Source organism: Idiomarina aminovorans, assembly GCF_023155095.1.
Lineage (GTDB): Bacteria > Pseudomonadota > Gammaproteobacteria > Enterobacterales > Alteromonadaceae > Idiomarina > Idiomarina aminovorans.
The window spans coordinates 170,176-400,861 of the sequence record NZ_JAKNDA010000002.1 but is presented as its reverse complement, the minus strand read 5'-3'; the positions used below and the strand labels follow the sequence as shown (position 1 = coordinate 400,861).

The 230,686-nt window shown below is 47.0% G+C and carries 212 protein-coding genes, 1 other RNA gene and 4 pseudogenes (2 of these 217 running past the window's edge); 62 read left to right on the top strand and 155 right to left on the bottom strand.

Annotation, left to right across the window (positions count from 1 at the left end):
• From L8G48_RS06015 to L8G48_RS05850, 34 genes are all read right to left on the bottom strand, one after another.
• A protein-coding gene (locus L8G48_RS06015; RefSeq protein WP_248263697.1) for a S8 family serine peptidase crosses the window boundary here: on the bottom strand, positions 1–1,268 show its 5' portion. It extends 1,000 nt beyond the left edge of the window; 1,268 of the gene's 2,268 nt are visible here — the first part of the coding sequence; it begins with the start codon at positions 1,266–1,268; its stop codon lies beyond the left edge, outside the window.
• 144 nt (positions 1,269–1,412) lie between these two features.
• Positions 1,413–3,140 (bottom strand): SLC13 family permease, encoded by a 1,728-nt coding sequence (locus L8G48_RS06010; RefSeq protein WP_248263696.1) that lies wholly within the window; start codon positions 3,138–3,140, stop codon positions 1,413–1,415.
• 4 nt (positions 3,141–3,144) lie between these two features.
• A complete protein-coding gene (gene cysN, locus L8G48_RS06005) occupies positions 3,145–4,563 on the bottom strand; it encodes a sulfate adenylyltransferase subunit CysN (protein WP_248263695.1) in 1,419 nt (472 codons plus the stop codon).
• Positions 4,563–5,474, bottom strand: coding sequence for a sulfate adenylyltransferase subunit CysD (cysD, locus tag L8G48_RS06000; RefSeq protein WP_248263694.1), 912 nt, complete (start codon positions 5,472–5,474; stop codon positions 4,563–4,565). Before cysD ends, cysN begins: the two co-directional genes overlap by 1 nt.
• Positions 5,471–6,946, bottom strand: coding sequence for a glucose-6-phosphate isomerase (pgi, locus tag L8G48_RS05995; RefSeq protein WP_248263804.1), 1,476 nt, complete (start codon positions 6,944–6,946; stop codon positions 5,471–5,473). The genes cysD and pgi overlap by 4 nt, the downstream gene beginning before the upstream one ends.
• A gap of 83 nt (positions 6,947–7,029) precedes the next feature.
• Positions 7,030–8,934, bottom strand: a complete 1,905-nt coding sequence (locus L8G48_RS05990) for a polysaccharide biosynthesis protein (protein WP_443986710.1) — start codon at positions 8,932–8,934, stop codon at positions 7,030–7,032.
• A 47-nt stretch (positions 8,935–8,981) separates the two neighbouring features.
• Positions 8,982–11,852: a YjbH domain-containing protein gene (locus L8G48_RS05985; RefSeq protein ID WP_248263692.1), complete on the bottom strand. Its 2,871-nt coding sequence runs from the start codon at positions 11,850–11,852 to the stop codon at positions 8,982–8,984.
• An 8-nt stretch (positions 11,853–11,860) separates the two neighbouring features.
• The gene (locus L8G48_RS05980; RefSeq protein WP_248263691.1) at positions 11,861–12,553 is read right to left on the bottom strand and encodes a YjbF family lipoprotein; all 693 of its coding nucleotides are present in this window, start codon (positions 12,551–12,553) and stop codon (positions 11,861–11,863) included.
• 120 nt (positions 12,554–12,673) lie between these two features.
• Positions 12,674–12,982, bottom strand: coding sequence for a hypothetical protein (locus L8G48_RS05975; protein WP_248263690.1), 309 nt, complete (start codon positions 12,980–12,982; stop codon positions 12,674–12,676).
• Positions 12,983–13,095: 113 nt separating this feature from the next.
• Positions 13,096–15,846, bottom strand: a complete 2,751-nt coding sequence (locus tag L8G48_RS05970; protein ID WP_248263689.1) for an SLBB domain-containing protein — start codon at positions 15,844–15,846, stop codon at positions 13,096–13,098.
• Between the two features lie 97 nt (positions 15,847–15,943).
• The gene (locus tag L8G48_RS05965) at positions 15,944–16,999 is read right to left on the bottom strand and encodes an NAD-dependent epimerase (RefSeq protein WP_248263688.1); all 1,056 of its coding nucleotides are present in this window, start codon (positions 16,997–16,999) and stop codon (positions 15,944–15,946) included.
• The gene (locus L8G48_RS05960) at positions 16,996–17,547 is read right to left on the bottom strand and encodes a sugar transferase (RefSeq protein WP_248263687.1); all 552 of its coding nucleotides are present in this window, start codon (positions 17,545–17,547) and stop codon (positions 16,996–16,998) included. Before L8G48_RS05960 ends, L8G48_RS05965 begins: the two co-directional genes overlap by 4 nt.
• Before the next feature lie 22 nt (positions 17,548–17,569).
• The gene (locus L8G48_RS05955; protein ID WP_248263686.1) at positions 17,570–18,496 is read right to left on the bottom strand and encodes an NAD-dependent epimerase/dehydratase family protein; all 927 of its coding nucleotides are present in this window, start codon (positions 18,494–18,496) and stop codon (positions 17,570–17,572) included.
• A gap of 2 nt (positions 18,497–18,498) precedes the next feature.
• Complete coding sequence (locus tag L8G48_RS05950; RefSeq protein ID WP_248263685.1) at positions 18,499–19,413, bottom strand: hypothetical protein; 915 nt, start codon at positions 19,411–19,413, stop codon at positions 18,499–18,501.
• 2 nt (positions 19,414–19,415) lie between these two features.
• Positions 19,416–20,453 carry an EpsG family protein gene (locus L8G48_RS05945; RefSeq protein ID WP_248263684.1) on the bottom strand — a complete coding sequence of 346 codons (1,038 nt, stop codon included), beginning with the start codon at positions 20,451–20,453 and terminating at the stop codon, positions 19,416–19,418.
• Positions 20,454–20,468: 15 nt separating this feature from the next.
• Positions 20,469–21,584, bottom strand: coding sequence for a glycosyltransferase family 4 protein (locus L8G48_RS05940; protein WP_248263683.1), 1,116 nt, complete (start codon positions 21,582–21,584; stop codon positions 20,469–20,471).
• A gap of 60 nt (positions 21,585–21,644) precedes the next feature.
• The gene (locus tag L8G48_RS05935) at positions 21,645–22,622 is read right to left on the bottom strand and encodes a glycosyltransferase family 2 protein (protein ID WP_248263682.1); all 978 of its coding nucleotides are present in this window, start codon (positions 22,620–22,622) and stop codon (positions 21,645–21,647) included.
• 90 nt (positions 22,623–22,712) lie between these two features.
• A complete protein-coding gene (locus L8G48_RS05930; protein WP_248263681.1) occupies positions 22,713–23,975 on the bottom strand; it encodes a nucleotide sugar dehydrogenase in 1,263 nt (420 codons plus the stop codon).
• A 289-nt stretch (positions 23,976–24,264) separates the two neighbouring features.
• A complete protein-coding gene (locus L8G48_RS05925) occupies positions 24,265–25,293 on the bottom strand; it encodes a polysialyltransferase family glycosyltransferase (RefSeq protein ID WP_248263680.1) in 1,029 nt (342 codons plus the stop codon).
• Positions 25,286–25,990, bottom strand: coding sequence for an acylneuraminate cytidylyltransferase family protein (locus L8G48_RS05920; protein ID WP_248263679.1), 705 nt, complete (start codon positions 25,988–25,990; stop codon positions 25,286–25,288). Before L8G48_RS05920 ends, L8G48_RS05925 begins: the two co-directional genes overlap by 8 nt.
• A 2-nt stretch (positions 25,991–25,992) precedes the next feature.
• The gene (locus tag L8G48_RS05915) at positions 25,993–27,048 is read right to left on the bottom strand and encodes a nucleotidyltransferase family protein (RefSeq protein ID WP_248263678.1); all 1,056 of its coding nucleotides are present in this window, start codon (positions 27,046–27,048) and stop codon (positions 25,993–25,995) included.
• A gap of 1 nt (position 27,049) precedes the next feature.
• Positions 27,050–27,691: an acetyltransferase gene (locus L8G48_RS05910; protein WP_248263677.1), complete on the bottom strand. Its 642-nt coding sequence runs from the start codon at positions 27,689–27,691 to the stop codon at positions 27,050–27,052.
• Positions 27,684–28,757: an N-acetylneuraminate synthase gene (neuB, locus tag L8G48_RS05905; RefSeq protein WP_248263676.1), complete on the bottom strand. Its 1,074-nt coding sequence runs from the start codon at positions 28,755–28,757 to the stop codon at positions 27,684–27,686. The genes L8G48_RS05910 and neuB overlap by 8 nt, the downstream gene beginning before the upstream one ends.
• Positions 28,754–29,422: a PIG-L deacetylase family protein gene (locus tag L8G48_RS05900; RefSeq protein WP_248263675.1), complete on the bottom strand. Its 669-nt coding sequence runs from the start codon at positions 29,420–29,422 to the stop codon at positions 28,754–28,756. Before L8G48_RS05900 ends, neuB begins: the two co-directional genes overlap by 4 nt.
• The gene (locus tag L8G48_RS05895; RefSeq protein WP_248263674.1) at positions 29,422–30,309 is read right to left on the bottom strand and encodes a formyltransferase family protein; all 888 of its coding nucleotides are present in this window, start codon (positions 30,307–30,309) and stop codon (positions 29,422–29,424) included. The genes L8G48_RS05900 and L8G48_RS05895 overlap by 1 nt, the downstream gene beginning before the upstream one ends.
• Before the next feature lie 9 nt (positions 30,310–30,318).
• Positions 30,319–31,482: a UDP-N-acetylglucosamine 2-epimerase gene (neuC, locus tag L8G48_RS05890; protein ID WP_248263673.1), complete on the bottom strand. Its 1,164-nt coding sequence runs from the start codon at positions 31,480–31,482 to the stop codon at positions 30,319–30,321.
• 30 nt (positions 31,483–31,512) lie between these two features.
• Positions 31,513–32,649, bottom strand: coding sequence for a LegC family aminotransferase (locus L8G48_RS05885; protein ID WP_248263672.1), 1,137 nt, complete (start codon positions 32,647–32,649; stop codon positions 31,513–31,515).
• A gap of 12 nt (positions 32,650–32,661) precedes the next feature.
• Positions 32,662–33,852 carry a UDP-N-acetylglucosamine 4,6-dehydratase gene (locus L8G48_RS05880; protein WP_248263671.1) on the bottom strand — a complete coding sequence of 397 codons (1,191 nt, stop codon included), beginning with the start codon at positions 33,850–33,852 and terminating at the stop codon, positions 32,662–32,664.
• Between the two features lie 10 nt (positions 33,853–33,862).
• The gene (locus tag L8G48_RS13525) at positions 33,863–34,384 is read right to left on the bottom strand and encodes an acyltransferase (protein ID WP_248263670.1); all 522 of its coding nucleotides are present in this window, start codon (positions 34,382–34,384) and stop codon (positions 33,863–33,865) included.
• Positions 34,381–35,664, bottom strand: a complete 1,284-nt coding sequence (locus L8G48_RS05870) for a lipopolysaccharide biosynthesis protein (protein WP_248263669.1) — start codon at positions 35,662–35,664, stop codon at positions 34,381–34,383. Before L8G48_RS05870 ends, L8G48_RS13525 begins: the two co-directional genes overlap by 4 nt.
• A complete protein-coding gene (locus L8G48_RS05865) occupies positions 35,664–36,671 on the bottom strand; it encodes a Wzz/FepE/Etk N-terminal domain-containing protein (RefSeq protein WP_248263668.1) in 1,008 nt (335 codons plus the stop codon). The genes L8G48_RS05870 and L8G48_RS05865 overlap by 1 nt, the downstream gene beginning before the upstream one ends.
• 15 nt (positions 36,672–36,686) lie before the next feature.
• Entirely contained in the window at positions 36,687–37,853 is a 1,167-nt protein-coding gene (locus L8G48_RS05860; RefSeq protein WP_248263667.1) for a nucleotide sugar dehydrogenase, read from the bottom strand.
• A 264-nt stretch (positions 37,854–38,117) separates the two neighbouring features.
• Entirely contained in the window at positions 38,118–39,107 is a 990-nt protein-coding gene (locus tag L8G48_RS05855; protein ID WP_248263666.1) for a hypothetical protein, read from the bottom strand.
• 10 nt (positions 39,108–39,117) lie between these two features.
• On the bottom strand, positions 39,118–39,804 hold the full coding sequence (locus L8G48_RS05850; RefSeq protein WP_248263665.1) for a hypothetical protein: 687 nt from the start codon (positions 39,802–39,804) through the stop codon (positions 39,118–39,120).
• Positions 39,805–39,827: 23 nt separating this feature from the next.
• Here L8G48_RS05850 and L8G48_RS05845 point away from each other — a divergent pair, with 23 nt between their 5' ends.
• Positions 39,828–40,589 (top strand): IS5 family transposase, encoded by a 762-nt coding sequence (locus tag L8G48_RS05845; RefSeq protein WP_248263312.1) that lies wholly within the window; start codon positions 39,828–39,830, stop codon positions 40,587–40,589.
• On the opposite strand, the gene L8G48_RS05840 is transcribed toward L8G48_RS05845, so the two are convergent.
• On the bottom strand, positions 40,532–41,680 hold the full coding sequence (locus L8G48_RS05840) for a hypothetical protein (protein ID WP_248263664.1): 1,149 nt from the start codon (positions 41,678–41,680) through the stop codon (positions 40,532–40,534). The two genes, L8G48_RS05845 and L8G48_RS05840, sit on opposite strands and share 58 nt — an antisense overlap.
• A 288-nt stretch (positions 41,681–41,968) precedes the next feature.
• Here L8G48_RS05840 and L8G48_RS05835 point away from each other — a divergent pair, with 288 nt between their 5' ends.
• Together L8G48_RS05835 and L8G48_RS05830 are read left to right on the top strand one after the other, a co-directional pair.
• Positions 41,969–42,508 carry a hypothetical protein gene (locus tag L8G48_RS05835; RefSeq protein WP_248263663.1) on the top strand — a complete coding sequence of 180 codons (540 nt, stop codon included), beginning with the start codon at positions 41,969–41,971 and terminating at the stop codon, positions 42,506–42,508.
• Positions 42,508–43,131: an ImmA/IrrE family metallo-endopeptidase gene (locus tag L8G48_RS05830; RefSeq protein WP_248263662.1), complete on the top strand. Its 624-nt coding sequence runs from the start codon at positions 42,508–42,510 to the stop codon at positions 43,129–43,131. Before L8G48_RS05835 ends, L8G48_RS05830 begins: the two co-directional genes overlap by 1 nt.
• 30 nt (positions 43,132–43,161) lie before the next feature.
• Here the strand turns inward: L8G48_RS05830 and L8G48_RS05825 are convergent, their stop codons facing one another.
• Positions 43,162–43,614, bottom strand: a complete 453-nt coding sequence (locus tag L8G48_RS05825) for a helix-turn-helix domain-containing protein (RefSeq protein WP_248263661.1) — start codon at positions 43,612–43,614, stop codon at positions 43,162–43,164.
• 269 nt (positions 43,615–43,883) lie between these two features.
• Here L8G48_RS05825 and L8G48_RS05820 point away from each other — a divergent pair, with 269 nt between their 5' ends.
• Positions 43,884–45,272 (top strand): MBL fold metallo-hydrolase, encoded by a 1,389-nt coding sequence (locus L8G48_RS05820; RefSeq protein ID WP_248263660.1) that lies wholly within the window; start codon positions 43,884–43,886, stop codon positions 45,270–45,272.
• 7 nt (positions 45,273–45,279) lie between these two features.
• Here L8G48_RS05820 and L8G48_RS05815 read toward each other — a convergent pair whose 3' ends face one another.
• The 6 genes from L8G48_RS05815 to galE form a co-directional block, all read right to left on the bottom strand.
• A complete protein-coding gene (locus L8G48_RS05815) occupies positions 45,280–46,605 on the bottom strand; it encodes a Fic family protein (protein WP_248263659.1) in 1,326 nt (441 codons plus the stop codon).
• 299 nt (positions 46,606–46,904) lie between these two features.
• A complete protein-coding gene (locus L8G48_RS05810) occupies positions 46,905–48,191 on the bottom strand; it encodes a HipA domain-containing protein (RefSeq protein WP_248263658.1) in 1,287 nt (428 codons plus the stop codon).
• Positions 48,184–48,453 carry a helix-turn-helix domain-containing protein gene (locus L8G48_RS05805; RefSeq protein WP_248263657.1) on the bottom strand — a complete coding sequence of 90 codons (270 nt, stop codon included), beginning with the start codon at positions 48,451–48,453 and terminating at the stop codon, positions 48,184–48,186. Before L8G48_RS05805 ends, L8G48_RS05810 begins: the two co-directional genes overlap by 8 nt.
• Positions 48,454–48,641: 188 nt before the next feature.
• Entirely contained in the window at positions 48,642–49,991 is a 1,350-nt protein-coding gene (locus L8G48_RS05800; protein WP_248263656.1) for a Fic family protein, read from the bottom strand.
• A gap of 135 nt (positions 49,992–50,126) precedes the next feature.
• The gene (ung, locus tag L8G48_RS05795) at positions 50,127–50,777 is read right to left on the bottom strand and encodes a uracil-DNA glycosylase (RefSeq protein ID WP_248263655.1); all 651 of its coding nucleotides are present in this window, start codon (positions 50,775–50,777) and stop codon (positions 50,127–50,129) included.
• 47 nt (positions 50,778–50,824) lie between these two features.
• Complete coding sequence (gene galE, locus L8G48_RS05790; protein ID WP_248263654.1) at positions 50,825–51,844, bottom strand: UDP-glucose 4-epimerase GalE; 1,020 nt, start codon at positions 51,842–51,844, stop codon at positions 50,825–50,827.
• A gap of 189 nt (positions 51,845–52,033) precedes the next feature.
• Here galE and L8G48_RS05785 point away from each other — a divergent pair, with 189 nt between their 5' ends.
• Together L8G48_RS05785 and L8G48_RS05780 are read left to right on the top strand one after the other, a co-directional pair.
• Complete coding sequence (locus tag L8G48_RS05785) at positions 52,034–52,753, top strand: glycosyltransferase family 25 protein (RefSeq protein ID WP_248263653.1); 720 nt, start codon at positions 52,034–52,036, stop codon at positions 52,751–52,753.
• A gap of 2 nt (positions 52,754–52,755) precedes the next feature.
• On the top strand, positions 52,756–53,406 hold the full coding sequence (locus tag L8G48_RS05780; RefSeq protein WP_248263652.1) for a sulfotransferase family 2 domain-containing protein: 651 nt from the start codon (positions 52,756–52,758) through the stop codon (positions 53,404–53,406).
• 54 nt (positions 53,407–53,460) lie between these two features.
• Here the strand turns inward: L8G48_RS05780 and L8G48_RS05775 are convergent, their stop codons facing one another.
• The 4 genes from L8G48_RS05775 to L8G48_RS05760 form a co-directional block, all read right to left on the bottom strand.
• Complete coding sequence (locus L8G48_RS05775; RefSeq protein WP_248263651.1) at positions 53,461–55,470, bottom strand: S9 family peptidase; 2,010 nt, start codon at positions 55,468–55,470, stop codon at positions 53,461–53,463.
• Between the two features lie 75 nt (positions 55,471–55,545).
• Entirely contained in the window at positions 55,546–57,435 is a 1,890-nt protein-coding gene (locus L8G48_RS05770; RefSeq protein WP_248263650.1) for a DUF1302 domain-containing protein, read from the bottom strand.
• 191 nt (positions 57,436–57,626) lie between these two features.
• Positions 57,627–58,556 (bottom strand): electron transfer flavoprotein subunit alpha/FixB family protein, encoded by a 930-nt coding sequence (locus L8G48_RS05765; RefSeq protein ID WP_248263649.1) that lies wholly within the window; start codon positions 58,554–58,556, stop codon positions 57,627–57,629.
• On the bottom strand, positions 58,553–59,302 hold the full coding sequence (locus tag L8G48_RS05760) for an electron transfer flavoprotein subunit beta/FixA family protein (RefSeq protein ID WP_248263648.1): 750 nt from the start codon (positions 59,300–59,302) through the stop codon (positions 58,553–58,555). The genes L8G48_RS05765 and L8G48_RS05760 overlap by 4 nt, the downstream gene beginning before the upstream one ends.
• Before the next feature lie 124 nt (positions 59,303–59,426).
• Here L8G48_RS05760 and L8G48_RS05755 point away from each other — a divergent pair, with 124 nt between their 5' ends.
• On the top strand, positions 59,427–59,795 hold the full coding sequence (locus tag L8G48_RS05755; RefSeq protein ID WP_248263647.1) for a SufE family protein: 369 nt from the start codon (positions 59,427–59,429) through the stop codon (positions 59,793–59,795).
• Positions 59,796–59,919: 124 nt separating this feature from the next.
• On the opposite strand, the gene tcdA is transcribed toward L8G48_RS05755, so the two are convergent.
• Genes tcdA through L8G48_RS05740 form a run of 3 tightly spaced genes read right to left on the bottom strand, consistent with a single transcriptional unit; the run spans position 59,920 to position 62,127 of the window.
• Positions 59,920–60,696, bottom strand: a complete 777-nt coding sequence (gene tcdA / locus L8G48_RS05750; RefSeq protein ID WP_248263646.1) for a tRNA cyclic N6-threonylcarbamoyladenosine(37) synthase TcdA — start codon at positions 60,694–60,696, stop codon at positions 59,920–59,922.
• Positions 60,689–61,108, bottom strand: coding sequence for a PAS domain-containing protein (locus tag L8G48_RS05745; RefSeq protein ID WP_248263645.1), 420 nt, complete (start codon positions 61,106–61,108; stop codon positions 60,689–60,691). Before L8G48_RS05745 ends, tcdA begins: the two co-directional genes overlap by 8 nt.
• Complete coding sequence (locus L8G48_RS05740) at positions 61,105–62,127, bottom strand: response regulator (RefSeq protein WP_248263644.1); 1,023 nt, start codon at positions 62,125–62,127, stop codon at positions 61,105–61,107. Before L8G48_RS05740 ends, L8G48_RS05745 begins: the two co-directional genes overlap by 4 nt.
• 351 nt (positions 62,128–62,478) lie before the next feature.
• Between L8G48_RS05740 and L8G48_RS13520 the strand changes: the two genes are divergently transcribed.
• Complete coding sequence (locus L8G48_RS13520; RefSeq protein ID WP_348983642.1) at positions 62,479–62,733, top strand: helix-turn-helix transcriptional regulator; 255 nt, start codon at positions 62,479–62,481, stop codon at positions 62,731–62,733.
• A 60-nt stretch (positions 62,734–62,793) separates the two neighbouring features.
• Here L8G48_RS13520 and L8G48_RS05730 read toward each other — a convergent pair whose 3' ends face one another.
• The 5 genes from L8G48_RS05730 to rppH form a co-directional block, all read right to left on the bottom strand.
• Entirely contained in the window at positions 62,794–63,645 is an 852-nt protein-coding gene (locus L8G48_RS05730) for a thymidylate synthase (protein ID WP_248263643.1), read from the bottom strand.
• 169 nt (positions 63,646–63,814) lie between these two features.
• Positions 63,815–64,612: a prolipoprotein diacylglyceryl transferase gene (lgt, locus tag L8G48_RS05725; RefSeq protein WP_248263642.1), complete on the bottom strand. Its 798-nt coding sequence runs from the start codon at positions 64,610–64,612 to the stop codon at positions 63,815–63,817.
• A 23-nt stretch (positions 64,613–64,635) separates the two neighbouring features.
• Entirely contained in the window at positions 64,636–65,427 is a 792-nt protein-coding gene (locus L8G48_RS05720; protein WP_248263641.1) for a sulfite exporter TauE/SafE family protein, read from the bottom strand.
• A gap of 2 nt (positions 65,428–65,429) precedes the next feature.
• Complete coding sequence (gene ptsP, locus L8G48_RS05715; protein ID WP_248263802.1) at positions 65,430–67,700, bottom strand: phosphoenolpyruvate--protein phosphotransferase; 2,271 nt, start codon at positions 67,698–67,700, stop codon at positions 65,430–65,432.
• Between the two features lie 5 nt (positions 67,701–67,705).
• On the bottom strand, positions 67,706–68,218 hold the full coding sequence (rppH, locus tag L8G48_RS05710; protein WP_248263640.1) for an RNA pyrophosphohydrolase: 513 nt from the start codon (positions 68,216–68,218) through the stop codon (positions 67,706–67,708).
• Between the two features lie 94 nt (positions 68,219–68,312).
• Between rppH and mutH the strand changes: the two genes are divergently transcribed.
• Together mutH and L8G48_RS05700 are read left to right on the top strand one after the other, a co-directional pair.
• A complete protein-coding gene (mutH, locus tag L8G48_RS05705) occupies positions 68,313–68,987 on the top strand; it encodes a DNA mismatch repair endonuclease MutH (protein ID WP_248263639.1) in 675 nt (224 codons plus the stop codon).
• 18 nt (positions 68,988–69,005) lie between these two features.
• Positions 69,006–69,677: a DUF2982 domain-containing protein gene (locus L8G48_RS05700; RefSeq protein ID WP_248263638.1), complete on the top strand. Its 672-nt coding sequence runs from the start codon at positions 69,006–69,008 to the stop codon at positions 69,675–69,677.
• 27 nt (positions 69,678–69,704) lie between these two features.
• Here the strand turns inward: L8G48_RS05700 and L8G48_RS05695 are convergent, their stop codons facing one another.
• A complete protein-coding gene (locus L8G48_RS05695; protein WP_248263637.1) occupies positions 69,705–70,439 on the bottom strand; it encodes an EAL domain-containing protein in 735 nt (244 codons plus the stop codon).
• 159 nt (positions 70,440–70,598) lie between these two features.
• Here L8G48_RS05695 and L8G48_RS05690 point away from each other — a divergent pair, with 159 nt between their 5' ends.
• The 8 genes and pseudogenes from L8G48_RS05690 to arcA all read left to right on the top strand — a co-directional run bounded on the left by L8G48_RS05690 (position 70,599) and on the right by arcA (position 78,331).
• A complete protein-coding gene (locus L8G48_RS05690; protein ID WP_248263636.1) occupies positions 70,599–70,889 on the top strand; it encodes an ATP-dependent zinc protease family protein in 291 nt (96 codons plus the stop codon).
• Positions 70,888–71,637, top strand: a pseudogene (gene rimK, locus L8G48_RS05685) (30S ribosomal protein S6--L-glutamate ligase); the annotation flags it as partial. The gene L8G48_RS05690 and the pseudogene rimK, both read left to right, overlap by 2 nt.
• Positions 71,597–72,660: pseudogene (locus L8G48_RS05680) on the top strand (succinylglutamate desuccinylase/aspartoacylase family protein). The pseudogenes rimK and L8G48_RS05680, both read left to right, overlap by 41 nt.
• On the top strand, positions 72,650–73,012 hold the full coding sequence (locus tag L8G48_RS05675; protein WP_248263635.1) for an Hpt domain-containing protein: 363 nt from the start codon (positions 72,650–72,652) through the stop codon (positions 73,010–73,012). Before L8G48_RS05680 ends, L8G48_RS05675 begins: the two are co-directional and overlap by 11 nt.
• Positions 73,013–73,074: 62 nt before the next feature.
• Positions 73,075–74,772 carry a flagellar assembly protein A gene (locus L8G48_RS05670; protein ID WP_248263634.1) on the top strand — a complete coding sequence of 566 codons (1,698 nt, stop codon included), beginning with the start codon at positions 73,075–73,077 and terminating at the stop codon, positions 74,770–74,772.
• Between the two features lie 16 nt (positions 74,773–74,788).
• Entirely contained in the window at positions 74,789–75,793 is a 1,005-nt protein-coding gene (locus L8G48_RS05665; protein WP_248263633.1) for a class I SAM-dependent methyltransferase, read from the top strand.
• 95 nt (positions 75,794–75,888) lie between these two features.
• Positions 75,889–77,508, top strand: a complete 1,620-nt coding sequence (locus L8G48_RS05660) for an ATP-binding protein (RefSeq protein WP_248263632.1) — start codon at positions 75,889–75,891, stop codon at positions 77,506–77,508.
• A gap of 100 nt (positions 77,509–77,608) precedes the next feature.
• A complete protein-coding gene (gene arcA, locus L8G48_RS05655) occupies positions 77,609–78,331 on the top strand; it encodes a two-component system response regulator ArcA (RefSeq protein ID WP_248263631.1) in 723 nt (240 codons plus the stop codon).
• On the opposite strand, the gene L8G48_RS05650 is transcribed toward arcA, so the two are convergent.
• A complete protein-coding gene (locus L8G48_RS05650) occupies positions 78,325–78,675 on the bottom strand; it encodes an Hpt domain-containing protein (RefSeq protein ID WP_248263630.1) in 351 nt (116 codons plus the stop codon). The genes arcA and L8G48_RS05650 overlap by 7 nt on opposite strands.
• A gap of 199 nt (positions 78,676–78,874) precedes the next feature.
• On the opposite strand from L8G48_RS05650, the gene folE2 reads away from it, so the two are divergent.
• The 7 genes from folE2 to L8G48_RS05615 all read left to right on the top strand — a co-directional run bounded on the left by folE2 (position 78,875) and on the right by L8G48_RS05615 (position 86,137).
• The gene (folE2, locus tag L8G48_RS05645; RefSeq protein WP_248263629.1) at positions 78,875–79,801 is read left to right on the top strand and encodes a GTP cyclohydrolase FolE2; all 927 of its coding nucleotides are present in this window, start codon (positions 78,875–78,877) and stop codon (positions 79,799–79,801) included.
• A 92-nt stretch (positions 79,802–79,893) separates the two neighbouring features.
• Complete coding sequence (locus L8G48_RS05640) at positions 79,894–80,445, top strand: DUF2726 domain-containing protein (protein WP_248263628.1); 552 nt, start codon at positions 79,894–79,896, stop codon at positions 80,443–80,445.
• A 35-nt stretch (positions 80,446–80,480) separates the two neighbouring features.
• The gene (locus L8G48_RS05635) at positions 80,481–81,437 is read left to right on the top strand and encodes a cobalamin biosynthesis protein CobD/CbiB (protein WP_248263627.1); all 957 of its coding nucleotides are present in this window, start codon (positions 80,481–80,483) and stop codon (positions 81,435–81,437) included.
• 50 nt (positions 81,438–81,487) lie between these two features.
• Entirely contained in the window at positions 81,488–82,498 is a 1,011-nt protein-coding gene (locus L8G48_RS05630) for an adenosine kinase (RefSeq protein WP_248263626.1), read from the top strand.
• A 45-nt stretch (positions 82,499–82,543) separates the two neighbouring features.
• The gene (ahcY, locus tag L8G48_RS05625; RefSeq protein ID WP_248263625.1) at positions 82,544–83,923 is read left to right on the top strand and encodes an adenosylhomocysteinase; all 1,380 of its coding nucleotides are present in this window, start codon (positions 82,544–82,546) and stop codon (positions 83,921–83,923) included.
• Positions 83,923–84,504 (top strand): GNAT family N-acetyltransferase, encoded by a 582-nt coding sequence (locus L8G48_RS05620; protein WP_248263624.1) that lies wholly within the window; start codon positions 83,923–83,925, stop codon positions 84,502–84,504. Before ahcY ends, L8G48_RS05620 begins: the two co-directional genes overlap by 1 nt.
• A gap of 313 nt (positions 84,505–84,817) precedes the next feature.
• Positions 84,818–86,137 carry an NAD(P)/FAD-dependent oxidoreductase gene (locus L8G48_RS05615; RefSeq protein ID WP_248263623.1) on the top strand — a complete coding sequence of 440 codons (1,320 nt, stop codon included), beginning with the start codon at positions 84,818–84,820 and terminating at the stop codon, positions 86,135–86,137.
• A gap of 353 nt (positions 86,138–86,490) precedes the next feature.
• Here L8G48_RS05615 and L8G48_RS05610 read toward each other — a convergent pair whose 3' ends face one another.
• The 8 genes from L8G48_RS05610 to rplU all read right to left on the bottom strand — a co-directional run bounded on the left by L8G48_RS05610 (position 86,491) and on the right by rplU (position 92,880).
• A complete protein-coding gene (locus L8G48_RS05610) occupies positions 86,491–87,636 on the bottom strand; it encodes an ABC transporter permease (RefSeq protein ID WP_248263622.1) in 1,146 nt (381 codons plus the stop codon).
• Complete coding sequence (locus L8G48_RS05605) at positions 87,636–88,370, bottom strand: ATP-binding cassette domain-containing protein (protein ID WP_248263621.1); 735 nt, start codon at positions 88,368–88,370, stop codon at positions 87,636–87,638. The genes L8G48_RS05610 and L8G48_RS05605 overlap by 1 nt, the downstream gene beginning before the upstream one ends.
• A 3-nt stretch (positions 88,371–88,373) precedes the next feature.
• Positions 88,374–89,819 carry an alpha/beta hydrolase gene (locus tag L8G48_RS05600; protein WP_248263620.1) on the bottom strand — a complete coding sequence of 482 codons (1,446 nt, stop codon included), beginning with the start codon at positions 89,817–89,819 and terminating at the stop codon, positions 88,374–88,376.
• 148 nt (positions 89,820–89,967) lie between these two features.
• Positions 89,968–90,342 carry a DUF3718 domain-containing protein gene (locus L8G48_RS05595; protein ID WP_248263619.1) on the bottom strand — a complete coding sequence of 125 codons (375 nt, stop codon included), beginning with the start codon at positions 90,340–90,342 and terminating at the stop codon, positions 89,968–89,970.
• A gap of 110 nt (positions 90,343–90,452) precedes the next feature.
• Positions 90,453–90,953 (bottom strand): type 3 dihydrofolate reductase, encoded by a 501-nt coding sequence (gene folA / locus L8G48_RS05590; RefSeq protein ID WP_248263618.1) that lies wholly within the window; start codon positions 90,951–90,953, stop codon positions 90,453–90,455.
• A gap of 71 nt (positions 90,954–91,024) precedes the next feature.
• A complete protein-coding gene (gene cgtA, locus L8G48_RS05585) occupies positions 91,025–92,179 on the bottom strand; it encodes an Obg family GTPase CgtA (protein ID WP_248263617.1) in 1,155 nt (384 codons plus the stop codon).
• Between the two features lie 116 nt (positions 92,180–92,295).
• Entirely contained in the window at positions 92,296–92,553 is a 258-nt protein-coding gene (gene rpmA / locus L8G48_RS05580) for a 50S ribosomal protein L27 (protein ID WP_248263616.1), read from the bottom strand.
• Between the two features lie 15 nt (positions 92,554–92,568).
• Entirely contained in the window at positions 92,569–92,880 is a 312-nt protein-coding gene (gene rplU, locus L8G48_RS05575) for a 50S ribosomal protein L21 (protein WP_248263615.1), read from the bottom strand.
• Between the two features lie 192 nt (positions 92,881–93,072).
• Between rplU and ispB the strand changes: the two genes are divergently transcribed.
• A complete protein-coding gene (ispB, locus tag L8G48_RS05570; RefSeq protein ID WP_248263801.1) occupies positions 93,073–94,044 on the top strand; it encodes an octaprenyl diphosphate synthase in 972 nt (323 codons plus the stop codon).
• Between the two features lie 249 nt (positions 94,045–94,293).
• Here the strand turns inward: ispB and L8G48_RS05565 are convergent, their stop codons facing one another.
• Both L8G48_RS05565 and mdh read right to left on the bottom strand, forming a co-directional pair.
• Positions 94,294–95,196 (bottom strand): hypothetical protein, encoded by a 903-nt coding sequence (locus tag L8G48_RS05565; RefSeq protein WP_248263614.1) that lies wholly within the window; start codon positions 95,194–95,196, stop codon positions 94,294–94,296.
• A gap of 452 nt (positions 95,197–95,648) precedes the next feature.
• On the bottom strand, positions 95,649–96,581 hold the full coding sequence (mdh, locus tag L8G48_RS05560; RefSeq protein WP_248263613.1) for a malate dehydrogenase: 933 nt from the start codon (positions 96,579–96,581) through the stop codon (positions 95,649–95,651).
• A 187-nt stretch (positions 96,582–96,768) separates the two neighbouring features.
• On the opposite strand from mdh, the gene argR reads away from it, so the two are divergent.
• Entirely contained in the window at positions 96,769–97,242 is a 474-nt protein-coding gene (gene argR, locus L8G48_RS05555) for a transcriptional regulator ArgR (RefSeq protein ID WP_248263612.1), read from the top strand.
• Here the strand turns inward: argR and L8G48_RS05550 are convergent.
• Entirely contained in the window at positions 97,218–98,192 is a 975-nt protein-coding gene (locus L8G48_RS05550; protein WP_248263611.1) for a Dyp-type peroxidase, read from the bottom strand. The genes argR and L8G48_RS05550 overlap by 25 nt on opposite strands.
• Before the next feature lie 116 nt (positions 98,193–98,308).
• Here L8G48_RS05550 and L8G48_RS05545 point away from each other — a divergent pair, with 116 nt between their 5' ends.
• Complete coding sequence (locus L8G48_RS05545; RefSeq protein ID WP_248263610.1) at positions 98,309–100,051, top strand: DUF885 domain-containing protein; 1,743 nt, start codon at positions 98,309–98,311, stop codon at positions 100,049–100,051.
• A 290-nt stretch (positions 100,052–100,341) separates the two neighbouring features.
• Here L8G48_RS05545 and L8G48_RS05540 read toward each other — a convergent pair whose 3' ends face one another.
• The 5 genes from L8G48_RS05540 to L8G48_RS05520 form a co-directional block, all read right to left on the bottom strand.
• A complete protein-coding gene (locus tag L8G48_RS05540; RefSeq protein ID WP_248263609.1) occupies positions 100,342–100,674 on the bottom strand; it encodes a hypothetical protein in 333 nt (110 codons plus the stop codon).
• A 9-nt stretch (positions 100,675–100,683) separates the two neighbouring features.
• A complete protein-coding gene (locus L8G48_RS05535; RefSeq protein ID WP_248263608.1) occupies positions 100,684–100,944 on the bottom strand; it encodes a type II toxin-antitoxin system Phd/YefM family antitoxin in 261 nt (86 codons plus the stop codon).
• Between the two features lie 276 nt (positions 100,945–101,220).
• The gene (acnB, locus tag L8G48_RS05530) at positions 101,221–103,809 is read right to left on the bottom strand and encodes a bifunctional aconitate hydratase 2/2-methylisocitrate dehydratase (RefSeq protein WP_248263607.1); all 2,589 of its coding nucleotides are present in this window, start codon (positions 103,807–103,809) and stop codon (positions 101,221–101,223) included.
• Positions 103,810–103,950: 141 nt separating this feature from the next.
• Complete coding sequence (locus tag L8G48_RS05525; protein ID WP_248263606.1) at positions 103,951–106,998, bottom strand: efflux RND transporter permease subunit; 3,048 nt, start codon at positions 106,996–106,998, stop codon at positions 103,951–103,953.
• Positions 106,998–108,068 carry an efflux RND transporter periplasmic adaptor subunit gene (locus L8G48_RS05520; protein WP_248263605.1) on the bottom strand — a complete coding sequence of 357 codons (1,071 nt, stop codon included), beginning with the start codon at positions 108,066–108,068 and terminating at the stop codon, positions 106,998–107,000. Before L8G48_RS05520 ends, L8G48_RS05525 begins: the two co-directional genes overlap by 1 nt.
• 107 nt (positions 108,069–108,175) lie before the next feature.
• On the opposite strand from L8G48_RS05520, the gene L8G48_RS05515 reads away from it, so the two are divergent.
• Complete coding sequence (locus L8G48_RS05515; RefSeq protein ID WP_248263604.1) at positions 108,176–109,054, top strand: LysR family transcriptional regulator; 879 nt, start codon at positions 108,176–108,178, stop codon at positions 109,052–109,054.
• Positions 109,055–109,170: 116 nt separating this feature from the next.
• On the opposite strand, the pseudogene L8G48_RS13605 reads toward L8G48_RS05515, so the two are convergent.
• From L8G48_RS13605 to ampD, 9 genes and pseudogenes are all read right to left on the bottom strand, one after another.
• Positions 109,171–109,305: pseudogene (locus tag L8G48_RS13605) on the bottom strand (efflux RND transporter permease subunit); the annotation flags it as partial.
• Between the two features lie 351 nt (positions 109,306–109,656).
• Entirely contained in the window at positions 109,657–110,013 is a 357-nt protein-coding gene (locus L8G48_RS05505) for a hypothetical protein (protein ID WP_248263602.1), read from the bottom strand.
• A 43-nt stretch (positions 110,014–110,056) separates the two neighbouring features.
• Positions 110,057–112,126, bottom strand: a complete 2,070-nt coding sequence (locus tag L8G48_RS05500; RefSeq protein WP_248263601.1) for a M13 family metallopeptidase — start codon at positions 112,124–112,126, stop codon at positions 110,057–110,059.
• A gap of 134 nt (positions 112,127–112,260) precedes the next feature.
• Complete coding sequence (lpdA, locus tag L8G48_RS05495; protein ID WP_248263600.1) at positions 112,261–113,688, bottom strand: dihydrolipoyl dehydrogenase; 1,428 nt, start codon at positions 113,686–113,688, stop codon at positions 112,261–112,263.
• 111 nt (positions 113,689–113,799) lie between these two features.
• Positions 113,800–115,575: a dihydrolipoyllysine-residue acetyltransferase gene (gene aceF / locus L8G48_RS05490; RefSeq protein WP_248263599.1), complete on the bottom strand. Its 1,776-nt coding sequence runs from the start codon at positions 115,573–115,575 to the stop codon at positions 113,800–113,802.
• Between the two features lie 12 nt (positions 115,576–115,587).
• On the bottom strand, positions 115,588–118,260 hold the full coding sequence (gene aceE, locus L8G48_RS05485) for a pyruvate dehydrogenase (acetyl-transferring), homodimeric type (protein ID WP_248263598.1): 2,673 nt from the start codon (positions 118,258–118,260) through the stop codon (positions 115,588–115,590).
• Between the two features lie 25 nt (positions 118,261–118,285).
• Positions 118,286–119,032, bottom strand: coding sequence for a pyruvate dehydrogenase complex transcriptional repressor PdhR (pdhR, locus tag L8G48_RS05480; RefSeq protein WP_248263597.1), 747 nt, complete (start codon positions 119,030–119,032; stop codon positions 118,286–118,288).
• Between the two features lie 85 nt (positions 119,033–119,117).
• Positions 119,118–119,954: a beta-lactamase regulator AmpE gene (ampE, locus tag L8G48_RS05475; protein WP_248263596.1), complete on the bottom strand. Its 837-nt coding sequence runs from the start codon at positions 119,952–119,954 to the stop codon at positions 119,118–119,120.
• 10 nt (positions 119,955–119,964) lie between these two features.
• Entirely contained in the window at positions 119,965–120,513 is a 549-nt protein-coding gene (gene ampD / locus L8G48_RS05470; RefSeq protein ID WP_248263595.1) for a 1,6-anhydro-N-acetylmuramyl-L-alanine amidase AmpD, read from the bottom strand.
• A gap of 67 nt (positions 120,514–120,580) precedes the next feature.
• On the opposite strand from ampD, the gene nadC reads away from it, so the two are divergent.
• The 8 genes from nadC to yacG all read left to right on the top strand — a co-directional run bounded on the left by nadC (position 120,581) and on the right by yacG (position 126,973).
• Entirely contained in the window at positions 120,581–121,453 is an 873-nt protein-coding gene (nadC, locus tag L8G48_RS05465; protein ID WP_248263594.1) for a carboxylating nicotinate-nucleotide diphosphorylase, read from the top strand.
• 86 nt (positions 121,454–121,539) lie between these two features.
• Complete coding sequence (locus tag L8G48_RS05460) at positions 121,540–122,022, top strand: pilin (protein ID WP_248263593.1); 483 nt, start codon at positions 121,540–121,542, stop codon at positions 122,020–122,022.
• On the top strand, positions 122,022–123,323 hold the full coding sequence (locus L8G48_RS05455) for a GspE/PulE family protein (protein WP_248263592.1): 1,302 nt from the start codon (positions 122,022–122,024) through the stop codon (positions 123,321–123,323). Before L8G48_RS05460 ends, L8G48_RS05455 begins: the two co-directional genes overlap by 1 nt.
• Complete coding sequence (locus tag L8G48_RS05450) at positions 123,310–124,485, top strand: type II secretion system F family protein (RefSeq protein ID WP_248263591.1); 1,176 nt, start codon at positions 123,310–123,312, stop codon at positions 124,483–124,485. The genes L8G48_RS05455 and L8G48_RS05450 overlap by 14 nt, the downstream gene beginning before the upstream one ends.
• An 18-nt stretch (positions 124,486–124,503) precedes the next feature.
• Positions 124,504–125,364 carry a prepilin peptidase gene (locus L8G48_RS05445; RefSeq protein WP_248263590.1) on the top strand — a complete coding sequence of 287 codons (861 nt, stop codon included), beginning with the start codon at positions 124,504–124,506 and terminating at the stop codon, positions 125,362–125,364.
• A 1-nt stretch (position 125,365) separates the two neighbouring features.
• A complete protein-coding gene (coaE, locus tag L8G48_RS05440) occupies positions 125,366–125,974 on the top strand; it encodes a dephospho-CoA kinase (protein WP_248263589.1) in 609 nt (202 codons plus the stop codon).
• Between the two features lie 40 nt (positions 125,975–126,014).
• Complete coding sequence (gene zapD, locus L8G48_RS05435; protein WP_248263588.1) at positions 126,015–126,782, top strand: cell division protein ZapD; 768 nt, start codon at positions 126,015–126,017, stop codon at positions 126,780–126,782.
• Positions 126,779–126,973, top strand: a complete 195-nt coding sequence (gene yacG / locus L8G48_RS05430) for a DNA gyrase inhibitor YacG (protein WP_248263587.1) — start codon at positions 126,779–126,781, stop codon at positions 126,971–126,973. Before zapD ends, yacG begins: the two co-directional genes overlap by 4 nt.
• A 1-nt stretch (position 126,974) precedes the next feature.
• Here yacG and mutT read toward each other — a convergent pair whose 3' ends face one another.
• The 3 genes from mutT to L8G48_RS05415 form a co-directional block, all read right to left on the bottom strand.
• Positions 126,975–127,391: an 8-oxo-dGTP diphosphatase MutT gene (mutT, locus tag L8G48_RS05425; protein WP_248263586.1), complete on the bottom strand. Its 417-nt coding sequence runs from the start codon at positions 127,389–127,391 to the stop codon at positions 126,975–126,977.
• Between the two features lie 6 nt (positions 127,392–127,397).
• Positions 127,398–130,115, bottom strand: coding sequence for a preprotein translocase subunit SecA (gene secA / locus L8G48_RS05420; protein WP_248263585.1), 2,718 nt, complete (start codon positions 130,113–130,115; stop codon positions 127,398–127,400).
• An 82-nt stretch (positions 130,116–130,197) separates the two neighbouring features.
• Positions 130,198–131,130, bottom strand: a complete 933-nt coding sequence (locus L8G48_RS05415) for a M23 family metallopeptidase (protein WP_248263584.1) — start codon at positions 131,128–131,130, stop codon at positions 130,198–130,200.
• 34 nt (positions 131,131–131,164) lie between these two features.
• Between L8G48_RS05415 and L8G48_RS05410 the strand changes: the two genes are divergently transcribed.
• Entirely contained in the window at positions 131,165–131,623 is a 459-nt protein-coding gene (locus L8G48_RS05410; protein WP_248263583.1) for a DUF721 domain-containing protein, read from the top strand.
• Here the strand turns inward: L8G48_RS05410 and lpxC are convergent.
• The 16 genes from lpxC to mraZ form a co-directional block, all read right to left on the bottom strand.
• Positions 131,620–132,546: a UDP-3-O-acyl-N-acetylglucosamine deacetylase gene (gene lpxC, locus L8G48_RS05405; protein WP_248263582.1), complete on the bottom strand. Its 927-nt coding sequence runs from the start codon at positions 132,544–132,546 to the stop codon at positions 131,620–131,622. The two genes, L8G48_RS05410 and lpxC, sit on opposite strands and share 4 nt — an antisense overlap.
• A 126-nt stretch (positions 132,547–132,672) precedes the next feature.
• Positions 132,673–133,869, bottom strand: coding sequence for a cell division protein FtsZ (ftsZ, locus tag L8G48_RS05400; RefSeq protein WP_248263581.1), 1,197 nt, complete (start codon positions 133,867–133,869; stop codon positions 132,673–132,675).
• Between the two features lie 39 nt (positions 133,870–133,908).
• Complete coding sequence (gene ftsA, locus L8G48_RS05395; RefSeq protein ID WP_248263580.1) at positions 133,909–135,141, bottom strand: cell division protein FtsA; 1,233 nt, start codon at positions 135,139–135,141, stop codon at positions 133,909–133,911.
• Positions 135,142–135,147: 6 nt separating this feature from the next.
• On the bottom strand, positions 135,148–135,897 hold the full coding sequence (locus L8G48_RS05390; protein ID WP_248263579.1) for a cell division protein FtsQ/DivIB: 750 nt from the start codon (positions 135,895–135,897) through the stop codon (positions 135,148–135,150).
• Complete coding sequence (locus L8G48_RS05385; protein WP_248263578.1) at positions 135,897–136,826, bottom strand: D-alanine--D-alanine ligase; 930 nt, start codon at positions 136,824–136,826, stop codon at positions 135,897–135,899. The genes L8G48_RS05390 and L8G48_RS05385 overlap by 1 nt, the downstream gene beginning before the upstream one ends.
• Positions 136,816–138,279: a UDP-N-acetylmuramate--L-alanine ligase gene (gene murC, locus L8G48_RS05380; protein WP_248263577.1), complete on the bottom strand. Its 1,464-nt coding sequence runs from the start codon at positions 138,277–138,279 to the stop codon at positions 136,816–136,818. Before murC ends, L8G48_RS05385 begins: the two co-directional genes overlap by 11 nt.
• A complete protein-coding gene (gene murG / locus L8G48_RS05375) occupies positions 138,272–139,360 on the bottom strand; it encodes an undecaprenyldiphospho-muramoylpentapeptide beta-N-acetylglucosaminyltransferase (protein WP_248263576.1) in 1,089 nt (362 codons plus the stop codon). Before murG ends, murC begins: the two co-directional genes overlap by 8 nt.
• On the bottom strand, positions 139,357–140,580 hold the full coding sequence (ftsW, locus tag L8G48_RS05370; protein WP_248263575.1) for a putative lipid II flippase FtsW: 1,224 nt from the start codon (positions 140,578–140,580) through the stop codon (positions 139,357–139,359). The genes murG and ftsW overlap by 4 nt, the downstream gene beginning before the upstream one ends.
• Complete coding sequence (gene murD, locus L8G48_RS05365; RefSeq protein ID WP_248263574.1) at positions 140,564–141,955, bottom strand: UDP-N-acetylmuramoyl-L-alanine--D-glutamate ligase; 1,392 nt, start codon at positions 141,953–141,955, stop codon at positions 140,564–140,566. Before murD ends, ftsW begins: the two co-directional genes overlap by 17 nt.
• Before the next feature lie 7 nt (positions 141,956–141,962).
• Positions 141,963–143,045, bottom strand: a complete 1,083-nt coding sequence (mraY, locus tag L8G48_RS05360; RefSeq protein WP_248263573.1) for a phospho-N-acetylmuramoyl-pentapeptide-transferase — start codon at positions 143,043–143,045, stop codon at positions 141,963–141,965.
• Entirely contained in the window at positions 143,039–144,442 is a 1,404-nt protein-coding gene (locus tag L8G48_RS05355) for a UDP-N-acetylmuramoyl-tripeptide--D-alanyl-D-alanine ligase (protein WP_248263572.1), read from the bottom strand. The genes mraY and L8G48_RS05355 overlap by 7 nt, the downstream gene beginning before the upstream one ends.
• Positions 144,439–145,905, bottom strand: coding sequence for a UDP-N-acetylmuramoyl-L-alanyl-D-glutamate--2,6-diaminopimelate ligase (murE, locus tag L8G48_RS05350; protein WP_248263571.1), 1,467 nt, complete (start codon positions 145,903–145,905; stop codon positions 144,439–144,441). Before murE ends, L8G48_RS05355 begins: the two co-directional genes overlap by 4 nt.
• On the bottom strand, positions 145,902–147,635 hold the full coding sequence (locus L8G48_RS05345; RefSeq protein ID WP_248263570.1) for a peptidoglycan D,D-transpeptidase FtsI family protein: 1,734 nt from the start codon (positions 147,633–147,635) through the stop codon (positions 145,902–145,904). Before L8G48_RS05345 ends, murE begins: the two co-directional genes overlap by 4 nt.
• Positions 147,626–147,943: a cell division protein FtsL gene (ftsL, locus tag L8G48_RS05340; RefSeq protein ID WP_248263569.1), complete on the bottom strand. Its 318-nt coding sequence runs from the start codon at positions 147,941–147,943 to the stop codon at positions 147,626–147,628. The genes L8G48_RS05345 and ftsL overlap by 10 nt, the downstream gene beginning before the upstream one ends.
• The gene (rsmH, locus tag L8G48_RS05335) at positions 147,936–148,883 is read right to left on the bottom strand and encodes a 16S rRNA (cytosine(1402)-N(4))-methyltransferase RsmH (protein ID WP_248263568.1); all 948 of its coding nucleotides are present in this window, start codon (positions 148,881–148,883) and stop codon (positions 147,936–147,938) included. Before rsmH ends, ftsL begins: the two co-directional genes overlap by 8 nt.
• On the bottom strand, positions 148,883–149,341 hold the full coding sequence (mraZ, locus tag L8G48_RS05330; protein ID WP_126780893.1) for a division/cell wall cluster transcriptional repressor MraZ: 459 nt from the start codon (positions 149,339–149,341) through the stop codon (positions 148,883–148,885). The genes rsmH and mraZ overlap by 1 nt, the downstream gene beginning before the upstream one ends.
• 222 nt (positions 149,342–149,563) lie before the next feature.
• Here mraZ and L8G48_RS05325 point away from each other — a divergent pair, with 222 nt between their 5' ends.
• Positions 149,564–151,699 (top strand): bifunctional diguanylate cyclase/phosphodiesterase, encoded by a 2,136-nt coding sequence (locus L8G48_RS05325; protein WP_248263567.1) that lies wholly within the window; start codon positions 149,564–149,566, stop codon positions 151,697–151,699.
• Positions 151,700–151,714: 15 nt separating this feature from the next.
• On the opposite strand, the gene rnpB is transcribed toward L8G48_RS05325, so the two are convergent.
• Together rnpB and rsmI are read right to left on the bottom strand one after the other, a co-directional pair.
• An RNA gene (rnpB, locus tag L8G48_RS05320) (RNase P RNA component class A) lies at positions 151,715–152,064 on the bottom strand.
• 46 nt (positions 152,065–152,110) lie between these two features.
• A complete protein-coding gene (rsmI, locus tag L8G48_RS05315; protein WP_248263566.1) occupies positions 152,111–152,965 on the bottom strand; it encodes a 16S rRNA (cytidine(1402)-2'-O)-methyltransferase in 855 nt (284 codons plus the stop codon).
• Positions 152,966–153,040: 75 nt separating this feature from the next.
• Here rsmI and L8G48_RS05310 point away from each other — a divergent pair, with 75 nt between their 5' ends.
• The 4 genes from L8G48_RS05310 to dolP are packed head-to-tail and all read left to right on the top strand — an operon-like array spanning position 153,041 to position 156,360.
• Positions 153,041–154,906, top strand: coding sequence for a penicillin-binding protein activator (locus tag L8G48_RS05310; protein WP_248263565.1), 1,866 nt, complete (start codon positions 153,041–153,043; stop codon positions 154,904–154,906).
• Positions 154,884–155,234 (top strand): YraN family protein, encoded by a 351-nt coding sequence (locus L8G48_RS05305; RefSeq protein ID WP_248263564.1) that lies wholly within the window; start codon positions 154,884–154,886, stop codon positions 155,232–155,234. Before L8G48_RS05310 ends, L8G48_RS05305 begins: the two co-directional genes overlap by 23 nt.
• 2 nt (positions 155,235–155,236) lie before the next feature.
• Positions 155,237–155,779, top strand: coding sequence for an SIS domain-containing protein (locus tag L8G48_RS05300; RefSeq protein WP_248263563.1), 543 nt, complete (start codon positions 155,237–155,239; stop codon positions 155,777–155,779).
• A 5-nt stretch (positions 155,780–155,784) separates the two neighbouring features.
• Positions 155,785–156,360, top strand: coding sequence for a division/outer membrane stress-associated lipid-binding lipoprotein (gene dolP / locus L8G48_RS05295; RefSeq protein ID WP_248263562.1), 576 nt, complete (start codon positions 155,785–155,787; stop codon positions 156,358–156,360).
• A gap of 20 nt (positions 156,361–156,380) precedes the next feature.
• Here the strand turns inward: dolP and L8G48_RS05290 are convergent, their stop codons facing one another.
• The 8 genes from L8G48_RS05290 to zapE form a co-directional block, all read right to left on the bottom strand.
• The gene (locus L8G48_RS05290; protein ID WP_248263561.1) at positions 156,381–156,791 is read right to left on the bottom strand and encodes a ClpXP protease specificity-enhancing factor; all 411 of its coding nucleotides are present in this window, start codon (positions 156,789–156,791) and stop codon (positions 156,381–156,383) included.
• A 26-nt stretch (positions 156,792–156,817) separates the two neighbouring features.
• A complete protein-coding gene (gene sspA, locus L8G48_RS05285) occupies positions 156,818–157,441 on the bottom strand; it encodes a stringent starvation protein SspA (protein WP_248263560.1) in 624 nt (207 codons plus the stop codon).
• Between the two features lie 84 nt (positions 157,442–157,525).
• Positions 157,526–158,260, bottom strand: coding sequence for a cytochrome c1 (locus tag L8G48_RS05280; RefSeq protein WP_248263559.1), 735 nt, complete (start codon positions 158,258–158,260; stop codon positions 157,526–157,528).
• Positions 158,257–159,525, bottom strand: coding sequence for a cytochrome b (locus L8G48_RS05275; protein ID WP_248263558.1), 1,269 nt, complete (start codon positions 159,523–159,525; stop codon positions 158,257–158,259). Before L8G48_RS05275 ends, L8G48_RS05280 begins: the two co-directional genes overlap by 4 nt.
• A complete protein-coding gene (petA, locus tag L8G48_RS05270; RefSeq protein ID WP_248263557.1) occupies positions 159,525–160,115 on the bottom strand; it encodes a ubiquinol-cytochrome c reductase iron-sulfur subunit in 591 nt (196 codons plus the stop codon). Before petA ends, L8G48_RS05275 begins: the two co-directional genes overlap by 1 nt.
• Before the next feature lie 225 nt (positions 160,116–160,340).
• The gene (gene rpsI / locus L8G48_RS05265) at positions 160,341–160,733 is read right to left on the bottom strand and encodes a 30S ribosomal protein S9 (protein ID WP_248263556.1); all 393 of its coding nucleotides are present in this window, start codon (positions 160,731–160,733) and stop codon (positions 160,341–160,343) included.
• Between the two features lie 17 nt (positions 160,734–160,750).
• Complete coding sequence (gene rplM / locus L8G48_RS05260; RefSeq protein WP_248263555.1) at positions 160,751–161,179, bottom strand: 50S ribosomal protein L13; 429 nt, start codon at positions 161,177–161,179, stop codon at positions 160,751–160,753.
• Positions 161,180–161,376: 197 nt separating this feature from the next.
• Positions 161,377–162,471, bottom strand: coding sequence for a cell division protein ZapE (gene zapE, locus L8G48_RS05255; protein WP_248263800.1), 1,095 nt, complete (start codon positions 162,469–162,471; stop codon positions 161,377–161,379).
• Positions 162,472–162,590: 119 nt separating this feature from the next.
• On the opposite strand from zapE, the gene L8G48_RS05250 reads away from it, so the two are divergent.
• The 3 genes from L8G48_RS05250 (at position 162,591) to L8G48_RS05240 (ending at position 165,623) form a co-directional block, all read left to right on the top strand.
• Positions 162,591–163,064: a Z-ring associated ZapG family protein gene (locus L8G48_RS05250; protein WP_248263554.1), complete on the top strand. Its 474-nt coding sequence runs from the start codon at positions 162,591–162,593 to the stop codon at positions 163,062–163,064.
• An 87-nt stretch (positions 163,065–163,151) separates the two neighbouring features.
• Positions 163,152–164,510, top strand: a complete 1,359-nt coding sequence (locus tag L8G48_RS05245) for a Do family serine endopeptidase (protein WP_248263553.1) — start codon at positions 163,152–163,154, stop codon at positions 164,508–164,510.
• Between the two features lie 63 nt (positions 164,511–164,573).
• The gene (locus L8G48_RS05240; RefSeq protein ID WP_248263552.1) at positions 164,574–165,623 is read left to right on the top strand and encodes a trypsin-like peptidase domain-containing protein; all 1,050 of its coding nucleotides are present in this window, start codon (positions 164,574–164,576) and stop codon (positions 165,621–165,623) included.
• A 19-nt stretch (positions 165,624–165,642) separates the two neighbouring features.
• Here the strand turns inward: L8G48_RS05240 and murA are convergent, their stop codons facing one another.
• From murA to L8G48_RS05200, 8 genes are all read right to left on the bottom strand, one after another.
• A complete protein-coding gene (gene murA, locus L8G48_RS05235) occupies positions 165,643–166,902 on the bottom strand; it encodes a UDP-N-acetylglucosamine 1-carboxyvinyltransferase (RefSeq protein ID WP_248263551.1) in 1,260 nt (419 codons plus the stop codon).
• 16 nt (positions 166,903–166,918) lie between these two features.
• Complete coding sequence (locus tag L8G48_RS05230; RefSeq protein ID WP_248263550.1) at positions 166,919–167,173, bottom strand: BolA family protein; 255 nt, start codon at positions 167,171–167,173, stop codon at positions 166,919–166,921.
• A 37-nt stretch (positions 167,174–167,210) separates the two neighbouring features.
• Positions 167,211–167,522: an STAS domain-containing protein gene (locus L8G48_RS05225; RefSeq protein WP_248263549.1), complete on the bottom strand. Its 312-nt coding sequence runs from the start codon at positions 167,520–167,522 to the stop codon at positions 167,211–167,213.
• Positions 167,522–168,193, bottom strand: a complete 672-nt coding sequence (locus L8G48_RS05220) for an MlaC/ttg2D family ABC transporter substrate-binding protein (protein WP_248263548.1) — start codon at positions 168,191–168,193, stop codon at positions 167,522–167,524. The genes L8G48_RS05225 and L8G48_RS05220 overlap by 1 nt, the downstream gene beginning before the upstream one ends.
• Before the next feature lie 17 nt (positions 168,194–168,210).
• Positions 168,211–168,678: an outer membrane lipid asymmetry maintenance protein MlaD gene (gene mlaD, locus L8G48_RS05215; protein ID WP_248263547.1), complete on the bottom strand. Its 468-nt coding sequence runs from the start codon at positions 168,676–168,678 to the stop codon at positions 168,211–168,213.
• A gap of 2 nt (positions 168,679–168,680) precedes the next feature.
• The gene (mlaE, locus tag L8G48_RS05210) at positions 168,681–169,460 is read right to left on the bottom strand and encodes a lipid asymmetry maintenance ABC transporter permease subunit MlaE (protein ID WP_248263546.1); all 780 of its coding nucleotides are present in this window, start codon (positions 169,458–169,460) and stop codon (positions 168,681–168,683) included.
• On the bottom strand, positions 169,457–170,257 hold the full coding sequence (locus L8G48_RS05205; RefSeq protein ID WP_248263545.1) for an ATP-binding cassette domain-containing protein: 801 nt from the start codon (positions 170,255–170,257) through the stop codon (positions 169,457–169,459). The genes mlaE and L8G48_RS05205 overlap by 4 nt, the downstream gene beginning before the upstream one ends.
• A gap of 85 nt (positions 170,258–170,342) precedes the next feature.
• Positions 170,343–170,918, bottom strand: coding sequence for a TetR/AcrR family transcriptional regulator (locus L8G48_RS05200; protein WP_248263544.1), 576 nt, complete (start codon positions 170,916–170,918; stop codon positions 170,343–170,345).
• Positions 170,919–171,073: 155 nt separating this feature from the next.
• Here L8G48_RS05200 and L8G48_RS05195 point away from each other — a divergent pair, with 155 nt between their 5' ends.
• Genes L8G48_RS05195 through mgtE form a run of 11 tightly spaced genes read left to right on the top strand, consistent with a single transcriptional unit; the run spans position 171,074 to position 179,149 of the window.
• Positions 171,074–172,051, top strand: coding sequence for a KpsF/GutQ family sugar-phosphate isomerase (locus tag L8G48_RS05195; RefSeq protein ID WP_248263799.1), 978 nt, complete (start codon positions 171,074–171,076; stop codon positions 172,049–172,051).
• Positions 172,051–172,605 (top strand): 3-deoxy-manno-octulosonate-8-phosphatase KdsC, encoded by a 555-nt coding sequence (gene kdsC, locus L8G48_RS05190; RefSeq protein ID WP_248263543.1) that lies wholly within the window; start codon positions 172,051–172,053, stop codon positions 172,603–172,605. Before L8G48_RS05195 ends, kdsC begins: the two co-directional genes overlap by 1 nt.
• Positions 172,602–173,165 carry an LPS export ABC transporter periplasmic protein LptC gene (lptC, locus tag L8G48_RS05185; RefSeq protein WP_248263542.1) on the top strand — a complete coding sequence of 188 codons (564 nt, stop codon included), beginning with the start codon at positions 172,602–172,604 and terminating at the stop codon, positions 173,163–173,165. The genes kdsC and lptC overlap by 4 nt, the downstream gene beginning before the upstream one ends.
• Positions 173,134–173,676, top strand: a complete 543-nt coding sequence (lptA, locus tag L8G48_RS05180; RefSeq protein WP_248263541.1) for a lipopolysaccharide transport periplasmic protein LptA — start codon at positions 173,134–173,136, stop codon at positions 173,674–173,676. Before lptC ends, lptA begins: the two co-directional genes overlap by 32 nt.
• Position 173,677: 1 nt before the next feature.
• Positions 173,678–174,403 (top strand): LPS export ABC transporter ATP-binding protein, encoded by a 726-nt coding sequence (gene lptB, locus L8G48_RS05175; protein ID WP_248263540.1) that lies wholly within the window; start codon positions 173,678–173,680, stop codon positions 174,401–174,403.
• Positions 174,404–174,424: 21 nt separating this feature from the next.
• Positions 174,425–175,885, top strand: coding sequence for an RNA polymerase factor sigma-54 (locus tag L8G48_RS05170; protein WP_248263539.1), 1,461 nt, complete (start codon positions 174,425–174,427; stop codon positions 175,883–175,885).
• A gap of 28 nt (positions 175,886–175,913) precedes the next feature.
• Positions 175,914–176,201 carry a ribosome hibernation promoting factor gene (hpf, locus tag L8G48_RS05165; RefSeq protein ID WP_248263538.1) on the top strand — a complete coding sequence of 96 codons (288 nt, stop codon included), beginning with the start codon at positions 175,914–175,916 and terminating at the stop codon, positions 176,199–176,201.
• Positions 176,202–176,204: 3 nt separating this feature from the next.
• Positions 176,205–176,675, top strand: coding sequence for a PTS IIA-like nitrogen regulatory protein PtsN (ptsN, locus tag L8G48_RS05160; RefSeq protein ID WP_248263537.1), 471 nt, complete (start codon positions 176,205–176,207; stop codon positions 176,673–176,675).
• Positions 176,666–177,517 carry an RNase adapter RapZ gene (gene rapZ, locus L8G48_RS05155; protein ID WP_248263536.1) on the top strand — a complete coding sequence of 284 codons (852 nt, stop codon included), beginning with the start codon at positions 176,666–176,668 and terminating at the stop codon, positions 177,515–177,517. The genes ptsN and rapZ overlap by 10 nt, the downstream gene beginning before the upstream one ends.
• The gene (locus L8G48_RS05150; protein WP_248263535.1) at positions 177,510–177,785 is read left to right on the top strand and encodes an HPr family phosphocarrier protein; all 276 of its coding nucleotides are present in this window, start codon (positions 177,510–177,512) and stop codon (positions 177,783–177,785) included. Before rapZ ends, L8G48_RS05150 begins: the two co-directional genes overlap by 8 nt.
• A gap of 2 nt (positions 177,786–177,787) precedes the next feature.
• Entirely contained in the window at positions 177,788–179,149 is a 1,362-nt protein-coding gene (mgtE, locus tag L8G48_RS05145; RefSeq protein WP_248263534.1) for a magnesium transporter, read from the top strand.
• Positions 179,150–179,162: 13 nt separating this feature from the next.
• Here mgtE and pmbA read toward each other — a convergent pair whose 3' ends face one another.
• The gene (gene pmbA / locus L8G48_RS05140; RefSeq protein WP_282444610.1) at positions 179,163–180,509 is read right to left on the bottom strand and encodes a metalloprotease PmbA; all 1,347 of its coding nucleotides are present in this window, start codon (positions 180,507–180,509) and stop codon (positions 179,163–179,165) included.
• Between the two features lie 54 nt (positions 180,510–180,563).
• On the opposite strand from pmbA, the gene yjgA reads away from it, so the two are divergent.
• Positions 180,564–181,079 carry a ribosome biogenesis factor YjgA gene (yjgA, locus tag L8G48_RS05135; protein WP_248263533.1) on the top strand — a complete coding sequence of 172 codons (516 nt, stop codon included), beginning with the start codon at positions 180,564–180,566 and terminating at the stop codon, positions 181,077–181,079.
• A 15-nt stretch (positions 181,080–181,094) separates the two neighbouring features.
• On the opposite strand, the gene tldD is transcribed toward yjgA, so the two are convergent.
• The 28 genes and pseudogenes from tldD to L8G48_RS05000 all read right to left on the bottom strand — a co-directional run bounded on the left by tldD (position 181,095) and on the right by L8G48_RS05000 (position 213,350).
• Entirely contained in the window at positions 181,095–182,516 is a 1,422-nt protein-coding gene (tldD, locus tag L8G48_RS05130; protein WP_248263532.1) for a metalloprotease TldD, read from the bottom strand.
• Entirely contained in the window at positions 182,513–183,310 is a 798-nt protein-coding gene (locus L8G48_RS05125; protein ID WP_248263531.1) for a carbon-nitrogen hydrolase family protein, read from the bottom strand. Before L8G48_RS05125 ends, tldD begins: the two co-directional genes overlap by 4 nt.
• A complete protein-coding gene (locus tag L8G48_RS05120; RefSeq protein WP_248263530.1) occupies positions 183,282–187,169 on the bottom strand; it encodes a YhdP family protein in 3,888 nt (1,295 codons plus the stop codon). The genes L8G48_RS05125 and L8G48_RS05120 overlap by 29 nt, the downstream gene beginning before the upstream one ends.
• A gap of 5 nt (positions 187,170–187,174) precedes the next feature.
• Entirely contained in the window at positions 187,175–188,644 is a 1,470-nt protein-coding gene (gene rng, locus L8G48_RS05115) for a ribonuclease G (protein ID WP_248263529.1), read from the bottom strand.
• A pseudogene (locus L8G48_RS13600) lies at positions 188,634–188,702 on the bottom strand (septum formation inhibitor Maf); the annotation flags it as partial. The gene rng and the pseudogene L8G48_RS13600, both read right to left, overlap by 11 nt.
• A gap of 5 nt (positions 188,703–188,707) precedes the next feature.
• On the bottom strand, positions 188,708–189,193 hold the full coding sequence (gene mreD, locus L8G48_RS05110) for a rod shape-determining protein MreD (protein ID WP_248263528.1): 486 nt from the start codon (positions 189,191–189,193) through the stop codon (positions 188,708–188,710).
• Positions 189,190–190,047, bottom strand: a complete 858-nt coding sequence (gene mreC, locus L8G48_RS05105; RefSeq protein ID WP_248263527.1) for a rod shape-determining protein MreC — start codon at positions 190,045–190,047, stop codon at positions 189,190–189,192. Before mreC ends, mreD begins: the two co-directional genes overlap by 4 nt.
• Before the next feature lie 3 nt (positions 190,048–190,050).
• Positions 190,051–191,094, bottom strand: a complete 1,044-nt coding sequence (locus L8G48_RS05100; protein WP_248263526.1) for a rod shape-determining protein — start codon at positions 191,092–191,094, stop codon at positions 190,051–190,053.
• 58 nt (positions 191,095–191,152) lie between these two features.
• Positions 191,153–193,012, bottom strand: coding sequence for a formylglycine-generating enzyme family protein (locus tag L8G48_RS05095; RefSeq protein WP_248263525.1), 1,860 nt, complete (start codon positions 193,010–193,012; stop codon positions 191,153–191,155).
• 198 nt (positions 193,013–193,210) lie between these two features.
• The gene (locus L8G48_RS05090) at positions 193,211–198,514 is read right to left on the bottom strand and encodes a LamG-like jellyroll fold domain-containing protein (protein WP_248263524.1); all 5,304 of its coding nucleotides are present in this window, start codon (positions 198,512–198,514) and stop codon (positions 193,211–193,213) included.
• The gene (locus tag L8G48_RS05085; protein WP_248263523.1) at positions 198,511–198,966 is read right to left on the bottom strand and encodes a Type II secretory pathway component; all 456 of its coding nucleotides are present in this window, start codon (positions 198,964–198,966) and stop codon (positions 198,511–198,513) included. Before L8G48_RS05085 ends, L8G48_RS05090 begins: the two co-directional genes overlap by 4 nt.
• Positions 198,956–199,774 carry a PulJ/GspJ family protein gene (locus L8G48_RS05080; protein ID WP_248263522.1) on the bottom strand — a complete coding sequence of 273 codons (819 nt, stop codon included), beginning with the start codon at positions 199,772–199,774 and terminating at the stop codon, positions 198,956–198,958. The genes L8G48_RS05085 and L8G48_RS05080 overlap by 11 nt, the downstream gene beginning before the upstream one ends.
• A complete protein-coding gene (locus L8G48_RS05075; protein ID WP_248263521.1) occupies positions 199,774–200,307 on the bottom strand; it encodes a type IV pilus modification PilV family protein in 534 nt (177 codons plus the stop codon). The genes L8G48_RS05080 and L8G48_RS05075 overlap by 1 nt, the downstream gene beginning before the upstream one ends.
• Positions 200,297–200,731 (bottom strand): prepilin-type N-terminal cleavage/methylation domain-containing protein, encoded by a 435-nt coding sequence (locus L8G48_RS05070; RefSeq protein WP_248263520.1) that lies wholly within the window; start codon positions 200,729–200,731, stop codon positions 200,297–200,299. The genes L8G48_RS05075 and L8G48_RS05070 overlap by 11 nt, the downstream gene beginning before the upstream one ends.
• Positions 200,732–200,784: 53 nt before the next feature.
• Positions 200,785–201,285 (bottom strand): prepilin-type N-terminal cleavage/methylation domain-containing protein, encoded by a 501-nt coding sequence (locus tag L8G48_RS05065; protein WP_248263519.1) that lies wholly within the window; start codon positions 201,283–201,285, stop codon positions 200,785–200,787.
• A gap of 30 nt (positions 201,286–201,315) precedes the next feature.
• The gene (locus tag L8G48_RS05060) at positions 201,316–201,909 is read right to left on the bottom strand and encodes a prepilin-type N-terminal cleavage/methylation domain-containing protein (RefSeq protein WP_248263518.1); all 594 of its coding nucleotides are present in this window, start codon (positions 201,907–201,909) and stop codon (positions 201,316–201,318) included.
• A 76-nt stretch (positions 201,910–201,985) separates the two neighbouring features.
• Complete coding sequence (locus L8G48_RS05055; RefSeq protein ID WP_248263517.1) at positions 201,986–202,435, bottom strand: Type II secretory pathway component; 450 nt, start codon at positions 202,433–202,435, stop codon at positions 201,986–201,988.
• Positions 202,435–203,673, bottom strand: a complete 1,239-nt coding sequence (locus tag L8G48_RS05050) for a type II secretion system F family protein (RefSeq protein ID WP_248263516.1) — start codon at positions 203,671–203,673, stop codon at positions 202,435–202,437. The genes L8G48_RS05055 and L8G48_RS05050 overlap by 1 nt, the downstream gene beginning before the upstream one ends.
• A complete protein-coding gene (locus tag L8G48_RS05045; protein WP_248263515.1) occupies positions 203,673–205,388 on the bottom strand; it encodes a GspE/PulE family protein in 1,716 nt (571 codons plus the stop codon). The genes L8G48_RS05050 and L8G48_RS05045 overlap by 1 nt, the downstream gene beginning before the upstream one ends.
• Positions 205,385–206,467, bottom strand: a complete 1,083-nt coding sequence (locus L8G48_RS05040; protein ID WP_248263514.1) for a tetratricopeptide repeat protein — start codon at positions 206,465–206,467, stop codon at positions 205,385–205,387. Before L8G48_RS05040 ends, L8G48_RS05045 begins: the two co-directional genes overlap by 4 nt.
• Entirely contained in the window at positions 206,464–207,372 is a 909-nt protein-coding gene (locus L8G48_RS05035; protein ID WP_248263513.1) for an ExeA family protein, read from the bottom strand. The genes L8G48_RS05040 and L8G48_RS05035 overlap by 4 nt, the downstream gene beginning before the upstream one ends.
• A 5-nt stretch (positions 207,373–207,377) precedes the next feature.
• Positions 207,378–209,042, bottom strand: coding sequence for a pilus (MSHA type) biogenesis protein MshL (mshL, locus tag L8G48_RS05030; protein ID WP_248263512.1), 1,665 nt, complete (start codon positions 209,040–209,042; stop codon positions 207,378–207,380).
• The gene (locus L8G48_RS05025) at positions 209,039–209,380 is read right to left on the bottom strand and encodes a general secretion pathway protein GspB (protein WP_248263511.1); all 342 of its coding nucleotides are present in this window, start codon (positions 209,378–209,380) and stop codon (positions 209,039–209,041) included. The genes mshL and L8G48_RS05025 overlap by 4 nt, the downstream gene beginning before the upstream one ends.
• The gene (locus L8G48_RS05020; protein ID WP_248263510.1) at positions 209,373–210,008 is read right to left on the bottom strand and encodes a Type II secretory pathway component; all 636 of its coding nucleotides are present in this window, start codon (positions 210,006–210,008) and stop codon (positions 209,373–209,375) included. Before L8G48_RS05020 ends, L8G48_RS05025 begins: the two co-directional genes overlap by 8 nt.
• Entirely contained in the window at positions 210,001–210,609 is a 609-nt protein-coding gene (locus L8G48_RS05015; protein ID WP_248263509.1) for a PilN domain-containing protein, read from the bottom strand. Before L8G48_RS05015 ends, L8G48_RS05020 begins: the two co-directional genes overlap by 8 nt.
• Positions 210,606–211,517 (bottom strand): Type II secretory pathway component, encoded by a 912-nt coding sequence (locus L8G48_RS05010; protein WP_248263508.1) that lies wholly within the window; start codon positions 211,515–211,517, stop codon positions 210,606–210,608. Before L8G48_RS05010 ends, L8G48_RS05015 begins: the two co-directional genes overlap by 4 nt.
• 130 nt (positions 211,518–211,647) lie before the next feature.
• Positions 211,648–212,682: a dihydroorotase gene (pyrC, locus tag L8G48_RS05005; RefSeq protein WP_248263507.1), complete on the bottom strand. Its 1,035-nt coding sequence runs from the start codon at positions 212,680–212,682 to the stop codon at positions 211,648–211,650.
• 86 nt (positions 212,683–212,768) lie between these two features.
• Positions 212,769–213,350: a thymidine kinase gene (locus tag L8G48_RS05000; RefSeq protein ID WP_248263506.1), complete on the bottom strand. Its 582-nt coding sequence runs from the start codon at positions 213,348–213,350 to the stop codon at positions 212,769–212,771.
• Between the two features lie 98 nt (positions 213,351–213,448).
• Between L8G48_RS05000 and L8G48_RS04995 the strand changes: the two genes are divergently transcribed.
• Positions 213,449–214,672: an adenosine deaminase family protein gene (locus tag L8G48_RS04995; RefSeq protein ID WP_248263505.1), complete on the top strand. Its 1,224-nt coding sequence runs from the start codon at positions 213,449–213,451 to the stop codon at positions 214,670–214,672.
• 64 nt (positions 214,673–214,736) lie between these two features.
• Here the strand turns inward: L8G48_RS04995 and ssb are convergent, their stop codons facing one another.
• Together ssb and L8G48_RS04985 are read right to left on the bottom strand one after the other, a co-directional pair.
• Positions 214,737–215,294 carry a single-stranded DNA-binding protein gene (gene ssb, locus L8G48_RS04990; protein WP_248263504.1) on the bottom strand — a complete coding sequence of 186 codons (558 nt, stop codon included), beginning with the start codon at positions 215,292–215,294 and terminating at the stop codon, positions 214,737–214,739.
• 41 nt (positions 215,295–215,335) lie between these two features.
• Positions 215,336–216,715 carry an MFS transporter gene (locus L8G48_RS04985; RefSeq protein WP_248263503.1) on the bottom strand — a complete coding sequence of 460 codons (1,380 nt, stop codon included), beginning with the start codon at positions 216,713–216,715 and terminating at the stop codon, positions 215,336–215,338.
• A gap of 116 nt (positions 216,716–216,831) precedes the next feature.
• Here L8G48_RS04985 and uvrA point away from each other — a divergent pair, with 116 nt between their 5' ends.
• Genes uvrA through glsA form a run of 3 tightly spaced genes read left to right on the top strand, consistent with a single transcriptional unit; the run spans position 216,832 to position 221,025 of the window.
• Positions 216,832–219,660: an excinuclease ABC subunit UvrA gene (uvrA, locus tag L8G48_RS04980; RefSeq protein ID WP_248263502.1), complete on the top strand. Its 2,829-nt coding sequence runs from the start codon at positions 216,832–216,834 to the stop codon at positions 219,658–219,660.
• A gap of 11 nt (positions 219,661–219,671) precedes the next feature.
• Positions 219,672–220,079 carry an acyl-CoA thioesterase gene (locus L8G48_RS04975; RefSeq protein WP_248263501.1) on the top strand — a complete coding sequence of 136 codons (408 nt, stop codon included), beginning with the start codon at positions 219,672–219,674 and terminating at the stop codon, positions 220,077–220,079.
• Positions 220,069–221,025, top strand: coding sequence for a glutaminase A (gene glsA / locus L8G48_RS04970; RefSeq protein ID WP_248263500.1), 957 nt, complete (start codon positions 220,069–220,071; stop codon positions 221,023–221,025). Before L8G48_RS04975 ends, glsA begins: the two co-directional genes overlap by 11 nt.
• Here glsA and L8G48_RS04965 read toward each other — a convergent pair.
• From L8G48_RS04965 to rpoC, 6 genes are all read right to left on the bottom strand, one after another.
• Positions 221,022–221,774, bottom strand: coding sequence for a transporter substrate-binding domain-containing protein (locus tag L8G48_RS04965; protein ID WP_248263499.1), 753 nt, complete (start codon positions 221,772–221,774; stop codon positions 221,022–221,024). The two genes, glsA and L8G48_RS04965, sit on opposite strands and share 4 nt — an antisense overlap.
• Positions 221,775–221,958: 184 nt before the next feature.
• Positions 221,959–223,143: an elongation factor Tu gene (gene tuf / locus L8G48_RS04960; RefSeq protein WP_248263488.1), complete on the bottom strand. Its 1,185-nt coding sequence runs from the start codon at positions 223,141–223,143 to the stop codon at positions 221,959–221,961.
• 59 nt (positions 223,144–223,202) lie between these two features.
• A complete protein-coding gene (fusA, locus tag L8G48_RS04955) occupies positions 223,203–225,326 on the bottom strand; it encodes an elongation factor G (RefSeq protein ID WP_248263498.1) in 2,124 nt (707 codons plus the stop codon).
• 28 nt (positions 225,327–225,354) lie between these two features.
• Complete coding sequence (gene rpsG / locus L8G48_RS04950) at positions 225,355–225,825, bottom strand: 30S ribosomal protein S7 (protein ID WP_248263497.1); 471 nt, start codon at positions 225,823–225,825, stop codon at positions 225,355–225,357.
• A 74-nt stretch (positions 225,826–225,899) separates the two neighbouring features.
• The gene (gene rpsL / locus L8G48_RS04945) at positions 225,900–226,274 is read right to left on the bottom strand and encodes a 30S ribosomal protein S12 (protein ID WP_248263496.1); all 375 of its coding nucleotides are present in this window, start codon (positions 226,272–226,274) and stop codon (positions 225,900–225,902) included.
• 206 nt (positions 226,275–226,480) lie between these two features.
• Positions 226,481–230,686: the 3' portion of a DNA-directed RNA polymerase subunit beta' gene (gene rpoC / locus L8G48_RS04940; RefSeq protein WP_248263495.1), read on the bottom strand. The gene runs 30 nt beyond the window's last position; only the last 4,206 of its 4,236 coding nucleotides appear in the window; its start codon lies beyond the right edge, outside the window — the gene reads right to left on this strand; the stop codon is at positions 226,481–226,483.

The window sequence follows — 230,686 nt, the reverse complement described above, 5'->3', positions numbered from 1 at the left end:
GGTGCAGCTACAAACAGGTTAGAACCCCCAGTAGAATAGCTGGTGTGGTTACCGTCCGAGTTTACAGCACCAATTGAAAGCGTATAGAAGCTTGCGTTACTTGAATCCCAGTTGCCATCAAAACAACTGAATACGCGGCTTGCGCCCTCAACTAACCCAGCCTGTTGTGCATCGCACAGTTGTCCGGCTGATGGATAACTACCCGCACTAATAAATGAGTTACCAGCTGCCTTAATGTTCAGTGCACCCAGACCATTACGCAATTCCTGAGTCGGATAGCTAACGATAGTCTCATCAATTTCGTCTGTTGCAAAAATAACTGGTGCTGTTGAACCGTAACTGCGGTTAAAGCTGACCACGTTATCAGTTACACCAATACCAGAGCCTGCCATACCATGCGCCATCATCATATTACGATCGGTCTGAGTTCCCGGACCACCCAGGTAGTTCATACCAATTAAGCTCGCGTTAGGTGAGACACCGCGTCCACCTAAACCATTCCAGCCTTCAGCTGCAATCAAACCAGATACTGACGTACCGTGGTCGCCGCCATCGCCCAGTACAGTTGGGTCAGTGCGGTCACGTGCACCATCAATGAAGTTAACTGAGCGACCTGGCAAAACGTTCATTTGTAAATCTTCGTGATCAATCGCTAACCCCTGGTCAACCACAACAGAAATAGAACCTTCACCAGTAATACCACGCTGATAGGCACCGGCAACGTTCATATCTTCGCCCGGCACCAAAATACTTTCGTCGAAAAAGTACACCGACTCCGCTTGCTCTTCAGTCCAGCCTTGAGCAACGCGCAGTTCACGCCATGCTTCAAATACTGAATCCGCCATAGCAAAGCCGGTTTGTCCGGTGTTGCGCAGGTGCCACTGCTCATCAGCAAGAGGGTCACCCTTAACGTTATTAATAGTCACTTGAGTCGTAGAAGTTAACTCACCGTCACTTACGCTAATGTTAATAGTAGCTGGTTCAGCGCGCACAGGCGTATAAACAAAGCTACCGTCGTTACTGATTTCAACAGAACCCGGCGCGGTGTCTTCGCTTTCAGGTGTTACAACGCTAGCAGAATACGTTAATTCATCCCCATTCGGGTCAGTTGCAGTCACCTGGCCCTGAATCGGCATCCATTGCTTACCTTCAGCGGCAATTTGCGCCGAAACCGTTGGTTCGTAATTATCATCACTGCCGCCACAGGCTGCTAAGCCCATAACCACAGCAGCTGATAATGCCGTTAATTTAAAGTGTTTAATTGGCATTTTTACCTCGTTTTTTATTGTTCCCCTGAAAAGGAATATCACTATAACTAACCTGTTAATACAATGTAAATGAAAAATGTAACGGAATATTAATGAATAATTAACATTACACTCGATACCACCTGGCATTGGTTTCAGATGTAATCAAAAAGGAAACACCAGCGGGATAAGCCATAAACTCATGGCAATGTAGGTAATGGCCACTGGCAGGCCGGCAAGAATAAAATGTTTTAAGCGGTAATTCGTAGCGTTAAACACCATCAGGTTGGTTTGGTAACCATAAGGGGTCATAAAGCTGGCCGAAGCGGCAAAAGCCACGCCCATTATCATCGGGAAGGGGTCAACGCCCATACCTAAAGACAGCGAATAAGCTACAGGGAACATTAACGCCGCGGCGGCATTATTGGTGACCAGCTCGGTCAACAAGTAGGTAATTAGAAAGACCCCGGCAAAGGTCAGGAACACACCCTGCCCGGCTAAGGTAGTAGAGGCAAAGTCACTCACGGCAGAGGAAAGTCCGGTGGACTGCATGGCTGTTGCTAAGCACAAGGCGCTGGTCACTATCAGCCAAATTTCGACCGGGAAACGGCGCTTTATTTCATTCAGCCTCAAGCAGCCGGTTGCTAATAACACCGCCAGCAAAAACAGCACCCCCATAAACAAGGACGCTCCGCTGATAACGGTTGCGGCTATCATGCCGACAAAGCCCCATAAGGTCAGCTTTTCGCGCCAGCCGCTCAGCATGTTCTCGGGTTTAACCCCGCTTAACAGGTAAAAGTTTTTGCTTAAGTTGGTGCGTGCTGCAAAGTCCGGGCCGGTTGCCAGTAACAAAATATCACCGGCTCGCAGGTGCACATAACCTAAACGTCCACTAATACGCTCACCTTCGCGACGCACAGCAACCACAGCCGCATCAAAGCGTGCGCGAAAACCGGTATCCCGTAGGGTTAACCCACAGAGTACCGACTCTGACTTGATCACCACTTCGGTCAACTCGTGCGTTTCCAGACCTTTTTGCTCAGCAAATAACTCCAGGCCGGGAAACTGTGTGAGTACCTTTACCTTGCTGACATCGCCGGTAAAAATCAGTTTATCGCCTGCCTGCAAAACATCGTAACGCGCTACCGGCCGCAGCGTTTGGTCGTCCCGGTGCAGCTCGGCTAAGAATAGATCTTCTAAATGACGCAGCCCGGCGTCTTCAACGGTTTTACCCACTAAGGGGGAATTCTCAGACAGCTCTGCCTCAACAAAGTAATCCGCACCCGCCGATGCTTCTTCTTTAATATTAGGTAAAAACCAGCTGACCACGTACAACACCACCAGGCCGGCACCTAATACACCCGCGCCCACCAGCGTAAAGTCAAAAAAGGTAAAGCCGCTGTGGCCGGTTTCGGTCAATAAGCTGTTAACAATCAGGTTAGTAGAGGTACCAATTAAAGTCAGAGTGCCGCCCATAATGGCCGCATAAGACAAAGGAATAAGCAGTTTCGACGCCGCTACAAACCGGTTACGCCGCACCGAGTTTAATAAAGCCGCAACCACGGCAGTGTTGTTTAATAACGAGGACGCTAACGCACTAAAGCCCATCACTCGCCAGGTGGTACCCGCAACCGAAGGGCTGAATAAATAACGGGATAAGGTGCGCAGTAAACTGGTTTTTTCCAGTGCGTAGGAAATGAGCACCAGCATTACCAAAGTGGCAAGGCCCGGGTTCGCTGCGTTATCCAGCAGCGCATCCTGACCGACCCAACCTGTCGCCAGGCACACCAGCATCGCACCGGCAAAAATCATTGCGGAACGCTGCTGATAGCGGATCAACAGACCCACCATCAGTAGCATTAACGCGATAAGCCCGATGCCGGCCAATGTCATAAGGTTATTTCAACAAATCCTTCGCTTCCCAATGTGGGAAATGCTTACGGATTAAGGCATTTAACTCCAGTTCAAACTCGCTGTGGTCGCGCTTAGCGGTATCACCTTCAGCAGAGTCCGACAGCGCCTGCCCGATCATACCAGCAGCAACCGTCATGTTGGTCATACGGTCAATGACAATAAAGGCACCGGTTTTCGGGTTGTTCTGGTAGTCGTCGAACATGACTTTTTCAGTCACACGAACATCCACTTCACCAATTTCATTCAGCTTCAGCTTACCGGCTTTGTGCTCGGCGAAGGTATTCACATCAATGCGATGCTGAACCTCTTCAAACTCACCGGTGGTCAGCTTACTGTTGAATTTAAGGTAATACTCGCGGTGCGTCTGCAGCGCGTCTTCGTTCATCCACACCAGCTTCGCACGGAAGCGACTGGAAACATTCGGCAGTGAGTCTTTCTTCACAATCATGTCGCCGCGGCTGATATCAATTTCGTCATTCAGCGTCAGTGTCACCGCTGCAGGCGCCCGCATTTTTTGATGCTCGCCCTCAAAAGTCACAATGGACTTAATGGTGGAAATTTTACCGGAAGGCAGCACACGAATGGTGTCACCCACTTCTATTTCACCAGAGGTAATGGTACCAGCAAAACCGCGGAAGTCGGAACTGGGGCGGTTTACATACTGCACCGGAAAACGGAACTCTGCACTGTCAGCTTCACACTCAATGGACATGCTTTCCAGATATTCCATTAGCGTCGAACCACGGAACCAGCTTAACTTCTCGCTGGTGTTAACCACGTTGTCGCCTTTTAGCGCCGAAATAGGCACAAAAAGAATGTCCGGAATATCCAGCGAGCCGGCCATTTCCAGGTAGTCCGCCTGAATTTGTTTGTACGTGTCCTGCGAGTAGTCCACCAGATCCATTTTGTTAATGGCAACAATCACATGTTTTATGCCCAGCAGTGAGCAAATAAAGCTGTGACGACGAGTCTGGGTCTGCACACCTTTACTGGCGTCCACCAGAATTACCGCGACATCGCAAGTGGAAGCGCCGGTGGCCATGTTACGGGTGTATTGCTCGTGGCCTGGCGTATCGGCAATAATAAACTTGCGCTTATCGGTAGAAAAATAACGGTACGCGACGTCAATGGTAATGCCCTGTTCACGCTCAGACTGCAGCCCGTCCACTAACAACGCTAAATCAACCTCACTACCCTGAGTACCGGACTTTTTAGAGTCTTCGGTAATGGCCGCTAACTGGTCTTCAAAAATCATTTTGCTGTCGTGCAGCAAACGACCAATTAAGGTACTTTTACCGTCATCGACACTGCCGCAGGTAATAAAACGCAGCAGCTCTTTGTTCTCGTGTTGCTTAAGGTAAGCTAAAATATCTTGTTCAATTAAAGGAGACGCATGGCTCATTAGAAGTAGCCCTCCATTTTTTTCTTTTCCATCGACCCGGCACTGTCGCGATCAATCACACGGCCCTGACGTTCAGAGGTGGTGGTCAGCAACATTTCCTGAATAATTTCCGGCAAAGTTGCCGCGTCCGACTCAATGGCGCCCGTTAACGGGTAGCAACCTAAGGTACGGAAGCGCACCATTTTCATTGCCGGTGTTTCGCCTTCTTCCAGTGGCATGCGGTCATCGTCCACCATAATTAAGGTGCCGTCGCGCTCAACCACCGGCCGTTCTTTGGCAAAGTACAGCTCAGGAATGTCGATATTTTCCAAGTAAATGTATTGCCAGATATCCAGTTCGGTCCAGTTAGACAGAGGGAACACGCGAATGCTTTCGCCTTTGTTCACTTTTCCATTGAAGATACTCCACAGCTCCGGGCGCTGATTTTTCGGGTCCCAGCGGTGGTTTTTATCACGGAAGGAGTACACACGCTCTTTAGCGCGTGACTTTTCTTCGTCGCGGCGGGCACCACCAAAAGCGGCATCAAACTGGTATTTGTTCAGTGCTTGCTTGAGCGCCTGGGTTTTCATTACGTCGGTATGCAAAGCACTGCCGTGGCTGAACGGACCAATGCCCTTTTCAACGCCTTCCTGGTTAATGTGCTCCAGCAGTTCAAATTCATGTTTTTCTGCCATACGGTCACGAAACTCAATCATTTCGCGAAACTTCCAGGTGGTGTTCACATGCATCAGCGGGAACGGGATTTTCCCCGGCGCAAACGCCTTACGCGCTAAATGCAGCAGTACCGATGAGTCTTTGCCCACCGAATACAGCATAACCGGGTTATCAAATTCCGCCGCTACTTCGCGGAAAATATGAATCGATTCGTATTCCAACGCCTTTAAATGCGTTAACTTTTCTTCGCTAATCATTGGTTTCCCATTCGTTTAATCACTGTGTCCGTACTTTCATCAAAAGACTCATCGCTTTCAACGTCCAACACACGCAGTACGTCCATGGCAATCTTTTTACCTTTTTCAACACCCGGCTGATCAAAGCTGTTTAAGCCCCAAATAATCCCTTGAGTAAACACTTTATGCTCGTAGGCCGCTATTAAGGCACCAAAACTTTCTGGTGTCAGCTCATCCATTATCAATAAATTCGACGGGTGTCCGCCCGGGTAATGGTCACGTGGTGAGGCTTTATTGTCACTGCCTTGCCACATTAAGCGCCGGTGCGCTAAACAATTGGCCACAGCCAGCCGTTGCTGCCCGGCTAACCCCTTTTGCACGGCCGGTTCAAACCCGGGGGCTTCACGCTTAAGCACGGCAACAAAGTCCGCGGTAAATTCATCATAGCCCTGGTGCAAATGCTGGAAAAATGCATGCTGACCATTAGGCCCAAAACCACCCCAAATAATCGGGCCGGTTGGGTAATCTATGGCTTTGTTATCGGCGGTTGACTGCTTACCGTTGCTTTCCATATCCAGCTGTTGCAGGTAGTTGGGCAACATACGCAAGCGGCCATCGTAAGGCAGTATAGCCAGGTTATTAATGCCCAGCTGCTCACGGTTATAAACGCCATAAAGCGCCAGTAACACCGGTAAATTATCTTCCAGAGGCGCTTCTAAAAAATGCTCATCCATAGCATTGGCACCTTCCAGCATGCGCTCAAAAGGTCGAATACCGGTAGTCAGAGCAATGCTCAGACCTAACGCTGACCACAACGAAAAGCGACCGCCTACGCCGTCACCAAAGGTAAACTGCTGCGCCGGGGGTATGCCATAGTCAGTCATGGCTTGTGCATTAGCCGAAACGCCAATCACGTGCTTATCCAGCCACTGCTCTTGCGTTAAAGTGGGTTCAATCCACTGACGTACGGTATCGACATTGGCAAAGGTATCGACCGTACCAAACGACTTAGACGAAACAATAAATAACGTAGTTTCCGGGTCAACAATCGGCAAAACCGCATAAAGCTGACCGCCGTCCATTGAAGACACAAAGTGCACTTGCAGGCCATGCAGAGCGGCATCATCGGCAAACTCTTTTAGCGCAAAGGCACCCATTTGCGGACCTAAGTCAGAACCGCCCACGCCAATATTCACTACGTCGGTGATGGGTTTACCGGTGCTGCCTAACCAGCGCCCGGAGCGCAGCTTCTGCACGGTGTCGACAAAGCGGGTTTTACGGTTGCTTTGTTTAGCTACGGCATGAACAGAGCGGCTCAAAATATGAGTCACCGACCTGTCTTCGCTAACGTTGCGGTATTCTCCACAGCCTAACTGTTCGCGGTAGTCATTAAAGTTTTCAGGTAAGCGCTGGCCGGCAGTTTCCAACAGCTCGTTAACTGAAAGCTTCTGGTAACTGGTGTCTAAAGCTAGGTGAGGTCCGTTTTTTATCATCTGATTATCCGTTTTCATTATCCGTTTTCATTTTACGTAGCCTGACGTTTACGTCAGGAACGATATCTCACCTGACATAAATGTCAGGTTACATCCGACTCATCATCGCTACACGTACGGTGCTTGTTCCAAATAACATCGCAAATATGATCGTCAAGCGGGGCGTATCCCGCGGGCGCATCCAGCAATAATTGGCGCAATTCATCAATGGCAAAACGCTGACAGGCATCATCTAACAGCCCCAGCAATTTTTCCATTTCATTCCAGCTTAGTGCCTGCTCATTCGCGCGCAATATACGAGGGTGGTCGCTGGCTTCTACGTTATCTCCAATCAGCAGTTCTTCGTAGAGCTTTTCACCCGGGCGCAAGCCGGTAAATTCAATAGCAATATCGCCATGAGGGTTCTTCTCGTTTTTTTCTTCAAGACCGGACAAACGAATCATCTTGCGGGCTAAATCCACAATTTTTACCGAGTCCCCCATATCCAAAACAAATACCGAACCGGAATGCCCCATAGTGCCCGCCTGAATGACCAACTGCGCAGCCTCGGGTATGGTCATAAAAAAGCGGGTAATGTCGGGGTGCGTCACCGTAACCGGTCCGCCGTGCTCAATCTGGTCTTTAAACAGCGGGACCACAGAGCCCGATGAGCCCAGCACATTACCAAAACGTACCATCGAAAACCGGGTGCCGGGCTCGCGTTCAGCTAACCCCTGCAACACCAGTTCCGATAAACGCTTGGTGGTACCCATCACATTAGTGGGCCGCACCGCTTTATCGGTAGAAATTAAGACAAACTGTTTAACACCGGCCGAAATCGCCGCTTCTGCCGTATGCCAGGTACCAAATACGTTATTACGAACCCCTTCCACCATGTTGTATTCAACCAGGGGTACGTGCTTGTAAGCCGCGGCATGGTAAACGGTATCTACATTGAACGTTTTCAGCACAGTCTCAATACGATTACGGCGCTGCACCGTGCCAATAACCGGAATTACCTCTGCCCCCAGGCCCTGCTGACCACAAAGCTGCGTTAATTCACGCTCAATAGCATACAAAGCAAACTCTGAAAGCTCATAAAGCACCAGAATTTTTGGCCGTTGTTGCAGTATTTGCCGGCAAAGTTCCGAGCCAATTGAGCCACCCGCACCAGTCACCAGAACGGTTTGCCCGGTAATGTGCCTTTCCATTAACCCGGGAGCGGGTGTTACCGGGTCGCGCCCTAACAAGTCTTCTACGCGCACATCCTGCAACTGGTCAATCGACATATCGCCGTTAACCATGTCCGACATACCCGGTACCGTTTGCACTTTTACCGGTAACTGCTCCAGACTGTCCAGAATTTGGCGACGGCGGGAACGCAAGGTACTGGGTAATGCCAATAATATGCGCTGAATATCCAACTCACGAATTGTGCGATCAATCTTTTTAGGTGCTATTACCTTCAGGCCCAGCACCGAGGTATTCTGTAAGCCAGTGTCGTCGTCAATAAACATCACCGGATGAAACTCGTTACCGTTAAGCAACGCTTGTGCCAACTGGCGACCTGCAGAGCCGGCACCATATATCATCACCCGGTCTTTTTTGCGGTTCATTGCCCGCTGGTAGCCTTCACGCACAATCAAGCGGCTGCCGCCGGTCAGCATAAAGGCCACCAACACATAATTCACCACCGCCGTCAGCGGCAGCGAAATCCCCATCCACAAGGCGCCCAGAACCAGCAAAGCGCCGCTTAATAATACGATCACAAATACCAGACTCAGTACTTTAAAGCCCACGTAGCGAACGACCGCCCGGTATAACCCCATGCGGATAAACAACAGCAAAGTCACACACAGAACAATCGCGGCCAATAATAGCCATTGCGACGCACGCAGCGGCATTATGGCGTCAAAACTCAGTAAGTACGCAAACACCATGGCAATCGCAATCGAAAAAATATCGACGGTCAGGCCAATGCCGCGCTTCAAATTGCGCGGCAGCTGCATTAGTAGCTTAAAGAGTTTCAACGGCTTAATGTCCTCTTGCTGTCATATTAACGGTGATAAAATGGCGCGCGTTCGTCGGTTATACCATACAGGGTGGTCTGCCGATGTAGCTGCTGCCCACCATTTCGCATCAACGGAGCCCATGAAATACCGACCCTTTCGCGGGTTGGTCTTACGCTCATTAAATCAAACGGAATATTAATGAAAAAGCCTTTGGTAAAGCTCCCTTCACCGTACTCTTCCGAAGAAACGTCCGTGAATGCAGCAAAAGCCCCCACAACCACGCCGCTGTCAAAGCGCTTATGCGCCATCACATTAACACCCTTATCTCCGGCCAAAAACTGCCCAAAATCGAGCTGTAGCATGGTATCGGACAGCCAGGGCATTTGATAATAAACACTGGCAAAACCGGTAGTCACTTCATAATTTAAAAAGCCACTGCCGCCATTAAAGTCACGTTGTCTTACTCTATTCGCCTGCAAACCAAATGCCCAGCGACTGTCTACCGGCCGATACAGTATTTCACCACCAACGCCCCCGAACATACGCTCCAGGTAGCCCGCGTATGCCATAGAGAACCAGTCCTGACCTAAACGCTTAAAGTAGGTCATTTGTGCTCTTTCTAGCCAGATATCATTACTCACGTAGCGGCGCACATTGGTTCTTACTTCCGGCAGTTGAGTTCTACCACCGCCTAAGAAGTTAAAGTCGTCATAGTTATTCGCCAAATTAAAACCAACTTCACCGAACATTTCTAAATTATCGGTTAACCAACGACGCCCAAAGGCATAAACCCCTAACTGATACGTGTGGAAGTTTTCGGGGCTGCCAAAATCCTGCTGGAAGAAAGGTTTAAGTCCGTAACTGTTTTTAAAATTGTAATCCGGATTCAAACGCCAACTTTCATCATCATTCGCAGGCATATCCGGAGAGTCCATTCGGCTGAATAACTCTGCCGTCTCATCTACCGACTTTCCGGGGTCTTCATTATTTATCCTGCGTTTAAACTCGACAACATCTAGTTTTGAATTGACATTAGGGTCAAACAAGGTCATATCAACCAGGTTATAGGTCTCTACCGACTCAGGCAGCTCTGCCGCCATAATTCGCGCAGCCCGGTCATAGGCTTCATCACTATTCCGGTAGCGTCTGTGGTGAGCAAATAAGGTGACTTCTTTATCACTGTTTTCGTAGAAATGAGCCCCACTGAAAGCACCCTGCTTGCGCATTTTTGAGCTCATTCCCTGCCAGTCAACCTCACTCATAGAGCGCGAAGAAGCCTGTTGTGGCGGTGTCTTATCCTGCTTAACCTTAACCTGATTCATGGTATTAAAATTGGTTCTTAAGCTAAAGTTAAACATGAAGGTGTTGCCACGCTCATAGCTTAACTGCACGTCAAACCAGTCGGTCACCTGATAGTTGGCACCAAAACTCCAGCGGCTGTCAGCAACAATAGGCACTCCGGCTCTGTCGGTACTGTAATCATTGCCTTCATACTCGGCTTTTAAGCTTAGCGGCTCCCATGGGGTCTGATATTCAACCCCGGCAAAAATAGCGGCTGGGCCGGTAAACCAGCGGTCATAATCGACGGTACCGCCGCTGCCGCCGTACCCACCTTTGCGGTCACAATATTCATCGGACACTTCACAGAACGGGTTCGATACATCATCGTGCGTACCAATACGACCAAAGCCCAGGCCTAAACTAAAATCCAGTGGCCCAAAACGTTTATTGGCAACAAAGTATTCCGCATCAAAAAAACCGGTGCCGGCAAAATCACGAAAACCCAGGCTCACTTCCGGCAGCCAGTAGCTTTCCTGCCATAAGCGAACCTTGGCATCAAAGCCTTTATCGGTATAAATGGTATCGCCACTAAAGTCAGGCACATTACTATACTTTCGATTTGGCATACGAGTGTAAAACGCCGTAGCTTCCAGCCATGGCAGTACCTGCATATTCACCGTATAACGGCGATACTCATCCATGTCCGAATAAGAAATTGCCACTTCGCCTTCTTTAGCCATACGCGCAGTGGGGTTTTGCATCAACCCCACCGAGCCGTAGTCATTGTAACTGGGCGAAAGATCCTGTCGTGACCAATGCCAGTCTGAGGTTGGCTCCGCACTGACTTTATGCAAGGGCGCATTAGTGGCTGTACGTACCGAATCATCTTGAACAAAATGGCTCAGCAAGTCTTTAATATCATTATTTAAATGCTCAAACTTTGCGGGCAACTGGTTAGGCTCAAACCCTAACCAGAGAATATCGCCCGGTAACAGTTCCGCATCGTCCTGACGAAAATACGCCCAGTCGGCTTCGACTTCACCTGACATCGACACTTTTGTCACCCGTGACTTATTATAGCCCGCTAGTAAACCACCTTTTTCATCAATACTGTGTAACCAGTTCGCCAGTGTTTTACCCGAGTGAAACTGGTACTGACCCGGCTCGCTTACCAGCCCGTACGCATACACAAAGTTCGAGCGTTCAGATACAACCAGCTCGTAGTCCCCTTTGGGTAACAACGGATTACCTGCCAGTTCAAGCCTTGCCTGTTCAAAACTGAGTGCGCCCCAGTACTGTTTACCTAATTGCCAGGTAGCAACCTGGCTTCTTACCAACTCAGCCGCTTCAGCCTTTTCGATCTCTCTGCGACTGCGCCAATAATTTGCTAACTGTTCCAGTTCAGCCAGGGTTTTCCGCTTTTTTCGGGCTAACTCACTTTGCTCATCGGTTTTCACCAGTCGCGCGGTTGGCCAATACGTATTTTGCAGTAACCCCTGCTCATCCATTGCCGATAAAGCCTTCTGCAAACGCACCGGCCCCTGGAATTCTATTTTTTTTGTTTCTGCTTTTGCGGGCAATACAGTAAGAGTTGCGGCGGTCAACAGAACCGAGAGTAACAAATTATTTTTCATAAACAGGCTCATTCCGGGGTTTGTTCGGTGGTGGCGTCGGTATAGTCGCGACCTATCCAGGTCACTTGAGTCAATGTCAATTGCGGGCTGTCCGGAAACACATGCTGCTCACTTTTCACTACGTGCCCGTCGTCTTCAAGCCAAAATTTATTGATAAAGGTCTCACCAGTTAAAAGGAAAGTACCGCTTTCTTCAACTAAGGTGGCAGACACCTGACCAAACGGCATTTCTATCGGGCTTTGGCTATGTACCGTAAATTCAGAGCGAACGCTGCGGCTTATGGTTTTACCCTTTATTTTATAATCGTAGTTACGTTGCCATTGGGTTTTACAGTCTGCAGGCTGTGTAATAAGGCACTTAAGCGGGTCGTTTTCTAAGTTTGAGGTACCTAAGAGGTTGTCTTTTAAACCCTGAGTACGAACAACCCGACCGTTTTGCAGTACCAGCGTTTCTTTTTCTGACGTAATAAAGTGCCAGTCATTAGGCTTATTGACAAAGCCAAGAACTATCAGGGCTCTGGCGTCGCCTTGCCACTGAGCATACAGCGAGGTATAGGGAAACTCTTTCATTTTTTGCGGAGACATTTCGGCGTCTTCTGCGTCTTTAAACGCGTATTCAACCGTTGCCCTAACTTCGTCTGTTACTGCCGTACAAGCCGTAAGCAGTAACGCAGCAAATGCAATAAACCAATAACGATACATGAGAATGTCTCTTGAATTACGTAAGAAATGGATAAAAAAATACCGCCAAGCGGCGGTATTTTATCACATCATTATTAAGAAGCTATTGCGAAGCGCTTCGCAATACTCAACTCGCAACTATTATTGTACTGGTACAGTAATAGTTGAAGTGTTTGTGCCAGTACCCGTAACGGTTACTGTATGTGAAGGGCCTTCTGGCTCTTCTGGGTTTTCGTCGCCGTTGTCGTCATCGATAGCTGAGCTTGAAGAGCTGTCAGAAACTACAGCGACAGTTGCTGCTGCTGCGACACCCGCAAACACCATTGCTTCAGTTGAAAGAGCACCGAAACCGCTTTCAGATGCGCCTGCGCCTGCAGCGCCTTGTTGTGCGATTGCTGGCGCGGCAGCTAAGCCTAACGCGGCAACAATTGATAATGCTAATGTTTTCATAATATTCACCTCACTCCAGAGATATAGATACATGTATCGCTGTAATTAGAAAGATTCCGTTTAACAGCAACTTTCATAGTATGTTGCTAAGCAACAAATTGCAAACAAGTTTTTTAAATACTGGTAATGGCCGCAACCGCCACTGCCGAATTATAAATAATGCCGGTAATTTGTGACCACAATTCCAAGTTCTCAGTATAAGTGGTATCCAAAGGCACCACTATAGCGTCACCCGGGCCTAAATCGGTACCGCTGCTAAAGCCAAACCAGCTACTGCCACCTTTGTAAGGTTCAATAGCCCCGTTCGCTTTCACTACATATATGCGGTCGGTATCGGCTTTTTCTTTGGTGCCACCACTGCGGCTAATATAGTCATCAACACTTAACTCGGGGTCAAAGCGGTAGGAGGTCGCCATTTGCACCTCGCCCATAATGCTGATGGAGTCACTGCGCGACGGTACATGTAAAGTATCGCCGTCTTTTAACTGTACATCACGCGAGCCATTCATGGACAGTATTTTAGGTAAGTCCATAATCAAGCGCCCTACCGCTGGCGTTGACATTAAGTCGGCCAGCAAGGTACGCATTTGGTCGTAAGGTTGGTTAGCGTCGCCGGTACCGGTAATCATGTTACTGGCAATTTCACGCTGCAGCTCCTGCGCCAGCATTTCTTTGCGTTTTTGTTCCTGCTGCTGCAGCTCTTCACGGGTAAACACCGCACCTTCTAAAAACGCATGGTCAGTAAAGCCACCGGCGCGTTTAATAACGTCGGTCAGGGTTTCCCCGCGCTTAATAGCGTAAGTGCCCGGAAAACGAACTGCACCCCGCAGGGTCACTTCATAAGTATTCTGCCACTCAGGAATACTCAGAACATTTAAACGGTCACGCCCCTGCAAGGGCACATTCGCTTCACCATTTAACACCGCCGCCAGGTCAATTTTTAAATAGTCAGTATTGGCAGTGTCTTTACCAATGGCCCAGCGGATAATTTCAGCCTGCTCAACGTAGGCCCCATTTTTTAAACCACCCGCAGCCGCTAATAACTTTTCTGCGGTAGCGTTTTCAACCAGCGGATAAATACCCGGGTGCATCACCTCGCCGGCTACTGAAACAAACGGTGCATTACCGGTGTCAGTGCGCTGACGCTGTAGGCGCTGCATAATGGGTTCCAGCAAGTTTTGGCGCGAGTACATAGCCAGCTCTTCTTTCACCGTTGGCTCTTTTTCCTGTTTTTCGGTAAACAGCTCTCGTAACGGTACTATTTTGTCTTCACTTTCGGCGTCCGGGCTTTCTGAAGAGCCCGCAAGCTTAGTGTTGACCACGTCATTTAAATAAGCATCGCGATAAGCTTCTAACTGACGCTGACGTTGCTGGTACTCGCGTTCCTGCTCCGACAAGGTATAACGCGACAAGTTATCCCGCTCTTCAGCCTTGGTTTCAAAGCGACTGAACACCACCAGCTGATCACGCTCTTGCAAGCGCAGGTTTGCGCCTTCCAAGCCGTTAACAGCGTCGGCAACATCAAATTGTAAAATTTTAACATCGCGCCGCGGGCCTTGCTCGCGCACAATCAGGCCGTAACCTAAATCGGCCTGATCAAGTAAGTCATGGCGTACATCGCGCAGCACATCGTTAATGCGCATGCCGTTTTGCCACTCATAGTAGCCCGGGCGGGTCACGGCTCCAACCACCATTAAACTGCTACCCAGCTCTTGCGATACCTGACGAACAGTTAATGCGTCACCACCGTTAAGCTCACGGTTTAAATCCTGTTCAGCGGTTAAGTCGACCGTACTGACTAAGCGTTTGCCTTTGACTATTCGGCGCAGCTCGGCCGACTGTAAATAGGCCGAGTCTTTGGCACCACCGGCAAAACGCAAGGCGTCCTCTAAGGTTTCCTCACCTTTTAACTCATAAAGTGCCGGGCGCTTTACCTCGCCTTTTACGGCTACCATATCGCCACGGGCGGGTATAAAAATTACGTCGCCGCTTTGCAAAATTTTGTCGGCTGAGGCATCACCTTTTAACAACAAATCGTACAGGTCGAATTCAGAAGCCACTTTGCCGCCGCGCATTAAACGTACGGAACGCAACGAGGCTATATTGGAAACGCCACCGGCTACGTACAGCGCTTGGCTTATAGTGGCCAGCGAACTAACAGTATACGCACCCGGCTTATAAGCCTCGCCCACAATAAACACCTGAATAGAGCGCAGCTCGCCCATGGTCACAGCGGCTTTGTAACCAATTAAGCGCTCCTGCACTTCGTGGTGGATCATCTCCTGCATTAGGGAGTAGGTCATGCCGGCTACTTTCATCTCGCCTACGTCGGGCAATACTACGCTGCCATCACGGTTTACAGTCAGCTTAAAGCTCTCGTCCTGTTTGCCGAACATTTCAACGTGAATCACGTCGCCTACGCTAATTAAGTAGCTCGCCGGAATAGGCGCATGAGCCACCGGGGCAAAGGTATCGGGCTCACCGGAGAATATGTCATAACCAAAGGGCTTGAGTTCGGAGCGGCCGCGGTTAAATTCTTTTTCTAAGTCGGCAGACAAAAAAGAGGAACCGATTTCATTACTCTGCCCATTAGCAGAACGCTCACCCACCACCTCAACTTCTTGTTTCGCGCTGGAATCACCGTCGCGCTGGGCGGCGTTAAATTCATCAATAGCTGAAGGGTCAATACCATACTGACGAGCCAGAGCTTCTTGCTGAGCACGGGGCAGACTTTGCAGCTGCTCTAACTGCTGCTGGCTGGGCATGGCCTGAGCGACAGCATTTGTCGAAAACAAGCCTGTCACGATTACGAAAAAAACCGTTAGAGCAAAAAGTTGCATGGTATTCAATGCGTTTTTATTCATAGTCAGCAAGGTATAACCCTCAATTATTTTTAGTAATAAAACCTGAGCAAAGTGACAGGTAAGATACAGCAATTTGTTAACCGAGAAAAGTAACCGCTTAAGCCTTATCGTAAAAGCTTCGGTACCATTCAACGGTGCGTTTCATGCCTTCGGTTACCGGCGTTGATGGCTTATAGCCCATATCATTTTCGAGTTCGGACACATCGGCATAAGTGGCAACAACATCACCCGGCTGAATGGGCTGAAAGTCTTTATTAATTTCTACACCCGCGGCCGCTTCAACCGCCTCAATAAAGCGCATAAGCTCTATCGGCTGGCTGTTACCTATATTATAAATTTTATAAGGCGCAGACGAGCTGGAAGGGTCAGGCTGCGCTGCATTCCAGTCCCGGTTGGCTTTACAGGGGGTTTCAATAACACGAACCACGCCTTCGACAATGTCATCAATATAGGTGAAGTCGCGCTTCATTTTACCGTTATTAAACACCTTAATGGTGTCGCCATTCAGTGACGCCTTGGTGAAAATAAAAGGCGCCATGTCGGGCCTGCCCCAGGGGCCATAAACGGTAAAAAACCGTAAGCCGGTACACTGTATGCCGTATAAATGCGCGTAGGTATGCGCCATCAGTTCGTTCGACTTTTTCGTAGCCGCGTACAAGCTTACCGGGTGGTTCACGCTATGTGAGGTTGAAAACGGCATTTGCTCGTTCAGACCATAAACCGACGAGCTGGACGCATAACTCAAGTTTTTAACGCCATTATGTCGGCAAGCCTCTAGCACATTCATAAAGCCAACAATGTTAGAGTCTATATAAGCATTGGGGTTTTCCAGCGAGTAACGAACGCCAGCCTGGGCGGCCAGGTTACAAACGGCGTCAAACTGTTCGTGTTCAAATAAAGCATCCAGCGCAGGCTTGTCTTCCAGTTTTAGTTGTATAAAGGAATAGTCAGGGTACGAATCAGACGTAACCATTGCGCCGTATTCTACTTTACTTTGCTCTATGCCACTTTCTTTTAAACGACCAAATTTAAGGTTTACATCGTAATAGTCGTTAATACTGTCCAGGCCAACTACCTGGTGGCCTTGTTTAAGTAGTTTTAACGCGGTGTAAAAACCAATAAAGCCCGCTGTACCTGTTACTAAAACCTTCATTTTACTCTATCCCCTGAGCCTTTGCCGGTCACTGTCATTAAAATGTACTGAAAGTAGCTTTTTATATTCAGTGTGCTAATCATTTTTGCATCCGTTTCTGCCAGCAACTCCGGCGTGGACATATCTATCTCGTTCACCTGAGCTAAACCGGTAATGCCCGGGCGAACGTTAAACACGCCTTTTGCCTCGCGCGCCTGAGTTAACTCTTCTTGGTTAAAAAGCCCGGGGCGTGGCCCAACTAAACTCATCTCGCCTTTTAGAACATTCCAAAGCTGCGGAAGTTCATCCAGCTTAGTGCGGCGCAAGAAATGCCCGAATTTGGTAATGGATGCACTACTGGCTAAGTGGCTGGCGACCGAGGCAGTTTCTTTTTTCATGGTTCTGAACTTAACCAAAACAAACGGTTTTTTATATTTTCCAACACGCTCTTGCCTGAATATAGGAGAGCCAGTATCAAATAGGCCGATAAGGGTTAGCAAAATAAGTATGGGCAACCCGACAATTAAGCCCACAAAAGAAAAAACCACATCAAACGCTCTTAATAACATCTACTCATTGCCTCTTTAGTCACTATGGCTTCTCTTGTGAAAGCGCATTTCTTAAAGCCTCGTCAATCGAAACTTTTGGCTCCCAACCTAATAAAGTTCTATTTTTTTCAATATCGACTTGTACATTTACGGCGAGCTTATTTATCAACTTTTGCTTATCAACAAAGCTAGCCAAGCGCCTCATCCAACTAACAGGAAACGGAATGAGCATGGCGCGCTTACCCATGGCGTTCGACATTTTCCGCAAAAACTCCGTGGTTGAAAGGTCTTCGCCGTCGCTTACCAAGAATGTCTCATTTGCAGCAGCTGTGTGCGTCAAACATAAATAGGTGAAGTCAGATAAATTCTCGACTGAAACAAAGCTTCGTTTGTTGTTAATACTCCCCAAAGGCTTCGGAACAGGAATACTCGCCAATTTTACGAATTTGGCAAAGTTACCCGGTGCATTCGATCCATAGATGAGAGGGGGTCTTATTATGACTATCTCCATCCCCGTTTCTAGCGATATTTCCCTTAAACCTTTTTCAGCGTCATATTTTGACTCCGTGTATGCATCGTAAGGTGCTTCCTTATCACGTGCATTGAAAGGAGATTCGCTCGAAGCACCGTTTACCCCAATTGAACTGAAAAAAACAAACCGCTTTACTCCCACCGCTGCTGCGCGATGTGCGAGTAACAAGGTGAGATCAGTATTTACTCTAGAAAACTCACCTACAGATATCTCGTGTTTATGAGCAACTCCGGCACAATGAACGAACGTATCTACCTTCTCGGAAGATAAAACCTGAGTCGTTAGGTCATTTAAACTAGAAAGATGGAGATAAGTTTTTGACGCATTATCGCTTTTCGCCTTACGAATGGGTGTTACAGTACTCAGCCCTTTTTCAAGAAAGTATTTATTTAAATAGGCTCCCAAAAAGCCTGTACTACCAGTTAATAATACTTTCATATTTAAAACTTACCCATTCTGGATATTATACTTATGTAAGATTCGTTTACCGATTCTAGAGAAACCTTTTCCCTAGTCTTAGCAGTCGCTCTTAACTCACCCCATCCGTTACCTATACAATAAAATTCACAATGTAACTTATGTAGCCCATACCTTAGGAAACACTGTTTCTTTATAAAGATTTTCATGCTGCTACAAATTGCATCAACCAGCGTATGAGGGATACCTTCACCATAACCTTCAGGCTGTATAAAGCTTCCTCCATCAATAAAAATGTCATCTTGAGTGTATCGGCCAACATTTTTAAAGTTCGGAAGTTGGGCTTTTGCTACTTCATTTTCAATAGAGCAACCAATTAATGTGAACGATAACGAGTCGCCCGCTTTAACTTCTTGAATCAAACTCGTACACTCTTGAATAGACTTGGCAACTAACGACAACTTACTGTCGCGCTGAATCGCGACAAAAGAGTTTTCGCTCGCCCCGATCTTTCGTGATACCCCGCCAGAACCGGGAACCCAGTAAACCCTGGCATCATTGCAAAAACGTCTATAAAAACGGTAATCCGCGTAATTCTGAAATATCGCCTGTACACCAGAACTTCGATTATCCAAAAGCATTCGTAGCAAAAGCCTAAACTTTTGGTTAGTCCTATATCGGCCTAAACCATTAATTATTAGTACCTGCGGCTTAAAACAAAACAATAAAGAAAAGAGGTTGGTTTTTAAATTAGAAGAAACGATTTTGTGATGCTTAAAGTTAAGGGACAAAAACGAGAGCGCACTACCCAGAGACTCAAACACCCCTAAAGAGCTAACCTTTGCTCCAGACTTATTCAAATTAGTCATCAAAGACTTTCGGTATAAATCATTATATTTTGATTTATCATTTAAAAATTTTATTAGGTTTCGCTTCATTACTAGCTAGCCGCCGCAAAGAACAAGTGCTGAAACTGGTATTTAGGAATGTAGGAGCTCGCAGTATGCCAAGCTACAAAAGAAGTTAGCGCCGTTACAAACATTATTGGTGAAGCGTAGGTCATCAGATCATAAGGTCTGCGTTTAGAATGAGTAACTTGCTCCATGACTAACAAAACAGCTAACGGGATAAAATAGTATGAAAACCTGTCAGCTAGCGTGGACGAAAGCAAGGAAGCGCCCAACAGCATTGGGCCAATCAAAACAGTCACTAAGCATAGTCTAAAGCGGATTTTATCGAGTTTAAGCCACTTTTTCTTATGGGCCAGAATAAGAAAAGCGACAGGAAACAAAAAGCCAACACGTAGAATTACCCCGGCATTTTCCATCCCTGATTCAAAGTAATGCCCATATAATAAGAAAGCTGCGGCCACTACCGGCAAGAAAATAAAGAGTAAAGGTGGAATGAGGTACCTTTTTCTGAAGTCGATAAACAAAAATGACAACAACAAGATAGCGGAAAAATGAAACAACGCAGCAAATAAAATAAGAAAGGCATACGTCACCTTTCTTTTCTGCATTAGGAAAGTAACCGCATAAATGAAAATAGAGATGGCTATAGATTGACTAGTTAAGTTCATACCAGCGACTACTAAATGGTAAGGAGCAATTAAGGCCATAAAGTAGAAGGGGTTAATACCGAGTCGCATCGGGGCTAGGAAAGAAAAAACTAAAAGCATTAGAGTCGCCACAAACACCACTCCATGGATGCCCGCGCCGAGAGCGTCAGAAAGAACGTTTAGATACTTATAACCTAACTCTGGAGTTGTGAAGGTTAGTGAATTTGCAACGTCTCTGTCGTAAACTCGTATATAGTTAAACCAATCAACACCTACTTCAAATCTAAAACCATATATAATTAACAAAGTCGCTATAACAATAGAGACACTTATAGGGCTAGCACTTCCTATCAGATTTAGTCGCTGATAAATAAACCCTAAAATAAAAAGTATAATAAAGGTAACATAGTAAATTAACAAAGTCCTTAGCCTATTTTAATTATTGGATTCATCGATTTTATTATATAAATTCAAGTAATTATCCACCATTCTATCTAAGGAAAATAACTGAGATCGACAGATAGAGGCTTCTCTTAATATTTTCGCATTTCTACTTAAAGAATTAACGCTTTCAGCGATTCTTTCAACCCACTCCTGAGTATCTGATTGGCGACGAACATAAAATACAGATTCAATCGAATCTCCCAGTACCTCCTTTAACCCATCTACTCGACTGGCTACTATAGACAATCCGGCTGACATACCTTCAACCGCGACCAAACCAAAACCCTCCCAGACCGAGGGTATCAACTGTATATCTGAAGAGTAATAATATTCTGAAACTTGATTCGACCAACCAACAAAATTAATTCTATCTCTAATTCCATATTTCTCGGCTAAACTTTCTAGTCTTGACCTTTCAGGGCCATCACCGAGGATTGCATAAGACCAATTGATCTCCGCTGGCAAATATGCAAGTGCTTTAATTACTATATCAAGGCCTTTCTGAGTAGTGAGAGATCCAACAGAAATAAATTTATACTCTTTATACTGTATATTCAGATGTGATATTGACCGATTCTTATCTAACAATCGGGCACCATTATACACAGTGATAAAGTTACCATTAAATCCATCACCAAGCCATTTTTCGAGAGATTTTCTAACACCTTTACTTATACAAATTATCCGATCATAGCGTCCATAAACGAAACGTTCAAAGAACTTAAGGAAATGCAAACGCCGCCGTTTATTATTTGTATTGTGCTCAGTAAATACCAGCTTACAATCAATACCGATTGAAGCAAGAGCTAAATAATATAACGGCCAAGTTAAGTGAGCATGATAAATCACATGACCATGTTCGCTTTCGGCTTTTTTCATGAACTTACGAAGTCGAAAAAGCGCTTTTATACTTCGCGGAGATGTACTCAGGCATTCGTCTCCATTATTAGCTTCAATGTCAAAAAAATCGTTATTATGAAGGGCACGTTCAGAAAAAACTACAGCATTACATAAAACTCCTCGCTTTATTAAACCTAGCTTCAGCTCCTCCACCAAACTTTCAGCGCCGCCACCTTTATAACTATTGATTACTTGATAAACCCGCAAAAACCACTCTTCCTTTTTAAACCAAAAAGATATTACTGATAAAATCTATATCGGAAAGTACTAAACGCCCCGTTGAAAGAAACGATTTCTCAATGACTTTAAAAAAATACTAAGACGATATCCTAAAAAAACCCCAGAAATATACTTTATAAGAAGCCTAGCATTCATCTCTAATCTAGCGCTTTTATACATCCAACCTAAGGATTCAATTTTCTTATTAAACTTTAGTGCACTAGCTATTTGATAATAATGACTGGCAAGGATTGCATTTTCAAATTCATGCATATCGAGAGAATGAATCATTTCCTTTTTCAAGCGTAAAATCTCACCTTTCAAACTATTTATCTTATTTAAACCTGTTGAAATTCTACCTGAATCTTGCACGTAAACATTAACTAGGCTATCGTCTATGTAATCTATTGAATAGCCTTCTCTTAAAATATCATAAATAAGAACCCAATCTTGACCTGATGAAACATCACGAAACTTCAAACTAGAATTAAAAACATCAGCCTTAATAAACAATGATGGAGTTCCAGCTATACAGCCATAAACATTTTCCTTTAACGGTCTGTAAGTCCCTCTAAATAATCGGTTAGTGATTGCCAGAAGAGTCTTAGTACCTTCTTTATACATTGACATTCTGCAGTAAACTATTGCTAAACTCTTTAGATTTGAGTTATTATAAGCATTTAATTGCTTTTCTATCTTATCAGGCAAGTAACTATCATCATCGTCTAGAAAAGTAATAAAATTACCTTTTGAAGCAGAAATACCAATATTTCTAGCTTCCCCCCCCCCAACTTTACCAAAGGTCTTAACATATCTTATAAAATCATAGTCATTTAAAAATCTTTTAATTACTGAAAAAGATTTCAAACTATTATCATCTCCAATTTTATTATCATCAACAATAATTATCTCAATATTTTTATAAGTTTGCTTTAGTACACTGGAAACTGCTCTATCCAACTGAGAAGGCCGCCCAAAAGTTGGTATTATGATGCTTACCAATTGAGAACCAGAAACTCTAAACATAAGTAGGAACCATCCAATTAATAAGAATAAAAACTATAGAGCATCATATAAGAAAAAAATAGATACATATATTCTATGATGCATATCTAATCACAATTTCCATGTCGAAAAACCTTTAAATGATTTAACATCCAAGAGTATAAACGGCTCTTTCACGATAGATTCCAACATACCTTTCGTATAACATTCAAACTCATTGTGATTTACTGCTAAGATGATTGCATCATAATATCTTTTAGTAAAATCAATACTGCGTAACGGAGTAAATATTAACTTTTCTTCCCATGAACTTACCCATGGATCATACACAAAACAGTTCACTCCGAATTTATTAAGATTAGTGATAATATCTATAACTCTAGTATTTCTAGTATCTGGACAATTCTCCTTAAATGAATAGCCAAGTATCAATATTTTAGAATCTTTTACTAACTTTCTCTTATCTATAAGCTCTTTAATTGCGGCATCAGCTACATACTTTCCCATACCGTTATTAATCTGTCTAGAAGCTAGTATGAGATTTGGTTTATAACCTAATTCCTCAGCTTTGTAGGTTAGATAATAAGGGTCGACTCCGATACAGTGCCCACCGACTAATCCAGGCATAAGCTTTATAAAATTCCATTTAGTTGCTGCTGCTTCGATAACTTCTTTAGTGTCAATTTTCATTTCATTAAAGATCATTGCCAATTCATTGATTAATGCGATGTTGACATCTCGCTGAGTATTCTCAATTACCTTTGATGCTTCGGCTACTTTAATGCTTGACGCAAGGTGAGTTCCTGCGGTTATTATAGATGAATATAATTCATCAACTTTTTTGGCAATTTCAGGCGTGGAACCTGAAGTAACTTTTAGAATGTTTTTAACAGTATGTTCTCTGTCACCTGGATTTATCCTCTCAGGAGAATAGCCGCAGAAAAACTCTTTGTTATAAACTAGACCCGAAAACCTTTCTAGAATTGGGACACAAACTTCCTCTGTTACTCCGGGATAGACAGTCGATTCATAGATAACAATATCTCCAGCTTCTATTACTTTACCTACCGTTTCAGACGCTTTTTCCAAAGGAGTTAAATCAGGTTTATTACTTTTATCGATAGGAGTAGGAACTGTTACAATGTAAATATTCGTATTTTCTATGTCCGATGCATTTTCGGAGAAAACCAAATTCTCACTGACACTCAGCAGCTCTTCGTTAGCAACCTCTAATGTACTATCAATGCCTGATCGCAGTTCTTCTATACGTGAACTATTTATGTCAAACCCTATTACAGAATATTTTTCGGCGAAAGCTACGGCTAATGGCAGTCCAACGTAGCCCATTCCAATTATACAAATTTTATCTTTCATTGTTTGCCTTAATTCTTAAAATAATTATACGATCATCATCTTAATCGTAGTTTTACTATTTCATTGGACAGTTTCTAGCATCATGGTTTCTACCATTACAAATACGGCACCGTCTAGCTTCAGGACAAGTTTGCGCGTTGTGCCCTACTTTATGGCATACGGAACATCGCTTTTTATTAGGACAGTTTCGAAGTGTGTGATTACCAGCATCACAGTTGCTACAAGCCATATTATCTCTCTAATATCTATAATCTTTCTATTCATTAATTCAGATGATAACCAAACTGATCTATGAGACTACTTTAACACCTTCACTATCAAAGTACCTGTATACAAGCCCTATATCCGCTCTATACTTAACGCAAATTTCTTCGGGAACCAATTGAAATGCTCTTACTATGACTTCTGGCAATATCACTTTCACGTTGTTTAAGACACTAGAATATGCCCCTGACACTTCAAGAATATTCTCACTATGCTCTAATAAGAAAATTTCGGCAGGTGAGTCTGGAAGGATAACCTGCAGCCCAACTTCATTTCTAATTACATTTAACTTCTCATCACTTTCATCCCTATGAGCGCAATAAACTAAATCACATTCATATGACGAATAGAAGTCTTTCACTCGCCCCAGAAAAGCTAACTCATACTCTTGGGATATTATTCCTGATTCACTATATTTTGAACCAAAAAAGAATACACTTTTTTTACTAGATTTTTTGGGTTCGCTTTTATACATCTCTTTAAAAAAGGAGAAGTCAATAGGGTACAGAGACTCCGATTTAATAAAAGCAGAGGCAAAATATATCTTGGATTGAAGTACACGTTTTTTCATAAAGCGACTATACATATTTCGCTTCACAAACCTCTTGATAGGGTTTCCTTTTTTCCAAAGAACTTCCGGAAAGTATATCCCTTTATCTATAAATTTTCTCTTAACTGCTAATGTTGCTGCGCCGTCATCCATTAATATGGTTTTACCTGGGGAAACAGCGCTCCTCATAAAATGCATCCACTGCGAACGAAATTCACCAATAAATAATTGTCTAATCCCTTTGGGAAAAGTTTTTTTAAAGTAATTTAATTCCCGAAGGATACTTTTATGAGTCGACAAGCCGCTACTAGTGTCAAATAATAAGCTTTTTTTAAAAGACCAATCCCCTTGACTTAAAACACTCTCTACTTGCTTATTATTTCGCTCTCGCCCCTCTACAAAACGATACACAACTCCGTTTTTATCATCCTTGAAACGTAAACTTAGTTCTAAGGCAACTAAAGCCTGTAGAGGTGACTCAACAACAAATAAGTTATCAACCATTTAGTAGCCCTTCACAGACTTTAAAATCAATTTCTTCATCTATATCGATAGATCGATGCCTCGGCATTATTGAAGCTTTTAAATTATTCGTAAATAGTGATTTCTCTGACATGACATGCTCAACTGAGCAAACATAAACTGCCCCATTAAGCCTATATTCCTTTTCATAATCCTGTGACCGTTTATTCAAAAGCTCGGTTCCTGTAAACGACATATCTTCATCAACCTGGCCAACCCAAGCGGTAGGATGCTCTACCTCACAAACACTAACAACCGTATCTTTGTTGCCATTGGTAGTTTCATCTTTGTATAGTTGAAACGCATTAAAAATATCTTCTTCGTTTCTTAGCGGCGAGGTAGGTTGTAATAGAATAATTGTTTGAGGGTTATTACCTAATCCACTTTCGGACTCAATAACGTCTATTACTGCGTCAACGCTACTAGCCGTATCTGAGGCTAACTCAGCAGGTCGCTTACGTTTAAAAACGCCCTTGTTTTTATAAGAATCTGTTAATTCAAGTATCTCACCATCATCACTGGTTACGATGATCTTAGCATCAAGGTTGGCTTTTATTGCCGCTTTTATTGTCCAGCAAATAAGCGGCTTGCCTGCTAAAGGTTTCACATTTTTTCGCGGTAAACGTTTACTACCACCCCTGGCTGGTATGACAATAATAGTATTACTAGAGTCACTCATCATTATTCCAGACATAACGTTTTAATATCGGCCTGGGCTCTTTCAAAGTCATCCATTCGGCCAATGTCTAACCAATATTCATGAATAGGAAACATCAGTACTTCTTCATCTTTATCGATATAACTCTGCAGAAGCGTCGGCATATCAATCCGCTGATTTTTTTCTACACGACTAAAAACTTTCGGCTCAATAATATAAATACCTGCATTAACAAAAAAACGCTGAATTGGCTTTTCTTCCATACTAACAATTCGTTTCCCATCACCAACGATAACGCCATAAGGCACTTGGTAGTCGTATTCACGCACACACATAGTTGTTAAAGCATCATTTTGTACATGGAAATCTAATACGCGCTCAAAATCAACTGTTGTCAGTACATCGCCATTGACCATAATCAACGGCAATTTAGGGGTACTATCAGGAAGCAAGCCAAGTGCCCCGCCCGTGCCAAGAGGGTTTTCCTCATGTACGTAGGTAATATTGATATTCCATTTACTGCCATCGCCAAAATAGTCTTTAATTACACTTGGCAAGTAATGAGTTGAAACATAGAAGTTAGTAAACCCAGACTTAATAAAGTTGACGATTAAAGTTTCGAGAATTGGCCGTTCACCCACTTTCAACATAGGTTTGGGGGTATCATCGGTCAGTGGACGTAAGCGGGTTCCGAATCCTCCCGCCATAATAAAAACCGGGTTATCATAATGTTGCCGACTTTTAACCTGCTGAAGAGTTTCCAGACCAACTAACTTGCCTTCATCTATTACAGGTACTGCCAAGATGCTTTTGCTTTGCATTAGAGCAATGGCATCTTTTCTAGAAAGCGAGTTTTCAATGGTCGTTGGTGACTTATTCATTATTGTTTGAACATCACTCTCCAAACCGACACCGTTTAAAATTGCGCGGCGGATATCGCCATCGGTAACTACGCCGAGTAATTTCATTCCATCATCACACACCAAAACGATACGTAGGGCTTCTGTATCTAATCTTTTTAGTACTTCTTTAACGGATACTGATGGTGCGACAACGACATTGCGCCAATCATAACTCATGCTATTCGTTTTCCTCTTTAATAAAGGATTTCGCCGGATAATTTATCGCGCCGGCTGATAAGTTTTTGGTGACGACAGAACCGGCTCCGACCACAGCACTATCGGCGATGCTAAGGCCCTGAAGAACCGTAGCACCGGCACCAATATGGACATTATTGCCGATACAAACATCACCGCAAATTACCGCGCCGGGAGCGATATGGCAGTTTTCGCCAATTTTGACATCGTGTTCTACGATAGCGCCAGTGTTTATAATGGTATTAGCCCCTACCTGGCAAGCGTTTAAAATTGCCCCCGGCAGTATTTGCACCCCTTCGGCCAGCTCTGCATATTTTGATAGTATCGCCGCTTTGGAAACCACCGCTGCGAAATGATAGCCAGCGCTTTTAAAACGTTTAAACAGAGTTTCTCTGAGCTTTGCGTCTTTAGGTAACGAACCAATGGCGTTAACCAGCTCTACACTAGCTGTCGGATATTGGTTGATATCGTCATCGTGAGTGAGATGCTTTAGCGATTTAAACTCCGGTGCGGGGATAAGCTCGGGAGCAACCATTGCCTCTACTACAGCATTGTGGGACGATAATATTTCAATTAACGCCCGCGCATGGCCACCACCACCCAGAACAATATAAGGCTTAGCCAAGGAGAAGGTCCCCGGGCTGATAATCCTGTTGGCTTTGCTGACCAATAACCTGCCAGTAGTCGTAAGGAGAACGCCCGCCGCCGGGGCGTTTCACGGCGATATCTTCGGCTGTAATCATCTGGCCTTTTTTTATCGGCCGCACCGCGACCAGACTTTTGCGGGCAATATTCTTATTCTGAACTTCTGATACCGTCGGCCGTTTAACGCCATCGCCCAGGGCTTTTTCCACATTGCGAATAGCCGACACCATATCGGCGAGCTCTTCCGGCTCTAATGAGGCTTTATGATCCGGCCCTTCCATATTTCGGTCCAGGGTAAAGTGCTTTTCAATAACCGTTGCGCCTTTGGCTACAGCGGCAATTGGTATAGTAATGCCGCTGCTGTGATCGGAATAGCCAGTTTTTAACCGGAAGGTACCTGCGATGGTGTCCATTGCATTTAAATTGATTTCTTCCATCGGTGCCGGATATTCGGTGGTGCAATGCAGCACAGTGACTTTTTCGCGTAGGAGTTTCTGGCCCTCATCTGAGGCATAGGCCGCTTCAAAATCAGAGTGGGTTGCGGCTTTCGCGCTGTGGTTTAAGTAACCGTAAGCCATAACCCCCAGCACCGATTCAATTTCCGCCATGGTTGCCATGCCTGTCGAAACAATTAAATCACACCCTGTTTGAGCATGTTTTAACACTAAGGGGGCATTAGTAATTTCACCAGACGGTAACTTTAATCGTTTTAAACCTAAGTCATTGACCAGAAAATCAAGACTCTCGTCGTCAAAGGCGGTTGAAAGAAACTCAATGCCCAGTTCGTTGCAATAGGCAACCAGTTCGTAATGCAGTTCGTGACCTAATTCCAGGCGCTCCAACATGGCTAGCTGGCTTTCTTCTTTACCCATGTTTTTTTTCTGATAATTTGCCTGAGTCGCATTTTCTGTAACAATATTCTTGGCTTTAAAGGTTTGAAATTTAACAATATCAGCCCCTGCTTTGTGGGCTGCCGCGACTAAATCCCGGGCCAGCTGAGCGTCACCATTATGGTTTACGCCGGCTTCAGCAATTATCAACGTCATAAAACCTCCTTAATAAGCATAAAAGCTTCCGCAGCATTCTTATTACACTGCGCACCTCGGACAAATGCTAAAGACTCAATGGCTTTTCTCGAACGGGGGAAAGGGAAATCGCCCATTTCTGATTCAAATATTTCCAATATCTCTAACTTTTTCTCTATATGGCTACTGATATCTACATAGACATTTGGGCGAAATCCACCATCTTCAGGCTTTAAACCGAAATCGGTTTCAGAAATCGTTTCATAAGCTAAAACACGCTCTATAAACGGATAACGAAAAGTCTTTGTTGCAGCCATTGTTGCGTCATACACAATTTCATGATCGCTGTGCGCATCATTCCGGTAGGGGGTATAAACAATTTCAGGAGCTAGCTCCTTTATTATTTTTCCAAGTCCGCCTATTATGTCGCCTTTTGCCAGCGTATCTAAACCAGCCGGAGGAAAGTCAAGCTCAAATGTACCAGTCAAACCATAAGCTTTAGAAACCAAATTGATTTCCTTTTTTCTTCTTTCTATTTGCTCCAAAGAGAAACCTAAATCAGTGGCCATTTTTGTTACTATCAACCAGTAAACTTTGTCACCTGACTGCAAGTGCCTTAGCATAGTGCCACCGCACCCTAGAGTTTCATCGTCGGCATGAGGGGCAATAACAAGTACTGTTTTCATTAAAGATAATCCCCTATTTGAATAGCAGGGCTATTAACATCTAGTAACCAGATTGCGCCCTCTCCCTCAGTTTTAATTAGCAAGTTATTCCCGGTTACCTTAAGAACCTTTCCTGGTTCAACATTTTTTGGATACCCCGAGTTTATTGGCTCGCTCTTAGCTACTTTACAAAAAAAATCATCACATAAAAATTCAGCGCAAGGATAAGGAGGCGCCAGTGCTCTTACTAGGTTATAAATAGCCTCTGCCGACATACGGAAATCTATAAGTCCATCTTTTCTGCTGCGTTTTCGCCAGTATGTTGCTTCACCTTCGTCCTGCTCTATAAACTCAGCTTTACCTTCAGCAAGAGCCGCCGTGAATTCCACTATTTGCCTTTCCGCAACACATATCACTTTATTGTATAAAGAATTTGCGTCGTCATTCCGATCTATCTTTATTACTTCTTGACTTAATATTGGCCCAGAGTCCACACCACTATCAATTTTAAAGAATGTAGAGGCGGTTTCAGAGAGACCTAAAGCAAGCGCCCAAATAATGGGATGACGCCCACGATTCTGAGGTAGCTTTGCGGGATGAAATCCGATCACACCCAGGCGAGGCATAGAGAAAAGCTCTTCATTAAGTAAGTAGCTCCAGCCTATGCAGTAAATGACATCTAGGTTGAATTTTTTTAAGAACTCAGTCGAAAGCTCTTTTTTCTTTGGGTCTTCATAATGATAAGGAATTTTTTTATCTTCACATACAGAAGATAAATCACAAAAATCATTATTAAATTGCGAGCTCTTGCGAGTTACAACAGCGGCGACTTGTACATTAGGTATTGCCAGTAATGTCTTTAATGCATTTTCACTAGACTGAACACATCCTATTAAACCTATTTTCATAAATATTGCCTAACTTAAATCGTAAAACTTTTTATAAACTAGATTATCTAGATCGGTATTCAGTAGAGTATTCAGAATTTTCCGAGAGCTCTCACCATCACCATAGGGATTTTTCGACTGTGCGCACATTTCTTTAAAACTTGAAGACAAAGCTTTATCAAGAGCCTTGTTAATTGACTCGGCATCACCTTCGCAGTTTATTACCGTATCACCGGCAACTCGGCCTCTTTGCCGATCCCCAATATTTACCGTAGGAATTCTAAAAGACGGTGCTTCTATTAGACCACTGGACGAGTTTCCTATAGTTAGTTCGCTATGCTTAAGAACACTTAAATACCGAAGTTGCCCTAAGGACTTAGTTAAAAGCACTTTATCAGGATGCTTTTCCTTAAATTCCTCTAGAAGAACAATTAACGAGCGCCCAAATGTGTCGGCATTTGGATAGGTTATTATGAATTTGAAGTTTTCACATTTCTCTAACGTTAACAATAAGTTTTTAAAATCATTAATTGCACCATCCTTATTAAGGGTTACAGGATGGTAGGTAACAACCATAAACGGTGTATCTAAAACATTAAATTCAATTGCGTCTGAAAGCTCGTTTCGCTCGAGTAGTTTAAGTTTTTTTATACTATCTATTCCGGGCGCACCAAAATTGTAAACTGTTGCAGGCGGTTCACCTAGCTGAATAACTCTCTTCCTATAATCTTCGGTGGCTGTAAAATGTAAGTGAGACATTTTTGTTATACTATGCCTTACAGCCTCATCGATAAGCCCCTCAGTTGTTTCGCCACCGTGTATATGAGCAATAGGTATTTGCGCCGCCATGGCCGCCTGACAAACGGCTAACGCCTCATATCTATCGCCTAAAACCACAAGCATATCGGGCTTGGTTCTTTGAAAAGAATCAGCAGCAGAGATCATCGCAAGCCCCATCGACTTTGCAATACCAACCGGACTATCAGATGATAGAAGAAACTCTAATTGTTCTGTAACTTTAAAACCATCGTTTTCTATTTGGTTAATCGTTTTTCCGAACTCTGGCGACAGGTGCATGCCGCCAGCAAATAAAAGTAAATCAACTTTACTAGATTCTTTTAGACCCTTGATGATCCAATAAAGTAAACCATACTCAGCTCTTGTGCCTGTGAAGACTGCAATTCTTCGCTTCATAGTATTGTATTTCGCTTTTATTCAAGAAGATTAAATTGGTGAACTAGGAACATTTACAAGGCGCGCTTCTATATCTTCAGATACTTCCAAGTCGCCCCTTAAACACTGTGCAAACATAGGTAACTTATGCATAAGCTGCCATATGGGTCGGCACATTATACCTGCACTGTTTTGCTCTTCGAGCAGAGCATTGCGTGCTGCTTTATCGTCACAGAGTATGGCATTGAGCCAGAAGTTAGAACGCCCGTGCGCCGGCTCGTCAATAAATTCATAGCCGGAGCCTTTAAAAAACTCGCGGTACTGATTTGCCAGTTCCCGTTTTTGCTCCAAAAACACTGGTAATCTTTGCATTTGCGCGCAACCCAAAGCAGCGTTTAAATTCGGCATGCGATAATTAAAGCCGGGCTCGTCATGATAAAACTCGTACGGGTGAGGCACCTTGGCGGTGGTAGTAATATGTTTGGTTCGTTTTCCGTCGGGCTCGCTGGCGCACAGCACCATACCGCCGCCACCGGTGGTGATGACTTTATTACCGTTGAAACTGAGCGCCGCAAACTCGCCGATAGTGCCTGTGTGCTGACCTTTATAATAGGAGCCCAGGCTTTCGGCGGCGTCTTCAATTAAAGTAATCTGCCATTTTTTACAAATGTTTTGTATTTCATCCAAATGCACCGGGTGACCAAAGGTATGCATCGGCACCACGGCCTTAATGGCTTTACCCGACGTTTTATGAACGCAGCGCTCACCTTCTACGCGAGCGTTGTCTTCAAGGAAGGTTTCCAGTGCTACCGGGCAAAGCCCCAGAGTTTCGCGCGATACATCAACAAATGCGGGCTCAGCACCCATATGGTGAATGGCGTTGCAGGTTGCCACAAAGGTTAAGGCTTGAGTAATGACTAAGTCATTACGCTTTACACCCGCCATATAAAGCGCGGTATGCAGTGCCGCCGTACCGTTCACTGTTGCAACGGCCTTCGGGCTGCCGGTGAAACGTTCTATTTCACGCTCAAATTCGTCAACATACTTGCCCACGCTGGAGACAAAGGTGGTTTCAATGGTATCCAGCACGTTCAGCTTTTCCTGCTCACCAAAGGTTGGCGCGTGCAGAGGGATAAATTCCTTCGTTTTATAAAGAGAACGAATAAACTCGCTAATATCGTATGACATAGTGCTCTCTGTTTACATTTTGCTGTCGAGATATTTTCCGGTCTCTTTATGCCCGAACGCAGGTATCATTTCATGAAATAATTTAACGATGTCTTCTTTGCTCCAGGATTTCGCGCGTCGTAACTCATTAATTTTACCGGCAAAATGTTCTAGCAGCTTTTCATCATAAACTGCATCGTTTTTAATCACCCCAATGTTACTGAATCGTTCCATATCCAACACTTCGTTGTCGGTAAAGAATTCTTCAAAGTCTTTTTCACCGGTAGTATCGCTGGAGGTGAAAAGGCAAGGCCATTTTCCTTGCTCTGGCAAAGTCTTGATAAGCTCTCTGGCTTCGTCTTCTGAGCTGCACTTATACGGTTCATAACCGCGACTTATTAAATACTTTTCGGCAATTTCAGAAAAGGTAATTAAGTGCAGGGCTTCACTCAGCTTGGGGAAGAAAATGTCTCGGTTCTCACCAAATAAGCAGGACATTAAGCACAGCTCGCCGGATTCCTGAGGTGTGACAAAGTACCTTTTTATGTCATTTGGCGCGACAATTGGCTGTCGTTTTTGAATACGCTGGTTAAAACCATGCAATAGAGAACCATCTGAAAATGCAACGTTTGCGAAACGAGCAGTGGATATTTCAATAGATTCACTACCCTGCATAAGGAACATTTCCATAATGCGTTTTGAGGCCCCCATCATGTTGACAGGGTTTGCGGCTTTGTCAGTTGAAACGCAGAAGTACTTTTTCGTTCCTTTCTTTTCAGCCTGCTTGAGGGTCTTTATTGTATTGAAAACATTAGTCTCTATCATACGCATAAGCGTATAAGGGTCTTTTTCACTTCTCACATGCTTTAACGCTGAAAGGTTCAGTACGTAGTCATATTTCCCGTCATTCTCTATGAAAGCATCGTATTCCCATGAACCGATATCTAGAGCGAATGTCTGAAAATCCCCCTCGATATAGCCAACTGAGCTTCTTAAATCTCTAACAAGCTCTACCAAATTATTTTCACTGATATCGACGGCATGCAGCTTTTGCGGATTGCGCTTAAAAATTTCTTTGGTAACGGCCTGACCGATAGAGCCCGCAGCACCTATAACAAGGAATGAAGACGAGCCCACTGCCGCATTTAACTCTTTTCCGTTAAACGAGATATCGTCGGTAAATAATGGCTCTGTGCGCCCAATTAAATTCAAAATATTTTGCATAAAAAACCTATTAATGAAACTTCCCGGCAGCTTTTAATTTTTTATAGTGTTCAATATCTCGGTATGTAAAAACTTTCGCAGGATGTCCGCCAGCAATTGCATAATCCGGAATATCATTCACAACACAACTTCCCGCTTGAATAATGGCTCCCTCCCCAATAGTCACGCCTCCAAGTACTATCACCCTGCTACCAAGCCAGACGTTATCTTTTACAATAATATCTTTAAATATATAAGTTGAGTCATAGGGAATTGCCTTTCCCGAGTTAAAATTATGATTTTGCGAAATCATCAAACATTCAGGACCGGAGTGGAAGTTGTCTCCAATACTAACTTTTCCGCCACCACCAATTTCCATACCATTAAAATTAACATTACTACCGAGGTAGGTTTTTGTAGTAACACTTGAGGGGCCGTTAACCTTTAATCCCTTTCCAGAAGAAGCCGAGTTTCTTTTAACGCGAAATGTCCAGTATTTAGTTCTTATTTTTTTCTTTATTTTGAAAATAAATTTTAAAGCTTTAATAATCACTTAAGCATCCAAGGCATAGTTACTAGTTTATTTGCTGTATACCATGTTCCTAACATTTGGAGAAACATACTTATACACAGTGCGTAGGCCGCTCCCACAACACCAAAGTAGTCGATAAAGGAATAGAGAAACCCTATGTGCAGGACACCGAAAAAGATAGTAATTCTTGCAATAGCCCCTGTCCTTTTTGCAAAGAAAATATAATTTGTAAAAAGAAAATAAATACCACGAAAGGCCTGGGCTAGAAAAAGCCAACCAACAACTTTCCCGGCTGCACTATATTTATCACCAGCAATCAACCTGAGAACGTCATCACCCACAATTAAAGCTACAAAGGCTATAAATAAAAGAAAAGCAGAATATCCATAGCTAAACTTAACAACCTGACGCTTTTCGGACTCTTTATCTCGTTTTAACCGCTCGAACAACCACGGACTGAATGCCTTATTAACAGCTTCAAGCATAATGCTCATCGCCATAGCTAACTGTGCAGCTACCATATAAACGCCAGCTTCACTTAATCCTAGTTTAGAGCTTATAATTGCGCGATCAGCTGTTAATAATAAAAAAGCACCTAGAATATGAGGGATAAGAGGCACACCGAACTTAAGCGCTTCGCGCATTAAATCAGGCCGCCAACTTAACTTGAGTATATCTGACGAGCGTAACGACAAGAGGGCTATCACCCCAAATATGCATGCTGCAGAAATAGTACCGGATAAACGACCAGTAACACCTAAAGTAAAAACTACTACTAAAACTAACGACAGCAACATGTCTAACAAGCTTCTTGATATCTGAAAGGTACCGTAAAAAGCTGCTTTTTTTCTTACCTGCCATTGCCCTAAGCGTAACTGGATTAAGAAATTACTAAACGCGACAGGAATAGCCAGCCATAACCAAGTTTCTTTTATACCTAATGTTTCTATGATGATGCTACGGAATGGATAAACTATTATTGCCAACGCAATGGTGCTAACTATTAGCAAAAGAACGCAGGCTCCGATAAACTCGCCCATTTCTCTATCAGGATTTTCGTAGTCGAAATACTTTCTATTTGCGGCACCGTGAACACTTAATCCGCAAAGAGCCCCTATCAATGATATCCAAACTTGAAATACCGCTATTTCTCCATACTCAACAGGCTCAAGATAACGGGTTAATACAGGAAGTAATAAAAATGGTATCGAGGCATTTAGTACGCTTGCAAAAAGATATACACCAGCCCCTCTTATGAGCGAGCTCGATCTACCCAATTTTACTAATTGGGCTAACCCCATTATTTATTCTTTCCTCTTGCTAAGTGGTGGATAAATACAACTAATAGCGATAAAAAGCCGCCAAGGAATGTCCCAATAATGCAAATTAAGGCGCGCGAAGGCGCACTTTTCTGTTCCGGCACTACCGCGGGATCTAATACCTGAAAAACATACTCTGGCCGCACGTTCGCCAACATAATAGTTTGTATTTGCTTTTCAATCAGCTGATAGAAAACTTGCTGCATACTGCTTAAATTGGTTTCTCCCAGTTCTTTTTGCAGGTATTCCATACTGCTTTGCGCTTCTTTAATGTCACGCTGACGCATATGGTCATTAATATCTTCAATTAGCCACTCAACCCAACGGTGAGCAATAACAGGAGACTGATGGCTAACCGAGAGATTAATCAGGCCAGGAGTCTCTGAGTCTTTTTCGACTAAAAGAATACTATTTTGGAAAGTGTTAACATACTCCCAGCTACTGGGTTCAGGCTTCTTAGGTGGTTCAACGTCCCGTACCCACTCTTTTGTTTTCGGGTTATAAATTTCTTTATTAAAAACTAATTCACCACTAGCTTGATACCATTCTTTAACCGCCATAACTTCAGGCAGAATATTGTGTCTTTGCACAAAGTTTTTAATAAACTGGCGTGACTGTAAAATTTCCATTGCCATCGTCACTTTATCAACTTGCTGCTTACCTACGCTAATACCTGTCAGACTCGCTAAGCCACTCATCTCCTCGCCAAAGCCTCCGCCTTGGGCTTCTTCCGTCGGCGCCAATGTTGCTTCTGCTTTATAAATATTCGGCAAACTTAACGAATAAAACACCGATGCCACCGCAAACACAAAGGTAATGCCAATAATCCACCACTTACCGGCCCAAATAATGCCGAACAGCTCGCGCAGGTCTATTTCGTCGTCTTGCGGGTAATTGGGCGGTGGAAAGTAGCCAGGCGGATACTGCCCAGGGTTATAAGGCGCGGGTTGCTGTGGGTTATTTTGTTCGTTTTGGCTGTCTTGTGTCATGGCTTTTCTTATAAGTTAGTCGTTATTAAACAGGTCGCGCGTATACACTCTAGCTTGCACGTCTTTTAAGTCATCGGCCAGCCGGTTACTCAGTATAACTTCTGACTCGGCTTTGAATTTATTCAGGTCGTTTATGACTCTGGAGTTGTAGAAACGCTCTTCTTTAAGCTCTGGTTCATACACTACAACCTCTATGCCTTTAGCTTTTATGCGCTTCATAATGCCCTGAATGGCCGATGCCCGGAAGTTATCCGAACCTGACTTCATCACCAAGCGGTACACACCCACTACTTTCGGTTGCTTGGCAATAATTTGGTCGGCAATAAAGTCTTTGCGGGTGCGGTTGGCGTCCACAATCGATTTGATCATGGTTTGTGGTACGTCGTCGTAATTGGCGAGTAGCTGCTTGGTGTCTTTTGGCAGGCAATAGCCGCCGTAACCAAAGCTAGGGTTATTGTAGTGCGAGCCGATACGGGGGTCTAAGCATACGCCTTCAATAATTTGCTTGGTGTCCAGGCCGTGCACTTCGGCGTAGGTGTCCAGCTCGTTAAAGTAAGCCACGCGCATGGCCAAATAGGTATTGGCGAACAGCTTAATGGCTTCGGCTTCCGTGCTGTCGGTAAACAATACGTCAATATTTTGCTTTTCGGCACCCTGCTTCAATAAGTTCGCGAACGTTTCGGCTCGCTCTGAGCGCTCACCCACAACAATGCGTGACGGGTGCAGGTTATCGTATAAGGCTTTGCCTTCGCGCAGAAACTCCGGTGAGAAAATAAGGTTATTGGTGCCTAGCTTTTCTTTTAATGCCTGCGTATAACCCACCGGAATGGTCGATTTTATCACCATAACCGCATTAGGGTTTACGGCCATTACCTGGCTGATAACGCTTTCGACAGTTTTAGTATTGAAGTAATTGGTTTGCGGGTCGTAGTCGGTGGGGGTGGCTATTATGACGAATTCGGCGTCTTTGTAGGCGGTTTCTGCGTCAGTAGTTGCGGTGAGGTTAAGGGGCTTTTCTGTTAAAAATTGCTGAATTTCTTTATCGACGATAGGTGACTGTTTATTATTAATTTTTTCGACTTTTTCTTCGTCGATATCGACAGCAATGACATTATTTTTTTGGGCCAACAGAACCGCATTGGATAAACCAACGTATCCTGTACCCGCTACTGCAATTTTCATTATTTTTTAACCCTGACTGCAACCGTTGGGCACGCTACCGCCCATGGGGTGCGGCTCCCATAGACCGATGGTGCTGTAACTTTTTTGTAATTTGTGTGTTACCAGAATTTAGATCAAGCGCATATAATAGCGCATGTAGGCCTTGTCCTACAAAGGCTTTGTCACTAACTTTTGATGATATTTTGAGCGGTTGGTTCCGTCGGTGCGGGGGGAAGTATCGCACCTGAGGTAAATAACCTCAGGCTACGAACGCTTGCAACTAGGCTATAAAGTGTCCCGTAATGATTCCAAGTTCGCTTTAGCCCCTTCAATAACTTCTCCCTCATCGCTAAGAAGAGGTTGATCAACCAACACTTTAGCCAACTGAGCTAACTTAAAGGTTGTAAACAAGGTGTCCTTTTCAGACTCATTATAGCTTTCAACTGATCCGCCTTTGTTTTCAATAATTGTTTCCAGGCGTTTCGTTGCACGACGAAACTTAGAGCGTATTTTAGACAATGTTGTTATTGCTAACTCGCTAACTTCAATAAGATGTTTCAATTGTATTTCTGCACCTTCAAGCTCTTTCGCCGCTGTTTTAGCATTCTCAAGATTGGTTAATGCTTCGTTCAACGATTTCTCGCCCTTAGCTCCAACCATAAAACCCATTACCGCTAAGGCGGGTCCTGCTGCAACGACACCTAAAACCATAGTACCACCAGCCATGCCCATACCGCCGGACGCCAAGCTTCCTCCACCCAACCAGGCGAGCGTTGCATTACTTGCCGCAGCACCACCCAATGAAGAAATAGCCGTTCCCGTGCTCGCTGAAGCTAATAGTGTTGTACCACTGTAAGCGCCAAAAGCCGCCATACTGCCACCAAGTGAACCTGCGACAAGGCCTTTTCCAGATTCAACGATGCGCGAAAATTCATTAGCAAACTCTTTAATTTCCGCCTCTGTAGATGGTAAAGAGGTAAACTCTTCAACGTTAAAGTCACTGACCTTAATATCCTGAAGTTTGTTATAAACCGTCAAGAAGCGGTCGAAATCTTTGGTTATGGTGTCTAATTTTTTCTTGCCGTACTCTTGCAGCAAAGATGACGATGTTTCTTTAAGCTCATTAATACTATCGTGATGCTCTTTTAAAAGACGTTCCGCTGCGGCGTTAACATCTTTCGCCTCACTCATATTCCAAAATCCTTTGCCGCCTTTGGCTGCGCCCCAGAGACCAGCAACACCTAATGCAACAGGAACTAATAATGGTAATGGCATAATAATGTCCTTATTCGTTGATAAGCTCTAAGCCTTCCTGGGTTACGCGGTTAAACGAGCGAATAACCTCACCGGCCTCGTCAATAAATTCCACATCGATATCGAATTGCTCTGCCAGCTTCTCTAATACAGCACGTTCTAGCGCAGAGCATTCTCCGTCCGCGTAAGCCATAGCAATGGCCTCGAACAACATGACTTTGCGTTCCGTTAACGGTATAGCCTTGTCTTCAACGGTTTCTTTTCTCAATAACTCAACTAATCCATCCTGGAAAAACTCTTTTCTGAGCTCCTCATTAGCGAACAACTTTTCACTGAGGGTCTCTGAAGCAATGAAAATAGCTTCCAATACACTCTTGTCTATCGCTTTAATATCAGATTTTCTTATATCCATTCCCATTTCTTTTGCGTAAAGCTTTAATGCTGCTCGCTCTTCTTTCTTTCTATTGATAAAACTTAAAGGTTCATCTATCGCATTTCTCTTTCTTTCGAGATTCGCACCTATGAATCCTGAAAAAACGCTGCCAGAATCGTCTTCGGCTTTTTCTTCTTCTTGTTCTGCAATATCCGCAAACGAAATCATCGCCGCTAACTTTAAAAATAAATCTTTATTTTCTGATTGGATCATACCTAAGGCGTGTTGATCTTTCGCGATTAGTTTTTGAGCGGCATGGTAAAGAGTTATAATTTGTTTCGCCAAAAATAAACTAACAACTCAATACCATGCCGAGACTAATGCTAACTGATAAGCGGTGGAAAAAGCTACTTCAAGTAATGAAGAGCACAGGCCGCATTTACAATAAAACAGAACACAGAATGACGTTTGAAGGGATATTATTCCGGCTGAGAACCGGAATTCCGTGGCGTGACTTGCCATCGGAATTTGGTGATTGGAGCGCGGTTTATCGCCGGTTCAATTTGTGGTCGAAGAAAGGTTTATTAAATATGTTATTCAATGAGTTAGCAAAACTATCTGATTACGATTGGGTCTTTGCTGACGGCTCTATTGTTAAAGCTCATCAGCATAGTACCGGAGCGGCTACCGTGGATAATGAGTGCATTGGAAAGAGCCGAGGTGGTAACTCTACAAAAATTCATTTAGTCGTGGATAGTGGCGGCCTTCCTATTTATTTTGAACTATCAGAAGGCCAGAGAAATGACATAGCTCGGGCTCAAAGTCTGGTAGACCATTTGAGGGAAGTAAACATTTTCGTAGGCGACAAAGGATACGATAGTGACGCATTGAGGAAATATGTTGAAGTCAAAGGAGGGACTTCAGTCATACCCAAACGTAATTATGGCCAGGATATAGACAAATGCAGTGTCGATTGGTGCCTGTATAAATATAGGCATTTAGTTGAAAATGCGTTCGCACGAATAAAACATTATCGTTCAATATCAACCAGGTATGAAAAGTTAGCGAGAAATTATGCCAGTATGGTGTCACTGGCATTTTCATTGATGTGGCTACCGATGTATTGCTGAACAAAATATGTACAGGAAAGATCAACACGCTCTAGTTGATGGACAGAACTTGAAAGTGTGACGCAAGTCGTAACAACGAGAGATGGTAAACTTGTTTTAGCAAGCCCCCGAACAGTCTCTTTTGCCGACTGTTGCATTGTTGCGGATATTGCACTGCCTATAGCACCGGTTGCATAGCCCAGACCACCTGCTTTTACGGTCGCCACACCAACGTCGAAAATTGCTTCTCCTTTGTTCTTATCGCCCTGTAATACTTGGTAAGAATTGGTAATTAGACTAACGCAAGATCCGATCACCACTCCAATTTTGGCACCTTGCAGACCGGCTTCGTGCGAATTCCGAGCTATGTCTTTTGCCGTCATCTTTTCGGCATTACGGCGATAATTTACAGCTTCTTCCGTTGAAATATCGGCATCACGAATATTTTCGTAGAGTTCTTCGCATTGCTCTGCCTCTTTTAGCCTCTGTGCTGCAATATCCGGCTTTCCTGCATTTGCGGCTCCTTTCGCCTGCTCTCGGTATTGCTCCGCCAGTGTTTTGCATCTCTCTCTATAGGTTTCAACCTGATCAGTAGGAACATCAAGTGGTATACCTTGATACCGCTGCTGTTTGCCGTTCTCTTTTGCAATACGATTGATTTGCTGATCAATTTTATTAGCGCGGTCGTGCGCATCTTTGGGTAGCGCAGCAATGAACTTCATTTGAGAGCCAGAACCTTCCACAACCACACCATCTAGTGTTTTTACGTGATCGTAAATAGGATGATTACTGCCCATTCCAGTGTCTTCTGAGCGTGGGCTTCGGATAGTGGAGCCCGATTTTATACTTTCGCTATTGCGCCGGGCGGTTGCAGCTATTTCGGCATTAAAACCAGCTTGCTGGGCAGTTTGCGCACCATTGGGATTACTGTAAGCACTTATTGTTTTATGCCCACGTTCCAAAGCCTGGCCTGTTGCATTATTGAAACCACGGTAAGCGATAATATATTCACTACTGGCCTCACCAACACGGTTCACCACTTCCTGATTCGCTAAACCGATTGTTGTGTAAGTCGCACTTTTATGTGCGTCCTTATTTCTCGACTTCGCCATACCTAATCCTTAAGTGCGATTATTGTGTTATATCTCGCACAACACTGCAAAATTTTTGTAAAGATTGCAAGGATTACAGCATTCGACTACGACAGTTTAGGTCGCGCATCCGTCTTTAATCACCTTCGATTAAATATCGTCTATTTGTAAACTGAACGTCGTCCAATTGAAAGTTTGAGTTCGTCTAACTGTAAGTTTAGGTGAGATGCCGATGGATTAAATCAATATCGGATCTCGCTCTGAAAAGTTTGCTATACTAAATTTATTCACAACTGAAAGGATGCAGTTATGTCAGAGCGCAACGAGGAAGCAGCAGATCTTGAAAGCAAGATATCGGAGCTTGAAAATCAAGTTCAGCAACTACAATTGGCAAGTGCGCAATATGAAGGGAAAGTTGACTCAATAGAAAAGTCACAATTTCTTGTAAGCCAAAGTTACGCAGCAACGTATGATTCTAGCCTTTTATGGTACAGCGTCATTATTTCAGTTATTGGTCTTTTAGTTGCTGTTTCTGGTGTTATCGGTTTTGTTTTGATAAAAAACTATAAAAAACGAGAAGTTAACCAAGTTATTGACGAGGCTGAAACAAGTTTAAAAGAACGACTGTCTAATAATGAACAGATGGCAGCTTACCTGTCAGCAGGCCTGAAAAGTGAAGACTTTAACAAAACTCTTGATAGCATGAAGTCATCATTATTCAATGAGCTGAGCAGGGATTTGAAGTCATTTTTAGATGACGAAGTAAATAAAAAGAGAAGTGACCCACTTGCTCATCCGGATAAGGATGAAATCGATTTTCTCAGTGATAGTGAAGGGAGGAAGGACTAATGACCGCAACAGCATATCAAGACAGGACTTTCTCTGTTCAACAGCTTGAAAATATTCGCTCAGCTAACGATCTTCTTGAAAAGATTTTCAAGAAGCCTGTAGCAGAGCTCGAATTACCTATTGATGTAAAATCATTGGCAAACGCGATTGAAGGAGTTCGTTTCAGCAGTGAATTAAACTTTGAAAACCTAACAAAATCTGGTTTTGTGAAAGTGGAAAGGGATGAGTTTGGTCAGGTGCGTTCTATCCACATATGGGTTAACCCGACAGAACCTCCGGTTAGGCAGCGGTTTACTTTGGCTCATGAATTAGGGCATTTAGTGTATGATATATATCCCCATATTGACGATAGTCGTTACGATGAGGTTATTACAGACAGTATTGTTACGCTGAACCGTGATGAAAATAGTACATATAGAGAAACCCGTGCAAATCGATTTGCAGCTCAATTACTAATGCCTGCGTCATTGATACAGCGTGAAGTTAATCATCTACGAGATGTACTCAAGCAGGAAGACCGTAAGATTTCTACGGAAAACTTGCTAGAGCTTTTCAGCAGTAAGTTTGATGTTTCGCGCGATGCTATGAAGTACCGCCTACAAAACTTGGGTTATCTGAAGTAGCCTGATGAGATATCGGTTCTGACGTGAGTATCAAGCGACAAAATACCCTACCGGCAATTTGAAAAACTCAGACAAACCTTTAGCTTGCTTTAAATTAACATTGCGCTTTCCGTTTAAAATTTCACTGATAACGCTTTGTGGGGCTATGTTACTAAGGTCTTTTTGTTTAACCGACTTTTCATTCATCAACAGGCGCAGGCGTTCAGCTACAGAAACGGAAGGCATATCCATTTCTCTTTCAAACTCCTCAATACGGTCGGCTATGGCATTAGCAAAGACTAAAACAATATCACTCTCGTGCTTCGCGCAGTCCATTAAATAGTCCATGATTTCTGCGCGTTCGAGGACTTCGGTTTCTGATTCTATTGGCATAGAAGTGTAGCGGAAAAGCTCAGCGGCACTTCCTTCAAAATTATTTGCCGTAGCACTCAATGCTGATGCAATTTCCCCGAGTGCTACATTATCATCCTGTTGAGCATTCATAACGACTACCTCTTCAATTTGCCCTGATGTATGTTTTTTCTACACCAAAAGAATATCGCAATTTGCGATATTTTGCAATATTCATTATTGTTGCAAAAACAAGAGGGTTAAATCGGCTCAATAATAGTTTTGATTATATTTCTGTCAAATTTTGAGTTCAGAATACGACATCTCCTTCTCTTTGACGCTAGAGATTTCTTTAGGCTTAGAGTAGCCTGAGGATTACATCAGGCATAATTTTAAAATAGCCAAATAAAGGAACCAACAACATGGATGTCATTCACCACGGTGCGTTTGAAGGGGTTACGGGCTCTTGCCACGAGCTATTCTTAGACAGTGACCACTCACTTTTAATTGATTGCGGGTTATTTCAGGGCGAGGATGCCGCGGGCAAAGACGATAATTCCGCGCAGAAAATCGATTTTGACATAAGCAAGGTACAAGCGCTGGTAGTGACCCACTGCCACATTGACCACGTAGGCCGCCTGCCCTGGTTGCTTATTGCGGGCTTCACCGACTCCATTTACTGCACCAAAGCCACTGCTTTGTTGTTGCCACTGGTTATTGAAGACGCTTTAAAAGTCGGTTTAACCCGCAATGCCGAGATTATCGACGCGGTTATTGCCCGGCTTCGGCGCCAGCTGATTCCGGTGGCGTATGATGACTGGACTGAGCTACCGACGGAATTTGCTTCACAGCCTTTTAAGCTGCGCTTTCGTCAGGCCGGACATATTCTGGGCTCTTCGTATGTGGAAATTGAAAATGTGAGTACCCACTACCGTGTGGTGTTCTCGGGTGACCTAGGTTGTAAAAATACCCCGCTACTGCCCGACCCGACACCGCTTGAGCGTGCCGACTTTTTATTACTGGAAAGTACTTACGGCGACAAAAACCATGAGTCGCGAACTGAGCGTGCGCAGCGGTTAAAGGCGGTGGTGGAACGCTGCGTTGAGAACAAAGGCGTTATTTTAATTCCGGCCTTTAGTATTGGCCGCACGCAGGAACTGCTGTACGAACTGGAAGACATTATTCACCGGGCGCGTGAACAAGAGGCTAAAACCGGGGTGGCTGAACCTCTGTGGCAAAAAATGACGGTTATTTTAGATTCACCACTGGCAGCGCAGTTCACCAAACAGTACCGTGCCATGAAAGCCTTATGGGACGAAGACGCGCACCAACGCTTAAGCGAAGACCGGCACCCACTCAACTTTGACCGTATGCTGACAGTCGATGACCACAGCGAACACGAGCGCATTGTGAATTACCTGCAGAGCAGCGGTGACCCCTGCATTGTCATTGCTGCCAGTGGCATGTGTACCGGCGGGCGCATGCTCAACTACTTAAAGGCTTTATTGCCCGACCCACGCACCGATGTGCTGTTTGTAGGGTATCAGGCCGCCGGCACCCCCGGACGCAATATTCAGCGGTATGGTCCGGGCGGCGGTTACGTTAATTTAGACCATGAACGGGTATGGATTAAAGCCGGTGTTTACACCTTAGGCGGCTACTCCGCCCACGCCGACCAACAGGAGCTGCTGGACTTTATTGACGCCACCGAACAGCCGGTTAAGCGCATACGGCTAATTCATGGCGAGCATGATGCCCGCGCGGCTTTGGCGGCGAAAATTCGGGAACGGTATCAGATGAATGTTGATTGATGTCGAATTACGGTATTGGCGGTGGGTTAAACCGATATTGTCGAATTTGCCGATTAAAGTCGGCGATGCCCTCGTCAGGCAGCAAATGCGCTTTGTGCGCTTCCAGGCTGTCTCGTGCTTCGCCATAGTCGGCCCAGTCAATAGACGCGGTGTAGCGTTGCAACTGGTAAAAGACTTTTACCAGAGTTTTAAAGTTTCCGTCTCGCGTTGCTTTTCTCAGACCGTTCAAATAACTGTCCCGATGCACCGTGGGAACTATCAGTTTATATTCACCGGCTGCATGCAGCTCCGCGTTCATCATAATACGTGAAAGACGACCATTACCGTCGTCAAACGGATGGCATTCCGACACTAAAAGCTGCATGAATGTTGCCCTGGAGAGCCCTTCCGGCAAAGATTTATAAATATCAAAAGCTTGCGTTAGTGTGCCCACAACGTCATTGGGTGCGACAAAGGTGCTACTGCCAGCCTTGTTCACTTTCGACTTAAACTGGCCGGGATTTTTATCGGGACGTTCGTATAAAAACTCGAAATGTCGGCGCTGTAAGCTTTCAATCAGTTCGTCAGGGGTTTCAGGAGTGATACTCATACCCTCATAATCAACCACTTGATCATAGACAGCCAGAACATCATGACTGTCCGCATGACGATTATTAACCTCGTTACGTTGAAAAACAATTTGCTCAGCTTCGTCAATTTCGAACTCTGTGCCTTCTATGTAGTTCGAGAAGTAACTTTCAAAAAAGGCCAGGTGATTCCAGCCAAGCTTGTTGTATTGGTAAGGTAGCTTCGGTAACTGGCAGCGTTTTAGGTAATTGGCCAAGTCTTTAAAAAGCGCGATGCGATGCGCGTCAAAGGGTTCTTGTCGTGCGTTAGCCAGGCCAACCTCCGTTTTTAAAATGGATTCGCCGGAATGGGTTGTGAGTAATGCACTGATTATTGCGCTGAGCTTTTCAAATTCACTTTCATAGCCATGATTATTTGCAAATTTGCGGGCTTCATCGCGTATTTGGTTTAATCTATCTTCATTATTTGTACGGTTAACCTCAATACATAACCGCTCTTCTACCCAGTGTTGCCCCAGACTTTTCTTTACTGTCGATCGGCTAACCGTCAGATTTTCTAAGTACTGGCGGGCCGGTGCTGAGCGTTTCATTTCTGGCAAAAAAGGTTCAACCAGCTCAGTGGTTGAACCGGGCCAAATGTAAATGGTTAATATGGACGCAATATCAATTTTCCGGCGGGCAGTCACATTATCAACCACAGACACCGCACCTTCGACAGGACGAAGCTCATGCGCTGTTCGGTAAGCGGCTATGGCGTCCGGCAGCAAATAATTGACTATTTTTGCCCACTCCTTTAGAACAAGAGAAGTCAGGTTTTCGTAACTCGCGTCAGTATAAATGCCCCGGTATAAACGCTTTAATTCACTTTTTTTTCACGGCGAGTCAGTTTACGGCTTTGCTCCGTTGTCGTTGAGAAATACAGTTTAGCCATATTGCTGCCTTATTAGTGCCTTTATTGATATAACTGTAGCATAAAATAACATTTACCACATAACTATAACGCTAATATTAATTATATACATAACTGTAATACTTAATAGGTATCTCACCTAACGTGAACGTTAGGCTACGCAGAGGTTATCTGATCAACAAACTCGCCAATGCAACGGTATCGAATATTCCGCAATAGCTGAAGCTCACCGGCCTTTCCATGATAGACCGGACTTTCTTCCAACTGTTGTATTAAAGCATCCGCTTCCTGCTGCATTTTATTGCATAACCAATAAATTTCACGTTCTGCAACGCGTTTATTCAGGTTTAATTCCTGAGCGAATGCCAACAAATCACCCTGGGTCACTTGTCCAAAATATTTAGCAGTTCCCAAAGGCTGAGATAATTCCTCGTTAATATGCTCGCGAGCTGTGGCATAGACAGCTGTCGACAAAAGATCATAATGCGGCATGAGCTGGCAGTCGTTCAAACCGTGGGAAAATGTCAGGTTTTTGAGGTGAGCATCACCATTTCCGACCAGAAAATTAAACAGTGCCCAGCGAAACAAACGAACGGCGGTTTGCGCCGGGGCCCTTGTCATTTGAATGAGACGCTTAAGCGCATCGATATTACTTGCGCGGTACTTTGCCGACGCTGATATATCCAAAATTTGGCAACCATCCAAAACGTGCAGCCGTTTTATGTTCTCCAAGCCACCGATACGATCAAAACGCTCCACAATATAAACGGGCTCTGGTACATAATCGATAGCCACATTGGGGACGTTTAACTGGCATTTGGCAGCTAAAGTCATCACAAAGTATTCATTACGAACCGTAAACCAGTATGACTCTGGATCAGAGTGTTCGGGCTTGAGGATATGGGTTGATGGCATTTGTCCGCCAGGTTCAAAACGTCTGTTGTCTTTTATCACCAGCAGCATTTTATGCTGTGCCCCGGCAAGGGACATTCGTTTGCGCTCTTTTTTGTTAAGCTGCGTTTTCGGTAGTTTGCGAATTCGTTCGCTGAGCTCGTTGTCAGGCAGCAAAAATAGCTCCCCTGGCGAAAGTTCTTCGCCTGATTTTAAAAGCGTAACAGCGCCCGCTGACTCAGAGCCAATAGCCTCCAGCAGTGCGAAAGCGTCCTCTTTGTCCAGTTGGTAGTCTTTTGCCAGAACCTCCCGCGCCTTCTCTTCCGGCAACAGGTTGTCAAAAAACCATTGAACCGGACGCTGGGTGCCGGTATCAATATGAGGCTCTTGTTGTAGAGTCAACGACGGTGTTAGCGGGAAGCTGCCGGGTTGATTGATCCAGTCAGGCGCGTATTCAAATGCCCATAGGCCATTATGCTCTCTCAGTTGCCCAATAATGTCATCGTTAATGTAAACGACCAGTAAGCGCTCTTCGATAATCGACTTACTCATGTGTGTCGGCATCCACTAATTTTGAGAGCTTCTCACTGTGCGAACTGTCGGGAACATCTAAATACACTTTTATACCAAGCGCATTCAATATGTTTAGTGCTTTTTCGAACTGCACGGTGGGTTTGCCATTTTCAAACTGACTGACGAAATTAATACCACAGCCAGCGAAAGAGCCTGCCGTGGTTTGATCCAGCTCTTGCTGCTGTCGTACGATTTTGGCAATTTTGCCGATAGTCTTCGTATCTCTTGCTTCTAACAGCATAACGCCTCCAAATTCACTCGATAAAGTGAATATAGGAGTAAAATAGTATTAAATCAACAAAATTCATTAGATGCAGTGAAAATAAAGTAATTTAAGTGCGTTGCCACCTTTATTCATCTATTCGCGTGAATTAAAGTATCTCACCTAACGTGAACGTTAGGCTACAGAGGGCATGCGATCACATCAGGCTACAGCCGTTCGGCGAGGTCTGCAGGGGCTATGTAGCGCACAGCTTTGCCTTTGCTGCCCTTGCCGACAAGTAGTAGGTCACGTTTGGCAAGGTCGTTCAAATAAGTGCGTGCGGTGTTGTCGTTGCAGCCGAGGTTGTTCGCGACGGTTTTCACTGTGAATATCCGCCCCGGATTTTTCACAGCTTCTTTTAGTACGTCGAGCTGCCCCCTTTTTAGAGCTTTGGCAACAGAGCTTTTTTCTACCCAATTCATGAACTCGAATATTTCTTTTTGTTGACGCTCTATGTAGTCCCGCAAAGCATCAACGGCTTTCACCACAATGCCTACCTGATGATACAGAAAGTACGTTAGGTCATTATCGTCAGTTTCGGTGTATAAAAACGCCCGATCATAATCGGTGCGTTTTTCCTGAATCAGTTTACTAATGGACACATACTCGAACAGCCAATAGCCCGACTTCAGCATAAACCAATAAAATAGCGCTCTTGCAGTACGCCCGTTGCCGTCGCCAAAAGGGTGAGTATAGGCCACCATAAAGTGCAGAATGATAGCTTTTACTAAAGGATGAATGAAGTTGTCCGAGTCAAGTTGTCCGTGCTCTTCATTGGCAAACTGACACAGCTTTTCCATACGTTCCTGTAGGCTACGTGCCGCTGGTGGCACATGCGCTACGTCGTTATACTGGTCGCGTATATCAATATCGTCGCGGGTTCTGAATTCACCCGGAACCGCGTCATTATCGATAGCGTTATGGGTCGCTATCTCGTGTAACTCTAAAATGAGAGGAATGCTTAACTCATCATTTTTCAGACTGACTGCCCGCTTCATTAAACGATAGTTATTGGCAATCATTTGTTCGGATTTGTTCTTTGGCTGACGTTCCGATTCAAGCATCTCTTTCGCAACTTTGCGCGTTGTCGACGCTCCTTCCAGCTGCGAAGACGTAATCGCCTCTTCCATCAATAAACTTTGGACCAAATAGGCATTCTTTTCCTGCTTTCCGAAGAAAGGATGATCGGAAACGCTTTGCGAACCTCCGCTCAGCTTATCAATATAGTGGAGTTTGGCCTGTAAAGAGTCCGGGATACAAGCTTTAAAACAAGAGGCGTCATTGGTCAGGCACAACTCTGGTAAATTCCGGCTCACATTAGTTCTCGCAAGTTTGGTTGCTAACCAAGCGAGTTCTGCGTTATCTCCTTTATTAACCCGCCACTTGAATTTGTCCCACGGTAAGTACTCACCTTTCGAGTTAGTGAGACTATAAGTTTCCATTGTTTTAAAAACCGCTTTAGATGGAAATTCTGAAAATAACTTTTCCATAGAGGGCGGCGTTCTAACCCTTGCCATTATTGTTATCCAAAGCAAATAATTGAGTTTTAATATAGTAGAATAACAAATAAAACGCAAATTTTAGAATTTACGTTTTATAGACGTTGATTATCCAACGCGGTCAAAAAGTTAGACCATAAATTGTAGATACCATCACGCCCACCGAATGGGCTGGCGGCCATGGTCCTGCAAATACTCGTTGGCTTTACGAAAATGGTTGGCGTCGAAAAAACCACGGTGTGCAGACAAAGGCGAGGGGTGTGGTGCAGTCAGTATGCAATGTTTGTTGCCGTCTATAAGCGGTATTTTCTTTTGTGCGTGCGCGCCCCAGAGCAGGAACACCACGTTTTCGGTCGCCGCTGATACTTTGCTGATAACGGTGTCAGTAAAGGTTTCCCAGCCCCAGCAGGCATGACTGTGGGCTTTTCCCTGCTCTACAGTAAGCACGGTATTGAGCAACAACACGCCCTGCTGTGCCCAGCTGGTTAAATCGCCGTGTTTTGGCAGTACGGTGTCGGGGTAGTCCATAGCAATGGCTTTAAACATATTGCGCAGCGACGGCGGAAACTTAACCCCTTCGGGCACCGAGAAGCTTAAGCCGTGCGCCTGCCCGGGGCCGTGGTAGGGGTCCTGCCCCAGAATCACCACTTTCACCTGCTCCGGCTCGGTCAGCTTCAGCGCGTTGAACACGTCTTCTTTGGGCGGGTACACCACAGTTTCCTGCCGTGCCTGCTCAACGCGCTGCCACAACTGCTGAAAGTATGGCTTTTGTTTTTCTTCGGCTAAAAGAGTGCTCCAGGGCATTATGGATTCCTTAATGTTTTCTCAGCCTTTAAGCTGGCCATATTAGTCTAGCAAGAGTATCCATCAGGGTTTTGTAACTGCCAACGCCACGCATCTTTTAGCATGTCATCCAGTCCCCGCTCAGCATGCCAATTCAATTCATGCTCAATTTTTGACACATCAGCCCAAAACGCATCTAAGTCGCCATCTCTGCGATCTTCGATACGGAATGGTACTGAAACTTTGTTCACTTTTTCAAAGTGCTCTATCATTTTCAAAACAGATACAGGCTTCCCCGTACCCAAGTTATAGATATGCACACCAGGCTTAGGACCGCACTGCTCCGCGATCAATCGATGCCCTTCAGCCAAGTCCATAACGTGTAAATAATCTCGTTCACACGTCCCATCTTCCGTTTTATAATCGTTCCCAAAAACTGATAACACTTCTCTCTGGCCAATAGCAACTTGAGTGATGAACGGAAGCAAGTTATTTGGAATCCCTTTCGGGGCTTCTCCAATAAAGCCGCTTGGGTGAGCCCCTATAGGATTGAAATAACGCAATAAACTAACAGACCAATCAGGATCAGAATGCGATAAATCGGTTAAAAACCGTTCGACCACTGCCTTACTCTCACCATACGGGTTAGAGGTTTTGCCTCGCGGCATCGACTCTAGATAAGGGACGGGAGCTTCAACACCATATATGGTAGCGGATGAACTAAAAATAAGACGTTTAACCCGAGCCTTTTTCATCGCTTTACACAAAGCCAAAGTGCCATGAACATTTACGTCATAATATTCTAAGGGCTTATTCACACTTTCTGAGACAGCTTTCAGTCCAGCAAAATGAATGACACTATCTATTCGTTTATCTCGAAGAATCCTCGCAACTTTTTCAGCATCTCGTACATCACCTAAAACAAACTCAGGTTTTTTTCCTGTAATTTGCGCAATTCTTCTCAAACAAGACTCATAGCCATTCGCTAAATTATCAAGGACAACTACTTGGTGATTACTTTTAAGCAACTCAACAACAGTATGGGAACCAATGTAACCAGCCCCACCTGTCACTAAAAACTTTGACATAACAAATTAATCTGTAATGAAGAATGATTAATTCTAACTAACTTTTTAGAGGATAACGAGCCCACATTTACTACCAGCCGTATGAAAGCAAGACTACATCATGTCATTACTCAGCTAGGATTATTGTTTCTGATAAATATATTGTAGAATTGGGCAAGATACATTGTGCTAATTAATGGATGCCACTCTATGAACTATTCTATTTTTCTTATCAACCTGGACCGCTCGGTTGAGCGTCTCAATAATGCGGCCGGGCAACTAGATTCAGCCGGAGTTGATTTCGAGCGGATCTCTGCCGTTGACGGTAAGACTCTAGAAAATGAACTGATTAATAAAGTTTTTGATGACAAAATGGCTCAAAAACGCTACCACTATGATTTAACACTAGGAGAAATGGGCTGCTATTTGAGCCACGTTAAGTGCTGGGAAAAAATTATTGAAGATGGCTTAGATTTTGCTGTAATTCTTGAAGATGACTTATTATTAGAGCCGAACTTTAAAGATGTTATTGAGTCTGTTCCTAATATAGAAACAGAATGGCACTATTTGAAGCTTTCTTGTCCATTTAAACATCGTCCTTATACTGAAGCTAAGTTGGTAAAAACTCCGAAAGGCGATAACGTATCTCTAGTTGATTATAAAAAGCCGCCTACCGGGACCGTTGCCCAGATTGTAAGCCGTGAAGGCGCCAAGCGCTTGTTAAAAAATAGACCACCATTCTTTCGGCCTGTTGACGTAGATTTACAGTGGTCCTGGGAACTAAACATCAAGGTCCAAGGCTTGATTCCCTACGTAGCAAATGTATCGGGCGAACTAAGCGAGATCCAAAAAATTTCTGCTAGAAGAACGGTAAAGAAAAGACCTTTTAATAAGATAAAAGAGACCGTACGATTTAAATTCAAGGGATAACTATGACTTACGCTTTTAACAAGTTGTTTGCGAAAAAGCTTCCAAGAAAGCTTACTGCATCACCACTACACGCTTCTTTTAAACATCAAAACTCATTATTCACTCATATACCGAAAGCTGCAGGCAGTTCTATTTCGTTAACACTATATGGTCATCAGGTAGGTCACAAAAAAGTTTCTGATTATTATTTTAGCGATCCCAAAAAAACAGAGTCTTTATTCAAATTTAGTTTTGTCCGAAACCCTTTAACCCGGTTTGAATCTAGTTTTAACTTTTTGAAAGGTAACAGTCCATTTCTTTCTGACCGGAAATTGCAAGGGGTAATGGCTAGATTTGAGGGTGTTAACGATTTCTGCGAAGCTTTTTTAAAAAGTCCAGATGATTTTAAAAGCCTACACTTCACTCCACAATATCGTTTTATAAATTACACCGGTAATAAAAAGGATAAGCAAATAGGGATAGACTTCATTGGACGGTTCGAAAACATTAATGCCGATTTTAACTATATTTGCCAAAAAATAGGAGTCGACCGTACACTATCAAAAGTCAATACAAACAAAAGTGCTAAAGTAGAAAGCTTATCCACAGCTAACGCAGAGCGCTTATCTGAATTTTACGATACGGACTTTTATCTATTTGGCTATAACCTGTAAGAAGCCTCTGTGACATTAATCACAGAGGCTTCTAAATCTAGATTTACTTTAATCCTACCTATATTTCTCAAACCAATGCAGTATATACGCAACTTTGTTCATCAGGTTGCTGGGCTGTGCGTACAAGCCATGGCCTGAGTCCTGAATACGAACCATAGCAGTGTCGACCCCTTCCAGTTTTAAGGCCTGATAGTACTGTTCGGTTTCGGACACCGGTGTGCGGTAGTCGTTCTCGCCCACCATCAGCATGGTTGGTGTCGTCACATTACCCACATAGCTGATAGGTGAATACTTCATGTAATGTTCCATGTTGTCCCACGGCATACCCGGGAACCAGTACTGATAAAAGAAGTTGTACATGTCAGCGGTTAACACAAAGCTGTACCAGTTGATCACTGGCTTAGCCACTACTGCGGCTTTAAAGCGGTCAGTATGGCCGACTATCCACGCGGTTAATACACCACCGCCGCTACCACCGGTGACGAACAGCTGGTCTTCGTTAACAAAACCTTTGTCGATAACCGCGTCTACTCCGTCCATTAAGTCATTGTAGTCGTGGCTTGGGTAGTTGTGATGAATTTCGTTGGCAAAGTCTGAGCCGTAACTGGTGCTGCCACGTGGGTTGGTATACAACACCACATAGCCGGCTGACGCAAACAGCTGAATTTCTGCGGCAAAACGCGGGCCGTAATTTGTGTGCGGGCCACCGTGAATTTCCAGCATTAACGGGTATTCTTTGTCTTTATCAAAGTTTGGCGGGTAAGCAATCCAGCCTTGTAAATCGATACCGTCAACACTCGACTTGTAGTTAATTTCTTCTACTTTGGCTAATTGCTTGTGCGCCAGTGCGTCTTCGTTTAAGCGTGTTAGCTGGCGTACATTATTATCTTCCCATATTGCCAGCTCGGCCGGGCGCATAGGGTTAGAAATAGTAAAGGCTATACGGTCACCTTTGGCTACGCTGAAATCACCGCCGCCATATGGGCGACTGTATGAAAGCCCGCCGACGCGATCGGTCAGTTTGTTATGCTTACCGTTTAAGGTGGTACGCGCTAACCGACCCACGCCGTTGTCGTCGTAGGTAAAATAGATACCCTGGCTGTCGGTGTCCCACTCAAACCCGGTAATGCTGCGGTCTAAATTGCCGGTCAACTCTTTAATGCCTGACCCGTCCGGGTTCATCACGTACAGCTTAGAGGCCTGAAAACTCATTTTGGTGTCGTCATAACCGGTAAAGGCAATTTTTTTACCGTTGGGCGACACCTGAGGCGAGGAGTCAGGTCCGTCGCGTTCGGTAATAGCGGTGATTTCTTTGCTGTTCAGGGTTAACCGGTAAATTTCGCTGTTTACCGGGTTGCGGAACGCATTGTCGTGGCGGTTAGCCGAAAAGAAAAGGTGTTTACTGTCTGCTGACCATGCCAGATCGCCGCCGTGGTTAAATTCATCGTTGGTCAACTGACGCGGCGAACCGCCGGTAGCAGGTATCACATAAATTTGCTGATGCCCGTCTTTAGCGTAACCACCACCGTCATAACGGTAGTTGTCTTTGTCGACGTATTTCGGGGCTTCTGTCCAGTTCGCGCCTTGGGGTTTGCCGGGCAAACTTACTGGTGCCGGTTGCGGTTTTGGCGTAAACATAGAAAAAGCGATTTGGCTGCCGTCGGGCGACCAGCTTAAGCTTGATGGTGCTTTCGTCAGTTGGGTCACAGCCGCACTGTCGCCCGAATCAACCCAGTAGATATGAATTTGCGGCGAACCCGTTTCAGTGGATACGTAGGCCAGACGGTCGCCACTGGGTGACCATGCCGGCTGGCTTTCGCTGCCCTGGTCACCGGTTAACGGGCGAATATCGCCGTTGGGCAGGCTGGCCCATAAACGACCTACTTTGCGGTCGTTGTTAATGTCCATAGACTGACGCACAAATACGGTCCATTCACCATTGGGGTGAATGCTGGGTGATGATGCATACTCTAAAGTAAATATGTCCTCTAACTGGAGTTTTTCCTGAGCTACCGCTGTGCCCGAAAGCATCAGCGCAGCCGCTGTTATTATCCAATTTTTCATTGTTGTTCTCCCGAAAAATAAAAAACCGCCTTAACAGAGACGGTTTTATCGTGATTCATGGTATGAATCAATGTATTAGAACGCGTAAGAGAAGCTAACTGACGCAAAATCACGGTCAGCTAACGGGTCAAGCTCTTCGTCTGAATACATGGTGTAACCCAGCGTTACTTTATAAGTAGACAGATAATCAGCGGTCAGGTCCAGACCCAGTGATTTACGACCTTCAATAAAGTTGTTATTGGTCGAATAACCATTAACGTCATGGTTAAACTGAACCGTTGGGTTTAAGCTCCAGCCCTGCCAAACGTTTGAATACTCAAACTGGAAGCGGGTGCGGTACCCCCATGATGTTGACGTTGCAAAACCTTCGCAGTTACCGACCCGGCTTTGCATAAGCGCAGCAACATCCTCGCGACCCGCTTGCTCAGCCGCACCAATTAGCGGGTTCATGTCGGTTTGAGTTAAGCACTTACCATATAACGGCAACCGCCCGTAACGCTGCTCCTGAATGCCCGGCATGTCATGAACGCTGTTCATTGCCACTTCACCGACAAAGGTCATGCGGTCAGAGCCCCACAAGCGGTCGACAAAACGCACAAAGCTTACCTGCGCCTGACTGACATCTAAGCGGTCGTAACCACTTGCTAAGCCTTCACCACCAATGGATGTGTTGTTGAAGCGACTTGAAAACGTGCTTGGCACGTTCGGACGCAAACCAGTCGTTAATAACTCTGTGGTATTAATTTGCACCGGCACACCATCGCGATAGCTGTACTCACCAGCCACTGTCCATAACCCGATGTTTGAACTAAAACTTAAACCGTAAACTTCGGTATCTTCGGGATACTCAAGCACCAGACGCGGCCCGTCAATGGGGTAACCATTAGGGGAAGACCAGGTAAAACCAAGGTCTAAAGGCGAGACACCTTCCTGGCTGGGACGTGGGTCTTCTTTCCAGTTGTAAGCCGAAATAATCGGTGTGTTGTTGTGCAGGTTCAGGTAATAAATACCAAACTCAGTACCTAAATCCAGCGAGTAATAACGCAGGTTCGCCCCCCATTGACCACTATCTGAGGCTTCTAAGACCGGATTGCTGCCGATATAAGCGCCCGCTTGTACTGATTCGAAGTCGCTTAAAAAGTTTCCTTCGGTTAATTCGGGGTTAAGCGTTACTTTACCGCAGCCCGGGCCACCAATAATATCAACGCTTGAAAAGTAGGTACCGCAACCGTCCAGCTTGGTGTTGTCCCACTCGTACTGGTAGAAAGCTTCCAGGTTTAATGAGTCGGTTAAACCAATACTGGTGCTGACCATACCCACCGGTAGCAAGGCTTCTTTAACTTCTGCACCCGGCCGACGTGCCGCGTTAACATCCAGCGGGTTAATGTCGTTAATGCCGTTGAATACGAAGGTACTTTCACCCCAGCTTAAAACCTGTCTACCCACCCGCAGGTTCGCAGGCATGCTGCCAATATCAAAGTTTGCATAAACAAAAGCATCGAGCAATTCAACGCCTTTACCCTGCGAATAATCATCGAAAATGTCATCGTTTAACTTGGTGTCGGGGAAGTAATTGTTACCCGCATGGCCATGCGGCATATTTTCTTCTGAAACCACGTAGTCATACCAATAGTTGAAACGAATAAAGGCACCATGGTCGCCACCATCAATGCTTAAGTCGTGCACGCCTTTGACTACCGATGACACTAAATCGCCTTTATCGAAGTTCAGGTTACCGTCGTCACCGACACTGGACTGCGCGGTTCCTCCGGCGCGGTTCCCCGGGTGCATTAGGTGATTGGCCTGATCTTCCATGCGCCATGCAGCGCCGTAAGACAAAATAGAATCGAATTTAATTTCGTAATCACCGACTTCAAAGTCAGCTGCCTGGCTTGGCACGGCAAAGCTCAGTGCAATGGCCGTAGCCAGAGGAAGTTTTTTTAGCATAGTTGTTCTTCTTTTCATGGTGAGCCACCTAATCCTTTAAACTTGTTTGGCGGTTATGCTTGAATCATGTCCGATGAGTTAAAAATATGCAAGTGTAAGAACACAAAAATATAACAAGTTGTTGGAAAAAATGCGGGAAAGTGTCGCTACTGACGCTTAAAATAGGGCGCCAGCAGCGATTTAAGAGTACAAAAAACGTACGAAAAAAATTACAGTTTACTGTTTAATTCTGGTAGTACCTCGAATAAATCAGCCACTAAACCGTAGTCCGCCACCTGAAAAATTGGCGCTTCTTCGTCTTTGTTAATAGCCACGATGACTTTAGAGTCTTTCATGCCCGCTAAGTGCTGAATAGCACCGCTGATACCGACCGCAACATAAAGCTGTGGTGCCACAATTTTTCCGGTTTGACCTACCTGCATGTCGTTGGGTACAAAGCCCGCGTCGACAGCGGCACGTGATGCACCTACGGCAGCACCCAGTTTGTCGGCAACGTCTTCCAGCAGGTGGAAGTTTTCGCCGTTCTGCATACCACGACCACCCGAAATAACGATTTCGGCTGCAGTCAGGTCAGGACGTTCAGATTCTGCCAGCTGTTCACCCACAAATTCCGATTTTTCGTTGTTAAATACGGCGTCGATACTCTCAACGTCGCCACTACCGCCTTCCTCTGCAACGCCGTCAAAAGCGGTTGCGCGCACAGTGATGACTTTGATTTCATCTTCTGACTGCACGGTGGCAATGGCGTTACCGGCGTAAATTGGACGCTTAAAGGTGTCGTCACTTTCTACCGAGATAATGTCTGAAACCTGAGCTACGTCTAACAAGGCTGCCACACGCGGCATAAAGTTTTTACCAGTGGTGGTGGCGGGGGCCAGAATGTGGCTGTAGCCTTTACCGAAGTCGGCAACCAGATCAGCGATGTTTTCGGCCAACAGATGCTCGTAAGCGTCGTTATCAGCTAAAACCACTTTTTTCACGCCGTCAGCTTTTGCAATGTTTTCAGCAACGGTTGAGCACCCTTTACCGGCAACCAGTACCTCGATGTCGCCACCGATTTGCTGTGCAGCGGCTAACGTTTTCAGGGTTGAAGGATCAACCGCGTTATTGTCGTGTTCTGCTACCACTAAGATGCTCATAATACTTTCGCCTCGTTTTTCAGTTTATCGACCAGCTCATCTACATCGGCTACTTTTACGCCGGCACTACGTTCAGCAGGCGTTTCAACTTTCAGCAGCTTAATCGTACGCTTGACTTCCACACCCAGCTCGTCCGGGGTGGTGGTTTCCAGTGGTTTACGTTTGGCTTTCATAATGTTTGGCAGCGACGCGTAGCGCGGTTCGTTCAACCGTAAATCGGTAGTCACAACCGCCGGCAGGCTCAATTTAACCGTTTGCAGGCCACCATCGATTTCACGAATAACGTTAACAAAGCCGTCGTTCATTTCCACTTTCGACGCGAAAGTACCCTGCGGCATGCCAGTTAAAGCACCCAGCATTTGGCCGGTTTGGTTGTTGTCTGAGTCGATAGACTGTTTACCCAGAATAACCATGTCCGGCTCTTCTTTCTCTACCACACCTTTTAAGATTTTGGCAGCGGATAAAGAGTCCGGCATGTTATCGGTTTCAACCTGAATGGCGCGGTCAGCACCTAGCGCCAGCGCAGTGCGCAACTGTTCCTGTACCGCTTTCGGGCCAATAGAAACCACCACAACTTCGTCTGCAGTGCCCGCTTCTTTCAAGCGTACGGCTTCTTCTACAGCGATTTCGCAGAATGGGTTGAGTGCCATTTTGACGTTCGCCAAATCGACATCGGACTGATCTGGTTTAACTCGCACCTTGACGTTGTAGTCAATGACGCGCTTAACCGCGACAAGTATTTTCATGTTGTCTTCCTTTTTCTGGAATGTTCTCAATATTGGTCTTTATTATGGTGCCATTATCCTAGACTGGCGTCGATCTCACAAGTTATGGGAGAATAAAACTCTATTGCCGTAAGGGAGAGTTTACATGGCCAGCTGGGAACAGCTTTTTCGTCATTTAGTTCAACAAGCCAGAAGTCTACCAGAATATCCGGCCGAATGTCGCGCTGACGATTATCTGGTGGGTGGCTGCGAGGCCAAAGTGTGGCTGTGGCTGGATACTTCTAATGCAGAGGCGGTGGTGATTCGCTTTGATTCGGAGTCCCGTATTGTGCGTGGCTTGCTCGCTTTATTGCAGCAGCGGCTGGATGGCTGCTCAGTAGATGAAATAGCTGCCTTTGACATTGACGCCTTTTACTGCGCGGAAGGCCTGGACAACGCCTTAAGCCCTTCGCGCAGCAACGGCCTGTACCAAGTCGCCAAAACTCTGAAGCAGCGGGTTGTGAATGAGCGCTGAGGTTATAGGAGCTACTGCGGAGGACACCTGTGAATACATCCCTGTAGGGCTTGGGCAGCGCCATCCTTGGCGCTGCACACCTCCGCATTAGCTCCTGTAACCGCCGGTCGTGCTCACCGACAAATTACACTTTTTTCAACAAAACAGCGGTAGCTTGCATAGCGAAGCTGCAGGTAACCACCATGGCGGCGCCGAAGCCGGAGCTGCAGTCCATGCGCATGGAGCCGGAGCCGGGTTTTTGTAGTGTTACTTCGCCTTCCTGCTCACCGGAAATAACCGGGTAACGCAGTTGTTCTTCGGAGTACACACAGTCGACCCCCCATTTTCGTTTGGGATTTTTGGAAAAGCCATAGTCACGGCGCAGTTGTGAGCGCACTTTAGCCAGCAGGGGGTCTTGTTTGGCTTTGGCGAGATCCCCCACCCGGATCATACCGGGGTCTATCTGACCGCCGGCACCGCCACACACCAGTAAACGTAATTTCCGGCGTTTGCACCAGGCCACTAAGGCCGCTTTGGTGTTGACACTGTCTATAGCGTCGAGCACGGCATCGGCACCGGTTAAGTATTCTTCAAAGTTTTCCGGCAGCAAAAAGTCATCAATAACGCGAACTTCACAGTTGGGGTTAATGGCTTTGACCCGCTGCGCCAATACCTCGGTTTTCAGCTGACCAATGGTGTCATCAGTGGCCGGTAGCTGACGGTTAATATTGGTGGTGCAGACATCGTCTAAGTCAATGAGTGTCAGCTTGCCAATGCCGGTTCGGGCCAGTGCTTCCACCGCCCAGGAGCCCACACCGCCAAGCCCGGCAACCACAATATGCAAGCGCTGAAAATGCGTTAACGACGGTTGCCCGTAAACACGGCTGACACCACCAAAGCGCTGATCCGGTACTTCATTCATGACTGGGTTGTTCACTCACATCGTAAATAATAATGCCCACCTGATGCACTTCACCGCGTGGGTTTTTCAGCGGAATTAAGGTCACGTTTTGATACATCCACTCGCTCTGACCGCTTATGGGCCGGCTATGGCGAAAACGAAACACATATGGGCGCTGCTGCCAGGTAATAAACACCCGGGAATTTAACTGCCGTACACGGTCTATTTTACGCTGAAACCAGGCTTCATCGATATCTGCACAACAACGAAATAAGTTTTTGTCGCGCACTTCGCTGGGCCGAAGACCGCTGTGGTTCTGCATAAATTCATTCCACATCTGAATGTTGTTGTCGTTATCAACCACCACAATGCCAACATCAATGGCGCCCAGAATACTCAGCTTGCTGTGCAGCTCGTCCATGTCATCTATCATTCGTCGTCTCCTTGCAGCCAGTGTGCCAATTGCTGATCAAGAATTTTTACCGCGTCAGCAGGGAACAGCAACAATAAATCAAACGACAGTTTGTGTTCCGGCAACTGATAACCAATTTCTATGGCCAGAATTTTTTGCCAACGCTGCTCACCATGCTTTATTAAATCGCGCATGGACTGGTTCTCACCTAAAAGTACCGGCTGTGATGCCACAAACTCTACGTGCAACTGCTGGCCTAAACCATTTAAGCAGGCAGACGATAAAATCGAGGCAACGTCCATCAGTGATTCAATACGCTGTTGCTTCACCGAGCCAGTTTCGCCCAGTTTGCTGCCCAGTAATGTGCCAATATCGTCAATCGCAGCCTCGTTAAATAAAGTGAGTGCCTCACCCAAAATACCACTGCCCGAGAAACCCTGACTGACTGCGGCCACCTGCTGTTTGGCATCAATGGACTCAATGGTCATGTGCAATTCTGACGGGGCAATAAAATTGACATTGGGCACGGGTAATTCAATAAAGGTGTCCAGCACCCGGGCTAAGTGATCACCGGCCTGGCCCATTGCCACGTTGGACACCTCGCGGTACACATCGAGCGGATTCCCCGGAGCCTGACTTTGCTCACCGGCAAGTTTAAGTTGTCCGCCTGCCGGCTGGTACAAACCAAATTGTTGCAATAAGGTCTGAACTTCCTCGACCTTCATGGGCTTTTTCACAAAAGCCATGGCACCTAAAGCCTGTACCCGTTTTTGCGCTTCGGGCTGAATATCACCGGACACCACAATAACCAGGCTTTCCAGTTGCTCTTGCTTTATAGCTTGCAGGGTTTCGTAGCCGTCTTTTACCGGCATATTCAAGTCCAGAAACAACACCTCAGCTTGGCCTTCACGGACACAAGTAAGCGCTTGCTCACCGTGCTCAGCCTGATGCACTTCGGCATCCCAGTCATCCGGCAAGGTTCGCAATAGCTGCTTACGCGCCATTTTTGAATCATCACACAAGGTAACTTTTAGCGTCATAGGCTTCAGGCTCCGATCATAAAATATACTTTTAGTTTAACCTATGGTGCCGTTTAGCGCCATGTATGTGAACGTCCGGCGGCGGCAGTTTGATTCCGATTTATGAGCTAATACTGCCAATAAACAGCAACAAACAACCGGATTATTAATGAAAAACGTAACGCTTCAGCTATTTAACAAAAGAAAATGGTGGGACGCTGCCAACATCAGCTTTGGGCGGAAAGGTTAGTTAATGTTCCTGTTTTATTAGAACAACATGGTTGTCCTCGCGAAATACTGGAATTCCCTGCTATTGGTTTTAACAAACTTGACAGTAAATTAGCAGATTTCGGTGTAGACCATGGATGATTTATCGATAGAAGAACGCAGAGCGATAATAAACGATATAGAAGAGGCAATATCTCTCTCGGGACTGCAATTAAGAAAATCAGAACGAACTTATATGGTCTTAATCAGGCTCATTACGCCAAGTTTCTTGGTGTGGCCGATAGAACATTGTGCGACATTGAAAAAGGCAAGACCGACCCGCGTTTATCTATCGTCGAAAAACTGCTTGCTCCCGCCGGACTCCGGCTTAGCGCCAAGGCGGTTAACCATAAGCTATAGCCTGAAGCTATTGATGTAGGCTGACGTTTACGTCAGGCTACACCGGGTTCAGGTTAACTATTACACGGCAAAGGGGTATTTAATGGGGTCGTGACATTGGTAGCGGTTGACAGTGAAATCGTCTTTGCTGACCCAGGTTTCAATGTCTTCCAAAGATTTTATCTCAGGGTTAATGTGCAATTGCGGCGAAGGAAAAGGCTCGCGCTTCAGTTGAACATCACGCATTAGCTCAAGCTGGTTTTCGTAAATGTGAGCGTTCACTATTTTGTGGTAGGCCTTACCCGACTTGTGTCCGGTAATTTGTGCCACCAAAGCTAAAAGAACAAAGCACTGAATTTGATTAAAGTTAAGCCCCAGCGGGACATCGCAACTGCGCTGATATGAGGTTAGGTAAAGCGTGTCACCTAACAAGGAAAAATTATGAGTATGCATGCAAGGGCGCAAACAACCGAGTTCAAACTCACCCGGGTTATAGAAGGTTACTATTTCTCCCCGATCATCAATGCCTTTTGACAGATTGTTTATCACTTTTTTCAACTGATCTAAGTGACTTCCGTCAGGTTTTTGCCATGACCTGCCCTGTACCCCATATACCCGCCCCATATCGTCTTCGCCTTTGCGGTTCGGGTTATTTAACCAGGCTTGGTTTTCATTGGCATTGGCGCTCCAGGTTTTGCAACCAATATCACGAAACTGAGCGGCACTATCGTAGCCTCTCAGGTAACCTAAAAGTTCAGCAATAGCTGACTTGTAATAGCTTTTTCGAGTGGTAATGAGCGGGAATTGGTTGTTGGCAACATCGTACTCTAAATCGGCGTTTATGACCGTTAGACAATTAATGCCTGTACGTTCATTTTTAACCCAGATACCTTCGTCGACAATGCGGCGACACAGCTCTAAATATTGTTTCATTGTTTGTGCAGATTTTGTTGTGCGTAATGTTTCATATCGTACCTGATGCTGTAGCCTGATGCTATTGCATCAGGTGCGATATTGCCCGTGGAAGCCTATGCAAAAATAAGCAAATTATGTGGGTCAGCGTAGCATCTCACCTGACATGAATGTCAGGCTATATCCCGCGTCAGCCCGCAGGTGGTTGTTTCTTCGCACGCATCATCAAAATGACACCCAGGATGATCATGGGGATTGTCAGCCATTGACCCATAGACATACCCAGCGACAGCAGGCCTAAGTGGGCATCGGGTTCGCGGAAGAACTCAACAATAAAGCGGGCTATACCGTAGCCCAGCAGGAACAAGCCGCTGACCGCACCAACACCACGGGGTTTACGCTGGAACCAGATAATAACAGCAAATAGCAGCAGGCCTTCTAACAAAGCTTCGTATAATTGCGACGGATGTCGCGCCACCGATCCACCACTGGGAAAGTACATGGCCCAGGGCACTTCGGCTGCGCGGCCCCAAAGCTCGCCGTTAACAAAGTTACCAATGCGACCGAAAAACAGACCCATGGGCACTAACGGCGCAACAAAGTCTCCCACTTGTAAAAAAGTGCGCGCTTTTTTGCGGGCATAAAGATACATAGCTGCCATAACGCCCAGCAGACCACCGTGGAAAGACATACCCCCTTCGTGTATGTAAAACAGGTACAAGGGGTTATCAACAAAACGATCGAATTGATAAAACAGCGTATAACCAATTCGTCCGCCAAGAATAACGCCTATGAAGCTCCAGAACAGCAAGTCGCTAAACTGGTCTTTGTTCCAGTTTGGGTCGGTTTTGGTCTGACGCATGCCCCATAAGTAGGCAAAGGCAAAGGCGACTAAGTAAGTTATTCCATACCAATGTACATCTATCGGGCCAATGCTGAATGCTACCGGGTCGATGGCGGGAAACTGCCAATAGTCATTTGACGGCACTGCTTGTACTCCCTGTTTTATGGTTAATTAAAAATGAGCTGTACGGCGATCAGTATTAAAAACGCGGCAAAAACTCGCTGCAACTGTTTGACCGGTAATTTGTGCGCGAGTTTAGCACCCAACGGCGCTAATAACACCGAGGCCACGGAAATACCGACCCAGGCTGGTACATTGATTAAACCAAAAGCCCCGGTCTCCCGGCCTGAGAGCCAGCCATTCAGAATAAACATCACCACCGAACTGCAGCCGATAACAAAACTGCCCAGCGAAGAAATAGCAATGGCCTGACGCACCGGCAGGCGCATACGGCTTAAAAACGGCACTGTCAGCGCTCCACCGCCAATACCGACAAGACCCGATATAGTGCCAATACTATAACTGCCCAGCGCCACCAGCCGTTTAGACACAGAAGTTAGCGGCTCGCCCGTTTTTTGCGGAAAAAGCATGCGAATAGCCAATAAAATTAAGACGATTGAGAAAATGCGCTTTAACCAGTCCGGGTCAATAACAGTAACCAGAAACGCGCCGGTCATTGCGCCAATGGACAAGCCCGGCAGCACTCTAATTAACCAAAAGTTTTCCATTAACCCATGTTTAGCATGAGCGCGTGAGGCGCTGGCGGTGGTCATACAAATGGTAGCCAGGCTGGTGGCAATGGCACTGGGTACGACCAGCTCGGGTGGTACACCTAGAATAGGCAGTAGGTAAATAAGCAGCGGTACTATAACTAACCCACCGCCAATACCCAGCAACCCGGCTAATAAACCCGCCACGGCACCGCCGCCAATACACCAAAGCCAGGTGGTGAGTAACATGCTTATTTCCCTGCTCTGACAAAACCACCGAGTCCGATGCTTTCCATCTTCTCGGCTATCATTTTGCGAATTTGGCTGGGGTTTCGCGCCTGCAACGCTTTAGCCAGCATTACGTTCAGCGTACTGGAGCGCACATTACGCAGTATCCAGCGTACCCGATCCACGTTGTAACTGTTCATGCTCAGTTGCCGGTAGCCCATGGCCACCAGTAATAACGCCCCACCCGGATCACCGGCCAACTCGCCACAGACACTCACAGGTTTGCCAATTTCTTCACAGCGTCGGGCAATTTCATCGAGGCTGGCAAGTACAGCCGGGTGATAGGCGTCGTACAAGCTGGCAACCCGCCGGTTGTTCCTGTCCACCGCCAGTAAATACTGTGTGAGGTCGTTACTGCCCACCGAGAAAAAGTCGACTTTATTCGCCATAGCCGACAATTGATAAATGGCGGCCGGCACTTCTATCATTACCCCCAGCTGCGGCTGAAACAGATTAACCCCCACTTCACACCCCTGCTCTTCGGCCACCTCGAAATACGCTTGTTTAATAAGCCGGGACGCTTCGTCTACCTCGCTGGTACTGGTGATCATCGGCAGCAAAATGCGCAGGTTGCTTCTGCCAATACTGGCCCGCAGCATAGCGCGCATTTGAATCAGGAAAATTTCTGGGTGGTCCAGGGTTAAACGTATACCGCGCCAGCCCAGAAAAGGGTTGTCTTCTTTCAACAGAAAGTACGGCAGAGGTTTGTCACCGCCGACATCCAGCGTGCGCATGACCACCGGCTGATCAGGAAACTGTTCCAGTACTTCCTGATACATTTCGGTTTGTTCGTCTTCGGTGGGCAACTGGTCGCGCATCATAAACGGAATTTCTGAACGATACAGACCCACGCCGTCTATATTCAGGCTTTTCAAGTAGTCGTGCTTAACGTCGAGCCCCAGGTTCAGATGCAGACTAATACGCTCACCGTCTTGCGTTTCTGCCGGCAAATGACTGTGTCCGACAACGATGTCACGCAGCTCTTCTTCTTCTTCCGCCAGCTGGTGAAACTGGGCCAGCACCTGAGCTGGCGGGTCCACATAGATTTCACCGGTGTAACCATCAACCGCCAGCAACTTATCGGAGAAAAAATGCAGTTCAATGTCATCAACACCCAGTACCGCCGGAATGTTCATGCTGCGTGCCATAATAGCCGCGTGCGAATTACTGGAACCGTTGAGCGAAATGATACCGGCAATTTGTTCGTGCGGCAGCTCTGCCAGCATAGACGCCGTGACTTCATCCGCTATCAAAATAAAATGTTCCGGCCAGGGTTTACGTCTGCGCTGCCGGTTTTGTAAGTGCATAAGAACCCGCTGGCCGATGTCACGAACATCGGTTGCACGCTCTTGCAAATAAGAGTCTTCGAGCGCTTCAAACTGAGCGACAAACTGCTCCACCACATACTTTAATGCGGTTTGCGCACGCCAGCCGTCTTTTATCATGTTCTCGACGGCATCGCCCATACTGGCGGCATCCAGCATGCCCTGGTAGACATCAAAAATAGCCAGGGTATCGTCCGGTACCTGCCCGCTCATACGCTTAGACAGCTCTTTTAAGTCGGCACGAGTGCGACCAACTGCCTGACGGAATTTGCGAATTTCGTGAATGGGTTTGTCCGAGCGACGCGGTATCACTTCATCTAAACGCGCTTCCGGCCTTGAAACATAGGCTTCACCGATGGCAACACCCGGTGAACCGGGCAGCCCCCGCAAGCTGTGTATCCAGGGGGAATGTTCACTGGCCAGTAAACCTTTGGCGTCGGCGTGCGCGATAACCGCTGCCAGCTGCGCCGCCAGCGTAACAATAAAAGCTTCTTCTTCGCGACTGAAATGGCGCGCAACACTCTGGTGAACAACCACAATACCCAGCACTTTACGGCGGTGGATAATAGGTGCGGCCAACAAGCCCCGGTAAATGCTTTCGTTAGTGTCACTGAGCTTTTTATTGGAGGGATGTCTGCTGGCATCGGCAATGTTTAACGGCTCTTCACGCTGCGCCGCTAAACTGATGATACCTTCGCCAAAGTCCACCCGGACCGGGTTCCCGTCTTCAGCACGCAGCCCATCGCTGGCGGCCATCACAAACTGCTTTTGGTCGTTATCGGCCAAAAATACGCTGCAACTGTCAGTTTCTAAGGCGTCGCGCACCTGTCCCACCATGGTGCTTAAAGCCATGTTAAAATCAGGTGCTTTGTTTACGCCCTCTACTATCCGTTGCAGTGTAACCAGCATCATGTTTATCGTCTGCGCCTGTGCTGACGCCCTCCCGAATTACGAAATGGCAAAGCCTGTGAGGCAAACTCTTTCATCACCCGACGGTAAACATCGCGTTTGAAGGATACAACCTGTCGCACCGGATACCAGTAACTGACCCAGCGCCAGCCGTCAAACTCAGGATGACCTGAATGCAATACATCTACGTCTTCTTCACAACATTTAAGCCGTAACAAAAACCACTTTTGCTTTTGTCCAACACACATGGGCCGCTGTTCACGTCGAATTAAGCGCTTAGGTAAGCGATAACGCAACCACTGACGGCTGGTGTACAGAATTTCAACCTGCTCTGGCTTTAACCCAACCTCTTCGTAGAGTTCGCGGTACATCGCCTGTTCAGGGGTCTCGCCTTCGTGAATGCCGCCTTGCGGAAACTGCCAGCTCTGCTGGTTAATTCGACGAGCCCAAAATACCTGCCCATGCCCGTTACAGATGACGATTCCTACGTTTGCCCGGAACCCTTCTGCATCTATCACGCGAGCATCCTCAATTATTCTCTGTTATAGTGGATTCTTCCATAAAGCCCCGTTGCGGGCAAATGCTGATTCACTATTTACGAAGATTTAAACCATGACCGACAAGCCACAACGCCCACAATCCATCGAAGCATTGTTTCAGCGAGCAGCCGCTTTAGCCGGCCGTTCGTTTGCACAGCTGGCTGCAGAATCCGGTTTACAAGTCCCTGAAGATTTGCGGCGCGATAAGGGTTGGGTGGGCCAGCTACTGGAGCTACAGCTTGGTGCTACTGCGGGGTCCAAGCCTACGCAGGACTTTCCTGAATTAGGCGTAGAGCTGAAAACCTTGCCGGTAACGCCTGCCGGCGAGCCGCTTGAAACCACTTTTGTCTGTACCGCGCCATTAATGAATATTCAGGGAGTCCAGTGGGCAACTTCTAACGTACGAAATAAGTTGCAGCAAGTGTTATGGCTGCCCATTGATGGTCGCCGCGAGGTGCCTTTGGCAGAGCGCGTAGTCGGCAGTGCTTTTTTATGGGTACCCAGCGCCGAGGAAGAAGCAGGGCTGCGCAGTGACTGGGAAGAACATATGGACCGCATTGCATTGGGTCAGGTTGAAAATATTACCGCACGCCAGGGGGAAGCCATGCAAATTAGGCCTAAGGCAGCCGATGGTTCGGCGTTAACCGAGGCTATAGGCCCGGATGGGACCACTATTGAAGTACGCCCACGCGGGTTTTATTTGAAGAAAGACTTTACCCGCGGAATATTACAGCGCATGTTTGCGTAATAAACCACAGGAGAAATTATGCAATTTAATGTGACCCCACACGCTAAGCGCAATGCACTCACCTTTTGTGGATTAGCGGTACTGCTATTTGCGTTGTTGGTGTTTTTGCATTTAATTCGCGATGACATTCCAGTTGGCCTGTCGGTGATACTCGGCGCTGCATCGGGTATTTTGATGTTGCTGGGCATAGGAAAAATTATAGAGCCCCCTATATCACTGGTGATAACGCCTGAAGGCATTCGCTATTTACACCGTCGTGGGCAGTGGAATATTCGTTGGGAAAATATTATTCGTTACGATGTTCCCCGGGTAAACCGGCTACTGGAGCTGGAAGATGCGCCCTATTTAGGATTCCGCTTGTATCATGTGGAGGAAGTGCTGAATGATATTTCACCACGTCTGGCGTCTGCGCTACTCTTTGAGCAACGCCAGTTACTGACAATGGCGTTACGGCATCAGGCACCTGATCGCCAGGATTACACCGCTTACTTTGATATTCCTGACAGCTATATCAGCCCCAATGGTACAGTGTATAAAGGCTTGATTGGGGTATTTGGTAAACGCATGGAGCAAATGAGGGAACTGCTTGGTTACGACCTTTATGTCAGTGAAAGTGCTCTGGACCGCGATATTTACGATTTTAAAGCACATTTGCAGAAGTTGCAGGCCAGCCGTAACGAGGTTGCCTGACATGAATGTCAGGCAACAAACACCACATTACGGGAAATTAACGTGCTGAATGGCTTCCAACAGAGGTTTTTGAAAGTAATAGCCCTGCATCAGAGTCATACCATTGTCGCGCAGGTATTTGTATTCTTCTTCGGTTTCTATGCCTTCGGCAATTAACTGAATGCCCAGCTCTTCGCTAATTTGCTGAATGGAGCGAACCAGAGTTTGCTTCACTTTGCTCTGATAAATATCGCGAATAAGCTTCATATCAATTTTTAAAATATCGGGCTGAAAGTCAGACAGTAAGTTTAACCCGGCATAACCGGAACCGAAGTCGTCAATAGCGGTTCTGAAACCTTCTTTGCGGTAGGCTTCAAACACTTCAACCAAAAACTCTTGGCTCACCACTTGCTCCTGTTCGGTCACTTCAAAAATGATCTTGTTACGATCAAAGTTGGTTGTTTTTGCCGTTTCCAGCGTTGTTGCTAAACAGGTTTCCGGTTCGTAAATTGCGTTAGGCATAAAGTTGATGCTTAAATCGCCCGGTATATTAATACGCGATGCCGTTTCTATAGCCTTGACCCGACAAGTTTGGTCAAACGTATACTTATTCTTTCCCGTCACTTGCCCCAGTACTTGTCCGGCACCTTCGCCGTTTTCGCCGCGCACCAGAGCCTCGTAGGCAAATACGCTTTGACTGGAAATATCGACAATGGGCTGAAAAGCCATTTTTATGCCAAACCCCAGAGGTTGCCGGCAGTTGCAGGTTAGGCATGCAGACATAAGCCATCCTTAGTAAAGTCACGTAATTTAGTATCCAATCAACATTAGCAGATATCAAAAGAAACGTGAAAATTGATCCGATCGATCAATAAAAATTGCGTTTTGACTAAAATACTGTATTAAAGATTAAAGATTGAAGATTGGTAACAAGGTAAGACAATGACAACGATTGGTTGGCAAGAATGGGGAGCACTTCCTGAACTCAATATTGACCCTATTCACATGAAAATAGATACAGGAGCTAAAACGTCCTGTTTACATGCCTTCAAACTTGAGCCTTTTGAACGCAATGGTCAACAATGGTTGCGTATTTTTATGCACCCGGAGCAGGGTTCGCGGCGCGAGCAGATATGCGAAGCACCGGTTTTTGATAAACGCGAAGTAACCGACTCCGGCGGCCACACGGAAACCCGCTATGTGATCCAAACACGGTTACAACTGGGTAAGTAAGGAATTACCGGCTTACGATTGCGTAATCCCTCGTATTGGCGCATCGATAACCTTTTACGGCACCGCTGTTTTACGTCAGTTTGAGATGATTGGCAGTTACCCACTGAATGAATCGGTTGCTATTTCCCGTAGTCGTGACAAATTACGCTCACTGCAGCTGTTATCGCGCAAAGGTATCGGCCTGCCCATCACCGGATTTGCCAGCCAGCCACAGGATATTCCTGACTTAATTGATATGGTCGGCGGTGCGCCACTGGTGATTAAACTGCTGGAAGGCACCCAGGGTATTGGTGTGGTTTTAGCTGAAACGCGTCAGGCGGCAGAGAGTGTCATAGAAGCCTTTATGGGTCTGAAGTCGCATTTTATGGTACAGGAATATATTAAAGAAGCCGGTGGTGCTGATATTCGCTGTTTGGTTATTGGCGATAAAGTCATTGCTGCCATGAAACGTCAGGCCAAAGAAGGAGAGTTTCGCTCAAACCTGCACCGAGGCGGCAGTGCAGCTCTGGTAAAACTCACGCCGGCAGAGCGGGCAACGGCCGTTAAAGCGGCTAAAACCATGGGTCTGAATGTCGCAGGTGTGGATATTCTGCGCTCTAACCATGGGCCATTAGTGATGGAAGTTAACTCATCGCCGGGGCTGGAAGGCATTGAGCAAGCGACCAATAAAGACGTCGCGTCACAAATTATCAGTTTTCTGGAAAACAATGCCAAAGCGCACAAAACGCGCACCAAAGGACGCGGCTAAAATGAAACGTTTTGAAATTGCGGGGCAATGCGTAGAACCGGGGTCACACCAGCACATTACCCTGCCCGCGCTGCGTTTATACAACGACGCACCGCTGGATTTACGGATTGATGTGTTTTATGGCATTAAGCCCGGCCCGGTATTACTGGTCAGCGCCGCCATTCATGGCGATGAACTGAATGGCATTGAAGTTGCCGACGCCTTATTAACACCATTGATGCGCGCACGCTCAGCGGCACACTGGTCGTCGTGCCTATTGTCAATTTATTTGGTTTTATTCAGCAGTCGCGCTACCTGCCCGACCGACGCGATTTAAACCGCTGCTTCCCCGGTTCCGAACGCGGGGCCATGGGCAGCCGTATGGCGTACTTATTCAGTAAGGAGCTGGTTAAAAGGTCGACTCACATTGTGGACTTACACACCGGTGCCATTAACCGCAGTAATTTGCCGCAAATTCGGGTAGATGTTGAAAACGAGCAGGCGCTGTCCATGGCTAAAGCCTTTAGCACCCCGGTTATTCTGCATTCTAAAGAACGCGATGGCTCATTGCGGGCATTAGCTAACGAACTGAATATTCCGTTAATTTTATACGAGGCAGGCGAAGCGCTGCGTTTTGATGAAGCTTCGATAGGCGCTGGCGTTACCGGCGTACAGAACGTCATGAAGCATCTAAAAATAATGAAAGGACGCCGCCGCGGACGCCGTGTTACTCCGGTTATTGCGCGACGCTCAACTTGGATTCGGGCAGAACGGGATGGTCCTATCATTCCAAAAGTTGAGCTGGGTCAAACCATTCAGAAACAGCAAGTATTAGCGTTAAGCGTGAGTCCACATGGTGGTGAAGGTGATGAGGTTGAATCGCCTGTGCGAGGTATTATCATAGGCTGCAGCAATATTCCGGTAGCCAATGAAGGCGAAGCCTTATTTAATGTGGCGCAATTTGATAATGATACCATGTCAGATGCGACCGAGAGTGTGGGTTCTTTTACTGAGGTATACGAAAACAAACCCTATGAGCAGTAATTTAGCAAAGATTGATTTTAACCAGGGATTACGTCATTGTGATGGGCAACAAGAGCTGTACCGGCAAGTACTGAACTGTTATCTTGACCAGTTCAGTGGCTTACTTAACAACGAATTATTATTGAATGATGTTGAAAATGCGCGTCTGCAGTTGCACACGTTGAAAAGTTTAAGTGCAACCATTGGAGCTTCTGGCTTAAGTCACCGAGCGGCGCAACTTTTCAAGGACTGGCAACAGCATAACCGACAGCAGCGTGAAGAAGCTATCAGACAAGTTAATGCACATTTGAAAATGGTCAACGAAAAAATTGAAAACTACTGCAACGAATCTGTAGTCAACGATTCAAATTAATACGAAAAGTGCTTAATATTCGTTAAAATAAATGATAACAACAGTCGGAAAATAGGCACCTTATGTCCAGTCCGGTCAATTTCCGGGTTTCTGAAAGAGACGTTTACATTATTATTGATGCGGGAACGTCTCCCTCAGAAGTCAAAGCAGAGCAATTACAGAAAGCCTGGCAGGCTTCTGATCTTTCGGCTGCAAAACTGTTAGATCCTCAAATGATGGCTCAAACCGCCGCAAAATACGCCCAACACTACAGTAAAGATTCCACTAGCAGCATTCCTTTTCAGGTAACTATTGCTGAAATTTTTGATGCCGACCTCAATTTACAAGTGAGTGACGACGACATGATAGCCACGGTCAGCGCAATTGTTGGCTATGGCGGGAAAGCGCTCACGCAAGAAGTCATTATTGCGAAACTAAAGGAAAAGATGGTGACCTCCGGCATCCAGCGTAAGGCTATTGATGCTTTAGTGGAGCACACCAACGAGGCGCCGCCAGGTGCCGAGCTGTCGGTAACGGTAGCCAAAGGTAAACACCCCATTAACGGCAGCAATGCTAAGTTTAAGCCACTGGCCGAGGACGCCCGCAAACGCGTTCTTCGGCCTCAGTTACGCGATGATGGTACTGCGGATATGCGCGATTTAGGCGCCCAGATCACGGTCGACCCGAATCAGCCTTTACTGCAGAAAGTCCCTCCCAGCAAGGGTCGCTCCGGGTTTACTGTCTTTGGCCAGGAGCTGGGAGCCGTGGACGGTGAAAACCGCGAATTGAAGCCAGGCGAAGGGACTTGCATTAGCAAAACTGATGCTAACATGATTGTCGCTGACCGAACCGGCATGCCCAGCTTTAACGACAGCAGCGTGCAAGTTGACGATGTAATGCAGTTAAACAATGTGGATATTTCAACCGGCCACGTAAAATTTAAAGGCAGTGTCATTGTCAGCGGCAATGTTAGTGAGGGCATGAAAATTACTTGCTCGGGCGATATTACCGTAGGCGGATATGTAGACTCTGCGGAGCTGCACGCCGACGGTAACATTACCGTTCGTAAGGGCTGTATTGGGCACTTGCTTAACTCCGGCGATAATAACGAAGATGCCGACGACTGGATACCGGAGGTTTCTACCAAACTTGTTGCCGGTGGCTCTATCTGGTGCGCCTACGCACAGTATTCGTATCTGGATGCGCAAAATAGCGTACACACCGACAAGCAACTGACACACTGTCATGTGATAACCAACGGACCCGTAGCCATTGGCGGTGATGGCCGTAACGCCCGCGGTAAACTCATCGGCGGCACCATTGAAACCTGTGACCATATTTACTGTGGTCAGTTAGGCGCTCTGGCCGGCACCAAGACACGAATCTATTGGTCATTGCCACCGATCGACCCGCAATCACTGGAACATTTAAACAATATGCGCGGGTTACTTTCCAAAACGATGGCGCGGGCAAAAACCGTACAACAAGGACTGGAAAAGTGCGCAACGCTGGAAGACGGCCCGAAGAAACTTGAGTACCAGACCAAGCTTAAAGGCGAACTGCGAAAGCTAAAAGATCGTATAGCCTCAACCCGCCTTAGTATTGACTCTGTATTGGACGCTTTTGAAAACCACCCAGTACTGCGTACTATGGTCAGTAAAGAGGTGTTCCCGGGCGTTTTGTTTATTTTCAAAGAAAAAAGTCTGCGCATTAAAGAGCACCGAAATGGTACAATGTTCCTACTTCAGGACAAACAACTACGAGTAGATAGCTTGGTCTAAGCGGTTAACAATCACGATGTCATCTGCAATTTTATCCATGCTTGGGCGACAATCTGCTCAACCATGGAATAATGGTTCATTATTGGTTATTCACCCTGGCGGTGGCGAGCTGTCGTCCCTGACTAATGCTTCTGCCTGGAGTTTTCATAAGGGGCACGCCGCGAGCTGGGAGGCAGCCGGACGCCACGTCTATTGTCAGGCAAAAGCACCCGATTTAAGCGATTACGAAGGCGTTTTAATGCTGGTGGCGAAAGAGAAAGAGCTGAATCACTACCTGCTGGAGCAGTTAGCCTTATTGCCCGCTGAAACGCCAATCTGGTTTGCCGGAGATAAACGCTCCGGTATTCAACCGCTCATGAAAAGGCTGCCAAAGTGGCTTAAGCCGGCACAAAAGCTCGCCTCCGCTAATCATTGTTTGCTGTTTGCCAGTGCACGCAGTAGTCAGCCTCACTCGCCTGAACCACTGCAAAACTACGCCAGAATAATCACTTATGAGCTGGAACAACAGCAGAAAACCTTTGTGACTTTGCCGGGGGTATTCAGTCGTGAGCATATTGATCCGGCAACCTTATTGCTGTTGCAGCACCTGCACGATCTTCCCACAGGGCGTGGGCTGGATTTTGCCTGTGGCGCCGGGGTTATCGCCAAACAAGTTCTTTCGTTAACAACTGAACTTATGGCCTGCGACGTCAGTCCTATTGCCATTGCGGCGAGCCAGATGACACTGTCAGCTGAACCCATAACGGCCGATTTACGTTTAGCCGATGGTATACCGGAAAATGCCGGCCAGTTTGATTTCATTGTGAGTAACCCGCCGTTTCATACCGGTCAAAAAACCGATTATGAGATTGCTCGTCAGTTTATTAAAACTGCGCGGCAACACCTTAATAAGCAAGGCGTTTTAAGAATTGTTGCGAATCGATTTTTGCCCTGGCCAGAAGTGATTGAATCCATTTTTGGTCATTGCGAAACGCTTACCGATGATGGCCGTTATCGTGTTTACCAAGCAACTTGTCGATAAATAAGAATTTTTTTGTTTAATCAATGCCCTTTTTGTTAACGCTTTGCTAACATAAATAAACAAATCATTTTTTCAGAGACTGAGCAGTAAACTGAATGCATACTATTTCACTGAAGCGCATACTGATTTATATCGTGTTGCTGGTCACCAGCTTCGCGCTTCTTGTTGGTTTTACCATCAATATTGTCAGCCAGGTGGTTCAGTATCAGAATTCTCTGCACGAGCAAGCATTGTCTTATACGCGAATTGTTGCAGGTAACGCCGCCAGCAGCCTGGTTTTCAACGACAATGCGACAGAAAAGCAACGGCTTGACTCGTTACAGAACACCTCTTTTATTCAGCATGTTCATGTTTACCAAATGGATGAAACCAGTAATGAACTGACCTTTTTCTCGAGCTATAACAAACAAGGTCTGGCTCCCATTCCGGCGCAATTTTCTAAACTGGACAAGCTTACCACCCCGCAAATAAACGATAGCTACATTGAAGTATCACAACCGGTGGTGCTGGACGATGCGGTTATTGGCTACGTTTACTTGCGCGCTTCACTAGAACAAGCTCGGTTATTTATGTGGCGCTCTATTGGTGTGGCCGCAGTGGTATTTGTACTGACCTTGTTACTTTGCTGGCTGGTGACTCTGCGTTTACGCAAAACCATTGTCACTCCGCTGGATTCTGTTGTGGATGTTATTTCACAAGTGGCCCGGGATAAAAACTATTCGTTGCGGCTGGCACCTTCTCAGTTGGTTGAGTTTGATATGATGGCGCACGCGTTTAATACCATGCTGGACCGTGTACAGCAGCACATTATTCGCCAGCGACGCGCTGAAGAGGAAGCCAGTCAGCTAAACACTGAGCTGGAACGTCAGGTGACTCAGCGTACACAGGCACTAAAAGAGTCAAACAGTGAACTGCTGAAGACTCTTGAGCAGCTGCATCAATATCAGGGACAATTGGTTGAATCCGAAAAAATGGCGTCATTGGGCGACATGGTGGCCGGTATTGCGCACGAAGTTAACACGCCTATCGGGCTATCTGTTACCGCCTCTACCCTGCTGCAGGATAAGCTGACCATTATGCAGGAGAAGTTTGATGACAAACGTATTTCAACGTCTGAATTTGAACGTTTTTTAAGCGACTGCGACGAAAGCCTGCAAATTATCTACCGCAACTTAAGCCGCGCTGCGGACTTGGTTACCAGCTTTAAACAAGTGGCGGTTGACCAGTCATCAGAAATTGACCGTGACGTTCATATTCCATCTTTTATGAACGACGTACTCATTTCCGTTAAGCCCCGACGTCTGGATACAGAGAAGTTTCCGATTGAAATTTCCTGTCCGGAAAACCTGACTGTACGTGCAAAGGCCGGACCGCTCAATCAGGTACTGATTAACCTCATTGGGAACTCTATGGTTCACGCCTTTGACCATTATGATCAAGGGCTCATTAAAATTAGCTTTACTATGGTAAGCGACAACGAACTGGAAATGATTTACAGCGATAATGGCAAAGGGGTTCCGAGCGACATTGGTCGTAAAATATTTGACCCCTTTGTAACCACGAAACGCGGCTCGGGCGGCAGTGGTTTAGGGTTGCATTTAGTCTATAACCTGGTGACTCAGGTATTAGGTGGTAATATTCACTTTTTCAGTGAAGAAAAGGACGGGGTGGAATTTATTGTTCGTTTTCCTGTTACTTTAGTCAGCAAAGCTTGAAAAATTTCAAACAAAAGTCATAATGTAACGTCATAACTTTTATCATTATAAGTTCAACACCGTACGCACAGCAACGAACTTTTCGGGAAAATCAACGCTTATGAATGCCAGAATACTGATTGTTGAAGACGAAGTTGTTACTCGCCAGACTCTGACCCGCCTATTCCAGCAAGAAAGCTACGAAGTTTTTGATGCAGCTGATGGCTTGCAGATGGAAAATATTATGCGTCAGGAGCGCATTGATGTCGTTATTATGGACGTCAACTTACCGGGTAAAAATGGTCTGGAGCTCGCTGAGTCATTGCGCGAAAACGACAATATTGGGTTAATATTCTTAACCGGCCGTGACAGCGAAGACGATCGTCTGCTGGCACTTGAATTGGGCGCTGATGACTATCTCATCAAGCCATATAATCCAAAAGAACTGACTATTCGCGTACGTAATCTGTGCCGCCGCATTGACTCTTCGCGCACAAACAACCAAGTCGAAAACAACAGTGTTGAATTCCAGTTCCACGGTTGGCGTTTAAACAGTGACAGTCGTTGCTTGTATTCACCGGAAAATCAAATGTTTCGTCTGCCAAAAAGTGAATACCGCGCGTTGGAATTATTTTTATCTAACCCCGGCCGCATTCTGGACCGTGAAACCTTGGTTAAGCGTATGTTGGATCGTGAACTCCGCCCGAACGACCGCACCGTCGATGTTGCTATTCGCCGTATTCGCCGTCATTTCGAGTCACACCCTGAGACACCGAACCTGATTACCACCATCCATGGTGAAGGTTACCGGTTTATTGGTGAGGTTGATCAGCAAGCTCAGTGATGCTTCGCTAACCAGGCGTCAATTTGCTGCCGGTGCGGAATGACCGCATCGGCCCATTCAATTAATTTCCGCTCTGCTACTGGCCATTCCCAGTTTTCTTTTTCTATTTCTTCCATCATCTTAGCTAATGCTGTTAAACCAATTGAGCTACACGCACCTTTGACTTTGTGCGCTTGTTTTCTTAATTCGTCTTCATTGCGACTTTTAGCGGCCTGATGCAGCAACTTTGCATAACCCTGAATAATACCATCAAATGTCGTCAAAGTTGATTGGATGCCTTGGACGCCTAAGGTATCAAGGTACTGCTGCAATAACTCGGTATCTATCGCCGATTTTTCTGTCATCTTTTTATGCTCCACAAATCCAAAACTCTATCCTCGGCGTATTCAAGTTTCTAGTCAACCGCTGTGCAGATAGAATCGATTAGGGCAATCGGTGTCACCTAGTTAAACTCTGCGATATAATGCCCATTTTCAGACTGAGCCTCTTTGATCAAGATCAACTCGGCCAGACAATATTCACGAGACTTGGAGTTCACAACGAATGCCAACAGTTATGCCCGACATAGCCAACCAAACGCAGGCCCAAACAGAAGGAGCCCTGGATTGGGTTGGCATGAGCAATATAGAAGTCCCATTGATGGTGGCCGCAGCCGGTGCGTCCGAACGCCCTGTAGCAGCCCATGTGGAAGCTTTCGTCAACCTAAAAAACCCGAAAACTAAGGGTATTCATATGTCTCGCTTATACTTATTGCTGGACAAAATGTCGACCGAAGGCGAGCTCAGTCATGGTTCGATGAAGCAGTTACTGAATGACTTTATCGAAAGCCATAAAGACATCAGTGATCAGGCTTTTATTAAATTTGATTTTGACTATCACTTACGCCGTAAGTCGCTAGTCAGCAAAAAGCAGGGCTGGAAAGCCTACCCAGTCAGCTTGACTGGTCGCTACGATGCCGGTCAGCTTAAGCTGGAACTGTCGGTTGACGTACCATACTCATCAACCTGCCCGTGTTCAGCAGCCTTGGCACGTCAGCTCATTCAGGATGCCTTTAGCGAAAAATTCGCTGGTCAGGAACAAATAGATTCTAACATTCTGCATGAATGGTTAGGCTCAACCGAAGGTATTGTTGCGACACCACACAGCCAACGCTCCATTGCTGAAGTGAAAGTAGCCTTAAGCGAGAGCGTTAACGACTTTCCTATCGTGGAATTAATTGACGCTGTTGAAGGCGCCCTTAAAACGCCGGTACAAGCGGCTGTTAAGCGTGAAGATGAGCAAGAGTTTGCGCGGTTAAATGGTCAGAACCTGATGTTCTGCGAAGACGCATCACGTCGCTTGCAACACCAGTTAAATCAAATGACTCACTTCCGTGACTTCTGGTTACGGGTTAATCATTACGAGTCACTGCACGCACACGATGCGGTCAGTGTAACGACAAAAGGTGTTCCGGGTGGTTACTCCGCATAATCAGGCTTCAATAAATTTCCATTATTGGCTATTAGTGGCATAGCTTTTGCTTCACACCTCACAGAGCGTCAATTTTCTGATGAGGTGTGAAAATGGAAATTATCCTATTATTGTTTGTTGTAGTACTAATTGCTGTCGCTATTATTGCCAGCCGCATGTCCGAAAATTATGTTCCCTACCCGTATAAGCTGAAAGATGTTGCCTTGTGCACCGCCCAGGAGGATCAATTTCTGACGCTGCTGGAAAAATCTGTCGGCAGTGATTTCAGAATTTTCACCAAGGTTCGCTTAAGCGATATTGTTTCGGTACGCTCCGGGTTATCGGCAACCGCTCGCAAAGACGCTCAGAACAAAGCCAGTCAGCGCATTCTTGACTACGTGTTGTGTGATATTCACACCATGGAAATTAAAGCCGCCGTTGAACTGGAATCCGCTCAATCGTCACTGAATCAGCAAAAGCGTAACCTATTTCTAAAAAATACCTTTGCCGCCGCCGGTTTGCCGTTCCTGCGGTTTAAAGCTAAGCCCGGATACCGCCTGGCCGAACTGCACGACTATATTCATGGTAAAATTCGTCAGGCCGAACACGTTCGTGCGGCAGTACCCACCAATAAAGATAAGGACAACCAGCCAATTGCAGCGTGATTGCCCAGTGATGCACTCCATGGCAGTATAGTGCCATGAATACTGAGTTATTAGCCCAACTGTTGACATCCCCTATTGCTCTGGCTCTGCTGGCTTTGCTGGTAGAGCGCTGGTTTCCCTGGCCTGAACAATGGCATCCATTTGCCGTTTTGCGGCTAATGGCTTCCTATATGAGCGGCAAGGTTAACCCACCCGGCCGCTCTGTCAGTCAACAACGACTGGCCGGTTTTTTGGCCTGGCTAACCCTGTCGTTGCTGGTGTTATTACCCGCCGCTATTGTTTTTGCCGGGGCTGAGCTTTCTTTAGCCATTGGCTGGCTAATATTGTTGGTCAGCTTACGCCAACAGCCGGTGGCGCACGCCGTTAAATTAGCCGATAACCACTTGCAGTGTGGCCGAAAAAACGCCGCCCGGGCCTGGCTAAGCCGAATTACCTGGCGCGATTGTGACTTACTCAGCAAACACGGAATTGCGAAAACCAGCCTGGAACTGCGTGCAGCCAGCATTCTGGAACACCGCTTTACTCCTTTGCTATTTTGGTTTGTTGGCGGCCCGCTGGCAGCTCTTGGCGTGCGTGCGATAGCGGAACTGACACAGGTGTGGCCGGTGGCGCAGGCGCGCTATCGGCAATTCGGCCTGACTACACACTGGCTTTACACCCTGACGCACTTCTTCCCTTCTTTCTTTTTGTCGCTGGTTGCCCGTTTGATGACGCTGTTTCAGCCCAACAAACCAAAGTTACAGCCACTGCAGCGAAATCTTCTGTTTCCGACCGTGCTGCTGAGCTGGCTACAAAGCTTCAGTTACTGTCACAGGGTGACTCTGGGCGGGCCTATACAAGTTGAGGGGATACGCTTAGCAAGACAACGTTTTGACGGACGCCCGGCCGAGTTGTTATTGCCCAGAGCCCGCCGTTGGCAAAGGCAATGGCAATTCTTTTTCGTTAGTTGTCTGGTTATTGCATTTTTTGCCCTGTTCATTTATCGACCCTGACCCACTCATCAGGTATACTACACGCCCTAATAGGGCAACCATTTGATACTATGAAAACCATTGATGTAATCGGCATTGGCAATGCGCTGGTGGACCAAGAGTTTGAGGTCACTGAAGACTTCCTGAAAAAGCACAATTTAAAAAAAGGCATGATGGAGCTTATTGACGAGGATGCTCAAAACACTCTGATTGCCGAACTGAGTGAACTGGGCGAATTAAAGAAACAGTCCGGCGGTGGTTCAGCAGCCAACTCGCTGGTGGCTTTTGCTCAGTTTGGCGGTAAAGCCTACTATTGCTGCAAAGTTGCAGACGACGAAGCGGGCATGTTCTACCGTCAGGATTTAGAACAAATAGGTATCGAAACCAATCTAAAACAGCAGCAAAACATTGGTATTACCGGCCACTGCCTGGTCATGGTAACCCCGGATGCTGAGCGAACTATGCGCACACATTTGGGTATTACTGCCGACTTATCCACCGTTGAAATTGATGACGCTGCAATTGCCGCGTCAAACTATCTTTATATTGAAGGGTATTTAATTACTTCTGAAATTGCCCGCGGTGCGATTCAGCACGCCAAGAAAGTGGCTCGCGAAAACGACACCAAACTGGTAATGACCTGCTCTGACCCTGCTATGGTGAAATTTTTCCGCGACGGCATAGACGAAATACTTGATGGTGGCGTGGACTTAATGTTCTGCAACCGTGAAGAGGCCGAATTATTAACGGGCAAAGACGATCCTCAGGCGGCTTTATCCGTATTACTAAAACAAGCAGATACGGTTGCTGTCACTTTGGGTAAAGATGGCGCCTTAATTGCTAACCACGAACGCCAGATTCACGTTCCGGGCGTTCCGGTAAAAGCCATTGATACTAATGGTGCCGGGGATATGTTCGCCGGTGCTATGCTCTATGGTTTAACACGCGATATGTCGTTGGAAGACGCTGGGCGTTTAGCCAGCCATGCAGCAGCCGAGCTGGTTACTGAATTTGGCGCACGGTTAGATAAACAACGCCAACAGCAATTAATTGAACGAGTTATTAATACTGAAAACGTTTGAATTTATTAAAATTCACTGAAAAAATCACTGAAGAAGAGAGTCACTATGAGTGCAGAAAATTCACAAGACTATAAAGTTGCAGACATTAGCTTAGCCGAATGGGGTCGCAAGGAAATTGCGATTGCTGAGTCTGAAATGCCGGCGTTGATGACCATTCGTCGCAAATACGCTGACAGCAAACCCTTGGCCGGTGCGCGCATCATTGGGTGCATTCACATGACCATTCAAACTGCCGTATTGATTGAAACACTGGTGGAACTCGGTGCAGAAGTACGTTGGTCGTCGTGCAACATATTCTCTACTCAGGACCACGCTGCAGCAGCAATGGCAGCCGCCGGAGTACCAGTATTTGCCTGGAAGGGTGAAACCGAAGAAGAATACGAATGGTGCTTAAAGCAAACCTGTCATAAAGATGGTGAGCAATGGGATGCCAACATGATTCTGGATGACGGCGGTGACTTAACCCTGATGATCCACGATGAATTCCCGCAAATGCTGGACAAAATACACGGTATTACCGAAGAAACCACCACCGGCGTTCACCGCCTGCTGGATATGCTGGAAAAAGGCACGTTAAAGGTTCCTGCCACTAACGTTAATGACGCAGTAACTAAGTCTAAAAACGACAACAAATACGGTTGCCGCCACTCGCTGAACGATGCCATTAAACGTTCTACTGACCATTTATTATCAGGTAAGAAAGCCTTGGTTGTTGGTTACGGCGATGTCGGTAAAGGTTCAGCAGCCAGCCTTCGTCAGGAAGGCATGATTGTTAAAATCACAGAAATTGACCCAATTTGTGCAATGCAAGCCTGCATGGACGGTTTTGAAGTGGTTTCTCCTTACCTTGACGGTAAAAACACCGGTAATGGCGAGAACATTAACAAAGACCTACTCGGCAATACCGACCTGATTGTTACCACAACCGGTAACATGGACGTCTGTGATCGCTACATGCTGGCAGCACTTAAACCAACCGCTTTGGTTTGCAACATTGGCCACTTTGATAACGAAATTGATACGGCCTTTATGCGCAAAAACTGGCGCTGGGAAGAAATTAAACCACAGGTACACAAAATTTACCGCTCTGACGATGACAACGATTATCTGATTCTATTAGCCGAAGGTCGTCTGGTGAACTTAGGTAACGCAACCGGTCACCCCAGCCGTATTATGGATGGTTCTTTTGCCAACCAGGTGCTGGCGCAGATTCACTTGTTTAAACAGAAGTTTGCGGACATGGACGCCAAGCAACAGGAAGAATTCCTGCGTGTTGAAGTTCTGCCAAAACAACTAGACGAAGAAGTTGCGCGTTATATGGTGCAGGGCTTTGGTGGTGTTATCACTAAGCTGACGGCGGATCAGGCTGACTACATTCACGTGGATGCAGAAGGTCCATTTAAGACCGACGAATATCGCTACTAATGAGCGATATCATTTATCGTCAAATAACGGCTGCCGATTCGGCGGCCGTTATTGATCTGGCCAATGAAGTTCATGGTGACAACTACCTGAACGAGGACAGTTTTCAGCAGTATTTGGCTAGCGGAACGGTGGGCGATGTGCAGTTAAACTGGATTGCTCTGCAAGATGACACGCCGTTAGGCATACGCCTGACACTTGCACCCGGGCAATGGCCAATTGATGATTTTTGCAGCCCCGACGCCTGGCCACTTTCGGCCGATAAACTGTGCTATTTTAAGTGTGCCGCGGTATCAGAAAAAGCACGGGGTTCAGGCATAGGCAAAGAGCTGCTGTATCGCAGTATTGAAGCAGCGAAACAGCTCGGTTGCCAGGGTGGCGTTGCCCACATTTGGATGCAAAGCCCCAATAACAGTGCCTACGAATATTTTACCCGCTGCGGTGGCGAAATGATCAAGCAGCACGAAAAGCGCTGGTACAAAGCCTCAATAGAAGACGGCTACTACTGCCCCGTCTGCGACGGCACCTGCTACTGCAACGCCGGCGAAATGCTGCTGCGGTTTGATACGCAAGGCGCCAGGTAGCGAGCGCTGAGGTTACAATTAGCACTGGGTGGCAGGCTGCTCACTTGTTTCGCTTGAGCATTGAAGGCTTCTGTGGCGGAGACGCAACAAGCTCATCCATGAGGGCTTGACGAAGGCCATCCTTGGCCTTCGACACTCCGCCACAGAAGCCTTCAACACTCATAACGCTCACAAGTGAACAACCTGCCACCTTAGCTACTCTTATAACGGCTCAGAACCGCATTATAATCTGGGGAGGAAGAGAGTGAGCGCGCCAGCTCTTGTAACCTCAGCGCTCGCTTTCTTCCTTCTCCGCTTTATCAGGTAGGTGATTATGTATGATCCTTTGATTAATTCTCCTCCGGGGCCACATAATGCGCCTGAGGCCAGTTATTGGCAGCAGCATACTCAGGCTAATTTTCCGGCTTGTACAGAGGCACCGGAGGAAGTTGAGTTTGCGATTATTGGTGCAGGTTATACAGGGTTAAATGCGGCCCGGGTTTTGGCTGAAAGCGGGCATTCAGTGGCTGTTTTTGAGGCTAATCAGCTGGCCTGGGGTTGTTCTTCGCGTAATGCCGGTTTTGTGATGAAAAGTACCGGTCGCTTAGGGTTGTCAGCCTGGGCTGAGCGCTTAGGTAACAATATGGCTCGCGGTATTGCAGACGAGCATCAACAAGCACTGCAATTAGTCGAGGAAACGTTGCTTGAATGCCCACAGCAGTGTCAGCGCCAAAACGGGGGTTACCTGAAAATTGCTCACAAACCCGCTGCTGTTGAGCCTTTAAAGCAACAATACGAGCAGTTAAAGCGGTTTGAGCAGCCGGTGGAATGGCTCTCTCGAGATCAACTGACGGATATAATCTCCAGCCCGCAGGCGCACGCGGCTTTGCGCTTTACCGACTGTTTTGCTCTGAACCCCATGTTACTGGCTGCGGCTACAGCACGACGGGCCGCTGCAGCGGGGGCACAATTAGTCGAGCATTGCCCGGTGAATGCGGCGAGTTCGCTGGGTCGAAAAGGGGTATACCTGCAAACGTTAAAAGGCCTTGTACGTGCCCGTAAGCTGTTAGTGTGTTCTAACGGCTATAGCTCACAACAACTCTTGCCTGACCTTGCCAGTTGTTCGCTGCCAGTATTGTCGAGCATTATTACCACACCGCCTCTGAGTCAGAAACAAATAGAGCGCATTAAACTGTCGCCCCAATACGCCATCATGGATACACGCATTCTGAAATATTACTTTCGCTTGTTGCCGGACAACCGCTTATTGTTTGGTGGTCGCGGTGCCATTCAAGGCAAGAATGCAGCAGACCCCGTTTATGCCAGGCGCCTGCTACACGCTCTGCATCAAACCTTCCCGCAACTGCGTGATGTTAATAAATGGGAACACTTCTGGAGTGGCTGGGTCAGTGTATCGCTGGATGACTACCCTCGAATAGGCAAAATAAAAGATAATATCTACGCCAGTATGGGCTACTGCGGTGCTGGTGTAAGCTTTACCGCACTAGCCGGACAGCGGCTGGCAGAAGCCGCTATGGGAAAATCTCTGCCGCAACTCCCCTACTACCAGTCTCAACTAAAACCCTTCCCTCTGCCCCGCTTCCGCCGCCTCGGCCAATGGCTCTACTACCACTACGGCCGCTTAAGAGATTAACACCGGGGGCAGGTTGCTCACTTGTTTCGCTTGAGCATTGAAGGCTTCTGTGGCGGAGACGCGACGAGCTCATCCATGAGAGCTTGACGAAGGCCATCCATGGCCTTCGACACTCCGCCACAGAAGCCTTTAACACTCATAACGCTCACAAGTGAACAACCTGCCCCTGGTCATTCCGAATAAAATGATTATGGCATTAGCGTTGTTGGATAGTGAGCGCGAATAACGGTTACAGAGGGCTATTGTGGAGGTGTGCAGCGCCATGGATGGCGCTGCCCAAGCCCTACAGGGATGTATTCACGGGCGTCCTCCGCAATAGCCCTTGTAACCTCTGCGCTCGCTATTCAACGACGCTACAGGCCGAAGACTATTTTTTCGCTTTTGAGCATTCGGGCGATGTATTTCATCAGTAGCAAGGCAACTGCCAGGGTGGCAACTGCGCTTATTACGGTTCCCATCACGTTTACGCTCTCGCCGCGTATCAGTGACAGAAAAGCCTGATGCTGACCGGTTAATGGCAAGTAGTAGAGAATGGGGTTTTTAAGACGCGCGAACTCGACACCGAAAGAGGCGGCCATTGGAATAATAAGTAGGAAACTAATATAGGTTTGTGCTTCTTTGAAGTTCTTTGCCCGAAAGGATACGAACAGTTGCAAAGCGGTAGCAAATAAAGCCAGCGGCACTAGCAAGATAAACATCAGCACCATCATGCCGACACTGAAGTTCACGTTCATGCCTATTTCGTGCAAAGGCACGTACGCAAAAATAATGGGAATAAGCACCAGCGACAATATAGCACCAAACAGCGAAAACGAGGTGGCGGTAAGTGCTTTGCCGGTGACAATGTCCCAGGTACTCAACGGTTGACTCAACAGAAATTCCAGCGAGTTACGTTCACGTTCACCGGCACTAATATCTATTGCTACGTTCATACCGGACCAGAACACCGATAAAATAATAAACACCAGCACACTGCCCATAATCAAAGCCGCTTTTGAACCGCGAGTAGCCAAGTCTTGTTTCTGCAACTGTAACGGCTGAGTTACCCGAGGATCAATACCACGTAAGGTCAGACGATACGCTGTAATTTGACTGGAGTACGCCTGTACCGCCTGCTCGACTCGCTTAATATCGGTTTGCTGCTTTTGCGCTGACCAGTCAGCACGTAAGGTTACTTCCACCGGCTCTGCTTTTTTAAGGCTTTGCTGCCAGTTTTCCGGCAGGGTTAGTACAATGGGGGTTTTGGTTTTCGCCCAGTCATCTTGTTTAGCGACAACACCCCGTTCACTTAAAAAATCAACGAATTGAGGGGCGTGCTCCTGCCCTTTAATCGTGATCTCAACATCGGCCTGATCGGTCAGCTGTGTTATCAGGAAGAAGAAGGCTACCGCCATTAGCAGCGGACCAAAAAAAGCGTAAGACATGGCCGCCAATACAGAACGTCTGTCCCGAATCGCGTCGCGAAATTCTTTTTTCCATACAGAGGTTAACGCACTCATCAGGCTGCTATCCCCTCGTCAGTACCAATAATTTTCACGAACGCATCTTCCAGTTGTTGTTCACCGGCCATGTCGCACAGTTCCTGCGGCGTTCCTTCGGCGGCAACTTTACCATTTGCCATAACCACGACTCGGTCGCACAGTGCAGCTACTTCTTGCATCACATGGCTGGAAAACAAAATACAGGTACCCTGAGCACGCTGCTCGCGCAAAATGTCGCGCAAAATTCGGGTACTCATAACATCCAGTCCCCGGCTTGGCTCATCAAGAATTAAATGCCTGGGGCTGTGCACCAGCGCCTGCGCCAATGCAACTTTCATTCGCTGTCCCTGTGAAAAACCGGCCATACGGCGGTCGGTCAGTTCTTTTATATCAAGCTTTTCGATCACCTTTGCAACAGCCTGCTTTTGCTCTTTGCCTTTTAGTCCGTGCAGTCCCGCAAAATAAGCAATTTGCTCACGTACCGTTAAACGTTCGTACAAACCAAATTTATCGGGAAATATTCCCAGATTACGGCGTGCATCAATCGGGTTCTGATTGGCATCTACTCCTGCAATTTCAGCTTTACCGGTATTGGACTGTAATAATCCGTAAATAATACGCAGACAAGTTGTCTTACCGGCGCCATTAGGACCCAGTAACCCGGTAATTTCGCCATCTTTTGCCTGGAAAGAGAGTGAGTCGAGCGCCTGCACATTTTTGAATGATTTTGTCAGTGCATCTACATTTATCATGTTTTATAGCCCCGCTGCATTCTGGTTCAGCACAAAGGGTTTAAGCCTTTGTTCTTTTAAACAGCTGCCGTCAATATTCTCAACAGAACCTTGTTCAATGAAGTCCGCAATAAGTTTATTAGCGCAGGTGTGACTGGCAATAGTATGACCCGCGTTCCGCGCAACCAGGTGCTTACTGTTGGGCAAGGTCCGGTGAGCTATTTCACCCCATTCAGGCGGTGTCACCGGATCTAACTTGCCGGATAATAACAACACCGGCTTGTTGCTGACGACAGGATCCGACCAGTAGCCGGGCACACTCGATGAGCGCCAGCCCGAGCACATATCAACGAAAGCATCGCCGGTACGGCTGCCAATAAACCGATTATTGCCATCTTGCTCAAGCAATTCAGAGGTTGCTCGTGGTAAATCTTCAGAACACACAACAGAGAGCATTAACCCTAAATAGATACTACTCTGAGACAAGGTACCGCCCATTAGCCCTAATATGGGGTGATAGTTCCCGGATGCAGCCGAATGAATAGCATAAGGCAGTAGTTGACGAGTATTGGGATGATACAAAGCAACTCGCATAATTGAACTGAAGCGTCCCGGCGTCAGCTTGATTTGCAGCGGTTCAAACGACAACGGGTCGCGGGTTTCCAGTAAGATATCCTGAGCTTCAAGCTCAGTCATAACCTCGTAGTATTCCTGTTCAAGGTTTGGAAACTTCTCACCACAGAGGCTTTGCTCTGAGCAGTCTTCCAGCATGGCATCAAATGCGCTGGCACCGTGCTGTCCAAAAGGCCCGATAACCACCTGCGGTGGCGCAATGGCATCCAGCGCTGCGGAACGAACCGACTCCGGCGCTTCGCGTAAATAAGTCAGTCCGACACGAGTCCCGTAAGAGGCGCCATACAGATTTAGTTGCTCGATACCTAAGTGTTGTCGTACACGTTCCAAATCTTTTACGGCGTTAACCGTGTGATATTGAGTGGTGTCGGTGTCCGGGTACTGCTGAAGGCATTCGCGGCTCAAGGCCTGCAAGTCTTGTTCGTCGTCGGAACGGATCAACTCGTCGGGGCGTTCAATCTCACACTCAAGTGGGTGACTTTTGCCGGTACCACGCTGATCAATCAGCAGAATATCGCGCTTTTCGCGCACCGCTTTAAACATCCGCGCTATCATTGGTGCCAACTCAGTCGCAGCCTGCCCGGGGCCACCAGCCAAAATCAACATAGGGTCGGGTTGTGCTCCTTCCTGCACGGCCGGCAGCACCGCATAATGAATACCTATATGTCTGCCCTCAGGCTGCTCATAATTCTCAGGCACTGACACCACACCGCAGCGCAGCTGTTCCTGTACACCGGGCAAATAACAACTTGCAGCTTCAGTGGTCTCTGTCTGCGCCTGGCTGACTTGCGGGAGTATTCCCAGCAACAGTAGCGATAATACCATCCATTGTTTCATAGCGATTCCGTTTATAGACGTAACGAGCCTATTGTCGTAGAGAACAGGGGAGAATTACAAGGTAAGTGTCTGATTGAATTGTTAGAAGATGTAAAAAAACCCGCAAAACAGTTTGCGGGTTTTCAATAAGGACGAAATCTATTTTTAGTTACAGACCCGCGCGTTCTTTAATCGCTGAAGCAATTGCGCTGCCGCCGTGACCATTAGCCTGAGCCCATTCATAATCGCCGGAGCTTTTTAACTCATCGACGGAAAGACGTCCAACAATGAATTCGCCAATATCTTGTGAACCGTTTGCCATAGCAAACTGCAGTAAGCTTTGACCATTACACTTAATGCCGGTGTAGATATCGCGTACGCGGACACGAGAATCGCGCAATTTTTTACGCATACGCATAGTGTCATCACCCTGTACGTATGTGCACAAGCTTAAGGCTAATTCATTGGCTTCTGCGCTTTTTGAAAAAGTTGCGCCTGTTGCTGCAACTGCAGCCATCACGGCTCCTAATACAATCGCTTTCATCTAAAACCCCATCACAAGATTGCTCAAAAATTCATCACAATGATACTACGAACTCAAGCCCTCTGCAATGGGCTAAAATTGCTGTAAGTATCTGATTTTATAACTTCTTATTAACTTACCTTATCGAAAATAAGCGTACTAAAGTTATGTGAGTTACGCTCATCGGCGGCAAATTTTTGCCGCTCTACCTCTTGCCAGTCGGCGACTTGGTAATAGTCAGGAAAGTAGGTATCGCCGTCAACATTTAGGTCAATTTTAGTAACATATAAACGGTCTGCCAGGGCTAAAAAACTTTCATAAATTTTTCCGCCGCCTATAACCATGAGTTCATCAACAGGGCCTGCCGCCGCTATGGCTTGTTGCACTCCTGACACCCAAATGACCTGACTGTCCTCATTTTCCGAACAATTCGTTCGATGACTTAGAACGATATTTTTTCGTCCGGGCAACGCACGCCCAATTGATTCAAAGGTGCGCCGACCCATAACAATTGGCTTACCTAAGGTAATTTTTTTGAAGTACTGCAGCTCATCAGGAAGATGCCATGGCATTTTATTGTCTTTTCCAATGACCCGATTATCTGCCATTGCCACTACAAGCGAGATCTTCATTCGACCATATCCTTCGTTCGTAACCTGACGTTTACGTCAGGATCCATATCTCACCTGACATGAATGTCAGGCTACTTCTGATAAATCACTTCAACATCATGATCATCATCGTCGTCATCATCTTCATCATCGAGTTCTTGTTCGAGAACTTCTTCGTGGTAGGAGTCCCACATAAACTCCACTGGGTCTGCTTCTTCATGTTGTTCAGTACTCGGCGCAGGGAGAGTTTCCAGATAGGCTATTATTTCCCGACAAAGATCATCACTACCACGGCCTTCTAAAGCCGCAATCTGAAATACCGGACCCTCCCAGTTAAGTGCTTTAACCAGCTCATCGACTTTTTCCTGAACGTCTTCGTTAAATAGCAAATCGACTTTATTAATAACCAGCCAACGCGGTTTTTCTACCAGTTTCGGACTGTATTTTTCCAGTTCGCTGATGATAATACGCGCCTGCTCGGCAGGATCAGTTTCATCAAACGGCGCTAAATCAACTAAGTGCAACAATAAGCGGCAACGCTCTAAGTGCTTCAGAAATTGTATGCCAAGCCCCGCACCTTCGGCCGCACCTTCAATAAGCCCCGGGATATCAGCAATAACAAAGCTTTGATGCGGCGCAGGACGCACCACACCTAAATTAGGTATTAACGTAGTAAACGGATAATCAGCAACTTTTGGCCGCGCAGCAGATACAGAACGAATGAATGTTGATTTTCCGGCATTTGGCATACCCAGCAGACCCACGTCCGCTAACAGCATAAGTTCCAGTTTCAACGGCCGAACTTCGCCCGGTGTACCATCGGTTTTCTGCCGTGGTGCGCGGTTAATACTGCTTTTAAAACGCGTATTACCTAAACCGTGGAAGCCGCCTTTAGCTACCATTAAACGCTGACCGTGTTGTGTCAGATCGCCAAGAACCTCGCCAGTGTCGACATCGGTAGCACGCGTACCCGGAGGAACAGGCAACACGATATCTTTACCGCGCCTACCGGTGCAGTTTTTGCCCATACCGTTTTGTCCGCGTTCAGCTTTATGAAAACGTTCAAAACGATAGTCAATCAGGGTATTCAGATTCTCATCGGCCTGTAAATAGACGTCACCGCCATCACCCCCATCGCCGCCGTCGGGGCCGCCTTTGGGAATGTATTTTTCGCGGCGGAAACCGATACAACCATTACCACCGTCACCCGCGTCTACGCGAATTTCTACTTCATCAACGAATTTCATCGCAATCTGCTACTTATCACTTATAGAGTACTGTGCAAAATTCTAGCACATATGAAAAAGCCCCGCCGTAAGGCAGGGCTTTCAGAACCGAAACTTTTCAGTTTATGTTTACGTTATTAGTCAGTAATAACACTCACAAATTTACGGTTTTTGCTGCCCTTCACTTCAAAAGACACTTTGCCTTCTGAGGTTGCAAACAATGTGTGGTCTTTACCAATACCGACATTAGTTCCAGCGTGGAACCTAGTACCACGTTGACGAACCAGGATGTTGCCTGCCAATACAGACTCACCACCGAAGCGCTTAACACCGAGACGTTTACTCTCTGAGTCGCGACCGTTTTTAGTAGAACCACCAGCCTTTTTATGTGCCATGTCGTTACTCCTTAATTAGCTGTTGATACCAGTGATTTTCACTTCTGTGAACCACTGACGATGGCCTTGTTGACGACGAGAATGCTTACGTCGACGGAACTTGACGATTTTAACTTTATCGCCACGACCGTGATCAATCACTTCCGCTTTCACTTTACCACCGGATACGAACGGAGCACCGATGTTTGCATCGTTGCCGTCAGAAACCATCAAAACCTGGTCGAATTCAACTACATCACCGGTAGCTGCTTCCAGTTTTTCCAGGCGGACGATTTGGCCTTCAGACACACGGTGCTGCTTACCGCCACTTTGGAATACTGCGTACATATTATTCTCCACAACCCTATTGGGCATCCAAATTCAAATCAGGCCGCGAATTGTACGTAATCCAATCAGCGATCGCAACCCTTAATTTGAACTTAAAGCCACCGCCACATAACCCGGTTTGAGTTTCCGAGCGGTTATAAATAGTGTACCATCTGTTTTCCGTTAAATTTTGTAAATAAACAGATATCTATGATGGATATGCAGTCCATTAACGCATTAGCCAAAGATGATATGCTTGGTGTTAATGCCTTAATAGGTGAACAACTTCAGTCCGATGTTGCCCTAATTAACCAGTTAGGTCTTTATATTGTCAATAGTGGCGGTAAACGCTTACGTCCGCTGCTTGCCATATTAGCTTGTCGGGCTTTGGGTTATAGCGGCAACGATCATCGTAAACTTGCTACGATCATTGAGTTTATTCATACCGCGACACTGTTGCACGATGATGTCGTTGACGAGTCAGAATTGCGCCGCGGACGTAAAACCGCTAATGCGGTGTTTGGCAATGAAGCCAGCGTATTAGTGGGCGACTTCCTTTATACCCGCGCTTTCCAGTTAATGGTCGATTTAGATTCCCTGCGGATATTACGTATTTTAGCGGATGCCACCAATATTATTTCTGAAGGCGAAGTGTTGCAGTTAATGAACTGTAATGACCCGGATACCTCAGAGGCCAGCTACTTCAATGTGATATACGGTAAAACCGCGAAACTGTTTGAGGCGGCAACTGAACTGGCCGGCGTGTTAACCGGGCAGGACAAGAAAGTGACTCAGCAACTGGCCGATTATGGTCGCTACCTGGGTACCGCGTTTCAGTTAGTAGATGACCTACTCGATTACACCGCAAACAGCGATTCTATGGGTAAAAATGCCGGTGATGACTTAGCCGAAGGTAAGCCAACGCTGCCATTGTTATATGCCATGTGGCACGGCAACGACACTGAACAACCGTTAATCCGTGAAGCTATTGAGCAAGGCGACGGACGTGAGCACTTACAAACCGTGCTGAGCGCTATGGAGCGCACCGGCGCGTTGCAATATACCCGCGACAAAGCTTTAGAAGCTTCTGAACAAGCACGAGAATCCTTAAACGAACTCCCCGACTCCGACTATAAACAAGCCCTGCTCACCCTACCCCATCTGGCCGTCGACCGGGTCGCTTAGGCGAAGGAAATGCCTTGGGGGATCGGGTTCTGTTTCGGAGGACGCCCGTGAATACATCCCTGTAGGGCTTGGGTAGCCCCATCCATGGCGCTACACACCTCCAAAACAGAACCCGATCCCCCAAGGCATTTCCAATCAACGTTGCGGCCTTCAACACTCGTAACGCTCACAAGTAAGCAACCTGCCCCTTTTTAACCATTTCCTAGCCTGATAACTAAACTTCTGGTAAATGTTCTGGGTCTAATTGTTTTATCTACATTGAGCAGTACATTCCCAGCGTTCTTCAGATATTAGGCGACATGAACTAGTACATGACTGACCTGGGCCTGCCCTTCCGTTAAAATCAATTAACCAGTAATAATTCATATACTTTTCAAAATCTGCCAAATGCTCTGAGTCACGGATGTTATATACGCCCCCAGGGCTTGAGTTTGATTTTGTTGCAATATCATTACCACCTTCATCAACACCTTTATTAACGATAAAAGTTTTTGAATCAACATCGTACTCAGCAATAACATAGGAGCCATCAGCAAATTCTATCGTGGGAGTGAAAGTTAAAATGCTTAAGTCTGCGTGTATATTTACTCCTTGCCCAAAAGATATATCAATGGCATTTACGGTGTCATTCCATGATTCACTAAACTTCATATAGTTAGGGTATAGTATCGTGAGCCGATCATATGTTTGTCTACGCAAAGACGAGTTTGACATGAAGTCGTAAGCATTTATCGGGTCATAATCAGCAGTTGTGTACTGCATATTCTTAACTACATTCTGGGACACAGAGTCAAAATCAATATGTTCAAATTTAATATTGTCAGAATTAAAATCACTCTTCACATCATTAATATATTTTTCTTTATAGGACACAGTCTCAGAGAATGTTCTTTTTATCTCTTCAGGAACTGGAATCGGGGTTGCAGTAAAAACATCGATATTATCCTCAATTACAGACTTTCTTATGCTGTAAGCAGATACACTTGCTTTTATAGAGTCAACAACTACAACCGTAGCACCATTCACCATAATGCTTTCTGCAGTTCGCCGTGACTGAAAATCAGAGCAATCATTACAAGACTTAACAATAGTAGATGCTTGTGACGAAAAGCTCATGAGTACAATAAAACAGCCCCAAAATATCCTAGCCATTTCTCCATCCTCTTCACATGCCGTAGTACTAAAAACACCGTTTGGTAACTCTAAGATACTAGCGTACTTAATTGACCAAATCTATATGTTAATTAATTGTATGACGAAAAATAAAGAACAAACCTAAGGTTCCCTCCACCTAGCTTTCAGATTAACGCCTTTCCAAAAAAAAGGCATGTAATTGGCATAACGATTACACGCTATATCCAATGATCTGTGTCGATTGAAATACTTAAGCGCAAGTCTAGAAAAAATGCCGAGGAGTATTGGCGAAAAGCCTTTGCAGGTTATCTGGAGATAGCCTGATGTTCACATCAGGTGAGATGTGCAAATTACCAACCGAAGAGCAAACCTGACGTAAACGTCAGGCTACGCGTCTTTCGGAAGGTAACCTGCAATGGCCAGCCAATGCTGGCCTGCCCCAATATTTTCAGAGGCGGATTGCTGAAGGCTTAGTTGGCGAAGTCGATGCCGGTCTGGATGTCGCCTTTCAGGCCTTCCAGCATGTCGTCCATACATTTTTGTTCAAATGTACTTAACTTGCCATAAGACAGAACTTCTTCAGCCCCATTTTTGCCTAAACGTACTGGCTGCGCAAAGAACTTAGCGTTATCGCCAGGGCCTTCTACGTAGGTGCACTCAACCGTGTCCTGGCCTTGTAAGCCTTTTAGCAGTGACAAGCAAAAGCGTGCTGCTGCCTGACCCATAGAAAGGGTTGCTGAACCACCGCCGGCTTTGGCTTCAACCACTTCGGTACCAGCGTTCTGGATGCGGTGAGTTAAGTCTTTAATTTCTTGCTCGGTAAACTCAACACCTTCAACCTGAGACAGCAATGGCAGAATGGTTGTGCCGCTGTGGCCGCCAATAACCGGTACATTCACGTTTTCGGGGTTTAAGCCGCGCAGTTCGCCAACAAACTGTTCTGAGCGAATAACGTCCAGTGTGGTCACACCAAACAATTTACGCTTGTCATAGCAACCTGCCTGCTTCAGTACTTCGGCAGCGATTGGAACTGTGGTGTTTACCGGGTTAGTAATGATACCAACACAAGCGTCGGGGCAGTTGTCTGCAACGCCTTGTACTAAGTTTTTAACAATGCCCGCGTTCATATTGAACAGATCAGAGCGGTCCATACCTGGCTTACGTGGGACACCAGCCGGAATTAATACGATATCGCTACCAACCAATGCTGACGCAAGGTCGTCTTTACCGAAGCCTGTGACTTTAACGTCGGTAGGAATGTGGCTCAAATCCACCGCTACACCCGGAACTACTGGCGCAACGTCATACAGCGATAATTCTGAACCGGCTGGTAATTGGGTTTTCAGAAGCAATGACAATGCCTGGCCGATACCACCGGCCGCACCTAATACGGCTACTTTCATCTCAGACTCCGTTTTTGTTGATCAATTTAAACTGCGTAAAAATGCAGAATTTAGAGCAAAACTGTACTCTTATATCGCTAAAAATACAACTTTACCGACTACGCATTCAGGGCTCGAACAGCGCCTGTGAATACAGTACACTAGTGCTTATTATAGCATGTCACCGGTATAGGGATTAAATACGATCATGGTGCAGGACACGTTACTTGAAGCTTTTAAAACTTTGCTCCGCGAAGAACGTTACGGCTCGCAGGGAGAAATCGTTAACGCATTGAAAGCCGGGGGGTTTGACAACATCAGTCAGTCAAAAGTGTCGCGCATGCTGAGCAAACAAGGGGCGGTTCGCACCCGCAATGCCAAGCAGGAAATGGTCTACTGCTTACCCCCTGATTTAGCAGTACCTTCTACCCGCGCCCCATTGAGCCAGCTTGTACTGGATATTCAGCATAATGATGTGATGGTTATTATTCGTACGAGCCCCGGAGCCGCTCAATTAATTGCCCGATTACTTGATTCCGTCGGTAAAAAGGAAGGCGTGCTGGGCACTATTGCGGGGGACGATACCATTTTTATTGCGCCACTTAAGGTTGCGGATATCGACTTCACACTGCAAAAAGTCCGGGAGTTATTTGCTACTCAGGCGGTACTGCCTTCTTCGTAGTCTGACACTTCAGAATCATGCGCCGGTATGTCTTTGTTGTTTGCCATAAAGCGTATTGAGGGGACAAAGAAACTGGAGCAGGACACTGCCTGAGAATAGTCCAGTAATGGGTCGTAAGCGCCTTGTTCGTCGGCGTAGTAACGACTCTTCAGCCACTGCACGACCTGTTTAGGCGTATGACTAAAATACATTGCCAACAGCCCTTGTTCGCGCAAATCTCCCCACGGCATATTCTGCCGTAACAGCGCAATAGGCTGCTCGTCATCACCCATTAAACGGCTTTTAGCAGCGTGCGTTACGCCTTCAATTCTGGCTTCTGACAGTCGAGCTCCGGATACCTTTTCGCGCCCCATTAATTGCTCTTGTTTTTCCGGCCCCAGGTAGTCCCAGCGGCGCAGGTCATGACGAAACTTTTGTACCAATAAATAACTGCCGTCAACAAAGTCCGTGTCGTCTTTTTCGTCTATTAATGCCACCTTGCGTTTACGCATCGCTCTGGGGTTATCCGGTGCGTCGATAAAACCGGTTAAGTCACGCCCGTCCAGATAACGGAATGAACGAATTTGTTCGACCACTTCAATGTCATAACCAAACCATTCGACTAGAGTACGCCCGGCCAGGTAGTTGGCGTCAAAACGGTCGCAGCGAACTTGAATGATAAGATCGTAGGGGTGTCTTGCCGCTTCACGGTCGCCGTCGGACAGTTCAGGAAAGGCCTGCAGATGCAGTGGCCGTTTATGCGGGTATAATACATCCCAATAATCAGCACCGATAGCGACAAAGCCGGTTAACATGCCTTCAGAAAAACGGGCGTCAAGATCGCGTAAAATGGCTGGAAAACGAGCTAACTTGCGACGCAAACTTTCAACGTCGTCGCTCATGACGTGACAAAACAATGTCAGACCATGCAGATTCGGTTCCGCGTAGACTCCTGACTGAGCTTTATCCACCCTATTCTCCCGTTTAACTGTTATTTTTGTGGGTTCGTTCTATTCGCTTTTACATTAATTAGCGTAAGAGGCATTATAGAATGCCTGTATTCGTTATGACACCGCAAGGAAAAATCATGCGTAATCTGATACTTATTTTTGGTTTGCTGGGCCTGACAGCCTGTGCAACCACAGCAAACAACCAGACTGAGCGCAACACCGCTCAGCAACAAACTCCAGCGACTGAGTTTCACCAGCTGGCTGACACTATCTGGGAAGGACTGAATAAGTCCAGTGATACCGAACTGACTGATATGTCACCAGAAGCATTAGAACAACGCTACCAACAGCGCTCGGCATGGCTTGAGCAGCTGAACGCTATTAACCTTAAAGCGCTCAGCCGGGATGATCAAATTAACCATGCCATGATCCACTACACATTAAAGAACAAAGTGGATGAATACCGCTTTAAAGCCCACTATATGCCGTTAACAGCAGAAGGCGGTTTCCATAGCTCTTTAGCTTTTATGCCTTCTTACACGTCGTTTTCATCGGCTGAAGACTATCAGAATTACATTGCCAGGATACGCTCTATTCCCCGTTATATGGAACAGCAAACACATTGGTTACGTAAAGCTATTGAAGAAGGTTATACCCAACCGGCGGCGGCTATGGCCGGATTTGAAGAGAGCATACTGGCGTATATTGTGCAAAGTGCTGAAAACAGTGTGTATTTCTCGCCGTTTTCTCAGCAACCCGATTTTATTGATAACCAACAATGGCAGCAATTGAAAGAAGATGCACTAACCGCCATTGATAACCAGGTTATGCCCGCTTACGACGACTACTTTACCTTTATGGTCACCGAATATCTGCCAAACGCTCGTGACACTATTGGTGCCAGCGAACTGCCAAATGGTAATGACTTTTACCAGAACCGTATTAAGCACTACACTACGCTGGATATGACCGCCGACGAAATCCATAAAATTGGTTTGCAGGAAGTTGCGCGTATTCACGGTGAAATGCTGGAAGCCATTGAGTCGACCGATTTTGACGGCAGCTTTGACGAGTTTGTCGAATTTTTACGGACCGACGACCAGTTTTACCCGGAAACCGCGGAAGAGTTGCTGCAATACGCCGCCTGGATAGCGAAGAAAATGGACGGCGAATTACCCAAGTTCTTTAAAACCTTGCCTCGCAAACCATACGGCATTTCACCGGTTCCTGCCGAAATTGCACCTAAGTACACCACCGGTCGCTACTCGGGCTCCAGTCGTGACGACCGCGCGGGCTTTTACTGGGTCAATACCTACGCATTGGATCGCCGTCCGTTATACCAGATGGAAGCGTTAACACTGCACGAAGCCGTACCCGGGCACCACTTACAAAATGCCATTGCGGGCGAGATGAAAGACTTACCGGAGTACCGCCAACAAACCTATATTTCTGCGTTCGGTGAAGGCTGGGGGCTGTATTCTGAGTACTTAGGCTTAGAAGCGGGCTTTTATAAAGACCCATACAGCAACTTTGGTCGCCTGAGCTACGAAATGTGGCGAGCCGCGCGTTTAGTAGTAGACACCGGTATGCATGCCAAAGGCTGGAGCCGTGAGCGCGCCATGGAATTCATGGCTAATAACACGGCATTGTCACTGCATAACGTCAAAACCGAAATTGACCGGTACATCACCTGGCCGGCACAGGCACTTTCGTACAAGCTGGGCGAACTGACTATTAAGCGTTTACGCGCTGAAGCTGAGCAACAGTTGGGTGATAAGTTCGACATACGTGAGTTCCACGATGCGCTACTTGAAAACGGCAGCGTGCCACTGAAAGTACTGGAACAACACATCAACGACTGGATAGCTGAACAGAAATAAAACAGAAGCCCCGCTATCAGGAAGACGCCTGCAAGTACATCCCTGTAAGGCTTGACTGGCGCCATCCTTGGCGCCAGACACTTCCTGATAGCGGGGCTTCTATTTGTTTATTTCTATCATTTTCAGGTCATCTATGGCCTTCGACACTCCGCCACAGAAGTACTCAACACTCATAACGCTTATAAGTGAACAACCTGCCCTATCGACTTACGCACACACGGCTGACCAACACAGAACAATGACGTATCAGTTTATGACGGAAAGATCTCACCTGATGCAATAGCATCAGGCTACCAAATTGTTATTTGGTAGAGCAGTTCCTGGATGTTTTGCTTCTGCCGCAAGAAAGCCATGACATAGCTCGTCCGGTCTTCCTCATTTAAACGAAATAAGAGCTTATAGTTATCCACTAGCACGACTCGATAGTCGGTGATACCCAGCGTTTCAAGCTCATGGGAAATGGGGAATTGCAAAGGGTTATCGCCGAATTTATTGGTGGCGAAATCAAGAAGTTGATGACCTAATCTAATAGCCTCTTTTTCACCAAGAAAAGCTTCCATATAGCGGGTTAAAGTGGCCAGTGTTTTATAACTGAGCTCGGTAAAATGAACATCGTAGTTCATAACTGAAGACTAAAGCTCAAACTTTTTTGTAATGAGTTCACGCGCTAACCTTTCTTTAGCTTCGCTAAGGGATAGCAAGTTTTGATTGCGAACATCTCTTTCAGCCAGATTCACCAGTTTAAGTGTCGCAATAGCTTCGTCCCGTTGCCGGGCACTTGCTTCCGATTCGATACGGTAGACAGGTTTGCCGCCTTGAGTGACCACAATAGGCTCCTCCACATCCAGCGATGCTGCATTTTGCTTAATGTAACTGATGGTTTTTATTTGCATGATTCTCTCCCGGCTGAACAGTCTAAATATAGACCACTAATAGACCACAGACAAGTTAAGTATCGTATCTGATGTGAACATCAAGCTGCTACAAACTGGGCACAAAAAAACCGCCGAAGCGGTTTTGGAGACATTAATGTGGGTAATGAGTGCGTTCAAGGGTTGCGAGGACTCTTAACGAGGTGTGCAGCGCCATGGATGGCGCTGCCCAAGCCCTACAGGGATGTATTTACGGGCGTCCTCGTAAAGAGTCCTTGCAACCTAAGCACTCACTCACTAAGCCACGTTAATGGTTGGGATGATGTTTTCCTTGGCCGCTTTTTCGGCGTCGCGGAAGGCATCCATTTGGTCAAAGTTCAGGTATTTATAAACTTCGCCAGCCATTGAGTTAATGTCTTGTGCATACTTAAGGTACTCTTCCGGGGTTGGCAGGCGACCGACGATAGCACCGACAGCCGCTAATTCAGCGGAAGTCAGGTAAACGTTGGCACCATCACCTAAGCGGTTCGGGAAGTTACGCGTTGAGGTAGACAATACCGTTGCGCCCGGTTCAACCCGTGCCTGGTTACCCATACACAGTGAGCAACCCGGCATTTCCGTACGAACGTCATTACGCTCATAAATCTCGTAGTAACCTTCGGCTTCCAGTTGCGCTTTGTCCATTTTCGTTGGTGGTGCAATCCACAAACGGGTATTCAATGGGTCAGAGTTTTTCTCTAACAGTTTACCCGCTGCACGGAAATGACCAATATTGGTCATGCACGAACCGATAAACACTTCGTCAACGTTATCGCCGGCCACTTCGCTCAGGAACTTAGCGTCGTCCGGGTCGTTCGGGCAACACACAATCGGCTCTTTAATATCGTTCAGGTCAATTTCAATAACCGTAGAGTAATCGGCGTTTTTGTCCGCACGAGTCAGCTGCGGGTTCTCTAACCAGTCTTCCATCTTACGGGCGCGACGTTCCAGCGTACGTGTATCGCCATAGCCTTCGTTGATCATCCAACGCAACATAGTGATGTTAGAACGCAGGTACTCAGCAACAGAGTCTTCTGACAGGTCAATGGTACAACCGGCAGCGGAACGCTCAGCAGAAGCGTCAGACAATTCAAAGGCCTGTTCAACAGTCAGGTGATCCAGACCTTCAATTTCTAAGATACGACCCGAGAAGATGTTCTTTTTGCCGCGCTTATCGACGGTCAGGTGACCTTCTTTGATAGCGAACGCAGGAATAGCATGTACTAAGTCACGCAGGGTAATACCCGGCTGCATTTCACCTTTGAAACGCACCAGTACTGACTCTGGCATATCCAGTGGCATAACACCGGTGGCTGCTGCGAAAGCAACCAAGCCAGAGCCTGCCGGGAACGAGATGCCCAGAGGGAAACGCGTATGCGAGTCACCGCCGGTACCAACAGTATCTGGCAATAACATACGGTTCAGCCAGCTGTGGATGATACCGTCGCCCGGACGTAAGCTGACACCGCCACGGTTCATGATGAAGTCGGGCAATGAGTGCTGAGTTTCAACGTCAACCGGTTTAGGATATGCCGCCGTGTGACAGAACGACTGCATGACCAGGTCAGAGTTAAAGCCAAGGCAAGCCAGGTCTTTTAGCTCGTCACGGGTCATAGGCCCGGTGGTGTCCTGAGAACCCACGGTAGTCATCTTAGGTTCGCAATAGGCACCCGGACGAACACCGTCCATACCACAAGCTTTACCCACCAGTTTCTGCGCCAGCGAGAAACCTTTACCGCTGTCGGCGGGTTGCTCTGGCTTACGGAACAAGTCTGATGGACCCATGCCCAGAGATTCACGCGCTTTTTCAGTCAGGCCACGACCAATGATCAGGTTAATACGGCCACCGGCGCGTACTTCATCTAAAATCACGCGAGAAGCATAATCGTATTCGGCAACGACTTCGCCCGCTTCATTTTCGATTTTGCCTTCGTATGGGTAGATAGTCAGCACATCACCCATGTTCATTTTTTCAACGTCGGCTTCAAACACCAACGCGCCTGCATCTTTCATGGTGTTGAAGAAAATCGGCGCGACTTTAGAACCAATACAGATACCGCCGGCACGTTTGTTGGGCGTGCCCGGCATGTCTTCACCAATGTTCCATAATACGGAATTGGTCGCCGATTTACGTGAAGAACCGGTACCTACCACGTCGCCAACGAAGGCAACCGGGTGACCCTTTTCTTTCAGCTCTTCAATCTGTTTGCCTGCATCGGTAATGCCTTCGCGTGGCATTTTAAACATCGCTTTAGCGTGCAGAGGAATGTCCGGACGAGACCAGGCATCTGGTGCCGGTGACAAGTCGTCGGTGTTGGTTTCGCCGGTCACTTTGAAGACAGTCGCTTTAATGGACTGAGCCAGCTCGTCACTGTTGGTAAACCATTCCGCGTTTGCCCAGGATTCAACGACTTGTTTGGCCAGTGCGTTACCGGCTTTCATTTTCTCTTCCACGTCGTGGAAAGCATCGAACATTAAGATGGTTTCTTTCAGTTCTTTTGCCGCTAATTCAGCCAGCTGAGAATCGTCCAGCAATTCCACTAAAGTAACGATGTTGTAGCCACCGTGCATGTTACCCAGTAATTTTACGGCGTATTCTTTACTGATAACCGGACTTTCGATTTCGCCCTTAACAACGGCGCTTAAAAAGCCTGCTTTAACATAGGCGGCTTCATCCACACCTGGCGGTACACGCTCGGCCAGCAGCTCAACCAGAGAATCTTCCTCGCCCGCTGGGGGATTTTTCAGTAGCTCTACTAAATCGGCGACTTGTTCGGCGTTTAATGGTTTCGGAGGGATGCCTTCTGCGGCGCGCTCTTCTACGTGCTGACGGTATTCTTTAAGCACTGATATTACCTCTCATTTGCTTGCATGAATTCTAGACGGTTCACTAGTGCGGCGCATTATACGGATTTTGGTGCTAAATTCCCATGACACAGGGCTATAAATCAGATAATTCAGGGTATAAGCGGAGTGAATACGCGCCCGTTATGGGCGCGGTACTCGTTGGACTATGGCGTACATTATCGGTACGACAAATAAAGTCAGTACGGTGGCAAATCCAAGACCGAACATAATTACGGTTGCCATGCTGGCAAAGAAGTCATCGAACAACAGTGGGATCATACCTAAAATAGTGGTTGCCGCTGCCATTCCCACTGGGCGCACACGACTCACCGCTGCATCACTTAAAGCTTGAACCGCCTCTTTACCGGAGTCCAGTTCAACATTAACCTGTTCCAGCAATACCACGCCGTTTTTAATCAGCATGCCCGATAAACTGAGGAAACCGAGCAAGGCCATAAAGCCAAAAGGTTTATCCAACAATAATAGCCCGACGGTTACGCCAATAATAGAAAGCGGAACCGTAGTCCACAAAACGGCGGCCTGTCGAATGCTGTTGAACAACAACACGGTAATAATAAACATCGCCAGGAAACCCATCGGCAAGGCACCAAATAGCGCACTTTGTGCTTTACCGGAAGCCTCATGCTCACCGCCCCAGGTTAATTCGTAACCCAAAGGTAATTCAATAGCTTCCAGCTTAGGCCTGACACGTTCAAAAACCTGCGCAGCAGTTTCATCACTGAGCAGGTCGTGATCGGCCATGACAGTGAGTGTTCGCTTACGGTCACGGCGAAGTATTAAAGGGTCTTCCCAGGTTACATCAACCGAGCGTGCTACCTGCGCCAGCGGCACAAAGCGGTCAAATACCGGACTGTAAATTTGCAACTCTTGCCAGTTATCTAAGTCCACCCGCTCTGCGGCCGGAGCTCGCTGCACAATGGGCAGTAAGTCGGTGCCATCCCGATAAACGCCAATTTGTCGACCGACAAAGTTCGCCAGCAGCAAGTTGTTTACATCTGCTTTGGTGATACCCGCGCGCCGACCTGCAGCTTCATCGTATTGCGGACGCAATAGTTTGGTTCGTGTACGCCAGTCGGAGCGAATATTTACCGCACCTTTATCTTCAGCAAGTATGGCCTGGGCTTTTTGACTGAGTTGACGCAATGTATCAATATCCGGCCCCGAGAAACGCGCTTCAATTTTAGCCGGTGTTGCCGGACCAATTTCCACCCGTATCAGTTTATCTTCAATGTCCGGATGTTGTTCGCGAATACGCTGCCGAATGTCTTTCATTAACGTATCCATAGTGTCTTTGTCTTCTACCCGCACTAACAGCTGAGCGTAGCTTTCATAGCTTTTTTCAACCAGGTACGTCAGGGTGAAACGCGGGGCTCCCCGACCAACGGTGGTTGCCACTGAGGTGACTTCGCTTTTCTCCAGCAAATAGTTTTCTAAGCGCTTTGAATCCTGTTCGGTATGACGAATATCGGTTCCCTGCGGGTACCATAGGTCAACATAAAACAATGGTGTTGTCGATGGCGGGAAGAATGCCTGCTTCGCTTGCCCGAATCCAATAACGGCAGCCACCAGCATCGCCACCATGACGACCATACTGATAATACGATGACTCAAGCACACCGATAGCGCTTTTTTGTACCCCCGGTAAACCGGGTGAGAAAAGACATCGCCTTCATTATTACCAATGTCTTTAGACGAATACAAACGGTCGGCCAAAAACGGAATAAGCGTTAACGCTGTCACCCAGCTTAGTAACAACGAAATGAGCAATACCCAGAATAAACTGCCGGCAAACTCACCAGTCGCATCGGATGACAAGCCTATGGGGGCAAAAGCGATAATGCCGATAACGGTTGCACCCAGCAGCGGCCACTGATTTTGCTTCACCACGCTAACTGCGGCGTCCACTTTACTCATGCCTCGCCGCATGCCGACCATAATGCCATCAGCAATCACAATGGCGTTATCCACCAGCATACCCAAAGAAATAATCAGCGCGCCCAGCGAAACACGCTGCAGGTTGATATCACCTATACGCATGAAGATAAAAGTGCCCAGAACAGTCAGCAATAGCACGGTGCCAATAAGCAGACCGCTGCGAAAGCCCATAGTCAACAACAGCGCAATAATGACAATGGCTACCGCTTCAACCAAATTCAGCAGAAAGTCATTCACCGAGCCTTCAACCTGATGCGGTTGATCGTAAATACGCTCAACCGACATTCCTAAGGGCTTCGCATATGCCAGTTCGTCCATTCGTTTTTGCAGGCGTTCACCCACTTCTACCACATTGACGTTATCTGCAAACGACAGCGCCAGCCATAACGAAGCCTTTCCGTTATAGCGCACCACATGATCCGGAATGTCTTTCGTTTCGCGATAGATAGTCGCCACGTCGCTCAAATAAATACGCTGATTGGCGCCGGGGTTACTAATAACCAGTTTGGCCATGTCCTCGACAGTAGCGAACTCACCACTGGTAGCAATGCGCAAGGCTTCCTGTTCGACCGTTACCCGTCCGGCGTTTGCTATAGCGTTTTGTGTTTGCAGTAACTGAGCAATGCGACCGGGAGCCATACCAACGTTAGCCAGACGTGAGCGTGATACCTCAACCACGACCTGCTCTTGCTGCTCTCCGGCCAATGTCACTTTGCCAACACCGTCAACCAACACCAGTTCACGACGCAAAAAATCAGCGTAATGTTCTATGTCTTTATACGAATAGTCTGGCCCGGTAATGGCCATCATAACGCCGTACACATCGGCAAAATCGTCGCGAATAATAGGTTCACTGGTCCCCGGAGGAAGCTGAGGTTTAGTGTCGTTAATTTTGCGCCGCAGTTCATCCCATATTTGATGCAAATGCTCAGACCGATAAGTGCTTTTCATCTCGACCGTTATTTGTGACAAACCCGGCTTAGAAATGGATTTTACGTTATCGACGTAGCTGAGTTCCTGAATAGCGTTTTCCAATCGATAAGTAACTTCTTCTTCCACCTGAAGCGCCGAGGCTCCCGCATATGGCGTGATCACCATCGCCTGTTTAATGGTGAATTTAGGATCTTCCAGACGTCCAAGCTGAGACAACGCAACCAGGCCGCCAATGAGCAGAATAAGGAAAAACATCCAGCTGGTGGTTTTTCGCTCCATGCTGTACTGAGCTATATTCATTACAGACCCCGTTCACGTTGCCATTTACGGACTTGCTGATTGTCTTTCAACTGGTGAACACCGGCTATCACTATGATTTCGCCCTCTTCCAGCCCTTCGATTACCGTCAGGCCATCGTTGGTCATTGGTCCGGTATTCACTTTGCGCTTCTGCACCCGCATGTCGTCATTCACGACCCAGACGTAAGACGTGTTACTGGTTTCAGTAAAGACCGCTTGTGCCGGTATCACCATCCCTATTTGAGAAGAGCGCAGTACCTGATTAATATCGACAATAACAGTTGCCGTCATACCCGGCAGAACATTAAGGTTTTGCGGCTTTGGCAAAGTAAACACGACTTCATAAGAGTTAGTGGCGCCGTCGGACTGCGAATCCCATTCTTTAAGATGAGCTGGATAAGTAAACTCCGGAGCCGCATCAAAACGAACTTCGGGCTGGTAGTCAGTTTGCTTTTTTACTTTAGCAAAAAGCTTTTCCGGCACATTAATGCTGATATCAATCGCGTTGCTAATTTGTAGGGTGACAATTGGTTGCTTAGCCTGCACGTTTTCGTAGGGTTCTACGGCTAGGTTAGCAACCACACCATCAAACGGCGCCGTTAATTTTGTATAGCGCAGGTTGGCTTTTGCGGTTTCATAGTTGGATTTAGCCACCGCCCGTTCGGATTCAACTTGATCGAACTGTCCTTCGGACATAACGCCCTGATTGACCAGAACTTTATTTCGTTCGTACTGCGATGAGGCCAGCTCATACTGAGCTTTAGCCTGGTCCACAGCCAGTTGATAATCGGTTGGATCCAGTTTAGCTATGAGTTCGCCCTGCTTTACTTCGGTACCCGGGCGAGCCGCTAACTCCACAATTTCGCCGGCTACCCTGAACGTCAGCTGCGCAACTTTAGCGGCTTCAACAACCGCCGGGAATTCACGCAGACGAGGACCCTTGGCTTCGCTGACCTGCATCAGGCGTGCCGGCCTGGCTTGCTGTTCAAGGTCATTAACCTCAGTTTGCTCGCTGCAGCCCGCTAAAACGCCCAGAGCAACGACCGTGTAAATGTTGAGTAACCAACGCATGGCTTAAGTTCCGATATTTTTCCGAGAAATTTTATTAAACTAAGTTTACCGCAAGTACAGTTATAGTTATATTGAATTAAAATTAAAAAGAGCATCAGTTAAGCTTAATGAATTTATCCCACCTGCAAATGATGATCACCGTTGCTCAGGTTGGTAGCCTGCAGAAAACCGCCGAGCAACTGAATCGCACTCAATCAGCGGTTAGCATGGCCTTAAAAAAGCTGGAGGAAAATGCCGGTTTTGCCTTGTTTAACCGCGATGGTTACCGGCTGGAACTGACCGAGCAGGGCCGGCACTTTTTACGCCAAGCGGAGGAAGTGGTGCGCCAGCAGCAGCGCCTGCAGTCGCTCGCAACCCAGTTGAAACATGGCGCCGAGCCGTTATTGACCCTGTGTTATGACCATACCTGTGACAGCAAGCTTTGGGTACCCAGCATTCAGCATATTCAGCAGCAATACCCCGCCACTGAACTGCACGTGGATGGAGAATCGCAACTGCGCGCTTTAAAGCGTATTGATAACGGTACCGCCGACTTAGCGCTTTGCCCCTGGCTGCCGCTGTTTCGTCAGTACGGTGACTTTGAAACTTTGCCCGTAGCGCCGTTTGAACTCACTGTTGCCATGTCAGCGGAGTTAATGAACCAGTTTGGCCGTACGCCAAAAAGCCGTCAGGATTTATTAGAGCTGCCGATGCTGGTACCGCAGAACCTGGAAATTGGTATTAACCTGGATTCGGTACTGCGCCTGCCCAGTCAACAGCGTATACGGGTAAATGAAGTCAATACTCAGTTTGAGTTACTGATGGCCGGTTTTGGCTGGGGTATTATTCCTAAGCACATTGCCAATACAGCGTTGGAGCAAGGCAAGCTGGTTGAAATCATCATTCCCGGGTTCATCCAGCAAGTACACCTGGAAATTCACTTAGTGCGCTCCGCCAACAGAACCCTCGGCCCGGCTGCTAATGCTATTTGGGAAAGTTTTGCCTGACGTTCACGTCAGGTGGGGTGGTGGATGCCGAGCGCTGGAGGCTGCAGTGAACCATTGCGGAGGACGCCCGTGAATACATCCCGGGTAAGGTTTTTAACTTTTCAACATGGTCACGCTGCGCCTTTAGCCACTATTTGGTGTCGCTGCTGGTAGTTCTGCAGGTGCTTGTGGGTATTCTCAATCATGACAATAGCGGCGTCTACCAGCGCACCAATAGCAATGGCACTCCCCCCAAGACTTATAATATTGGCGCATAGAGGCTGTAAAGTTTATCACCTTTTTCCACCCAATGACCTTCAACATCAGCAGCGGCTCTTCAACCCAGTCTTCAGCCCAGCTATGAATATGCCGTTGAGCGGACTCCTGCCAACGAACCTGGGCCATGAGTTGGGGCTGCAAATCTTTTCGCTGAACCGAAGCTGTAGTTACCCGGATAGCCTGTTGACTCGACTGTGGCACGGTAAAGCTTTTTTCACTCTCAGCTTGATGCTCTGAATGATTGTGTTCCTGAGCCAAAGATAAAAATGGGATCAGGATAAATACAGCTATCCAATAACGCATGGGTATTTCCTCGAAAACGGTTTAAGACGTAAAAACTAGACTTAAACAGCGTGTTTCGGCGGACGTATCAGCGTTTCTGTAATAACCGGAAGGTTTGAATAAATAGGTGCAGCAGCGTGCGTTAAGGCAGCTGGCGAGAGTTGTTTGAATGGATTCATCAGTGCCAGTTGGCCAGCACAATGTTGGTCGCACTGTTGGCAAAAAGAACTTTCGCTGTCGCAGCTTGACGGTTCCATTGGCAGATCGGCTTCATCGCAACATTCATGTTGTGACATATCATGAGAAGAAGCACTAACGGTATCGGGCATAGGCATAGGCATAGCATGCACTGCTGGTGAAGAAAAACTCCCCACCAGCAGTGCTGTAACTAATACTAAGATGACCGTTAGTGTTTTCATAGTTCCCATATTACCTGACGTGAACGTCAGGCTACGTACGTCTTTACCAGATAGTGACGCGTTTTTCAGCAGGAACAAACAGCTCGTCACCTTCTTTAACATCGAAGGCTTCGTAAAACGCCGGAACGTTCACAACGGTGCCGTTAACACGATATTGTGCTGGTGAGTGCGGATCGCTCATAACTTGCTCACGAACCGCGTCTTCACGATACTTACCGCGCCATACCTGTGCCCAGCCAATAAACACACGCTGCTCACCGGTGAAACCATCCAGAACTGGCGCTTTTTCACCATCTAGCGACATTTTGTAAGCTTCGTACGCAATAGTCAGACCGGCAAGATCACCGATATTTTCGCCCAGGGTCAGGTCGCCATTCACATTCAGACCTTCAATAGGTTCATATTGACTGTATTGCTCAGACAGCCCTTGAGCGCGCTTTTCAAACGCTTCACGGTCAGCGTCTGTCCACCAGCTTTTCAGGTTACCGTCGCCGTCGTATTTAGAGCCCTGGTCGTCAAAACCGTGCCCCATTTCGTGACCAATTACCGCACCAATACCACCGTAGTTCACCGCCATTTCTGCGTCCATATCAAAGAACGGAGGTTGTAAAATACCCGCCGGGAATACGATTTCATTACGTACCGGGCTGTAATAAGCGTTAACTGTTTGTGGCGTCATGCCCCAGTCTTCTTCGTCTACCGGACCACCAATTTTGGCAATTTCTTCTTGATAATTAAATTCGGCATAGGCTTTGTAGTTAGCGACTAAATCGGTTGCCGAGATCTGTAGCTCGCTGTAATCACGCCATTTGCTCGGGTAACCCACTTTCGGATCAAATTTCTCCAGCTTCTCCAGCGCTTTTTCTTTAGTCTCTGCCGTCATCCATTCTAAGTTACGGATAGACTGACCATAAGCGTCGCGTAGGTTTTCGATCAAGATTTCCATTTTCGCTTTGGCTTCTGGCGGGAAGTATTCTTTTACGTAAACCTGACCCAGTACTTCACCCAGAACACTGTTGGTTGCATCAACCGCGCGCTTCCAGCGAGGTTCCTGCTCTGGTGTACCGCGCAGGGTTTTACCATAAAAATCAAAGCGACGCTTGCTGATATCTTCACTCAGTGCAGAGGCATATTCGTTGACCAGACGGAAGCTCAAATAGTCTTTCCACGCCTGCACGTCTACTTCATTGAACAGTTCACCAAAGTCTTCAAAGTAAGACGGCTGACGAATAATCATTTCTTCAACACCAGATAACTCAGAGGTGTCAATAAAGCGTTTAAAGTCGAAGCTTTCCAGCATGTCGGCTACTTCGTCTGCTGATTTTTTATTGTAAGTTTTATCAGCGTTACGACTCTCTACACGACTCCACTGAACTTCAGCCAGTTGAGTTTCCAATTTCAGAATTCGCTGTGCAGCGTCATCAGCGTCTTCAACACCGACCATACCGAGAATATCTTGCGCGTATTCTACGTAGGCATCGCGAAATTCTTCGAATTTTTCATCGTCTTTCAGGTAGTAATCACGGTCAGGCAAACCTAAGCCTGATTGAGAAATGTACATAGCGTTAGTTTGTGGATTTTTCGCATCCGGATAGACATAGAAACCAAATGGAATGGATACGCCACCACGGAACATCCGCGCCATGTGCTCAGCTACCGAGTCATGATCTTCTAATGCCTGAATGGCTGCTAAGTCATTAGCAATTGGCTTTGCACCAAGTTCGTTCAGTGTTTCAACATCCATAAAGGCATTGAAAAAGTCGCCAATTTTGCGCTCATTTGTGCCCGGCTCCGGGTTCTTTGCGGCTGCTTTTTCAATAATGTCGCGTAAACGTTTTTGGTTTTGTTGGCGCAAGTCAAAAAACGAGCCAACCGATGAACGGTCAGAAGGAATTTCGGCTTCATCAATCCAGGTACCATTTACGTAACGGAATAAGTCATTCTGCGGTTTAACGCTGTGATCAAAGTTTTCCAGTACAACACCAGAGCCCAGTTCTTGTTTTGCTTCTTCAGCCGGCTGGGTTTGTTGCTTAGATTCTTGCTGCTGCGGTGAGCATGCACCCAGCGTTAATACCATAGAAACGCCAAGCGCTACAGCGGTCAATTTTTTCATTGGTCGTTACCTTTTCTTTAGTGTCTATTATTTTAACCTCCCTAAACTAGCGCATTGTGAAATTCAGCGCAAAAAAAACGACCACATTCACGATGAATGTGGTCGTTTTACCGATGATTTATCGTAACAAAGTGTTACTTCTTCTTTTTCGCCTTAGGATTCGGCATATCGGTAATAGAACCTTCCTGAAGTTCAGCGGCTAAGCCAACCGATTCATGCAAGGTTGGGTGCGCATGAACCGTCAGCGCGATATCTTCTGCATCACAGCCCATTTCGATGGCTAAGCAGACTTCGCCTAACAATTCGCCGGCATTGCTACCACAAATAGCACCACCGATAATGCGGTTATTTTTATCGAAGATAAGCTTAGTCATGCCCTGTTCTGCATTGGACGCAATAGCACGACCCGACGCCGACCATGGGAAAGTCACCGCATCATATTCAATACCCTGTTCTTTCGCTTCTTTCTCGGTGACACCTGCCCATGCCACTTCAGGGTCTGTGTACATGATAGAAGGAATAACTTTAGGCTCGAAGAAGTGTTTTTTACCAGAAATAACTTCCGCTGCTACATGGCCTTCGTGTACTGCTTTATGCGCCAGCATTGGCTGACCGATAATGTCACCAATGGCAAAAATATGGTCAACATTCGTGCGCAACTGACTGTCAGCTTTAATAAAGCCGCGGTCATCAACATTAACACCGGCTTTGTCTGCATCAATTTTGTTACCATTTGGCGAGCGGCCAACAGCAACTAATACCGCGTCATACTTAACCGGCTCTTTCGGTGCTTTGTCGCCTTCGAAAGTCACATAAATGCCGTCTTTTTTAGCTTCTACTTTGGTTGCTTTAGTGCTGAGCATGACATTTTCAAACTTACCTTTAATTTGCTTATTAAAGTTCTTAATAATGTCTTTATCTGCAGCAGGAGCCAATTGATCGGTCATTTCCACCACATCAACTTTAGAGCCCAGTGAACTGTATACTGTCCCCATTTCGAGAGCGATGATACCGCCACCTAAAAGCAGCATCTTTTCAGGCACTTCTTTCAGTTCTAAAGCGTCGGTAGAGTCCCAGATACGCTCATCATCGTGTGGAATAAAAGGCAGTTTAATTGCCTGAGACCCAGCCGCGATAATCGCATTGTCAAATTCAATTTCAGTTGCGCCGTCGTCACCTTCAACTTTCAAGGTGTTGCTACCGGTAAACTTACCATGGCCGTTCACGACTTTTACTTTGCGCATTTTCGACATTTGGCCAAGGCCGCCGGTTAATTGACCGACAACTTTTTCTTTATGCTTACGAATTTTATCTAAATCAATTTTTGGCTCACCAAAGTCGATACCCTCGTCCGCTAAATGTTTTGCATCTTCAATGTGCTTAGCCAAATGCAACAACGCTTTTGACGGAATACAACCCACGTTAAGACAAACACCACCTAAGGTGTCGTAACGTTCAACCAAGGTCACTTCCATGCCCAAGTCAGCGGCACGGAATGCTGACGAATAACCACCAGGACCACCGCCTAATATAACTACCTGAGTTTTAATTTTGTCGCTCATGTTAACCCCTTTTTTGTCACAGCAGGTTGAGCCACCAGCTGCGCTTAGTCAACGCTAAATGTGGCGCTATTGTAGCGCGAATTTTTTCGTATTTCCTGCCCAAATTGGTGCTTAAAGCACCAATTTGCGGATATCTCCCAGTACACCACTTAAGTAAGCGGTGAAACGCGCAGCCTCGGCACCATCAATGACACGGTGGTCATAAGACAGCGATAATGGCAGCGTCAGACGCGGTTCAAACTCTTTGCCGTTCCATTTCGGTTTCATCTCGTTACGAGAGACTCCCAAAATAGCCACGTCCGGTGCATTTACAATTGGCGTAAAGGCTGTGCCGCCAATGCCGCCAAGGCTGGAAATTGAGAAGCAACCACCCTGCATGTCAGTGGCTTTCAACTTACCGTCACGCGCTTTGGAGCTAATTTCAACCAGCTCTTCTGACAGCGCGTAAATGCCTTTTTGATCAACGTCTTTAATAACCGGAACCACCAAACCATTGGGTGTATCAACCGCAACACCAATATTCACGTACTTTTTCATGTACAGCGATTCGCCCGATTCCGACAACGACGAATTGAAGGTCGGGAATTGGCGCAGTGCTTTCGCACAGGCTTTCAGAATGAACACCAGTGGTGTGATCTTAAAGCCTAAGTCCTTCTTCTTCGCCACTTCGTTTTCCGACTTACGGAAGTTTTCCAGCTCGGTAATATCGGCTTCGTCAAATTGCGTGACATGCGGGATAGTCACCCAGTTACGATGCAGATTCGGACCTGATTTGCGTTGAATACGCGATAACTGAACCTCTTCCACTTCACCAAACTTGCTAAAATCGACCTTAGGCGGGTCTATTACCTGCAGACCACCACCACCTTGACCGGTTGCACCGGCAACGGCCTTCGGACGGGACAGTTCGTATTTTACAAATTCCTGGACATCTTCTTTAAGGATGCGGTCTTTTGGTCCGCTACCTTTAACTTGCGACAAGTCGACACCAAACTCCCGAGCCACGCGACGTACCGAAGGTGATGCATGAAGAATGCCTTCTTTACGGTCGCTGCGCTGACTGGGGTGATCAGGTACCGGCGGCTGGCGTTCGCTGCTTGGCTTGACGCTACTGCCGCTGTCTTTTTCTTTGTCCTGGTCTTTGTCATCAGAGTTTTTAGCCGGAGCCTCATCAGAGGCTGATTCTTCCTGTTTCGCTGAATCATCTTTTTCTTCTGCTTCAGCTTCATCAGCACCGCCGGATACTTTCAGCTTAGCAATGACAGAGCCCTGCGATACTTTATCGCCAACATTAACCAGCATTTCTTCAATTTCGCCGTCTTCCGGGCAAGGCACATCCATAGTCGCCTTGTCCGTTTCCAGCGTAATCAGACCATCTTCAGCAGAGACTGAATCGCCTTTGGAAACCAGAATTTCGATAATTTCGACATCTTCTTCATCACCAATATCCGGCACTGCAACGTCCATGACTTTGCTGCCACCTGACGACTTTTTCTCAGGCTCAGAAGATTCTTCCGGCTCTTCTTTCTTGTCCTCTTCCTTGTCATCATCTTTCGATTCTGATGCTTTTTCTTCGCCGTTATCGTCAGACTTCTCGTCTTTGTCTTCAGCATTATCGCTGTCAGATTCATCGGCGTCATCTGCTTCACCAGAAGCTTCCAGCATCGCCAGCACATCGCCTTCGCTGATGGTGTCACCTACTTTCACCTTCAGTTCGGTAATTTTACCACCTGAAGATGCGGGAATATCCATTGACGCTTTATCACTCTCAACAGTGACGATACCGTCTTCTTGCTCAACGGTATCCCCTTTACTGACCAGAAGTTCAATTACTTCTACTTCTTCGCCGCCCACGTCGGGGACTTTGAGTTCGATTTGATCGGCCATCTCAGTACCTCCTTATGCTAAACGTGGGTTCAGCTTGTCAGTGTCGATATCGTAGTCTTTGATAGCTTTTGCTACCACTTTCTTATCGATATCACCTTGGTCTGCTAACTCTTTTAGCGCAGCAACCACAATGTATTGTGGATTCACTTCAAAGTGCTTACGCAAATTAGCGCGGCTGTCTGAGCGTCCGAAGCCATCGGTACCTAATACCCGGTAAGAGGTTGGTACCCAGGCACGAACCTGATCGGCGTAGAGCTTGACGTAATCGGTTGCTGCTACTGCCGGTCCTTTTGCCTTTTTCATGACTTGTGTAATGTAGGCTTCCTGCTCTTTTTTCTCAGGGTTCAGCATATTCTGCCGGTCAGTATCCAGACCGTCACGCGCCAGCTCATTAAATGAGGTTACGCTATAAACCGTAGAGTTGATGTCACAGTCTTCCGACAGAATTTTCGCCGCTTCACGGACTTGCTGCAAAATGGTACCACTGCCTAACAACTGAACATCGCCTTTAGCTTTGTTCTTAGCTTTCACTTTATCCAGTTCGTAAATACCTTTGATAATGCCTTCTTCAACACCTTCCGGCATTTCTGGCTGATGGTAGTTTTCATTCATTACCGTCAGGTAATAGAAAACATTTTCCTGATCGCCGAACATGCGTTTCAGGCCATCGTGCACAATAACTGCAATTTCATAACCGTAAGTCGGGTCATAGCTGATGCAGTTTGGCACCGTACCAAAGTGGACCATGCTTTGTCCGTCCTGGTGCTGCAGACCTTCGCCGTTCAGTGTTGTGCGACCGGCAGTACCACCGACCAGGAAGCCCCGGGTCTGGCTATCACCAGCCGCCCAGACTAAATCGCCGACGCGCTGGAAGCCGAACATAGAGTAATAAATGTAGACCGGAATCATCGGCTCGTTGTTTAACGAATAACTGGTACCCGCTGCAACCCATGATGCCATCGCGCCCAGTTCGTTAATGCCTTCCTGAATGACCTGGCCTTTTTTATCTTCACGGTAATAAGCCACCTGATCTTTATCCTGCGGCGTATATGTCTGTCCATGATGAGAGTAAATACCAACTTGGCGGAACAAACCTTCCATACCAAAGGTACGGGCTTCATCCGGAATAATCGGCACAATACGCTTACCAATTTTCTTGTCTTTGAGCAGTGCCGTTAAAACACGAACGAAAGCCATAGTCGATGAAATTTCACGATCGCCGGACCCTTTCAATACGGCATCAAAAGCCTTCAATGCAGGCAATTCCAGATCGACATCGCTTTCCGGACGTCGTACCGGCATGTAACCACCGAGCTTCTCACGACGCTCGTTCAGGTACTTCATTTCGTCGCTGTCGTCGTCAAACTTGTAGTACGGCAAGTCTTCTAATTCTTTGTCTTCAAACGGGATATTGAAACGGTCGCGCATGTGCTTAACCGCGTCTAAATCCATCTTCTTAACCTGGTGGGCAATGTTCTTACCTTCACCCGCAGCGCCCATGCCGTAACCTTTGACAGTTTTCGCCAAAATAACCTGTGGGCGTCCTTTGGTGTTCACCGCTTTATGGTAAGCAGAGTAAACTTTTACCGGGTCATGACCACCACGGTTCAGGCGCCAGATATCTTCATCGGATAAATTCGCCACCATTTCTTCGGTTTCAGGGTACTTACCAAAGAAGTTTTCACGGGTGAACTTACCGCCTTTGGCTTTAAAGTTCTGGTAATCACCGTCAACGGTTTCTTCCATCAGCTGTCGTAGTTTACCTTCGGTATCGCGATACAACAGCGGATCCCAGTAGCGCCCCCAGATAACTTTAATGACTTCCCAGCCAGCGCCATGGAAGTTGCCTTCCAGCTCCTGAATGATTTTACCGTTACCCCGTACCGGCCCGTCTAAACGCTGCAGGTTACAGTTGATAACAAAGGTCAGGTTGTCCAGCTCTTCACGTGCGGCCAGACCAATAGCACCCAGGCTTTCTGGCTCATCGGTTTCACCGTCACCTAAGAAGCAGTATACGCGTTGCTTCGAGCAGTCTTTAATGCCGCGATCGGTCAGGTACTTCAGGAATCGGGCTAAGTAAATAGCCTGAATAGGGCCTAAGCCCATAGACACCGTCGGGAACTGCCAGAAGTCCGGCATTAAGGTCGGATGCGGGTAAGATGGCAAACCTTTGCCATCGACTTCCTGACGGAAGTTGTTCAACTGCTCTTCAGTTAAACGGCCTTCAAGAAAGGCGCGACCATAAATACCCGGTGATACGTGTCCTTGAATAAACAGGAAGTCACCGCCGTCACCGTCACTGGGTGCGCGGAAAAAGTGGTTAAAGCCAACATCGTACAGCATGGCTGAAGAAGCAAAGCTGGCAAGGTGTCCACCCAGCTCTTCACCTTTTTGTGACGCCCGCAACACCATCATCGCAGCATTCCAGCGAATCGCTGAACGAATACGCGACTCTATAGTCTGGTTGCCCGGCATGGTGGGCTCCTGACTGGCCGGAATGGTATTTAAATACGCAGTGGTTGGCTTATACGGTAAATAAGCACCGTTACGGCGTGCTTTATCGACCAGCTGTTCTAACAGGTAGTGTGCTCGCTCGGGGCCTTCTGCCTCAAGCACACCCTCCAGAGCGTCTAACCACTCTTGAGTTTCCTGCTGGTCGACATCTTTATTTAATTCTTCACTCATAGCTATTCCTTACCTTTTTAGCAATTCAGGAACGTCGTAGCGAACGTTGAATGCGTGACTGTTCTTTGCCTAAGTCTAACAATGTCTGTTCAATATAGGCCAAATGTTGGTGACACGCACCCCGTGCTTGCTCCGGTTCGCCAGCAACAATGGCACTGACCAGTTGCTGACGGTGTTGATTCAGTTTCTCCAGCAAGCCTTCGCGGCCAGCCAGTATTTCCAGATTCTGACGAATATTTTCCGCCAGCAACTCCTGCATGCCGTGTACAACATGCAACAAAATAACGTTATGTGAGGCCTCAGCAATACGATGGTAAAACTCAACTAAGGCATGAACTTGTTCATCAGTACTGCTCTTTTGACTACCGACTATGCTTTGTATACTCTCAGAGATTCGATCCAGATCGGCTTCGGTGCCTCTTAACGCCGCATAAAAAGATGAGATGCCTTCCAATGCATGACGAAACTCTAACAGATCAAATTGTGACTCAGGGTGTTTGGCCAGCAATTCAAACAAAGGTTCGGTCAACTGCTCGTTCATGCTGTTAACAACGTAGGTTCCGCCCCCCTGACGACGCTCTACCACACCTTTGGCTTCCAGTTTTTGAATAGCCTCGCGCAAAGAAGGACGTGACACATTAAACTGCTGAGCCAACTGCCGCTCTGACGGTAACTTTTGCCCGGCACCCAGCCGCCCGTCCACTATCATCTGCTCAAGATGAGCGACGATAGTATCGGATAACTTGGTTTGTTTTATGGGTAAATCCGGCATAACGGTAAATTGGTCAGACCAAAAGATTCATTTATTCTAAATCATTTGACCACTGAGCCCAAGTTTTTCTTAGCTGGTACAACCTCTAACTGACCCAGCCAATCAACGTCAGTACGGCAATAACACACACCCAGAATATCTGCTGACGACGCATTAAGCGCAGTTGACAAGCAATATGCTCGGTTCTGTCATCGGTATGCTGAGGACTGTCCTCCGCCTTACCGGCAACATCAAAAAGAAGCTTATCAGGGTTTATCTGAGGGTTCAGAGTCTGAGGTAACCATACCGCAAGCGCTCTTGAAAAATGCCCCACGAGCAGCAACCCAAAAGCTGAGAGCCTTGCCGGAACCCAGTCTGCAAACCAGACCAGTTGTTGCCACGGCTGATTCGAATTCGGTTCTTCTGATGGTTTTTCGGCGCACTTTTCAGCATAGCGTAAAGTGGCATAAACTAGGGCGCCAAAACTACCAAACAACACAAAATAGAACATCACTGCAATATATTGCCGATAATTGATCCAGATTAAAGAGTCGCTGAGTTGTTGCGGTTGATGATGACCGGCAAATTCAGTCAATGCTAACTGGCGTTTATTAGCCTCTGCTTCGTCACCCCGATTGGCGGCTTTTAAGTAAGCCTTATAGTCTTCACGGGCAGGTTCGCAATTGAACGCCAGCAGCAACGCCAGAATACTGACGATAAAAGTGACCATCAGGTTATCCAGCAGTACCACCAAAACCCCCACACCCAGCGCCGGAATCAATAAACGCACCAATTGCAATGGGTCGCTTTCCCATTTTTCATCTTTAAGCTTTACCGACGTCCAGCGTTGCCAGCGTTCTAAATAAAACGCCCAATGCAAAAACGCCGGACTGTGATACAAACGCTCAACGCTTAATGCTATCAGCAACGCAATGAGGACCATTCATGACTCCTTATAAGGCCTTTAAGTAGGTTTGCCAGTCAAATTCACTACCGGGGTCGGTTTTGCGGCCCGGGGCGATATGCTGATGGCCGACAATGCGTCGACGATTCAGCTTCGGGTATGTCGCGATGAGTGATTCGGTGACTCTAAGTAACTGTTCATACTGTTGTGAAGTATAGGCGCTGTCGTCGGTTCCTTCGAGCTCAATACCAATACTGAAATCGTTGCAGCGCCGACGGCCGCAGTAACGGGACATACCAGCGTGCCAGGCGCGCTTGTCAAATGGCACATACTGTTCGAGCGTACCATCGCGGCGAATAACACAATGTGCTGAGACGCGAACTCCCTTTAGAATAGAAAAGTCGGGATGCGTATCGGTTTCCAGCTCGCCCATAAATAACTGACGGACATAAGGCGTACCATATTGCCCCTCCGGCAAGCTGATGCAATGAATCACCAGCAGACTGATCTCGCTGGTCTGTGGGCGCTCATCGTAATGCGGAGACGAGTATTGCACTGCCGTTGTTATTTTATGATTTTTTATCGGGTTGCTTTTCACAGGCTCAACAAAACGGTAAAGTTTGCCCTCTAGTATCCGTATTGTTCGCTAAAAGGTAAAGCCATCTATGAGTCAGCCCGAGCTGCAACTTGCCATTCAAGACAGTGTCAGCGCCGCACTGAAGGAAGATTTATCCGGTAACGACGCCCGCCTTGATATTACCGCGCAACTGATTCTTGAACAGAGTCAGTCTTACGCCAGCATTATTACCCGCGAAGATGCCGTGATTTGTGGCTGCGACTGGGTTGACCAAGTATTCCATCAATTAGGGCAGGAAGTCGGCATTGAATGGCTGGTTCAAGACGGCGATAAAGTAACAGCCAACACCGAGCTGTGTCGCCTGAAGGGCCCCAGCCGAATTCTGTTGACCGGCGAGCGAACTGCACTGAACTTTTTGCAAACGTTATCAGCAACCGCGACCACTACTTACCAATACAGCCAACTGTTGAAGGATTATAAAACGCAACTGCTGGATACCCGTAAAACACTACCCGGCATGCGTTTAGCGCAGAAATATGCGGTGCGTTGCGGCGGTGGAGTGAACCACCGTATCGGTTTGTTTGATGCCTATCTGATTAAAGAAAATCACATTTTTGCCTGTGGTGGTATTGCTCAGGCGGTTACCGCCGCAAAACAACTGAACCCGGGCAAAACCGTGGAAGTTGAAGTCGAAAACCTAAATGAATTCTCACAGGCATTAGCCGCACAAGCAGACGTAATTATGCTGGATAACTTTAGCCTGGTCGATATTGAACAGGCAGTGAAACAAAGCAGAGCTAATGAAGCCCACACCGCTAAACTGGAAGTGTCCGGCAATATTACCGATGCCCGCTTGCCGGAACTTGCGGCTACGGGGGTGGATTTTATTTCTTCCGGCGCTTTGACCAAGAACATTCAAGCCATTGATTTATCAATGAGAATTTCAGAAGGTAACCAATAGATAGCAAATAACTTACAGGAAAATAGAATTTACTAATGGGTTCCGGTAAGCCACAGTTCTGCTGTTTTTGAACAGGGAGCTGTCTTATGCAGGAAGCACATTTTTACCGCGTACGCGTTATTCGTTTTCCCGGTAACGGTTTTAGTCTTATTGAAATGATGGTGGTGGTCGCCATCATTGCCATTTTATCGGCCATTGCCGTTCCGTCGTACACTTACTACACACAGCAGGCTAAGGTGAGTAAAGCCTTAGCTCATGCTCAGCCATTACAGTTAGGCATTGCCTTATGCTGGCAAATTGAAGGCCAGTTAACCCAGTGTAACCAAGCGGGCAATAATGGCATCCCCTCGGTGCCTTCACCTTTGCCCGATGAACTCAGTGATCTCAGCCTGACTCAGGCTGCAGCTGTGCGATTAACGCTCAATTCCGTCAATATTAACAATCAACCACTGCAGATTGAACTCACTCCAAATACGGCAACGACTCACTTGGCCTGGAACATTGCCTGCTCTGACTTCGGCGAAGCACGTTCGGTCGTGCAAAATTGTGAACAGCAGGTAAACTACTGATGAGTTTTGTCGCGCGCTGTTCACTGACCCACCTTGCCCCACGTTTGAGCGCGGCAAAGGGCGAGAATGATACCTTTCTCCTGCAACACGGGCTGCTTCTCTTTGCCGAGAGTGAACACTGGGCGCTATTAATAAAACAGTCCGGTTTTCCGCCTGTTGATGCGGTACTGTTAAGTTTCTACAGCGATAAGCGAGTGATGATTATTGGGGGCGAAGGTGCACTTTCCGGTATTCAGCTGGCGCATGAATCGGCTATTGAATACGTCCAACAACTGCTACTGCACTGTTCTGAAAACAGCTTGTCTGACCTTCATCTGCAACCACAACGCGATGGCATTGTCGTCAGAGGTCGTGAAGCCGGAGCATTAAATAGCCTGGACTTTCTGCTGCCGAATTTTGGTCAGCAGGTCTATTCACGCATTAAGGTTCTCGCTAACCTCGACTTAACGGAACAGCGCCAACCGCAAGATGGACGATTGTCAGTGCTATCCGATGATAACCGGCAGCATGAGTTTCGTTTAAGCTGCTGTCCGGTTATTGGTGGTGAGAAATTAGTGCTCCGATGCTTGCAGGCAACAGATAATATTACACCACTACAACAGACCGGCCTGCTGAAAGAACAATACCGCTGGTTTGCTCGAAGCCTTAATCAAAGTCAGGGCTTAATTTTGGTCACCGGCCCCACCGGCAGCGGCAAAACTTCTACGCTGTACAGCGCAATGAATCAATTAGATAACGACCGCAGCAATGTCTGCAGTGTTGAAGATCCAGTCGAAGTGCCCCTTCCCGGCTGCAGCCAGGTAATGGTGAATACGCGTCAGGGGTTAACCTTTGCGTATATTCTCAGAACGTTGCTCAGACAAGACCCTGATGTCATTCTTATTGGCGAAATACGCGATGCAGAAACCGCAAAAATTGCCATACAGGCGGCTCAAACCGGGCATTTGGTTCTGAGCTCACTGCACACCAACAATTGTATCGATAGTATAAAGCGGCTGGAATCCTTGGGGGTTAACCCCTTAGATATCCGCAGTTCATTAAAATTGATAGTCAGCCAGCGCCTTTTTTCCCTGCGGGAACCGCAAACCGACGCGGAGCAAAAACGCCAGGCGGTATTTGAAGTGGTGCCCTGGTTAGAGCAGGCTGAAACCCTATTGAAAGCAAAAACAGACAGTAACGATCTGCGCCATTATTTACAGCAGTTAAAGCTTCCGGACTTTTCACAAGCATTGCAGCATTATATTGACGCTGGCCTTATCAGCAGTACTGAGAGGGAGCGTTTTGCTTATGAGTCTGACTAGTTACTGCTGGTACTGGCAAGCCAATAATCAATGCGGCTTGATTCATGCGGACTCTGCACTTCAGGCAAAACAATTACTGTCCCAGCACCACATTAGATACACAAAAATAAAACGCCTGTCGGGCCGGCAGCGGAAGCTTTATCAACCGAAGTTATCGCTCTGGTCGCTATTACTGCAACAAACGGCCAATTTGTTAGCAAGCGGATTACCGCTCTCTGAAGCACTACGACACAGTATCTGTGAAACACAGTCGAAAGGGCTGCGCTGGCTAACAGAAGATTGTATTCGCAGTATTGAACGTGGCCTGTCTTTCAGTCGCGCACTGGCTGATTACAGAGGCTGGCTGCCGGAAGCCGATATTAACGCCATAGCCTGGGCTGAACAAAACGGGCAACTTACTGATGCGTTGAACCAGCTGCACCGGTTTGCTGAACGGCAGCAGCAACTAAAAAAGCAGTTAGCTAAAGCGTTGCGATATCCGGTTATTGTATTGATAGTGGCTATGGGTGTCTGCCTGATGATGATGGGCTGGGTGCTCCCCAGTTTCGCACAGCTGTTCGGTGAAGGTGAATTGCCCCGGTTAACCGCTACCTTGTTAAATTTTTCAGCGTTTTTACGGGGACAAGCGGTCATAATTATCAGCATCATAGTGGTAGCTTCAGGTATTATATTTGCTATCAGAAACAGAGCACCTCTGCTTTGGCAGCACTCACTGGCTCGTTTACCGATGATTGGAAAATTGCTACAGGACAGTCAGCTGCAGCAGTTATTTCACCGTTTAGCGGTGGCCCTGCATGCCGGCATCGACGCCCGGCAAGCCTTAAGCAGTACACAATCTTCACTGAACTGGCTGCCGCATCGTTTGGCTTTACAGCAAGTTCAGCAACAACTGGAGTCCGGTAATGGCTGGGTTGACAGCTTTCGTGTTAGTGCCCTCAACGAACCTCGTACGCTTAGTTTTCTTAAAGTTGCCGAGCAAAGCGGTAAAATTGATAATGCCTTTTCCGTGCTGGCTGATTTTCGGCAACAGCGCTTTGAGCAAAATTGTGAACGTTTGATTGACCTGGCTGAGCCCTTGCTGATGGTGGTTTTAGGCGGCATTATAGGCACTCTTTTGGTCGCTATGTATTTACCGCTGTTTTCTATGGGGCAGCAACTTTAATCATTAAGGAACCGAAGCATGGAATACTTGCTCGCTGCTGAGTCTTTACCGACATTGGTGTTGGCTTTGTTACTGGGAGCCGTTATCGGCAGCTTCTTGAATGTCGTTATTGTTCGCTTGCCAGTGCAGCTGCAGCAGCAGTGGCAACGCGAATGTGCGGAAATGAGCGGTACCCCGGTTACGCAAAAAGACCGTTTTTCTATTGCGGCACCGGGCTCACACTGTCCTGAATGCAAGACCACCATTGCCTGGTACGATAATATACCACTGCTGAGCTACCTGATTTTACGCGCCCGCTGTCGCCACTGCCACACCCGTATTCCGGTAACCTACTGGCTGGTAGAAATTATCAGTTGTCTTACATTTGGGCTGGTTGCCTGGCACTACGGATTCAGCATGACTGCGCTGGTTTATGTCACGGTGTTTTCAATCCTCATCTGTCTGTTGGTCATTGACTTCCGTCACCAGTTACTTCCGGACCAACTGACCTACCCTTTGCTGTGGATTGCTTTGCTCTGGTCTCTTTCTGACAACAGTGCCATGACACCCAGTTTAGCTATTATCGGAGCCGCCGCCGGGTACCTGAGTTTATGGAGTGTGTACTGGGCTTTTAAACTGATAACCGGCAAAGAGGGCATGGGTTATGGCGACTTTAAATTACTGGCAGGTATTACCGCTTTCACCGGCGCAACAGTCTTACCAGTAACCATTCTTGCAAGTTCGGTTGGCGGTGCTGTCATCGGCCTGATTCTGTTGCGCCGGAAAAATCGGTCACAGCCAATACCCTTTGGACCTTTTCTCATTGGCGGTGGGCTGCTTAGCTACTTTTACGGCACCGAGCTCTTGTTCGGCTACTGGCGTTGGTTAGGAGGCGTTTGAAATGACCTATGTGGTTGGTGTAACAGGAGGCATCGGTAGCGGCAAGTCTGCGGCCACTGCCGAATTTGAAAAACTGGGTATTACCATTGTCGATGCTGATGTCGTTGCCCGACAGGTTGTAATGCCCGGCAGTCCTTGCCTACGTGCCATTGCAGAGCATTTTGGTGCAGAGCTACTGACTGAAAAGGGCGAACTTGATCGCAAAGCGCTGCGCCAGCGGGTGTTTTCTAATTCTGAAGATAAAGAGTGGCTGAATCACTTATTACATCCTGCCATCCGCGAAGAAATTTTAACTCAGCTGAAGCTGGCTCAATCGCCTTATGTGATATTGTCAGCCCCTTTGTTACTGGAAAATAAACTAGAGAAATACTGCCACCGAGTTTTGGTCGTGGATGTTCCCGAAACCAAACAATTGCAGCGAACGATTCAGCGCGACAACAGTCCTAAAGAAGAAGTTGAGGCTATTATGAAAGCCCAGTTAAGCCGCGCTGAAAGGCTGCAAAAAGCGGACGATATTCTGAATAACAATGGCACTATCGAAAGCCTTCAACAACAAGTTAATCAATTGCATCAACGCTATCTGGCGGCAATCATTGCACAGGAAAAGTAATACGCTATTATAGGAACAGACTCCACCAATTGGCAATCGCATGACATCTACTGATAACGACAACATTCTTTATGAATATCCGCTTCAGGAGCGCATGCGAACCTATCTGCGATTAGAGCACGGTTTTGAACAATTGAAAGCCAGCCAGAAATGCCTTGAGGAACAGGCAGAACCTTTCTTTAACGCCTTATTTGACGTTACAGAGTTACTTGAACGCTTTGATATCCGCACCGAACTGAGTAAAGATTTAGAACTGGACAAGCAACGTTTGCAAAAATGGGAAGAGCACCCTGACGTTAATCACGATGCCTTAAGTAAGACTGTCCATGAAATTGAGCACTGCCTTAATCTGCTACAGGATATCCCGAAGTATTTACGCCTATTAAAAGACGATGCGTTATTGGCCAGTATCCGGCAGCGTTTCAGTCAACCAGGAATGAGTGGTCTGTTCGAGTTACCGCAGCTGCATTTATGGTTGAGCCAGTCTGCGCAGGCAAAACAGCAACAATGCGAAAGCTGGCGCACAACACTGGCTTTTGTCGATTTAGCGATAACGTTAAAACTGACACTGTTGCGTGAACAATCTGTGTTTGTACCTATGCAAATTCAAAATGGGTTCTTACAGGAAAGTTCTGAGCAATTGCTGGCCATGTTACGAATTAAAGTGCCGCAGTCGGCCAGTATTTATCCCGTTGTTAGTGGGCATAGGCAACGTTTTACGGTACGATTCATGCCATTACCCGGCGGGGAGAACAAAGAAACCTCCCTGCAAGATATTAAATTTGAACTCGCAAGGTGCAGTCCATGAGCATAACGGTTAATTGTCCAACCTGTCAGACAGAGGTTGAATGGTCAGAGAAATCCGCTTCCAGGCCTTTTTGTAGTGAGCGCTGTAAACTCATTGACTTAGGTGAATGGGCCAACGAAGAGAAAACAATTCCCGGGGAACCTGTTTTAGTCGCTAATGATGACGACAGCAATGAACAACAGGACAGCTAATTTAGTAAGCGTTTAGCGACTGCATAATGCACTCGACAATGGGTTGATTGGCTTCAGGAAACTGGAACGCATCCAGTTGGTTTTTATCAACCCAGCACCAATCTTGCCCTTCCAGCTGACGCGCTTCACCATCGTAAGAAAGCACCCACCAGACATCCAGTAAAACACGTTTGTCTTTATACTGATGTTCAATCACCGTTAACGGCGCCATATCGGTAACATCAATACCGCACTCTTCTTTCAGTTCACGCTGTAATGCCTGTTGGACGCTCTCGTCCGGCTCGACTTTACCGCCGGGAAATTCCCACTTTCCACCCTGATGCTGTTCAGGATGACGCTGGGCGATAAAAATCTCACCCTGCTCATTTTCAATCACGCCTACTGCAACATGTACAGCAGGCGATTTTTCGGTTTTCATAGTAACCTACAGTTTACCGTGACAATGTTTGTATTTTTTCCCTGACCCACAAGGACAAGGTTCATTACGGCCCACTTTTCCGCCTTTACGAACTGGCTGCCCCTTTGATTCAGCAGCTTCTTGCTGTGGTTCTTCAGCCGCCGGGCTGTTTTGTTCATGACGAAATTCACGAGGTGCGCTATCGGCAGCCTTGCGTTGTTCGTCAACGGCATCGACATCTTCCTGGGCACGGACTTTGACCTTGCTCAGAATAGTCACCACATCCAGTTTTAAAGCTTCCAGCATCTCGGTAAAGAGTGTAAAGGCTTCTTTTTTATACTCTTGTTTCGGGTTTTTCTGCGCGTAGCCGCGTAAATGAATTCCCTGACGCAGGTGATCCATCGAAGCCAAATGCTCTTTCCAATGCTGATCAAGACTTTGCAACATAATGGATTTTTCAAAGCGCCGTAATACTTCCGGGCCTACCATCTCTTCTTTTTCCTGATAGGACTTCACCAGCTCTTCCAGTACCCGTTCACGCAAAACTTCTTCATGGAAATGCTCTTCATCATCCAGCCATTGCTGTAATGGCAATTCGATATGGAAATCGCCACGAAGACGTTCTTCCAGAGCTTTTAATTCCCATAGCTCAGCTAAAGACTGAGGCGGAACGTACTCGCTAATAACACTGTTAATAACATCTTCACGAATAGCAACAACGGTTTCAGAGATATCACCTTCGTCGAGCAGTTCATTACGTTGTTCGTAAACAACACTGCGCTGATCATTAGCTACGTCATCATATTCGAGCAGTTGTTTACGCACATCAAAGTTACGCCCTTCAACCTTACGCTGCGCGTTTTCAATGGCGCGAGTCACCCAAGGGTGCTCTATAGATTCACCTTCTTTCATGCCGAGGCGCTTCATCATGGTTGTCATACGATCTGAAGCGAAAATACGCATCAGCGGATCTTCCAGCGACAGATAAAAACGCGAAGAGCCCGGGTCACCCTGACGACCGGAACGACCACGTAACTGGTTATCGATACGGCGTGACTCATGGCGCTCGGTACCAATAATATGCAAGCCACCGGCTTCAATAACAGCGTCGTGCAACTTCTGCCAGTCCTGCTTTATTTTCTCTATTTTATCGTTTGATGGCTCTTCCAGTTTTTCAACTTCGGTCATCCAGCTCCCGCCTAACACGATATCGGTACCACGACCGGCCATGTTGGTGGCAATGGTAACGGTTCCCGGACGACCCGCCTGAGCGATAATATCCGCTTCGTGCTCGTGGAACTTCGCATTCAATACTGCATGAGGGATTTTCTTTTTCTTCAGCAACTGCGACAACAATTCAGAATTTTCGATAGAGACCGTACCGACCAGTACCGGACGCTTCTGCTTACGGCATTCTTCTATATCTTCGGCTATTGCCTCGTACTTTTCTAAGGTTGTCAGGTAAATAAGATCGGCTCTGTCATCCCGAACCATGGGTTTATTGGTTGGCAGGACAATGGTTTCGAGACCGTAAATCGACTGGAACTCAAAGGCTTCAGTATCGGCGGTACCGGTCATACCGGCCAGTTTGTTGTACAAACGGAAATAGTTCTGGAAGGTAATGGATGCCAGCGTCTGGTTTTCGTTCTGAATTGGCACGCCTTCTTTGGCTTCTACCGCCTGGTGCAAGCCTTCTGACCAACGACGACCCTCCATGGTACGGCCGGTATGCTCGTCAACGATAACGATCTTGTCGTCTTTAATAATGTAGTCGACATCTTTTTGGAACAGGTGATGAGCACGTAAGGCAGCATTAATGTGGTGTAATAAAATGATATTAGCCGCTGAGTAAAGCGAGTCATCATCGTCAAGCATACTTTTTTCTTTCAGTAGATCTTCGATATGCTCCTGCCCATGCTCGGTAAGATGCAGCTGTTTGGCTTTTTCATCAATGGTGAAATCGCCGTCACCTTTCTCTTCTTCTGTGTCTTCTTTTTCCTGACGTACCAATTGCGGAACCAGCTCATTCATTTTGCGGTACATTTCAGAGCTGTCTTCGGCCGGTCCGGAAATAATGAGTGGCGTTCGTGCTTCATCAATCAGAATTGAGTCAACCTCATCCACCAAAGCGTAATTGAGTTCGCGCTGAACTCTGTCTTGTGGTGCAAAAGCCATATTGTCGCGCAGGTAATCAAAACCAAATTCGTTATTAGTACCGTAGGTAATATCCGCCTGATAAGCCGCCTTTTTATCTTCCGGAGCCATGCCCGGAATATTAAAAGCAACGGTTAATCCAAGGAAATCGAATAAAGGCTGGTTAAACTCAGCATCACGCTTTGCCAGATAATCATTTACCGTAATAATGTGAACACCTTTACCCGGTAAAGCATTCAAGTACGCCGCTAAGGTTGCCGTCAGAGTTTTACCTTCCCCCGTTTTCATTTCGGCGATGCGATTGTCGTTCAGCACCATACCGCCAATAAGCTGTACGTCAAAATGGCGCATGCCAAATACACGCTTACTGGCTTCACGCACTGTTGCAAAGGCTTCGGGTAAGATTTTTTCAATGTGTTCGCCGTGGTTCAGGCGCTTACGAAATTCGGTGGTTTTCTCTTTCAGCTCGGCATCACTCAAGGCTTCAAACTCGGGTTCAAGCGAATTGATTCGCTCAGCGTCTTTTTGCATGGGTTTGAGAATGCGATCGTTGCGACTACCAAATACTTTTCGAAACAGACTGCCTAGCATGAGATTCTTTTATCCTGTGTTACTTTCCTGAACAACAAAAGCGGTACCGGAGTACCGCCTACGTTCTAATTAATTTACCCAGTTATTTTGAGTCGGCTTTACGATACACGAATTGATTAGGGTCAATTTGACGGCCGTTACGCAAAACTTCGTAATGCACATGCGGACCGGTTGAACGACCCGTGCTTCCCATTTCAGATATTTGTTGGCCTCGGGTAACGACATCACCCACTGAAACCAAGATTTCATCATTATGCCCATAGCGGGTTTTTAGACCGCCACCGTGATCAATTTCAATCAACTTACCATAGCCATATCGATCACCGGCCCAGGTTACAACCCCTGCGCCGGTCGCAATAATTTTGACGTCTTCATTATAACTGGCAAAGTCTAAACCCTTATGCATGGCAGGTGTGCCATTAAAAGGGTCTTTGCGAACACCGTATTGCGAAGACAACCAACCATCTGAGATTGGACGACCCGCAATATACGCATCATTAGTAAGTTGGTGATTCATCATTACAGATTCAAGTAGCGATAGCTGTTTTTGTTTGTCAGAGATTTGCGACAACATATTTTCGATTTCGGTAATGACATCCGTACCCGAGCTATGCGGAAGTTCCGCGACTTTTATCTCTGGTCCACCTAAAGGCAGATCCTGATTAAAATTGAACTCGCCGTTATCAAGGTTAGCAACGCCAGCTAAACGTTCACCCAAAGCATCCAGACGACGCATCTGAGCCCTTAATTCGCCCAGATAAACAGTCATAGCACCGAGTCTTTTCTGAGTATCTTCTTTCAGCCCTTTAAGTGCCTGCTGCTGCAGGGCGAGCTTTTTTTGTTCTTGGGTTATCTTATTCTGAGCCAGTGCGGGATCGATACCCTGATACTGCCATGGCTGCCAGGTTGCAAGTCCAATAAAGGCTGCAATGCCGACAAAGGAGAAAAACCGACGTCGACTTAACCGAATACGAAAACGTATTTTGGAGCCTCGATAAAAGACTGATAAACTCATCTGAACTCTCTTATAATTTGCCTACTACGCAACTATGTCGCGACACCCGAAAACACCATCAGAATGGCTTCGTTCCGGTCAAAAAACATTGTCATCAACATTACAACATTATGCACAGTTTGCCGCCCAACTCTCGCATTGGCAACAATTGTTTCAACAATGCGTTGATAAAAACACCTGTCAACACTGCCAATTACTGAATATCCGTGATGGTCAAATGATCATTCAGGTAGATAACGGCAGCTGGGCGACCCGGCTAAAACTTCAGCAAACAGCCATTATAACGCATTTTCGCCACAATGCGACGGTGCCGGTGCACAGCCTTTCGATAAAGGTGTCTCCGTCTATGAACAGTTTTCGCAAAAGTGTTACAACTCAGAAGGCTTCGGGGAGTGCCGAGCGATTATTAACAATGGCAGAAGGGTGTGATGAACCCTTGAAGTCGGAGTTAAAAGCGTTGGCGGCAAAGTTTACCGCCAACGACAAAGATTAAGCGGTGATGGTAGCAGGCGACCAAAAAGCGATAGGGGCTTTTTCCTTTTCACCATCAAAGGTTACAAATTCCCAGGCCGATTCTTGCGCTAATAAAGCCTGCAGTAATTGATTATTCAACGCATGCCCGGATTTGTAAGCACGCAAGTGACCCAGGATACTGTGCCCGCCCATGTACAAGTCACCAATAGCATCTAACATTTTGTGTTTTACGAATTCATCGTCGTAACGTAAGCCGTCACTGTTCAGAATACGGAACTCATCCAGCACAACGGCGTTATCAAAACTACCGCCCAGCGCCAAATTGTTTTTCCGTAAAAACTCAATGTCTTTCACGAAACCAAAAGTACGGGCACGACTGATTTCTTTGATAAAAGCACTAGCACTAGCACTAAAATCGATACTAACGGTTTGCCCTGTGTCTGCAATAGCCGGGTGTTCAAAGTCGATAGCAAAGTCGATACGGAAACCATCGTGGGGTAGCAGTTCCGCCCACTTATCACCGTCTTCGACACGTACCGGCTGTTTGATCCGGATGAACTTTTTGGCTGCTGACTGCTCTTCAATACCCGCGCTTTGAAGCAGGTAAACAAACGGGTGCGAGCTGCCGTCCATAATTGGAATTTCATGCGAGTCAACTTCAATAACCGCATTATCAATGCCAACGCCGGCCAGCGCAGCGAGCAAATGCTCGACGGTAGAAATGCGAACGTTTTCCTCATTGATAAGACAAGTACACAGCTGCGTATCACGCACCCAGTCTGCCCGTGCTGGAATATCCACCACAGGTTCAAGGTCCACACGACGGAATATCAAACCGGTATTAGCCGGCGCAGGGCGCAAAGTCAGATTGACTTTATTGCCTTTGTGCAGCCCAACACCCGTGGTTGATATTGCTTGCTGTAATGTACGTTGCTTAATCATGGTACTTGTTCACCTACTTTTTCTATGCGGTTCGCAATGGTCTAAAACCAATGCAGCCATACATTATACGACATTTGTCATGGTTCGATCAAATTTTATGCATATTTACACAGTGTTACGCTAAATTTAGTCGACCTGTTTTCGCAAAAACGCCGGAATATCGAGGTAATCGAGTTCTTTATCCTGCTTAGCTTTGGTAGCAGGTTGGCGTTTTGGTTCCGCTTTTGGTTCTGAATGCACCTCTTCCTGCTCTTCGTAACGAGGTGCAGCAGCACTGCGATCAATATCGCTACGGTACGCAGATTGCGGTTCACGTTTAGGCGCTGCCTGACTGGTATTATTAACCAACGAGATATCCGGTTTGCGCTCAGCACCGATGCCTGTAGCAACAACAGTCACACGCAACTCGTCAGACATTTCCGTATCAATAACCGTACCAACAATTACGGTGGCATTATCGGAAGCAAAGGCTTTAACCGTATTACCCACGGTGTCCAGTTCTTCAATACTCATGTCCATACCCGCTGTCACGTTAATCAGTACACCACGAGCACCCGATAAGTCGATGTCTTCCAGTAACGGACTGTTAATCGCCATTTCAGCAGCTTCCTGCGCACGGTCTTCACCGCTGGCAACACCAGTACCCATCATGGCGGTACCCATTTCCTTCATAACAGCGCGAACGTCAGCAAAGTCGACGTTGATAAGACCCGGACGGGTAATCAGCTCGGCAATACCTTGCACCGCCCCCAATAACACATTGTTTGCCGCACTAAAGGCATCCAGCAAGCTGGTACCACGACCCATAACCTTCAACAGTTTCTCGTTTGGAATGGTAATTAACGAGTCGACACTTTGTGCCAGGGCGTTAATGCCTTCCTCTGCTACAGCCATGCGCTTTTTCCCTTCAAACGGGAAGGGCTTGGTCACCACAGCAACCGTCAGAATACCCAGTTCTTTGGCAACTTCTGCAACCACAGGTGCGCCACCGGTACCGGTACCGCCCCCCATGCCTGCGGCAATAAAGACCATGTCGGCACCTTCTAAGTGAACCCGAAGGTTTTCACGATCTTCCTCTGCCGACTGGCGACCGACTTCCGGGTTAGCGCCGGCGCCAAGCCCTTTGGTAATGTCTTGTCCTAATTGAATGGTGACATCCGCCGTATGATTACGCAGAGCCTGCGCATCGGTATTGGCTGCAATAAACTGCACACCTTCAATTGACTCTTTAACCATGTGCTGGACAGCGTTGCCGCCACCACCACCGACGCCAATCACCTTAATGACGGCTTCGCTTTCGTAATTGTCCATCAGTTCGAACATAATAATTCTCCCTACCTGCTTTTAACGTGCTACCCCAAGTTAAAACTCACCTTTGAACCAACTCTGCACTTTTTGCCAGAGTCCGATAACGTCAGTTTTAGAACTTTCTTTTTGTGACACAGCGGCATCTTGCTGCCCATACCGTAACAGTCCCACCGCTGTGGCATAAACCGGATCTTCGACGTAATCCCGCAGGCCTTTCATACCCAAGGGAACGCCGATACGAACCGGCATTTGAAAAATTTCTTCAGCAAAATCGACGCATCCTTCCATCTTTGCGCTGCCACCGGTAATAACCACCCCGGCTGCAATTTGTTCATCTAACCCGCTTTGCTGTATTTCATCCCTGACCAGTTCAAACAACTCCTGATACCGTGGCTCGACCACTTCAGCCAATGTATGCCGCGACATCACCCGTGACGGGCGACCACCCACCGAGGGCACTTCAATAGTGTCTTCCATACTGACCATTTGTCGCAGCGCACAGGCATGCTTAGTTTTAATCTCTTCCGCATGGTTGGTTGGTGTACGGAATATCTTGGCAATATCACTCGTCACCTGATTACCCGCCGCGGGAATCACCGCGGTATGACGCAATACGCCACCGGCATAAATGCAGATATCAATGGTGCCGCCGCCTAAATCGACCAGCGCAACACCTAGGTCTTTCTCGTCGTCAGTCAACACCGATATGCTTGACGCCAGCGCCGAAAAAATCAGTTTATCCATTGACAGACCGCAGCGCTCTACCGCTTTAATAATGTTTTTTGCCATGTCGTTAGCACAGGTAATAATATGCACTTTCGATTCCATGCGAACCCCCGACATACCAATGGGGCTACGGATACTTTCTTGTGAATCAATGACATATTCCTGCGGCAATACGTGCAAAATACGGCGCTCTTTTGCAATAGGCACTGACTGTGCGGCATGAATCACGTTGTCGACATCATCCTGCGTCACTTCCGCTTCATTAATCGGCACCATGCCGCTCTCGTTCTGGCACGAAATATGACGGCCGGAAATGTTCAGGTACACCGACGCAACACGGCAATCAGCCATAAGCTCCGCTTCATCAATCGCGCGCTGGACCGACTGTACAACCAGGTTCAGGTCATTCACTCCACCTTTATCCATACCCCGCGAGGTTGCTGTACCAACGCCAACAACACTGATCTCATTATCAGGCAGCAGCTCACCGATTAGTGCTGTGATTTTGCTGGTGCCTATATCGAGACCTACCACCATATTGTGCTCCGATGTTTTCGGCATAACCCTTTAACTCTCACTTTTTGCTTCACGCCAGGCCACTGCAGCCCCGGTGTCATATCGTAAATCCACAGTATCGATTTCGTTGTTTTTACTATTTTCGTGTTCAACAATGCTGGGAAACACATCGATAAACCGTTTTATTCGTTCTAATGTCGCTTCACGACCCAATTTTACTTCAATGCCCTGCGCCAATACTACGCTAACCGCAAACCGTTCAGTTAACCTCAGAGCTCTTATCTGAAAACCATTAACCGCTAACATTTGCTGCACCCGGTTAAACTCTTCCCAAGTTTCGTTTACAGCGTTCTCCGGGCCAAACAACTGTGGGAGTCCGGCATCCACTTTTTTAATATCAGCCCGGAAAACCTCACTGTATTGGTTTATCAGGCGGTCTCCATTCCACATGGCAACCGGCTTATGTTCCGTCACATAGACCGATAATTTATCCGGCCAGACTTTGCGAATGGATACCTTTCGTACCCATCGCAACTGCTCTACCCGACGCCTTAAGTCATTGACATCCGCCGTAAAAAAGCTTCCCAGCGGTTGGGCTGTTAACGCCTGCCGAACTTCATCGTTGCCGGTATACTGCAATTCGCCTTGTACATTTAATGCTGCTAACGGCACTTGCTGTTCATCTGTCAGCACCCGGTTTAACTGGTAGATACCAACCAGTGCGCCCGCTATAGTCAGGCATAATACCATCACACCTGACCAAAAATTGACGGAGCGCAGGCGCTGTTCAGCGGCCATCATCAGCGCTCCAGTGTTTGCGCTAAAATGCGCTCCACCAAGTCGTTAAAACTTAACCCATCTGCTTTTGCCGCCATGGGTACCAGGCTTTTTTCCGTCATCCCCGGAACCGTATTGGCTTCGAGCAGAAACCAGTCACCCCGGCTGTTGCGCATGACATCAATACGCCCCCAACCATCGGCACCTATTGCTGCAAATGCACGTTCAGCCAAACCACGAAGCTTAGCTTCGTCCTCGTCGCTGAGCCCTGCAGGACAATGATACTGGGTATCATTTGCCTGATATTTGGCATCAAAGTCATAAAATTCGTGCGGCGTCTGTAGCCGGATAACCGGCAAAGCACGGCCTTCCAGTATGCCAATAGTGTATTCCGCACCTTCAATCCACTGTTCCACTAAAATATCGTCATCAAATTCTGCGGCGTACTTTAACGCCGCTGCCAGGCTGTGTTCGTTATCAGCCCGGCTCATGCCGATAGAGGAACCTTCCCGGGCCGGTTTTACAATGACCCGGCCGCCTAATTCCAGCAGCAGAGTATTGGCATTCACATGCTCTATATCTGCCTGTGTTACCATCCGCCAGTTAGCTGTCGGTAGCCCCAGTGAGTGCCAAATTTGCTTACAACGCACTTTATCCATACCCAGCGCACAGCCCAGCACGCCACTGCCGGTATAAGGCATCTCGAGTGTCTGCAATGCACCCTGCATGCTGCCGTCTTCGCCGCCACGTCCGTGCAAAGCAATAAATACCCGCTCGAAGCCATCGTCCACGAGTTCCTGCAAGTTATGCGCGGCCGGGTCGAACGCATGCGCATCAATACCCTTAGCCACCAGACCTTTTAATACCGCCATTCCTGACTTCAGGGACACATCGCGTTCAGCGGAAATACCCCCCAGCATCACTGCAACTTTGCCAAAACCATTAGTGCTCATTGCTCAGCACCTCTGCTGCAATATTTTTTGCCAGTGCGCCGATGTTTCCGGCGCCCTGAGTCAACAGTAAATCATCGGCGGCTAACACCGATTCCAGAACATCTGGTATATCTTCGACAGTTGCCACGTAAACAGGATCTATCTGCCCGCGCTGCCGTATCGAACGGCATAGGGAACGGCTGTCAGCACCACTTACCGGCGTTTCTCCTGCGCTGTAAACTTCAAGCATTAACAACACATCGACTTGCGACAACACGTTAACGAAATCTTCGTACAAGTCACGCGTCCGCGAATAACGGTGTGGCTGAAATGCCATCACCAGACGCTTCTCTGGCCAACCTTCCCGGGCCGCCTGAATAGTCGCTGCAACTTCAGATGGATGATGACCGTAATCATCAACCAGCATTACTTCGCCTTGCGCTTTGTTATTCGGTAAAGGTAAGTTTCCGTAATGCTGAAAACGTCGTCCAATCCCTTCAAATTTATTTAATGCCGATTGAATCGCTTCGTCATTAATACCTTCATCGGTCGCTACCGCTACTGCGGCCAATGCATTCAGCACATTGTGCTTACCCGGCAGGTTAAGACAGACGTCTAACGGTTGCAGACCGTTACGCAAAATTGTAAAACAGCTTTCGCTGGCCGTCTGTTTATAATTAATAGCCTGAATGTCTGCAGCTTCGCTAAAGCCGTAAGTCATTGTCTGACGACCAATGCGAGGTATTAAATCTGTTACCACCGGGTCATCAATGCACATAACCGCTAAACCATAAAAGGGCAGGTTATGCAGAAACTCAACGTAGGTGTCTAATAACTTATTAAAGTCACCTTCGTAGGTGTCCATATGGTCAGCTTCAATATTCGTCACTATTGCGACCATAGGCTGCAAATGCAGAAACGAGGCATCGCTCTCGTCCGCTTCGGCAATCAAGTATTTACTATTGCCCAAACGGGCATTAGAACCGGCACTATTGAGCAAACCGCCGATAACGAAGGTTGGATCACGGTCGGCTTCAGCAAAAATACTGGCAACCAGAGAGGTGGTTGTGGTTTTACCGTGCGTTCCGGCAACCGCAATACCGTGACGGAACCGCATGAGCTCTGCCAGCATCTCGGCGCGGCGCACCACCGGCACCCGTAACTGATGTGAGGCCAACAGCTCTGCGTTATCGGTTTTAATAGCGCTGGATACTACGACCACACTGGCGCCTTCAATATTATTGGCCATATGGCCTAACACAACTGTCGCGCCTAGGCTGCGTAAACGTTCAGTATTGGCGTTTTCGGCGATGTCTGAACCCGATATCTGATAGCCCTGATTCAACAAAACTTCCGCAATACCCGCCATACCAGCGCCGCCGATACCAACGAAATGTATTCGTTGTACCCGGCGCATTTCCGGTACGTTCACAATTGTAAATGGCTGTGCGTTAGTTGAGGTCATGCTAGTCATCGCCCTGTTTATATTCCATACATTCATTCACCAGTCGCTGCGTTGCCTCCGGCATTGCACTCCGGCGAGCAAAATGCGCCATTGTCCATAGTTGTTGCCGGTCATGCAATAAACCTTTTAACTGTTGTTTCAAGGCACCGTTGGTTACTTCAGTCTGTGGTACTAAAATTGCTGCCCCGCTATTTTCTAAAACCTTCGCATTCGCGGTTTGGTGGTCATCGACCGCATGGGGTAAAGGTACTAATATCGACGCCACACCCATAACTGCCAGCTCAGAAATCGTTAAAGCACCGGCACGGCAAATGACCAAATCAGCACGACTGAAAGCCTCACCCATATCTTCAATAAACTCGATGACGCTCAGTTTCTTAATCACCCCGGCCTTCTCATACGCCTGTTCTGTTGTGGCTTCACGACCCACACCGCATTGATGCACGACATTAAGCTCTATACCGGCTAGTGCTTTGACGGCTTCCGGCACCGCTTCGTTCAATACCTGAGCGCCTAAACTACCACCCACCACTAATAAATTGAGTTCACCGGCCATCTCTGTATTGTCTTGCTGTCCGGCAGCTTGTTCCAGTAACTCTTTGCGCAACGGATTACCAACAACCGCATACTGCTGCCACTGTGGCACAGCGACCGGCAGCCCAAGTAACACCTTATTCGCTCTGGATGCTAATAAGCCGGTGGTCATACCCGGTACAGCATTTTGTTCATGCACCATTAGCGGTACGCCGCAGAGTTTTGCCGCCAGCCCCATGGGAGCGCAGACATAACCACCAAAGGTGACAACCACTTGAGGTTGCAACGCTTTCAATAACCGTCGGCACTGCAAAACCGCTTTCGCCAGGGTTAATGGCATAAGCAACTTTCTTTTCAGACCATGGCCGCGCACACCCGTCATACTGATACTGTGTAACGGAAAGCCCGCCGCCGGGATAACCCGGCTTTCCAGACGCCCTTCCTGAGTACCCAGCCAATCAACTTGCCAGCCGTTGTCCCTGAGTTGCTCAGCAACGGCCAACGCCGGAAAAATATGCCCGCCAGTACCGGCTGCCGCTATCAACACGCGACTCATTCGGCACCTCCGCGAGGCGCCACTTTACGGCCAATCATCCTGCGCTCATGATCAATCCGCAGTAGTAACCCAATAGACAACACTGAAACAATTAAACTATTTCCGCCATAACTCACCAGCGGCAGGGTTAAACCTTTAGTCGGCAGTGCTCCTGAAGCGACGCCAATATTCACAAATGCCTGAATACTGAACCAGATGCCGATACCATAGGCCAGGTAACCACCAAAGCGTTGTTCAAGCATTAGGCAACGACGACCAATAATCAGTGCCCGCCAGACCAGCATTAATACGGTTGCAATAACCGCCAGTACGCCAATAAAACCTAACTCTTCGGCAACCACGGCCATAATAAAGTCAGTATGGGCTTCCGGCAGGTACTGCAACTTCTGAATGCTGTTACCCAGACCAGCACCGCTTAAGTGTCCCTGACCAAAAGCAATCAGAGATTGCATCAGCTGATAGCCAGATCCAAAAGGATCCTTCTCTGGTTCTAAAAAGGTAAGTAGCCGCTGCATCCGGTAAGGTTCAACAATGATCAGCAAAATAAGCGCCAGCACGCAGGTAATAAACACCGCAAAGAACTGCCATAACTTGGCACCAGCCAGAAACAACATGGCTACGGTGGTTGCTGACAGCACAACCACAGTCCCGAAGTCAGGCTGCATTAGCAGAAGTACCGAGGCGACAAACAGCAGCACCAGGGGTTTTATGAAACCTTTCGTCGCCTCCCGAACTTCATCTTCGCGCCGGGAAAAATAGCTGGCCATATAGATGCAAAAAAATACCTTCGCCACTTCGGCCGCCTGAAAGGTAATGGGCCCTACTTTGACCCAACGTTGTGAACCGTTTACTTCATGTCCAATGACCAGAACCAATAACAGCATCATCAAACCAACAAGCAATAACTTTCCGCTATGTCGATTCCAGGTGTCGCTGGGGACGCGTAAGGCTCCCAGCATCACTAACATACTGACGACCATGTAGACGCCATGACGAATCGCAAAGTGAAATGGATTTCCTGTCAGTCTTTCGGCGGTTGGTAACGACGCCGAGGTGACCATAATAAAGCCAAATGCCAGTAACGACATAGCCAGAGTGAACAACACCCTGTCGTACAACGGCTGGCTGGTTTTAGGATGAAACCAGTTAAGCAATTGTTGCCAGCGGCTTTCAGCAGTCGGCATTTCCAGGTTCAGTTGTTCTTCATGCACGGTCGACATTTTTCGCCTCCACTGCCTGACGAAAACTGTCACCACGATGCTCAAAGTTTTTAAACTGGTCGAAGCTTGCACAGGCTGGTGATAACACAACCATGTCGCCGGTTTGAACTAAAGATGATGCTAACTCAACCGCTTGCTGTAAGTTTTTAACCTGTCGTGAACCACTAAATAATTGCCCAATACGAGGGCCATCTTCACCTATGGTCAGCAGGATATCGACTTGCTCCAGAGTTGGCTGTAGTTCACGGAAATCGGCGCCTTTGCCAACGCCCCCGACAATTAACAGCAGGCGTCCGCTAACCATGGGCCGCAAACCTTCAACGGCAGCAGCAGTGGCACCAATATTGGTTGCTTTTGAATCGTTAACCCACAGAACACCGTGGTTATTACTGAGCAACTCGCAACGATGAGGCAAGCCTTTAAATTCTTTGGCGGCATGAGCCGCTTGTTTTACATCAATTTCAATAGCCTCACACAACGCCAGCGCTACTTGCAGGTTAACCAGGTTGTGAATGCCCTGTAGTTGTAACTGGTCAGCTCTTAACACTACATTACCGCGAGATGTCACCGCCACAGGCCCACTAACACGATCGACATTACCCGAGAGCAAACCAAAGTGCTGAGGGTGCGAGTCGCTGCCAAAGGTCATTAGCTTACCGGTAACAGGATGCGGCCAGGTGTCTTGTTGTTGCCGGTTCAGCACCCAGGTTTTAGCGTTAGTGAAAATGCGTTGTTTTGCTTTTATGTACTCATCCACACTGTTGTAACGGTCCATGTGGTCAGCACTAATATTCATTAAGGCTGCGGCTTTTAGTTTTAAGCTTTCAACCGATTCCAGCTGAAAACTACTAAGTTCCAGCATCACAGCATCAGGCTCGTCTTTGTGCTGCAATAACTCCAGCACCGGTAAGCCAATATTGCCGGCCGCAACCACACTTTTACCACATTGGGCGGCGATAAACTCAACCATACGAGTAACCGTAGATTTACCGTTAGAGCCGGTTACCGCAATTATTGGGAGTTTTGTTTCTTGCGCGAACAATTCGACATCACCAATAACCGGAATATCAGCATCGCGTGCCAGTACAATAGACTCTTCTCTTAAGTCAATTCCCGGACTGGTAATGATTAAATCTGCGGCAAGGGTATCTTCCAACTGCCAGCGACGATTCAGAAACTCAGCACCCCCCAGTATTTGCTTTGCCTCGTCAAGGCCAGGAGGGTTCTTGCGCGAATCAAACACCCGTATGTGAACATCTTTTAAGCTTTTGTCCTGTCGTTTTTTGTTTTGTAGATAGCGCAGCACCGAAACCCCGGTCTTTCCGAGGCCAAGGACAATAATGTATTTCATGTTTTGCCAGGCTATTTTTTTCATTGTTTTTTTAACGCAACTTCAAGGTTGCGAGTCCTATCAGCACAAAAATTAACGATAGTATCCAGAAGCGCACAATAACCCGGGGCTCAGGCCACCCTTTTAATTCGTAATGATGGTGAATTGGCGCCATGCGGAAAACGCGTTTGCCACGTAGTTTGTAAGAGCCCACCTGTAACATCACAGACACCGTTTCCATGACAAACACGCCGCCCATAATAAACAGCACCAGTTCCTGTCGAACCAATATCGCAATAATGCCAAGCGCCGCGCCTAAGGCCAGAGAACCGACGTCACCCATAAAGACAAGCGCCGGATAAGTATTAAACCAGAGGAAACCAAGACCGGCTCCGACAATAGCGGTACACACCACCAACAACTCGGCGGTCAAGGGTAAATACGGAATTTGCAGATATTCGGCGAAGTTCACGTTACCGGACACATAAGCAAAAATGCCCAGCGCCGCGGCAACCATGATAGTGGGCATAATCGCCAGGCCGTCCAGACCATCGGTCAGGTTGACGGCGTTACTGGTGCCGACAATGACAAAATACGCCATCAATAAATAAAGCATGCCCAGTTGCGGCATAACATCTTTAAAGAAGGGGACAATCAACGCCGTTTCGGCTCCCTGAGTGCTGCTCCAATAAAGGTAAACAGCCGCAACACTGGCAATAACGGACTGCCAGAAGTACTTCCATTTAGCAATTAAGCCTTTCGGGTCTTTGCGCACCACTTTGCGATAGTCATCAACAAAGCCAACGATACCAAAGCCGGTGATAACCAATAAAACAACCCAGACATAACGGTTCTCTAAATCGGCCCAGAGTAAGGATGAACCTAATACCGCGGCCAATATCAAGACGCCGCCCATGGTCGGGGTGCCGCTTTTACTCAAGTGGCTTTCGGGACCATCGTCCCGTACCATTTGACCTATTTGCAAACGCTGCAAACGGCGAATTAACGTTGGTCCTAACCACAATGACAACACCAGAGCGGTCAAAACGCTCAGTATTGCTCGCAGAGTCAAGTAGGAAAACACGTTAAACGCGCTTTCAAACTGGGTCAGGTATTCCGCCAACCAAACTAACATGCGTGCTTATCCTCTAACCTGTCACTATCCGTGACAGCCTGCTGTAATGCTGCAACAACGCGTTCCATATGAGCAGAACGTGAACCTTTAACCAGCACTGTGACAGACTGTTTACCGGTCTGTTCTGTAAGTCTTTGTAAAACCGACTCGACCAGCGACTGTAAGCTACCAAAGTGTTTCCCGCCGTGGCCGTTAAAAACCTCGCTGGCACTTTGGCTGAGTACGCCCAGGCTGTATAAATTATCGATGTCGGTATCTATCGCATGTTCACCAATTTCTTCGTGGTACGCTCGCGCATCGGCGCCTAACTCACCCATGTCTCCCAGAACAAAAATTCGATAACCCGAATAGCTCCCCAGCAAGTCCAGCGCGGCTTTAGTTGAGGCAACACTGGCGTTGTAGGTGTCATCAATAATTCGTAAGTGATCACTTACTTTTATAGTCGTTAAGCGACCTTGTGCGGGTTGAACCTGTTGTAAACCAGTCACAATGTCGTCCAGTGAAATACCCAGTTCATTCGCTGCCGTTGCCGCAGAAAGGGCGTTGAGTACATTGTGTTGACCGCTTAATTTTAATTCTAACGTTCTGATTTTCTTACCCAAGTGCAGCGCAAAAGAAGGCTGCCCTTCACTATTGAGCTCAATATCCGTTGCGAACACATCGGCGCTGTCATTTAAACCTAAGGTTTTCCAGTTCATGCCTGTGCATGCCCGTTGCCAGCACGAGAAAAACTCTGAATCACGGGGGGTAACAGCCGTTCCCTGGCTCCCCACACCACGGAAAATCTCAGTTTTTGCGCGGGCAACACCGTGCAAACTGCCAAAGCCTTCAACGTGTGCGGCACTCACATTATTCAAAATAGCAACGTCGGGTTTGACCAAATCTGTCGTGTAAGCAATTTCGCCCGGATGATTCGCTCCCAGCTCAATCACGGCGTATTTATGCTGTTTCTGCAAGCGCAGAAGGGTCAAAGGAACCCCGATGTCGTTATTAAAATTACTCTGAGTTGCCAGTACCGGGTGATGAATTGATAAAATTGCCGACAACATTTCTTTCACAGTGGTTTTGCCGTTACTGCCCGTAACGGCAACGGTTTTAGGCGCAACCTTCGCCTTAACAGCAGCGCCTAAACGGCCCAGCGCATGGCGACTGTTTTCGACAATAATTTGTCGACAGTCGATGGTCTGCGGTTTTTCACAAATAACTGCGGCGGCACCCTTGCCTATAGCCTGTTCAACAAAGTCGTGAGCGTCAAAGTTTTTTCCTTTTAAGGCAATAAACAGGGCATCCTTCAGATCGGCCCGCGTATCCGTCGATACATTATCGATGATGCAATCAGAACCAATCAGGCGGCCTTCCACCTGTTCCGCAATCCACTTCAGTGATACTGAAATCATGCGCAGTCTCCTTGTAGCCATTCGCTGACTACAGCTCGCTCGTTATAATCCACACGTGTGGTCCCAATAACCTGGTAATCTTCATGTCCTTTCCCGGCAAGCAGCACAACATCCTCCTGCCCGGCTTCCTGCATGGCGCGTATAACCGCTTCTCGCCGTCCCGGCCAAACTTTCACCGGCTGCTTATCTGCAATTCCCGTAAGAATGTCTTCAATAATTTGCTCTGCTGGCTCTGTCCTGGGATTATCGTCAGTGACAACGACAACATCTGCATAATCGGTAGCGACCTTACCCATTTGCGGGCGTTTGCCGCGGTCACGATCGCCGCCGCAGCCAAACACACACCATAACCGCCCTTTGCAGTGCAGACGTAACGCGCTCAGTACTTGATGCAGAGCGTCGGGCGTATGCGCATAATCAACCACCACCAACGGCGATTGATGATTATGAAAAGCTTCCATACGGCCGGGTACCGGTTGCAGGCTGCTACAAGCCTCGCCAATGGCCGACAGCGGTTTATTGAGTTTTAACAATACAGCTACCGCACAAAGCAAGTTATAAATGTTAAACCGCCCCAGCAAGGGGCTCTCAACAGTGCAGGATTCACCCTGCCAATTTAATTCAAATACCGACCCTTGTTCATGAAACTGAAGTGCGCTTGCATGCAAACAAGGCTCAAGCGAACTGTCATTCGCGCTTATCCATAAATCCGAGAGGTTATCTTCTTGCCATCGGCAAAGCGTGTTGTCATCAGCGTTAATGACCCGGTTGTGCACACCGAAATCAGCAAATAGACGTTGTTTTGCAGCGACATAGTTTTCCATGGTGCCGTGATAATCAAGATGGTCGCGGCTGATGTTAGTAATGGCTGCCGCTGAAAACTTAAGAGCATCAACACGACGCTGTATTAATGCATGCGAAGAAACCTCCATGGCGACCAGTTCAGCACCTTCTGCGAATAGCGTTGCCAACCGTTGTTGAACAGTAACGGCGTCTGGTGTGGTGTGACGCTCTGGTAGTAACCGACCAATAAGTCCGCTACCGGTCGTACCGATAACCGCAGACTCCATACCCAGAGTTTTCGCCAGCTGAGCCATTATGTGAGTGACTGAAGTCTTACCATTGGTTCCGGTCACACCCACTAACTGCATTTTCTCTGAAGGATGCCCAAAAAAGGTTCCGGCAATATGCGATAAATGTTCACGCACACCATTAAAGCCTATCACCACCGTTCCCCGCCGGTTTTCGACGGCAAGAGCCGGAGACTCAGCGATAATAGCGACTGCGCCGGCATCAATCGCAGCATCAATATAAGCACGACCATCAGTCTCATACCCAGGGACAGCGACAAAGACATCGCCGTTAGCGACTTGTCGGCTATCGAGTTTTATCCCGCTGACAGTAACGTCCGGAATGGAAAATGATGTCGGTAGCATGGTTAAGAGATCAGCCAATTTCATCATTCATCACCCCCGAAGCCTGCCGCTCTAACCTGAGTATCCTGCACGTTGTCAGGTGGCACATTCAGTAGGCGCATGGTTTGCGATACTATTTTTGAGAATACCGGGGCTGCCGCAGTACCACCATAATAATCATCGGTGCCGGGTTCATTTATGGTAACCACCACGACCACTTTCGGGTCACTGACCGGAGCAATTCCAGCAAATAATGCAACGTATTCATCACCGTAACCACCGGTTGCTTTAGTCTTACGCGTGGTTCCTGTTTTACCGGCAACGCGGTAACCGGGTACCTGGGCGGCTTTAGCGGTACCATCGCGCACGACATCTTCCATCATATGCATAACAGCGCGAGTGTTATCCGGGTTAAAAACCGGCTCTGCCGGAAGCGGAGACTCCTGACGGAAAATTGTCAGCGGACGTTTAAGACCACCGTTTGCGATAATGTTATAAGCATTGGCCAGCTGCAGCGTGGTTGCCGAAAAACCGTAACCGTATGAAAGCGTAGCAATTTCGAATTCAGACCAGCGCCGGCGGTCACCCAAAATACCGATACTCTCACCCAGTAAAGCTATGCCGGTGTCATTACCAAACCCGGCATCGACGTAGGTCTGCAGTAAAGAGTCGATGCCTAAATCCAGCGCAATTTTAGTAACCCCTACATTTGACGAATGTTTCAACACTTCGCTCAATGAGAGCTCACCATAATCGCGTGGATCACTGACCCGGCGCCCACCGATTCGCAACCAACCGGGACTGGTATCAATGCTGTCACCCACTTTATGCCGACCGTTCTCAAGCGCGCTTAAAATTACCAGCGGCTTCATTGTTGAGCCAGGCTCGTAGCTATCGGTTACCGCCCGGTTACGCATTCTGAAAGATTGCAGTTCCGCACGGTTGTTAGGGTTAAAGGACGGGCTATTGACCATAGCCAGCACTTCACCGGTTTCGACATTAAGCACTACCGCCGAGCCTGAAGTTGCCTGATTGTAGCGCACGGCTTTTTTCAGTTCGGTATAGGCAGTTGCCTGAACACGTTGGTCGATACTCAGTGTCAGCTGTTTTGGTTGTTGTGCATCGGTCTGACTAATTTCTTCAACAACCCGCCCTTTCGCGTCCTTGCGATAAACTCGCTTACCGGGTTTGCCGGTTAAATGTTGGTCATACAGAAGCTCCAGACCTTCTTGTCCGGCGCCGTCAATATTGGTTAAACCAATGAGATGAGCGCTGATCTCTCCGGTTGGGTAATAACGGCGAGATTCCGTTTTCAGATAGACGCCCGGAATATTCAGTTGTTTTACATAATCGGCTTCTGACGGAGTGACTTTTCGTTGCAAGTACACAAAGCGCCTGGACGGGTCACTGACCTTATTGACCAATTCATTACGATTCATGCGGAAGGTTTCAGCCAGCGCTTGCCAACGGCGTTCATCTGCCAGAGCCTCTCTTTCTGCAATTCGTTTCGGGTCTGCCCATACGGTTTCTACCGGAACACTGACCGCCAGCTCTCTGCCATTGCGGTCAACAATCGTTCCTCGCTGAACCGCAACGCTGGATGATCTTAAACTGCGCATATCACCTTGCAATGAAAACGCATCCGGACTAATAACCTGAATGTAAGCGGCTCGCGCAATCAACACCGAAAAAACACCGAACAGTAAAACTACAGCCGTGTAAAAACGCCAACGCGTGCCTACTGGTTCTCTGTGTTTATTGCGGCGGTTCACTGCCATGAGACTAACACCTCTCGCTCTGGCTCAACATCGCGCATGCCTAATTGTTCTTGCGCAATACGTTCCACCCGGCTGTGTTCGGTCAGTGCATTTTGCTCGACGACCAAATGCCGCCACTCTCTATCAAGCTGGTCGCGATACGACAACAAATCGTCACGTTCCGCCGTTAAGTTACGGTTCAAATGAGAGATGTAAACAATGCTGAGCGCATTGACGATGATGACCGCGCTTAACAGGACAACCCACTTGTGCCGCAGCAAATCTTGCAGTAACATTTTAGTGAGGCTTGGGTAGCGTCGTTTAGTCATTGCGAACCCTCCTGGCGATTCGCAACACAGAGCTGCGCGAACGCGGGTTATCCTGCACTTCCGCTTCACCCGGCTTAATGGCTTTACCGACTTTTTCGAGCGTTTTATCTTTATTCCGTTCTGCTTCGGTTACCGGTAAGCCCGGCGGTAACTGCTTGCCCTCACTGTGCTTTCGAATAAAGCGTTTGACGAGGCGATCTTCCAGACTGTGGAAACTAATCACCACCAGCCTACCGTCTTCTTTCAAACCGGAAAGAGAAGCCTCTAATGCTTGCTCTATTTGCTCCAGCTCGCGGTTAATATGAATACGAATTGCCTGAAAGGTGCGGGTTGCCGGGTGTTTATGTTTTTCTTTCACCGGGCTGACACGGGCAATCATTTCAGCCAGCGGTTTAGTCCGGGTAAACGGCTTTTTCTCGCGATCCATAACAATGGCACTGGCAATACGGCGCGCAAAACGTTCTTCTCCGTATTCTTTTAAAACCCAGCTAATATCATCTTTTTCGGCGCGGTTAAGCCATTCGGCGGCGGTTTCACCACTGCTGGTATTCATTCGCATATCCAGCGGACCGTCACGCATAAAGCTAAAACCACGCTCGGCATCGTCCAATTGTGGGGAGGACACACCAAGGTCAAATAAAATGCCCGTCACTTGTTGGTTAAGCTGTAACTCATCAAGCACCTGTTGCAGGTTTGAGAAAGGCGTGTGGATAATCTGAAAACGAGGATCGTCTTCAAAAGATTGGGCGGCAGCGATAGCTTCAGGATCCTGATCCAGAGCAATAACCCGGGCATTGTCGCCCAGTTTATTAAGCAGCGCACGAGTATGTCCGCCACGACCAAACGTGGCGTCAATATACGTGCCTTGAGGATCAGTCGCTAAAGCTTCTATCGACTCTTCCAGTAGCACCGAAACGTGTTGCGGTGACGTTGTTGTCATTATAATGAAAAGTCTTCTAATCGTTCGTTGAGTGTAAAGTCACCTTCGCGTTCAACATCCATATCCTGCGCTACTTGTTCATGCCAGGCGTCTTCATCCCAAACTTCAAATTTATTCAGCTGCCCGACAAGCATCAGTTTTTTTTCTAAACCGGCGTGTTGTCTTAATGGCGCTGACAGTAACAGACGACCGTTTTTATCCATTTCACAGTCATCGGCATGGCCTAGCAGAAGCCGCTGCAAGCGACGTTCTGCGGGATTCATACTGGATAATCGAGTGAGTTTTTGTTCTATGATTTGCCACTCGGGAAGCGGGTACAACAATAGGCACGGTTGCTTTATATCAATCGTGCAAACCATCTTGCCTTCACAGTCCAGCGATAGTGCATGGCGGTGCTTGGCCGGTATGGCCAGCCGCCCTTTGCTATCCAGACTTAATGTTGTTGCACCTCGGAACATGATCCCACCTGATCATTGTGATCCACTATTATCCACAAATCCCCACAATGCTACAGTCTAGGTGTCACTCTTTCCCACTGTCAAGAAAAACCCTTTTTATTTCTCTGGCCTTCACAGAAATTTACAGTAAGCGGTTGATGCTACATGCAAAATAGTTTTCTGCTAGGGAGTGTATCTTTTTTATGCAATAATGAATTCAGTTCAAACAGGCAGCGATACGTAATGAAACGCTACTTATTGGTTATCTTTATAAGCTTTTGTATTCTGGTCACTGGCGTTATCTGGTTTGCCGAAAATCAACACGCTCAGATAGTGGAATCACATAAACGTTTGGCTACAGAGCGCTTGGGCAAACTGCGGGCGGCTCTGGAAGGACAAATCAATTCTTCCTTAGCTACCGCTCGTGCGCTGCAGGCGGAAATTAAGATTTCACCGGATATCTCACCCGAACGCTATCGTCTGCTCATGCGGGAACTCATTACCGACGACCTGCCCGTGCGTCATGTCGCATTATCTCCCAATCTGGTTATTCAATTTCTCTATCCGTTAGCACCGAATAAAGAGGCGCTGGGTTTTGATTACCGTTCCTCCCCGGAGCAATTTGAAAACGTGCAAAAAGCCATTAGCAAAAAAAGCATTTTTATTTCCGGCCCGGTTAACCTTGTACAAGGTGGGCAAGCATTAATTGCCCGGGCTCCCGTTTTTATTGAAAACAAACTCTGGGGTGTCATTGCGGTCGTTATCGATATCGAAAAGCTGCTTATTAGCAGCGGCCTTACTTCTGTGGATGACTACCTTTTTGCCTTAAAAAAGCAAACTGATAAGAGCGCTACCTTATTTGATTTTGGTGATGCAACACTGTGGGAGAACGACTACGTCGCTATTGAAGTCAACGTATCGAGCGAAACATGGTTACTGGCTCTTGCACCAAAAGATAATGTCTGGGCAGAGCGTAACAACATTTATTGGATCATTGTTGGTGCAGGCTTATCTCTCTCATTTCTGATGATAGCCTTCATGTTTAACTTAGTAACGGCACAAAGCCGCTTACGCTCAGCACTGACAACCATTGACCATCAGGCTCATTTTGACCCCATTACCGATTTACCCAACCGCCGTGCCTTTGTCGATTACCTTACCCAATTAACCCAAAAAGGTCAGGAACAACAGTTCGCTATTTTGTTCATTGACCTTGACCATTTCAAAGAGGTTAACGACAGTCTTGGCCATGATGCCGGCGATGATTTATTAGTTGCTGTCGCTAAACGTCTGCAGAACCAATTGCGTGGCACCGATTTTATCGCCCGTATTGGTGGTGATGAGTTTGTTGTGGTAATTAATCGGTTTACTTCACATCAAGTAGTTAATGATTTAGCGGCTCAACTTAACCGTCACTTAAGTCAACCTTTCAGTCTACGCCAGAACCAAATACAAACGACCTGTAGTATTGGCATTGCACTTTACCCGGACGATGGCTTGCGAGCGACAGAGCTTTTAAAAAACGCCGATCTTGCCATGTATGCAGCTAAAACTGCCGGTCGACGTACGCATTATTTCTTTAACGACGAGTTACGGGAGCAAACTGAACGCCAAAACGCCCTGCACAAACGAATGCGTGACGGACTTAACAGGCATGAGTTTTCTCTGATGTATCAGCCGATAGTCGACTTTAGTACCGGCAAAATTAATAAGTGTGAAGCCTTACTGCGCTGGACTGATGAACATGGAAATAAGATTTCCCCGTCTGAGTTTATCCCCATTGCCGAACGCACCGGGCTTATTCACGAACTGGGACAGTTTGTTCTGGAACAGGCCTGTCTGGACTGGAACATAATAGATCAATCAGGATACCCAATTGAAATGTCCATCAACCGCTCTGAGCGTGAGCTTAACGACATGGAGTCTGCTAAGCAGTGGTTATCTTGTATTCGTCAGCACAACATACCCTGCGCTAGTATCACTTTTGAACTTACCGAATCGTTATTAATGAACGATAAGCAGCGACAATTACAGATTCTGCGCTACTTGCGCTCTCAGGGAGTGAAACTGGCGATTGATGACTTTGGTACCGGTTATTCCAGTATGAATTATTTACAACGCTATCCGGTCGACTATTTAAAAATTGATCGCAGTTTTTTAAATAAAGCGCCCGATGATCGTGTCCAAGTCGCACTGCTGGATGCATTACTGCGAGTGGCAAGAGCGCTCGATATTGATGTGATTGCCGAAGGTGTAGAAACCAAACAGCAATGGGAACTGCTGCAGCAAAAACAATGTGATTTTGCTCAGGGTTACTTTATTAGTGAGCCGCTACCGCTGAAGGAGTTACTTAAATTTTTAGGTAAATGGCAGTTTTAAGATGGCAAAAATAAGGTGGAGAGCCGGCCGATAAGCCGGGTTTTGTCGTGGACAATCATTCGTCTAGTGATCAGGTTACCCTGACCCTCAAGCAGTCTACCCGGGTTCAACGCGGGCCGCGCCAAAGAACCCCTATTTGACCTTGCTCCGGGTGGAGTTTACCGTGCCACAAACTGTTACCAGTTGCGCGGTGCGCTCTTACCGCACCCTTTCACCCTTACCTGTACTGCAAGCAGCCATCGGCGGTTTACTCTCTGCTGCACTGGTCGTCGGCTTACACCGCCCAGGCGTTACCTGGCACCCTGCCCTATGGAGCCCGGACTTTCCTCCCCCTGTAAACAGGCGGCGATTGTCTGGCCAGCTCTCCGATGGAGATTCTACGCTGCGGCGGGCTTTAACTCAATCTTTGTTTCATTGACTATTTTTATTTTCAAGCGCCCACTGATACAGCCTATTTTTTCGCTCGTCGTGAATTTTTGCCGTCAGAGCTGCGGCTTTCTTCAACGGCAGCTCGTCAAGCAATAACAGTAATGTCCGCTTAGTGGCTTCTCCCGGGCCGGTATGCGCCTCAATCTCTGGCTGCAGGGGTGCTATGAGTAATACCATTTCACCGCGTTGCTGGTTCTTATCGTCGGTTAAACGCTGCAGTAACTCTGCGGCATTGCCACTTAAATAGGTTTCAAATTGTTTTGTCAGCTCTCGGGCAAGCACCACGTTTCGTTCCTTACCCAGGGTAATGTCCATATCGGCTAAGGTGTGCAAAATTCGGTGGGGGCTTTCATAAACGACAACCGTACGCGTTTCTGATTGCAACTGTTCGAGCTTCGCTCTTCGCTGCTGAGGCTTCGCAGGTAGAAAACCTTCAAACGCAAAACGGTCAGTGGGCAACCCGGCAGCCGACAAGGCAACAGTCACTGCGCAGGCGCCAGGTAAAGCAATGACGTTTAAACCTTGTTGATGGCAACGATGCACTAATACGTAACCCGGGTCATTGATTAACGGCGTTCCGGCATCACTGACCAACGCCAGCGAATCGCCTTGTTGCAGACGTTCAATAACGGCATCTGCACGTTGGGTTTCGTTGTGCTCATGCAGTGCAAAAACCTCGTTCTGAATTCCATAGTGTTGCATGAGCTTGCGAGTATGCCGCGTATCCTCTGCGGCAATAGCGGCTACTTCAGTTAATGTTTTTATTGCTCTTTCGGTTATGTCGCCTAAGTTACCAATGGGGGTTGGTACGATATAAAGAATGCCCTGCTCTGCCATAATCAGTCTCTGTTTGTTTCCAGCGTCAATGCCGTTTATAGTATCACTGAACAGGCATCAAAGCGGAACCTTACAGTGATTAGAACGCATTCATTCGCAGTTTTAGCATTACTCGCGTTACTGGTACTCACACAGTGTACGTCGGCGCCCAGTCGGCAAACCCAAGAGCCAGAGAAAACGACGGATGTCACTGATCACGATTTGAGCTTAACCGAAGAAAAGTCTGCGCAGGACTGGTTGCAGGCAGCACAACGCGCGGATAACGATATTGAACAGCACTCCGCCCTGATACGCGCCGCTAACGCCTTTCAGAATGAGCAAAAATGGCAGCAGGCAGCGGCGGTTTTATCTCAATTGAGTTCGCAAAAAATTACCCACCACAGTCAAAAGTACTACCGCCTGGCAAAGGCACGTTGGGCTGCTGAACAACAGCAGTGGCTCGTCGTCGAAAAGGAACTAGAGGGAATACCCACGCAGTTTAATCAACGAGAATTCCGTTCTCTTAGTCTGCAACTGCTGTCACAGGCCGCTTACCGGCAACAAAATTATTGGCAAGCACTGGTCTGGCAAGTCGATGCACAACGCTTTGCTGAACAGCCAAACGCCGAAACAATTTGGTCTGTCGCTCGCCAAATTACCGCCTCTCAACTGCCGCAACAACGTCCGACCAATTTAGCTCTGGCAGGCTGGTGGCGTCTGGTTAATTTTCATCATCAGGCGATGACACGCCCTGACAAACTTAACGACTACCTGAATCAATGGCGACAAAGTTATCCGGAGCATGATGCGCTACCATTAGTGGAACGTTGGCAGACGCCCCAAACCGAGCCTGCAGCGAGTGTGTCATCAAAACCAACTATTGCAGTTTTGCTGCCGTTATCCGGCCGATATAAGCAGCAGGGTCAAGCAGTCCGGGATGGTATTATTGCGGGGACGAGTGAAACCAGAGGCCTGAAAGTTGTTTTTATTGATAGCGAAAAAGATAATATCGAAGCTCACAAAGAGCAAATACAGGCAATTAATCCCGCGGGAATTATCGGTCCGCTGTTGAAAGAAAAAGTTTCGGCCTGGGTCAAGCAGCCCCTGTTGGGTTTTCCTCAGATATTCCTCAACCAAGTTGATGAAAATACAATAGAACCATCATCGGCAAACGTCTTTTTTGCCCTGAGTCCAGATACTGAAGCGCATCAAGCGGCTGAACGAATCAACCGACAATTTTCAGGTTCCAGGAACGCGCTGGCGATAGCGGCAGATACCTCCAGCGGGAAAAGAATGATCGATGCTTTTAATTCGAGCTGGAACAACACAGAAACGGGGGAACCTAACGTTTCTTATTTTTCTGAGCGCAGTGATATGAAGCTAACGGTGGAAAAATCACTCGGTTTAACCGATAGTCAGCAGCGTATTCGCACCGTAAAAATTGCTGCGGGTAAAATTATTGTTGAGGAGCAAGAGCGCAGCCGCCGAGATATCAGCGCTATTTACCTCCCCGGAAATCTACAACAAATACGTCTGTTAAAACCCTTTATTGATGTCAGCGTTTCACCTTTCGCCGACCCTATTCAAGTCTATGCCAGTTCAGCGACTCATGCGTTAAAAAACCGTTCAGGTGACTCAGACCTTAACGGCATTATCTTTTCCGATATCCCTTGGCTGGTTTCTAACTCCGGCAGCAACATCCTTTTAAGTCAATGGCTTAAACTACGTAACGGATGGGGTCTGTCGCTCGCCCGGTTAACTGCTATGGGTTATGACAGCGTGTCCTTAGTACAGCGGCTGAAAATGATGAGGCGTATGCCGGGATTGACCTGGTCTGGTCTTAGCGGCAACCTCCACATTAATGACGCCGTTGTTCAACGAGAGCTTATTTGGGCTACCTTTAGTGAAGGAAAAATCACCTTAGCAGAGGAGTCAAATAATGCAGGAAGTCGCTACTGGTAGAAAAGCCGAGTCACTCTGTGCCGAGTTTCTGGAAAAACATAACCTTACAATTATTTGCAAAAATTACCGCATCGATGGTGGTGAAGTTGATATCATAGCTCGCGATGGTATTTATTGGGTATTTTGCGAGGTTAAATATCGGCAACACGAAAGCTTCGCCGCCGTATTAGAGCAAATTCAGCCACAGCAATGCCGCCGGGTTCGACAGACAGCTCGATATTATTTACTCAGTAATAATATCGATGAACATACTGCCGCTATACGTTTTGATGTTATCGCTATAGTGGGTGAGTCAAAAAAAATTGAATGGTTTAAGGACGCATTCTGACTATGAATGACGAATTAATTAAGGCGCTCTTTACGGAGAGTATCCAGACACAAATTTCCGCGGTTGAAAGCCTCACGGATGAGATGGCAACCACCGTCGAACTGCTGGTTGCTAACCTGTTGAATGGGCAGCGTGTATTTTGCTGCGGTGATCACAAAACCGGAGTTATCGCTCAGCACTTTGCGAATCTAATGACCGAAGGCATGAAACTCGATCGTCCGCCTTTTCCCGTACTGGCGCTAAACGCAGGAAAACAAAAACAATTGGCGGCTCTGGGGCAGGCCAGTGATATTTTGCTGGTTATAGCGGATAACCAGGAGAGTGAGGAACTCACTTCCATTATGGAAACGGCCATCAGCCGGGATATGCTGATTATCGCTTTAACCGGAGAGGACAATGACTCGGTTTCTGGTCTGTTAGGCACCAATGACATTGAATTAAGAGTTCCCAGTTTGAATCCAGCCCGTATACTCGAAACTCAGTTATTTATTGTTCACGGCCTATGTGAACAAATAGAAAACACTATTTTCCCGCAGGAGCACTAATACATATGAGTTTATCTAAAGCTGTTTTCCCCGTCATTTTTATCGGTTTATTAAGCTTACAAGGTTGTGCGGCGGTTGCTGTCGGTGCTGCCGCTGTTGGCATATCGTCGGCGACCGATCCCCGTACGATAGGAACCCAGGTCGATGACCAGACCATAGAAATGAAAACAAACGCAAAATTAGGAAATGACGAGCAGTTTAAGGATTCTCGTGTGTCGGCTATCAGTTATGATACGAACGTTTTATTGGTTGGTCAGGTACCCAGCGAAGCGTTAAGAAGAAGAGCAGAGGATGTCATTAAAGACACCAACGGCATCAATAAAATTTTCAACCAGTTACGCATTGGTTCGAAAGCTTCAACGGCTGTCCGTGCAGGAGATAGCTGGATAACCAGCAAAGTAAAGCTTAAATTTGCTAACAACAAATCAATTGATGCTAGCAATATTAAAGTGGTCACAGAAAATGCCGAAGTCTTTTTGCTTGGTCACGTTAGTCAGACTGAAGCTGATACGGCTGTTGACGTTACCAGGAACGTTAACGGTGTCGAGCGGGTCATTAAAGCACTAACCATAAAGCGTTAGTGCTTTAATCTTTACTTGCTTTACTTAACAACTTTTAAGTTGGGCTTTTTCTTAGCAGATTTTTGCTCTGTTTGTTCACTGCTTTGCTCTTCTTCATCAAGCGCAGGCATTTTATCCAGCTCAGGTTCAGCTTCAAACATTGCCCCGGCTCCGTTTTCTCGAGCATAGATCGCTAAGGCGGCTGTCATGGGCACAATAACCTGCATAGGCTTGCCGCCAAAACGAGCGTTAAATCGAACTTCGTGATCAGCTAACTGCAACCCCTGAACGGCTGTCGGTGAAATATTTAGGACAATCTGCCCCTCACTCACAAAGTTTTGCGGTACAACAGTACCAACAATGGTTGCGTCAACAACCAAGTGCGGCGTCAGATCGTTATCAACGATCCACTCGTACAACCCGCGAAGTAGATAAGGTCTTTTCGGCGTCATAGTAAGACTCCCCGACGTCGATGAAATTAATGGCGTGCCAGTTCTTTCTCATCTTCAGTTAAAGAATCCTGGAACGTTTTTCGCTCAAATAAACGCACCATATATTGCTTGATTTCTTTCGCACCCTGGCCTTCTAAATCAATACCATAAGCCGGTAAACGCCATAATAGAGGCGCTAAATAGCAATCCACCAAGCTGAACTCTTCGCTCATAAAATACGGCGTATCGGCAAAAATTGGTGCTAGTGAAAGAATACCTTCTTTCAACTCTTGCCTTGCTTGCGCATCACCTTTTTGAATCTTTTCAGCCAGGCTGTACCAGTCCCGTTCAATTCGGTACATCATAAGACGACTGTTACCACGGGCAACCGGATATACAGGCATTAGCGGAGGGTGTGGAAAACGCTCATCAAGATATTCCATGATAATTTGCGCGTTATAGAGTACAAGTTCGCGATCAACAAGAGTCGGCGTAGCTTCTGGGTACGGGTTAAGCTGTAACAGATCCTCCGGCGTACTTTCGTCGGTCACATACGTAATTTCGACACCAACACCTTTCTCAGCCAACACCAGACGTACCTGATGACTCTTTAAGTCATCCTTTCCTGAATATAACGTCATTACTGAGCGTTTATTTGCTGCAACAGCCATTCCTTTCTCCAGATAATATCAACGTGAAAAGGGTGGCAAGCCACCCTTTCCTGAACCGTTGTCTAACAGACTGATAAGCCCTGATTATTTCAGGTCTTTCCAAAACTCTTTTTTCAGTAACCATGCCAGAATAGTGAATACCAGCAGGAAACCAAAGACGAACCAACCCGTTCTACGCTGTTCTAACAACATAGGTTCGCCGACGTAGACCAAGAATGTGGTCAAATCTAACATTGCTTGATCGTATTCGCTTTCCGATAAGCGACCGTCTCCATCCGTTTTTAAGCCGACGTAAACGTCTTTCATCTCGCCGTCTATCATGCGCTCTTCATAAGTTTTCTCGGGAAGCCCCTGAAGTTCTTCCAGTACATGGGGCATTCCGACGTTGGGGAATACCGCATTATTAACTCCGAAAGGACGGCTCTCATCTTTATAAAATGAACGCAAGTAAGTATAAATCCAGTCAGCACCTCTGACTCGGGCAACGTTGGTCAAATCAGGTACCGCTGTACCAAACCAGTTTGCGGCTGAATCGGAATTCATATTATTGGTAATTAAGTCACCAGCTTTATCACCGGTAAATTGCAGATACTTCTCTCCCAGCTCTTGTGGGATACCAATATCTTCAAAAGTCCGGTTGTAACGGTGATATTCCAACTGATGACAGCCCAGGCAATAGTTCATGTACAACTGCGCGCCGCGCTGCAGCGAAGCTTTGTCGTGTAAATCGACGTCAGCTTTGTCTAATGGAACGTCAGGGCCCGCCGCAAATACTAGCGACGGAACCAGGGTTACAAGAGCGATTAACAATTTTTTCATTTCGAAGTCACCCTTTCTGGTACCGGTTTAGTCTTCTCACGCTTACTGTAGAACCAGAGCAGTCCGAAGAACGCAAAGTACAGGAACGTAAATATCTGTGCAAACACAGTTGCAACCGGCGTTGCAGGCTGTGTTCCAAGATAACCCAGTACAACGAAGCTGATAGCAAAGACAAATAAGTTCAGCTTATGCAACAGGCTACGATAGCGAATAGAGCGCACTCGACCACGGTCTAACCAAGGCAACAAGGCCAGAAACACGATGGCAGCAAACATTAAAATAACGCCAAACAGTTTATCCGGTACCGCGCGCAAAATGGCGTAGAACGGTGTGAAATACCAAACGGGAGCAATATGCTCTGGTGTCTTCAATGGATTCGCCGGTTCAAAGTTAGGCGGCTCAAGGAAAAATCCACCCATTTCCGGGTTGAAGAAAATAACGTAGCAGAAGATAAACAAAAAGATACCAAAGCCAAACATATCCTTAACAATGTAATAAGGATAAAACGGAATAGAATCAACAATGTCTTTCTTGTTCGTGAAGCGTTCATGGAATTTGAACTTCGGCTTTTCTTCGTCCGGTACTGAGCCTTTCGGCTTTTTCGTATCAACACCATCAGGGTTGTTGGAGCCTACTTCGTGCAAAGCAACAATATGCAGGAACACCAGAATAACCAGAACCAGCGGCAAGGCAATAACATGCAGGGCAAAGAAGCGGTTCAGTGTCGCTCCGGAAATGACGTAGTCACCACGGATCCACAAGGTTAAGTCATCACCAATAACCGGAATGGCGCCGAACAATGAGATAATAACCTGAGCGCCCCAGTAAGACATTTGTCCCCAGGGTAACAGGTAACCCATAAAGGCTTCGGCCATCAACACCAGGAAGATGAACATACCAAACAGCCAGATCAATTCACGCGGCTTTTGGTAAGAGCCGTACATCATTCCGCGGAACATATGCAGGTACACGACAACAAAAAACGCGGACGCACCCGTAGAGTGCATATAACGCAATAACCAACCGTATTCGACATCTCGCATTATGAACTCAACTGACGCAAACGCGCCGTCTGCACTAGGTACATAGTTCATGGTAAGCCAAACACCGGTCAATATTTGGTTAATTAAAACAAGGGTTGCCAGAAAACCGAAAACATACCACATATTGAAGTTTTTCGGAGCGGGATACTGCGCCAGGTGGATGTTCCAGGTTTTTGTCATGGGGATGCGGGCATCCATCCACTCTACAAATCGCTTAAACATTATGCTTGCCCCTTATCTTCACCCACCAGAATGGTGTTGTCATCGATAAAATAGTGCGGTGGCACAACCAGGTTCAATGGAGCAGGAACGCCTTCAAAAACGCGCCCGGCCACATCAAACTTAGAACCGTGGCACGGGCAGAAAAAACCGGAATTGACGCCATCAACGTGGTCTCCCATACCATTTTCCAGATAAGATGGAGAACAACCTAAATGAGTACAGATGCCAACCGCAACAAAGAATTCTTCTTTGATTGAGCGATACTGGTTCTGTGCATACTCTGGCTGTTGCGGTTCTTCTGAATTTGCATCACGAAGTCGATCTTCTACTTTCGATAGCCCCTCAAGCATCTCAGGTGTGCGACGCACTACCCACACAGGTTTTCCACGCCACTTCACACGGATTAACTGACCGGGCTCAGCTTTGCGTACATTTACTTCTACTGGCGCTCCAGCGTTTTTTGCTCTGGCACTCGGGTTCCATGATGCTATAAAAGGAACGGCTACAGCCACCGCCCCTACACCACCTACCACTGAGGTTGCAACGGTCAAAAAACGACGGCGGCCTTTATCTACAGGCGCATTGCTCATCCATCTACTCTCCAGTTTTGGACGCTCCACGATACGTTGTCGTGAAGTCGGGAATTAGCTGCTGTTTTTTCCGCTTATGCGGATTACAGAAAATGCTTTGAGATGATAATGAAAAGACACACTTTTTACAAGCTTAATAGCTGCCCTTATCAGTGTATTTCCATTTCATACTGGCATAAAAAAACCCAGCCGAAGCTGGGTTTTGCCACAATAACGAAAGACAAATTAACGCTTCGAGAACTGTGGACGTTTACGTGCTTTGTGCAAGCCGATTTTCTTACGTTCAACCTGACGAGCGTCACGGGTAACGTAACCTTCCTTACGTAGCGGACCACGTAAAGCTTCGTCGTATTGCATTAAGGCACGAGTAATACCGTGACGGATTGCACCAGCCTGACCGGTAGTACCGCCACCACTTACAGTGATGTACATGTCAAATTTTTCAGTCATTTCAACCAACTCTAATGGTTGACGAACAACCATCTGAGCTGTTTCACGACCGAAGTATTCTTTCAGTTCACGGTTGTTAATTTTGATGTTGCCGCTACCAGGACGCAAAAATACGCGAGCCGTGGAGTTTTTGCGACGACCAGTACCGTAGTATTGATTATCTGCCATAGTGTTCTTGCTCCGTATTATATATCCAGTTGTTTAGGTTGTTGAGCAGTATGATTATGCTCAGTACCTGCGTACACTTTCAGTTTACGGAACATGGCACGACCCAATGGACCACGGGGTAACATACCTTTCACCGCTTTCTGAATGACCATTTCTGGTTTCTTAGCAATCAGTTTTTCAAAGCTGATTGATTTGATACCACCCGGAAATCCAGTGTGCGAGTAGTACATCTTATCTTGAGCTTTGTTACCGGTAACGGCAACTTTCTCAGCGTTAATGACGACGATATAATCGCCCGTATCAACGTGAGGCGTATACTCAGGCTTGTGCTTGCCGCGTAAACGACGAGCGATTTCAGTAGCTAAACGACCTAAAGTTTTGCCTTCAGCGTCTACTACGTACCAGTCGCGTTTTACCGTTTCTGGCTTGGCTACAAATGTTTTCATTGTATAAAACCTACATTTTAAAAGTTCACGGACAGTAATTCCGGGCTTCCCCGCGAATCACAACAATAATAAAATGATAAAAATCATTTAGTTATCTGCTGCAACCGCTGCATTACATGCTGCAACGCAACGGACTGTAACGTGGGCTGCGCGGATTATAGGAAAAATGAGGTTAAAGATCACGCATTTTCTGAAATTTATGCTTTATGAGCCATAGCCAGATATTCATGACTTTGCATTTCCTGCAACCGACTGACGCACCGGCGGAACTCAAACGTTAACTGACCGTCTGTGTAAAGCTTTTCGATATTCTCTTCGGCCGATAAAATAAGTTTTACCCGGCGTTCGTAAAACTCATCCACTAACGCAATAAAACGACGAGCTGTATCATCTTTACCAGCCCCCATTTGTTCGACATCGCTGATCAGTACGGCATGATAAATTCGGGCTATCTCCATGTAGTCATTTTGACTGCGCGCCGTTTTACAAATGGCAGCAAAGTCAAAGAAAACCACATCATCACACTCTGCCCTTACCTCAATATTTCGGCCTTCTATGTCAATGCAGTCTGATTCGTATCGGTCTTTGAATTCCGGAGCCAGTTCTTTAAAGTATCGCCATAAATTTTTATCCGCCTGCTGGTCCAGCGGCGAATGAAAAATTTCAGCTTGAGTCAGCGTTCTCAGGCGATAATCGATACCGCTGTCAACATTGACCACCTCGCACTGTTGTTTGATAAGCTTAATAGCCGGAATAAAACGTGCCCGTTGCAGCCCATTTTTATACAAGTCGTCGGGAATAATATTTGAGGTAGCGACCAACACCACTCCCCGCTCAAACAAATATTCGAACAGTTTGCCCAGCAACATCGCATCGGTAATATCCTGCACAAAAAACTCATCAAAACAGACAATCAGTGCTTCACCTGAAATCTTGTCAGCAACAATACGTAACGGATCGCTTTGCTTGTCCAGTTGTTTCAATTCGTTGTGGATCCGATGCATAAAACGGTGAAAATGAATGCGCCATTTGCGCTCAATTGGCAAACTTTCAAAAAAGGTATCGACTAAGTACGTTTTCCCACGGCCCACACCGCCCCAAAAATAAACGCCCTGAGGCCGGTTCGGAGTGTTACGTAACCATTTCCGCCACCCGGACAGAGTGTCATACTTGTTCCACTCAATAAGCTCGTCATGCAGTCTTTGCAAATGTTTAACGGCATTAAGCTGTGCTGTATCTTCCGAGAAACCATTGTGTTCGATATCATACCGATAACGTTCTAGTGGAGACATTTGCTGTTTGGACACTACCACTTCACCTCAGTTGGGATTATCCTAATAGGTAATATGTTATCATGAAGGCGAAGCGCAGCAATCATTCGCAGCTGTAGCAGCTTGTGCAGGAGTTAATTATGAGTTGGATTATTGGAATTCTGTTGGTCATTGCCGGTGCAATCATTGGTTTTTTTGCAGCTCGTTACAGTCAGTCTAAGGGGCAATCAGGCGACCTAGAAGAGCAAGTTGAGCAAAGTCAGCAGCGTTTAACGGACTACCAGCGAGAAGTCTCTGAGCATTTCATAACGGCAAACGCTATGGTTGAACAATTAGCGGATACGCAACAGCGTTTACAAAGTTACTTAAATCAAAGCGCAGAGTTACTGGAGAAGAGTGACACGCAAAGTGATTTACCTTTTTTTGCAGAAGATACAATCAAACAGCTACGTGTAGCAAACTCGTTGAATAAAGATCACCGCTCTGGTCGCGATAGCTACAGCGGCAACGATATTCCTCGTGATTACACTGAAGGTTCCAGCGGCTTATTCTCAAACAGCTACGAAGAAAAATTCGATGAAGATTCCGGTGAAGAGTCCTCAAAAACATCTTGAAACATTTTTAGAGTGAACTCATAGCACTAACAAGCGGTCTTAACTGCAAATCACTTGTTAGTGCTTTATTAAGGAGTCACTCAAACCATGAAACGAGTATTAGCTTTATTCAGTTTACTCTTCGTTTTTAGCTTTACGCCTATTACTTCGGCTCAGGCCGGTATTCCGTTTTTTAGTAACGACGACGAGCAACCCACACTAGCGCCAATGCTGGAAGAGGTTACCCCGGCTGTTGTTAATATTTCCGTTAAAGGTAAGCGCGAGGTTCGACAGCGCCTGCCGGACGCACTGCGCTTCTTCTTTGGCCCTGATTCTCCGAGAGAACGAGTGCGAGAGCGCCCGTTTCGTGGGCTGGGGTCCGGAGTGATTATTGACGCTGAAAACGGCTATGTGGTCACCAACAACCATGTGGTCGACGACGCCACAGAAATTCTGATCACATTAAAAGATGGCCGCGAATTTGATGCCAAAGTCATTGGTACCGATAAACGAAGTGACGTGGCTTTGCTTAAAATAGAAAAGGGTAAAGACCTTACCGCCATTCAGTTAGGTAATTCATCCGATTTACGAGTCGGCGATTTTGTTGTTGCTATTGGCAACCCTTTTGGGCTGGGCCAAACAGTCACCTCCGGTATTGTTAGTGCACTAGGTCGCGGCGGACTCGGTATTGAAGAACTGGAAAACTTTATTCAAACCGATGCCGCTATCAATAGTGGCAATTCAGGCGGCGCTTTAGTTACGCTAGATGGCAAGTTGATAGGGATTAACACCGCAATACTAGGACCCAATGGCGGTAATATCGGTATTGGCTTCGCGATACCGTCAGACATGATGAATAACTTAGTACAACAGCTTATTGAATTCGGCGAAGTGCGCCGCGGTGTGCTGGGTGTGCGTGGTAACGATTTAACTCACGACGTGGCTCAGGCGCTTAACATTCCAATAAATCGCGGCGCTTTCGTCTCGCAGGTCGTACCCGGCAGTTCGGCAGCCAGCGCCGGCATTGAATCCGGTGATGTTATTGTATCTATTAACCAGCAGGCTATTCGTTCATTCTCAGAACTTGGCGCACTGGTTGGATCAATAGGTTCGGGCAATTCAATAGAACTTGGTATTATTCGTGATGGCGAGGAAATATCGGTTGATGTCAGACTAGGTGCACAAGACACCGCTGTTACTGCAGCCACGATTCACCCTGCCCTGGAGGGAGCAACTCTGGTTGCCACTGAAGCAGGTAAGGGCATCGAAGTCAGTGAACTTGGCGAACGTTCTCCGGCGGCTCGAATTGGGCTGGAAAAAGGCGATATTATCCAAGGTGTTAATAGAGTAAGAGTCAATAATGTGGCCGAACTCCGGAGCGCCATAGAAGACAAAGCAGGCGTTATAGCGTTGAATATAAAACGTGGCGACAGCTCACTCTATATCGTGCTACGTAACACCAACTGACATTGTGACAGTGCGGTGGTATCAGTGCTATGCTGATACCACCTAATTTAACCGGAAGCAGGTATGCAGCAACTCTCTTCACCCCTACGATTTTTACTTCAGTCAGTCGGCTTAGGCCTTGTTGTTGCGGCCATTGTTATTGTCACTCAGCCATTTTGGGGACAATCAGAGTCTCTGGGGCAAACCAACTCTGAAATTGTCTCTTTTAACCAGGCAGTGCGTAAAGCAGCTCCGGCGGTCGTTAATATTTACAGTATGGGCGAAATACAGGGCTCTTATTACCAGCCTCAGTCATCGCGTGTCTGGCGCCTGGGTTCCGGTGTCATTATGGACTCTCAGGGCTACATCCTCACCGCTCATCATGTCGTCGATAATGTCGATAAAGTTGAAGTTGCTTTGCAAGACGGTAGACGTTATGCGGCTCAGATAATCGGTAGCGACCGCTACACCGACCTTGCTGTTCTCAAAATTGATGCTGATAACCTTCCGGTTATTCCCGTTCAGTCAACACGTCGTATTCAAGTCGGCGATATTGTACTTGCCATCGGTAACCCCTATAACATCGGGCAAACAATCACTCAGGGAATCATTAGTGCCAGTGGCGGCCGGGTTGGGGTCAGCAATTCTTACTCCGACCTTATTCAGATGGATGCCGTAATCAACCAGGGAGCGTCAGGTGGGGCGCTGGTCAATACAGCCGGCGAGTTAATAGGCATCAATAACGCCCGCTACAACTCCGCTTTTGGTGACGGCGGCGAGGGAATTTACTTTGCGGTACCTTATGAGAATGCCCGCAAGGTGATGAAAACGCTGATCCGTGAAGGCAAGGTAGTGCGCGGCTACATTGGTATCAGTGTTAACCCGAATTTCAGTGAAGAGCAGTCTTTATCAGGTATTTTAATTACCGATGTTGAGAGTGGCGGACCAGCAGCATTAGCCGGTCTGCAAAGAGATGACTTTTTAGTCGCTATTGGTGGTGAGCCCGTTCGTTCGGCGCCGGAGGGACTGGACCGAGTCGCCAATAGCGAACCCGGTACCGAACTGGGCGTTGAGTTTTACCGTAACAACAAACGCATGACAGCCACAGTTACTGTTGCCGAGCTGCCTCGTTAAACCTTAAAGACGGCTGTTATTAAGCCGTCACTCGCTCCATATCAGCGCCTAAAGCCTTCAACTTTTTCTCAATACCCTCGTAACCACGATCGATATGGTAAATACGTTCGACGATAGTTTCGCCGGTAGCAACCAAACCCGCTATAACCAGAGATGCGGAAGCACGCAGATCCGTGCACATAACCTCTGCGCCGGTTAATTCTTCAACGCCATGGCACAAAGCTGTGTTGCCTTCTGATTCGACATTAGCGCCCATGCGTCTTAGCTCAGGAATGTGCATAAAGCGATTTTCGAAGATGGTTTCGCGAATACCGGCGGTGCCTTGTGCAATAGCATTTAACGCACAAAATTGAGCCTGCATATCGGTCGGGAAAGCCGGGTGCGGAGCGGTAATAATATTAACAGCTTTAGGCCGCCCGTTACTTTCTATGGTTATCCAGTCCTCACCTTTATGAATACTTGCGCCAGCTTCTTCTAATTTCTTAAGCACCGCATCCAGACTCGCCGGATCGGTTTTTTCACAGCGCACCGAACCGCCTGTTGCTAAAGTTGCAACGAGAAAAGTTCCGGTCTCTATACGATCAGGCATCACACTATATTCACCACCATGCAGCTTATCAACGCCGGTAATATGGATGGTGTCACAACCCGCGTCACGCACATTTGCACCCAGACTGTTCAAAAAATTCGCTAAATCGATAACCTCGGGTTCACGAGCTGCGTTCTCTATAACGGTTTCGCCCTCTGCCAGTACTGCCGCCATCATTAAGTTCTCTGTGCCGGTAACACTGACCGTATCCAACAGAATTTCAGCACCTTTTAAGCGACCATCGACCGACGCCTTGATATAGCCATTTTCAACATCGATATGCGCGCCCATTTTGCGCAGACCGTCAATATGCAGATTTACAGGCCGGGCACCGATAGCGCAACCACCCGGCAATGAAACCTCCGCTTTTCCGGTTTTAGCCAGTAACGGACCTAACACCAAAATAGAAGCCCGCATCGTTTTAACTAAGTCGTAAGGGGCTTTAAAATGGTTTAACGTTGTCGGATCGATACAGACACCATTGTTATTCAGACTGCCGTGATTAATACCCAGACAATCCAGCAACTCCAGAGTGGTATCGACGTCGTGCAAATCTGGAACATTAGATAGTGTGACTTTGTCTGAAGGCAACAGCGATGCCATTAAGATAGGCAAAGCGGCGTTTTTTGCGCCTGAAATGGTGACTGAACCGGTTAACGGCAGGCCACCACGTATTTTAAATTTATCCATCAACTAACCAACAACCTTATGGCATCATTAATTTTTTATCACGCGCCCAGTCTTCAGGCGTGTAGGCTTTTATCGAAACAGCATGGATTGAACCATCTGCAATTAAAGGGTTTAATGGGCCATAAACTGTCTGCTGACGCTTTACCCGACTCATGCCTTTAAAGTCTTCGCTGACAGCAATAATTTCTGCATTGGCACCTTCAACTTTGACCCGTAGCTCTTCTAAAGCGAGCGCATCATTAAGCACGTTTTTAAGTTCTTCTGTATTCATTCTTATCTGCCGTTAGCTTAAAAGTTAATAAGACCGCCTAGCTTAACGAAAGCAGTGACTCAACGCCACTAACGCGGGCAATTTGTTTCAACTGATCGGAGGCACCTATACACGTCAGAGGTCCTTTTCCATCCCCGATTAATTTCAGAATTTCGAGTAAGAAAGCAACACCGGCGGTATCGATAACCTCAACGTCTTTTAAATCAACCCGGGTTTCGCTTCCAACCGGCCAGTCCTTTCGCTGCGACCAGAGACTGGCAACACTGTGACGCGTTAATGAGCCACTAAACTCTAACGTCTTATTATCGCTAACTTTAACGGTAGCTAAGTCTGTTTGCTGTGCGCTCATTAAATTTCCTCTGCCGGATTCTTAACTTCCTCATCGGACTTGATGGGTTCAGCGGCTTTCTTTTCAATCAGATCAATGGTTTTATCAATACCATTAGCACGGATGACGGACGAAATTTCACTTTGCTTGCTGTTCAGCAAGCTAATACCCTCAACAACCAAGTCATAAGCTTTCCAGAGTTCTTCGTCAGAGTCATAACGAATGCGAAAATCCATGCGAATTTCAGGACGTCCTTGTTCTTTTACCCGGGTGCGCACCACTGCCGAACGCGCATCGTCGGACAATTCACCACTGGGTTCAAAACTCACCGTATGTATGTCTTCGTCATACTGAGTAAAGGCACGGGCATAGGTCGCCACTAAATAGTCATAAAAAACACGATAAAAACGTTCACGCTGCTCTTTAGTCGTGTCGCGCAAATAGCGCCCTAAAACCTTCTTCGACGCATACATGTTGTCGACGTAAGGCATCATCTCGTCTTTGACGATTTCCTTTAGATAATTTGGGTCATCATCAATTTTATTCCGCTCCGACGCTATACGGTCAAAGGTCTTTTCAGCAACGGCTTTTAACAATTCCCGTGGGTCATCTTTATGTATCAATTCTGCGGATGCTGACGCAACCCATACAAACATTACAAAAGCCGCTATTATCCATTGTTTTACTGCCATGATGCTCTCCCTACCACTTAATCGTTGCCCTGGCTAAACAGGAACTGGCCTATCAAATTCTCTAAAACTAACGCTGACTTTGTATCGGTAATAGTATCGCCATCTTCTAGCGTATCTACGCTTTCATCAATAAAACCGGGTTGAAGCCCAAGATATTGCTCACCCAACAGTCCTGACGTTAGCACCGATAACGTACTGGTCTCAGAAAGTTGGTCGTAATCTTTACTGATACTCATTGCCACTTTTGGCTCATAGTAGTCGCCCGATAAAGATATGTCGGTAACACGACCGATAACGACCCCACCAACTTTTACCGGAGAGCGCACTTTCAGACTACCAATATTGTCGAATTTGGCATACAGAGTGTAACTGTCACCCGATGTTGTCATATTGCCACTGGCTGCTCTTAACGCGATAAACGCTAACGCCAAAATACCGACAACAACGAACACGCCTACCCATAACTGTGTTTTTCTTGATTCCATGGTTATCCACCAAACATGATAGCTGTAAGAATAAAATCGAGTCCTAGAATTGCCAGCGACGCAGTCACTACTGTCGACGTTGTCGCGGCACTGATCCCCGCAGAGGTTGGTACTGAGCGATAGCCTTTGTATAAAGCTATCCAGGTAACAACAAAAGCAAATACAATTGATTTAATGATGCCGTTAAGCAGATCTTCCTGCCAGTCGACCGCCGACTGCATGACCGACCAAAAAGCGCCTTCATCAACACCCAGCCAGCCCGAACCAACCAGATAACCGCCATAAATACCAACGGCCGAAAACATTAATGCCAGCAGCGGCATACTGATTAGTCCTGCCCAAAAGCGAGGGGCAATAACACGACGTAACGGATCAACCGCCATCATCTCTAAACTGGACAGTTGCTCCGTCGCTTTCATTAAACCTATTTCTGCGGTTAACGCTGAGCCCGCACGTCCGGCAAATAGAAGACCAGTTACTACAGGCCCTAACTCACGCAACAACGACAACGCAACCATCGGTCCCAAGCTTTGCTCAGCTCCGTAATCCACCAAAATGGTATAGCCCTGCAAGCCCAGCACCATACCGATAAACAAGCCACTGACGATAACAATCAGCATCGACAGCACGCCCACTACGTACATTTGCTTAATAAACAACGGCCACGACTTGCGTGGTTGCGGTTTACCGATGATGGCTCCCAGCAACATAGCCAGGGCGTATCCAATACCGGCCACGCTATCCAGCACTCGCTGGCCGATAGATTGTATAAACTGGATCATCCCTCGCCCCTTAACAAATCCGTTGTAAAATCGTCGTCTGAATAATGAAAGGCTACCGGCCCATCTGGTGCGCCGTTTAAAAACTGCTGAATAATTGCCGTGTCATTATGACGCAATTCATCCGGCGTTCCCTGACCAACCACTTTTTTATCGGCAATGACATAAGCGTAGTCAGCAATTGACAGCACTTCTTTTACGTCGTGAGATACAACTATAGAGGTCAAACCCAAAGATTCATTCAGAGATTTAATCAGCTTTACAATCACGGCCATAGAAATAGGGTCCTGACCGGCAAACGGCTCGTCGTACAGAATTAAGTCGGGATCTAAAGCAATAGCCCTTGCCAGAGCCGCCCGCCGGGCCATGCCACCGGACAGCTCCGATGGCATAAGATGACGAGCCCCCCGTAAACCAACGGCTTCCAGCTTCATTAAAACCACACTGCGAATAATTTGTTCTGGTAAGTCGGTATGCTCCCGCAAAGGAAACGCCACATTTTCGTAGACCGACATGTCGGTGAACAAAGCGCCACTTTGGAACAGCATGCTCATGCGCTTACGCAATTCATACAAGTCGTTTCGCTTTAACTCAGAAACCTCTTGTCCGGCTACTTTAATGCTGCCGCTTTCAGGTTTAAGCTGACCACCGACAAGGCGCAATAACGTTGTTTTTCCAATTCCGCTGGGACCCATAACAGCAACCATTTTACCCTTAGGCACAGCTAATGATAGGCCGTCATAAACCGGGTGGGTTCCATGCGAAAAAGTCAGATTCTTAAGTTCTACCAAGTTTGTCACGGCAGTTTCCTGTTACAAGTTTATCAGTCACTATGTTAGCGCCTGTCGGTAAAAATTTGATACCGAAAAAATGTCACAAATCCTATCAGCGGATTGACTCTATTTCTGTCAATTCATCGGCAAGCTTCAGTAAATATTGCGCAAAGTCTTCACGCTCATGCACACAGGCATCACACAAATTCAGTTGCTCAAACAACCGCGCACCGTGCACCGCATAAAATAAGGTTTTGCCCACTTTACTACCGGCAATCCTTTCCAGCCGCTGTAAAGTTCCGGCCACGTGTTCTTTTAGCGGCCCCAACAACTCGGGATTGGTGGCGGCAGCGGCCAGCATACCGCTTCCCAGACGCGAGCACTCGGCGTCAGTATCAAGGGCTGCTAACAAGATACTTTTTAATTCTCCTTTTGGGTCATCACTGAATTTTCGGTGATATTGCTCGCGTAAATTTTCATACCGTTCAACCCGGCGTTTTAACATCGCCTGAAGCAAGCAGTCTTTGCTGTTAAAATGGTAGAGCAGACCACCTTTACTGATACCTGTGGTATGGCTTAAGGCATCAAAGGTCAGGTGAGCAGCCCCCTCTGCAGCGACTAACCGATCTGCCGCATCCAGAATGACGTCTCTGTTACTGGGTCGGCCTGCTGCTTTTTTCTCTACCATAGCGTATTCACTTTACCTGAGCTGACTTTATTAACCGTCTGGTTGGTATATTAATTATTTTTGCAATAAAATACAAGATTTACCGCGTATGGTAGGCAGAGTCGCATTGAATGACGTATTATACAGAGCAAAAGCACAACGCCAGAGGCATGACAATGAAGCAAGTCACCCAGAACTTTCGACTACTGGGCGAACACGTACTGGATATTGAGAAAAAGGCGATTGACGGGTTGTACCAATATTTAGATGACAACTTCGATGCCGCCTGCCAGACCTTGTTTAACTGCAAAGGACGAGTCATAGTCACCGGTATGGGTAAATCCGGACACATTGGCGGAAAAATTGCAGCAACATTAGCCTCTACCGGCACTCCGGCTTTTTTCGTTCATCCGGGTGAAGCCAGTCACGGAGATTTAGGCATGGTTGCCGCCCAGGACGTTGTGATTGCGATTTCTAACAGCGGTGAAACCACTGAAGTACTCAATATTATTCCCGTCATAAAACGCCTTGGCGTTCCGTTAATCTCAATGACCGGTAAAGCTGACTCCACTCTGGCACGGCTTGCCGATACCCATGTTTGCATTGCCGTGGAACAAGAGGCCTGCCCGCTAGGGTTAGCGCCAACCGCTTCTACCACCGCAACCTTGGTAATGGGTGATGCCTTCGCGGTTGCCTTACTCAACGCCCGCGGCTTTACTGCCGATGATTTTGCTCTGTCACACCCGGGAGGCTCTCTGGGCAAACGTTTATTACTGCGTTTGAACGATGTCATGCATACAGGCGACAGAGTCCCGGTTATTCCGGCTGACGCTATTATCAGCGATGCCTTATTAGAAATGTCGCGTAAAGGCCTGGGAATGACCGCCGTAGTAGATACCAACCAACGTTTAGCCGGTATCTTTACCGATGGTGACCTACGCCGAATTCTGGATAACCGGGTTGATGTCCATAAGACGCCAATAGCTGAAGTGATGAACCGCTCCTGTATTACTGCTAATGAAGATATGCTGGCAGCAGAAGCGTTAAAGCTGATGCAGGATCGTAAAATTAACGGGCTTATCATCACTAATAAAGACGGGCAGCCATGCGGTGCAATGAATATGCACGATTTGCTGCAGGCGGGAGTTCTTTAATGGAATGTATTAACACCTGGTACGGCAATATTGAAAGAACGCTGCTTCAGCGTTTCTCCGGAATCAAACTTCTGGTGCTGGATGTGGACGGCGTATTCTCTGATGGCCGCATTTATTTAGGCAACAACGGGGAAGAATTAAAAGCTTTTCACACCCGCGATGGATTTGGCATGAAAGCCTTAAAGAAGTCCGGAGTTGAAACCGCTGTTATCACCGGCAGAACCTCAGGTATTGTTGAACACCGCATGGAACATTTGAACGTCGGTTTCATTTATCAGGGACAAAATGATAAAACCGCCGCCTTTAACGAGCTGTTGGAGAAACTCAAACTAACGACTGAACAAGTCGCTTATGTAGGTGATGACACCCCCGATTTAGCCTTAATAAAGACCGCCGGAATGGGAATTGCAGTGCAGGATGCCCATCCGTCGGTACAGCAACAAGCAGACTATATCTGCCGTTGCCACGGGGGGTACGGGGCAGTACGTGAAATCTGTGACTTGATTATGCTCAGCCAGGGGCAATTGCATCTGGCAACAGGAGCCAGTGTGTGAGTCGCCGTGTTACTGTCATTCTAATTCTGCTATTCGGCGCCGGGCTATTACTCGTCTGGCGTCCTTTTGGCGATGATGCTGATGGCAGTAATGTCACTGCAACACGAACCATGCAGCCTGATTTTACCGCTTTTGGTCTGGAAACCCGAATTTTTGAGAACAATGGTTTACTGGCTCATAAGATTAAATCGGAAAAGATGGCTCATTATGACCAAATTGGTTTGACCGAACTTGAACAACCGGTTTACACCGTATTTTCGGAACAAGGCAAAGAAATTTGGCGAGTCAATTCCGCGCAGGGCACATTCTATGATGATCAAACCCTGATTTTAGAGGGTGATGTTGAAATCCTTGCTTTAGAGCCTGATACTCGAATCAAACAGGTGTTAACCGAGTACCTGATTATTGATTTAAACAATCAATCCATGAGCACCGAGCATCCTGTGAGCATTCACGGGCCTCGGTTATTAATACGCGGCAATGGTATGAGTGCTGACCTGAAAGCTGAACGAATGGAGCTAAAAAGACATGTTAAAACGATTTTCCAGCCTGCTGAGTAAAGCAATTCTGGTCACCTTAATACCAACGGCGGTTTTGGCTCAGGGTAAGTCTGACTTTAATCAGCCCATGGAAGTGGAATCAAGCCAGGAACAGCTTGATATCAAAAATAACCGCTTAGTTTTAACCGACAATGTTATCATCCGCCAAGGTACACTATTAATCCGGGCGGATCGCCTAGAAGCCTCTGCCAGCGAAAATGCGGAACAAGCCGATACCTTTGTTGCAGAGGGCAGCCCCGCCACCTATAGCCAAACACTGGATGCCGGTAACCAAATTAATGCAGAAGCGAATAAAATTACTTACTTTCAGGGTGAGCAGCGGCTCGAATTAAGCGGCAACGCACGGATATCTCAGGGTAGCAGTAGATCAAGTGGTGATTTAATTACCTATGACCTGGATAAACAGACAGTAACCGCAACCAGTTCCGGTGAAGAAAACAGTCGCGTTATTACTATCTTCACCCCAAACGCTAACACTGATTCCGACAAAAATAATAACGAGAACCCTTAATATGGCCACCCTACGAGTTAAGCATTTAGCCAAAAGTTATAAAAACCGCCAGGTGGTTAAAGATGTCAGCCTGGAAGTCAGCCAGGGACAAGTTATTGGCTTATTAGGGCCTAATGGCGCCGGTAAAACCACTACCTTTTATATGATTGTTGGCTTAGCCAACAGTGATAAAGGCCAGATATTACTGGATGATAATGACTTAACATTGCTGCCAATGCACGAAAGAGCGCGCAGAGGTATTGGTTATCTGCCTCAGGAAGCCTCTATTTTTCGTAAACTAACAGTTCGCGATAATCTGATGGCAATTTTAGAAACCCGAAAAGCACTATCCACCAATGAACGTGAAGAGCAAGTTGATGCTTTATTGGAAGAATTTAGTATTGGCCACATAGCCAACAGCCAGGGCATGAGCCTGTCAGGCGGGGAGCGCCGGCGGGTCGAAATTGCCCGGGCACTGGCGGCAGAACCCACCTTTATTCTGCTGGATGAGCCTTTTGCCGGTGTTGACCCCATTTCAGTGATTGATATTAAAAAGATTATTGAGCATCTGAAGCAACGTGGTATTGGCGTGTTGATTACGGATCATAATGTACGTGAAACCCTGTCGGTCTGTGAGCACGCTTATATTGTCAGTCATGGTGAACTTATTGCCAGCGGGAATGCAGAAAGTATATTATCGAACCAACAAGTCAAAGATGTTTACCTCGGTGAGCAGTTCACCTTATAACGTGATGCCGGGACAGTCATTATGAAGCAGAGTCTGCAGCTAAAAATTGGTCAGCATCTGACCATGACGCCACAACTTCAACAGGCCATTCGTCTGCTGCAGCTCTCTTCGCTTGATCTTCAGGCTGAAATTCAGGACGCGTTGGACAGTAACCCGTTACTGGAAGTTGAAGGTGACAGCAATAACGAGTCTGATGGTTCAGACAATCGTCATACAGAACAACGAGACGACAGCCAGCGAGAAACCTCGGATGTGCTAAAAACTCAGGAAATGCCGGACGAGCTGCCGGTAGACAGCAGTTGGGATGATACCTACTCCAGCCATACGCCGCTCAATGGTACCGCTGCTTCCGGTAAGTCTTTTGACGGTGACTTTGAAATGTACCAGGGGTCTACCAGTGAGTCTTTGCAGGACCATCTGATTTGGCAAATGCAGCTGTCCCACTTTTCCGACGAAGACACCGCCATTGGCGAAGCCATTATCGAAGCTATTGACGATAGCGGTTATTTAACCGCCAACATTAATGAAGTCATAGAAGCGGTACGTTTGCCCGACGTTGGAAAAGAAGAAGTCTGCATGGTGCTTAAACGCATTCAGCATTTCGACCCTATTGGCGTAGGTGCCCGCAGTGTTAGTGAATGTCTGTCTATTCAGTTACAACAGCTCAGCGAAGACACAACTTACAAGGAAACCGCTCTGTGTCTGGTGACTGAGTACATGGACTTACTCGGCAACCGCGATTTCCGTACTATTCAGCGCAAGTTAAAATTATCGGAAGACGAATTACGCCAGATCATGCGGTTAATTCAGCAACTTCATCCTCATCCGGGCGAGCAAATTGCGCAACAACCCGTTGAATATGTCATCCCGGATGTTGCTGTCACCCAAAAAAATGGCCGTTGGATGGTCGAACTCAACCCCGACAGCGTGCCTAAATTAAAAGTCAACGAAGAATACGCGGCACTGAGTAAATCGGCAAAAACAGCAGCTGACAGTCAGTACATAAAAAACAATACTCAGGAAGCTCGCTGGTTTATTAAAAGCCTGGAAAGCCGTAACGAGACCCTGTTGAAAGTCGCAAATTGTATCGTACAGCGGCAACAAGGCTTTTTTGAACATGGCGAAGAGGCCATGAAACCTATGGTTCTTAATGATGTTGCCGAAGCGGTAGATATGCATGAAAGCACGATTTCCCGTGTAACTACACAAAAATACTTACACTGTCCCAGTGGCGTATTTGAGTTGAAATACTTTTTTTCAAGTCATGTCAGTACGGAAGGCGGTGGTGAGTGTTCAAGCACAGCAATACGTGCTTTAATTAAGAAGATGGTCGCAGCGGAAAAACGCAATAAACCGTTAAGTGACAGCAAAATTGCTGAACTGATAGCTGAACAAGGTATCCAAGTAGCAAGAAGGACAATTGCGAAGTATCGGGAATCGTTAAACATTCCATCATCGAGCCAACGCAAAAGTCTGTTATAACTTTGTTAACTGCAAGAAGGAAGACGTTATGCAAATTAATTTGACCGGTCACCACATCGATATTACCGAAGCTTTACGTGACTACGTAGACACAAAATTTGCCAAGTTAGAACGACACTTTTATCACATTACTAATGTTCACGTCATCCTGAATATTGAAAAAACGATTCAAAAAGCGGAAGCTACGCTGCACGTGAATGGCGGTGAAATTTTTGCCGACGCAAAACACGAAGATATGTACGCGGCCATCGACGGTTTAATTAATAAACTGGACCGTCAGGTGATTAAACACAAAGAGAAACTGAAACAACATTAATCCATGCAACTGAGTGAATTGTTAAGCCCCGACTGCACCAAGCGTGCGGTCGAGGGCGCAAGTAAAAAACGACTGCTTGAAACCATTAGTCAAATCGTAGCTCCGAAACTGTCAGGTATTACCCGCCATGACATTTTTGAGAGCTTATTAAACCGTGAGCGTCTGGGCAGCACGGGAATTGGCTTAGGTATCGCAATTCCTCATGGCCGGTTACCCAATGCACAACATCCGGTCGCGGTTTTACTGACGCTGGATGAACCCATAGAGTTTGATTCTATTGACAACCAACCGGTCGATATTATTTTCGCCCTGCTGGTGCCGGAGTCCGAACACGAGAATCATCTGCAAACATTGGCCTCAGTAGCCCGGCGAATGAATGACAAAGACTGTACTCGCGCCCTGCGTCAGGCTGGCTCTGACAAAGCTTTGTATCACTTATTTGTTGGCGAAGGTAAACAGTCGCCATGCAACTGATCATTGTTAGCGGTCGTTCTGGTTCCGGTAAAACCATCGCTTTGCGAGTGCTTGAGGATTTAGGTTTTTATTGCGTCGATAATTTACCGATAAGCTTATTACCAACTCTGGTTCATGCGGTTATCGAGCAATATCAAAAAATTGCCATTAGCATTGATGTTCGTAACTTACCGGAACACTCAGAAGAATTACTCGACTCACTGAAATTTTTGCTCAAGGGAGTTGAGCCCGAAATTCTGTTTATTGATGCCGATGACAACACGTTATTAAAACGCTTTGGGGAAACCCGTCGACTGCATCCCCTGTCGCAAAAAGAATTGCCCTTGTTAGAAGCGCTTCAAACCGAGCATAAAATGCTTGAGCCGATTATGGAACGGGCAACCTGGCGCCTGGACAGCAGCGACTTATCTCTGCATCAATTAAGTGAGCAAGTGACTGAAAGAGTACTTGGACGAGCTGATAAGAAACTGATTATTGTATTTCAGTCGTTTGGTTTCAAATATGGCTTGCCCAAAGACGCTGATTTTGTCTTTGACGCTCGAATTTTGCCAAACCCACACTGGCAACCTGAGCTTAAGTTGCTCACCGGCCTGGATACAGACGTTCAAATTTTCTTTCGCCAGCAACCTTTAGTCACTAAGTTTATTCATCAACTGGAAAATTTTCTTGATACCTGGTTACCGCAGTTTCAGCGCAGCAACCGTAGTTACCTGACCATAGCGACAGGTTGTACCGGCGGTCAGCACCGTTCGGTTTACATCTCTCAGCAGTTAGCGGAACGTTTTGAACAAAAAACAGTAAAAGTTCAGGTCAGACATCGGGAATTAAAGTCGCATGAATAAAGTTTGCAGACATTTAATTATTCGCAATAAACTAGGCTTGCACGCACGTGCGGCCACCAAGCTTGCGCAGCTGACACAAGAGTTTGATTCTGAGATAACCGTACAGCAAGGTGAACAGTGCGTTAATGCCGCCAGCGTTATGTGTCTGATGCTACTGGCAAGCCAGCAGGGCAAATCTGTTGAGGTTTGTGCCGAGGGCAAAGACGCACAAGCGGCGTTGAATGCCGTAAGCATTTTATTTGAAGATCGCTTCGAGGAAGACGAATAATCATGTTCGCGGAACTATCCGACAAAGAATATGCCATGCAGCGCATTCAGCAGGTTAACTCCGCGCTGTCCGATGGTATGTTCGTTGCTGCACGACGCATGCTGCATAATATGCCGGCATGCGACGTGGCACTGTTGTTGGAGTCTTCGCCGCCAAAAAGCCGTTCTATTGTCTGGAAACTGGTGGATATTGAAGAGCATGGCGAAATCCTGGAAGAACTGAACGAAGAGGTTCAGAAAGACATTATTCGTCAAATGGCGCCGAAAAACCTGGCCGCCGCTACTGAAGGCATGGATACCGATGACCTTGCCTACGTTCTGCGCGGTTTGCCTGAGCCCATTTATCAGGAAGTTCTAAAATCAATGGACGAAAGCGACCGCGAGCGTGCTGAAACGGCGCTCTCATACGCTGAAGACAGCGCCGGCGGCATCATGAACACCGATACTATTACCGTGCGCTCAGACGTTACTATTGATGTTGTGCTGCGTTATTTGCGCCTTAAAGGTGAATTACCAGAAGCCACCGATAAGCTCTATGTTGTTGACCGCCACGAAAAAATGATTGGCGAGATAACACTAACCCAGCTCTTAACTATTGACCCCGCTCGCCGCATTGATGAAATCATGTCGACGGAGATTACGACCATATCCGTCACCATGGACGAAACCGAAGTGGCTAAGCTGTTTGAGCGCCACGACTGGGTTTCTGCACCCGTTGTCGATAACGAACAACAGCTCGTCGGCCGTATTACCATCGATGACGTGGTCGATATTATTCGCGAGGATGCGCAACACTCCATGTTGAGCATGGCCGGTCTGGAAGATGACGAAGATACTTTCGCCCCCGTATTGAAAAGTACCCGTCGCCGTACTATATGGCTAGCAGTTAACTTAGTGACCGCCCTGCTGGCCGCTATGGTCAGTTCACTGTTCGAAGACATTCTGGCACAAATGGCCGTGCTGGCTATTCTGAATACCATCGTGCCCAGCATGGGCGGTATAGCGGGCAGTCAGACTCTGACACTGGTAATAAGGGGGATGGCACTGGGGCACATAGGCACCAGTAACTCGCGATGGTTAATCGGTAAAGAACTCGCCATTGGCTTCTTAAACGGTATTATCTGGTCAGTGCTCATTGCTGCTGTTGTTGCACTGTGGAAACAAGACTTATTAATCGGTGGTATTATTGCCTTTGCAATGATGATGAACCTGGTAGCTGCGGCTCTCGCCGGTGCCACTATACCGCTTATTCTGAAACGCTTTAAAATTGACCCGGCGCTGGCTGGTGGGGTTATCCTGACCACAATAACGGACGTTGTCGGTATCTTCGCCTTCCTTGGCTCAGCAACCTTATTACTGTCTTAATTCTTTTTTGGGGTTAGTTACCCGCAACACTCATTTGCTCTAATAACACCGAACCTGTATGCAATGCATGCCGCTCATCCGTGTCATTACCGATAGCGACAATATTCGCCAGCATATCTTTTAAATTACCGGCAATAGTCACTTCTTCTACCGGATACTGAATTTCGCCATTATCAACCCAAAAGCCGGCGGCTCCGCGTGAGTAGTCGCCATTAACCATATTCACACCCTGCCCCATCAATTCCGTTACCAGCAGGCCGGTTCCCATTTTCTGACACAGTTGCGCTAACGAATTGTCCTGTTGAGTGAGCTGCCAGTTATGAATGCCACCAGCATGCCCAGTTGGCTGCATATCGAGCTTGCGCGCTGCATAACTGGTTAATAGATAAGTCTGCAAAACCCCATCAGTGATAATATTCTGCTCTTTTGTTGCCAGTCCTTCAGCATCAAAAGGCGAGCTCGCCAAACCACCAATAATATGCGGTTTTTCCTGAATATTAAGCCACTCTGGCAGTACTTGCTTACCCAAATGATCAAGCAGAAAGCTGGATTTCCGATACAGATTACCACCGCTTATTGCGCTGACCAGATGCCCGAACAAACTACCGGCAATATCCGCGCGGAAAATAACAGGCACTTTCGCCGTTGGCACTTTGCGCGCCCCTAATCGCGACAGAGTTTCTTTTGCAGCGTCTTCTGCAACATGTTCAGCAGAGTCTAAATCCTGCATTTTTCGGGCAACCGAATAGCTCATATCCCGCTGCATTTTGTCGCCTTCTTGGGCAATCAAAACACAGCTCAGATTATGTCGCGACTGCAGGTAACCACCGATAAAGCCATGGCTGTTTCCATAAACCCGGAAACCGGTGTGGCTGCCATAATGGGCGCCATCTGAATTCACAATGCGTTCGTCAAAGTTAAGGGCGTGGTTTTCACACGCCAACGCTTGTTTAATCGCGTACTCAGCACTTTGATCGCCCGGGTGGCACAAATCCAAATCCGGTACCCCGGTTGCCATCAACTCCGCTGGCGCCAGGCCGTTATAAGGGTCTGCTGAAGTAAAGCGGGCAATGTCACAAGCTTTATCCACCGCAGCGCTAATGGCCTGTTCGGATAAGTCGGTGGTAGATGCTGAGCCTTTCTGGTGCCCACGGTAAACACTAATACCCAGCGCGCCATCCTGATTAAACTCCACGGTTTCGACATCGCCCAGACGGGTTCCGACAGAGATACCTGAGCTGTGACTGATGGAGCATTCGGCGGAACTGACACCTTTTGCTTCTGCCAGCCTTAATGCTTCTTTAACCGCACCTTCTACCTGCTTCATTTGAATCTGTAAGTCACTCAGTTGTACTATCAAAAAACTCTCCTCACTGCTAAACTGCTGGCTTTATAGCGCTAATGAATCGAACCTATGCCGAAACGCCCAGCCGAAAACCCTGAACAATCTGACGGCTTCGTCAGCAAGTCCCAAAAAAAACGCGACATGGCAGAACGCCAGGAGCTTGGAACTCAGCTTGTTAATTTAACCGATACCCAGCTGGCAAAAATGCCACTGGACGATGAGCTGCGCGATGCCATTTTACTTGCCCGTAAAATTCGTAATAAGCACGAAGGCCATCGACGCCAGCTTCAATTTATTGGCAAACTCATGCGCTCACGTGATATTGAACCCATTGAGCAAGCATTAAATAACTTAAAAAATGCCCACCAGCAGCAAACCTCAATTTTTCACGAGATTGAAACCACCCGCGATAAACTGCTGAATGAAGGCGATAATGCTCTGCAAGAATTTATTGAAGAACATCCCAATGCCGACCGTCAACAGCTGCGTCAGTTGATCCGTCTGTCCGAGAAACAAAAAACTGAGCAACAATCACCCGTTGCTGCCCGTCAGCTGTTTGTCTACTTACGCGAACTGCTCGGTTAACACTGGGCTGTTCAGTTACTCGGTACCACCAACGGTCATTGAATCAAGTTTTAGGGTGGGTTGACCGACACCCACGGGCAAACTTTGCCCGTCTTTACCGCAAACCCCCACACCTTCATCCAACGATAAATCATTACCCACCATAGACACTTGTGACATGGCTTCTGGTCCGTTGCCAATAAGCGTTACACCTTTTAACGGCGTGGTAATTTTTCCATCCTCAATGAGGTAAGCTTCGGAAGCAGAGAAAACGAACTGGCCCGAAGTAATATCCACCTGACCACCGGCAAACTGTGGCGCATAAATGCCTTTTTTCACACTGCCGATAATCTCTTCCGGGCTGCTTTCCCCGGCCAGCATATAGGTGTTGGTCATTCGTGGCATGGGTAAATCCGCAAAACTTTCACGACGACCATTACCCGTTGTTGCCTGGCCCATTAACCGGGCATTCATTTTGTCCTGCATGTAACCACGCAGTATGCCTTTTTCAATCAATACATTATAACCACTGGGTGTGCCTTCATCATCGATACTCATTGAGCCGCGACGATCGTCCAGCGTACCGTCATCAACAATAGTACACAGTGGTGACGCTACTTGCTCACCAATTTTGCCGGAATAAGCCGATGAACCTTTACGGTTAAAGTCACCTTCTAAACCATGACCAACCGCTTCGTGTAACAAAACGCCCGGCCAGCCCGAGCCCAGAACCACAGGCATATTGCCCGCCGGTGCCGGCTGTGCCTCTAAATTCACTAAGCCCTGTCGCACGGCCTCTTCCGCAAAACGCTGCCAACAGGCATTGCCGTTTTTTTCTTCCAAAAAAAGTTCGTAACCGACACGGGCTCCGCCACCGGCACTGCCCCGTTCACGACGACCATTTTGTTCAGTTATCACAGAACAGTTCAGCCGAATTAACGGCCGTTTATCGGTAGCCAGAGTACCGTCGGTTGCAGCTACCAAAACCTCGTCATAACTGCCACTCAGGCTCACCACAACCTGGCTAACGCGGGAATCCTGCGCTCGTGCATGGGCATCGACTTTTTTCAGTAATTCAATTTTTTGGTCTTCAGATAAGGTGTCCAGCGGATTTATCGCCTGGTAACGCGACGGCGCCTGCACCGACTTCAGCGCCTCGACGGTTTTACTTTGTCCCTGACGTGCAATGCCCCGGGCCGCCTCGCTGGTACGTTTCAGCGCCTTCAGCGTAATTTCATCGGCATAGGCAAAGCCTGTTTTTTCGCCTTGCACCGCCCTGACGCCCATTCCAGTCTCAATATGAAATGCGCCGTCTTTAATAATGCCGTCTTCCAGCACCCAGGACTCGTTGACACTGTGTTGTAAATAAATATCGGCAAAGTCGATATCACCACTATAAAGGCTGGATAACGCTTCGCTTATGTCGTCTTGTGACAGTTCGTAGTCAGTTAGTGTCATGTCTTTTGTACAACCTCAAATTGATTCTGTTGCGCCACCGGCATTTGCTTACGAATAGATTCAACGTCCGCTAAGTCAACGCTGGCTGAAATAATGCCTTCACCCTGCTCCTGCTCGGCCAGTATTTCCCCCCAGGGACTCACAATTATTGAGTGGCCATAGGTCTCCCGGCCATTATCATGTTGCCCGAATTGATTCGGCGCTACAATAAAGACCTGTTGCTCAATAGCGCGAGCTCTGACCAACGCATGCCAGTGAGCTTCTCCTGTAACCTGGGTGAATCCGGAAGGTAAAACAATGATATCGGAGCCCGCCTGACGCAATGCTCTAAATAATTCTGGAAAGCGCAAATCATAACATACCGACAGACCAACCACACCTAAGTCGGTTGCAGCTGCCACTATTTCAACCCCCGGTTGGGTCCACTTTGACTCGCGGTACTTTTTAGTATTGTCCGCAACATCCACATCAAACAGATGAATTTTGTCATAACGCTCTACGATAGAACCATCGGGTCCAAATAATAACGAAGCAGCAGAAAACCGCTCACCGGCTTTTATTGGTAAGGTGCCGCCAACCAGATAAATCCCATGAACTTTAGCTAATAATGCCAATTGTTTTTGTATTTCGCCTTTCTCATACGTTTCAGCCATTTCTAACTGCGCGCGGTCACCCGCACCAAAACAGCAAAAAGCTTCGGGGAGTACTACCAGTTGAGGGCGCGCGGCAGGAAGTTGTTGCAGTAACTTAGCGACCGTTGCCAGGTTATCTTGCGGGCTCGGGCGACTGCTCATTTGCAGCGCCGTCAGTTGAACTTGTGTCATCATCTGCCTCTGAATCGGTTGAGTTCTCTTTCAATTCTGGCAAATCAACCGGGCGGCTGTCACGCTCTATTTCTTCAACCACAGGTTCTTCGATAGTGCCGGTCACTTGATACCGCAACTTCGAGATCACTTTAGCATCGTGCAGCACTTTATCAATCAACAGCGCAGCCAGGCCACTTGGCGGATTAACCATCCATGCCAGAATAACAGGCAGGCTTGAGGTGACCTTGGGGGCGTAAGTCAAATTATAATTGAGCTCCCCGGTTTGCATATCAGTCCAGCCACGAATGTCCATATCGCCGGCAGAGCCAAGTAACTGAGCGTCTTTGGTAGTAGCAACGCCTTGGTTAATTTGGAGGCTGCCGGTCAGGTCGGTAAAAAACATGCCCTGTGAAAAAATATCACGAAAATCCAGTGTCAGCTTACGTAAAATACTGTCCAGGCTCAACAAAGAGAAAACACGCGCGCCACCATCGCTCACCTCCGCCAGGTAGCCTTTTTCCAAATCCCATGTTACATCACCGTTTAGCGAACCCAGGCTCGGTTGATATAAGTGATCACGCCAGTTCACATCAAAATTGATAACAGCAGCACTATCTCTCACAGCGGTTTCCAGCTGGTAATCACGCAGCAGACCGCCCAGGTCTTCGCTCTCCAGACGGCCGGACAGGCCACTTAATCCCCGTTCGTCGGCGTAACGCCAGTAGCCGTCTACAACTAACTGGTCACTGCCTCTTTTCAATGACATTTGTTCTATACTGAAGCCATCATTAAGCGGGGACAGCGTGAGTTCAACTTCGCCTAAATCATGCTCATCAACACGACAACTGCGGCAGAGAAAGTTGAGCCGCGGAACCTTTTCAAGCCAGCCCCAGTCGGTTTTTTTGTTGTCCGGCGGCAATTCAATATCCGTCGTTAATGCCAGATAATCAGCTCTAATAGTGATGCCTGTTTGTACAAACCGCTCCGGAATGGTTGCACTGATCACTGCGTTATCAGCATCCACCCGGGCTTGCCAATCCGAATTTTCCGGCCAGACCTGAATATCAGCCTGGCCGAATTTTTGCTGCCCCCACTGCAACCGGGGAGTCTCGATACTAATTGAATCAGGTAGCCACCCTTTCTTGTTGCTTGACGCATTTTCAGCATTAGAGTTCCTGGCCAATGCATACAACACCGAATACCATTGGCCTATATCAGTTTCGGGCAAGTTGGCCATAATGGCAAAATCTGCAGAGCCGCGCTGCTCGCCAGCCGAAGCTACGTCACCAATATTCAGTTGCGCCTGTTGCCAGCCGTTGTCTCCCGGCTGCCAGCGACTGTCCCAGCTCAGTCGCTCATCGATAGTCGCCTGTAAACGCAGTTGTTCACCGGTGCCTTTTAAACTCAGCTCAAACTGCCAGCTCTCTCCAAAGTCTTTTTGCAGCGGCGCCGGCAAAGACGTTTCCAGACCGGTGAGATCAAACTGCGACTCAAGCTCAACATCAATCTCATTTTCACCCTCACCAAAGGTCAGTGCTAAATGACTTTCCCCATTTACCGCGCCATAGAAAAACGACTTCCATTGCGGATAGGGAAATTGCTTGAATAAAGGTTCGCTTTGCCAATCAATGGTTGTGCTGACATTCAGATTGTAATCTTCGCCGCTTAACCCACCTGACACCTGAGCTTCTACCGGCATACCGTACCAGTTTAAACGCAGACCTTCGGTGCTGACATCGCTGTTATCAATTTTTAATCGGCCGGCAGTAACTTCAAAGTCTTGCTGCAACGCATCTACAGATAACGACAGACCACTTAATGACGCATCGACAAGCACCCCAACCTCACGCGAATCATTGAAAGGAATGTCTAATTCAAGTGAACTTTGCACCTCTCCCCGAGGACTCAGCTGAATCAAGGTTTCTGTCACGCTGTCCAGAGGAGATTGCTCATATATCGGTAATAATGATTCTGCATCAGCTTTAATAGTGGCTTGAATTTGTAAGCCTTGTTCGGCATCAGTTAAATCTACTATCTGTGCATCAACCCGCGTTATCTCCGCCTCTTGTATGTGACCGCCAGCGGCCGACATTAACAATCGTTTATTGTAAAAATCCAGATTGAGCGGAGTATCGGTTAGCGGCAGCCAGTCCGGCTGGAACTGGTACGTTAAATCTTCGAATTCAACCCGGGCGTTAAACAGGCCTTTTTTATCGTCATAGGGAAAACCGTTCACCGGACCACGCCACAATACCTCCGCCCCCCGGATTTGACCGGACTGAAGAGCCGTGGTGAAGTAAGCTTTTACCTTCTGACCCATAACGGAAGGGAGTAACTGCCGGGCTGTCGCAACAGAGAAAGGTTGTTCCGTCGCCAGTAATAAATCAATTTCAGGCGTACGGTCTCCGGTGCTAACTAAACGCCCACTGCCGGCTAGCTGAAAATCGTTTTGGTTCAGTTGCAGCTGCTCCAGAGCAACTTGCCAGTGTCCGGGCTGAAGCAGCCAGGAGCCGGTTAATTTCAGATTATCGATATCCCAGGACTGGGTCGCTGACAAATTCTTGCCGGACAGGCGAACATTGCTGCCTTCAATTTGCCATAACCCCTGGTTCGCTATGCTGTTAACACTTAAGTCCAGCCCGTTAAAACTGGGCCAACTTTCATTACCATCCGCTGACAAGTTATGACTTTTTAGTGACCACTGTTGGCCCGAAACCGGATGCTGACGATAACGTAAACTGGCTTTACCCTTTAACCCCAGACTCACCACCGAATCGACACTTTCTTCCGAATCCAGTGGCAGCAAAGACAAAAGGTTCGTCACTTCATTAATCGCAACATTGTCCACACTAATATCATGTACCCCCTGCGACTGCTGCCACGCAATGCGCGGCACCCCGAACTGACCCGCTGAGGTATTTACCGTCATGGGTAAGCTATTTACTAACCAACCTTCCACTTCCGGTCGTAGTACGATTTTTCCTGCCGGTAACTGCAACCAGTTTAATTGATTGGAATGGTTATCCAGCCAGGTGATGCGATTATCTCTTAGCTGCAACAGTCCTTCAAAAAGCTTCCCATTGCGGACGTCGAGCCAGCCGGTAAAATTGACATTTGATGCTTGTACATCAATGTCTCCCAGTTGCTCTTCAAGCCATGGACTGATATCAACATTTTGCGAGTCCACATAGAATTGACCGTTAAACTCTGACCATCGGTCACCCCGTAAATCAATAATGACGTTCAGGCTGTTTGTCGCAAAGTCTTCCATACGAAATTGACCAATTCCCTGGTGTTTTTTGCCTTTATTGGTCCAGGACAATCGATCAATATCTATCTTGCGCGTTACTCCGCGCAAGTTTGTCAGTAATAACTCACCATTATTGAGAGAAAACTTTTCCAGTTGCTGCAGGAAGAGTCGGTTCACGTAGTCCAGATCTAACATTTCGGCTTCGTCAAGGCCTGACAGCTTTCGCATGTCTAAGGCGATGCGCGCTTCGTCCAGAATAAACTGCTGCGCAATGAGCTGTTGTTCCAGTAATGTTTTCCAAAAATCCAACACCACATGCACTTCACCAATACGAACCTGTACCGGCGATTGCTCGCGCTCCAGCAAAACCAGACTGTTCAGAACAATGGAAGGTTCCTCCCCAGTCCAGGCCAAAGACAGGTCACTAATACTGACCGGTTGCTGAAAACGTTGTTCCAGATTACTTTCTAAAGGTTCAGTGAGATCCGGCAGGTAGGGCAGGCTGTAGCGCAATAAACTCAGACCGACAGCAACCAGCACCAGCGTAATCGCCAGCGTTAGCCAGAGTTTGTTTAAAATCCACGACAGAGTACGCATCGGTTTTACATCATTACAACGTCAAATTGTTCCTGATTATACAAAGGTTCCGTTTGTATCTTTATTTGACGCGAAACAAACAGCTCAAGTTCAGCCAAGGCGTGAGATTCTTCATTCAGTAAAGCCTCACTTACCTGAGCCGACGCATAAACCACAAATTTATCGGCCTCGTAAGCTTTATGAACCCGTACAATTTCACGCATAATTTCGTAGCACACCGTTTCCACGGTTTTCATGCTGCCACGCCCCTGACAGACAGGGCATTCTGAGCATAAAACATGCTCAAGACTCTCTCTGATACGCTTGCGGGTCATTTCTACCAACCCCAGAGAGGTAAAACCGTTAATGGTTGTTTTTGCTCGGTCTTTAGCTAACGCCTGTTCAAGGCTATGTAGTACCCGGCGCTTATGTTCTTCATCCTGCATATCAATGAAGTCGATAATGATAATGCCGCCTAAATTACGCAAACGTAATTGACGGGCAATCGACTGAGTCGCTTCTATGTTGGTATTAAAAATGGTTTCTTCCAAATTCCGATGACCAACAAAGGCACCGGTATTGATATCCACTGTTGTCATCGCTTCGGTCTGGTCAATAATTAAAGAGCCACCGGATTTCAGGTCTACCCGGCGGTCTAATGCGCGCTGCATTTCGTTTTCAACATTAAACAGATCGAAAATAGGCCGGTCGCCGTTGTAATATTCAAGCACCTCGGTCAGCTCAGGAATAAAGTCCTGAGTAAAGACTTTCAAGGTGTCGAAAGTAACTTTGGAATCAACCCGGATACGCTCAATTTCTTCTCCGACAAAGTCGCGCAAGACACGACAGGAAAGATTGAGATCTTCGTACAGCATACCCACTTTGCGTTGAGATTTTTTTCGTTTTTTTATCTTCTCCCACAGTCGGAAAAGAAACTCGGCGTCACCCCGAAGCGACTGTTCTAAAGCACCTTCCGCCGCCGTACGGACAATAAATTTTCCGTCATTTTCACTGACATCAGCGGCAATTTCACGCAAACGCTCGCGCTCCTCACCTTCTTCAATGCGCTGTGAGACACCGACATGGTCGCTCTTAGGCATAAAGACCAGATACCTAGACGGCAGGGTGACATCAGTCGTTAAACGCGCTCCTTTGGTTCCCAGAGGGTCTTTCACTACCTGCACCATAATATGCTGGCCCTGATGCACCAACTTGGTAATATTTTGCTGTGGCTTTTCGTCAAGCGGGGGTAAATCATCCCCCTCTACCTGCACAACAATATCTGACGCGTGTAAAAACGCGGCCTTATCCAGACCAATATCAATGAACGCAGCCTGCATACCCGGTAACACACGAGAGACTTTACCCATGTAAATATTACCCACCAGGCCACGTTTTGCTTGTCGTTCAATGTGAACTTCCTGCAGAATGCCATTCTCAACAAGCACAACACGAGCCTCTGTCGGGGTCACATTCATTAAGACTTCAACGCTCATCGACTTCACCTGTCATTTCGAACATTCGCAAGAGTTGCTCTGTTTTATATAAAGGTAAGTGCATTAAGCCACTCCAAAACGACGACGCACTTTCCGTAACAGAGGGAAGACCCAAAGCCAAAAAACAGCTGACGTTAGTACTGGCCAGAAATAAGACAAGGTAAATTCATCATCGTACAAAAATACGTTTGCTTCGAACACAACAAAACGCTTAATAAAAATCAGTATCGCTATGACTAAAGCTTGCTGTATTAAGGCGAAATTACGAATACGCTGAAAATGCCGGGCCGCAAAATAGGTAACAACCACCATGCCAAGCGCATGAACACCAACAACAGACCCCAGCAGAATATCGCTAAGCACGCCCAGCACCAAAGCGGTGCCCATATTAACCCGATGCGGAAGCGCAATAATCCAATATAGCATCACCAGCGTCAGCCAGTCCGGTCGAAAAATATCGAATGCAGCAGGCATCGGCATTATCATTAGAGTCAAAGCAATAATGTAAGTGACCAACAAGGTAATCAAGCCCCGTTTTACCACTATCATTTTCCATCCTCATCAAAAATGGGTTGCTGTTTGCCTTGGCTTGGCCATAACAGTAACACATTGCGAACCCGGTCCAGAGCACTAACAGGATCAGCAAACACCGTAGCAAAAGGCAGCGATTCATCTCTTACGACACGGCTAATTGTTGCCACCGGATACCCCTCAGGGAACACTCCGCCCAGGCCAGAGGACATCAGCAAGTCGCCTTGCTGTAAATCACTACTGTGTGGAATAAACATTAATTCGAGCCGACCAATGTCACCCGTTCCCTGAGCCAAAACCCGAATATCGTTTCGTTCCGAGCGCAACGATATCGCATGGCTTTGATCCGACAAGAGCAATACTCGAGCTGTGTTACCGCCAACATCCTGAACCTGACCAATAATTCCGTTACTGTCCAGTACGGCTTGCCCCTCGTAAACGCCGCTTAGGGTTCCTCTATTGATAACCAGCTGTTGCGAAAACGGCTCTGAGGCAACCGCTATCACTTCAGCAACCATGCGACGGGCTGAATCATGGGCATCTGACCCCAGTAGTTCACGTAGCCGTTTGTTCTCGTTCCGCAGAAACCGCAGCTGTTGCTGCTCTCCCTGCAATTCAAGAATAGCTCGCTTTAAGCGTTCATTTTCATCACTTAACTGGGATGTTGTTTTCACCGATTCAGATAACCCATCAAGTATCTGCTCCGGCAGAATCGCCAAATACTGGACAGGGGCAACTAAGGAATTCAGAAACAACCTAGCTGGCTTCATCGCCTGCAAACGATGGTCAATAAAGATAAGCAGAAACGAACAGGCTAGTGCGAGCACTAGCCTGGAAAGTAAGGATGGACCACGGTCAAACAGCGTCTTCATGAATTACTCATAACTGAATAAATCACCGCCATGCATATCAATCATCTCTAAGGCTTTACCACCACCGCGTGCAACACAAGTTAGCGGATCATCAGCAATAATAACCGGTATTCCTGTCTCTTCAAGAAGTAAGCGATCAAGATCTTTCAATAAAGCGCCACCGCCAGTCAACACCATACCGCGTTCGGCGATATCCGATGCCAATTCTGGCGGCGACTGTTCCAGTGCAACCATAACCGCACTAACAATACCCATGAGCGGCTCTTGCAGAGCTTCGAGAATCTCATTACTGTTCAGCGTAAATGACCGTGGAACCCCTTCCGCCAGGTTACGACCGCGCACTTCAATTTCTTTCAGTTCTTCACCCGGAAATGCTGAGCCGATTTCATGTTTAATACGTTCAGCCGTAGCTTCACCAATTAACGCTCCGAAATTGCGGCGCACATAGTTAATAATGGCTTCGTCGAACTTATCACCACCAATACGTACCGATGAGGAATAAACCACACCATTGAGTGAAATGATAGCAACTTCAGTCGTACCCCCACCAATATCAACCACCATTGAACCGGTGGCCTCTGATACAGGTAAACCAGCGCCAATAGCCGCAGCCATAGGCTCATCAATAAGGTAGACTTCGCGAGCACCGGCGCCTAACGCAGATTCTCGAATGGCACGACGCTCAACCTGAGTCGAACCACAAGGAACACAGACCAGGACGCGCGGGCTTGGACGGAAATAATTACTGTCATGCACTTGCTTAATGAAGAACTGAAGCATTTTTTCGCAGACATAAAAGTCCGCAATAACCCCATCTTTCATAGGGCGGAGAGCTCGAATATTCCCCGGCGTACGACCCAGCATTTGTTTTGCTGCTGCACCGACCGCGGCAATAGATTTAGGTCCACCAGAACGTTCCTGACGAATGGCAACAACAGACGGTTCATTCAGTACAATACCTTCATCCTTGACGTAGATAAGCGTATTTGCTGTTCCAAGGTCAATAGAGAGGTCGTTTGAAAAAAGGCCGCGAATTTTTTTAAACATGAAGCGGTATATCCCTACTTATAGCTAACAGAGTGACGGCAAAGAGCTCAGTAACTCATTACTGGGCTCTTACAACACGGAATCCAATGTAGTTGGAGTTAAAATCTGAGGGTAATTCCATTTTTGTAGAAACTCTGGCCAAACTTGGCGTAAAGTTCCAGGCGCCACCCTTGACTACCACGCCATTATCAATTTCAGCCCACTCCCAGACATTACCGACAGTGTCGTATAATCCCCAGGGGTTACGGTGAAAGCTGCCTACCGGTGCCGGGCGTGAGTTTGACCAATCGGTACCACAATTACGGCAATTTGCTTTGCCATAACCAACATCATTTCCCCACCAAAAGTCAGTTTCAGACCCCGCACGCGCAGCGTATTCCCATTCTGCTTCAGTTGGAATGCTGTATTTGAAGCCACTCTTTTGAGTTAACCAATCCGCATAAGCTTTAGCGTCATTGTAGCTAACACAAACAACCGGAGAGCTGTCTGACTGTTTAAACCCAGGGTTTTTCCAGGTGAGTTTTTCGTTAAACTGCGGACGACCATTATTCAGGCTTGCGCAAGTACCGTTTTTTTCGGCCTCGGTGACATAGGCGGTATCTTCAACAAAGTGACTAAACTTCTCAACCGTAATTTCAGTGTCGGAAATACCCAGGGCCGTTGGAATTTCGCGTGTTTCAGCAGGACGTTCATTCGGCAAGCCCTTACCGACCAAATCACCCATTTTAAATTTACCGGCTGGAACAACGACAAGTTCAGGTCCTCGTACATCGCGGAACAAAATATCCTGAATTTTTTCACCACGAGTAAAGGAGTAATCTGATTTTTCCAGTTCCGCCCGAATAGACGTCGAGTCTTTTAAAATGATTTTTTCGGCGTACGCAGAATAACCATATTTAAGAATCTCCACCTGGTGTTCACCACCTGGCAACATGACTTCTAAAGGTGTTGAACCATAGCTCACACCATCGATAACAACTTCATCGTCATACACATTAGAGCGTATGGTTAACGGGTGCATGACGGAGCTATCAACCGTTTGCTCATCACCCGTTTGCAACTCCCCCGGCCGTTGCTTTGCGGCACAGTAACGCATATCCAAACTTAACAAAGTACACGCCTGGCTTTTAGGTAACTGACCACGAAGTTCCACGGCCAGTTTAACGCCGTAGTTACCCGCGCCACTGAAACCATTGCTAACCGTTTTGGAACCTAAAATTTGAACATTAGGGCTCGCTTTATCAATATTCCCACGCGCCAGAGATGCCTCACTCAGCCCATTCATTATAGAATCTAAATATTGTTTTGAAGCTTTTTGCTTGGCCATCAATTTACCGCGGTTCTCACACTGCCCGAGTGTTTCATCACGATCACAACTAATTGACTGACTAACCTCAAGATTACCTGATTGGTTAAACTCGCTCTCGATGCGCTCTACGCGGGCTAGGATTCGTTGTTCTTTTAAAGTTTCAATTTCATTGATCAGGCTATGCTTACTGACACGCGCTTCTTCAACTTCACGCGATTTTTGACTAACCAGACTTACCTGCTGCTTAATGTCTGCTTTATTCTGCTGATGAGCCATGACCGCTTGCTTGTAAGCTTCTTGAGCGCCCGCAATATCAATTGTTGGGTCTTCCACCAGGCGTTGATAACGGTCATTCATTTCCGCCAATGTTGATTCGCGTTTCGTTTCCAGTTCGCGGTTGCGCTCACGCAAGCTTTGTAACTTTCCTCGCAATTCCCGCTCTTCTTGCTGAAGCGTATTTACGGTGCCAGAAAAATTTTCAAAATCGCTCTCTAGAGTCGAAATTTGGTTAGCAATTTCTTCGACAGTCATCTCCTGCTGAGCAAGAGCCGTCGAGGCGAATGTCAATGTAGAGGCCATTACCAGGGCCAGTCGAGCCAATCGCATCATGTTTCCATTCCAAGCTTGAAAAAATAACAAAGCGGCGTAAAAGCCAAAGCTGTAATCGCGCTGTCGTTATTGTAATAATGTTGAACGTTCGTCAACGTCGCGCATTTTATGTTTAAACTCTGCTTTATGCTATTTGCTTGTCAACAAAAGAGCAAGAGGCATTGTCATAGAATTGTCGATTATTCGTTATAATTCGTCCTACCAGCCCACTTCCTGCCAGTAAATTTGGCGATCGCTGCCGCGGTAGATGCCAATTAAGGCTTCTGCTTGGGGGGCATCATCTAAGTTACCATCTAAGTTACCATCGCCGAGCCAGTCAAACCGTAAATATTTAACGTTACTTAAGTCATACTCAAATTCAAACTTACTTTGGTCGGTAAGCCCTTCCCAACGGATCAAATCATTTATAGCCGTGCTCGCATTAACGGCTACTAGCGAGCCTTTTGTTAACGATTTGCTTGCTGGGCTAGCTGCTAGATTTGGCGTCGACGCGATTGGTACTCCCTCAAGATTGGTAGTCGTTGTTACACTTAACGCATTTTGCTCAAAGTCAAAACAACTATCCCTTTCATTCACAACGAACGAGCTGCCGTCCCAATATTCAATCACTGCTTTTACAGGTAATGGATCAACCGCAGCCCCAATAAGGTTTTTCAACCTTAAACGGCCAAACAGCAGGTCTGCTTCGTCAAATACGGCATAATTGAAACCGCCAGTACTGCTCAGAGAGGCTCCCTCAATTACTGAATAATAATTTCCACCCTCACCATCGTCTATTTGAACACCCAACTGATAGTCTTCTATTGGACCTTCAAAGTCATATAGTTCGGTTTCGTCGTAACTTGATGCTCGCGGGTAAACAACATTTGCTGGATCAGCGAATTCACCAACGCCGTTGTTCCAATTCAATTCAAAACTTAAGACATCGCTTAATGGCGGTTGCTCGTCTTGCAGCGAACTGCTTAGCCCACCAAAACCTTTATACATCAACTTTACATCACCTGGCGCCCGTGTACCGTCATAGTTTTTAGTGAGATCACCAGCAACATTCTGAGCTTCAAAATAGCCGGCGAGCTCTTGTGGCTGACCGATGTAATAAAAGGGGTCGCCCATTGAACCACCGCATACATTAGCAAATTCGTTGTCATACATAACAAACCGATCAGGTATAAAACGCCCGATTGTTTGTTCACCGGCAAAAAAACCGTCTGATGGATGGTATTGTGGTAAGTACTGCTTGCCCTTTACCTCTGCAACGAGCTTTACGGCACCCACCTCATCGTAAGTGATTGAATTAGAAATAAATTCAGGAACGTTAATGTCCGGCTTATTAAAAGAGGACTCTCCAGTAACTTCACCTCGATTCGGATCGGCAGTTGTGTGACGATTCTCCTCTAGCTCCAATTCGTAACTTACTGTTGTTTCATTACCGAAGTTCGGCGTTTGATCGCCATTGGCGTTCAACGGCTGTAATTTAACAGTAAAGTTTTGGCCGGCTTTAGCTAATATGCCATTCTCGTATGGTACTCCGTCACCGTCAGCAGCAGTTTCTGCTGAAATTTTAATATTATCAGGCGTCCAGACAAAGGGATCAGAAGTGCCCGTTAATGACAGGCCATCAGCATATTCTGCACCTGCGGTTATTGATACTGCGCCTGCATCACCGTAGGTCATATAGAAACCCGCCTCTGAACCCTCAAAATTGATGGGTACAGGAGCTGGAGTATTAGTTATTTGTGTAAAACTTGCATTCTCGTCATCTTTTACATAAAAACCAAGATTCGTATCGTTTGCGGACGGACAGCTTGATGGGTTAACGCACTGAAAACTCAATTGTAAATTCGACAGATTCTCAGTGAAGTCGGAACAAGTAAGTTGGTTATCGTCGGTGGTTACTGCCCTTACAAAAACCTTTTCGTCTATATCCTCATCAGAATAATCTTCGCCTGAAACCTTACGACCTATTTCATTCAACCCTTCACTTGAGGCTGGGTCGTTAAATATAAATCCGGCCTGTTTAAGCTCCAGCTCACAGCTTGCCGTCTCAACTCCATCAACGAAACAGCGCGTGGGTGCGCTCGGACTTTTTCCGGTCAGGGCGACCGAATAGATACCCGCATTATCTTTCACTGTCGTGTTTTTAACAGTACTGTCTAGATTTGCCGTTTTGCTGGTCCATATTGCACTTCCCGATTCTGCGCCGCCTTGTTGTAACTCAAACGTTGCACTGGCGGGTTGATTATAGATACCACAGTTGGCGTCGGCACAGGCAACACCACTAATTTTAGCCCCCACACAGGAAACAGCAGAGCTAGGGAAACTTAATCGATAATGATTGATGGATTCTGATTGAATATCATCACTGGAACACACCTGAAACGAATCGAATTCATGAATATTGGTAGAGCCACCAGTACTGCCGGCAAAGCTGATATAGAATTCATTCGGAATTGCCGGCTGCAAATTCGAAATATCATTATTTTGGTACAATGAAATATAGTTATTACCCTGACCCGATATGTCTCTCAACACTTCGACACTAACGGCGCTCGTGTCGGTATTATCGATCACAACTTTATATAAATGGCCTGGTTTGGGTGTATTGGCAGACGCATCATCGATTCCTGTACCCAATGTCCCAGACGTACCGATAAATTGATACTCCTGACGCCCCGCCGCCGCATCTTCGGCACCTCTCAAGGTTACGCTGTCTGGTGTACGGCCAATCCCGCCATTTCTGTCTTCGGTTGCATTTGCAAAATTGCCATAAGCATCAAAACCAATACCTAACCAACCACCATCGAAGCCAGAGTTACTATTGGAATTGGCATAACCTAATGAACCACCAAATTGGCCAGCATTAACAGGGATTTTATCCGACAAAACCAACGCAATTCCGTCCGCACCACTCCCATCATAAGCATATAACCTAAAAGTTACTTCAACCTTACTCCCTGCGGCTGCCACCGGCTGCTTTAAGGTAATTGCCGTGGTTTGATTCTGCGCGTTCTCTGTTAACCTTAAGCGCGGTGAAGGACTGCCAGAATTAATTATTCCTGGTACCGTATTACCACTTTCGATAACGGCCCAATCCGCCGAAAATGATGTTTCATCCAGATCCGGCAGAAGACACACCGGTCCTGATGTTTCGCATAGTGTGGTTTGCTGAGCAACCGCCAGTAATTGACTGTCTGTCAGCGATTCATTGAAAACCGACAGTTCATCCATATCACCATCGAAATATCGAGTCTGATTAAAGTCATTACCAAGAATGAAAGGGCGGTCGTTGGTTGTTAATCCTCCGCCGTAGGTTTCCGTGGTCTTTGAAACCGTATTAAACTGATCATCAATTATTGTAATGCTTTGTTCGCCATCTTTATAACGAATAGCGACGTATTGCCAGCCTCCAACATTAACCACAGTAGAGCTATCGAACTGCCTTGTATTGCCAGAACCTGTGTTCCACCACCAATTAATGCTGCCATTATTGCGAACATGAAACTCATAATTTGTATCTTTAGAGGCAATAGTCATCAGATTCGATGAAGGGTTAAACGACTTGGGTTTTATCCATAGCCCAATTGTAAACTCCTCACCCGGGCCAAAATCAAGCTGGTCATTCAATCCGTTGACATCATCAGCAATTTGTATTGTATGGCTTTGCGTATAATCGAATTCACCATAGCCACAAGTTCCCTCGCCACTAAGGTTTGTTGGTATTGCAGGCGTGTTGGAGCTCCATTCGACGCTACTGCTGGTTCCATCAAAGCTGTTACCGCTGCTGTCAATAACCTGTGCTGGCGAGTTATTCCAGGGGCCATCGTTAAGCTTCCAGTTGAGGAGTGGGGAGGGTGGTTGAGGCGACGCAACAGAACAAAATTGACCGCCATTGAACGGAAACTCGGGAGCGACATACTCTATCGCAGGTGGTGTTAAGCTGCCAGGACCACTTAAATAAAAGCTTTCGTTGCTGACACTTATCGCACCTTCTATCTCTATTTGGTTATTCCCGTTAGCTCCCCGCTGAACAAACAAACTCCCTCCAACATAGATGTAACCCCTGATAGCCACGTTCCTTTCAATCGTCAAATCTCCCGTAACCACCAAGATAAGTTCATCCGGGCTCCCACTTACATTGATCTGTCGCCCCTCCTGGATGGTTAAATCCCCTTCAATATACACTCTCGATGTTTGTCCATTGGTTTCATAATCTGCACCAACGTCAGTAAAGCCTCCTGCAGGAGCCACCCGTAAATAGTCAACAGGTTGAAGCTGCTGTGGCAATGGATTTTGATTTTCATCTTCCGGTAATTCAATGGGCTTTGGTATAGAGTTACCCGAGTAAACCGAGGCTTCGGGCCAAACGTCGGCACACTGCGCCAGATTAGGGGTATTACCGGAGCACCCTCCAACATTATTATTTTGGTCACATGTCGGGCCATTTACTGTTCCATCACCAAGATCGCCGTCACCATTTGGAGCATTAACATAGCCGCCTACTACTGATCTGTTACCCAATTCTACTGGACCTTTAGCATTGATATTGCCAGTTATTGAAACGTCTTCACCAACTTCAACTTCGTCCCCTGCGTCAAGAGAACCTTCTACTGTAGTCCGATTCTCAACGTCAACTTCTCCGTCAACAGTTACGTTACCGGTTATAGTTGAGTCTTCGCCCACTTCGAAGTCACCACTACTATTAATGTTACCAGTCACCGTTGTGCGATTTCCTAAATCGATCTCTTCATCTGCTCCAAAGGTTGTTAAGCTCCCTTTTAACGAACTGTCCTCACCTATTTCAATACTGTTTTGAGCTCCAATATTTCCAGATATATCCGCACGATTTCCGAGCTCTAACGTATCACCGGAAAAAATACTTCCGCCTAGAATAAAATCTTCTCCTGCAGAGGTTTCGCCAGAGGAATCTATATTACCTCCAACATTTACACCGTTACCTGCATCGAAGTCCCCTCCAGCATTTATATCTCCGCCAATCGTCACTCGATCGCCTAACTCTATTGCACCAGTTGCCTCTAAACGACCATCTATCTCACTTCCGTTATCGATATCAATGTTATTCACATTGATGATATTTCCAACGCCTTGAACTCTAGAACCTAAATCTACGTCAGTTGCTCCATTAATAGTTCCAACCAGCACTGAATCATTACCAACTTCAAATCCTTCCTCCGCGTCAAAGATCAGGTCACCGGGACTTCCTCCATTATTAACCCGCACATTATTTCCAAACGAAATTTTTCCAGCTACATCGAACGTTATAGGCAAAGATGGATTACCTCTTAACTCGATGACATCGTTATTATCGAACTCTAGATCTTCTGAGCACACATAAGTGTTAGTTGATTGATTAAAGGCACAATCCGGAAACGTTTGTTGACCCGAGTTACCGGGCGGAGGAATCTTAAAGGTCTCTGCAACACACTCCGAACTCACAGCCAAAAATGTTAAAAAAATGGCTAATGTTATGTTTAAGCGACTCATTCCACCGCTCTCGTTTCGATGGCCAACTTGCGAGTGGTTATGGTATTGCCGGCTTCGCAGGTGCCAGTAGACTCTAGTCGGTAATGACTGGCTATCTTTTCATCGTAGTCAGGGTCACTTGGTTCGTTATATGCTTGGCATGTAACTTTAGCGGTGCACTTTTCTATTGGAGCAGCAATCTTTAAAGAATCATAGTCCGCAAGAAGACCATCACTACACGGGGTGAACGAGCCTCCAATAGGGTAAAGTTCGAGCATTGCGCGTTGAATTCCACTCTGCGCAGCCATAAACGCTCGGTTCCCTTGTACTTCAATAACAGTTGAATCAGAACTTGTTCTGACTAACTTTGAAAGTACGCTGACTAACAACCCCAAAACGACAATCACAAAGATGGCAACGACCAAAGCGCTGCCTTGTTGACGTTGGATTGAATTTAGAGCATTAAGGCGCATTGGGAATATGTATCTCTTGGTTGAAGAAAAGCCGTTCACCCACAGCCGTTTCATACTCTAAGAATACGTGGATCACGTTATTTCGCAACAGTGTTGCATTCTTAACTTCGAAAGGAACTTGAGTACCCGCAGGCGTCAAATTAATAATCTGTTCGCCAATTACCACATTGGTTGATGCTGTCGGTGTCTGATTCCAGCCGTAATTGCTGTAGCGTTTTATTTTACCGTCGGTTTGAACGCAATAGCTGACGGGAGGACGTCCAACATAAATACGCTGACGTGGTGACTCCTCCGCAAAATAAAACCCGGGTTCCAGAGTCACTGTTGTTTGCTGATTCGTGTGGTTTTGATTGCTGGCTACTCGACTCCAGCGGCGTTCTCCACCAATCTTATCCGGATAAATAAAGTCTGGTCGAGTGGCGTAAACAAATAACCGGTCATTGTTGACCGGCCCCGCATCAATACTATCCCAGGTGGTCGACATGGTAACTAATTCGAGTGACTCATCTGCTGAATTAGCAAACGGCGCGTCGTAATAGGTACCGGCAACTTTAATAGGAACAAATTCTAAACACTGACTACCATCCGTTAACGTCAGTACGCGAGCACTGTTCGGTACCGAATTACGTAATTCTCGCGTAACTCGTTCGATAGTGAAGCGGCTCTGGTCGAGTAATTTTAAACGCTCAGCACCGGAAACGTACATTTCTGACCCTAGACCAACAAAACGAAAGGTAAAGATGGATACAATTGCCAGCAAAATAATCACAATAACAAGTTCGATCAAGGTAAAACCATTAGTGCGCATCACCAATTGCCTCTCACTCCAGAGAAATCAATCCGCTGATCTTGCGGGGTGATGATAACAATATCGATTTGCTTGACTTGGTCAACTACCAACTCACTTATCCGAACCTCTGCACGAAACCCGCTGTAATAGCTGGTATCAATGGCGGAGCCAAAAATGTTATCTAAATCGGTAGTATTGATACCCAGACAATTAAAATCATCCACATCATCGAAGTCTTCGCGAGTTTCAGCACCATCGGTATTTGGCAATAGATTCCCCGGCCCGGCACAACTGTTTGCGGGCGTGGTACAGGCTCCAGCACCTTCACCACAACGCACCGTTGCTGAATTTACCTCATCGAATTTACGTGCCATAATTTCATTCATCAGACTTTGGCCCAATTCAGTCGCTCGCACTTGTTGCCAGGGGTCCACCGTTTGACGAGACAAAGTTCCCATACCAGCAGTTACTACCAGCGTCACAATTGCAATAACGACTATGCCGATGATTAGCTCAATAAGCGTAAAACCTTTTGGTTGCTCAACACTCATTGATATAGCCCTCACTGTTTATGCAAAGATCACGGCTAGAGCCTGAATTTTCGGAAATGGTGATAGTACATCCGCCACTGCATTGTTCTGTTGGTCGACCTAAACCGTCGAAACCAATTGTTGCCGGAAGAGGCTCTGAAAACGAAAAGGTAACATTTTCTACATCGCTTATCTGGCGGCTGTTTTCTTCGATGAACGGAGGTTGACCCAAGGTATTTTGTGATACTTCGGCCACATATTGACTGGTCGTATCCTGCATAGCTTGCAGCTGAATAGCCCGCAAAATACTCATAGCTTGTAAACGGAAAGCCTGGCTTTTTGTGCCAGAGTCACTGATAAAAAGGGGGCTGGCAGACACCGCCAATATACCGATGATCACCATTATGATGATGAGTTCTACAAGAGTGAAGCCTTGAGACTTCATAACTTACCTTTAAGTTGAAGCCCGCAATATTATAACTGCAGGCTTCTCACGAATTAGCAGCCAGACGTTTCAGTAGTTATTACTGGAGGAGTGTCTGAGTCAGCAGCATCTGAATATTCTACATAACAGTTCGTGTCAGTAATATCCCCTACCACAGCCGTTGTCGGATCTGGTACTTGGTCGCCTGGGGCAATTGAAATAGTACCGCTATCTGCAAAAAACGCCCAGTCTGTTATTACTGTAGCAGCAGGGTCAACATTTGTTGCATCTAAATTTGCTGCAGTAACAATACCGGCTTCAGTAGCTGCCGGGTAACCATTAACTGTATCTACGCTATTAACACTTCCTGTACTACCTAAGTCATCATCAATAGCTGCTCTTGCATAGATTGTTTGCGAAGCACCCTGCATTGCCCCTTTCAACCCTTTTACAGTCGACGTACGAGCATCACTAGAAAAGTCAATAAACTGAGGCGCAGCCGTTACTGCTAAAATCCCCAAAACTACAATAACGATGATCAGTTCGATCAGGGTAAAACCTTTTTGATTGCGCATAATTAAAACTCTCAATTGTTATAAAAAAACTTACTGGTTATTGCTGTGAATACTCACGCCGCCATTACGTGGATTATAGACGAAGGCGTTGCCTATTGTCAGGTAATCGTCGTCCGCTGGCGCGTTTGCTTCATTTTTTATGGTGTTACCTAAATAGTAAACACACATATCGTTACCGGCAGCACTGTCTTGTGTCACATAAGTGAAATAACGTATTTGCTGCAGGTCATTAAAATTGGTGGTCACTGTGGGCGCGCCCTGTAAAATGGACTGCATGATACTGACACAATCCGTTGCGGTCATGTTCTCATCGTGCGCCTGGACATTGCCGCCGCTGACCGGGTAACCGGTGTTGCCGTCGACATAGAGCAGAATTTGGTCCAGAGACACTTCGGCTCCGGCACCCGTTCCGCTCGTACCTTTTGGCCGGCCACTGAGCTCCCACTCACCACGCACAATACCAACGGCACTGGCAAAACCACCAGCAACCCCTTCAAGAGCCGCGTCTTCGGCGTCCGACGACACGTCGGTAAACCGTGGAATGGCAGCGGCCGCTAACAAGCCGAGAATAACCACGACAATAATCAGCTCAATAATGGTAAAGCCTTGCTGCTTATTTCTCATTTTTAGCTCTCATACTAAAACTCCAGTAGCGTCCATATTATGACATTTATTTAACACTTAAAACGGGACACCCGTGTTATTTCTGAATTACCTGGCCCAGCTTACTGTTATAAGTGAACCAGGCACGCTCATTAACGTTATAAAGACAAGATTCATTACTTGCTTCTGCCTGCAAGGCGCTGGTCGGTATTTCACCTCCCAACTGCTGCCATAAATGCAAACAGCCTTGCTCAACCGAAGGCCAGCCCTGACCGTTCATCATTATTCTCGCTTGCTGTTCCCGGCTTTCATTCAGCAACGCAATTTCTGCCGGTTTGCCGCGGCGCATCCATTCGGTGCGCGCCAGCCAAAGCGAGTCAAGAAAGCTCGATACCGCAATATCTAACTCGGTCTGACGCCACTGCTGTGGCCCGTTTATCAAAACCGTTCTGGCGGCCACGGCGGCCAGTATTAACAACAACAATACCACCAGAATATTCTGTAAACGCTGAACCCCCTTACGTTCGTCAGTTGTAGTTCTTGTCATTATCGTCCCTGATACGCGCTCATCATGTCCCACATTGGAGTGAATATGCCCAGCGCCAGAATCAGCACCATAACCGCGACAACCGCTATCATTAACGGCTCAATACGGGCGGTTAAGGTTTTCAAATCGTAATCGGTTTCTCGTTCGTAATATTCAGCCACTTCTAACAACAAAACATCAACCCGACCGGTTTCTTCACCAACCGATATCATCTGTAAAATTAATGGGGTAAACAGCTCTGACTGACGGGCTACCCGTGATAAGTTATCGCCTCGTTCAATACCGCGGCGCATTTCAATAATACGTTTCTCCATCCAGGCGTTATCCACCGCTTCGGCAACCAATGACAAAGCTTGAGTTAGCGGAACACCGGCACCAATCATGACCGAAAAGCTACGGGCAAAACGCCCTAGCATAGAGCGCATTAAAATAGAGCCAATAACCGGAATTTTTAGTTTCAGACTGTCCCACTTGAGTCGTCCATTATCTGTTGCTATGTAATACCGAAGGCCGAAAAAGGCACCCACCATTACAACCATTAACACATGCCAGTAAGAAACAAAAAACTGCGATGACCCCAGTAGCGCTCTGGTTGCCCACGGCAATTCAACATTAAACCGGCTGAACATAGAGGCAAAGGTTGGGATCACAAAAATATTCAATACAAATATAGCGATAACCAGCGCAATAAGCACGAAACTGGGGTAACGAGTGGCGGCTTTTATCCGTTTTCTGGTGTCTTGTTCTTTTTCCAGGTAAACCGAAAGCTGCTGAAAAGACTCTTCCAATTGCCCGGTATTTTCACCCACATGCACAATGGCAATGACCAGGCGCGGAAAAACACCTCGGTGCTGCGACATCGAAGTCGATAAATTACGCCCTTTTTCCAGCTGATCGTGCACATCCTTTAAGGTTTTGCGCAGGCGTTTATTCTGAGTAGTATCCGCCAGCCCTTCTATTGCACGCAGCATTGGAATACCGGCTTGCGTCAGCGAGTACATTTGTCGGCAGAATATAATCAATTCGTCCAGCGACACTTTTTGCTGAAACGCCGATTGCAGACTTTCGCCAAAGCGACTATTCGCTAAAGAAAAGCCCTGACCAACGACCGGATTAATCGATAACGGAACCAACCCCCGGCGCATTAATACATCGGCAGCGTTGCGCTCGTCATTGGCATCTAATGAGCCTTGCTGCAACTGGCCGGTTTTGTCCCGCGCGCGATACCGGAATTTCATCAGATGCTGTCCTCAACACTTTCGGCCAGGAACAGAACTTCGTCAACGGTGGTAATGCCTTCGCATGCGTACTCCAGTGCTACCGTCGCCATAGACTGATACCCTGGGTGAGCTTTAGCCGCTATGGCAAATTCGCGTGTGTTGCCGTCACGCAGTGCATCCATCATCGGCGTGTTCATTTCAAGCAGCTCGAATACACCGATACGACCACGATACCCGGTGTGGTTGCAGGTCTGACAACCCACTCCGCGCTTGAAAGAATACCCCGAGCTGCCTTCTTTCAAATGCTCCAGCCACTGACTTTCGGGTTCATCCGGTTGATAGTCTTCAGCGCATTTATCGCACACCCGGCGTACCAGCCGCTGAGCTAAAATGCCGCGCAACGCTGCCGCCACCAAGTAAGCGGGCGCGCCCATATCTATCAAGCGCATAGCACTGGTGATGGCGTCGTTGGTATGCAATGTCGATAAGACCAAATGACCGGTGATGGAGCCGCGTAAACCAATTTCAACGGTTTCGTGGTCGCGCATCTCACCCACCATAATAATGTCCGGATCCTGACGTAACGTTGTACGCAATACCCGGGAGAAATCCAGCCCAATTTTACTGTTCACCTGCACTTGTGAAATGCGCGGTAAGCTATATTCAACCGGGTCTTCAACCGTAATGACTTTTTTACCTTCAGTATTCAGTTCGCTCAGCGCGCCATATAAAGTGGTTGTTTTACCAGACCCGGTCGGTCCCGTTACCAACAGCATGCCATGCGGGCGCTTAATCAGGTTACGTACGCGTTTAATAATAGATTCGGGCATACCGGTTTGCTCTAATGACAGCAGGCCGGCGGATTGATCCAGCAAGCGCAATACACAGGACTCGCCATATTGTACCGGCATAGTCGATACCCGCACGTCGATATTGTGCTTATGTATTTTGATGTTAAAACGGCCATCTTGCGGCAAACGTCGTTCGGAAATATCAAGTCCGGCCATGAGTTTCAGCCGCAGAACCAGCGCGTTGGCAATGTTGGTTTCATCCAGTACGTTTTCCTGCAGTACGCCATCAACACGCTGACGAATACGGAGCTTCCGGTCATCTGGTTCTATATGAATATCTGACGCCCTGACTTGTACCGCATCTTCAAAAATAGACTGCAACAATTTAGCGACCGTTGCCTCATCGGTGTCGTCATCCAGGCTGAGATTGCCCAGTTCAAACTCACTGGTGTCTTCGTATTCATCCTGCAGCTGGCTGGCGAAGCCTTCAATTTCTTTGGTGCGTCGATACAAGTTATCAAAGGCCTGCATCAACTCGCCTTCAGGAACAACCGCCAGTTCTACCTGACGCGGAGTCAGTAGCTGGCTTATTGCATCAATCGACGACAAATCGGCCGGATCACTCATGCCGACTAAGGCACTATTTTCGTCAGCTTTTATGACCAAGGCGCGGTGCCGACGCGCCTGAACTTCAGGAAGCAACTTAAAAGCTTCCCCTGGAATTTTTCGTTCAGAGATACTGATTAACGGCAGTTTTAATTGCTGCGCCAAAAACTCAAGTAATTGTTGCTCTGAAATAAAGCCAAGATCGGTTAACGTTGCACCCAGCTTACGCCCACTGACACGTTGCTTTTCCAAAGCTTTTTGTAATTGATCTTCGCTGATGATCTGCTCATGGACCAGCAGATCACCCAGTCGCATTTTAAGACGTGGACGTTTCATTGCTCACCTGCTAATTCACTGGCCTCTAGCAAGGCAATTTGCTGCTGAATAAATTCCAGAGTCGGCCGATGCTTTATTCGGCTTAATGCTTTTTTATAAGACAACAGCGCCACTTCTGGCGCAAATTCTTGCTCTGCAACGGCTTTTCCTAAATACCAGCGACCTTGCGCAGGCTCAGCTTGCACTAAGCGTTGGTAGGCATCGGCAGCAGCTTGATAATCGCCCATGTCCTGCGCCAGTAACGCCTGCTTTTGAACGTATTCCGGGTATTCGCCCGCGCTGGGCGCGGCCTGTTTTAATAGACTTAAAGCCGCAGCCGGGCGGGCTTCTTTTTCCAGAATACGAGCACTTAACAAACGAAACTCAAAGTCTGTTGAAGAGCGCTTAAAACCGGCTTCTAAAGTGGTTAAAGCTTGCGAGACTTTATTACGACCAAACTGCAATGCCGCCAGCTTTTTTCTGACTTCTTTATTGTCCGGGGTTACAGCCAGGGCCTTGCGCCAGTGCTCCTCCGCCAAGGTTAAGCGCCCTTGTTGCTGGGCTTTTTGAGCCTTTTCAATATGCTTATTGGCAATTTCTTCTGGCGAGAGCTGAACTGACTGCTTACTGAATTCGCCGCCTTTTTTGGCCTCTTCAGTGGTATTTTCAGCTACTGTTTCCGGTGGTTCAGGTTGTTTTTTCTGAGTCCGCTCAGACCGGCGCTCAGACTCAGGCTCGGGCATTTCAACTGAAGCTAAATCTTTTGTATCAGGTTGTTTTTGTTGCGGCGAACGGCTTTCAGCAGGAGTCACCAGTTTTTCCGGTGCTTTAAACGCAGAGGCCTTGGTTAAAGGCTCAACTCGTTCCTGGACTTTTGGTCGCTCATTAGGTTTGCTTTCACTGACCGTCATCATGTTTTTATCAGACGACTGCCACCAAAAAACCACCAACGCCAGAACAATGAATAGCATTAATCCTAAAAACCATAACCCTGGCTTGGGACTATTTCGCTTCTCTACCGCGCTGCTGGCCGCCCTTTTCGAGAAAGGCTGCTGCCCCCGGCGATCAAGATCTTTGAGCATTTTGTTGATGACACTCATTGCAAACCACCCATTTGCCAATAGCTGACCGCGGCCGCTGCAAGAAAAAACACACAAACCGATAAAGCAATCGGTAAGTTCAGTGACCGGGGCAATTCGGCATCTTCAGTATCATTAACCGCTAGTTTCAAGTCTTGTAACGATAACTGACGGCGACCTTCGCCATAAGCTAACAACAGCATTTTATGGCACAACATGTTCACCAAACGCGGAACACCGCGGCTGCTTTGGTGCAGTCGCTTTACCAGCTTCCAGTCAAATATAGGCGAACCTTTGTAGTTGGCTACGTCCATTCGGTGCGCAATATATGCAGCGGTTTCATCGACATTCATTGCGGTTAATTTATGTGAAAAGCTAATTCGTTGTCGTAGCTGCCTGAAGGCTTTTTGCGCCAGACGTTCATCTAACTCTGGCTGACCCAGCAAAACAATATGGACTAATTTACGCCGCTCTGTCTCTAAATTAGACAACAAGCGCAGCGCTTCAAGACTCTCTTCCGGTAATGCTTGTGCTTCATCAATGAATATCACCACTGCCTGTCCGCTTTTATTGATATCCAATAAACGTTGCTGCAATGCCCGCGCCAACTGCTGCTGGTTAGTCAGTTGCTCAGTCTCAACCAAAAGCTCTTGCGCAATAGCCAGCCTGAGCTCTGTCGGATCCAAGTATGAGTCGGGAATATAAGCGGTTTTAAAAAAGTCAGGTACGTCGTTCAATAATCGACGACATAACAAGGTTTTGCCGGTACCCACTTCTCCGGTAATTTTAATAAAACCTTCACCCGTTTTTAACGCCGTTAAAACCACCTCGAAAGCTTCGTGATGGCTATTCAAGTCGTAGTAGAACTGCGTGTTTGGCGTTATGGTAAAAGGCAGTTCGCGTAAGCCGTAATGGTATAAATACATACTGCCTATTGCTCAATATCCGGGAACCACTCTTGCAGAAGCTCGCGAGATCGTTTGAGTTCATCGCGCCAGGTATCAACCCCCACCACCGTTGGCTTTAATAATATGACTAACTCTTTCTTTTCCTGACGGTTACGACGGTTAGTGAAAAGCTCACCCAGCAGAGGTATATCACCTAATAGTGGCACCTTTCCAACTTCTTCGGTGTTTGTGGTTTGCATTAAACCACCCAGTACCACAATTTCACCGTTACGGGCTTTGACGATGGTATCCGATTCACGAATGTTGCTGCGTGCCAGCGGTAGCACGGACTCTTTGCCTGAAACAGTAATCACTTTTTCCTGCTCGCTGGTTTCGACCACTGAGGGGTGGACATGCAGAATCACCTCACCGTCGTCACTTATCTGTGGCGTTACGTCCAGCGAGATACCGGAAAAGAACGGTGTAAACTCAATATCGGAATCCGATGAAGTAAGATCTCCGACTCCCGATGTTGTGCGATTGGTAACGTCGGTCACAAAATATTCGTCTTCACCAATTTTTATGACCGCTTTTTGATTATTTGATGCACTGACACGGGGGTTAGAAAGAACCTGGACTGTGCCTTGTGTCTGCAGCATCTCTATAGCGCTCTCGAAGCCATTATACTCGTCTCTGTATGTCAGACCAAACAAACCTCCAGTGGCAGCCGAAGCCAAGTTACCAGGAGAAACCGTGGCATCAAATCCAACTTTTCCTGATGCAAAGCTCTCCCATCGAATACCTTGCTTGTAGCCATCATTCAGGGTCACTTCAATAATCCGGGCTTCCAGAATCACCTGACGTTGCAAACGCGATTCCAGTCTGTCGATAAAATCACCAACGGCTCTTAACTTTTCCGGTGATGCCGTTACGCTGACAATACCGGCCTGTGGTGATAACACCACATTACCACCACCAATAATACCTTCAATAACGTCCTTCAGACCGCCCCATAAGTCGGTTTCTGACTGGGTATTAATACTTGAGCCGTTGCCTTGCAACTGGTTCTGCTGACTGTCTCTACGGTACTCTCCATCATTATTACCAAGCAAAGGGGTTCCTTCGGAACGAGTATTACTGTTGCTGCTTCCAGAATTATTCCGCGAGCCTTGATTACGCTCCTCGCTCACACCACCACCGGAAATTTCAGTCTGCGAAATGCCAAAACGACGAAGCGACAGGTAATCCAGTGAGAACGTCTGAGTTCTTACACCGGAAGGAAAAACTTGAATGGTGCGGCCTGAGCGACGTACTTCAAAACCGTACATATCCTGCACTGCATTGAGTGTTTCATCCAGCGTGACATCTTTAAGGCTCAGTGAGATTTCGCCGCTGACATTGGGGTGAACCAAAATATTGTAAGGAGAATCGGCTGCCAACCCATAAAAGAAGGCCTTGGCATCGACGTTATCAGCCTGCAGCACAAAGCGGGGCTCCTCAAGTAAGGCTAAGCCGTCTTCTTGTTCTTTATTAGCGGTCTGATTTAAAAAGCTACTGACTTCTGCAGGCAGCTCTTTTTTAGGTTTCGTTTGTTTCTTTTCAGAAGCTTCCGGTTTCATCGCTTTATTGGCTTCATCTGGAGAATAGCTCGGTTGATAAGCACAGCCGCTCAGTGCCAACAATAATGCTCCTGCTGCAACTTTTTTCATTGTACCGCCCCCGGGTCGCCTTTTTCGTTCTGTTTTATCGGCTTAAACAAAGTTATCTCTACTCTCTGGTTGTTCTTCTCTAAAGTAACGCTGTTTGGGTTAACTGAGCTGACCCGAAAACCATCTACATTGTCGCCCGGCTTAACCCACTCGCCGTTGATTCGCGCTGACTGACTCTGGTCTGAATAATAAATCTGAGACAGTTTGATATTCTGTCCCCAGCTATCCATTGCCACGGAAGGCTGACTGACCGTGAACGGAGGTTGAGTCGGGTCCCGCTCTTGCGAAAAAGACGAAACCGAGACCATAAACAGTAAAAACACAATTCCTTTAAGCACTGATAAACTCCTTATCCGTACTTAGCAGATACCAAACTATGGTGACTGTTGCTGTCGGGTAGTCGCCTACCTGATAATCAAAGCGCGCCCACTGTACATTCGGATATTCTTTTTGCAGCGTATCCACAAAGTCGGATATCGCAAAAAAGCGCCCGGTAAATTCAGCCTGCACAGCATGCTGATAAAGCTTAATAGATCCGGTTTCAAAAACGACGGTCGGCTCTTTAGCTTCTAAGCTATCCATTCCCAGTTCTGAGGCAAAACGCAACACACTCTTTAGAAACTGTTTTCGTTGTTGTGCGGGCAACAAAACCTGACTTTGTGAAAAGTCGCCTTTTGCCTGAGCTAACCGCTGCTTCAACTGCTTAATTTCCGCCCGGAGCGGAGCATCAATATCATTAGCTAACTGCGCCTGCACGTCCTGTTCTAATTGCTCAGACTGCTCTATTTGAGAAGCAATACGGGTATTTTCCACAGAGAGCGCTTTGCTCTGCTCCAGCGTTGGGGAAATAACGTAACTCATAAGCGGCAGGGTAATCATTAAAAAACTGGCCAAAGACAAAAGAGCTCGCTGTCGCCCAGGCATAGCGTTAAAGGTTTCTTGTGCGCGTAACCACCCGTTATTCATTGTTTGAGTCACCCTCAGTGCTTCTGACGCTTTGCAGCAAAAACTGCTGATACCCCTGCTCACTGCGCTTAAGTTCAACAACCGCAAAACGCTTATTAGCCAGTAAGCTCGATTGCCCGAACTTATCCATCCATAGCACTAAGGCTTCACTGTTTAGCGCTTGCCCGTATAAACGGATATTTTCGCCAGACATAGAAAAATCGCTTAGCCAAATGTCTTCCGGGGTGATATCTGCAAGTTCCTGCAAAAACTCACTAACGGATGAAGACCGGTTTTGTCGAAACTGTGCAATTTGCTGACTGAAACTTCTGGCGTTCTGCAACTCTTGTAGCAACTGCTGTTTTTCTGCTTGCAATTGCGAGCTTGGCTCCCGCCGGGAAATTCTCTCGCGGCTACCTTCCAGTTTATTATTTATCTTATTCAAAGTAGCCGACAAACGCTCATTCTCTTCAACAACCGTTGCATTTTGCCACTGAGTAACACCCACCACAACGAGCAACAGCGCCAGCCAAACACCCAAAACAGAGCTTACCTTCGTTAGTGTGAGGCTCTGCTTTACAGGCTTCAGCTCGTTGCGGTACAGATTTACCCATTGCTTCATAAATCGCCCTCAACTAACGCACCTAAAGCCGCAAGATCGGAGTAGTCGCCCTCGCGCAGGTCAGCAGACCATGGCGGATACTGGTAGCGAGTGCACTCTACTGCCAACAGCTCAGCCAGACTCTTTGCAAGAGCTTCCGGCGTTATATGTTCTACAGCGAGAATAAGTCGGCTAATGGGAGCCTGCCGCAAATGACTTTCGAAATAATCGGCCGAACGCTGTAACTCGGTTGCCAGAGGCTCTAAAGCACCCGCTTCTATTTCACTCTCTGTGTATTTAGACACCTCGGTCACACCGCGTAGCAGGCGAGTAAACATCAACCCTTTTGGAGTATTAATTTGGGCAATGTAATTGCCCGCGGGGTTTTGATATAAAGTGAGTTCAGCGTGACTCTGAGTTTCGGCTAAGCGGGGTAGCGCCAATTCCGTAATTGCGATATCCGTTAAGCTCAAATCATGCTCGTTAAATAACTCAACCCAGGGCATTAAAAAGTTTTTGTTCGCCGCAACGGCAATCAGTTTATCCTGGCCGGATGGCTGCTCGGGAAACTCATAATAGTCGGCAATAATTTCTTCCGTCGAAAAAGAGACTAAATCGCTTAAAGTGTATTTTAAGCTTCCTGAAATTTCGGCGGGCTCCAGAGCGGGCCGATCAACCTGAACCGACTCGTATAAATCGGTTCCCAGCACCAAAGTAACGTTTGCGTGTTTTAATGACAAACGAGAATATTTTTGCAACAGAGTTTCTGCGTATTTAGCTAAGCTGCCCTGCTGCACTTGTTCATGATCGTTAACAATCAGCTCAGGAGCTTTACCTGACCCTTTTACAATAAGAAGACGGACGCTGTTTTGCGTTACTTGAAAGCAAATGCGGTGATCATTTTCTTTTTGCTTTGAAAGTCCCAGCACTCAACAACACCCTTTACTTAGTTTAAAACCATGTTAACAGAAACTTTGCAAAGCTCACCACAAAAAGCACTTGTCTGAAGTTCTTTATGACGTTCGTAATAACTCATTTCTTGCGACGCAACTTTAACGGCTAGCCACGCAGTTTCCATTGCAAATCAGCCCCGGCCCAGTATGGCACCATAGGACCTGTTGCCGTGTCTACCGTTTCAGCAACGGTCCATGGCTGCTGAACCAGTTCAATGGTCTCAGTATTGCGGGGCAACTGATAAAAGTCAGCACCATAACCACTGGCAAAATCAGCTAATTTATCCAGCGCATTGTGCTGACTAAAAAATTCAGCATAAAGCTCGATGGCAGCGGGTGCAGAATAACATCCGGCACAGCCACAAGCGGTTTCTTTGCTGGCTTGTACGTGCGGCGCAGAATCGGTTCCCAGAAAAAACTTCGGGTTACCGGACAGAGCAGCCTGCTGCAAAGCCTGCTGATGTGACTGGCGTTTTAAAATTGGCAGACAATAATTGTGAGGACGAATACCACCAACCAGCAAGTCATTGCGGTTCATCAACAAATGCTGAGGTGTCATGGTTGCGGCGACATTACTGTTGGCGTTTTTAACGAACTCAACAGCGTCCGCAGTCGTTATATGTTCCAGCACCAGTTTTAAGTTTGGAAAACGCTCGGTGATTGGAATTAAATGGCGTTCAATGAAAACTCTTTCGCGGTCAAAAATATCAATATCGCTGTCGGTCACTTCACCATGCACCAGTAAAGGAACCTGATGCTCCTGCATAGCTCCCAGTACCGGAGCCAGAGCTTCTACCGATTTCACACCAGCGGCAGAATTTGTGGTAGCTCCTGAAGGATACAGCTTAAAACCAATAACGTGCTGGTTCGCAGCAGCTTGAGCAATTTCTTCAGAGGTTGTATCTGCCGTGAGATACAAAGCCATTAGCGGGTTAAAACGTACACCCGCAGGAACCTCTGCCATAATCTGTGCGCGATACGTTAGTGCGGCTTCGACTGTGGTTACCGGGGGTACCAGGTTTGGCATAACCACCGCACGATGAAACACCGCTGCGGTTGCAGGTACGGTAGTTTGCAACATAGCACCATCACGTAAATGCAGGTGCCAGTCATCAGGTCTTGGAATTGTTAAGCTTTGCATAGTCACTTCAGGCTAAAAAATGAGAAACTCAGTATACCATCAAGTGCCTTCGCTAAAACCCATATTCGGTACTCTATTTAATCGTTTTAGCGCAGCCCCATGGCTTCTTTCCAATGCTTTCTGCAGCAGGAAACATAACGCTCATTACCGCCTATCGATATTTGCTGACCCATGCGAATAGCATTGCCTTGCTCATCAACCCGCAAAGACATGGTTGCTTTGCGTCCGCAGTGGCATATGGTTTTCATTTCCGCCAATTTGTCAGCAATCGCCAGTAAAACAGCACTACCGGGAAACGCATTACCAAAAGCGTCAGTACGAATACCGTAGCACATGACCGGAATATTATCGGTATCGGCCAGGCTCGACAGTTGCCAGACTTGTTCTTCGGTCAAGAACTGAGCTTCATCAATGAGCACACAATCTATTGGTTGTTGCCTATAGCGAGCACGCACAACCGCCGCTAGATCAGTTCTGTGGGTAAACGAAATCGCATCGCGGCCAATACCTAAGCGTGACGCGATACGCCCCTTCCCGGCCCGATCATCCAGTGCGGGAGTCATCAGTAACACCTGCTGGTCACGCTCTTCGTAATTATGAGCCACTTGCAACAGTGACGTACTTTTACCCGCATTCATTGCAGAGTACGTAAAATATAGAGAAGCCATTTGTTCTGTTTTTTAAGTTAATGTGGTTAGATTCGAGCAGAGATTAGCACGATTTTATGGCATTATAAGACAAAGCAACCATAAGGCAGGAGTTCCTCATGCAATATTCCCCCGAATTTATCAAAGCCATTCCTAAATCTGACCTTCACCTGCACCTTGATGGCAGCCTCCGCGCCAGCAGCTTAATTGATATGGCCAAACGTGCTGATATCGAGCTTCCGAGTTACACCGAAGAAGGTTTGTTTGAGCTCGTATTTAAATCTCATTACAACAATTTGGGTGAATACCTTAACGGTTTTCAGTACACCTGCGCAGCCTTGCGCGATTTAGAAAATTTGGAACAAGCTTCTTATGAGTTAGCTGTCGATAACCAAAATGAAGGCGTTAATTATATTGAAGTGCGCTTTGCGCCTCAGCTGCTGATGGATCCGAGTAAAGGCGTGACCTTTGATACCATCATGCATGTTGTTAACGATGGTTTGTTGCGCGCTAAAAAAGAGTACAACAACCAGACCGACGTGAAAAATGGTGATAAGCCACCGTTTGAATACGGCATTATCAATTGCGCCATGCGCATGTTTGGTAAAAAAGGGTTTTCGCCTTATTACACGCAAATGTTCCAGTTAATGCGTGACTTTGAACCTATGCAGGTGATAAAAACCGCCGCAATGGACTTGGTTCGTGCCAGCGTTCGTATGCGTGACGAAGAGGGTATGCCCATTGTTGGTCTGGATATCGCCGGTCAGGAAATTGGTTACCCGGCCGGTGAATTTAAGGAGGTGTACGAGTACGCTCACGAAAATTTCCTGCTAAAAACCGTGCACGCCGGCGAAGCTTATGGCGCCGAAAGTATTTTTGAGGCTCTGACCCAATGCCACGCTGATCGCTTAGGCCACGGCTATTCGTTGTTCTCGCCTGAAATGACACAAGACCCAAGCATTGAAGATCCAAAAGCTTACGGCGAGAGTCTGGCCTCTTATATTGCGGACCGCCGGATAGCGGTTGAAGTTTGCTTAACCAGTAACCTGCAAACCAACCCGGAAATTGGTGACATTAAAAACCACAACTTCCAGCATATGCTGGATCATCGCCTGGCAACTATCATTTGCACCGATAACCGCCTGGTCTCGCGCACTACGGTAAGTAATGAATATCAGTTAGCTCTTGATAACTTTGATATTCCGTTAAAACGCCTGAAAGATATGGTCGCCTATGGCTTCAAGAAAAACTTCTTCCCGGGCCGTTATGTCGAAAAGCGTGACTACGCCAAACAAAATCTGGAATACTTTGACAAAGTGGTTCAGCGGTTTGGATTGAAATAAAAGACTCAAATAAAAAGGCTCCATAAAGGAGCCTTTTTATTACCGTGTTTTCTAACGAGAACTCTTAAAAGGGAATATCGTCATCAAAGTCATTGTCCGGTGAAAACGGCGCTGGCTCTGCCGGTTTTTGCTGTGACGGTTGATTTTGCGGCTGCGCAGGCTGCGGTGCCGGACGCTGTTGTTGCTGTGGTTGCTGTTGTGGCTGACCACCACCGTAGCCACCTTGTTGTCCCCCGCCAAAGCCTTGTCCTTGTTGCGGTGGAGCACCACCCTGAGAGCCGCCACGCGAATCTAGCATTTGCAGTTCGTTCATCACAACTTCAGTGCTATAACGCTCTACGTTGTCCTGCCCGGTCCATTTACGCGTCTGCAAACGGCCTTCAACATAAATTTTAGAGCCTTTTTTCAGGTACTCGCCGGCAATTTCTGCTAAGCGACGATAGGCGACGCAACGGTGCCATTCGGTTTGCTCGCGCGGCTCGCCTGTTTGCTTGTCTTTCCAGGTTTCACTGGTTGCAATCGACAGGTTGGCTATCGCTGTGCTGTTTTGGGTATAGCGCACCTCTGGGTCAGCGCCCAAATTACCAATTAAAATAACTTTATTTACACCGCGACTGGCCATGAGTTTCTCCTGTTCCTTATGCGCGTTACAACTGCTTCAATTTATTGGGCGACCGATGCTTTTTCAAGCAACTGATTAACCGCCTTTTCGTCATAGTGCTTTTTATCAACTTTTAAATAAGTTGCCTGATCTTCTTCAACCCATCTTGCTTCCGCCACGCCGGTTACCCTAAGTAACCGCTCACTTAAATTAATAGCTTTGTCTTCAGATAATCCGGGCAATGATAAGGATATGCTGGTAACGCCTGCGGGATTCACCATCACTAAGCTAATGAGAAACCAACATACTAGCAAGATCAGGCAGAAAACGACAACGCCTGATGTCCCAAAAAATTGTAAGACCGAACCGCCCGCTACGCCACCGACAAAGGACCCCAGAAACTGTCCGGTTGAATAAATGCCACTGGCACTGCCTTTACTTCCGGCAGGCGCGATACGGGTCAACAATGAAGGCAAACTGGCTTCAATAAAATTAAAGCCGGTGAAAAATATCACCAGCGCGGCAACCAGCAACCATCCCGACTGCCCGGCCACACCAATAATAAGCAAAGACATAATTAATGTCACAACAGAAAACCGCAGCCACTGCACTGAGTTATTGTTTCGTGAACTGTTGATGATCATCGGTACCATAAACAAAATAGAAGCGGCGAGCGTCGGTAAGTAGAACCAGGCATGAGTCTGACTCTCGAAACCAGCGTTTTGTAATTGCATTGGCAAAGTCACAAACCATGCCGTTAAAATAGCGTGTAAAACAAAAATGCCACTGTTCAGGCACCATAACTGTTTGTGTTTAAGTAAGTTCCCCAACTCTGACAAAACGGGCAAAGACTCACGGCGTGCCGACGTGGTAACCACTTTAGGCACACTAAGCAACAACACAAAAATACCCAGCACACCACTGGCAGCGGTAAACCAGAACAGACCGGACAAACCAATAATGTCGCCCAGCAACGGCCCGGCAACTATTGACACGGCAAATGCCAAGCCGATACACATGCCAATGATAGCCATAACTTTTGGTCGTTGATCATCTCGCGATAAATCAGCTGCCAGAGCTAATATAGCAGCCGCAATAGCACCCAGACCTTGTAGGCCACGACCAACAGACACCCCGAATAATGTATCTGCCTGCGCCGCCACAATGCTACCACCCACAAAAACCAGCAGTCCGCCAACAATAATGGGTTTGCGCCCGAAGCGATCGGACAGCATACCCAGCGGAATTTGCAGCAGCGCCTGGGTTAAACCATAAGCCCCCAGGGCAATCCCTACCCATAGCGGAGAGTAATCCGGATAATCTTGCGCATAAACGGCCAGGACCGGCATGATCAAAAACAGCCCCAGCATCCGTATACCAAATACGGACGCCAGTGCTAAAGCGCCTTTTCGTTCGGTTTTATTGAGTTTTTGCTGCGTCATTTCACTGCTTTTAAATCAGTAACATGATAAATGATGCTGCTATTGTACCAGATGCCTAACACTGTGCGATAATAACGTTTTGTCGTCAGTCAATTACTGAACAACAGACGGGAATTATGGATACTATTGAAGTACGCGGCGCACGCACGCACAATTTAAAAAATTTCAATCTGACGATACCGCGCAATAAGCTTATTGTGATTACCGGTTTATCGGGCTCGGGCAAGTCGTCGCTAGCTTTCGACACGCTGTATGCCGAGGGGCAACGACGCTACGTTGAGTCATTATCCGCTTACGCTCGTCAGTTCTTATCACTGATGGAAAAACCCGACGTAGACAGTATTGAGGGTTTATCGCCGGCTATTTCAATTGAGCAGAAGTCGACCTCACACAATCCGCGCTCGACCGTCGGTACCATCACCGAAATTTACGACTACCTGCGTTTGATGTTCGCCCGGGTCGGTGAGCCCCGCTGCCCAACTCACGATGTTCCGTTGGCGGCGCAGACGATATCGCAGATGGTCGATAACGTATTAGACGGGCCGGAAGGCGAAAAGCGCATGTTGCTGGCTCCTATTATTCAGAACCGCAAGGGTGAACATTTAAAAGTTCTGGAAAATTTAGCATTGCAGGGTTTTATTCGCGCTCGCATTGACGGTGAAATTTGCGACTTGAGCGATCCACCCACACTGGAATTGCAGAAAAAACACACTATTGAGGTGGTCGTTGACCGTTTTAAAGTGCGTGAGGGTATGGAGCAGCGTCTGGCCGAGTCGTTCGAAACGGCACTGGACCTTAGTGGTGGAACCGCCCTGGTAGTGCCGATGGAAGGTGAGGCCGAGGCCGATATCTTCTCAGCAAACTTTGCCTGCCCACACTGTGGCTACAGCATGCAGGAACTGGAACCTCGGTTGTTTTCATTCAATAACCCTGCCGGCGCCTGCACAACCTGCGATGGGCTGGGAGTTGAACAGTTCTTCGCTCCGGAAAAAGTGGTAATAAACGCCGAGTTATCGCTGACCGGTGGCGCTATTCGTGGCTGGGACAAACGCAATTTCTATTATTATCAAATGCTGCAGTCCTTAGCCAAACATTACGACTTTAAGTTGTCGCAGCCGTTCAACCAACTGCCTGACGAGGTCCGTGAGAAAATTTTGTTCGGTAGTGGTAAAGAAGAAATTAAATTTACCTACATGAACGACCGTGGCGACAAAGTGGTAAGGGCGCACGCATTTGAAGGCATTATTCCCAACATGCAGCGCCGTTACCGCGAAACGGAATCACAAGCGGTACGTGATGAATTGTCCAAATACGTAGCAACGCAACCTTGTAAAAGTTGTGGTGGCACGCGCTTACGTACCGAAGCCCGCCATGTCTTTATTCAGGATACCACTCTGCCGGAAATTGTTGAGCAGTCGATTGGCGACGCCCTCGAGTTTTTCCAGCAACTGAATATGGAAGGGCAGCGCGCCCAGATAGCCGAAAAAATTCTGAAAGAAATTAATGATCGATTGCGGTTTTTGGTGAATGTCGGACTTAACTATCTAAGTCTGTCCCGTAGCGCAGAAACGTTGTCCGGTGGTGAAGCGCAGCGTATCCGTCTGGCCAGCCAAATTGGTGCCGGTCTGGTTGGTGTTATGTACGTGCTGGATGAGCCCAGTATTGGCTTACACCAACGAGATAATGAACGCCTGCTGAACACTCTGACGCACTTACGTGACTTGGGAAATACGGTCATTGTGGTCGAACACGATGAAGATGCGATTCGTCAGGCTGATCATGTTATCGATATTGGGCCCGGCGCCGGCGTTCACGGCGGTGAGATTATTGCTCAGGGGCAAGTCGACGACATAGTGTCGAGTAAAGACTCACTCACCGGCGATTACCTCGCTGGCCGTAAAGAAATAGAAATACCTAAGCAACGGCATAAGCCCGATAAGCGCAGGCTGACCATTCGCGGAGCTAGCGCCAACAACTTGAAAAATGTCGATTTCAATTTACCCCTGGGCGTTATGACCTGTGTGACCGGAGTCTCAGGTTCCGGTAAATCGACTCTGGTAAACAATACCCTGTTTCATGTTGCACACCATGAGTTAAACGGCGCAACCACCGGCGAAGCTGCTCCGCATAAGAGTGTTGAAGGAATGCAGTTGCTGGATAAAGTAGTGGATATCGACCAGAGCCCGATAGGCCGCACGCCACGATCGAATCCGGCCACTTATACCGGTATTTTTACTCCTATACGGGAACTGTTTGCGGGTGTACCAGAGTCCAGAGCCCGTGGTTACAAGCCGGGTCGATTCAGTTTTAACGTTCGTGGCGGTCGCTGTGAAGCCTGCCAGGGTGACGGTGTTATTAAGGTCGAAATGCACTTTTTGCCGGATGTTTACGTGCCTTGCGATATTTGTAAAGGCCAGCGTTACAACCGCGAAACCCTGGAAGTCCAATACAAAGGCAAGAATATTCACGAAGTACTGGATATGACCATTGAAGATGCTCGTGAGTTCTTCAGTCCGGTGCCAGCTATTGCACGTAAGCTACAAACCTTAATGGATGTGGGTTTATCCTATGTTCGTTTAGGGCAGTCAGCGACAACGCTATCTGGCGGTGAGGCTCAACGTGTTAAATTATCACGCGAATTGTCTAAGCGTGATACCGGAAAGACGTTATATATTCTGGATGAGCCAACCACCGGTCTGCACTTCCATGACATTAAACAACTGTTGGCGGTTATTCATCGTCTGCGTGACCACGGCAACACTGTCGTGGTTATTGAGCATAACCTCGATGTGATAAAAACCGCGGACTGGATCATCGATTTAGGCCCGGAAGGCGGTCATGGTGGAGGTGAGATACTGTGCGAAGGCACGCCCGAAGAAATTTGTGAAAATGAGCGCTCACATACGGCTCGTTTCTTGAAACCTATGCTTATTAAGCAGTCATAAAAGGATGCAACATGTTAACGGAAGACTTTAAAGTACGATTTTATGAAACCGATGCGCTTGGGCACGTCAATAATACAGTCATTCCAGGCTGGATAGAAACGGGCCGCTTGCCTATTTTTGACTTCTTCGGGGAAATGTCTCCCGAAACGCAAAGCTTAATTGTGGCACGCCTTGAGGTCGATTTTTTACTGCCTATTTACTTTGGAGGGCACGTAACGGTCAAGACTTACGTTAGCCGTTTAGGTGGCAGCTCGTTTGATATCACCACCGAAATTTGGCAAAAAGATAAGATGTGCGCCAAAGGTAAAACAGTGCTGGTCTATTTTGACTACCAACAGGAGCGTTCTGTGAAGCTATCCCAGCAGTTAAAAGAGCGTTTATCAACAATAACGCATCCGGAGCACCCTCTTGACGCGTGATCTTGTCAGTGGTGGGCAACAGATACACGCCCCCGATGATCTTCATCGTTTCTTGGAAGAAATTCACCAACAGGCGATGGAGATTACCGAGGGGCATGTTGCAAACTACATTCCGGCATTAGCAGAGGTTGACCCTGAGCTCTGCGGATTAACCCTGGCCACGCTGGATGGCGAGATATTTAACGTGGGTGATACTGGCGAGCAATTTTCCATCCAGTCCATTTCAAAAATTTTTGGCCTCATGCTGGCAATGGAGCGCTTAGGCGAAGAACTATGGGAGCGGGTTAAAATGGAGCCTTCGGGCCAGGCATTTAACTCGATAGTGCAGTTGGAATGGGAGCAAGGCATTCCCCGTAACCCCATGATAAATGCAGGCGCTATTGTCGTCAGTGACGTGCTGGTCAGTCGTTATTCCGCCAGTAAAAATGCCGTTTTAAGTTTAGTTCGTAGCTTATGCGGCAACGACAATGTATATGCTGATGAAGTTGTACACCACTCCGAAAAAGAGCATGGCCATCGCAATGCGGCTCTTGCTCACTTAATGAAAAGCTTTGGCAATATTGATGCTGAGGTTGATGAACTGCTCGATCATTATTTTTGGCAGTGTGCTTTGACGATGTCCTGCGAAAACCTGGCTCAGTCCTTTACGTTTCTTGCCAATGACGGAATCTGTCCTTTTTCCAAAAAACAAATTATGTCCAAACGAGACTCCCAGCGCATTAACGCTCTGCTTTCAACCAGTGGCATGTATGATCAAAGTGGTGAGTTTGCTTTTACGGTGGGTGTACCGGCAAAAAGCGGTGTTGGCGGTGGTACCATTGCTGTAGTGCCCGACTTCGGTATAATTTGCACCTGGAGCCCAAGATTAAACAGTTTTGGCAACAGTGCCCGTGGTATGTATATGGTCAGAGAGCTGGCTAACAGACTGGGTCTGAGCGTTTACTAGCGGATTGTTGAGGGACGGTATAGCTGGAAACGCTCCATATTAAATCGTTTAAACAGGGTATCGAGCTCACCTTTGCGTCCCAGTTCCCTCATTAACCGCTGTAACGTTTCTGCACCAATGCTTTTGTCGTTGCCAACCAGCATGTGTAGATTGTACTCAAGGCTGGCTTTTTCACAAAGCAATAGGTTATCTACTCTTACCTGGTGTGAACCTTGTAGCGCTGCTAACAGTTCGTCATTCACAACAGTTAGGTCGACTCTACCACCCAGTACCATCCGTAAATTAATGATTCGCGAGTCGGCCAGATAAATACTGTATTTTTCTTTTGCTTCATTTGTAGCGATAAGTTTGCCGCCCAGCAAATAGTGGTAACCTTTTACACCGCCTAAAGTTTTACCTTCGTACGATTTAAAAAAAGACTGATCGATACCTTCTCTTTTTAAAGCGACTAACCTTTCCTTTCCGTTGACTAAAGGAATGGTCTTACTGTAACCAACGCCACTTTTACTCCAACCCCAAAGCGGTGACTCAAAAAATATAGCATCGCAGCAGCCGCCCTCACTTAAAGCTTCATAACGACTCCTTGGCGGGATCACGTGAATAAGGAATTGGTAACTGTCCTGATGCTCATTGAATAATCGGATTAATTCCCGAGTGAGATCAGTTTCAAGAGCGCCGGAAAAATAAGGCGGGTGTTCGTAGGCAGCCACATAGACAGGTATTTTTGCTGAAGCTGACTCGCTTAGCATGATAAAAGTAATCACAGAAAGATATCTGATTAATTTCAATTGATTAACTATAGGTTAAGTATCTTCTTCAATAATTCATTTTTTAACCCTAAATGTCAACACTAGATCAACAAGCCTTAACCGACTTATACCGCGCATAAAAAAGCCCGGCCGAAGCCAGGCTCTTAAAATCAATTCGACTGCTTTAGTCCATGATTTTTGATACAACGCCTGCACCTACGGTACGGCCACCCTCACGGATAGCGAAACGCAGACCTTCGTCCATTGCGATTGGAGCAATCAAATCTACAACGAATTTCAGGTTGTCGCCAGGCATAACCATTTCTACGCCTTCCGGCAATTCTACTGCGCCCGTTACGTCTGTCGTACGGAAATAGAACTGGGGACGATAGCCTTTAAAGAATGGCGTATGACGGCCACCTTCGTCTTTACCCAGTACGTAAACTTCCGCTTCGAACTTCGTATGCGGCGTGATTGTTTTTGGCTTCGCCAATACCTGTCCACGCTCTACGTCGTCACGCTTCGTGCCACGCAGCAACGCACCGATGTTCTCGCCGGCACGACCTTCGTCAAGCAGCTTACGGAACATCTCAACACCGGTAACGGTGGTCTTCGTCGTATCTTTCATACCAACGATTTCACACTCGTCGCCTGTACGCACGATACCGCGCTCTACACGACCCGTTACCACCGTACCACGACCTGAAATCGAGAATACGTCTTCTATTGGCATGATGAACGGCTTATCGATGTCACGCTCTGGCTCCGGAATGTAAGAATCCAGCGAGTCTGCAAGCTCGACAATTTTCTTCGCCCAGTCTTCGTCGCCTTCCAGCGCTTTCAGTGCTGAGCCCTGAACCACCGGCAGGTCGTCGCCCGGGAAGTCATATTCTGACAACAGCTCACGAACTTCCATTTCTACCAGCTCTAACAGCTCTTCATCGTCTACCATGTCACATTTGTTCATGAATACCACGATGTAAGGAACGCCGACCTGACGTGACAACAAGATGTGCTCACGTGTCTGTGGCATTGGGCCGTCGGTTGCTGCTACGACCAGAATAGCACCGTCCATCTGCGCCGCACCGGTGATCATGTTTTTAACATAGTCAGCGTGTCCCGGGCAGTCTACGTGCGCATAGTGGCGGGTCGGCGTGTCATATTCAACGTGTGACGTTGAAATGGTGATACCACGCTCTTTCTCTTCCGGCGCGTTATCGATGGCTGCGAAGTCTTTCGCCGCACCACCATAAACTTTTGCCAAAACTGTTGTGATAGCAGCCGTCAGGGTTGTTTTACCGTGGTCAACGTGACCGATGGTGCCGACGTTTAAGTGCGGCTTCGAACGTTCAAATTTTTCTTTAGACATGATATATCCTCAAACTTAAGTTAAAAGCCCGGCCTCGAAAGAACCGGACCAGACCTTACTTATTTAGCATTACGCTCAGCCATTACTTTTTCAGCAATGTTATTTGGTGCTTCAGAGTATTTCAGGAACTCCATAGAATAGGATGCACGACCCTGTGTTTGCGAACGCAAGTCTGTCGCATAACCAAACATCTCGGACAGTGGTACCTGAGCATTCACTGCTTTCAAGCCACCCGGAGCTTCTTCCATACCGTCAATAAGACCGCGACGACGGTTTAAATCACCGACGACATCACCCATTGATTCCTCAGGAGTGATGACTTCGACTTTCATCGTTGGCTCTAACAGAGCAGGATTTGCTTGTAATGCGCCTTTCTTGAAGGCCATGCTACCTGCAATTTTAAATGCCATTTCAGACGAGTCGACATCGTGGTATGAACCATCATATAAAGTCGCTTTCACACCCAACACAGGATAGCCAGCCAAGACGCCTTGCTGCATCTGTTCTTGAATACCCTTATCTACGGCAGGGATGTACTCTTTCGGTACAACACCACCCACAATTTCGTTCACGAATTTGTAAATAATGTCATCGCCGTTGGCGTCTTCTTCGACCGTCATCGGTTCAAGTTTCACCCAAACGTGACCGAACTGACCGCGACCACCAGATTGACGTACGAATTTACCTTCGACTTCAATCGGCTCACGAATCGCTTCACGATAAGCAACCTGAGGCTGACCAACGTTACATTCAACCTTGAATTCACGCTTCATACGGTCAACGAGGATATCAAGGTGAAGTTCACCCATACCAGAGATGATTGTCTGGCCAGATTCTTCGTCAGTTTTAACACGGAACGATGGATCCTCTGCTGCCAGTTTACCTAAAGCAATACCCATTTTTTCTTGGTCAGCTTTGGTTTTTGGCTCTACTGCAACCGAAATAACCGGTTCAGGGAACTCCATACGCTCAAGTGTGATTTTGTTGCTTGGATCACACAGTGTGTCACCTGTAGTAACGTCTTTAAGACCAATGAGTGCTGCAATATCACCAGCGCGAACTTCTTTGATTTCTTCGCGGCTATTTGAGTGCATCTGTACCATACGGCCAACGCGTTCTTTTTTGTTCTTAACTGGGTTAACAACACCGTCACCCTGGTTCAATATACCAGAGTAAACGCGAACGAATGTTAACGTACCAACAAATGGGTCAGTCGCAATTTTAAACGCCAGAGCAGAAAATGGTTCGTCATCAGACGACTTACGTACGCCTTCAGATTCATCATCCAAAATACCGGTGATAGGCTTAACTTCGGTTGGCGATGGCAAGTATTCAATAACAGCGTCAAGCACTGCCTGAACACCTTTGTTTTTGAACGCCGAACCACAAGCAACCAAGCAGATGTCGTTAGCCAAAGTACGAATGCGCAAGCCTTGCTTGATTTCGTCTTCTGTTAACTCACCGCCTTCCAGGTATTTATTCATCAACTCTTCGTTAGCTTCAGCCGCAGCTTCTACTAACTCATTGTGATATTGTTCGCAGTCATCAACCATGTCAGCAGGGATATCTTCATAAGTGAATGAAGTACCCATGTCTTCTTCGCTCCAGTTAATGAACTTCATTTTAACCAAGTCCACAACGCCACGGAAGTTGTCTTCCGAGCCTACTGGTAACTGCATTGGAACAGCCTGAGCTGCCAAACGTGTTTTCATTTGATCTACGACAGATAAGAAGTCTGCGCCTGCACGGTCCATCTTGTTGACGAATACCATGCGCGGTACTTCATATTTGTTTGCCTGACGCCAGACAGTTTCTGTCTGAGGCTGAACACCAGATGATGCACAAAGTACAACAACAGCGCCATCAAGAACACGCAAAGAACGTTCAACTTCGATAGTGAAATCAACGTGTCCGGGAGTATCGATGATGTTGACACGATGCTCCGGAAATTGCTTGTCCATACCCTGCCAAAAACAGGTGGTAGCTGCTGACGTGATAGTAATACCACGTTCTTGTTCTTGCTCCATCCAGTCCATGGTGGCTGCACCATCGTGCACCTCACCAATTTTGTGAGACAGACCAGTATAGAACAACACACGTTCGGTGGTTGTTGTTTTACCGGCGTCTACGTGAGCACAAATACCGATATTACGATAGCGCTCTATGGAAGTTTTACGAGCCACAATAAACTCCTTCTAGGTTAACTGTGAATTACCAGCGATAGTGAGCAAACGCTTTGTTTGCTTCAGCCATGCGGTGAACGTCTTCACGTTTCTTCACAGCAGACCCTTTGTTCTCTGATGCATCTAGCATTTCACCTGCCAGACGCTGCGACATTGATTTTTCACCACGGGTGCGCGCTGCATCAACTAACCAGCGCATAGCCAGTGCGTTACGACGTACCGGACGAACTTCAACCGGAACCTGATACGTAGAACCACCAACCCGGCGAGATTTAACCTCAACCATTGGGCGAATGTTATCTAGTATTGTATCAAAGACTTCCAGCCGATCTTTACCTGACTTCTCGGCCAGGATGTCCAATGCGCCGTAAATAATTTTTTCAGCGACTGCTTTTTTGCCGTCAACCATGACGACATTGATAAATTTGGCCAACAATTCTGATCCGAACTTAGGATCTGGAAGGATTTTACGTTGACCTATGACGCGTCTTCTTGGCATCTCAATATTCTCCGATTAATTCAGGGTATTACCCAAAACGTATGTGACAGTTTGGCCTTACTAACGGAGAACCGTTAAGATTTAGGCCGCTTCGCGCCGTACTTAGAACGACCTTGTCTACGGTCATTAACACCAGAGCAGTCAAGTGCTCCGCGTACTGTGTGATAACGCACACCTGGCAAGTCTTTTACACGACCGCCGCGAATGAGTACGACTGAGTGTTCTTGTAAGTTGTGACCTTCGCCACCGATGTACGAAGAAACTTCGTAACCATTGGTTAAACGAACACGGCAAACTTTACGCATTGCTGAGTTCGGTTTCTTTGGCGTAGTTGTGTAAACACGGGTACATACACCGCGTTTTTGAGGGCACGCTTCAAGAGCCGGAACGCTGCTTTTCACAACGGGCTTTTGACGGCCTTTACGCACCAGCTGATTAACTGTTGCCATTCATTACTCCTAGTTTAGTTGATGTCGCTTTTTACCACGTGTATAGAGCGTGAAAAATCGCTTTTTCCCGACCATTGAAAGCCGGATCCCGAAATTCGGGAGCGGAAATTCTAATGGTCATATTTTCGCCTGTCAAGGCTATACAAAAGAAGCCGGCACTTTTACAGTACCGGCTTCTGTACACGAACGTTCAGAACGTTCGCTTATTATTCTGCAGAATCGTCTCCTGCAGAACTATTTCCGGCATTCAAGGCATCCGCAAGTTGTTGCTCAGCCTGCTCTGCAGTCATACTTGGCTCAATATCAACATTCAGTTCATCCAACCGACGCTGGATGCGTTCTTTGTGATATGAGTAACCTGTACCTGCAGGAATAAGACGACCAACAATTACGTTTTCTTTCAGTCCACGTAAACTGTCTTTCTTACCACCCACCGCGGCTTCGGTAAGAACTCGTGTCGTTTCCTGGAACGAAGCCGCTGAAATAAAGGATTCAGTCGACAACGATGCCTTAGTAATACCTAACAACTGACGTTCAAATGTTGCTGGCACTTTACCATCAGCTTCCGCTTTTGCGTTAGCCGCTAACACTTCGGCCATTTCAACCATCTCACCTTCCAGCAAGTTCGTATCGCCGGCGCGTAAAATCAGTGCTTTACGCAACATCTGACGAACGACGGTTTCAATGTGCTTATCGTTAATTTTTACACCTTGCAGGCGGTAAACTTCCTGCACTTCATTAACGATGTAGTTAGCCACTGCGCTAACACCACGCAAGCGTAAAATATCGTGCGGCGCTTCAGGACCATCGGCAATAACTTCACCTTTAGTCACTTGCTCACCTTCAAACACGTTGAGCTGACGCCATTTTGGAATCATCTCTTCATGCTGAGTACCGCCATCTGTTGGCGTAATCAGCAAGCGACGCTTACCCTTAGTTTCTTTACCAAAGGAAACCGTACCGGTTTTTTCCGCAAGAATTGCGGGTTCTTTCGGCTTACGCGCCTCGAACAAGTCAGCAACGCGAGGCAGACCCCCCGTAATATCACGAGTTTTAGAACCTTCCTGAGGAATACGCGCTAAGGTATCACCAATTTTAACCTCGGCGTTATCTTCCAAATTAATGATGGCGTTACCCGGTAAGAAGTACTGCGCAGGAATATCAGTACCTGCGATATTTACATCCTTACCTTTATCGTCGACCAATTTTACCATTGGACGCATGTCTTTACCGGCACTGGTACGCTGACCCGTTTCCAGTACAACGATGCTTGAAAGGCCTGTCAGCTCATCGGTTTGACGGGTCATAGTGATACCGTCTATCAAATCAACAAACTTGATACGACCTTCTACCTCAGTAATGATTGGGTGCGTGTGCGGGTCCCAATTTGCGACGGTTTCGCCGCCATCAACTGAGTCGCCTTCACCTTTTTTCAGTACTGCGCCGTAAGGCACTTTGTAACGTTCGCGTTCACGACCATATTCATCAGTAAGAGTTAACTCTGTAGAACGTGAGGTAATAACGTGTGCTTTATCGCTGTTCACAACCCATTTGGCGTTGTGCAACTTGATAGTACCCGGGTTCTTCACCTGAATGTTGTTTTCAGCTGTTGCACGCGATGCCGCACCACCGATGTGGAAGGTACGCATGGTTAACTGTGTGCCAGGCTCACCAATTGACTGCGCCGCTATAACACCAACCGCTTCACCTTGGTTAACCATATGACCACGAGCCAGGTCACGACCATAACAGTGTGCGCAAACACCAAAGTCTGTATCACAGGTAATAACCGAGCGAACTTTAACTTCGTCGATAGAGTTCTCTTCCAGTACGTCACACATTTTTTCATCAAGTAATGTATTACGTGGAAGCAGCTCTTCTTCGCTACCCGGTTTCATAACCGGTTCACAAAGAACACGACCCAGCACACGTTCACGCAGCGGCTCAACAACATCACCGCCTTCAATCAGCGGTTTCATGTAAAGACCTTCGTATGTGCCACAGTCTTCTTCCATGATCACAACGTCTTGTGAAACGTCTACCAAACGACGAGTCAGGTAACCTGAGTTCGCTGTTTTCAATGCGGTATCCGCCAAACCTTTACGGGCACCGTGGGTGGAAATGAAGTACTGCAGTACGTTCAAACCTTCACGGAAGTTAGCAACAATTGGGGTTTCAATGATTGAGCCATCTGGTTTAGCCATCAGACCACGCATACCGGCCAACTGACGAATCTGTGCGGGGCTACCACGAGCACCGGAATCTGCCATCATAAAGACGGAGTTAAATGACGCTTGTTCTTCGTTTTCACCGTCTTTATTTTTAACAATTTCTTTCGACAGGTTATCCATCATCGCTTTCGAGACTTTTTCGTTAGCCGTTGACCAGATGTCGATAACTTTGTTGTATTTCTCACCCGCAGTTACCAAACCTGATTCGAACTGTTCCTGAATTTCAGCGACTTCTTCTTCTGCCCCGGAAACAATTTCTTTTTTCGCTTCAGGGATAACCATGTCATTAATACCAACCGAGCTACCTGAAACCATCGCGTAATGGAAACCGGTATACATAATTTGGTCAGCAAAAACGACCGTGTCTTTCAACCCCAGGTCGCGATAAGCCGTATTCAGCATACGCCCAATAGGCTTTTTACCCATAGCCTGGTCGATTAAGTCAAAAGAGAGCCCTTCTGGCATAATCAAAGACAAGATTGCACGCCCACAGGTTGTATCGCGCAATTCTGTCTTAGTATTGCGGTTACCATCTTCGTCTATTGTCGTATCGGTGATACGCACCTTAATGCGACTGTGTAACTCTACATTACCTGTACGGTAGGCCTTTTCAGCTTCGTTCGGGTCTCTAAAGACCATGCCTTCGCCTTTGCCGTTGATTTTTTCCTTGGTCATATAATACAGACCAAGCACAACGTCTTGTGAAGGAACGATAATTGGATCACCACTTGCCGGCGACAATACGTTGTTGGTTGACATCATCAACGCACGCGCCTCTAACTGAGCTTCTAAAGTCAGCGGCAAGTGAACCGCCATTTGGTCACCATCAAAGTCAGCGTTGTATGCTGCACAGACCAATGGGTGTAATTGAATCGCTTTACCTTCAATAAGTACTGGCTCAAACGCCTGGATACCTAAACGGTGAAGCGTGGGTGCACGGTTAAGCATTACCGGATGCTCTTTGATGACTTCATCAAGTACATCCCATACTTCTGCTATTTCGCGTTCAACCATTTTCTTGGCGGCTTTAATCGTTGTCGCTAAACCACGACGCTCTAATTTTCCATAGATAAATGGCTTGAACAATTCCAAAGCCATTTTCTTAGGTAAGCCACACTGGTGCAGGCGCAACTTAGGACCAACGGTAATAACCGAACGACCTGAATAGTCAACACGTTTACCCAGCAAGTTCTGACGGAAACGACCCTGTTTACCTTTGATCATATCAGCCAAAGATTTCAGAGGACGCTTGTTAGAGCCTGTGATAGCGCGACCACGACGACCGTTATCTAGTAATGCGTCAACCGCTTCCTGCAACATACGTTTTTCGTTACGAACGATAATGTCCGGTGCAGCAAGATCTAACAGACGCTTCAGGCGGTTGTTACGGTTAATAACGCGGCGGTACAAATCATTAAGATCGGAAGTTGCAAAACGCCCACCATCCAAAGGTACCAACGGACGCAAGTCTGGTGGCAGAATTGGCAGGACTTTTAAAATCATCCACTCAGGTTTGTTATTTGACCCTTGGAATGCTTCAAGTAACTTGAGTCTTTTACTGATTTTCTTGCGCTTTGTTTCTGAGTTTGTCTCAGGTAACTCCTCACGCAACGTCTGAACATCACCATCAATATCAACAGCGCGCAACAGATCCAGAACCGCTTCTGCGCCCATTTTCGCGTCAAATTCATCACCGTGTTCTTCAAGCGCATCTAAGTATTCGTCTTCGGTCAGTATTTGACCCTGCTCAAGAGACGTTAAACCGCCTTCGGTGACAACGTAAGATTCAAAGTAAAGTACGCGTTCGATATCACGCAATGTCATATCCAACAGTAAACCAATACGCGACGGTAATGATTTAAGGAACCAAATGTGCGCGACCGGGCTAGCCAATTCAATATGACCCATACGCTCACGGCGCACCTTGGTCAGCGTAACTTCTACGCCACATTTCTCACAGATAACACCACGGTGTTTAAGGCGCTTGTATTTACCACACAAGCACTCGTAATCTTTTACCGGACCGAAAATACGAGCACAGAACAAACCATCTCGTTCTGGCTTGAAGGTACGGTAATTTATAGTTTCAGGTTTTTTCACCTCACCATATGACCAACTACGGATCATATCTGGAGACGAAAGAGCGATGCGAATACCATCAAACTCTTCTGCCTGATTCGT

Excerpts from the sequence above, each read along its gene's own strand:
- L8G48_RS05075 (WP_248263521.1), bottom strand. The coding sequence starts at position 200,307 with ATGAGTGTTGAGCAACCAAAAGGTTTTACGCTTATTGAGCTAATCATC.
- L8G48_RS05055 (WP_248263517.1), bottom strand. The coding sequence starts at position 202,435 with ATGACAAGAACTACAACTGACGAACGTAAGGGGGTTCAGCGTTTACAG.
- rsmI (WP_248263566.1), bottom strand. The coding sequence starts at position 152,965 with ATGGCAGAGCAGGGCATTCTTTATATCGTACCAACCCCCATTGGTAAC.
- L8G48_RS05445 (WP_248263590.1), top strand. The coding sequence starts at position 124,504 with ATGGAATACTTGCTCGCTGCTGAGTCTTTACCGACATTGGTGTTGGCT.
- L8G48_RS04985 (WP_248263503.1), bottom strand. The coding sequence starts at position 216,715 with ATGACGCAGCAAAAACTCAATAAAACCGAACGAAAAGGCGCTTTAGCA.
- L8G48_RS05085 (WP_248263523.1), bottom strand. The coding sequence starts at position 198,966 with ATGCGCCTTAATGCTCTAAATTCAATCCAACGTCAACAAGGCAGCGCT.
- L8G48_RS05290 (WP_248263561.1), bottom strand. The coding sequence starts at position 156,791 with ATGACGCCGAAAAGACCTTATCTACTTCGCGGGTTGTACGAGTGGATC.
- mutH (WP_248263639.1), top strand. The coding sequence starts at position 68,313 with ATGACCGACAAGCCACAACGCCCACAATCCATCGAAGCATTGTTTCAG.
- L8G48_RS05355 (WP_248263572.1), bottom strand. The coding sequence starts at position 144,442 with ATGATTTCAGTATCACTGAAGTGGATTGCGGAACAGGTGGAAGGCCGC.
- L8G48_RS04975 (WP_248263501.1), top strand. The coding sequence starts at position 219,672 with ATGTTAACGGAAGACTTTAAAGTACGATTTTATGAAACCGATGCGCTT.
- arcA (WP_248263631.1), top strand. The coding sequence starts at position 77,609 with ATGAATGCCAGAATACTGATTGTTGAAGACGAAGTTGTTACTCGCCAG.
- L8G48_RS05095 (WP_248263525.1), bottom strand. The coding sequence starts at position 193,012 with ATGATGCGATTGGCTCGACTGGCCCTGGTAATGGCCTCTACATTGACA.
- ftsW (WP_248263575.1), bottom strand. The coding sequence starts at position 140,580 with ATGTCGACCGTGCATGAAGAACAACTGAACCTGGAAATGCCGACTGCT.
- L8G48_RS05780 (WP_248263652.1), top strand. The coding sequence starts at position 52,756 with ATGACTTACGCTTTTAACAAGTTGTTTGCGAAAAAGCTTCCAAGAAAG.
- L8G48_RS05745 (WP_248263645.1), bottom strand. The coding sequence starts at position 61,108 with ATGATAGATGACATGGACGAGCTGCACAGCAAGCTGAGTATTCTGGGC.
- L8G48_RS05610 (WP_248263622.1), bottom strand. The coding sequence starts at position 87,636 with ATGAGTGCGTTAACCTCTGTATGGAAAAAAGAATTTCGCGACGCGATT.
- ftsL (WP_248263569.1), bottom strand. The coding sequence starts at position 147,943 with ATGACTAAACGACGCTACCCAAGCCTCACTAAAATGTTACTGCAAGAT.
- L8G48_RS05515 (WP_248263604.1), top strand. The coding sequence starts at position 108,176 with ATGAATTTATCCCACCTGCAAATGATGATCACCGTTGCTCAGGTTGGT.
- kdsC (WP_248263543.1), top strand. The coding sequence starts at position 172,051 with ATGGAATGTATTAACACCTGGTACGGCAATATTGAAAGAACGCTGCTT.
- mgtE (WP_248263534.1), top strand. The coding sequence starts at position 177,788 with ATGTTCGCGGAACTATCCGACAAAGAATATGCCATGCAGCGCATTCAG.
- L8G48_RS05045 (WP_248263515.1), bottom strand. The coding sequence starts at position 205,388 with ATGAAACGTCCACGTCTTAAAATGCGACTGGGTGATCTGCTGGTCCAT.
- L8G48_RS05775 (WP_248263651.1), bottom strand. The coding sequence starts at position 55,470 with ATGAAAAATTGGATAATAACAGCGGCTGCGCTGATGCTTTCGGGCACA.
- L8G48_RS05740 (WP_248263644.1), bottom strand. The coding sequence starts at position 62,127 with ATGACGCTAAAAGTTACCTTGTGTGATGATTCAAAAATGGCGCGTAAG.
- rpsG (WP_248263497.1), bottom strand. The coding sequence starts at position 225,825 with ATGCCAAGAAGACGCGTCATAGGTCAACGTAAAATCCTTCCAGATCCT.
- lptA (WP_248263541.1), top strand. The coding sequence starts at position 173,134 with ATGTTAAAACGATTTTCCAGCCTGCTGAGTAAAGCAATTCTGGTCACC.
- zapD (WP_248263588.1), top strand. The coding sequence starts at position 126,015 with ATGACATCTACTGATAACGACAACATTCTTTATGAATATCCGCTTCAG.
- L8G48_RS05925 (WP_248263680.1), bottom strand. The coding sequence starts at position 25,293 with ATGGTTGATAACTTATTTGTTGTTGAGTCACCTCTACAGGCTTTAGTT.
- lpdA (WP_248263600.1), bottom strand. The coding sequence starts at position 113,688 with ATGAGCGACAAAATTAAAACTCAGGTAGTTATATTAGGCGGTGGTCCT.
- L8G48_RS05960 (WP_248263687.1), bottom strand. The coding sequence starts at position 17,547 with ATGTTATTAAGAGCGTTTGATGTGGTTTTTTCTTTTGTGGGCTTAATT.
- L8G48_RS05015 (WP_248263509.1), bottom strand. The coding sequence starts at position 210,609 with ATGAAGCAATGGGTAAATCTGTACCGCAACGAGCTGAAGCCTGTAAAG.
- murD (WP_248263574.1), bottom strand. The coding sequence starts at position 141,955 with ATGAAAAAAATAGCCTGGCAAAACATGAAATACATTATTGTCCTTGGC.
- aceF (WP_248263599.1), bottom strand. The coding sequence starts at position 115,575 with ATGGCCGATCAAATCGAACTCAAAGTCCCCGACGTGGGCGGCGAAGAA.
- yjgA (WP_248263533.1), top strand. The coding sequence starts at position 180,564 with ATGCCGAAACGCCCAGCCGAAAACCCTGAACAATCTGACGGCTTCGTC.
- hpf (WP_248263538.1), top strand. The coding sequence starts at position 175,914 with ATGCAAATTAATTTGACCGGTCACCACATCGATATTACCGAAGCTTTA.
- L8G48_RS05035 (WP_248263513.1), bottom strand. The coding sequence starts at position 207,372 with ATGTATTTATACCATTACGGCTTACGCGAACTGCCTTTTACCATAACG.
- neuB (WP_248263676.1), bottom strand. The coding sequence starts at position 28,757 with ATGACGTTGATAATTGCTGAAGCCGGCGTAAACCATAATGGTGACGCT.
- cysD (WP_248263694.1), bottom strand. The coding sequence starts at position 5,474 with ATGATTAGCGAAGAAAAGTTAACGCATTTAAAGGCGTTGGAATACGAA.
- L8G48_RS05125 (WP_248263531.1), bottom strand. The coding sequence starts at position 183,310 with ATGAGCAGTCGCCCGAGCCCGCAAGATAACCTGGCAACGGTCGCTAAG.
- L8G48_RS05500 (WP_248263601.1), bottom strand. The coding sequence starts at position 112,126 with ATGAAAAAATTGACCGCTGTAGCGCTTGGCGTTTCTATGGTATTAACG.
- rsmH (WP_248263568.1), bottom strand. The coding sequence starts at position 148,883 with ATGACAACAACGTCACCGCAACACGTTTCGGTGCTACTGGAAGAGTCG.
- L8G48_RS05865 (WP_248263668.1), bottom strand. The coding sequence starts at position 36,671 with ATGACACAAGACAGCCAAAACGAACAAAATAACCCACAGCAACCCGCG.
- L8G48_RS05770 (WP_248263650.1), bottom strand. The coding sequence starts at position 57,435 with ATGAAAAGAAGAACAACTATGCTAAAAAAACTTCCTCTGGCTACGGCC.
- L8G48_RS05620 (WP_248263624.1), top strand. The coding sequence starts at position 83,923 with ATGAGCGATATCATTTATCGTCAAATAACGGCTGCCGATTCGGCGGCC.
- L8G48_RS05810 (WP_248263658.1), bottom strand. The coding sequence starts at position 48,191 with ATGAGTAAGTCGATTATCGAAGAGCGCTTACTGGTCGTTTACATTAAC.
- ispB (WP_248263801.1), top strand. The coding sequence starts at position 93,073 with ATGGATATGCAGTCCATTAACGCATTAGCCAAAGATGATATGCTTGGT.
- L8G48_RS05525 (WP_248263606.1), bottom strand. The coding sequence starts at position 106,998 with ATGAATATAGCTCAGTACAGCATGGAGCGAAAAACCACCAGCTGGATG.
- zapE (WP_248263800.1), bottom strand. The coding sequence starts at position 162,471 with ATGTCTCCACTAGAACGTTATCGGTATGATATCGAACACAATGGTTTC.
- mdh (WP_248263613.1), bottom strand. The coding sequence starts at position 96,581 with ATGAAAGTAGCCGTATTAGGTGCGGCCGGTGGTATCGGCCAGGCATTG.
- L8G48_RS05695 (WP_248263637.1), bottom strand. The coding sequence starts at position 70,439 with ATGTCTGCATGCCTAACCTGCAACTGCCGGCAACCTCTGGGGTTTGGC.
- L8G48_RS05040 (WP_248263514.1), bottom strand. The coding sequence starts at position 206,467 with ATGAGTGTCATCAACAAAATGCTCAAAGATCTTGATCGCCGGGGGCAG.
- L8G48_RS05840 (WP_248263664.1), bottom strand. The coding sequence starts at position 41,680 with ATGGCGAAGTCGAGAAATAAGGACGCACATAAAAGTGCGACTTACACA.
- rng (WP_248263529.1), bottom strand. The coding sequence starts at position 188,644 with ATGAGCGTTGAAGTCTTAATGAATGTGACCCCGACAGAGGCTCGTGTT.
- mreD (WP_248263528.1), bottom strand. The coding sequence starts at position 189,193 with ATGATAGTGGTAAAACGGGGCTTGATTACCTTGTTGGTCACTTACATT.
- rplU (WP_248263615.1), bottom strand. The coding sequence starts at position 92,880 with ATGTACGCAGTATTCCAAAGTGGCGGTAAGCAGCACCGTGTGTCTGAA.
- argR (WP_248263612.1), top strand. The coding sequence starts at position 96,769 with ATGGTGCAGGACACGTTACTTGAAGCTTTTAAAACTTTGCTCCGCGAA.
- L8G48_RS05065 (WP_248263519.1), bottom strand. The coding sequence starts at position 201,285 with ATGCGCAATCAAAAAGGTTTTACCCTGATCGAACTGATCATCGTTATT.
- L8G48_RS05540 (WP_248263609.1), bottom strand. The coding sequence starts at position 100,674 with ATGAACTACGATGTTCATTTTACCGAGCTCAGTTATAAAACACTGGCC.
- L8G48_RS05220 (WP_248263548.1), bottom strand. The coding sequence starts at position 168,193 with ATGGCAGTAAAACAATGGATAATAGCGGCTTTTGTAATGTTTGTATGG.
- rpsI (WP_248263556.1), bottom strand. The coding sequence starts at position 160,733 with ATGGCAGATAATCAATACTACGGTACTGGTCGTCGCAAAAACTCCACG.
- L8G48_RS05670 (WP_248263634.1), top strand. The coding sequence starts at position 73,075 with ATGTCCAGTCCGGTCAATTTCCGGGTTTCTGAAAGAGACGTTTACATT.
- L8G48_RS05280 (WP_248263559.1), bottom strand. The coding sequence starts at position 158,260 with ATGAAAAAATTGTTAATCGCTCTTGTAACCCTGGTTCCGTCGCTAGTA.
- mraY (WP_248263573.1), bottom strand. The coding sequence starts at position 143,045 with ATGTTAGTTTGGTTGGCGGAATACCTGACCCAGTTTGAAAGCGCGTTT.
- L8G48_RS05120 (WP_248263530.1), bottom strand. The coding sequence starts at position 187,169 with ATGCGTACTCTGTCGTGGATTTTAAACAAACTCTGGCTAACGCTGGCG.
- L8G48_RS05900 (WP_248263675.1), bottom strand. The coding sequence starts at position 29,422 with ATGAAAACAGTACTTGTTATTGCCCCTCATGCCGACGATGAAACTCTA.
- lpxC (WP_248263582.1), bottom strand. The coding sequence starts at position 132,546 with ATGATTAAGCAACGTACATTACAGCAAGCAATATCAACCACGGGTGTT.
- rpsL (WP_248263496.1), bottom strand. The coding sequence starts at position 226,274 with ATGGCAACAGTTAATCAGCTGGTGCGTAAAGGCCGTCAAAAGCCCGTT.
- L8G48_RS05275 (WP_248263558.1), bottom strand. The coding sequence starts at position 159,525 with ATGTTTAAGCGATTTGTAGAGTGGATGGATGCCCGCATCCCCATGACA.
- ptsP (WP_248263802.1), bottom strand. The coding sequence starts at position 67,700 with ATGCTGGTTACACTGCAACGGATAGTAGAGGGCGTAAACAAAGCACCT.
- cgtA (WP_248263617.1), bottom strand. The coding sequence starts at position 92,179 with ATGAAATTCGTTGATGAAGTAGAAATTCGCGTAGACGCGGGTGACGGT.
- L8G48_RS05080 (WP_248263522.1), bottom strand. The coding sequence starts at position 199,774 with ATGCGCACTAATGGTTTTACCTTGATCGAACTTGTTATTGTGATTATT.
- L8G48_RS05990 (WP_443986710.1), bottom strand. The coding sequence starts at position 8,934 with ATGCAGCTGCCGCGCAATTTGAAGCGCGGCATTGGCCTGACCGTCGAT.
- L8G48_RS05985 (WP_248263692.1), bottom strand. The coding sequence starts at position 11,852 with ATGAAAAATAATTTGTTACTCTCGGTTCTGTTGACCGCCGCAACTCTT.
- L8G48_RS05700 (WP_248263638.1), top strand. The coding sequence starts at position 69,006 with ATGCAATTTAATGTGACCCCACACGCTAAGCGCAATGCACTCACCTTT.
- sspA (WP_248263560.1), bottom strand. The coding sequence starts at position 157,441 with ATGGCTGTTGCAGCAAATAAACGCTCAGTAATGACGTTATATTCAGGA.
- L8G48_RS04965 (WP_248263499.1), bottom strand. The coding sequence starts at position 221,774 with ATGCTAAGCGAGTCAGCTTCAGCAAAAATACCTGTCTATGTGGCTGCC.
- galE (WP_248263654.1), bottom strand. The coding sequence starts at position 51,844 with ATGTCAAAGTTTTTAGTGACAGGTGGGGCTGGTTACATTGGTTCCCAT.
- dolP (WP_248263562.1), top strand. The coding sequence starts at position 155,785 with ATGAGTTTATCTAAAGCTGTTTTCCCCGTCATTTTTATCGGTTTATTA.
- L8G48_RS05690 (WP_248263636.1), top strand. The coding sequence starts at position 70,599 with ATGACAACGATTGGTTGGCAAGAATGGGGAGCACTTCCTGAACTCAAT.
- L8G48_RS05675 (WP_248263635.1), top strand. The coding sequence starts at position 72,650 with ATGAGCAGTAATTTAGCAAAGATTGATTTTAACCAGGGATTACGTCAT.
- L8G48_RS05200 (WP_248263544.1), bottom strand. The coding sequence starts at position 170,918 with ATGGTAGAGAAAAAAGCAGCAGGCCGACCCAGTAACAGAGACGTCATT.
- cysN (WP_248263695.1), bottom strand. The coding sequence starts at position 4,563 with ATGAGCCATGCGTCTCCTTTAATTGAACAAGATATTTTAGCTTACCTT.
- L8G48_RS05520 (WP_248263605.1), bottom strand. The coding sequence starts at position 108,068 with ATGCGTTGGTTACTCAACATTTACACGGTCGTTGCTCTGGGCGTTTTA.
- neuC (WP_248263673.1), bottom strand. The coding sequence starts at position 31,482 with ATGAAGCGAAGAATTGCAGTCTTCACAGGCACAAGAGCTGAGTATGGT.
- ftsA (WP_248263580.1), bottom strand. The coding sequence starts at position 135,141 with ATGCCGAAAACATCGGAGCACAATATGGTGGTAGGTCTCGATATAGGC.
- L8G48_RS05975 (WP_248263690.1), bottom strand. The coding sequence starts at position 12,982 with ATGAAAACATTAGCATTATCAATTGTTGCCGCGTTAGGCTTAGCTGCC.
- L8G48_RS05950 (WP_248263685.1), bottom strand. The coding sequence starts at position 19,413 with ATGAAGCGAAACCTAATAAAATTTTTAAATGATAAATCAAAATATAAT.
- L8G48_RS05455 (WP_248263592.1), top strand. The coding sequence starts at position 122,022 with ATGAGTTTTGTCGCGCGCTGTTCACTGACCCACCTTGCCCCACGTTTG.
- mutT (WP_248263586.1), bottom strand. The coding sequence starts at position 127,391 with ATGAAAACCGAAAAATCGCCTGCTGTACATGTTGCAGTAGGCGTGATT.
- L8G48_RS05250 (WP_248263554.1), top strand. The coding sequence starts at position 162,591 with ATGAGTTGGATTATTGGAATTCTGTTGGTCATTGCCGGTGCAATCATT.
- mshL (WP_248263512.1), bottom strand. The coding sequence starts at position 209,042 with ATGAAAAAAGTTGCAGCAGGAGCATTATTGTTGGCACTGAGCGGCTGT.
- L8G48_RS05970 (WP_248263689.1), bottom strand. The coding sequence starts at position 15,846 with ATGAATAAAAACGCATTGAATACCATGCAACTTTTTGCTCTAACGGTT.
- folE2 (WP_248263629.1), top strand. The coding sequence starts at position 78,875 with ATGCCAACAGTTATGCCCGACATAGCCAACCAAACGCAGGCCCAAACA.
- pdhR (WP_248263597.1), bottom strand. The coding sequence starts at position 119,032 with ATGCCGGATTTACCCATAAAACAAACCAAGTTATCCGATACTATCGTC.
- L8G48_RS05955 (WP_248263686.1), bottom strand. The coding sequence starts at position 18,496 with ATGAAAGTATTATTAACTGGTAGTACAGGCTTTTTGGGAGCCTATTTA.
- L8G48_RS05600 (WP_248263620.1), bottom strand. The coding sequence starts at position 89,819 with ATGAAACAATGGATGGTATTATCGCTACTGTTGCTGGGAATACTCCCG.
- rapZ (WP_248263536.1), top strand. The coding sequence starts at position 176,666 with ATGCAACTGATCATTGTTAGCGGTCGTTCTGGTTCCGGTAAAACCATC.
- murE (WP_248263571.1), bottom strand. The coding sequence starts at position 145,905 with ATGATGAAATTGGCTGATCTCTTAACCATGCTACCGACATCATTTTCC.
- rplM (WP_248263555.1), bottom strand. The coding sequence starts at position 161,179 with ATGAAAACATTTGTAGCCAAGCCAGAAACGGTAAAACGCGACTGGTAC.
- L8G48_RS05605 (WP_248263621.1), bottom strand. The coding sequence starts at position 88,370 with ATGATAAATGTAGATGCACTGACAAAATCATTCAAAAATGTGCAGGCG.
- tcdA (WP_248263646.1), bottom strand. The coding sequence starts at position 60,696 with ATGAATGAAGTACCGGATCAGCGCTTTGGTGGTGTCAGCCGTGTTTAC.
- L8G48_RS05615 (WP_248263623.1), top strand. The coding sequence starts at position 84,818 with ATGTATGATCCTTTGATTAATTCTCCTCCGGGGCCACATAATGCGCCT.
- L8G48_RS05410 (WP_248263583.1), top strand. The coding sequence starts at position 131,165 with ATGTCGCGACACCCGAAAACACCATCAGAATGGCTTCGTTCCGGTCAA.
- lptB (WP_248263540.1), top strand. The coding sequence starts at position 173,678 with ATGGCCACCCTACGAGTTAAGCATTTAGCCAAAAGTTATAAAAACCGC.
- L8G48_RS05870 (WP_248263669.1), bottom strand. The coding sequence starts at position 35,664 with ATGGGGTTAGCCCAATTAGTAAAATTGGGTAGATCGAGCTCGCTCATA.
- L8G48_RS05100 (WP_248263526.1), bottom strand. The coding sequence starts at position 191,094 with ATGTTTAAAAAAATTCGCGGCCTTTTTTCAAACGACCTCTCTATTGAC.
- L8G48_RS05415 (WP_248263584.1), bottom strand. The coding sequence starts at position 131,130 with ATGAGTTTATCAGTCTTTTATCGAGGCTCCAAAATACGTTTTCGTATT.
- L8G48_RS05230 (WP_248263550.1), bottom strand. The coding sequence starts at position 167,173 with ATGAATACAGAAGAACTTAAAAACGTGCTTAATGATGCGCTCGCTTTA.
- yacG (WP_248263587.1), top strand. The coding sequence starts at position 126,779 with ATGAGCATAACGGTTAATTGTCCAACCTGTCAGACAGAGGTTGAATGG.
- L8G48_RS05000 (WP_248263506.1), bottom strand. The coding sequence starts at position 213,350 with ATGGCTTCTCTATATTTTACGTACTCTGCAATGAATGCGGGTAAAAGT.
- L8G48_RS05305 (WP_248263564.1), top strand. The coding sequence starts at position 154,884 with ATGCAGGAAGTCGCTACTGGTAGAAAAGCCGAGTCACTCTGTGCCGAG.
- L8G48_RS05300 (WP_248263563.1), top strand. The coding sequence starts at position 155,237 with ATGAATGACGAATTAATTAAGGCGCTCTTTACGGAGAGTATCCAGACA.
- mraZ (WP_126780893.1), bottom strand. The coding sequence starts at position 149,341 with ATGTTCCGAGGTGCAACAACATTAAGTCTGGATAGCAAAGGGCGGCTG.
- ahcY (WP_248263625.1), top strand. The coding sequence starts at position 82,544 with ATGAGTGCAGAAAATTCACAAGACTATAAAGTTGCAGACATTAGCTTA.
- L8G48_RS05855 (WP_248263666.1), bottom strand. The coding sequence starts at position 39,107 with ATGCCATTACCATTATTAGTTCCTGTTGCATTAGGTGTTGCTGGTCTC.
- nadC (WP_248263594.1), top strand. The coding sequence starts at position 120,581 with ATGAGTCAGCCCGAGCTGCAACTTGCCATTCAAGACAGTGTCAGCGCC.
- L8G48_RS05385 (WP_248263578.1), bottom strand. The coding sequence starts at position 136,826 with ATGAGCACTAATGGTTTTGGCAAAGTTGCAGTGATGCTGGGGGGTATT.
- L8G48_RS05090 (WP_248263524.1), bottom strand. The coding sequence starts at position 198,514 with ATGAGTCGCTTAAACATAACATTAGCCATTTTTTTAACATTTTTGGCT.
- L8G48_RS05920 (WP_248263679.1), bottom strand. The coding sequence starts at position 25,990 with ATGAGTGACTCTAGTAATACTATTATTGTCATACCAGCCAGGGGTGGT.
- L8G48_RS05650 (WP_248263630.1), bottom strand. The coding sequence starts at position 78,675 with ATGACAGAAAAATCGGCGATAGATACCGAGTTATTGCAGCAGTACCTT.
- L8G48_RS05830 (WP_248263662.1), top strand. The coding sequence starts at position 42,508 with ATGACCGCAACAGCATATCAAGACAGGACTTTCTCTGTTCAACAGCTT.
- ssb (WP_248263504.1), bottom strand. The coding sequence starts at position 215,294 with ATGGCCAGTCGCGGTGTAAATAAAGTTATTTTAATTGGTAATTTGGGC.
- L8G48_RS05915 (WP_248263678.1), bottom strand. The coding sequence starts at position 27,048 with ATGAGTTATGATTGGCGCAATGTCGTTGTCGCACCATCAGTATCCGTT.
- L8G48_RS05860 (WP_248263667.1), bottom strand. The coding sequence starts at position 37,853 with ATGAAAATTGCAGTAGCGGGTACAGGATACGTTGGTTTATCCAATGCG.
- L8G48_RS05635 (WP_248263627.1), top strand. The coding sequence starts at position 80,481 with ATGAATACTGAGTTATTAGCCCAACTGTTGACATCCCCTATTGCTCTG.
- L8G48_RS05630 (WP_248263626.1), top strand. The coding sequence starts at position 81,488 with ATGAAAACCATTGATGTAATCGGCATTGGCAATGCGCTGGTGGACCAA.
- aceE (WP_248263598.1), bottom strand. The coding sequence starts at position 118,260 with ATGAGTGAAGAATTAAATAAAGATGTCGACCAGCAGGAAACTCAAGAG.
- L8G48_RS05150 (WP_248263535.1), top strand. The coding sequence starts at position 177,510 with ATGAATAAAGTTTGCAGACATTTAATTATTCGCAATAAACTAGGCTTG.
- rpmA (WP_248263616.1), bottom strand. The coding sequence starts at position 92,553 with ATGGCACATAAAAAGGCTGGTGGTTCTACTAAAAACGGTCGCGACTCA.
- L8G48_RS05595 (WP_248263619.1), bottom strand. The coding sequence starts at position 90,342 with ATGAAAGCGATTGTATTAGGAGCCGTGATGGCTGCAGTTGCAGCAACA.
- L8G48_RS05730 (WP_248263643.1), bottom strand. The coding sequence starts at position 63,645 with ATGAAACAATATTTAGAGCTGTGTCGCCGCATTGTCGACGAAGGTATC.
- murG (WP_248263576.1), bottom strand. The coding sequence starts at position 139,360 with ATGAGTCGCGTGTTGATAGCGGCAGCCGGTACTGGCGGGCATATTTTT.
- L8G48_RS04995 (WP_248263505.1), top strand. The coding sequence starts at position 213,449 with ATGCAATATTCCCCCGAATTTATCAAAGCCATTCCTAAATCTGACCTT.
- L8G48_RS05835 (WP_248263663.1), top strand. The coding sequence starts at position 41,969 with ATGTCAGAGCGCAACGAGGAAGCAGCAGATCTTGAAAGCAAGATATCG.
- mlaE (WP_248263546.1), bottom strand. The coding sequence starts at position 169,460 with ATGATCCAGTTTATACAATCTATCGGCCAGCGAGTGCTGGATAGCGTG.
- L8G48_RS05535 (WP_248263608.1), bottom strand. The coding sequence starts at position 100,944 with ATGCAAATAAAAACCATCAGTTACATTAAGCAAAATGCAGCATCGCTG.
- folA (WP_248263618.1), bottom strand. The coding sequence starts at position 90,953 with ATGAAGATCTCGCTTGTAGTGGCAATGGCAGATAATCGGGTCATTGGA.
- L8G48_RS05240 (WP_248263552.1), top strand. The coding sequence starts at position 164,574 with ATGCAGCAACTCTCTTCACCCCTACGATTTTTACTTCAGTCAGTCGGC.
- L8G48_RS05965 (WP_248263688.1), bottom strand. The coding sequence starts at position 16,999 with ATGAAGGTTTTAGTAACAGGTACAGCGGGCTTTATTGGTTTTTACACC.
- L8G48_RS05050 (WP_248263516.1), bottom strand. The coding sequence starts at position 203,673 with ATGAAATTCCGGTATCGCGCGCGGGACAAAACCGGCCAGTTGCAGCAA.
- L8G48_RS05390 (WP_248263579.1), bottom strand. The coding sequence starts at position 135,897 with ATGATGGCCGCTGAACAGCGCCTGCGCTCCGTCAATTTTTGGTCAGGT.
- petA (WP_248263557.1), bottom strand. The coding sequence starts at position 160,115 with ATGAGCAATGCGCCTGTAGATAAAGGCCGCCGTCGTTTTTTGACCGTT.
- murA (WP_248263551.1), bottom strand. The coding sequence starts at position 166,902 with ATGGATAAATTTAAAATACGTGGTGGCCTGCCGTTAACCGGTTCAGTC.
- L8G48_RS05800 (WP_248263656.1), bottom strand. The coding sequence starts at position 49,991 with ATGGCAAGGGTTAGAACGCCGCCCTCTATGGAAAAGTTATTTTCAGAA.
- L8G48_RS05565 (WP_248263614.1), bottom strand. The coding sequence starts at position 95,196 with ATGGCTAGGATATTTTGGGGCTGTTTTATTGTACTCATGAGCTTTTCG.
- L8G48_RS05170 (WP_248263539.1), top strand. The coding sequence starts at position 174,425 with ATGAAGCAGAGTCTGCAGCTAAAAATTGGTCAGCATCTGACCATGACG.
- ung (WP_248263655.1), bottom strand. The coding sequence starts at position 50,777 with ATGCCCTGGAGCACTCTTTTAGCCGAAGAAAAACAAAAGCCATACTTT.
- L8G48_RS05755 (WP_248263647.1), top strand. The coding sequence starts at position 59,427 with ATGGCCAGCTGGGAACAGCTTTTTCGTCATTTAGTTCAACAAGCCAGA.
- L8G48_RS05640 (WP_248263628.1), top strand. The coding sequence starts at position 79,894 with ATGGAAATTATCCTATTATTGTTTGTTGTAGTACTAATTGCTGTCGCT.
- L8G48_RS05195 (WP_248263799.1), top strand. The coding sequence starts at position 171,074 with ATGAAGCAAGTCACCCAGAACTTTCGACTACTGGGCGAACACGTACTG.
- L8G48_RS05760 (WP_248263648.1), bottom strand. The coding sequence starts at position 59,302 with ATGAAAATACTTGTCGCGGTTAAGCGCGTCATTGACTACAACGTCAAG.
- L8G48_RS05720 (WP_248263641.1), bottom strand. The coding sequence starts at position 65,427 with ATGTTACTCACCACCTGGCTTTGGTGTATTGGCGGCGGTGCCGTGGCG.
- ptsN (WP_248263537.1), top strand. The coding sequence starts at position 176,205 with ATGCAACTGAGTGAATTGTTAAGCCCCGACTGCACCAAGCGTGCGGTC.
- murC (WP_248263577.1), bottom strand. The coding sequence starts at position 138,279 with ATGACTAGCATGACCTCAACTAACGCACAGCCATTTACAATTGTGAAC.
- L8G48_RS05980 (WP_248263691.1), bottom strand. The coding sequence starts at position 12,553 with ATGTATCGTTATTGGTTTATTGCATTTGCTGCGTTACTGCTTACGGCT.
- ftsZ (WP_248263581.1), bottom strand. The coding sequence starts at position 133,869 with ATGTTCGAACTGATGGACAATTACGAAAGCGAAGCCGTCATTAAGGTG.
- L8G48_RS05930 (WP_248263681.1), bottom strand. The coding sequence starts at position 23,975 with ATGAAAGATAAAATTTGTATAATTGGAATGGGCTACGTTGGACTGCCA.
- L8G48_RS05070 (WP_248263520.1), bottom strand. The coding sequence starts at position 200,731 with ATGAAGTCTCAAGGCTTCACTCTTGTAGAACTCATCATCATAATGGTG.
- L8G48_RS05460 (WP_248263593.1), top strand. The coding sequence starts at position 121,540 with ATGCAGGAAGCACATTTTTACCGCGTACGCGTTATTCGTTTTCCCGGT.
- L8G48_RS05820 (WP_248263660.1), top strand. The coding sequence starts at position 43,884 with ATGGATGTCATTCACCACGGTGCGTTTGAAGGGGTTACGGGCTCTTGC.
- L8G48_RS05325 (WP_248263567.1), top strand. The coding sequence starts at position 149,564 with ATGAAACGCTACTTATTGGTTATCTTTATAAGCTTTTGTATTCTGGTC.
- L8G48_RS05060 (WP_248263518.1), bottom strand. The coding sequence starts at position 201,909 with ATGAGAAATAAGCAGCAAGGCTTTACCATTATTGAGCTGATTATTGTC.
- ampE (WP_248263596.1), bottom strand. The coding sequence starts at position 119,954 with ATGGTCCTCATTGCGTTGCTGATAGCATTAAGCGTTGAGCGTTTGTAT.
- L8G48_RS05805 (WP_248263657.1), bottom strand. The coding sequence starts at position 48,453 with ATGCTGTTAGAAGCAAGAGATACGAAGACTATCGGCAAAATTGCCAAA.
- L8G48_RS05895 (WP_248263674.1), bottom strand. The coding sequence starts at position 30,309 with ATGAAAATAGGTTTAATAGGATGTGTTCAGTCTAGTGAAAATGCATTA.
- pgi (WP_248263804.1), bottom strand. The coding sequence starts at position 6,946 with ATGATAAAAAACGGACCTCACCTAGCTTTAGACACCAGTTACCAGAAG.
- L8G48_RS06010 (WP_248263696.1), bottom strand. The coding sequence starts at position 3,140 with ATGACATTGGCCGGCATCGGGCTTATCGCGTTAATGCTACTGATGGTG.
- L8G48_RS05845 (WP_248263312.1), top strand. The coding sequence starts at position 39,828 with ATGCCGAGACTAATGCTAACTGATAAGCGGTGGAAAAAGCTACTTCAA.
- L8G48_RS05825 (WP_248263661.1), bottom strand. The coding sequence starts at position 43,614 with ATGAATGCTCAACAGGATGATAATGTAGCACTCGGGGAAATTGCATCA.
- L8G48_RS05765 (WP_248263649.1), bottom strand. The coding sequence starts at position 58,556 with ATGAGCATCTTAGTGGTAGCAGAACACGACAATAACGCGGTTGATCCT.
- tldD (WP_248263532.1), bottom strand. The coding sequence starts at position 182,516 with ATGACACTAACTGACTACGAACTGTCACAAGACGACATAAGCGAAGCG.
- L8G48_RS05245 (WP_248263553.1), top strand. The coding sequence starts at position 163,152 with ATGAAACGAGTATTAGCTTTATTCAGTTTACTCTTCGTTTTTAGCTTT.
- mlaD (WP_248263547.1), bottom strand. The coding sequence starts at position 168,678 with ATGGAATCAAGAAAAACACAGTTATGGGTAGGCGTGTTCGTTGTTGTC.
- coaE (WP_248263589.1), top strand. The coding sequence starts at position 125,366 with ATGACCTATGTGGTTGGTGTAACAGGAGGCATCGGTAGCGGCAAGTCT.
- mreC (WP_248263527.1), bottom strand. The coding sequence starts at position 190,047 with ATGAAGACGCTGTTTGACCGTGGTCCATCCTTACTTTCCAGGCTAGTG.
- uvrA (WP_248263502.1), top strand. The coding sequence starts at position 216,832 with ATGGATACTATTGAAGTACGCGGCGCACGCACGCACAATTTAAAAAAT.
- L8G48_RS05545 (WP_248263610.1), top strand. The coding sequence starts at position 98,309 with ATGCGTAATCTGATACTTATTTTTGGTTTGCTGGGCCTGACAGCCTGT.
- L8G48_RS05665 (WP_248263633.1), top strand. The coding sequence starts at position 74,789 with ATGTCATCTGCAATTTTATCCATGCTTGGGCGACAATCTGCTCAACCA.
- secA (WP_248263585.1), bottom strand. The coding sequence starts at position 130,115 with ATGCTAGGCAGTCTGTTTCGAAAAGTATTTGGTAGTCGCAACGATCGC.
- L8G48_RS05885 (WP_248263672.1), bottom strand. The coding sequence starts at position 32,649 with ATGTCATACGATATTAGCGAGTTTATTCGTTCTCTTTATAAAACGAAG.
- L8G48_RS05450 (WP_248263591.1), top strand. The coding sequence starts at position 123,310 with ATGAGTCTGACTAGTTACTGCTGGTACTGGCAAGCCAATAATCAATGC.
- L8G48_RS05880 (WP_248263671.1), bottom strand. The coding sequence starts at position 33,852 with ATGCAAAATATTTTGAATTTAATTGGGCGCACAGAGCCATTATTTACC.
- L8G48_RS05345 (WP_248263570.1), bottom strand. The coding sequence starts at position 147,635 with ATGGCAGTGAACCGCCGCAATAAACACAGAGAACCAGTAGGCACGCGT.
- L8G48_RS05935 (WP_248263682.1), bottom strand. The coding sequence starts at position 22,622 with ATGTTTAGAGTTTCTGGTTCTCAATTGGTAAGCATCATAATACCAACT.
- L8G48_RS05505 (WP_248263602.1), bottom strand. The coding sequence starts at position 110,013 with ATGAAAACACTAACGGTCATCTTAGTATTAGTTACAGCACTGCTGGTG.
- L8G48_RS05020 (WP_248263510.1), bottom strand. The coding sequence starts at position 210,008 with ATGAATAACGGGTGGTTACGCGCACAAGAAACCTTTAACGCTATGCCT.
- L8G48_RS05660 (WP_248263632.1), top strand. The coding sequence starts at position 75,889 with ATGCATACTATTTCACTGAAGCGCATACTGATTTATATCGTGTTGCTG.
- tuf (WP_248263488.1), bottom strand. The coding sequence starts at position 223,143 with ATGTCTAAAGAAAAATTTGAACGTTCGAAGCCGCACTTAAACGTCGGC.
- pyrC (WP_248263507.1), bottom strand. The coding sequence starts at position 212,682 with ATGCAAAGCTTAACAATTCCAAGACCTGATGACTGGCACCTGCATTTA.
- L8G48_RS05225 (WP_248263549.1), bottom strand. The coding sequence starts at position 167,522 with ATGAGCGCACAGCAAACAGACTTAGCTACCGTTAAAGTTAGCGATAAT.
- L8G48_RS05785 (WP_248263653.1), top strand. The coding sequence starts at position 52,034 with ATGAACTATTCTATTTTTCTTATCAACCTGGACCGCTCGGTTGAGCGT.